This is a genomic window from Actinomadura scrupuli, from assembly GCF_050971785.1.
Classification (GTDB): Bacteria; Actinomycetota; Actinomycetes; order Streptosporangiales; family Streptosporangiaceae; genus Actinomadura_E; species Actinomadura_E scrupuli.
The window spans coordinates 226,374-451,904 of record NZ_JBPCCU010000004.1 but is presented as its reverse complement, the minus strand read 5'-3'; the positions used below and the strand labels follow the sequence as shown (position 1 = coordinate 451,904).

207 protein-coding genes and 2 pseudogenes (2 of these 209 running past the window's edge) are annotated in these 225,531 nt (G+C 72.7%); 89 read left to right on the top strand and 120 right to left on the bottom strand.

Annotated features, from left to right (window positions below; all coding sequences use genetic code 11):
• Positions 1-545, top strand: partial view of a LysR family transcriptional regulator gene (locus ACRYCC_RS21295; RefSeq protein WP_433814620.1) — the 3' portion only. Its footprint begins 337 nt before the window's first position; the window shows 545 of its 882 coding nt (coding positions 338-882); the start codon falls outside the window, past its left edge; its stop codon occupies positions 543-545.
• A gap of 125 nt (positions 546-670) precedes the next feature.
• Positions 671-2,191: a M4 family metallopeptidase gene (locus ACRYCC_RS21290; RefSeq protein WP_433814618.1), complete on the top strand. Its 1,521-nt coding sequence runs from the start codon at positions 671-673 to the stop codon at positions 2,189-2,191.
• 83 nt (positions 2,192-2,274) lie between these two features.
• Here ACRYCC_RS21290 and ACRYCC_RS21285 read toward each other — a convergent pair whose 3' ends face one another.
• Both ACRYCC_RS21285 and ACRYCC_RS21280 read right to left on the bottom strand, forming a co-directional pair.
• The gene (locus ACRYCC_RS21285) at positions 2,275-4,962 is read right to left on the bottom strand and encodes an ATP-binding protein (RefSeq protein ID WP_433814616.1); all 2,688 of its coding nucleotides are present in this window, start codon (positions 4,960-4,962) and stop codon (positions 2,275-2,277) included.
• A gap of 144 nt (positions 4,963-5,106) precedes the next feature.
• Positions 5,107-5,523: a YchJ family protein gene (locus ACRYCC_RS21280; RefSeq protein ID WP_433814615.1), complete on the bottom strand. Its 417-nt coding sequence runs from the start codon at positions 5,521-5,523 to the stop codon at positions 5,107-5,109.
• A gap of 544 nt (positions 5,524-6,067) precedes the next feature.
• Here ACRYCC_RS21280 and ACRYCC_RS21275 point away from each other — a divergent pair.
• Positions 6,068-6,727, top strand: coding sequence for a response regulator (locus tag ACRYCC_RS21275; RefSeq protein WP_490885253.1), 660 nt, complete (start codon positions 6,068-6,070; stop codon positions 6,725-6,727).
• 104 nt (positions 6,728-6,831) lie between these two features.
• Here the strand turns inward: ACRYCC_RS21275 and ACRYCC_RS21270 are convergent, their stop codons facing one another.
• From ACRYCC_RS21270 to ACRYCC_RS21225, 10 genes are all read right to left on the bottom strand, one after another.
• On the bottom strand, positions 6,832-8,886 hold the full coding sequence (locus ACRYCC_RS21270; RefSeq protein WP_433814612.1) for a prolyl oligopeptidase family serine peptidase: 2,055 nt from the start codon (positions 8,884-8,886) through the stop codon (positions 6,832-6,834).
• Positions 8,883-10,607, bottom strand: a complete 1,725-nt coding sequence (locus ACRYCC_RS21265) for an ATP-binding cassette domain-containing protein (RefSeq protein WP_433814610.1) — start codon at positions 10,605-10,607, stop codon at positions 8,883-8,885. The genes ACRYCC_RS21270 and ACRYCC_RS21265 overlap by 4 nt, the downstream gene beginning before the upstream one ends.
• The gene (locus ACRYCC_RS21260; protein WP_433814608.1) at positions 10,604-12,301 is read right to left on the bottom strand and encodes an ABC transporter transmembrane domain-containing protein; all 1,698 of its coding nucleotides are present in this window, start codon (positions 12,299-12,301) and stop codon (positions 10,604-10,606) included. Before ACRYCC_RS21260 ends, ACRYCC_RS21265 begins: the two co-directional genes overlap by 4 nt.
• 87 nt (positions 12,302-12,388) lie before the next feature.
• Positions 12,389-12,517: a SapB/AmfS family lanthipeptide gene (locus tag ACRYCC_RS21255; protein WP_433814606.1), complete on the bottom strand. Its 129-nt coding sequence runs from the start codon at positions 12,515-12,517 to the stop codon at positions 12,389-12,391.
• A gap of 50 nt (positions 12,518-12,567) precedes the next feature.
• Positions 12,568-12,696, bottom strand: a complete 129-nt coding sequence (locus tag ACRYCC_RS21250) for a SapB/AmfS family lanthipeptide (RefSeq protein WP_433814606.1) — start codon at positions 12,694-12,696, stop codon at positions 12,568-12,570.
• 6 nt (positions 12,697-12,702) lie between these two features.
• On the bottom strand, positions 12,703-15,396 hold the full coding sequence (lanKC, locus tag ACRYCC_RS21245) for a class III lanthionine synthetase LanKC (protein ID WP_433814604.1): 2,694 nt from the start codon (positions 15,394-15,396) through the stop codon (positions 12,703-12,705).
• A gap of 142 nt (positions 15,397-15,538) precedes the next feature.
• Entirely contained in the window at positions 15,539-15,871 is a 333-nt protein-coding gene (locus ACRYCC_RS21240; RefSeq protein ID WP_433814602.1) for a hypothetical protein, read from the bottom strand.
• A gap of 61 nt (positions 15,872-15,932) precedes the next feature.
• Complete coding sequence (locus tag ACRYCC_RS21235) at positions 15,933-17,777, bottom strand: acyl-CoA dehydrogenase family protein (protein WP_433814601.1); 1,845 nt, start codon at positions 17,775-17,777, stop codon at positions 15,933-15,935.
• 339 nt (positions 17,778-18,116) lie between these two features.
• On the bottom strand, positions 18,117-19,088 hold the full coding sequence (locus ACRYCC_RS21230) for an LLM class flavin-dependent oxidoreductase (RefSeq protein ID WP_433814599.1): 972 nt from the start codon (positions 19,086-19,088) through the stop codon (positions 18,117-18,119).
• Between the two features lie 144 nt (positions 19,089-19,232).
• A complete protein-coding gene (locus tag ACRYCC_RS21225) occupies positions 19,233-20,192 on the bottom strand; it encodes an AraC family transcriptional regulator (RefSeq protein ID WP_433814597.1) in 960 nt (319 codons plus the stop codon).
• A gap of 471 nt (positions 20,193-20,663) precedes the next feature.
• On the opposite strand from ACRYCC_RS21225, the gene ACRYCC_RS21220 reads away from it, so the two are divergent.
• From ACRYCC_RS21220 to ACRYCC_RS21185, 8 genes are all read left to right on the top strand, one after another.
• A complete protein-coding gene (locus tag ACRYCC_RS21220) occupies positions 20,664-21,956 on the top strand; it encodes an ATP-binding protein (protein WP_433814595.1) in 1,293 nt (430 codons plus the stop codon).
• Positions 21,953-22,378: a roadblock/LC7 domain-containing protein gene (locus tag ACRYCC_RS21215; RefSeq protein ID WP_433814593.1), complete on the top strand. Its 426-nt coding sequence runs from the start codon at positions 21,953-21,955 to the stop codon at positions 22,376-22,378. The genes ACRYCC_RS21220 and ACRYCC_RS21215 overlap by 4 nt, the downstream gene beginning before the upstream one ends.
• Positions 22,375-22,728 (top strand): DUF742 domain-containing protein, encoded by a 354-nt coding sequence (locus ACRYCC_RS21210; protein WP_433814592.1) that lies wholly within the window; start codon positions 22,375-22,377, stop codon positions 22,726-22,728. Before ACRYCC_RS21215 ends, ACRYCC_RS21210 begins: the two co-directional genes overlap by 4 nt.
• Positions 22,706-23,320 carry a GTP-binding protein gene (locus tag ACRYCC_RS21205; RefSeq protein WP_433814590.1) on the top strand — a complete coding sequence of 205 codons (615 nt, stop codon included), beginning with the start codon at positions 22,706-22,708 and terminating at the stop codon, positions 23,318-23,320. Before ACRYCC_RS21210 ends, ACRYCC_RS21205 begins: the two co-directional genes overlap by 23 nt.
• Positions 23,310-24,668, top strand: a complete 1,359-nt coding sequence (locus ACRYCC_RS21200; protein WP_433814588.1) for a cytochrome P450 — start codon at positions 23,310-23,312, stop codon at positions 24,666-24,668. The genes ACRYCC_RS21205 and ACRYCC_RS21200 overlap by 11 nt, the downstream gene beginning before the upstream one ends.
• A gap of 23 nt (positions 24,669-24,691) precedes the next feature.
• A complete protein-coding gene (locus ACRYCC_RS21195; protein ID WP_433814586.1) occupies positions 24,692-24,937 on the top strand; it encodes a hypothetical protein in 246 nt (81 codons plus the stop codon).
• Between the two features lie 138 nt (positions 24,938-25,075).
• Complete coding sequence (locus tag ACRYCC_RS21190; protein WP_433814585.1) at positions 25,076-26,929, top strand: carbohydrate ABC transporter permease; 1,854 nt, start codon at positions 25,076-25,078, stop codon at positions 26,927-26,929.
• A gap of 284 nt (positions 26,930-27,213) precedes the next feature.
• Complete coding sequence (locus tag ACRYCC_RS21185) at positions 27,214-27,660, top strand: DUF4383 domain-containing protein (RefSeq protein ID WP_433814583.1); 447 nt, start codon at positions 27,214-27,216, stop codon at positions 27,658-27,660.
• 92 nt (positions 27,661-27,752) lie between these two features.
• Here ACRYCC_RS21185 and ACRYCC_RS21180 read toward each other — a convergent pair whose 3' ends face one another.
• Positions 27,753-28,991, bottom strand: a complete 1,239-nt coding sequence (locus tag ACRYCC_RS21180) for an ABC transporter permease (protein ID WP_433814582.1) — start codon at positions 28,989-28,991, stop codon at positions 27,753-27,755.
• A 164-nt stretch (positions 28,992-29,155) separates the two neighbouring features.
• On the opposite strand from ACRYCC_RS21180, the gene ACRYCC_RS21175 reads away from it, so the two are divergent.
• Entirely contained in the window at positions 29,156-29,707 is a 552-nt protein-coding gene (locus ACRYCC_RS21175) for a GNAT family N-acetyltransferase (RefSeq protein ID WP_433815035.1), read from the top strand.
• Positions 29,708-29,826: 119 nt separating this feature from the next.
• Positions 29,827-30,099 (top strand): GlsB/YeaQ/YmgE family stress response membrane protein, encoded by a 273-nt coding sequence (locus ACRYCC_RS21170; RefSeq protein ID WP_433815033.1) that lies wholly within the window; start codon positions 29,827-29,829, stop codon positions 30,097-30,099.
• A 58-nt stretch (positions 30,100-30,157) separates the two neighbouring features.
• On the opposite strand, the gene ACRYCC_RS21165 is transcribed toward ACRYCC_RS21170, so the two are convergent.
• Both ACRYCC_RS21165 and ACRYCC_RS21160 read right to left on the bottom strand, forming a co-directional pair.
• Positions 30,158-30,538, bottom strand: a complete 381-nt coding sequence (locus tag ACRYCC_RS21165) for an STAS domain-containing protein (protein ID WP_433814580.1) — start codon at positions 30,536-30,538, stop codon at positions 30,158-30,160.
• A gap of 165 nt (positions 30,539-30,703) precedes the next feature.
• Entirely contained in the window at positions 30,704-31,426 is a 723-nt protein-coding gene (locus tag ACRYCC_RS21160) for an ANTAR domain-containing protein (protein WP_433814578.1), read from the bottom strand.
• A 227-nt stretch (positions 31,427-31,653) separates the two neighbouring features.
• Here ACRYCC_RS21160 and ACRYCC_RS21155 point away from each other — a divergent pair, with 227 nt between their 5' ends.
• Both ACRYCC_RS21155 and ACRYCC_RS21150 read left to right on the top strand, forming a co-directional pair.
• Entirely contained in the window at positions 31,654-32,649 is a 996-nt protein-coding gene (locus ACRYCC_RS21155; protein ID WP_433814576.1) for an alpha/beta hydrolase, read from the top strand.
• A 71-nt stretch (positions 32,650-32,720) separates the two neighbouring features.
• Positions 32,721-33,737 (top strand): helix-turn-helix domain-containing protein, encoded by a 1,017-nt coding sequence (locus ACRYCC_RS21150; RefSeq protein WP_433814575.1) that lies wholly within the window; start codon positions 32,721-32,723, stop codon positions 33,735-33,737.
• A 10-nt stretch (positions 33,738-33,747) separates the two neighbouring features.
• Here the strand turns inward: ACRYCC_RS21150 and ACRYCC_RS21145 are convergent, their stop codons facing one another.
• Complete coding sequence (locus ACRYCC_RS21145) at positions 33,748-34,188, bottom strand: type II toxin-antitoxin system PemK/MazF family toxin (RefSeq protein WP_433814573.1); 441 nt, start codon at positions 34,186-34,188, stop codon at positions 33,748-33,750.
• Between the two features lie 111 nt (positions 34,189-34,299).
• On the opposite strand from ACRYCC_RS21145, the gene ACRYCC_RS21140 reads away from it, so the two are divergent.
• Entirely contained in the window at positions 34,300-35,268 is a 969-nt protein-coding gene (locus tag ACRYCC_RS21140) for a pirin family protein (RefSeq protein WP_433814571.1), read from the top strand.
• Positions 35,269-35,283: 15 nt separating this feature from the next.
• On the opposite strand, the gene ACRYCC_RS21135 is transcribed toward ACRYCC_RS21140, so the two are convergent.
• The gene (locus ACRYCC_RS21135; RefSeq protein ID WP_433814569.1) at positions 35,284-35,619 is read right to left on the bottom strand and encodes a tetratricopeptide repeat protein; all 336 of its coding nucleotides are present in this window, start codon (positions 35,617-35,619) and stop codon (positions 35,284-35,286) included.
• Between the two features lie 223 nt (positions 35,620-35,842).
• Here ACRYCC_RS21135 and ACRYCC_RS21130 point away from each other — a divergent pair, with 223 nt between their 5' ends.
• Together ACRYCC_RS21130 and ACRYCC_RS21125 are read left to right on the top strand one after the other, a co-directional pair.
• Complete coding sequence (locus ACRYCC_RS21130) at positions 35,843-36,004, top strand: hypothetical protein (RefSeq protein WP_433814568.1); 162 nt, start codon at positions 35,843-35,845, stop codon at positions 36,002-36,004.
• A gap of 35 nt (positions 36,005-36,039) precedes the next feature.
• The gene (locus ACRYCC_RS21125) at positions 36,040-36,366 is read left to right on the top strand and encodes a YciI family protein (RefSeq protein WP_433814566.1); all 327 of its coding nucleotides are present in this window, start codon (positions 36,040-36,042) and stop codon (positions 36,364-36,366) included.
• Between the two features lie 138 nt (positions 36,367-36,504).
• Here the strand turns inward: ACRYCC_RS21125 and ACRYCC_RS21120 are convergent, their stop codons facing one another.
• Positions 36,505-37,290: a trypsin-like serine protease gene (locus tag ACRYCC_RS21120; RefSeq protein WP_433814564.1), complete on the bottom strand. Its 786-nt coding sequence runs from the start codon at positions 37,288-37,290 to the stop codon at positions 36,505-36,507.
• A gap of 285 nt (positions 37,291-37,575) precedes the next feature.
• On the opposite strand from ACRYCC_RS21120, the gene ACRYCC_RS21115 reads away from it, so the two are divergent.
• On the top strand, positions 37,576-39,120 hold the full coding sequence (locus ACRYCC_RS21115) for an acyl-CoA synthetase (RefSeq protein WP_433814563.1): 1,545 nt from the start codon (positions 37,576-37,578) through the stop codon (positions 39,118-39,120).
• 43 nt (positions 39,121-39,163) lie between these two features.
• Here ACRYCC_RS21115 and ACRYCC_RS21110 read toward each other — a convergent pair whose 3' ends face one another.
• On the bottom strand, positions 39,164-39,355 hold the full coding sequence (locus ACRYCC_RS21110; protein ID WP_433814561.1) for a DUF2795 domain-containing protein: 192 nt from the start codon (positions 39,353-39,355) through the stop codon (positions 39,164-39,166).
• Positions 39,356-39,385: 30 nt separating this feature from the next.
• Positions 39,386-39,823, bottom strand: a complete 438-nt coding sequence (locus ACRYCC_RS21105; protein ID WP_433814559.1) for an SPW repeat protein — start codon at positions 39,821-39,823, stop codon at positions 39,386-39,388.
• Between the two features lie 192 nt (positions 39,824-40,015).
• Between ACRYCC_RS21105 and ACRYCC_RS21100 the strand changes: the two genes are divergently transcribed.
• The 3 genes and pseudogenes from ACRYCC_RS21100 to ACRYCC_RS21090 all read left to right on the top strand — a co-directional run bounded on the left by ACRYCC_RS21100 (position 40,016) and on the right by ACRYCC_RS21090 (position 42,451).
• Entirely contained in the window at positions 40,016-40,438 is a 423-nt protein-coding gene (locus ACRYCC_RS21100) for a PPC domain-containing DNA-binding protein (RefSeq protein ID WP_433814558.1), read from the top strand.
• A gap of 110 nt (positions 40,439-40,548) precedes the next feature.
• Positions 40,549-40,887, top strand: a pseudogene (locus tag ACRYCC_RS21095) (STAS domain-containing protein); the annotation flags it as partial.
• A gap of 109 nt (positions 40,888-40,996) precedes the next feature.
• Positions 40,997-42,451, top strand: a complete 1,455-nt coding sequence (locus ACRYCC_RS21090; RefSeq protein ID WP_433814556.1) for an MFS transporter — start codon at positions 40,997-40,999, stop codon at positions 42,449-42,451.
• A 37-nt stretch (positions 42,452-42,488) separates the two neighbouring features.
• On the opposite strand, the gene ACRYCC_RS21085 is transcribed toward ACRYCC_RS21090, so the two are convergent.
• From ACRYCC_RS21085 to ACRYCC_RS21055, 7 genes are all read right to left on the bottom strand, one after another.
• Positions 42,489-42,857 carry a hypothetical protein gene (locus ACRYCC_RS21085; protein ID WP_433814554.1) on the bottom strand — a complete coding sequence of 123 codons (369 nt, stop codon included), beginning with the start codon at positions 42,855-42,857 and terminating at the stop codon, positions 42,489-42,491.
• Positions 42,854-43,867 (bottom strand): SDR family oxidoreductase, encoded by a 1,014-nt coding sequence (locus ACRYCC_RS21080; RefSeq protein WP_433814553.1) that lies wholly within the window; start codon positions 43,865-43,867, stop codon positions 42,854-42,856. Before ACRYCC_RS21080 ends, ACRYCC_RS21085 begins: the two co-directional genes overlap by 4 nt.
• Positions 43,868-44,015: 148 nt before the next feature.
• On the bottom strand, positions 44,016-44,291 hold the full coding sequence (locus ACRYCC_RS21075; RefSeq protein WP_433814551.1) for a hypothetical protein: 276 nt from the start codon (positions 44,289-44,291) through the stop codon (positions 44,016-44,018).
• A 132-nt stretch (positions 44,292-44,423) separates the two neighbouring features.
• Positions 44,424-46,907, bottom strand: a complete 2,484-nt coding sequence (locus ACRYCC_RS21070) for a tetratricopeptide repeat protein (protein ID WP_433814549.1) — start codon at positions 46,905-46,907, stop codon at positions 44,424-44,426.
• Positions 46,908-47,014: 107 nt separating this feature from the next.
• The gene (locus tag ACRYCC_RS21065) at positions 47,015-47,401 is read right to left on the bottom strand and encodes an SCO5389 family protein (protein ID WP_433814548.1); all 387 of its coding nucleotides are present in this window, start codon (positions 47,399-47,401) and stop codon (positions 47,015-47,017) included.
• Between the two features lie 171 nt (positions 47,402-47,572).
• Complete coding sequence (locus ACRYCC_RS21060; RefSeq protein ID WP_433814547.1) at positions 47,573-49,453, bottom strand: CASTOR/POLLUX-related putative ion channel; 1,881 nt, start codon at positions 49,451-49,453, stop codon at positions 47,573-47,575.
• 173 nt (positions 49,454-49,626) lie between these two features.
• Positions 49,627-51,390, bottom strand: a complete 1,764-nt coding sequence (locus tag ACRYCC_RS21055; protein ID WP_433814546.1) for a hypothetical protein — start codon at positions 51,388-51,390, stop codon at positions 49,627-49,629.
• Positions 51,391-51,549: 159 nt separating this feature from the next.
• Here ACRYCC_RS21055 and ACRYCC_RS21050 point away from each other — a divergent pair, with 159 nt between their 5' ends.
• The 3 genes from ACRYCC_RS21050 to ACRYCC_RS21040 all read left to right on the top strand — a co-directional run bounded on the left by ACRYCC_RS21050 (position 51,550) and on the right by ACRYCC_RS21040 (position 55,006).
• Complete coding sequence (locus tag ACRYCC_RS21050; protein ID WP_433814544.1) at positions 51,550-52,980, top strand: aminotransferase class V-fold PLP-dependent enzyme; 1,431 nt, start codon at positions 51,550-51,552, stop codon at positions 52,978-52,980.
• A 253-nt stretch (positions 52,981-53,233) separates the two neighbouring features.
• Complete coding sequence (locus ACRYCC_RS21045; protein ID WP_433814542.1) at positions 53,234-54,388, top strand: baeRF10 domain-containing protein; 1,155 nt, start codon at positions 53,234-53,236, stop codon at positions 54,386-54,388.
• 162 nt (positions 54,389-54,550) lie between these two features.
• Complete coding sequence (locus ACRYCC_RS21040; protein WP_433814541.1) at positions 54,551-55,006, top strand: LppU/SCO3897 family protein; 456 nt, start codon at positions 54,551-54,553, stop codon at positions 55,004-55,006.
• Between the two features lie 126 nt (positions 55,007-55,132).
• On the opposite strand, the gene ACRYCC_RS21035 is transcribed toward ACRYCC_RS21040, so the two are convergent.
• Positions 55,133-56,440, bottom strand: a complete 1,308-nt coding sequence (locus ACRYCC_RS21035) for an FUSC family protein (RefSeq protein WP_433814539.1) — start codon at positions 56,438-56,440, stop codon at positions 55,133-55,135.
• A gap of 205 nt (positions 56,441-56,645) precedes the next feature.
• On the opposite strand from ACRYCC_RS21035, the gene ACRYCC_RS21030 reads away from it, so the two are divergent.
• Positions 56,646-57,650 carry a methyltransferase gene (locus ACRYCC_RS21030; protein ID WP_433814538.1) on the top strand — a complete coding sequence of 335 codons (1,005 nt, stop codon included), beginning with the start codon at positions 56,646-56,648 and terminating at the stop codon, positions 57,648-57,650.
• Positions 57,651-57,702: 52 nt separating this feature from the next.
• Here ACRYCC_RS21030 and ACRYCC_RS21025 read toward each other — a convergent pair whose 3' ends face one another.
• The 6 genes from ACRYCC_RS21025 to ACRYCC_RS21000 all read right to left on the bottom strand — a co-directional run bounded on the left by ACRYCC_RS21025 (position 57,703) and on the right by ACRYCC_RS21000 (position 64,873).
• Positions 57,703-58,644 (bottom strand): aldo/keto reductase, encoded by a 942-nt coding sequence (locus tag ACRYCC_RS21025; RefSeq protein WP_433814536.1) that lies wholly within the window; start codon positions 58,642-58,644, stop codon positions 57,703-57,705.
• Positions 58,641-59,666: an ABC transporter permease gene (locus tag ACRYCC_RS21020; RefSeq protein ID WP_433814534.1), complete on the bottom strand. Its 1,026-nt coding sequence runs from the start codon at positions 59,664-59,666 to the stop codon at positions 58,641-58,643. The genes ACRYCC_RS21025 and ACRYCC_RS21020 overlap by 4 nt, the downstream gene beginning before the upstream one ends.
• Entirely contained in the window at positions 59,663-61,189 is a 1,527-nt protein-coding gene (locus tag ACRYCC_RS21015; RefSeq protein WP_433814532.1) for a sugar ABC transporter ATP-binding protein, read from the bottom strand. Before ACRYCC_RS21015 ends, ACRYCC_RS21020 begins: the two co-directional genes overlap by 4 nt.
• A 5-nt stretch (positions 61,190-61,194) precedes the next feature.
• Positions 61,195-62,250 (bottom strand): sugar ABC transporter substrate-binding protein, encoded by a 1,056-nt coding sequence (locus ACRYCC_RS21010; protein ID WP_433814530.1) that lies wholly within the window; start codon positions 62,248-62,250, stop codon positions 61,195-61,197.
• A complete protein-coding gene (locus ACRYCC_RS21005) occupies positions 62,247-63,548 on the bottom strand; it encodes an enolase C-terminal domain-like protein (RefSeq protein ID WP_433814528.1) in 1,302 nt (433 codons plus the stop codon). The genes ACRYCC_RS21010 and ACRYCC_RS21005 overlap by 4 nt, the downstream gene beginning before the upstream one ends.
• A 392-nt stretch (positions 63,549-63,940) precedes the next feature.
• On the bottom strand, positions 63,941-64,873 hold the full coding sequence (locus tag ACRYCC_RS21000; RefSeq protein ID WP_433814526.1) for a lytic polysaccharide monooxygenase auxiliary activity family 9 protein: 933 nt from the start codon (positions 64,871-64,873) through the stop codon (positions 63,941-63,943).
• Between the two features lie 211 nt (positions 64,874-65,084).
• Here ACRYCC_RS21000 and ACRYCC_RS20995 point away from each other — a divergent pair, with 211 nt between their 5' ends.
• Complete coding sequence (locus ACRYCC_RS20995) at positions 65,085-65,525, top strand: hypothetical protein (protein ID WP_433814525.1); 441 nt, start codon at positions 65,085-65,087, stop codon at positions 65,523-65,525.
• Here ACRYCC_RS20995 and ACRYCC_RS20990 read toward each other — a convergent pair.
• Positions 65,518-65,898: a hypothetical protein gene (locus ACRYCC_RS20990; protein ID WP_433814523.1), complete on the bottom strand. Its 381-nt coding sequence runs from the start codon at positions 65,896-65,898 to the stop codon at positions 65,518-65,520. The genes ACRYCC_RS20995 and ACRYCC_RS20990 overlap by 8 nt on opposite strands.
• A gap of 79 nt (positions 65,899-65,977) precedes the next feature.
• Positions 65,978-66,925: an NADP-dependent oxidoreductase gene (locus tag ACRYCC_RS20985; protein ID WP_433814521.1), complete on the bottom strand. Its 948-nt coding sequence runs from the start codon at positions 66,923-66,925 to the stop codon at positions 65,978-65,980.
• 139 nt (positions 66,926-67,064) lie between these two features.
• Here ACRYCC_RS20985 and ACRYCC_RS20980 point away from each other — a divergent pair, with 139 nt between their 5' ends.
• A complete protein-coding gene (locus tag ACRYCC_RS20980) occupies positions 67,065-70,022 on the top strand; it encodes a helix-turn-helix transcriptional regulator (RefSeq protein ID WP_433814520.1) in 2,958 nt (985 codons plus the stop codon).
• A gap of 40 nt (positions 70,023-70,062) precedes the next feature.
• Here ACRYCC_RS20980 and ACRYCC_RS20975 read toward each other — a convergent pair whose 3' ends face one another.
• From ACRYCC_RS20975 to ACRYCC_RS20960, 4 genes are all read right to left on the bottom strand, one after another.
• Positions 70,063-70,626 (bottom strand): hypothetical protein, encoded by a 564-nt coding sequence (locus tag ACRYCC_RS20975; RefSeq protein WP_433814518.1) that lies wholly within the window; start codon positions 70,624-70,626, stop codon positions 70,063-70,065.
• On the bottom strand, positions 70,623-72,347 hold the full coding sequence (locus ACRYCC_RS20970) for a PHP domain-containing protein (protein WP_433814517.1): 1,725 nt from the start codon (positions 72,345-72,347) through the stop codon (positions 70,623-70,625). The genes ACRYCC_RS20975 and ACRYCC_RS20970 overlap by 4 nt, the downstream gene beginning before the upstream one ends.
• Positions 72,348-72,535: 188 nt before the next feature.
• On the bottom strand, positions 72,536-72,715 hold the full coding sequence (locus tag ACRYCC_RS20965; protein ID WP_433815032.1) for a DUF1059 domain-containing protein: 180 nt from the start codon (positions 72,713-72,715) through the stop codon (positions 72,536-72,538).
• A gap of 208 nt (positions 72,716-72,923) precedes the next feature.
• Entirely contained in the window at positions 72,924-74,810 is a 1,887-nt protein-coding gene (locus ACRYCC_RS20960) for an ABC transporter ATP-binding protein (RefSeq protein ID WP_433814515.1), read from the bottom strand.
• A gap of 99 nt (positions 74,811-74,909) precedes the next feature.
• Here ACRYCC_RS20960 and ACRYCC_RS20955 point away from each other — a divergent pair, with 99 nt between their 5' ends.
• On the top strand, positions 74,910-75,335 hold the full coding sequence (locus ACRYCC_RS20955) for a MarR family winged helix-turn-helix transcriptional regulator (RefSeq protein WP_433814514.1): 426 nt from the start codon (positions 74,910-74,912) through the stop codon (positions 75,333-75,335).
• Positions 75,336-75,367: 32 nt separating this feature from the next.
• Here the strand turns inward: ACRYCC_RS20955 and ACRYCC_RS20950 are convergent, their stop codons facing one another.
• Both ACRYCC_RS20950 and ACRYCC_RS20945 read right to left on the bottom strand, forming a co-directional pair.
• The gene (locus tag ACRYCC_RS20950; protein ID WP_433814512.1) at positions 75,368-75,706 is read right to left on the bottom strand and encodes a hypothetical protein; all 339 of its coding nucleotides are present in this window, start codon (positions 75,704-75,706) and stop codon (positions 75,368-75,370) included.
• A gap of 222 nt (positions 75,707-75,928) precedes the next feature.
• Positions 75,929-76,441 (bottom strand): VOC family protein, encoded by a 513-nt coding sequence (locus tag ACRYCC_RS20945; protein WP_433814510.1) that lies wholly within the window; start codon positions 76,439-76,441, stop codon positions 75,929-75,931.
• A 57-nt stretch (positions 76,442-76,498) separates the two neighbouring features.
• Here ACRYCC_RS20945 and ACRYCC_RS20940 point away from each other — a divergent pair, with 57 nt between their 5' ends.
• The 3 genes from ACRYCC_RS20940 (at position 76,499) to ACRYCC_RS20930 (ending at position 79,131) form a co-directional block, all read left to right on the top strand.
• Complete coding sequence (locus ACRYCC_RS20940) at positions 76,499-76,948, top strand: MarR family winged helix-turn-helix transcriptional regulator (RefSeq protein WP_433814508.1); 450 nt, start codon at positions 76,499-76,501, stop codon at positions 76,946-76,948.
• Positions 76,949-77,221: 273 nt separating this feature from the next.
• Positions 77,222-77,971 (top strand): polysaccharide deacetylase family protein, encoded by a 750-nt coding sequence (locus tag ACRYCC_RS20935; RefSeq protein WP_433814506.1) that lies wholly within the window; start codon positions 77,222-77,224, stop codon positions 77,969-77,971.
• Positions 77,968-79,131: a YncE family protein gene (locus tag ACRYCC_RS20930; protein WP_433814504.1), complete on the top strand. Its 1,164-nt coding sequence runs from the start codon at positions 77,968-77,970 to the stop codon at positions 79,129-79,131. The genes ACRYCC_RS20935 and ACRYCC_RS20930 overlap by 4 nt, the downstream gene beginning before the upstream one ends.
• A gap of 47 nt (positions 79,132-79,178) precedes the next feature.
• Here ACRYCC_RS20930 and ACRYCC_RS20925 read toward each other — a convergent pair whose 3' ends face one another.
• Positions 79,179-79,589: a BlaI/MecI/CopY family transcriptional regulator gene (locus tag ACRYCC_RS20925; protein ID WP_433814502.1), complete on the bottom strand. Its 411-nt coding sequence runs from the start codon at positions 79,587-79,589 to the stop codon at positions 79,179-79,181.
• Positions 79,590-80,020: 431 nt separating this feature from the next.
• On the opposite strand from ACRYCC_RS20925, the gene ACRYCC_RS20920 reads away from it, so the two are divergent.
• The 5 genes from ACRYCC_RS20920 to ACRYCC_RS20900 all read left to right on the top strand — a co-directional run bounded on the left by ACRYCC_RS20920 (position 80,021) and on the right by ACRYCC_RS20900 (position 82,899).
• Positions 80,021-80,554 carry an Rv1733c family protein gene (locus tag ACRYCC_RS20920; protein WP_433814500.1) on the top strand — a complete coding sequence of 178 codons (534 nt, stop codon included), beginning with the start codon at positions 80,021-80,023 and terminating at the stop codon, positions 80,552-80,554.
• A gap of 89 nt (positions 80,555-80,643) precedes the next feature.
• Positions 80,644-81,156, top strand: a complete 513-nt coding sequence (locus ACRYCC_RS20915; protein WP_433814498.1) for a universal stress protein — start codon at positions 80,644-80,646, stop codon at positions 81,154-81,156.
• 5 nt (positions 81,157-81,161) lie between these two features.
• On the top strand, positions 81,162-81,740 hold the full coding sequence (locus ACRYCC_RS20910; protein WP_433814496.1) for a class I SAM-dependent methyltransferase: 579 nt from the start codon (positions 81,162-81,164) through the stop codon (positions 81,738-81,740).
• 2 nt (positions 81,741-81,742) lie between these two features.
• Positions 81,743-82,369 (top strand): MgtC/SapB family protein, encoded by a 627-nt coding sequence (locus tag ACRYCC_RS20905; protein WP_433814494.1) that lies wholly within the window; start codon positions 81,743-81,745, stop codon positions 82,367-82,369.
• A 65-nt stretch (positions 82,370-82,434) separates the two neighbouring features.
• Positions 82,435-82,899, top strand: a complete 465-nt coding sequence (locus ACRYCC_RS20900) for a PH domain-containing protein (protein WP_433814492.1) — start codon at positions 82,435-82,437, stop codon at positions 82,897-82,899.
• 58 nt (positions 82,900-82,957) lie between these two features.
• Here ACRYCC_RS20900 and ACRYCC_RS20895 read toward each other — a convergent pair whose 3' ends face one another.
• On the bottom strand, positions 82,958-83,689 hold the full coding sequence (locus ACRYCC_RS20895) for a hypothetical protein (RefSeq protein ID WP_433814490.1): 732 nt from the start codon (positions 83,687-83,689) through the stop codon (positions 82,958-82,960).
• Between the two features lie 9 nt (positions 83,690-83,698).
• Positions 83,699-84,154 carry a hypothetical protein gene (locus ACRYCC_RS20890; RefSeq protein ID WP_433814488.1) on the bottom strand — a complete coding sequence of 152 codons (456 nt, stop codon included), beginning with the start codon at positions 84,152-84,154 and terminating at the stop codon, positions 83,699-83,701.
• Positions 84,155-84,277: 123 nt separating this feature from the next.
• Here ACRYCC_RS20890 and ACRYCC_RS20885 point away from each other — a divergent pair, with 123 nt between their 5' ends.
• Positions 84,278-84,928: a TetR/AcrR family transcriptional regulator gene (locus tag ACRYCC_RS20885; RefSeq protein ID WP_433814487.1), complete on the top strand. Its 651-nt coding sequence runs from the start codon at positions 84,278-84,280 to the stop codon at positions 84,926-84,928.
• Between the two features lie 60 nt (positions 84,929-84,988).
• Here ACRYCC_RS20885 and hrpB read toward each other — a convergent pair whose 3' ends face one another.
• From hrpB to ACRYCC_RS20870, 3 genes are read right to left on the bottom strand one after another with little or no spacing between them, the layout of a single operon-like run.
• Positions 84,989-87,511, bottom strand: a complete 2,523-nt coding sequence (gene hrpB, locus ACRYCC_RS20880) for an ATP-dependent helicase HrpB (RefSeq protein ID WP_433814485.1) — start codon at positions 87,509-87,511, stop codon at positions 84,989-84,991.
• Positions 87,508-87,804 (bottom strand): MTH1187 family thiamine-binding protein, encoded by a 297-nt coding sequence (locus tag ACRYCC_RS20875; RefSeq protein ID WP_433814483.1) that lies wholly within the window; start codon positions 87,802-87,804, stop codon positions 87,508-87,510. The genes hrpB and ACRYCC_RS20875 overlap by 4 nt, the downstream gene beginning before the upstream one ends.
• Positions 87,805-87,863: 59 nt before the next feature.
• A complete protein-coding gene (locus ACRYCC_RS20870) occupies positions 87,864-88,940 on the bottom strand; it encodes a Gfo/Idh/MocA family protein (RefSeq protein ID WP_433814482.1) in 1,077 nt (358 codons plus the stop codon).
• Positions 88,941-89,163: 223 nt separating this feature from the next.
• On the opposite strand from ACRYCC_RS20870, the gene ACRYCC_RS20865 reads away from it, so the two are divergent.
• From ACRYCC_RS20865 to ACRYCC_RS20845, 5 genes are all read left to right on the top strand, one after another.
• Positions 89,164-89,583 carry a luciferase domain-containing protein gene (locus tag ACRYCC_RS20865; protein ID WP_433814480.1) on the top strand — a complete coding sequence of 140 codons (420 nt, stop codon included), beginning with the start codon at positions 89,164-89,166 and terminating at the stop codon, positions 89,581-89,583.
• Positions 89,584-89,646: 63 nt separating this feature from the next.
• Positions 89,647-90,561, top strand: coding sequence for a lysylphosphatidylglycerol synthase transmembrane domain-containing protein (locus ACRYCC_RS20860; protein ID WP_433814479.1), 915 nt, complete (start codon positions 89,647-89,649; stop codon positions 90,559-90,561).
• 85 nt (positions 90,562-90,646) lie between these two features.
• A complete protein-coding gene (locus ACRYCC_RS20855; protein ID WP_433814478.1) occupies positions 90,647-91,642 on the top strand; it encodes a hypothetical protein in 996 nt (331 codons plus the stop codon).
• Positions 91,643-91,675: 33 nt separating this feature from the next.
• On the top strand, positions 91,676-92,908 hold the full coding sequence (locus ACRYCC_RS20850; RefSeq protein ID WP_433814476.1) for an MFS transporter: 1,233 nt from the start codon (positions 91,676-91,678) through the stop codon (positions 92,906-92,908).
• A 133-nt stretch (positions 92,909-93,041) separates the two neighbouring features.
• Positions 93,042-93,959, top strand: a complete 918-nt coding sequence (locus ACRYCC_RS20845) for a TIGR03564 family F420-dependent LLM class oxidoreductase (protein ID WP_433814474.1) — start codon at positions 93,042-93,044, stop codon at positions 93,957-93,959.
• A gap of 55 nt (positions 93,960-94,014) precedes the next feature.
• Here ACRYCC_RS20845 and ggh read toward each other — a convergent pair whose 3' ends face one another.
• From ggh to paaZ, 7 genes are all read right to left on the bottom strand, one after another.
• Positions 94,015-95,352 (bottom strand): glucosylglycerate hydrolase, encoded by a 1,338-nt coding sequence (gene ggh, locus ACRYCC_RS20840; protein ID WP_433814472.1) that lies wholly within the window; start codon positions 95,350-95,352, stop codon positions 94,015-94,017.
• Between the two features lie 264 nt (positions 95,353-95,616).
• Positions 95,617-96,717: a 1,2-phenylacetyl-CoA epoxidase subunit PaaE gene (paaE, locus tag ACRYCC_RS20835; protein WP_433815031.1), complete on the bottom strand. Its 1,101-nt coding sequence runs from the start codon at positions 96,715-96,717 to the stop codon at positions 95,617-95,619.
• A gap of 9 nt (positions 96,718-96,726) precedes the next feature.
• On the bottom strand, positions 96,727-97,248 hold the full coding sequence (paaD, locus tag ACRYCC_RS20830) for a 1,2-phenylacetyl-CoA epoxidase subunit PaaD (RefSeq protein ID WP_433814471.1): 522 nt from the start codon (positions 97,246-97,248) through the stop codon (positions 96,727-96,729).
• Complete coding sequence (gene paaC / locus ACRYCC_RS20825) at positions 97,242-98,144, bottom strand: 1,2-phenylacetyl-CoA epoxidase subunit PaaC (RefSeq protein WP_433814469.1); 903 nt, start codon at positions 98,142-98,144, stop codon at positions 97,242-97,244. Before paaC ends, paaD begins: the two co-directional genes overlap by 7 nt.
• 7 nt (positions 98,145-98,151) lie before the next feature.
• The gene (paaB, locus tag ACRYCC_RS20820) at positions 98,152-98,451 is read right to left on the bottom strand and encodes a 1,2-phenylacetyl-CoA epoxidase subunit PaaB (RefSeq protein WP_433814467.1); all 300 of its coding nucleotides are present in this window, start codon (positions 98,449-98,451) and stop codon (positions 98,152-98,154) included.
• Positions 98,448-99,467, bottom strand: a complete 1,020-nt coding sequence (paaA, locus tag ACRYCC_RS20815; protein ID WP_433814465.1) for a 1,2-phenylacetyl-CoA epoxidase subunit PaaA — start codon at positions 99,465-99,467, stop codon at positions 98,448-98,450. The genes paaB and paaA overlap by 4 nt, the downstream gene beginning before the upstream one ends.
• Entirely contained in the window at positions 99,467-101,497 is a 2,031-nt protein-coding gene (paaZ, locus tag ACRYCC_RS20810) for a phenylacetic acid degradation bifunctional protein PaaZ (protein ID WP_433814463.1), read from the bottom strand. Before paaZ ends, paaA begins: the two co-directional genes overlap by 1 nt.
• A 223-nt stretch (positions 101,498-101,720) precedes the next feature.
• Here paaZ and paaI point away from each other — a divergent pair, with 223 nt between their 5' ends.
• Genes paaI through ACRYCC_RS20795 form a run of 3 tightly spaced genes read left to right on the top strand, consistent with a single transcriptional unit; the run spans position 101,721 to position 104,056 of the window.
• The gene (paaI, locus tag ACRYCC_RS20805; protein WP_433815029.1) at positions 101,721-102,116 is read left to right on the top strand and encodes a hydroxyphenylacetyl-CoA thioesterase PaaI; all 396 of its coding nucleotides are present in this window, start codon (positions 101,721-101,723) and stop codon (positions 102,114-102,116) included.
• Positions 102,113-103,417, top strand: a complete 1,305-nt coding sequence (gene paaK, locus ACRYCC_RS20800; protein WP_433814462.1) for a phenylacetate--CoA ligase PaaK — start codon at positions 102,113-102,115, stop codon at positions 103,415-103,417. The genes paaI and paaK overlap by 4 nt, the downstream gene beginning before the upstream one ends.
• Positions 103,418-103,438: 21 nt before the next feature.
• The gene (locus ACRYCC_RS20795; protein WP_433814460.1) at positions 103,439-104,056 is read left to right on the top strand and encodes a TetR/AcrR family transcriptional regulator; all 618 of its coding nucleotides are present in this window, start codon (positions 103,439-103,441) and stop codon (positions 104,054-104,056) included.
• Between the two features lie 61 nt (positions 104,057-104,117).
• Here the strand turns inward: ACRYCC_RS20795 and ACRYCC_RS20790 are convergent, their stop codons facing one another.
• The 16 genes from ACRYCC_RS20790 to ACRYCC_RS20715 all read right to left on the bottom strand — a co-directional run bounded on the left by ACRYCC_RS20790 (position 104,118) and on the right by ACRYCC_RS20715 (position 125,692).
• Positions 104,118-105,146, bottom strand: a complete 1,029-nt coding sequence (locus ACRYCC_RS20790) for an ROK family protein (RefSeq protein ID WP_433814458.1) — start codon at positions 105,144-105,146, stop codon at positions 104,118-104,120.
• A 144-nt stretch (positions 105,147-105,290) separates the two neighbouring features.
• Positions 105,291-105,668: a hypothetical protein gene (locus ACRYCC_RS20785; RefSeq protein WP_433814456.1), complete on the bottom strand. Its 378-nt coding sequence runs from the start codon at positions 105,666-105,668 to the stop codon at positions 105,291-105,293.
• Entirely contained in the window at positions 105,649-106,137 is a 489-nt protein-coding gene (locus ACRYCC_RS20780; RefSeq protein ID WP_433814454.1) for a hypothetical protein, read from the bottom strand. The genes ACRYCC_RS20785 and ACRYCC_RS20780 overlap by 20 nt, the downstream gene beginning before the upstream one ends.
• Positions 106,138-106,256: 119 nt before the next feature.
• Positions 106,257-109,472, bottom strand: coding sequence for a family 78 glycoside hydrolase catalytic domain (locus ACRYCC_RS20775; RefSeq protein ID WP_433814453.1), 3,216 nt, complete (start codon positions 109,470-109,472; stop codon positions 106,257-106,259).
• Positions 109,473-109,500: 28 nt separating this feature from the next.
• Positions 109,501-109,890, bottom strand: a complete 390-nt coding sequence (locus ACRYCC_RS20770) for a LamG domain-containing protein (RefSeq protein ID WP_433814452.1) — start codon at positions 109,888-109,890, stop codon at positions 109,501-109,503.
• A complete protein-coding gene (locus tag ACRYCC_RS20765) occupies positions 109,848-110,444 on the bottom strand; it encodes a beta-L-arabinofuranosidase domain-containing protein (RefSeq protein ID WP_433814450.1) in 597 nt (198 codons plus the stop codon). The genes ACRYCC_RS20770 and ACRYCC_RS20765 overlap by 43 nt, the downstream gene beginning before the upstream one ends.
• Before the next feature lie 39 nt (positions 110,445-110,483).
• Positions 110,484-112,544: an alpha-L-rhamnosidase-related protein gene (locus tag ACRYCC_RS20760; RefSeq protein ID WP_433814449.1), complete on the bottom strand. Its 2,061-nt coding sequence runs from the start codon at positions 112,542-112,544 to the stop codon at positions 110,484-110,486.
• A 93-nt stretch (positions 112,545-112,637) separates the two neighbouring features.
• On the bottom strand, positions 112,638-115,592 hold the full coding sequence (locus tag ACRYCC_RS20755) for a glycosyl hydrolase (protein ID WP_433814447.1): 2,955 nt from the start codon (positions 115,590-115,592) through the stop codon (positions 112,638-112,640).
• A gap of 306 nt (positions 115,593-115,898) precedes the next feature.
• Complete coding sequence (locus tag ACRYCC_RS20750; protein WP_433814445.1) at positions 115,899-117,326, bottom strand: arabinose isomerase; 1,428 nt, start codon at positions 117,324-117,326, stop codon at positions 115,899-115,901.
• Between the two features lie 11 nt (positions 117,327-117,337).
• On the bottom strand, positions 117,338-119,380 hold the full coding sequence (locus ACRYCC_RS20745; RefSeq protein WP_433814444.1) for a bifunctional aldolase/short-chain dehydrogenase: 2,043 nt from the start codon (positions 119,378-119,380) through the stop codon (positions 117,338-117,340).
• Complete coding sequence (gene rhaI, locus ACRYCC_RS20740; protein ID WP_433814442.1) at positions 119,380-120,546, bottom strand: L-rhamnose isomerase; 1,167 nt, start codon at positions 120,544-120,546, stop codon at positions 119,380-119,382. The genes ACRYCC_RS20745 and rhaI overlap by 1 nt, the downstream gene beginning before the upstream one ends.
• Before the next feature lie 12 nt (positions 120,547-120,558).
• The gene (locus tag ACRYCC_RS20735) at positions 120,559-120,876 is read right to left on the bottom strand and encodes an L-rhamnose mutarotase (RefSeq protein ID WP_433814441.1); all 318 of its coding nucleotides are present in this window, start codon (positions 120,874-120,876) and stop codon (positions 120,559-120,561) included.
• A 74-nt stretch (positions 120,877-120,950) separates the two neighbouring features.
• Positions 120,951-122,039, bottom strand: coding sequence for a rhamnose ABC transporter substrate-binding protein (gene rhaS / locus ACRYCC_RS20730; protein ID WP_433814439.1), 1,089 nt, complete (start codon positions 122,037-122,039; stop codon positions 120,951-120,953).
• A 59-nt stretch (positions 122,040-122,098) separates the two neighbouring features.
• The gene (locus ACRYCC_RS20725) at positions 122,099-123,133 is read right to left on the bottom strand and encodes an ABC transporter permease (protein ID WP_433814437.1); all 1,035 of its coding nucleotides are present in this window, start codon (positions 123,131-123,133) and stop codon (positions 122,099-122,101) included.
• On the bottom strand, positions 123,123-124,172 hold the full coding sequence (locus ACRYCC_RS20720; RefSeq protein ID WP_433814435.1) for an ABC transporter permease: 1,050 nt from the start codon (positions 124,170-124,172) through the stop codon (positions 123,123-123,125). Before ACRYCC_RS20720 ends, ACRYCC_RS20725 begins: the two co-directional genes overlap by 11 nt.
• Positions 124,169-125,692, bottom strand: coding sequence for a sugar ABC transporter ATP-binding protein (locus tag ACRYCC_RS20715; RefSeq protein ID WP_433814433.1), 1,524 nt, complete (start codon positions 125,690-125,692; stop codon positions 124,169-124,171). Before ACRYCC_RS20715 ends, ACRYCC_RS20720 begins: the two co-directional genes overlap by 4 nt.
• Positions 125,693-125,955: 263 nt before the next feature.
• Here ACRYCC_RS20715 and ACRYCC_RS20710 point away from each other — a divergent pair, with 263 nt between their 5' ends.
• Genes ACRYCC_RS20710 through ACRYCC_RS20690 form a run of 5 tightly spaced genes read left to right on the top strand, consistent with a single transcriptional unit; the run spans position 125,956 to position 131,215 of the window.
• Positions 125,956-127,008, top strand: coding sequence for a LacI family DNA-binding transcriptional regulator (locus ACRYCC_RS20710; RefSeq protein WP_433814431.1), 1,053 nt, complete (start codon positions 125,956-125,958; stop codon positions 127,006-127,008).
• Positions 127,005-127,736, top strand: coding sequence for a (Fe-S)-binding protein (locus tag ACRYCC_RS20705; RefSeq protein WP_433814429.1), 732 nt, complete (start codon positions 127,005-127,007; stop codon positions 127,734-127,736). Before ACRYCC_RS20710 ends, ACRYCC_RS20705 begins: the two co-directional genes overlap by 4 nt.
• Positions 127,729-129,168 carry a LutB/LldF family L-lactate oxidation iron-sulfur protein gene (locus ACRYCC_RS20700; RefSeq protein ID WP_433814427.1) on the top strand — a complete coding sequence of 480 codons (1,440 nt, stop codon included), beginning with the start codon at positions 127,729-127,731 and terminating at the stop codon, positions 129,166-129,168. The genes ACRYCC_RS20705 and ACRYCC_RS20700 overlap by 8 nt, the downstream gene beginning before the upstream one ends.
• Positions 129,165-129,788, top strand: coding sequence for a LutC/YkgG family protein (locus tag ACRYCC_RS20695; RefSeq protein WP_433814425.1), 624 nt, complete (start codon positions 129,165-129,167; stop codon positions 129,786-129,788). Before ACRYCC_RS20700 ends, ACRYCC_RS20695 begins: the two co-directional genes overlap by 4 nt.
• Positions 129,785-131,215, top strand: coding sequence for a rhamnulokinase (locus ACRYCC_RS20690; RefSeq protein WP_433814423.1), 1,431 nt, complete (start codon positions 129,785-129,787; stop codon positions 131,213-131,215). Before ACRYCC_RS20695 ends, ACRYCC_RS20690 begins: the two co-directional genes overlap by 4 nt.
• A 7-nt stretch (positions 131,216-131,222) precedes the next feature.
• On the opposite strand, the gene ACRYCC_RS20685 is transcribed toward ACRYCC_RS20690, so the two are convergent.
• Positions 131,223-131,882: a Uma2 family endonuclease gene (locus ACRYCC_RS20685; RefSeq protein WP_433814421.1), complete on the bottom strand. Its 660-nt coding sequence runs from the start codon at positions 131,880-131,882 to the stop codon at positions 131,223-131,225.
• Positions 131,883-132,049: 167 nt separating this feature from the next.
• Between ACRYCC_RS20685 and ACRYCC_RS20680 the strand changes: the two genes are divergently transcribed.
• The 4 genes from ACRYCC_RS20680 (at position 132,050) to ACRYCC_RS20665 (ending at position 135,558) form a co-directional block, all read left to right on the top strand.
• The gene (locus ACRYCC_RS20680) at positions 132,050-132,907 is read left to right on the top strand and encodes an oxygenase MpaB family protein (RefSeq protein ID WP_433814419.1); all 858 of its coding nucleotides are present in this window, start codon (positions 132,050-132,052) and stop codon (positions 132,905-132,907) included.
• Between the two features lie 62 nt (positions 132,908-132,969).
• Positions 132,970-133,647 carry a phosphatase PAP2 family protein gene (locus ACRYCC_RS20675; RefSeq protein WP_433814417.1) on the top strand — a complete coding sequence of 226 codons (678 nt, stop codon included), beginning with the start codon at positions 132,970-132,972 and terminating at the stop codon, positions 133,645-133,647.
• On the top strand, positions 133,644-134,603 hold the full coding sequence (locus ACRYCC_RS20670; RefSeq protein WP_433814415.1) for a diacylglycerol/lipid kinase family protein: 960 nt from the start codon (positions 133,644-133,646) through the stop codon (positions 134,601-134,603). Before ACRYCC_RS20675 ends, ACRYCC_RS20670 begins: the two co-directional genes overlap by 4 nt.
• Positions 134,604-134,607: 4 nt before the next feature.
• Complete coding sequence (locus tag ACRYCC_RS20665) at positions 134,608-135,558, top strand: YihY/virulence factor BrkB family protein (RefSeq protein ID WP_433814414.1); 951 nt, start codon at positions 134,608-134,610, stop codon at positions 135,556-135,558.
• A 12-nt stretch (positions 135,559-135,570) separates the two neighbouring features.
• Here the strand turns inward: ACRYCC_RS20665 and pdxR are convergent, their stop codons facing one another.
• Complete coding sequence (gene pdxR, locus ACRYCC_RS20660; RefSeq protein WP_433814412.1) at positions 135,571-136,995, bottom strand: MocR-like pyridoxine biosynthesis transcription factor PdxR; 1,425 nt, start codon at positions 136,993-136,995, stop codon at positions 135,571-135,573.
• Positions 136,996-137,216: 221 nt separating this feature from the next.
• On the opposite strand from pdxR, the gene ACRYCC_RS20655 reads away from it, so the two are divergent.
• Both ACRYCC_RS20655 and ACRYCC_RS20650 read left to right on the top strand, forming a co-directional pair.
• Positions 137,217-137,786, top strand: coding sequence for a TerD family protein (locus ACRYCC_RS20655; RefSeq protein ID WP_433814411.1), 570 nt, complete (start codon positions 137,217-137,219; stop codon positions 137,784-137,786).
• A 5-nt stretch (positions 137,787-137,791) separates the two neighbouring features.
• Entirely contained in the window at positions 137,792-139,474 is a 1,683-nt protein-coding gene (locus ACRYCC_RS20650; protein ID WP_433814409.1) for a TerD family protein, read from the top strand.
• Between the two features lie 57 nt (positions 139,475-139,531).
• On the opposite strand, the gene ACRYCC_RS20645 is transcribed toward ACRYCC_RS20650, so the two are convergent.
• On the bottom strand, positions 139,532-140,746 hold the full coding sequence (locus ACRYCC_RS20645; protein WP_433814407.1) for a serine hydrolase domain-containing protein: 1,215 nt from the start codon (positions 140,744-140,746) through the stop codon (positions 139,532-139,534).
• 347 nt (positions 140,747-141,093) lie between these two features.
• Between ACRYCC_RS20645 and ACRYCC_RS20640 the strand changes: the two genes are divergently transcribed.
• A complete protein-coding gene (locus tag ACRYCC_RS20640) occupies positions 141,094-141,348 on the top strand; it encodes a hypothetical protein (protein WP_433814405.1) in 255 nt (84 codons plus the stop codon).
• Positions 141,349-141,381: 33 nt separating this feature from the next.
• Here ACRYCC_RS20640 and ACRYCC_RS20635 read toward each other — a convergent pair whose 3' ends face one another.
• Positions 141,382-142,119 (bottom strand): hypothetical protein, encoded by a 738-nt coding sequence (locus ACRYCC_RS20635; protein WP_433814404.1) that lies wholly within the window; start codon positions 142,117-142,119, stop codon positions 141,382-141,384.
• Between the two features lie 380 nt (positions 142,120-142,499).
• Complete coding sequence (locus tag ACRYCC_RS20630) at positions 142,500-142,958, bottom strand: ATP-binding protein (protein ID WP_433814402.1); 459 nt, start codon at positions 142,956-142,958, stop codon at positions 142,500-142,502.
• 188 nt (positions 142,959-143,146) lie between these two features.
• Between ACRYCC_RS20630 and ACRYCC_RS20625 the strand changes: the two genes are divergently transcribed.
• The 4 genes from ACRYCC_RS20625 to ACRYCC_RS20610 all read left to right on the top strand — a co-directional run bounded on the left by ACRYCC_RS20625 (position 143,147) and on the right by ACRYCC_RS20610 (position 145,026).
• Positions 143,147-143,926: a helix-turn-helix domain-containing protein gene (locus tag ACRYCC_RS20625; protein ID WP_433814400.1), complete on the top strand. Its 780-nt coding sequence runs from the start codon at positions 143,147-143,149 to the stop codon at positions 143,924-143,926.
• Positions 143,917-144,216 carry a DUF397 domain-containing protein gene (locus ACRYCC_RS20620; protein WP_433814398.1) on the top strand — a complete coding sequence of 100 codons (300 nt, stop codon included), beginning with the start codon at positions 143,917-143,919 and terminating at the stop codon, positions 144,214-144,216. The genes ACRYCC_RS20625 and ACRYCC_RS20620 overlap by 10 nt, the downstream gene beginning before the upstream one ends.
• A gap of 39 nt (positions 144,217-144,255) precedes the next feature.
• A complete protein-coding gene (locus ACRYCC_RS20615; protein ID WP_433814397.1) occupies positions 144,256-144,627 on the top strand; it encodes a VOC family protein in 372 nt (123 codons plus the stop codon).
• A gap of 177 nt (positions 144,628-144,804) precedes the next feature.
• Positions 144,805-145,026 (top strand): hypothetical protein, encoded by a 222-nt coding sequence (locus tag ACRYCC_RS20610; protein ID WP_433814395.1) that lies wholly within the window; start codon positions 144,805-144,807, stop codon positions 145,024-145,026.
• Positions 145,027-145,159: 133 nt separating this feature from the next.
• On the opposite strand, the gene ACRYCC_RS20605 is transcribed toward ACRYCC_RS20610, so the two are convergent.
• The 3 genes from ACRYCC_RS20605 to ACRYCC_RS20595 form a co-directional block, all read right to left on the bottom strand.
• Positions 145,160-145,618, bottom strand: coding sequence for a limonene-1,2-epoxide hydrolase family protein (locus ACRYCC_RS20605; RefSeq protein ID WP_433814393.1), 459 nt, complete (start codon positions 145,616-145,618; stop codon positions 145,160-145,162).
• Positions 145,619-145,726: 108 nt separating this feature from the next.
• Positions 145,727-146,083 carry a nucleotide exchange factor GrpE gene (grpE, locus tag ACRYCC_RS20600; protein ID WP_433815027.1) on the bottom strand — a complete coding sequence of 119 codons (357 nt, stop codon included), beginning with the start codon at positions 146,081-146,083 and terminating at the stop codon, positions 145,727-145,729.
• A gap of 310 nt (positions 146,084-146,393) precedes the next feature.
• The gene (locus ACRYCC_RS20595) at positions 146,394-147,044 is read right to left on the bottom strand and encodes an O-methyltransferase (protein WP_433814391.1); all 651 of its coding nucleotides are present in this window, start codon (positions 147,042-147,044) and stop codon (positions 146,394-146,396) included.
• A gap of 283 nt (positions 147,045-147,327) precedes the next feature.
• Here ACRYCC_RS20595 and ACRYCC_RS20590 point away from each other — a divergent pair, with 283 nt between their 5' ends.
• The 3 genes from ACRYCC_RS20590 to ACRYCC_RS20580 all read left to right on the top strand — a co-directional run bounded on the left by ACRYCC_RS20590 (position 147,328) and on the right by ACRYCC_RS20580 (position 150,380).
• Positions 147,328-148,284: a hypothetical protein gene (locus tag ACRYCC_RS20590; RefSeq protein WP_433814390.1), complete on the top strand. Its 957-nt coding sequence runs from the start codon at positions 147,328-147,330 to the stop codon at positions 148,282-148,284.
• Positions 148,285-148,418: 134 nt separating this feature from the next.
• Positions 148,419-149,216, top strand: coding sequence for an SAM-dependent methyltransferase (locus ACRYCC_RS20585; RefSeq protein WP_433814388.1), 798 nt, complete (start codon positions 148,419-148,421; stop codon positions 149,214-149,216).
• Positions 149,217-149,246: 30 nt separating this feature from the next.
• Positions 149,247-150,380 carry a cytochrome P450 gene (locus ACRYCC_RS20580; RefSeq protein WP_433814386.1) on the top strand — a complete coding sequence of 378 codons (1,134 nt, stop codon included), beginning with the start codon at positions 149,247-149,249 and terminating at the stop codon, positions 150,378-150,380.
• A 39-nt stretch (positions 150,381-150,419) separates the two neighbouring features.
• On the opposite strand, the gene ACRYCC_RS20575 is transcribed toward ACRYCC_RS20580, so the two are convergent.
• Positions 150,420-151,010: an SACE_7040 family transcriptional regulator gene (locus ACRYCC_RS20575; protein WP_433814384.1), complete on the bottom strand. Its 591-nt coding sequence runs from the start codon at positions 151,008-151,010 to the stop codon at positions 150,420-150,422.
• Between the two features lie 89 nt (positions 151,011-151,099).
• Between ACRYCC_RS20575 and ACRYCC_RS20570 the strand changes: the two genes are divergently transcribed.
• The 4 genes from ACRYCC_RS20570 to ACRYCC_RS20555 all read left to right on the top strand — a co-directional run bounded on the left by ACRYCC_RS20570 (position 151,100) and on the right by ACRYCC_RS20555 (position 156,791).
• Positions 151,100-152,653, top strand: coding sequence for a carboxyl transferase domain-containing protein (locus ACRYCC_RS20570; RefSeq protein ID WP_433815025.1), 1,554 nt, complete (start codon positions 151,100-151,102; stop codon positions 152,651-152,653).
• Positions 152,654-152,658: 5 nt separating this feature from the next.
• Positions 152,659-154,650: an acetyl/propionyl/methylcrotonyl-CoA carboxylase subunit alpha gene (locus ACRYCC_RS20565; RefSeq protein ID WP_433814383.1), complete on the top strand. Its 1,992-nt coding sequence runs from the start codon at positions 152,659-152,661 to the stop codon at positions 154,648-154,650.
• Entirely contained in the window at positions 154,650-155,567 is a 918-nt protein-coding gene (locus tag ACRYCC_RS20560) for a hydroxymethylglutaryl-CoA lyase (RefSeq protein WP_433814381.1), read from the top strand. The genes ACRYCC_RS20565 and ACRYCC_RS20560 overlap by 1 nt, the downstream gene beginning before the upstream one ends.
• 78 nt (positions 155,568-155,645) lie before the next feature.
• Positions 155,646-156,791, top strand: a complete 1,146-nt coding sequence (locus ACRYCC_RS20555; protein ID WP_433814379.1) for an acyl-CoA dehydrogenase family protein — start codon at positions 155,646-155,648, stop codon at positions 156,789-156,791.
• A 34-nt stretch (positions 156,792-156,825) separates the two neighbouring features.
• On the opposite strand, the gene ACRYCC_RS20550 is transcribed toward ACRYCC_RS20555, so the two are convergent.
• The gene (locus ACRYCC_RS20550; protein WP_433814377.1) at positions 156,826-158,976 is read right to left on the bottom strand and encodes a caspase, EACC1-associated type; all 2,151 of its coding nucleotides are present in this window, start codon (positions 158,974-158,976) and stop codon (positions 156,826-156,828) included.
• Between the two features lie 2 nt (positions 158,977-158,978).
• Positions 158,979-159,383, bottom strand: coding sequence for an effector-associated constant component EACC1 (locus ACRYCC_RS20545; protein ID WP_433814376.1), 405 nt, complete (start codon positions 159,381-159,383; stop codon positions 158,979-158,981).
• A 218-nt stretch (positions 159,384-159,601) separates the two neighbouring features.
• On the opposite strand from ACRYCC_RS20545, the gene ACRYCC_RS20540 reads away from it, so the two are divergent.
• From ACRYCC_RS20540 to ACRYCC_RS20530, 3 genes are read left to right on the top strand one after another with little or no spacing between them, the layout of a single operon-like run.
• A complete protein-coding gene (locus ACRYCC_RS20540; RefSeq protein ID WP_433814374.1) occupies positions 159,602-160,303 on the top strand; it encodes a histidine phosphatase family protein in 702 nt (233 codons plus the stop codon).
• 15 nt (positions 160,304-160,318) lie between these two features.
• On the top strand, positions 160,319-160,795 hold the full coding sequence (locus ACRYCC_RS20535; protein WP_433814372.1) for a MarR family winged helix-turn-helix transcriptional regulator: 477 nt from the start codon (positions 160,319-160,321) through the stop codon (positions 160,793-160,795).
• Positions 160,792-162,333, top strand: coding sequence for a DHA2 family efflux MFS transporter permease subunit (locus ACRYCC_RS20530; protein ID WP_433814371.1), 1,542 nt, complete (start codon positions 160,792-160,794; stop codon positions 162,331-162,333). Before ACRYCC_RS20535 ends, ACRYCC_RS20530 begins: the two co-directional genes overlap by 4 nt.
• A gap of 109 nt (positions 162,334-162,442) precedes the next feature.
• On the opposite strand, the gene ACRYCC_RS20525 is transcribed toward ACRYCC_RS20530, so the two are convergent.
• Together ACRYCC_RS20525 and ACRYCC_RS20520 are read right to left on the bottom strand one after the other, a co-directional pair.
• On the bottom strand, positions 162,443-163,309 hold the full coding sequence (locus ACRYCC_RS20525; RefSeq protein WP_433814369.1) for a Sco1979 family transcriptional regulator: 867 nt from the start codon (positions 163,307-163,309) through the stop codon (positions 162,443-162,445).
• A gap of 268 nt (positions 163,310-163,577) precedes the next feature.
• Positions 163,578-163,826: a DUF397 domain-containing protein gene (locus ACRYCC_RS20520; RefSeq protein ID WP_433814367.1), complete on the bottom strand. Its 249-nt coding sequence runs from the start codon at positions 163,824-163,826 to the stop codon at positions 163,578-163,580.
• A 151-nt stretch (positions 163,827-163,977) separates the two neighbouring features.
• Here ACRYCC_RS20520 and ACRYCC_RS20515 point away from each other — a divergent pair, with 151 nt between their 5' ends.
• The 6 genes from ACRYCC_RS20515 (at position 163,978) to ACRYCC_RS20490 (ending at position 170,592) form a co-directional block, all read left to right on the top strand.
• Positions 163,978-164,517: an ATP-binding protein gene (locus tag ACRYCC_RS20515; RefSeq protein ID WP_433814365.1), complete on the top strand. Its 540-nt coding sequence runs from the start codon at positions 163,978-163,980 to the stop codon at positions 164,515-164,517.
• A 428-nt stretch (positions 164,518-164,945) separates the two neighbouring features.
• Entirely contained in the window at positions 164,946-167,039 is a 2,094-nt protein-coding gene (locus tag ACRYCC_RS20510; RefSeq protein WP_433814364.1) for a DUF6421 family protein, read from the top strand.
• Positions 167,036-167,716 (top strand): SDR family oxidoreductase, encoded by a 681-nt coding sequence (locus ACRYCC_RS20505; protein WP_433814362.1) that lies wholly within the window; start codon positions 167,036-167,038, stop codon positions 167,714-167,716. The genes ACRYCC_RS20510 and ACRYCC_RS20505 overlap by 4 nt, the downstream gene beginning before the upstream one ends.
• Positions 167,700-168,749: a threonine aldolase family protein gene (locus ACRYCC_RS20500; protein WP_433814360.1), complete on the top strand. Its 1,050-nt coding sequence runs from the start codon at positions 167,700-167,702 to the stop codon at positions 168,747-168,749. Before ACRYCC_RS20505 ends, ACRYCC_RS20500 begins: the two co-directional genes overlap by 17 nt.
• A 161-nt stretch (positions 168,750-168,910) precedes the next feature.
• Positions 168,911-169,339: an RrF2 family transcriptional regulator gene (locus ACRYCC_RS20495; protein ID WP_433814358.1), complete on the top strand. Its 429-nt coding sequence runs from the start codon at positions 168,911-168,913 to the stop codon at positions 169,337-169,339.
• Positions 169,340-169,410: 71 nt separating this feature from the next.
• Positions 169,411-170,592 carry a globin domain-containing protein gene (locus ACRYCC_RS20490; protein ID WP_433814357.1) on the top strand — a complete coding sequence of 394 codons (1,182 nt, stop codon included), beginning with the start codon at positions 169,411-169,413 and terminating at the stop codon, positions 170,590-170,592.
• A 30-nt stretch (positions 170,593-170,622) separates the two neighbouring features.
• Here the strand turns inward: ACRYCC_RS20490 and ACRYCC_RS20485 are convergent, their stop codons facing one another.
• Positions 170,623-171,279: a DNA-binding response regulator gene (locus ACRYCC_RS20485; protein WP_433814355.1), complete on the bottom strand. Its 657-nt coding sequence runs from the start codon at positions 171,277-171,279 to the stop codon at positions 170,623-170,625.
• Between the two features lie 93 nt (positions 171,280-171,372).
• Between ACRYCC_RS20485 and ACRYCC_RS20480 the strand changes: the two genes are divergently transcribed.
• Positions 171,373-172,260 (top strand): oxidoreductase, encoded by an 888-nt coding sequence (locus ACRYCC_RS20480; protein WP_433814353.1) that lies wholly within the window; start codon positions 171,373-171,375, stop codon positions 172,258-172,260.
• A gap of 104 nt (positions 172,261-172,364) precedes the next feature.
• Here ACRYCC_RS20480 and ACRYCC_RS20475 read toward each other — a convergent pair whose 3' ends face one another.
• Positions 172,365-172,823, bottom strand: a complete 459-nt coding sequence (locus tag ACRYCC_RS20475; RefSeq protein WP_433814351.1) for a peroxiredoxin — start codon at positions 172,821-172,823, stop codon at positions 172,365-172,367.
• Between the two features lie 123 nt (positions 172,824-172,946).
• On the opposite strand from ACRYCC_RS20475, the gene ACRYCC_RS20470 reads away from it, so the two are divergent.
• Entirely contained in the window at positions 172,947-174,101 is a 1,155-nt protein-coding gene (locus ACRYCC_RS20470) for a hypothetical protein (protein ID WP_433814349.1), read from the top strand.
• Positions 174,102-174,129: 28 nt separating this feature from the next.
• Here the strand turns inward: ACRYCC_RS20470 and ACRYCC_RS20465 are convergent, their stop codons facing one another.
• The gene (locus ACRYCC_RS20465) at positions 174,130-174,981 is read right to left on the bottom strand and encodes an expansin EXLX1 family cellulose-binding protein (protein ID WP_433814347.1); all 852 of its coding nucleotides are present in this window, start codon (positions 174,979-174,981) and stop codon (positions 174,130-174,132) included.
• 227 nt (positions 174,982-175,208) lie between these two features.
• Between ACRYCC_RS20465 and ACRYCC_RS20460 the strand changes: the two genes are divergently transcribed.
• The 4 genes from ACRYCC_RS20460 to ACRYCC_RS20445 all read left to right on the top strand — a co-directional run bounded on the left by ACRYCC_RS20460 (position 175,209) and on the right by ACRYCC_RS20445 (position 180,206).
• A complete protein-coding gene (locus tag ACRYCC_RS20460; protein WP_433814345.1) occupies positions 175,209-176,486 on the top strand; it encodes a M16 family metallopeptidase in 1,278 nt (425 codons plus the stop codon).
• Positions 176,483-177,841 (top strand): M16 family metallopeptidase, encoded by a 1,359-nt coding sequence (locus ACRYCC_RS20455; RefSeq protein ID WP_433814344.1) that lies wholly within the window; start codon positions 176,483-176,485, stop codon positions 177,839-177,841. The genes ACRYCC_RS20460 and ACRYCC_RS20455 overlap by 4 nt, the downstream gene beginning before the upstream one ends.
• Positions 177,842-177,922: 81 nt before the next feature.
• Positions 177,923-178,759 carry an MBL fold metallo-hydrolase gene (locus ACRYCC_RS20450; RefSeq protein WP_433814342.1) on the top strand — a complete coding sequence of 279 codons (837 nt, stop codon included), beginning with the start codon at positions 177,923-177,925 and terminating at the stop codon, positions 178,757-178,759.
• Between the two features lie 31 nt (positions 178,760-178,790).
• A complete protein-coding gene (locus ACRYCC_RS20445) occupies positions 178,791-180,206 on the top strand; it encodes an amidase (protein ID WP_433814340.1) in 1,416 nt (471 codons plus the stop codon).
• Between the two features lie 164 nt (positions 180,207-180,370).
• Here ACRYCC_RS20445 and ACRYCC_RS20440 read toward each other — a convergent pair whose 3' ends face one another.
• From ACRYCC_RS20440 to ACRYCC_RS20430, 3 genes are all read right to left on the bottom strand, one after another.
• Entirely contained in the window at positions 180,371-180,580 is a 210-nt protein-coding gene (locus ACRYCC_RS20440) for a hypothetical protein (RefSeq protein ID WP_433814338.1), read from the bottom strand.
• 211 nt (positions 180,581-180,791) lie between these two features.
• A complete protein-coding gene (locus tag ACRYCC_RS20435) occupies positions 180,792-181,193 on the bottom strand; it encodes a nitroreductase family deazaflavin-dependent oxidoreductase (protein WP_433814336.1) in 402 nt (133 codons plus the stop codon).
• An 84-nt stretch (positions 181,194-181,277) separates the two neighbouring features.
• Positions 181,278-182,738 (bottom strand): MFS transporter, encoded by a 1,461-nt coding sequence (locus tag ACRYCC_RS20430; RefSeq protein ID WP_433814334.1) that lies wholly within the window; start codon positions 182,736-182,738, stop codon positions 181,278-181,280.
• Between the two features lie 157 nt (positions 182,739-182,895).
• Between ACRYCC_RS20430 and ACRYCC_RS20425 the strand changes: the two genes are divergently transcribed.
• The gene (locus ACRYCC_RS20425) at positions 182,896-183,480 is read left to right on the top strand and encodes a TetR-like C-terminal domain-containing protein (RefSeq protein ID WP_433814333.1); all 585 of its coding nucleotides are present in this window, start codon (positions 182,896-182,898) and stop codon (positions 183,478-183,480) included.
• Positions 183,481-183,626: 146 nt separating this feature from the next.
• Positions 183,627-184,862 carry an FxLYD domain-containing protein gene (locus tag ACRYCC_RS20420; protein WP_433814331.1) on the top strand — a complete coding sequence of 412 codons (1,236 nt, stop codon included), beginning with the start codon at positions 183,627-183,629 and terminating at the stop codon, positions 184,860-184,862.
• A gap of 97 nt (positions 184,863-184,959) precedes the next feature.
• Here ACRYCC_RS20420 and ACRYCC_RS20415 read toward each other — a convergent pair whose 3' ends face one another.
• The 23 genes and pseudogenes from ACRYCC_RS20415 to ACRYCC_RS20305 all read right to left on the bottom strand — a co-directional run bounded on the left by ACRYCC_RS20415 (position 184,960) and on the right by ACRYCC_RS20305 (position 203,896).
• Positions 184,960-185,265, bottom strand: coding sequence for a hypothetical protein (locus tag ACRYCC_RS20415; protein WP_433814329.1), 306 nt, complete (start codon positions 185,263-185,265; stop codon positions 184,960-184,962).
• A gap of 9 nt (positions 185,266-185,274) precedes the next feature.
• The gene (gene hypE, locus ACRYCC_RS20410; protein WP_433814327.1) at positions 185,275-186,375 is read right to left on the bottom strand and encodes a hydrogenase expression/formation protein HypE; all 1,101 of its coding nucleotides are present in this window, start codon (positions 186,373-186,375) and stop codon (positions 185,275-185,277) included.
• Positions 186,372-187,577, bottom strand: a complete 1,206-nt coding sequence (gene hypD, locus ACRYCC_RS20405) for a hydrogenase formation protein HypD (RefSeq protein ID WP_433814326.1) — start codon at positions 187,575-187,577, stop codon at positions 186,372-186,374. The genes hypE and hypD overlap by 4 nt, the downstream gene beginning before the upstream one ends.
• Positions 187,574-187,846: a HypC/HybG/HupF family hydrogenase formation chaperone gene (locus ACRYCC_RS20400; RefSeq protein ID WP_433814324.1), complete on the bottom strand. Its 273-nt coding sequence runs from the start codon at positions 187,844-187,846 to the stop codon at positions 187,574-187,576. Before ACRYCC_RS20400 ends, hypD begins: the two co-directional genes overlap by 4 nt.
• Positions 187,824-188,084 carry a hydrogenase/urease maturation nickel metallochaperone HypA gene (locus ACRYCC_RS20395; protein WP_433814322.1) on the bottom strand — a complete coding sequence of 87 codons (261 nt, stop codon included), beginning with the start codon at positions 188,082-188,084 and terminating at the stop codon, positions 187,824-187,826. Before ACRYCC_RS20395 ends, ACRYCC_RS20400 begins: the two co-directional genes overlap by 23 nt.
• Positions 188,084-188,170 (bottom strand): DUF6893 family small protein, encoded by an 87-nt coding sequence (locus ACRYCC_RS20390; RefSeq protein WP_433815024.1) that lies wholly within the window; start codon positions 188,168-188,170, stop codon positions 188,084-188,086. Before ACRYCC_RS20390 ends, ACRYCC_RS20395 begins: the two co-directional genes overlap by 1 nt.
• Positions 188,170-188,838, bottom strand: a complete 669-nt coding sequence (locus ACRYCC_RS20385; protein WP_433814320.1) for a hydrogenase maturation protease — start codon at positions 188,836-188,838, stop codon at positions 188,170-188,172. Before ACRYCC_RS20385 ends, ACRYCC_RS20390 begins: the two co-directional genes overlap by 1 nt.
• A gap of 55 nt (positions 188,839-188,893) precedes the next feature.
• Entirely contained in the window at positions 188,894-190,093 is a 1,200-nt protein-coding gene (locus ACRYCC_RS20380) for a hypothetical protein (RefSeq protein ID WP_433814318.1), read from the bottom strand.
• A complete protein-coding gene (locus tag ACRYCC_RS20375; protein WP_433814317.1) occupies positions 190,083-190,718 on the bottom strand; it encodes a DUF6084 family protein in 636 nt (211 codons plus the stop codon). Before ACRYCC_RS20375 ends, ACRYCC_RS20380 begins: the two co-directional genes overlap by 11 nt.
• Complete coding sequence (locus ACRYCC_RS20370; RefSeq protein ID WP_433814315.1) at positions 190,715-191,392, bottom strand: DUF5947 family protein; 678 nt, start codon at positions 191,390-191,392, stop codon at positions 190,715-190,717. The genes ACRYCC_RS20375 and ACRYCC_RS20370 overlap by 4 nt, the downstream gene beginning before the upstream one ends.
• Positions 191,389-191,928 carry a NifU family protein gene (locus ACRYCC_RS20365; protein WP_433814313.1) on the bottom strand — a complete coding sequence of 180 codons (540 nt, stop codon included), beginning with the start codon at positions 191,926-191,928 and terminating at the stop codon, positions 191,389-191,391. The genes ACRYCC_RS20370 and ACRYCC_RS20365 overlap by 4 nt, the downstream gene beginning before the upstream one ends.
• A gap of 4 nt (positions 191,929-191,932) precedes the next feature.
• A complete protein-coding gene (locus ACRYCC_RS20360) occupies positions 191,933-193,720 on the bottom strand; it encodes a nickel-dependent hydrogenase large subunit (protein ID WP_433814311.1) in 1,788 nt (595 codons plus the stop codon).
• Positions 193,717-194,802, bottom strand: coding sequence for an NADH-quinone oxidoreductase subunit B family protein (locus ACRYCC_RS20355; RefSeq protein WP_433814310.1), 1,086 nt, complete (start codon positions 194,800-194,802; stop codon positions 193,717-193,719). The genes ACRYCC_RS20360 and ACRYCC_RS20355 overlap by 4 nt, the downstream gene beginning before the upstream one ends.
• The gene (locus ACRYCC_RS20350) at positions 194,799-195,518 is read right to left on the bottom strand and encodes a D-sedoheptulose-7-phosphate isomerase (RefSeq protein WP_433814308.1); all 720 of its coding nucleotides are present in this window, start codon (positions 195,516-195,518) and stop codon (positions 194,799-194,801) included. The genes ACRYCC_RS20355 and ACRYCC_RS20350 overlap by 4 nt, the downstream gene beginning before the upstream one ends.
• On the bottom strand, positions 195,515-195,727 hold the full coding sequence (locus ACRYCC_RS20345; RefSeq protein WP_433814306.1) for a HypC/HybG/HupF family hydrogenase formation chaperone: 213 nt from the start codon (positions 195,725-195,727) through the stop codon (positions 195,515-195,517). Before ACRYCC_RS20345 ends, ACRYCC_RS20350 begins: the two co-directional genes overlap by 4 nt.
• Positions 195,724-196,344 carry a D-sedoheptulose-7-phosphate isomerase gene (locus tag ACRYCC_RS20340; protein ID WP_433814305.1) on the bottom strand — a complete coding sequence of 207 codons (621 nt, stop codon included), beginning with the start codon at positions 196,342-196,344 and terminating at the stop codon, positions 195,724-195,726. The genes ACRYCC_RS20345 and ACRYCC_RS20340 overlap by 4 nt, the downstream gene beginning before the upstream one ends.
• Positions 196,345-196,488: 144 nt before the next feature.
• A complete protein-coding gene (locus tag ACRYCC_RS20335; protein WP_433814304.1) occupies positions 196,489-197,304 on the bottom strand; it encodes a DUF1295 domain-containing protein in 816 nt (271 codons plus the stop codon).
• Positions 197,301-198,619: pseudogene (locus tag ACRYCC_RS20330) on the bottom strand (class I SAM-dependent methyltransferase). Before ACRYCC_RS20330 ends, ACRYCC_RS20335 begins: the two are co-directional and overlap by 4 nt.
• Positions 198,616-199,857, bottom strand: a complete 1,242-nt coding sequence (locus ACRYCC_RS20325) for a class I SAM-dependent methyltransferase (protein WP_433814302.1) — start codon at positions 199,855-199,857, stop codon at positions 198,616-198,618. Before ACRYCC_RS20325 ends, ACRYCC_RS20330 begins: the two are co-directional and overlap by 4 nt.
• The gene (locus tag ACRYCC_RS20320) at positions 199,854-200,588 is read right to left on the bottom strand and encodes a DUF1365 domain-containing protein (protein ID WP_433814300.1); all 735 of its coding nucleotides are present in this window, start codon (positions 200,586-200,588) and stop codon (positions 199,854-199,856) included. Before ACRYCC_RS20320 ends, ACRYCC_RS20325 begins: the two co-directional genes overlap by 4 nt.
• A complete protein-coding gene (locus tag ACRYCC_RS20315; RefSeq protein ID WP_433814298.1) occupies positions 200,582-201,826 on the bottom strand; it encodes an NAD(P)/FAD-dependent oxidoreductase in 1,245 nt (414 codons plus the stop codon). Before ACRYCC_RS20315 ends, ACRYCC_RS20320 begins: the two co-directional genes overlap by 7 nt.
• 116 nt (positions 201,827-201,942) lie before the next feature.
• Positions 201,943-203,010 (bottom strand): NAD(P)H-dependent amine dehydrogenase family protein, encoded by a 1,068-nt coding sequence (locus ACRYCC_RS20310; protein WP_433814296.1) that lies wholly within the window; start codon positions 203,008-203,010, stop codon positions 201,943-201,945.
• Positions 203,011-203,110: 100 nt separating this feature from the next.
• Positions 203,111-203,896, bottom strand: coding sequence for an SDR family oxidoreductase (locus ACRYCC_RS20305; RefSeq protein ID WP_433814294.1), 786 nt, complete (start codon positions 203,894-203,896; stop codon positions 203,111-203,113).
• 197 nt (positions 203,897-204,093) lie between these two features.
• Between ACRYCC_RS20305 and ACRYCC_RS20300 the strand changes: the two genes are divergently transcribed.
• Positions 204,094-204,585, top strand: coding sequence for a DUF2975 domain-containing protein (locus ACRYCC_RS20300; RefSeq protein WP_433814292.1), 492 nt, complete (start codon positions 204,094-204,096; stop codon positions 204,583-204,585).
• On the top strand, positions 204,585-204,806 hold the full coding sequence (locus ACRYCC_RS20295) for a helix-turn-helix domain-containing protein (RefSeq protein WP_433814290.1): 222 nt from the start codon (positions 204,585-204,587) through the stop codon (positions 204,804-204,806). The genes ACRYCC_RS20300 and ACRYCC_RS20295 overlap by 1 nt, the downstream gene beginning before the upstream one ends.
• Positions 204,807-204,958: 152 nt before the next feature.
• Here the strand turns inward: ACRYCC_RS20295 and ACRYCC_RS20290 are convergent, their stop codons facing one another.
• On the bottom strand, positions 204,959-205,957 hold the full coding sequence (locus ACRYCC_RS20290) for an ABC transporter ATP-binding protein (RefSeq protein WP_433814289.1): 999 nt from the start codon (positions 205,955-205,957) through the stop codon (positions 204,959-204,961).
• Positions 205,958-206,322: 365 nt separating this feature from the next.
• Here ACRYCC_RS20290 and ACRYCC_RS20285 point away from each other — a divergent pair, with 365 nt between their 5' ends.
• Positions 206,323-206,556, top strand: coding sequence for a hypothetical protein (locus ACRYCC_RS20285; RefSeq protein ID WP_433814288.1), 234 nt, complete (start codon positions 206,323-206,325; stop codon positions 206,554-206,556).
• A 113-nt stretch (positions 206,557-206,669) separates the two neighbouring features.
• Here the strand turns inward: ACRYCC_RS20285 and ACRYCC_RS20280 are convergent, their stop codons facing one another.
• The 6 genes in view from ACRYCC_RS20280 to ACRYCC_RS20255 are tightly spaced (at most 58 nt apart) and all read right to left on the bottom strand, a layout consistent with a single transcriptional unit that may run on beyond the window.
• Positions 206,670-207,407 carry a thioesterase II family protein gene (locus tag ACRYCC_RS20280; protein ID WP_433814286.1) on the bottom strand — a complete coding sequence of 246 codons (738 nt, stop codon included), beginning with the start codon at positions 207,405-207,407 and terminating at the stop codon, positions 206,670-206,672.
• Positions 207,404-208,042, bottom strand: coding sequence for a GNAT family N-acetyltransferase (locus ACRYCC_RS20275; protein ID WP_433814284.1), 639 nt, complete (start codon positions 208,040-208,042; stop codon positions 207,404-207,406). The genes ACRYCC_RS20280 and ACRYCC_RS20275 overlap by 4 nt, the downstream gene beginning before the upstream one ends.
• A gap of 46 nt (positions 208,043-208,088) precedes the next feature.
• A complete protein-coding gene (locus ACRYCC_RS20270; protein ID WP_433814282.1) occupies positions 208,089-208,307 on the bottom strand; it encodes an MbtH family protein in 219 nt (72 codons plus the stop codon).
• A 58-nt stretch (positions 208,308-208,365) separates the two neighbouring features.
• Positions 208,366-212,280: an amino acid adenylation domain-containing protein gene (locus ACRYCC_RS20265; protein ID WP_433814281.1), complete on the bottom strand. Its 3,915-nt coding sequence runs from the start codon at positions 212,278-212,280 to the stop codon at positions 208,366-208,368.
• The gene (locus ACRYCC_RS20260) at positions 212,277-220,247 is read right to left on the bottom strand and encodes an amino acid adenylation domain-containing protein (RefSeq protein ID WP_433814279.1); all 7,971 of its coding nucleotides are present in this window, start codon (positions 220,245-220,247) and stop codon (positions 212,277-212,279) included. Before ACRYCC_RS20260 ends, ACRYCC_RS20265 begins: the two co-directional genes overlap by 4 nt.
• A protein-coding gene (locus tag ACRYCC_RS20255; protein ID WP_433814278.1) for an amino acid adenylation domain-containing protein crosses the window boundary here: on the bottom strand, positions 220,244-225,531 show its 3' portion. 4,432 nt of this gene lie beyond the right edge of the window; the window shows 5,288 of its 9,720 coding nt (coding positions 4,433-9,720); its start codon lies off the right edge, out of view — the gene reads right to left on this strand; the stop codon is at positions 220,244-220,246. The genes ACRYCC_RS20260 and ACRYCC_RS20255 overlap by 4 nt, the downstream gene beginning before the upstream one ends.

The following is a 225,531-nucleotide window of genomic DNA, read 5'->3' as shown; positions in this document are numbered from 1 at the left end:
TCCATCAGGCCCATCCCGGCGTGGAGATCTCGCTGCTGGAGGACAACTCCGACCGGCTCACCGAGAGCGTGCGGGCGGGCACGCTCGACCTGGCCCTCATCGGAACGGCGACCGCCACCCCCGACGGGCTGGACGCGCTGACCATCATCAGCGAGCGGCTCGTCGCAGCGGTCCCGGCCGGGCACCCCCTGGCGAGCCGGCAGCGGGTCACCCTGCGCGACCTGGCCGCGCAGCCGATCGTGTGCATGCCGCCCGGCACCGGCCTGCGCACCGTGTTCGACCAGGCCTGCGCCGCACAGAACCTCCGACCGGTGATCGCGCTGCAGGCCAGCGCCGCCGACGCCATCGCCGACCTCGCCGCCCGCGGCCTGGCCGTCGCCATCCTCAGCGACTCGATGGCCGCGCGCTACCGCGACCGGCTCACCGCCCGCATCATCGACGACGTCGACACGCCCGCGCTGCTCGCCCTGATCTGGAAGGACACCCGAAGCCCCGCCGTACGCGAACTGCTCGCACACAGCCGCCGGGCCTTCACCGGCGCCTAGCGGGAAGGCCGGCCGCGAGCGCGCTCTTCCCTACGGCCCGCGCATCGCGCGCCGCTCACCGTTGCCATCCGCGGCCGCCGGGCGAGACCATGTCGGGACATCGGTGACTCGTGGGGGATGCGGCCATGGCGGGTATGGACATCGGGGCCGTGCTGGCCGCGTCCGCGGGGGCCGTCGCCGGTGGACTCGCCACCGCCGTCGGCGGTCTCGTGCGCAACCGCGGCAACGTCCGGACCGCCGCCCGGCTGATCTATGCGGAGCTCACGCGCAACGGCGCCGCCGTCGCCTACTTCCGGGTCAGCGGATCCTGGCCGATCACGACACTGGTGTACACCGCCTGGGACGAGCACGGGAAGGCGCTGGCGCAGATGCGCCGGAGCAGGGCGTTCGATGCCGTGCACCGTGGATACGCCGCCCTCGAAGCGGTGCAGTACATCGCGGTGGGCACCGGCCTCGCCGAATCCCAGAGCGGTGACCTGCTCGACCAGGCGGTGCAGGATCTGGCCGAGGCGGTGCGCGCGATCGGGGAGGTCGCCCAGATCCCCCGGAGCATGATGGAGGCCGAGGTCAAGCGCCTGTCCCTCGTCCCGCTGCCCGCCGAGTCCGCGGTGGGCCGGCTCACGCTGTCGGGAGCCGTACCGCCGTTCGTGCTGGCGGGGATCGTCGACCGCGGCGGGGTCGAGCTACAACTGACCGCGTCCAGATCTCAGGTGCCCGCGGCGGGACTCCAGCATTCGGGGCTGCCCGGCCCGGCCCGCGACGGGTCGGCCACCCGGATGCGGTTCTTGATCTACGGCGCGGCCCATCGGGAGTCGTTGGACGAGCTGACGCTGATCAGGTCGACCGGTGATCCGCCCACCGGCGATCCCGATGTCGACGACACCTACGACGCCATGGTCGCCACCCATGCCTTCGTCCGCGAGGTCCTGGTCCGCGAGTTCATCGGTCCCGACGAGAGACCGATGGCCGCGATCGTCCACTACGGCAACGAGTTCAACAACGCCTTCTGGAACGGCGAAATGATCGTCGTCGGTGACGGCGACGGCCACATCTTCCGCAGGTTCGGCGGATGCCCGGACATCATCGCCCACGAGCTGTTCCATGCCATGCCGGGCGTGGGCGACCTGACCTTCTGGGGCCAGAGCGGCGCGCTGGTGGAGTCCATCTGTGACGTCTTCGCCTCGCTGGTGATCCAGTACGGCCGCCGGCAGACGGCCGCGGAGGCCTCGTGGATCCTCGGCGAGAACCTTCTCGCGGAAGAGATCGCGGGTGCCGGGCTCCGCTCGCTCAAGGCACCCGGCACCGCCTACGACGACCCGGTGCTGGGCAAGGATCCGCAGGTGGGCCACATGGACGAGTACGTCGAGACCCGGACCGACAATGGCGGCGTCCATATCAACTGCGGCATTCCCAACCGGGCCTTCCATCTGCTCGCCACCGCGCTGGGCGGCCATGCCTGGGAGCGGGCCGGACGGATCTGGTACGAGGCCGTCACGGGTGCGGCCGGTCTCACCCAGCTGGACTTCCCCGGCTTCGCCGGCCGCACCATCGGCGCGGCCCGGCAGCACTACGGGGCCGGCAGCCCCGAGCTGCGGGCCACCCAGGAGGCCTGGCAGGCGGTCGGGGTCCGCACCCGGGCGTCCTGAACACGACGCCGCTCTCCGACCGGGACGACGCGATCCGCACCGCCGCCGCGGCACGGCCCCCGGTGAGGCGCCGACGACGGGCACTAGCGATGGGTACCCCTGACGAGCGCGTTGAGTTGGTCTTGCATGCGGTCGGCGTCGGAGAAGCGATGTTGCGCGCGCAGCAGGATGAGGGCCTGCTGCCAGGCGAGACGGGCCTCGGTGTCCTGACCCAGCGCGGCGTGAGCCTTTCCGAAATGGTCCAGCGTGTCGGCCTCGTCATAGGTGGCGCCCAGATCCCGGCACAGCGCCAGGGAACTCCGGTAGAAGGCCAGCGCGTCGGCGTACCGTCCGGAGTGATGGGCGATGTAGCCGAGATTGGTCAACGTGGCCGCCTGGCCCTGCTGGTTCTCGTACTCGCGAAAGAGCTTCAGCGCCCGCTCACAGCTGGTGTTGGCCTCGTGCAGATGGCCCAGCCTGGCCTGGTGCCAGCCCATCGCGTTCAGCGCCTCGGCCTCCCAGACGGGATTGTCCAGGGCCTGGAACAGCCGTACGGCGTTCTCGGCATGGGTCAGCGCCTGCTCGTCGTCGCTGTGCCCCCAGACCCAGGTGAGATCGTGGTGGGCGCGCGCCTCGCCGTGCAGATCGTTGATGTCTCTCGCGAGTTCGAGCGCCTGGTTCAGGTGGTCGGTCGCCTCGGCGTGCATCCCGGCACGGGCCGAAGCCTGTCCCAGGAGCCGGTGCGCGAGCGCCTGAACCGCCGGATCACCGAGCCGCTGTGCGGACGCCAGCCCGGCGTGCCAGGTGGCGAGCTGGTCGTGGAGGTGGCCCCGGCGCCAGAGATAGCCGTGCATCGTCCAGGCCAGCTGCCACACCAGCGTGTCCCAGCCGTGCTCCACCGCGGCCGCCTGAGCGGCGAGCAGGCAGGAATGCTCGACGTCGAACCAGGCCAGCGTCGATATGTCGTCATGCAGGGGCGGGAGCACGTAGGCGGTGGCGGGCTCTTCGATGTCGATCGGCTTGCGGTGCGGGTACAGGATCCTTTCGCCCAGGTGGCTGGCGTGAAGATAGAACGCGACAAGCCTCTGCAACGCCAGCTCGTTGCTGCCGGACGTGCCCGCGCGGTCGGCAGCGTAGAGCCGGATGAGATCGTGCATCCGGTACCGGCCCGGCGCGTACTGCTGGATCAGATGTGCGCTCTCGAGCTTGCGGAGCAGCACGCTCGTGCGGGCGAGGGGCAGTCCGGTGAGGGCGGCGGCGGCGGGCGGGCTGATGTCCAGGCCGGGAGCCAGGCCGAGCAACCGGAAGACGTTCGCGGTCTCGCGCTCCAGGGCCTGGTACGACCAGGACAGCACCGCCTTGAGGTTGGTGCTCAGCTCGCCCCCGTCGAGCACGTCGAGGCGGGCCGATTCGTGGTCGAGCTCCGCGGCCAGCATCGCCAGCGGGAAGTCCGAATGGATGGCGGCATAGGCGGCGAGGATCCCGAGCGCCAGGGGCAGTCCGGCACAGCAGTCCAGCAGCTTGGTCACGGCAGCGGGCTGGCCGGCGATTCGCTCGTGACCCAGCCGGGTGCTCAGCAGCTCCCTGGCGTCGACATCGTCGAGGACGTCGAGCACCAGTGGTTGTGCGCCGTGCGCGGTGACCAGGCCCGCGAGCTGGTTCCGGCTGGTGATCAGGACGGTACAGGTCGGGCTGCCCGGCAGGAGCGGGGTGACCTGGCTGCTGTCGTAGGCGTTGTCCAGGAGGATCAGCATCCGCCGGCCGGAGACCAGGCTGCGATACAGCGCGACCTGCGCGTCGGGGTCGACGGGGATCGCCCCCGGGTCGAGTTGCAGGGCGTCCAGGAAACCTCGGACGGCCATCGTCGAGGACATCGGTGAACCGGAGGGGTCGAAGCCGCGCAGGTTCACGTACAGCTGCCCGTCGGGGAAACGGTGCAGATTGCGGTGCGCCCAGTGCAGGGCCAGCCAGGTCTTCCCGATGCCGCCCATACCGCTGATCGCCGAGATGGTGACGGCGCCGCCGTACTCCGCCTTCACGTTCGCGAAGCTGGTGAGCTGGGCGAGCTCGCGCGCTCTCCCGGTGAACAGGCGAGGTGGCGCGGGAAGCTGCTGCGGCGCCCCGGGCTGTGACGACGGCGTGCTCTTCGCGTCGTCGGTGGGGCCGGGGCGCGGAGGCGGGTGCTCCAGCACCGTCGGGTCCGCCGGGAAGGGATGGTCCGGCAGCGACAGCCAGGCCGTCGTGCTGGTCTCCTTGACCACCACCCCGATCGGCCGGTACGTCGCTGCGTCGCCGCCCGGGCAGTGGCGCACGACCTCGTCGAAGAACCAGGAGGAGACGATCAGCGCCAGCACCCCGGAGGACTCGGCGAGCACCGCCTTGAGCGGTGGCGCGTCGACGAGGCGGAACGCGTGATTGATCGACGTGGCGGTGACCCCGTGGTCGTCGTAGTTGATCTCGCCCGCGTGCAGCGCCATGCGCAGCCGGATGCGCTCCTGCGGGGCGTGCGTACGGTTGTGCTCGATCAGCGCGCTGACCAGCGCGCCGGGCAGGGAGTCCACGAAGGGCGCCTTCGGCACGTCCGGCGGGACCAGGATGAACACACCGTCCCCGCGGTCCTCCCGCCCGCACCTGGCCCACGGAAGACCCGACGCCAGGAAGGCCTGCTCGAGACAGTGGTACAGGCCGCTGCGCACCGCCACCTGATCGAGGTTGGTCCGGCGCCGGTCGCCGAACCCCTCGACGTCGACGACGAAAATGGTGCGGTGTACTGCGGGTTGAGGTTGCGACATCAGGCCTCATGACACGGGGGCTGTCTGGCGGATATCGATCTTGAATTCAGTACGCCGACCGTGAGCCGACACCCCAGAGCGGTGGGTCCGGCTCTGCTGAAATCCATGCTAGACCTTCGGTCGGACGGGCAATGCGCATCAGGGCTACGTCGTCCGCTCCGGTGCCATGGGGCCGACGTACAGCCAGGTGCCGTCTCGCGCGACGAAGCGGCTGTGCTCCTCCAGGTGCCCGGGCCGCCCGCGCTCGAGATAGTGGGCGCGGAAGCGGACGGCTCCGTCGGTGTGGAAGGGGCTGCCGCCGGTGGTCTGGAGGATCTCCAGGCGCACCCACCGCAGGGTCTCGTCGAGGCCGACGCGCGGTGGCCGCGTCGCCGGGTGCCAGGTGCGCATGAGGTAGGCCTCGTCGCCCACGCTGAACGCGCTGAACCGCGAGCGCATGAGCCGCTCCGCGGTCGGCGCCTCGGCGTCCCCGCGGTGCAGGCGCCCGCAGCAGTCCTGGTACGGCGCGGGCAGCCCGCAGGGGCAATCCTCGGGGGCGGCGAACGGGCTGTGTTCGGGCATGCCCTGATTGTGCCCGTCGTCCGTCGGCGTGCGCACCGCGGGACACCGCTCGACGACTCCGCGAGACGGCGGCCGGCGAGCCCGGAGCATCACCTACCAGACAGGTAGGCATGGTCGATTTATCACCGACAACACAATCGCGGTCCCCGAATTTGTGACGACTTGAATAGGACCGCACACGGGCGGGGCCGCCGGGGCGCGAACACCGTATTATGGCGGGCCGATTTCGCGATGTGACGAACTTACCTCCTGTGGACCGCGAGATTTGCGGAGATCCGAAAAGCGTCACACTTTTCAGTAACGGTCCGCCGCATACCCGAGAGACGCGGCGGCGCCATTGATCAGCTTGACGCAGGGCAATCGTTAATTTACTCTGAGCGTCTGTTCGCCCATCAACTGAGAGCGTCAGGTGGTACCATGCATACAATTGGTTCCGCACAGACCTTACCGATCACACGCTATGTAATCGAACCCGGAATCACATATCACGCCTCTCGGAGATGACCGCAGGAGGACCATCGCTCCGGGACCACGGGAATGTCCCATGAAACGTAATGTGATTATGGGAAAGGCCAATGTGATTCGGGTATTGATCGCTGAAGGCGCGCACTTGATCCGCAGCGGTCTGGTCGCTCTCCTCGGCAACGAACAGGGAATCTCCGTCACCGGCGCGGTGGACTGCGGCAAGCGGCTCGTGGCCGCCGGCCGGGAGCACGAGCCGGACGTCGCGCTGATCGACGTCGACCTCACGGACATGGACGGGTTCACCGCGACCAGGATCCTGCGCGAGAAGGTGCCGGACTGCGCCGTCGTCATCATGGCCGGCCGGAAGCGACCAGGGGACCTGCGCCGCACGGTCACCGCCTGCGCGGACGGCTACGTCCTCAAGGACACCTCCCCGGCCGAGCTGGTGGACACGATCAGGCGGGTCGCGCGCGGAGAGCGGGTCATCGACGCGAATCTGGCGATCGCCGAGCTCTCCACCAAGCAGAGCCCGCTGACCCCCCGTGAGCTGGACGTCCTCGAGGTCGCCGCGGAGGGGGCCACGACCGGCGAGATCGCCGAACGGCTGTTCCTCTCCCGCGGGACGGTGCGCAACTACCTCTCCCGGACGCTGACGAAGATCGGCGCCAGGACCCGGGTGGACGCGGTGGCGATCGCCAAGCAGCACGGCTGGCTGTCGTCGCGGCACGACTACCCGTAGGATCCCGCCCCCGGAGGACCTCCGGCCCGTTAAGGCCCCCGGCCCGCGGAAGCCCGGCCCGGGCAGTCACGGGCGGCCGGAAGGGCGTAGCGGGCCGGGAGGGCTCAGCGGGCCGGGAGGCTGAGCCCGGTGTGCGCGGCGAGGAAGGCGAGCATGTCCGCCGCGAGCTCGATGGAACGGCCGGCTGGCCGGGCGGAGTGCCCGGTCTCGCCTTCGTGGCGCAGCAGTATGGGCCCGGACCCCCGGGTGGCCCATTGCAGCGCCGCGCACATCTTGCGGGCATGAAATGGGTCCACTCGCGAGTCCCCGCCGAACACGGTGAACAGCGTGGCCGGATAGTCCACCTGCTCCCGCACGGAATGGTAGGGCGAGTAGCCGAGTAGCCGGCGGAACTGTTCCGGATCGGCGACGGAACCGTACTCCGCTTTCCAGGCGGCACCGAGCCCGGATCCTTCATAGCGGACCATGTCGAGAAGAGGAGCGGAGCACACGGCGGCGGCGAAGAGGTCAGGCCGCTGAGTCAGGGCCGCTCCCACGAGGAGCCCGCCATTCGACTCGCCCCAGATGCCGAGCTGCTCGCGGGTCGTCCAGCCCGTGGAGACGAGTTGCTCGGCGGCCGCGATGAAATCGTCGAACACCCGCTGCTTCCGCTCTCCCATTCCGGCGCGGTGTGAATTCGCGCCGTCCTCTCCCCCGCCCCGTACGTGAGCGATCGCCAGGACCCCGCCGGCCTCGACCCAGGCCAGCGAGTCCGCGGCGAAGGTGGGCGTGACCGGCAGGCCGAAGCCGCCGTACCCGTAGAGGATCGTGGGCCGCGGGCGGTCGCCCTCCCGGGCCCGCCCGAGGACGGTCACCCGCACCGGGGCGCCGTCCGCCGACGAGCACACGATCTGGTCTCGTTCCACGTCCGGTACGGTCACGCTCCCCGGCGGCCGGGCCCAGGGGGTGGTCTCCCCGGTGCGGTGGTCGTAGCGCCAGACCGTTCCGGGGGTCACGGTGTCGGAATAGGTGAACCAGGCCTCGTGGGCGCCGTCCAGGCGCGTCGACAGCGGCCCGGCCGCGCCGGCGCCGGGCAGCGGCACGTCGCCGAGCCGCTCGCCGGTGGCCAGGTCGTGGACGCTGATCTCACTGACCGAGTGGCGCATCCACGCGACCAGCAGCACGGACCGGCCGAGTTCGGGCCCGTCGAGCACGGCGAAGTCGGTGAGCACCGCCTCCGGGTCCTCCGGCACGAGGTCGGTCCAGACCGCGGGCCGCTCCGGATCCCCGGTGCACAGCCGGATCCGGGGGGCCTCGCGGTCGGTGACGACGTACATGCGCCCGTCCCCGCCGACGGTGAACGCGCTCCTGGCGTGCACGCCCTCCTGGACGACGCGCAGGTCCGGCTCACCGGCCGGGAACACGGAGAGATCCGCGAGCCACAGATCATTGCGGGGTGCGACGCCGGGAGAGGCGGAGACCACCAGCCAGCGGCCGTCCCGGCTGATCCCCAGGCCGTAGGTGGTGGTCTCGTCCCGGCCCGACCCGAAGATCTCCACGTCGGCCGCCGCGGGGGCGCCCACCCAGTGCAGGTAGACCCGCTGGGGAAGGAGGGACTCCCCCGCCGCCCGGACGTAGAAGAACGCCTCCCCGCCGGGCAGCCAGGCCAGCGGGGAGTAGCGGCAACGGTCGATGGGGCCCTCGACGACGTACCCGGACTTGATGTCCAGGACGTACAGTTCCGATCGTTCGGTCCCGTGCCGGGACACCTGGTAGGCCAGCCGCCGCCCCTCCAGATCCGGCTGCCAGGCGTCGAGCGTGGTCAGGCCGCTCGGGTCGAGCCGCATCGGGTCGACCAGGACCTGCTCGTGCCCGTCCGCCGCCGCCAGGTGGAGCACGGCGTGCTCCTGCCCGGCGGTCCGGCGCAGGAAGAAGCTCGTGTCCCCGCGCCACATCGGTGCGGTGACCATGCCGATGCCGGCCAGCTCGGCCGCACGGGCTCGCAGCCGGTCCCGGGCGGGCAGCGTGGCGGCGTGGTCCCGCCAGAGGGCGTCCTGGGCCGCGAGCCACCGCCGGGTCTCCGGGCTCTCCGCGTCCTCAAGCCACCGGTACGGGTCGGGAACGCACGTGCCGTGCAGGACCTCGGAGGCCGCCTGACGTCGCGCGGGTGGATATCTCATGGTGCGAACTCCGGTTCGTGATCGCGGTCGGGCGGCCGCCAGTGGCCCACCAGGTCGGCGTAGAGCGGTGCCGTGCCGAGCAGTTCGTCGTGGGTGCCGAGGTGGACACGGGTGCCGTCCATGAGCAGGACCCGCCGGGCCCGCAGAGCCGAGGTGATGCGGTGCGCGATCACGATGAGCGTGCCGCCGCGCCGCACGAACGCCTCCTCCGCGCGCGCCTCGGCCGCGGGATCCAGATGGCAGGTGGCCTCGTCGAGAATCGTCAGGCGGGCCGGGGAGAGGTAGGCGCGGGTCAGCGCGACCAGCTGACGCTCGCCGGCGGAGAGCGCGCCCGGGTCGAGGATGGCCGAGTAGCCGCCGACCCGCTCCAGCAGATCCCGCATGCCGACCGCTTCGACGGCCTCCCGCAGGGTACGGCCGGGGGCCTGCCCGAGATAGGTGAGGTTGTCCCAGACGGACCCGCGGAACACGTACGCCTCCTGCGGGATCAGCACGCGGGCGGCGGGTGCCAGGCGATCGGCCGGTACCTTCCCGATCCGGACGGTGCCCTCCGCCGGTTCCAGCATCCCGGTGATGAGCGCGGCGAGCGTGGACTTGCCGATGCCGCTGGGTCCGACCACGGCCAGGTGGTCGCCGGCCGGGACGACCAGGTCGAGGCCGGCGATGACCGGCTCGGCATGGGGTCCGTAGGCGAACGTCACGCCGCCGAGCTCCACGGCGGCCTCCGGGGCGGGGAGCGTCCCGGCCGGTTCCCGTGGCGCATCGCCCGTGGCCCGCGCGGACTCGAGAATCCGGTCGAGGGCCACCGTCAGCCGCACGCCGCTGACACCGAGACCCTCCACGAGCCCTCTCAGCGCGGGGGTGAGGGACTGCGTGACGTAGGCGAGCGCGCCGACGACGACTCCGGCCCCGGCTCCGCCGCGCACCAGCCAGGGAGTGCCCAGGAGCACCAGGACGACGGGGAGCCATCCGCCCAGCCCGAGCGACACCGTGCGTATCGCGGTGACCCGCGCGAGCGCGCGGGCCGCGTCCGCCTGCTTCGCCACCTGCCGGTCGGCCACCGCCCGCAGGCGGTCCTCGGCCCCGCAGGCGGCGATGTCCCGCAGGCCGCCGACCATGGTGGTGACCGTCTCGGCCGTCGCCTCGTCGGCGAGGATGAACGCCCGCTGGCGGCGGGCCAGGGCCGGCAGGGAGAACAGGAACAGTGCCAGTCCCGCGGCGAACGGCGGCACCACCAGCACGAGCACCTGGGGCATCAGGGTCGCCAGCCCGACGACGACGCCCACCACGGTGAAGACGAAGGACCGGACCACGGTGATGACCGCGGCGAACGCGTCCCTGGCGAGTTCGACCTGGAGGTTGGACCGCGCGACCGCCGCCGTGTCGGGCGGGAGCCGCGAGGCCGCGGGCCGGTGCAGCGTCGTGGCGACGACCCAGGTGAGCAGCCGGTCGCGGAACGGCTCGACGACCGCGGCGACCGCCAGGACCACCTGCCGGGCGCCGATCGCGGCGACGACCCAGACGCCGCCGAGCACGGCCAGCCAGATCAGCCCGATCCCGGGGCGGGACCGTGCGAAGCCGTCCTCGATGGCCCGCGCGATCGCGTGACCGATCAGGAACGCCGGAGCCGCCTCGACCACCGACCAGAAGCCGATCCGGATGAGGCGCCCCGGCTCCCGCCGGAGCGCCCGCCCCAGGAGCCGGGCGGCCGGCCGGCTCATCCGGCCGCCCCTTCCGCCTCCGGGGCAGGGGCGGCCTGGAACACGGCGCGGTAGTCGGGGTCACGCCAGAGCACCCGATGGTGGTCATGGGCGCGTACCCGCCCGTCCTCCAGCCAGATCACCCGGTCGGCCCGCGCGGCGATGGCGGCGCGGTGGGCCACGAGGAGCCGGGTCCGGCCGCTCAGCTCCCCGGTCAGCGCCGCGCCGACCTGGCGCTCGGTCGCGGTGTCCAGGCTCGAGGTCGCGTCGTCGAGGACGAGGAGGCGCTCGCCCTGCGCGAAGGCCCGGGCCAGGCCGATGCGCTGCCGTTCCCCGCCGGACATCGGCGCGTCCTCCAGCCGGGTCGCGTAACCCTGGGGCAGCGGCCGGACGAAGCCGTCCGCACAGGCCGCCCGGGCGGCCGCCGGCACGGCGTCCGCTCCGGGACGGCAGCCGAGGCCGATCGCGTCGGCGACGGTGTCACCGACCAGCACCGGCCGCTCGGGCGCATAGCCGATCGCCCGGCGCAGGGCCTCCCGCGACAGCTCGGGCAGCGGCACCCCGTCCAGCAGCACGGTGCCCTCGACCGGGTCGGCCAGCCGGCCCGCCGCAGCGGCGAACAGCGACTTGCCGGCCCCGGACCGGCCGACCACCGCCGTCGCCGAGCCGCCGGGGAGCACGACGTCGATGGCCCCGGTGCGCCCGGGCAGCACCACACCGCGGAACTCGAGGGTGCCCGGGCCCGCGGGCAGCGACCGTACGCCGTGCGAGACGGGCCGCTCGGCGAGCAGCTCGGACACCCGGGCGGCGGCGGCCCGGGCCCGGGCCAGCCGGCCCGCGTGGCCGAGCGCGGCGCTCAAGCCGGCGCCGAGCACGGCGTAGCGCGCGGCCGCGTACAGTTCGCCGACGGTGAGGCCTCCCGAGGCCAGGCGCAGCCCGCCGATGCCGAGCACGGCCACCTCCAGCAGGGGCACCGCGAGACCCGCCCGGACCCCGGCCCGCGCGTTGGCCCGCCACAGCGCCAGCCCGTGGGCGCGCAGCCGGGGCAGGGCCGCCAGGACCCGCCGCGTCTCGGCGTCCGCCGTTCCGGCCGCGGCGATCGTACGTGCTCCGGAGAGCGCGTCGATCAGCCGTGCGGCGATGTCGCCCTGGGCCTCCTGGTAGCCGCCGGCGATCGTGGTGGTGTCCCGGAGGAACGCCCGCACGACGAAGCCGACCAGGGCGAGCCCGGCGACCAGGGTCAGGGCCAGCCAGGGATCGATGAGGGCGAGGGCGATGATGCTGCCCGCCGTCGGGAGCAGCAGCGCGGCGGCGGTGACCACCGCCTCCGGCGCCCGCCCCGCCTCCTCCGCGTTCAGTCCCAGCCGGGTCACGAGGTCGCCTTCGGCGAACCGGCGGGTCATCCGCGGCCCGACCTTCAGGACCTGCCCGGCGATCCGGATGCGCAGCCACGCGGAGGCCTGGGCACTGCTCGCGCCCGCGGCCCAGACGCCGAGGCTCTCGCAGGCCACCAGGCCGAGGACGAGGGCGATGCAGGCCGCGGCCCGGCCACCGGCGGCCGGGTCGCCGGAGATCAGCGCGTCGACCGTTCTGCCCAGTACGTAGGGCAGCGACAGCTCGAGGACGGCCCCTCCCAGGGACGTCACCACCAGCACGGTCAGCCAGGCGCCACCGCGCCGGACGGTCTGCGCGACCAACCGGTCAGCCGTCTGCACAGTCCCTCCCGGCAGTAGAAAGCGTGCGCCCTGGGCGGCCGCTCAGGCGGCCGCCCAGGGCTCTGTGCTACCTCGAAGAGCTCGGCCTCAGTGGCAGAGCGCGACGCTGAGGTTGCTCGGGTGCCCGGACTGGCACGTGAGCGCGGTGAGCGTGCTGCCACCACCGCCCCCGCCACCACCGGGGGTCATCAGACCCTGCAGGTCGAGAAGCGCCATTTGCGTCTACACCTCCTCTCCTGAATCGGACTGCCTCGAAGAGCTCGGCCTCAGTGGCAGAGCGCGACGCTGAGGTTGCTCGGGTGCCCGGACTGGCACGTGAGCGCGGTGAGCGTGCTGCCACCACCGCCCCCGCCACCACCGGGGGTCATCAGACCCTGCAGGTCGAGAAGCGCCATTTGCGTTTACACCTCCTCTCCTGAGTCGAAACGGGTGAGCCGCTCGGTGCTCCGGTACGCAGGGGACGCCTCCGCAGAGGCACCGATGCGACCGGGCGGCTCGAGGAAGGGAAGATTGACGGGCCGCTCGTGCAGAGCGGCGGCGAGGGCGAACAGGACGCCGGCCGTTCCCGTGCCGAAGTCCATGGAGAGCCGGAGCAGCTGGTCTCCCGGGAAGGCCAGGCCGTCGCCGTAGCGCATCGCGTGCCAGCGGAGCCCGCGGACCTGGGCGGGGAGCAGCGGATCGGAGCCGGCCCGCGCGTCCCGCAGGCCCATGCCCAGGGCCGCGACGATGCCCGCCCGCCCGGTGAACAGGCCCGGCTGCACGAAGTACCGCGATCTGGTGACCAGCCGGAGGTCTGCGAGGGCGGCCGTGAGCTCCTCGTCCCGGCGGTGGGCGAGATAGCGGGCGAGGACCAGCCCGATCCCCACCGAGCCCTCGCCGAGATAGGGCAGATACCGCCAGCCCTGGTTGACCTGGAGTGAGCCGTCCTCCGCCCGGAAGCAGCGCCGCAGGTCCTGGCGCAGCGCGTCGGCGGCCTTGTCCAGCAGCGCCTTGTCGCCGGTGCGCTCGTAGGCGTGCAGGAACAGCAGGGCCGGGCCGGAGGAGCCGTGCAGCAGGCCCGCCCGTGGATTGTCGCCGCCGCTGAGCTCGGGTACGTCGTCGGGGCCGCCGAGCCGGTCGGCGCAGATGTCGACGATCCTGAAGGCGGTCTCGGCGAAGTCGGGGCCCAGGTGCAGCAGGTTGAGGCCCATGCCGGACAGGCCGGAGAACAGGCCGGGCCCGAGGCCCTCCCATTTCTCCCGCAGGACGATGTCCACGGTGTCGAGCGCGGTCTGCCGGCGCCCGAGGAGGTCCAGGACGTAGGCCACGCCATGCAGGCCGTCGTAGAAGCCGAGGCCGCTGCCCGAGACCGGATGCAGGGCCCGCTCGCTCAGCCAGGCCTCGTACTCGGGGAACGGGCCCGCGCCGGTCTCGGCGAGCGCGTAGAGGACGCCGGCCGCGCCGTTGGCGATGTTGAGCCCGCCGCCGGGTCCGAACTGCGCCACGTCCCCTGGGAAGAGCCGGTCGTCGCGGTCCGGCGTGGCGCTCGCCAGGATGGCGCGGTGCATCGCGGCCCGGACGTCCGGCCACGGCTCGATGCCGGGCAGCGGCGGTGCCGGTGGCGGAGCGGCGGGCTCGCCGGTGCCCGCCCCCCCGGCTTCCCGGCCGGTGCCCGCCTCGTCGGCCTCCCGGCCGGTGCCCGCCCCGTCGCGGAGGATGGTCCGTACGGCCTCGTCCATGAGGCCGGCGGGCACCGGGAAGGTCTCCCGGACGAGCTCGGCCAGCTGGGCCGCCTTCGCCCGGTGGACCAGCAGCATGATCGTCGATTGCGGGGCGAACAGCCCGAAGGTCAGGCAGGCGAGGGCGTAGCGGTCGGCGGCGACGCCCCGCCGGTCGGCCGGGGCACCGAAGGCCGGATGCGCCAGGGCGGCCCGGGAGTCGTCGGCGGCGAGTGTCGCCACCTCGAAATCGATCAGGACGGGCAGGCCCTCGCCCGTCATCAGGATGTTGTTCGGGTGCAGATCGCCGAAGACCACGCCGCGCTCGTGCAGGGCCCCGACCGCCCGGTCGACCTGCCCGAGGACCTCGACCACCCACTGTGTGTAGCCCTCGAGGTCCTCCTCGGTGCAGGTGGCGCGGGTCAGCGGATACCGCTTGACCAGCAGGCGCTGCAGCGGGTTCCCGTCGATGAACTCCTGTACGAGGAACTCGTGCTCGCCGAGGGTGAAGTAGTCGAGCAGGTCCGGTACCACATCGAGGCCGACCAGGCGCTCCATGATGTCCCGCTCGTGCCGCAGCCGGGTCCTGGCGTCCCTGCCCGCGGCGTCGAGCCCGGCGTGCGGCCGCGCCTCCTTCAGCACCACGCGTTCGCCGGTACGGGTGTCCCGCGCGAGATAGACCCCTCCCCCGTTGGAGAAGTGCATCACGCTCTCGATCTCGTACGGGAGGCCGGTGGTGGTGACGGCGTTTCGGGCGGCCAGGTGGGGCTCCAGGAAGGCCGGCAGCGTCGTCCAGCCGGGGACGGAGAACGTGGCGCCGCGGACGTCGGGGATGAGCCGTCCCGCATCGTCCTCGATGGCGAGCACCCGCTCGCCGTTCTCGGCCATGCAGCGCCGCTCCGCGAACCCCCCGTAGCGCACGAAGAGCGGGCCTTCGCCGTAGCGCAGATCGCTGAGGATGTAGGGACCCTCGACGCCCCGCAGAAGCTCGTCGAGCTCCTTCAGCACGAGCTGCAGCTCCTCCTCGTCCCGCGGGTAGATCGTCACGAGCTTGCCGCTCGACGTGCGGGACGCGGACTTGGAGTTGTACATCACCAGGACCGACTCACCGCGGAGGTACTTGAAGGCGATCCCGCGCGGCACGCAGTAGTCCCATGCCACCGCGAGGGCGCGCTCGGCGTCGTCCAGGCGGGCCGAGATGTGGATCTTCCACCCCTGGGCGGGCAGTGGCTCCTCGCCCTTGGGCCCGTAGTACATCCAGGTGTCGGTCTCGTGGCGGATCCAGCCGTCGGGAACCGGCCGGCGGACGAGGGAGAAGTCCGACACGTCCGTCTGCCGCTGCGCGAGCTTGTCGTAAAAGAACGAGTCTGCGAGGCAGTAAAGCTCGTACTGTTCCACCGCTCGATCCTCCTCATCTGCTTACAACAAGGAGGATTCCGGATAGCCCTACCTACGCCTAGTAACAAATCGCAACACTCAGTGGTGAATAGCCCACTACCGAAGTGGTGGGCTATTCACCACATGTCCTCATTTACCGAGGTCAGTTGGTATCGCTCGCCGGCCAGACGTTGGTGAGGTGGGTGCCGGGCGGGGCCTCGATCTCCAGCAGCGCGGAGTACGAGACGGTGGGGTGCTGCATGATCGCGTGTGGCCACATCGGGATCGGCGTGCCCTTGCCGGCCTGGCCGACGCTGAGATGCCAGCAGCCGTCGAAGATGGCGTACACCCGCATCGTGCGCCCGTCGGGAGCGACGAGGTCACCGCGCCACCTCGCCCGGCGGGTGCCGCGCTCGTAGGAGTAGTGCTCGTCGCTGCCCTCACAACCTTCGACGATGACACAGGTGGTGTTCGCGCCGTGGATGGTGATCGTCACCGTCGAGTCTCCACTGGTCGGTGCGGACATCTGTGGTCAGGCCTGCCGGCCGCCCGGATCGTCAGTGCTGCAGGGCGGGTGGCGCGGTGCACCGCCCGGGCGTCACCGGGTGGTCCAGGTGCGCCCATCCCGCGGACTCCAGCCAGGCGGTGATGTAGTCGTCGGCGATCGGGGCGCCCAGATCGGGGATCTCGAAGGCACCCACCAGCGCGGGCAGCTGCGCCGCCAGTGTCCGGTATCCGGCGTTGAGCTGCCGCGCCACGTCGGCCGCCCGGTCGGCGGTCAGGCGTCCCGTCGCGGTGTACCAGCCGGCGTGCGCCTGGATCTGCTCCAGGGCGTAGACGGCCGCCAGGGTGCGCACCAGCTCCTGAGCCGAGGGAGGGGCGGCGTCGGCGGCCGCGGTCAGGGCGTCGACGGCCAGGCGGTCGGCGGTCGCGCCGGCGAGGTCGATCGCGTAACAGCTGGGGCCGATCGCGGTGGTGGCGGGGGCCGTCCCCTCCCTGGTCACCAGGGTCGCGGCCAGCGCGTGTTCCCGGGCGATCAGCAGATCACGCCACCAGGAGAGTCCGCCGAGGCTGTCACTGATGGTGGGGACGGCGCCGCGCCCGTTGAGCATCCGTCTCAGCGCACGCCCCGCCGCGACCTGAAGGACCTGGTTCTCGCCCTCCGCGGTGACGACTCCCTGGGCGTTGCCGATGTAGTCGGCGATCCGGTTGACCCGGAACATCCCCTGCGCGCCGCACCGCTCCCGGCACTCCTGGAGCACGGCCAGCGCCGTGCCCGACAGCAGGGGCTTGGTGAGCATGGCCAGCAGCGCGTTCTCCCCGGGATGGGAGGCCGGATCGGCGAAACGGCGCCGGACCGCGTTGCTCAGGGCGGTCGCCGCGTACACGCGAGCCGCGCACGACGCCAGTGCCCGCCGTACGTTGTCACGGTCCATCATGACGATCCCGCCGGCGGTGCGACGCTGCGCGGCGTAGCGGGTGGTCAGCCACAGGGCGGCGCGGGCACTGGCCACCACACCGGCCGACAGGGCGATGCGCCCGGCCTGGAGCTGTTCGATGGCACGGCGGAAGCGGTCATGCGCCGGGACGGAGCAGACGAAGGTGCCGTCGTCCTCGATGCGGGCCATCTCGCCGGACAGCCAGGCGTCGTACGGAAGCGGCACCTGGTCGAAACGGATCATCGCGTTGTCCATGGGCGCCCATCCCTTGTCGGGCAACGCCCGTACCTCGACACCGGCCGCGGCGCCCTCCACGGTCCGCAGCGGAACGACGAAGGGGAAGATCCCCTCGTCCTTCCCGTCCACCTTGAGCCGTGCCGCGACAACGGTGATCCGGGGGACGTCCGCGGCGGCGACGTTGGGCATGAACTTGCACGCCGCGCCGTTGGGAGTGGTGAGCAGAAAGCGGCGCGCCTTTTGGTCCCAGACCGCTTCGGTCTGCATTTCCAGGACGTTACTGCCGAATCCGAGCTCGGTGAGCAGGAAGACACCGACATGGCCGGCGTCGTCCAGCAGGTCGAGTTGCTTTCGCTGCAGTGCCGATCCGCTGCCCAGCCGCTGGATGGCGCCGACGGTGAGATTATAATGGCCACTCAGCAGAGGAAAGAGATCGGGGGCCGCGATCGCCGTCCAGTCGAACAGCGCGAACAACGCGCGCGGATCGGCCATGAGCTCCCGGGCGGATCCGAGGCCCGCCGCCACCTCGCGGAGCTGTTCATATGCCCTGCGAGACCGCTGGGCGTGGGTCAGGCCGGAGCCGGCGGAGGCCTGCAGAACAGTGACGGCATCGCGCACGAATATGTCGATCTGTTCGTACCGCCCGTCGAAGACCAGGTCGCGCAGAGCGTCGCTCAGCGTGATGCTCGCATCGGCGGGCACGGAATTCTCGACATATGTTTCCACGGGTCTCTCTCCCACTGGCAGGAATCATTTCGGGGGGGCGATCACCACCAGATATTCACCGAACATCATGCCGCGGCGCGGACACGGTCGGGAGCAGGGGGCATCGCTTTCACGACGCGGTCGATCCTAGGCATGGAACGTCGGCTTGTCCAAGGAGCATTTCCACGCATAGTCACCTTTGTGACTTTAGAGATAAATGCCGCTCACGAGATGTTTCATCAGCCCGCCTGGTAGAACATGGCGTTTTCGGCGGCCGGGGATCCGGCACCCCGTGGGCGAGAAACGTGGAATGTACGGCAGGACGCCGGGGACACCCGGCGCCCCGCCTGCGGGGCCCGGTCAGCCGTGGACGGCCTCCGCGAACGCTGCGAGCTCCCGGGGGATGTCAGGCCCCGCCGGCTGGTAGACCACCTCGGTGGCGCCGGCCTGCTCCAGCTCGGCCAGCTTCTCCCGCCAGCCCTTGGCGGTGAGCGCCAGGCCGAGACCGCTGAGCAGCTCCGCGGTGATGAAGGGCCGGTCGTGCTCGTTGACCGCGCACAGGTGCCCCTTGTGCATGAGAAGGTGCCTGGTCTCGGGGGAGGCCTGCTCGTAGGCCTCCGCCCAGCGCCGCCCGCCGGGAACGAGCTCGAGCCGGCCGAACTCGGCGGCGAAGTGCAGCAGCACCCCGGCGGCGTGCCCGGCGGCGGCCACCACCCGCTCCGAGCCGGGGTCCTCCGCGTCGGCGAGAACGGTGCCGAACGTCAGGACCGCGCTCCAGTCGAATCCGCGGACGGGCACTGGGGTGCCGAAGACCCCGTCGGCCAGTTCGCGGGCCACCGCCGTTCCCTTGGGGCCCTGAGCCCCGACGAGGAAGGGGACCTCGATGGGACGGGGCGGCGCGAAGCCGGGGACGTGCAGCATCTCGATCACGGCGCCGTCCCAGCGCGCCCGCTCGCCCCGCAGCAGGGCCCTGAGCACCCTGATGTACTCGGCCACCCGGCTCCACGGGCTCGGCCGCTCCCCCAGAGCGAGCCGGCCGGTGAATCCGGACCCGATCCCGACCGCGACCCTCTCCTGGCCGACCAGGGAGACCAGGGTGGCGATGCCGGCCGCGTTGACCATCGGGTGGCGCAGCGCCGGCACCAGTACCCCGGGTCCCAGCCCGATGCGCTCGGTGCGTTCCCCGGCCCGGCACAGCTGCGTCCACACGTCGGGGTACAGGGCCGGGGAGTCGTAGAACCACGCGTGGCGGTAGCCGAGCCGCTCGGCGACCCGGGCGTGCTCGTGGCTGTCCAGCGAGGTGGCGAAGGCACACGACATCTTCAGAACCATCAGTTCCTCCGTGGCGGTCGACCGTGGTGCGGCAGGGAAATCACCCGCGCGGCAACCGTGACGGTATGCGGCGCGCGCCGGCGCCGCTTGCGCCTGCGCGCAGAGAAATTGCCGCCCGGCGCAGCGTGCGACCGGCGGAGGCGGTCAGTGACCCGACTCGTGCCGCATCTCGCGCGGGCTGACCCCGAAGCGTTGCCGGAACGCGTTGCTCAGTGCGCTCACCGAGGAGAATCCCGACTCGTACGCCAGGTCGGTGATGCTCATGTGCTGGTAGGCGGGATTCTGCAGGCGTTCGCGCACCAGCCGCAGGCGCTCCTCCCGGATCAGCTCGCGAGGCGTGGTGCCGACGCGCTGCAGCGCCACCTGCACCTGCCGCAGCGACCAACCCAGCGCGTGGGCCATCACGGCGCCGTTGAGGTCGGGATCGCCCGCGTGCTCGCGCACGTAGCGCCGTACCATCGCCTCGACCTCGGCCAGGTGCCCCGGCGCGTCGGGACGGTCGTCGCCGGTCACGAGCATGCACAGCATCTCCACGACCCGGTCGCACACCCCGTCGAACCGGCTCCGGCCGAGCGTCTCGCGCTCCTCGAACACCGCGGTGATCACGTCGCCCACCACCCGGCCCAGGCCGGAGGTCATGTCCAGGACCGCGGCCAGCGGCGACGATCTGTTCAGCGGGCCGTCCACCTCGCGGGCCGGGATCGTCATGATGAGCGCCCGGGTGGGCGACCGCTGCACCAGCTCGAACGGCGCGCCCACCGTGATCAGGCTGCCGGCTCCCGGCGCCAGCCGGGCCTCCCGGTCGTTCTGCCGAACCCTCAGCTCGCCGTCGAGCGGCAGCAGCAGCCGGTAGTCGTCATCGGGGTCCTGACGCACCTGACCCGGGGTGCGGATGTAGTCGATCTCTTTGCACCACCACTCGACGAGCTGGTAGCTGTCGGTGCGCTGCCGGATCGTCCCGCCGTCGAAGGCGCCGGTGCCGGTAAAGCGGAAATCGAGGCGGCAGTGATAGGAGGTGACGTGCTCGCTCCAGAAATCGGCGCGTTCACGCGGAATCAGGTCCCGAGTCGTCACCGACTCCACGAGGTAGCTTGTCACGGCCACCGAAGTCACCCTCTTGTGCAATCGCCCCGATACGTCAACTGACCGGCCGTTCACCACATCAAGTGCATATGGTGATCTTCTATGTTCACAGAGTAGTACACACGTCTCTACGACGCCCCTGATTCCGGCCATTGGCCGGTTTCGGAACAGCGGCCGAGGCGGTCAGGATCTCGGTGGCCCACGGCGATCACGAACTCCGGGCGGCCCGCCCGCGGACACTGCGTCCGGCTGCAACTTCCCTGCGCGCAGACGCAAGCGACGTGTTCGGCACCGTTCTACCGTCAGGGTATTCGCCACGTCCCGGCTCGAACGGGACGACGGCATGGGACGGAAGACTCCGAACCCACCGTGCGGAAGGAAGTGCCGTGAACCGCCCCCGGGAATGAGCACGCGGGTCAGCGCGTCGAGTCAGAAGCGCAGCTGAAACAGGCGCTTCACCACTAACTCCTACCCATGTTTCACGAGGTTGCTATGGAGCAATACCAGTTTGCGGCGGCGCTGTCGTGCCTGGCCGCCGGGGTCGTGGTTTTGGCGGTCCTCCTGGTGCGGCAATGGCAGATCACCATTTCCCTGCGCCGGCGGGAAACCCTTCTGAACGACCGCCTGTATCTGTGCGAAGAAGAGGTGCGGCACCTGGTCGACACCCGCCTTCCCGAGCTCATGGACTCCCTGCACGGCCGGCCCGTCACCGTGTCCGGCCCGCTGTACCAGCAGCGCCTGCGGGGAACCGTCTACGAGCAGGCCCTCCAGCGGGTGATGGACCTCTTCGCCGAGTCGGTGGAGCGGACGAAGACCCGCTCCGACCGGTCGGCGAAGGCGACGCTGCGCACGATGATGCGCGCCGTGCAGAGCCTGGCCAGCGAGCAGCAGCTCGCCATCTCCGCCATGCAGAACCGCCATGACGACCCCGAGGTCCTGGAAGGCCTGCTGAAGATCGACCATATGAACGCCCAGCTCGGCAGGCGGGCACAGGCCACGGCCGTGCTGTGCGGGTCCTGGCCGGGCCAGCAGCGCTCGGCCTCCGCTCTCGGCGACGTGGCCCGGGGGGCGATCTCCCGGATCCGCGACTACCTGCGCGTCAACGTCCACGCGCGCACCGGCGTGGCCGTGGTCAGCCGCGCGGTGGAGCCCGTCGTCCTGGCCCTCGCGGAGCTGCTGGACAACGCCGGGCGGCACTCGCCGCCGGACACCTCAGTCGAGGTCAACGTCCAGCCCGCGCACAACGGCGTCGCCATCCTGGTCGACGACGCCGGCGTCGCCATGGACGCCGAGGAGCTCCGGCACGCCGAGCGCCTTCTCTCCGGGAAGCACCCGGTGCTCATCGACAAGCTCGGCGATCCTCCACAGATCGGCTTCGCGGTCGCCGGCGTCCTGGCCGAGCGGTACGGGTTCACCGTGTCCGTCGACACCCGCTCCCCGTACGGGGGCGTGCGCGCCGTGATGTTCCTTCCGGCCGCGCTGCTCACCCGTGCGACCGGATCGCCGGAGCCCGCGGTCGCCACCGGGGCGGTGACCGCGCCGGCTCCCCGGCCCGGCGGGCCCGCGTCACCGGCGCCGGCGTCCACGGCCGGGGGGCTGCCCCGGCGCCGCCGCGCGGAGGCCGCCGGACCGGTGCGGCCGGCCGCACCGGCCGCCCGGAACGCCGACCCGCTGGGCCGTCCCGCCCGGCAGACCGCAGCCGGGATGGGCGCCTGGCAGCGTGGTACGCGGTCCGGCCGCGCCGTCGCTCCGCTCGAGGGTGAAGGGAAGGACCTGCGGCCATGAACGACGCGCTGAACACCGGAACCGGCAACAGGCTCGGCTGGATGCTCGATGACGCCCTGCGGATGCCGGAGACGCGCTACGCGATCCTGCTGTCGGCCGACGGCCTCCTGATGGCCCACTCGGAGCGGATCGGGCGCGACGACGCCGAGCGGCAGGCCGCGGGGATGTCCGGGCTGCAGTCGCTCGCCCGCGGTACGGCCGAGTTCTGCGGCGACCCGGCCACTCCGTGGCGGCAGACCGTGAGCGAGTTCGACGACGGGTACGTCTTCCTCGTCGCCGCCGGCCCGGGCGCCTACGTGGCGGTCTCCGCCGGTCAGCACGTGGACATGGAGGCGGTCTCGTTCCGGTTGCAGGAACTGGTCCAGCGGCTGGGCAAGGAGCTGACCAGCGCGCCGCGCCACCGCGCCGGCGGGACGCCATGAGACCGCCCCGGCCGGAGCGGGCGCTGGTGCGGCCGCACGTCGTGACCGGCGGCCGCGCCCGCCCGACCCGCAACGTCTTCGACCTGGTCACCCTGGTGGTCGCCACCGGCGAGCGGACCAGCGACCTGACCCCGGAGAAGCGGCGGATCATGGAGCTGTGCCGGGGCGGCACGCTGTCGGTCGCCGAGATCGCCGGGCATCTGGCGTTGCCCGTCAGCGTCACCAAGGTCCTGCTGTCCGACCTCATGGACGAGGGCCGCCTCGGCACCCGGACGCCGGCCCCCGCCGTCCAGACCCCTGACATCCGGCTCCTGCAGGAGGTGCTCGATGGGCTCCGTGCCCGCCTCTGACGGCGTCTATCTGCGCGACTCCGTGCGTACCTCGGTCAAGCTCCTGCTCGTCGGTCCCTTCGCGGTCGGGAAGACCACGTTCGTCAGCACGTTGTCGGAGATCCGCCCGTTGCGCACCGAGGAGCGGATGACGCAGGTCGGCGCGCTCGTCGACGATCCGGCCGGAGTCCACGACAAGACGACCACGACCGTCGCCATGGACTTCGGCCGGCTGACCCTCAACGATCACCTGGTGCTGTATCTGTTCGGTACTCCCGGGCAGCGGCGCTTCACCCGGCTGTGGCAGGACCTGGCGCACGGAGCGCTGGGCGCGCTGGTGCTGGTGGACACCGGCCGTCTCGACCGCGCCTTCGAGGTCATGGACCTGGTGGAGAGGCAGGGCCTGCCCTACGCGGTGGCGATCAACCACTTCGAGGGCGCGGCCGTCTTCCCGGAGGACGAGGTACGCGAGGCCCTCGACCTGCTCCCCGGCACCCCGCTCGTCACCTGCGACGCCCGCGACGACGTCTCCTCCACCCGGGCACTGATCACACTCGTCGATCATCTGATCGCCCTCGACGCACTCTCCACTGGGAGCACCCATGACCGCTGACCACCTGCGGGCCGTACCACCCCTGGCCTGCCCCGCTCATGGTCGCGTACCGCTGTACGGGCCGGCCTTCGCCGCCGACCCGGCCCGCACCTACGCCCGGCTGCGCCGGTCCGGGCCGCTGGCGCCCGTCGAACTCGCCCCCGGTGTCCCCGCGACGCTGGTCATCGGGTACGACGCCGCCCTCGAGGTGCTGCGGGACCCCGCCACCTTCCCCAAGGATCCCCGCAGGTGGGAACGGGGGGTGCCGGCGGACTGCCCGGTCCTGCCCATGATGATGTACCGGCCGAACTGCCTGTTCACCGACGGCGCGGTGCACGCGCGACTGCGCGGCGCGGTGACCGACAGCCTGGACCGGATCGACGCCGGCGCGCTGCGCGGCCACGTCGAGCGCAGCGCCGACACGCTCATCGACCACTTCGCGCCCGCCGGCGAGGCCGACCTGGTCGACCAGTACGCCAAGGTCCTGCCCCTGCTGGTCTTCAACGAGCTCTTCGGCTGCACGCCCGACATCGGTGCCCGCCTGGTCTACGGCATGAGCGGCATCTTCGACGGCGTCGACGCGGAGAACGCGAACGCCGAGCTCACCCGTGGTGTCCTGGACCTGATCGCGCTCAGACGCCGGCGGCCCGGCGCCGATGTGACCTCCTGGCTGCTCCGCCACCCCGCGTACCTGACCGACGAGGAGCTCGCACACCAGCTCGTCGTGCTCATGGGCGCCGGGACCGAGCCCGAGCAGAACCTCATCGCCAACACGCTGCGGCTGCTGCTGTCGGACCGCCGCTTCGCGGGCGACCTCTCCGGCGGGAGCCTGCCCGTGGAGGACGCGCTCGACGAGGTCCTGTGGACCGACCCGCCGATGGCCAACTACGCCGTCACCTACCCCCGGCAGGACCTCACCTTCGCCGGCGCCCATCTGCCCGCGGACCAGCCGGTGGTCATCAGCTTCGCCGCCGCCAACACCGACCCGGCCAGGGTCTCCGGCCACCGAGCGGGCAACCGCGCCCATCTGGCCTGGAGCGCGGGCCCGCACACCTGCCCGGCCAAAGGCCACGCGCGGCTCATCGCCTCCGTCGCCATCGAGAAACTTCTCGACCGCCTGCCCGAGCTGCGGCTGACCGTTCCCGCCGGCGAGCTGGAATGGCGGCCCGGTCCTTTCCACCGCGCCCTGACGGCGCTACCGGTCCGGTTTCCCGCGGTGCCCTGCCCGCCCAGGAGCGTCGGGGAGACGACGGCCACCGCGCCGCCGCCGCGTCCCGCGATCAGTACCACCCCACGACCAGCCACCTCCCGTGCCCGGGCACCGCAGCGCTGGTGGAACCACCTGGCAAGGTGGTGGCACGGGCTATGACCGGCTTCACCAAGGATCTCGTCATGACTGCTCAAGGCCGCCAGCCCGACAAGCCGGATCCGGACCGGTCGACGGTCGCCTGTCCCACGTGCTCGCCGCTGGCCCCGCCCTACGGGCAGGGCATCATGACCGTCGTCGACACCGACGGGTGGCGGCACGCGAGCATCTGCACCACCTGTCAGGGCTGGGGCCGGGTGCACCGCACGCGCGGCGGAACGTCCTACACCCCGGCGCCCTTCTGGGGTCCCGACGGCACCGCGGAGTCCTGACCCGCCGCACCTCCCGTGCACTTCCCGCCGACGCGCGCATATTTCGCGTTTTGAGCGGGACGACGGGCACTGCCCGGCGCTACGGTCTGTGTGGCCGATCTTCTGGCCGATCGGGAAACGGCACTCGCGGAGCGGACCATGGCCCTTCAATCCCCGGCGCGCCCCGGCGCGGGCCCGTACCGCCTCGTCGGCCTGCTCCTCGCCGTTCCGGCCGCGCTGGCGGCACTGATCTCGCTGGTCCTGCCGACGGGCCAGACGATCCTGCGGAGCTTTCAGCGGGGCGGGATCTTCGGCGGGAGAACCCGGTCCGTCGGACTGCGCAACTACACCGCCCTGCTGGGCGACGGAGACTTCTGGAGCGCGCTCGGCTTCTCGCTGTCGCTCGCCGTCGTCCCGTTCCTGGTGGCGATGCTGGTCGGGCCCTCGCTCGCCGCCGCGCTCGACCAGGCGGGCACCTGGCCGCGCCGGGCCGGCCGGGTGCTGCTGTCGCTGCCGCTCGTGGTGTTCTCCCCGGTCGCGGTCGCCGCCGCATGGCTCGAGGGGCAGCGCGACGGCGGGATCGCCGGGGTGTTCGGATCACTTCCCACCCAGCGCGCGTGGACGCCCACGCTCCCCCTCATCACGGCCGCGGCCACGTTCGGCCTCGTGTGCGGGCTGGCGCTGCTGGTCTTCCTGCCCGTGATGCGCGGCCGGGCCGAGGGCCGCCCGCTGACGCCGACCATGCTCGCGGTCGGTTCCCTCACCGCCCTGGCGAGCGTCGCGGTGGCCCTCCAGGCGTTCTCGTTCGGCCTGGTGATGAGCATGGGCAGGCAGGCCACCCTCGCGACGATGCAGTACCGGCTGGCCTTCGTCTACGCCGACTTCGGCCGCGGCTCGGCCGTCGCGACCATGACCGGCCTGCTGCTCGGTGTGCTGGGCGTCGCGGCCACGATCATCGCCGTGCGGACCGGGCTCCGGATCGAACTCCGTCCGGTCGCCGGCCGGAGCGGGGTGAGCGGGCCCGCGGGCGCACCGCCGGAACCGGTGCGGGACCCGCGCCGGGCCACCGCCGGCGGCACGATCATCGGGGTGCTGGCCCTGGTGGTCGTGGTGGTCATCGCCCTGGTGACCTCGTGGCCGTGGCTGTCGGCCGTCCTCTCGTCCGAGCACACGCCGCCGCTTCGGACGTCCGCCATGCGGATCTACGCCAACACGTGGGTGCCGCCGCTGCTGGGCGCGGCCGTCTCGGTCGGCGTGGCGTTCCTGGCCGCCCTCGGCATCGGTGGCCTGCGCCCGTTCGGCCGCCACAGCGAATGGTGCCTGCTGCCCTTCGCGCCGTGGCTCTTCGTCGGGCTCGGCCCGCTGAGCATCGCCGGCTTCGAGAACCTCCGGCACCTGAAGCTCCTCAACACCTTCGTCGGCCTGATCCCCCCGGCGCTGCTCAGCGTGCCGGCTCTGGTCGTGCTCACGCTCTTCTTCCGGACCCGCTCGGCGGAGTGGCGGATGCGCGCCTCGGCCGGCGCTCCGGCCCTCCCGGCGTTCTTCCGGGTGGTCGTGCTGCCCGCGCTTCCGCTCGCGGCGCTCCTGGGCGGCGCGAGCGTGCTGCTGGGCGCGCACGGCCTGCTGTGGCCGCTGCTGGTCGGCTCCGACCCCGACGACCAGACCGCGCCGGTCGCGCTGTTCCAGGAGCTGGGCGCGTTCGGCCTCCGCGAGCCTTCGACCGGCCTCGTCACCCCGATCCTCGTGGTCGTCGTGGTCTTCCTCGTCCTCGCCGCGCTGCAGGTCCTCTACCTGGACCGGCTCGTGATCAGCACGGGGCCCGCGGGTGAGGCCACCGACCCGCCGAAGAGGACGGTCCCGCCGATGCCGCAGCCGCACTGGCCGGGACCCGGTGCCTACGGACCTCCCCCGGGACCGCCCGCCCCGCCCGGTGCCTACGGACCTCCCCCGGGACCGCCCGCCCCGCCCGGTGGCCACGGGCCACCGCCGGGACGGCCCCCGGCCGCGGGCTGACCGTCGTCCTCCCACATCCTCGCCTTGACCGATTCCTTGCGGCTGAATAAGGAATCTCAATCGAGGGTGGCAATGGATTCTTGTCCCCTTCTTTTCTTGGGGATGAGCCACTTGTCCATCAGAGCCCCACTTTCAGGCGATCTGATCACTTATGACCAATTAATGCGCTTATGCCCCTTTGAGCCGGGTAGGCGAGTCATAGGCGGGCAGATACAAGGCCGCGCCCGAGCAGGAGGAGGTGCCGAGATATGGCTCGTTCATCAGCATCGGCGACCATGAGCCGGATGACCCGCGTGCAGCAATTCGCCTTCGTCGCCAGCGTGGTCTTTCTCATCGTCGGCATCCTGGGCTTCATTCCCGGCATCACGACGCACTACGGCTCGATGCAGTTCGCCGGGCACGACTCGATGGCCAAGCTGTTCGGCCTGTTCCAGGTGTCGGTCCTGCACAACATCGTGCATCTGCTGTTCGGCGTGGTGGGCCTGCAACTGGCCCGGACCGTCGCCGGTGCGCGCGGCTTCCTGATCGGCGGCGGCATCATCTACCTCATCCTGTGGATCTACGGCCTCGCCGTCGGCAACGACAGCCGGGCCAACTTCGTGCCGCTCAACACCGCGGACAACTGGCTGCACCTCGTGCTCGGCGTCGCCATGATCGCCCTGGGCATCGCCGGGACCCGCGCCCTCACGGCCAGGGACAAGGGCCGGATGACCCCGGGCATGCCGCGATAGCCGCCACGGAACCTCCCGGGCATCGCCGTGCCGTCACGTCATCGGCTCGACGGCACGGCGGGCCCTGCACCTGGCGGGCCGGTCGCGCTGCGCTAACCCGCCGCTGACGGCGCCGGAGCAGCCGGCGGAGCCGGCCGCGGAGCGCCCGCGGCGGGACGGGTCCTGTTGAGCATGTCGGTGACGCTCTCGAGCCCGCGGCTGACGCCGAGACCGGCCAGCGCCAGCAGGCCGACGATGAGGCTCGACACCCAGGCGGAAACGCCGTTGTAGGCCAGCAGGGTCTGCGTGATCGCCAGGATCATCACGCCGAGGAAGGTGCCGAAGACACCGGCTCGCCGGCCGAACACGCTGACCCCGCCCAGCAACACGGCGGCGAACGCGACGACGGTCATGTTCTGCCCGATCCCGACGTCGGCCGCCTGGAGCCGCATGAGCAGCGGGACGGCGGCCAGCGCGGCCAGGAAGCTGGACCCGGTCAGCCCGGCGACGGCGCCCAGGCCCGGTTGCAGGCCGGCCCAGCGGCCCGGCTCCCCGGAGCGCCGGCCCGCGCTGAACGGCCGGCGGACGGCGGGCACCAGCCACAGCGCGCCGCCGCCCACCGACAGCAGGGTGAAGAGCGTGAACCACAGAGCCGTCGGGTAGCCGTCACCGATGCGCATCAGGATGGTCCGGGCACCCGTCACCCAGAGGGCCAGCGACTGGATGAAGGTGGCGGCGGCCAGGGTCACCGCCCAGGCCGGTACGGACAACAGCGCGACCAGCAGGCCGAGCACGAAGCCGATGAAGGTCGCGAGCAGGATCGCCACGATCAGAGCGGCCGGCGTCCCCCAGTCCTGTTCGGTCGCCAGGTAGGCGCCCAGCGAGCTGGTGAAGGTGAGGATGGAGCCGACCGCGAGATTGGGCGAGCCGGTCCGCAGCGAGAAGGCGAGCCCGACCGCCACCAGGCCCAGCGCCCCGGCCTGGGTCAGCGAGACGGTGAGGTTCTGGTGGGGGGTCATCGCGAGCGTCCCCGCCACCAGCACGAGGGTGATGACGGCGAGCGCGCCCTCCCAGATCAGGTGAACGGCGAGGCGGTCGCGCTCCGCGGGCGGCTCCGCCGGCGGCGCGCCCCGCGGGGCCGGAGCCGGCGGGAAGGGCGGGGGCATCCCGGGCGGGGCCTGCGGCGGCGCCTGCTGGTACGACCAGGGCGGCGGCGCCTGGGGGTAGGGCGGGGGAGGCGGCTCCTGCCGTCCGGGCCCGGCCGGCGAGCCGGTATCGGCCTCGGCGGGCTCGTCCTGCCTGTCGGAAGGGGGCTCTTTACCGGGCTCGGGCTCGTCGGGGGGTCGGCTCACCTTCAGCTCCTTCCAGGCTCGTCCTTCGCCGGATGATTCTAGGCACTTGGGGGCAGAAGGAGACCGATTCGAGCGGCCCGTGGCCTCTGTCCGACTTCACGGGCCCGGCGGGCCGCTCTACGCTGGGGGCTCCCCCACCGGCCGAGGAGCCACAAGTGATCACGATGGCGGTGGCCACGCTGACCGAACCGGAGCTCGGCGAGCTGCACGGCGTCTGCGCGGCCAACCGGTCCTACTGGCGCCGCAGCGGGGAACTGGACCCCGAGAACATCACGGTCGCGGCCGTCGCGGCGATGCTCCGTGACGACCTGGCCGGGGCCGGTACGGAACTGCGGATCGCCCGGGACGAGGCGGGCCGGCTGGTCGGATTCGCCGAGATCCTGCTGGCGCATCCCGTCGACGGCGATCCCTGGATCGGCCTGCTGCTCGTGGACGGGCGGCTGCGGCGTCACGGGTACGGCCGGGCCATCGCCACCGCGCTCGAGGACCGCTTCCGGGACGAGGGCGCCGGCCGGGCCGGGCTGGCGGTGCTGGAGAACAACCCCGAGGCGCTGGCGTTCTGGACGGCACTCGGATACCGGGAGACCGACCGTCGCCCCGACCGCGACAGGGGCCGCCCCTGCATCGTCATGCACAAGAACCTGCGCGACCGCCCGCGGGCGGATCGACCGGCCGCGCACCTCACGTCCACGGGGGAACCCGCAGGCGAAGGGTGATCTCGCGGACCACGTCCGTGACGCACGTCAGGGCCCCTTGAACCGAAGATTTTCTCAGGTGCATGAACCGCCTCAAGGTGGGCACAAGCTGCCCGGCACCACCAACCGAGAGGATTGACATGCATGTCACGGGCATCATCACCGCTTTGATCTTCGGCCTCGCGATCGGCGCTCTCGGGCGCCTGGTGCTCCCCGGGCGCCAGTCGATTCCGATCTGGCTGACCGTCGTGGTCGGCATCGTCGCCGCCCTGATAGGTACCGCCATCGCCGCCGGCCTGGGCTTCGCCGACACCGACGGCATCGACTGGAGGGAACTGGCGATCCAGATCGTTCTGGCCGCGGTCGGAGTGGCCGCCGTGGCGGGCTTCTACGGCCGCCGAGCGGTGCGCTGACCGGCGGGAGCTCCCCCGAGACGCCGCACCAGCTCTTCCGGGCGGAGGACGACCGAGCTCATCGGTCGTCCTCCGCCCGCGTTCTCGCGATGGCCGCCTCGGCCTCGGCGACGTCGGCCGCGAGGGCGACCGTCCGGGTCACCCCCGTGCTCCGGCAGACGGCGCGCACCTGCCCGCCCTCGGGCAGCACGACGTGCAGGGGGATCGTCAGGGTGGTCGCACGGATGTGGGCGCGCAGCAGCGCCTCGACGCCGTTGGCGTCGCAGAACCGGCAGGCCGACAGGTCCACGATCACGGCGGGCACGCCGCTGCCGAGCAACCTCAGCAGGGCGATACGGATGCCAGGGGCGTTGGTGCCGTCCACCTCCGCGGGGAAGACGGCCACGGCGTGCTCGCCGGTGCGCCGCACCTGAAGGTCACCCGGAGTCGCCCGCCGCATCGCCGCCCCTTACTCATGCCGGGAACACAAGGCGGCCGCGCTGCTGGACCGATACCGCCGAGCGTCGCGCACGGCAGGTCAGCCCTCAGGATGCGACAGCGCCGGCGAGCGCGTCAAATGCACGTCCGGCCGGGGACGGCCGCCCGTCCCCGGGACGGCCGGCGGTCAGCGGGCGGAGTGCGCGACGACCGAGTCGAGCACCGAACGGGCCACGTCACGGAGCCTGCGGTTGGTGTGCTGGGACTGGATCACCAGCAGCTCGAACGCCTGCTCGGCGTTCACCCCGTGCCGGGTCATCAGCACGCCCTTGGCCTGGTCGATGTCGGCGCGGGAGGACAGCGCCGCGGTCATGTGACCGACCAGTTCCCGGGAGCGGTGGTAACGGCGGGCGTTCATGATCGCGCCTGAGGCGGCGGTGGTGAACACGGTGAGCAGCGCCTCGTCCAGCGGGTCGAAGGCGTTGGGCTCGGTTCCGGCCAGGTTCACCGCCCCCAGCACCACGGGATCGTCGCCGTCCAGCAGCAGCGGCGCCGACAGGTACGCGAGCATCCCCGCCGCCTCGGCCGCCCGGGCGAACGCCGGCCATCGGTCCCGTACCTCGGACACCCGCACCAGCATCGGGCGGCGTTGCCGGGCCGCCTGCACGCACGGTCCTTCGCCGGCGTCGTACTGGGCCTGGTCGATGTCGATCACGCTCTGTTCGGTGGCCGCCGCGGTACGCGTGTGATCACCGGTCATCACCGTGATGCTGACGTGGGAGGCGTCCGGCATCGACTGGACCGCCATGGCGGTCAGCCGTTCCAGCACCTCGTCCAGGTCCTCCTCCTCGTCGAGCAGCCCCTGCAGGTCCTCCAGGTGCGCGCTGAGGTCCTCCAACCTCGCCGTCATCTCACCGTCAGGCTCTTCCGCGTGTGCGTTCACCCCCCTTTGTTACACCCCCTCGGCGGATCCGGGGAGATGCCCGCGAAGGCCGCCTCGAGGCTCGGGCGGGAGGAGCGCACCGTCCCCGCCGATCGGCGGGTAATGCCCGCCGTACGGCGCTGCCGGCGGTCGCCGGGCCGGTGTTACGGTCACCGGACGTCACAGTGCAGTGATCTCGAGACTGGGAGAAGCCGATGTCGATCAGCCCGCAGTCCTCCCTCCCCGGCCCGCCGCCTCCGTTCGACGTCGAGCTGGCCGCCGCCCTCGACGTGCTGCACGAGCAGATGTCGCCGGAGCTCCTGCCGGAGATGATCTCCGCCATGCGGCAGGGCCAGCAACTGATGCCGCTGCCGGACGAGGAGCTGCGCCGCGACGGCGCCTTCGAGATCGAGGACCGTGCCGTGCCCGGCCCCCCGGGAGCGCCCGACATCTCCGTCCTCATCTGCCGGCCCGCGGCCGCCACCACCCCGCTCGCCGCCGTCTACCACGTGCACGGCGGCGGGATGGTCATCGGTGACAACCGCACCGGGATGCCGGACGTGCTCGACTGGGCGCAGGAGTTCGGGCTCGCCGTCGTGTCGGTGGAATACCGGCTGGCTCCCGAGCATCCGCATCCCGCCCCGGTGGAGGACTGCTACGCGGGGCTGGTGTGGATGGCCGAGCACGCCGAGGAGCTCGGCATCGACCGGGACCGGATCGTCATCGCCGGGGCCAGCGCGGGCGGGGGCCTCTCCGCCGCCGTCGCGCTGCTCGCCCGCGACCGGGGCGGGCCCGCGCTGGCCGGGCAGATGCTCCTCTGCCCGATGCTCGACGACCGCAACGACACCCCGTCCAGCCTCCAGATGGCAGGCCTGGGCATCTGGGACCGCACCGCCAACGACACCGGGTGGACGGCGCTGCTCGGTGCGCGGCGCGGGGGGCCGGACGTCTCCCCGTACGCCGCCCCGGCGCGGGCCACGGATCTGTCCGGGCTGCCTCCGGCCTTCATCGACGTCGGTTCCGCGGAGACCTTCCGCGACGAGGACGTCGCCTACGCCGGCCGTCTCTGGCAGGCCGGCGGGCAGGCGGAGCTGCACGTGTGGCCGGGTGGCTTCCACGGGTTCGACCTCATGGCCCCGCAGGCCAGGCTGTCCCAGGAGGCCAAGGCGGCGCGGGTACGCTGGCTGCACCGGCTGCTGAGCGGAGCCTGACCGGGGCGGTGGTGACGTGCCCCACCCGGGATCGGGCGGCGCCGGCCGGTCGGACCAGGGGAGGGTGGGCCATGCGGGAGCTCGCCGGCCGGCTCGCGGCGCTCGATCCCGACGCCGCCGGAGCGGTTCAGGTGATCGCCTACTTCGATCGGCTGGTCGACGGGCGCGCGGGCCTCGAGGCGCTCGTGCGCGGGGCCGCGGTGCTGTCCGGCCACCCGGCCCGGCTGGTGGACGGCGAACGCCGGATAGCGGTGCGGGTCGAGGCCGACGGGCACCGCCGGGACGACCCGGATCCCCCTGATCCGGCCTGGCCCGGCGCGCCGCTGGCACCCGGCGGATCCCCGGCCCTGTGGCTGGAGCGCACCGGCCCCGCCGGCGCCATGGACGCGATGATCCTGGAGCGGCTCGCCGCCGCCGTGCGCGTCGTGCTCGACCGGACCCGCGGCCGGTCGGTCCCGAGCGGCTCGTTCCCCGATCCCGCCTCGGTCGAGGTGGTCCTGGACGCCTCCGCCCCGGAGGAGGCCCGGCTGCACGCGGCCCGCCGTCTCGGCCTGGGCCTTGCCGTGCCGGCCCGCGCGGTGGCGCTGCCGGGCGGTGAGGCGCGGGTCGAGTCGGTGCCAGGGCCGGGCACTCCCCCGGCGCGGCCCGGCGGCACGCGCGCGGGCGTCGGGCCGGCGGTGCCCGTCGCCGACCTGCCGGCGTCCTGGGCCGCCGCGCGCACCGCCCTGCGCCTGACCGCGGAGGGCACCGAGCAGGACCCGGGGCCGCGGGTGGTCCACGCGGACGAGCTCGGCGGTCTCGCCGTGCTGGCCGCCGCCGTCACCCCCGGCGCGGCGGCCGTGCCCGATGTCCGCGCGCTGGAGCACGCCGGGTCGGCGGCGCGGTGGGTGCTGGTCACGCTGGACGCGGTCGCCTCCCACTCCAGCCTGCGGGCCGCCGCGACGGCGCTGCACGTCCACCACTCCACGCTCCAGGAGCGGCTGGCGCACGCCGAGCAGCTGCTCGGCTGGCCCGTCCGCGATCCGCACGGGCGGCTGCGCCTGCAGCTCGCGCTCGCCCTCCGGCGCCTGCACCGGCCTGATCGGTGAGGACCGCCTGCTACCTGGTGGCCTTCCAGCCGTGCAGCCTCATCAGGACGGCCGCGACGCGGGCGAAGCGCTCCGGGTCGAGCACCGCGCCCTCCCGGCGGATGTCGTCCTCGTCCAGCGCGAAGACCCGATCGAGCCGCAGCGAGGAGCGCCGGTCCTCGCGGTCCCAGCCTCCTGAGCCGAGGTCCAGCCAGTCACGGGAGTCACCGTGGTCGCGGCTGGACAGCATCATGGCCAGCAGCCTGCGTCCGGCCCGGCCGACGACGAGCAACGGCCGGTCCTTGCCGCGGCTCGGGTCCTCCTCGTACGGCACCCAGGCCCAGACGATCTCCCCGGGGTCGGCGAGCCCGTCCATGTCCGGGCGATACTCCAGCGTCGCCGCCCGCTCCAGGGAGTACACCTCTGTCACCGCGCCGCGCAGGGGCCGCGGATCCTCACCGTGATCAAGCATCCGGGCAGCGTATCCCCAAACGGCGCCGGGCGGCCCAGACCTGGGCGATCGCGCCTGCACGTCCTCGTACAGTGAGCTTGACCGGTTTGTCGCTATCAGGAGGAAACCCGCATGAGCGATCTCGATCTGCGGCCCGCCCCGGCCGTGTGCGGTGGCCGGGAGGGCGTCCCGGGCGGGCCCGTGCGGGAGCTGCTGACCGGGCGGGAGGTCCCGCTCGGGGAGAGCACCCGGGTACGCCGCCTGCTGCCCAACCTGGGACGGCGGATGATCGGCGCCTGGTGCTTCATCGACCACTACGGCCCGGACGACATCGTCGACGGCCCGGGCATGCGGGTGCCGCCGCATCCGCACACGGGACTGCAGACGGTGAGCTGGCTGCACGACGGCGAGGTGCTGCACCGCGACAGCCTGGGCAGCCTGCAGCGGGTACGGCCCCGGGAGCTGGGGCTGATGACCTCGGGACGGGCGATCGCGCATTCGGAGGAGTCACCCGCCGGCCACCCCGCCACCCTGCACGGAGCACAGCTGTGGGTGGCCCTGCCCGACGAGCACCGCCACGTGGCCCCGTCCTTCGAGCACCACGCCGAGCTGCCCGTGGTCACCGGCCCGGGCCTGCGGGCGACGGTGATCATGGGTGCGCTGGACGGGGCGGACTCGCCGGGCACGGCGTACTCGCCGCTCATGGGCGCCGACCTGGCGCTGGCGGAGGGGGCCGACGTCCGGCTGCCGCTCGAGCCGGACTTCGAGTACGCCGCGCTGGCCATGTCGGGCGCGGTGGACGTGGACGGGGTACGGGTGGTGCCGAACTCCCTGCTCTACCTCGGCTGCGGCCGCTCCGAGCTGCGGCTGCGCGCGGAGACGGCCGGCGGCCTGATGCTGCTGGGCGGTGAGCCGTTCGCGGAGAAGCTCGTCATGTGGTGGAACTTCGTCGGCCGCACCGGCGCGGAGATCGCGGAGTTCCGCGCCGCCTGGAACGACGGCGACGAGCGGTTCGGCGAGGTCCAGGGCTACAGCGGCGCCCGGCTGGTCGCCCCGTCCCTCCCCGCCACTCCCCTCATCCCTCGTGGACGCACCCGCTGACCGGACCGCGCGGTGTCAGGCCCGGCCGGCGGCGCCCTCGGTCAGCTCCGCGCCCATCGCGTGCGCGAGCCTGCGGTACCGCCCGGCCTCACCCGGCCGGTTCCGCCGCTCCAGGGTGCGGGCGAGCGCCTCGTACGCCCAGCCGTTCGCCGGGTCGATCTCGATCAGCCGGAGGAAGGTCTCCTCTGCGCGGCCCAGCTGCGCGCTGTGGAAGTAGGCCCGGCCGAGCAGCTCGGTGGCCGCGCGGTTGGCCGGCTCCCGCTCGACGATGGGCGCCAGGATGCGTCCCGCCGCCGCGTAGTCCTTGAAGTCGAAGAACATCGACGCGCGCTGGAAATCGAGGTAGCTCATGGGTCGTGCTCCTTCCCGGAGCCGTACGCGAGGACTCGCCGCACGGCGCCGGTGTAACCGGGCCGGGACGCCGCTTGTTCCCGGGCCGTCACGGGGCCGGGAAGACCGGCGGCGATCCGGGGCGGGCGGGGTGTCCCTGGCGGTCGTTCCCATTCGTCGTCGTAGTGCCGACTCGATGGAGGAGGTCCCCACCCGGGGCACCGGAACGACAGGAGAACCCGTCATGCCCGACCTGATCGCAGCGCCCTTCGCCCTGGCGCTCACCCGTGAGCTGTGCCGGTCCGCCCTGCCCGGCGCCCCCGTCGTGGCCCCGCGCCGGCCCCGGCGCCGGTGGCTTCGCCGGCGTAGCATGCCTGCCCCGCACCGCTTCGGCGGTCACCTCTGACCGTCCTGATCCCACCCCGTACGAGAGGAAGATCCATGAAGTACATGCTGCTGATCTGCGCCGACGAGTCCCTCCAGGTGAGCCCCGAACAGGCCTCGGTCGAGCCCTGGCTCGCGGAGATGGAGGGGCGGGGGGTGCGCCTGCACGGTGACCGCCTGCGTCCCGTCGGCGACGCCACCACGGTACGGGTGCGCGGCGGCGAGACGCTGCTCACCGACGGGCCGTTCGCCGAGACGAAGGAACAGATCGCCGGCTACGACGTGATCGACTGCGCGGATCTCGACGAGGCGATCGAGGTGGCGTCCAAGCACCCCGTCGCCGCCTTCGGGACCGTCGAGGTCCGGCCGTTCTGGCAGGGGTGACCGCGCGCCTCCCGCACCTTGCCGGCGCGGCGCCGCAGCCCTGACCAGCGGCCATGACACCCCCGCCCCGCAACAACACTTCGTGATCATGCAATCGATCGTCGATCGATTGCATGATCACGAAGGGTGGGGCGCAGGTCAGGGGAGCGTGACGAACCTGCCGAGGAACTTGCGCGCCGAGGGGCTGTCCAGCCGGTAGTCGAAGTTGGCCGCCTTGCACGCGTCGTCGTCCCCGCTGATGCTCGTGGCGACGAGCAGGTCGTCCTGGCCGGCCCCCTCCAGGAAGTTGGGTCCGCCGGAGTCGCCGTAGCAGCTTCCGCCGTCGCCGCGCGCGCGGTTCAGGTCCAGCCGGAGCCACGACCGGCTGAGGGAGTCGAAGGAGATCGAGGTCCGGTACCGCGTGTCGGTGTAGGTGAACTTCTGCTTCCCATGCGCTCCCCTGGTCGGGTTCAGCGAGCCGAATCCGACCGGGGTGAACCGCGCCGTCTTCAGCTCGCCCTCGGCCTTGAGCCGGTCGAGCATGCCCGCGGCGGGCAGTCTGGCGGGCTTGATGTTCGGGACCGCGGTGCCGAAGACGACCACGGCGATGTCATACATGTCTGACTTGCTGCCCTTGTAGCGCGAGTCGGCCACGTAGCGGCCCTCGTAGACGGGCGCGCCGGGCCGGTAGTGGCTGGAGAAGGAGACCTTGACCGTCTTGCGCTTGGGCTCCCCGCAGTGCGCGGCAGTGAGGAACACGGTCGGCGAGATCAGCGTGCCGGTGCAGTAGGACCAGGTGCCGTCGGGATACGGCTCGTCACCGATGAGGGCACCCACCTCCGGATGGGCGTTGCCGTCGGGGGATCCATTGGTGATGGCCCACGCCGGCGAGGCGATCCCGGCGATGAGAGCAGCAATAAGTATGACAAAGGGGACAAAACGCATGCCCGCACTTTAGCCGCCCATGGCGGCATTTACGAAAGATCGAAAAAGATCTACCTACGCACCTGACCTGGGGATACGTCCGTACGACGTACCGGGCGTCCGGAACGGGGAAGGTGCACCGGGGCGGGCGGCCGGGGGAACCGGCCCCGCCGGCCGGCCCCGCCTTGACCAGGACCGAACCTCGTTCTAGTCTCCCTGGAGATCGGGCAGGTCAGTCCTGCGACCACGGTTGCCATGCCGGTCCCCGCCGCCCCCCGGCGCACCGGCCGAGGAGGTCTGCCGCTCATGCACCTGGGATCCGTGGCCGCCGAGCATCCGGACCGACCAGCGGTGATCATGGCCGGGTCGGGGAGGTCCGTCAGTTACGCCGAGCTGGACGCCGCGGCCAACCGGCTGGCGCACGTGCTGTACGACGCCGGGCTGCGGCCGGGCGACCACATCGCCTTCATGCTGGAGAACCGGTGGGAGTTCCTGGCCGTCGCGTGGGCGGCGCAGCGATCCGGGCTCTACTACACGCCGGTCGGCTCCCGGCTGCAGGCCGACGAGCTCGCCTACATCGTCGACAACTGCGAGGCCCGGGTCTTCATCGCCTCGGCCGCGGTCGCCGACGTGGCGGCCAAGATCACAGCGGGCACGCCGCGGGTCGGCCTGCGCCTGATGCTGGACGGCACGGTGGACGGCTTCACCTCCTACGAGGACACCACCTCGGCCGCGCCGGCCACGCCGCTCCCCGACGAGGTCGAGGGCATGGACATGCTGTACTCCTCGGGCACCACGGGGCGCCCCAAGGGGGTCAAGCCGCCGCTGCCGCTGGTCCCGATGGGCACGCCGAACGCGCTCACCCAGCTGATCTCGCTGCTGTTCCCGCCCGACGGCTCCTCGGTCTACCTCTCGCCGGCGCCGCTCTACCACGCGGCCCCGCTGCGCTACTGCATGAGCCTCCAGCGGTTCGGCGCGACCATCGTCGTCATGGAACGGTTCGATCCCGAACAGGCCCTCCAGGCGATCGAGACCTACCGGGTGACGCACAGCCAGTGGGTGCCGACCATGTTCATCCGGATGCTCAAGCTGCCCGCCGAGGTCCGCGGACGCTACGACCTGTCCAGCATGCGGTACGCCGTCCACGCCGCCGCCCCCTGCCCGATCCCGGTCAAGGAGCAGATGATCGAGTGGTGGGGGCCGGTGCTGCACGAGTACTACGCGGGCACCGAGGGCAACTGCTTCGTCTACACCGGCTCCGCCGACTGGCTGGCGCACAAGGGCACCGTCGGGCGCCCGCTCCTGGGCGTGGTGCACGTGTGCGACGCGGCCGGGGACGAGGTGCCGGCCGGCGAGGTGGGCACGCTGTACTTCTCCGACGGCCCGTCCTTCGAATACCACGGCGACCAGGCCAAGACCGCCTCCTCGCGGGACCCGCAGGGCAGGGGGTGGACCACGCTGGGGGACGTCGGCTACGTCGACGCCGACGGCTTCCTGTTCCTCACCGACCGCCTGTCTCACATGATCATCAGTGGCGGGGTGAACATCTACCCGCAGGAGGCCGAGAACATCCTGGCCGTCCATCCCCAGGTGGCCGACGTGGCGGTCATCGGCGTACCTGATCCGGAGATGGGCGAGCAGGTCAAGGCCGTGGTCCAGCCGGCGGGCGAGGCGGGGCCCCTGCTGGAGCAGGAGCTGATCGCGTACTGCCGCGAACGCCTCGCCCACTACAAGTGCCCGAAGTCGATCGACTTCCGGGACGAGCTCCCCCGCCATCCCACCGGCAAGCTGCTCAAGCGGGTGCTCCGCGACGAGTACGCCGCGGAGCACCCGGTGGACGCCGCCTCGTAACGGCCCCGCACCCGCGGTACGGGACCGTTACGATCACTCAGATTCAGGACTTGGCGACGGCCTGGCTGACCTCGTTGGGCCCCTCGTACCTGCGGTCGGGGATGCCGCTCAGAGCCTGCAGCGCATCCTTGTCGGCACGCTTGTTCCTGGCGTGCTCGACGAGCTCCTTCTTGCTTGCGGGGTAGTCCATGCCGGACAGGTACTTCTGCACCTTGACGAACTCGGCCTGAGCCATGGTGCCCTCCTCCGGGAGTTGGGCCGGCGGCTACCTCTGGCGCTGCCCGGTGCCCCGCGGCATGCCGAGGGCCGTGGTGACGAGCCCGAGGACGAGGATCAACGCACCGACGATCACGTTGTTCCAGATGGTCCTGGTGGTGGCCATGTCGCCTCTCATCACCCACGGGGCGATGATCGTCCACGCGCCGATGACGGCCGGTACCCAGGCGATCCCGTGGGTGCGCCCGAACGCCGAGCTGAACCCCAGCGCCAGTGCCGCGACCGCGAGCCCCGTGATGAGGTTGTTCAGGCTGAGCGGGCCGCGGTCCGCGAATCCCACGATCCACGGGGAGATCGCGAGGTAGATCCCGCTGAGCAGCGTTAACCCGTCCACCAACTGCGCGATCGGGCTCTCCGCCGCGATCTCGTATCGAGCGCGCATCGACACGAGGTCGGGATGCCGATCGATGTCTGCGGGGTGGGTCATGACCACACCACCTTCCGGGTGACAGTGGGACGGGACCTTCACCCGTCCCGCTCGACTGTTTTCCCCGGCCAGAAAGGCAGCACACCGACAGGTCGGTCAAATGTCGACATACTGCCCGGCGGGTCCCCGCCGCCGGTGGATGACACGCGCGGATCTGGGCACGGATGATCCATGCGAGTTAAACGCCTGGCAATGGGTGAGGAACGGACGTACGCCGTCATTCTGGATCGTGGCGACGAGGTCATTGAATCGTTGACCGACTGGGCCACGCGGGCGGAGATACGCGCGGCACGGCTGACCGGCATCGGCGGATTCCGGCGCGTCACGCTGGGCTTCCTCGACCCTGCCCGGCGGGCCTACCAGGAGATCCCGGTCGACCAGCAGGCCGAGGTCGTGGCACTGGTCGGGGACATCGCGATGGGAGACGAGGGGCCGCAGGTGTTCGCGCAGGTCGTGGTAGGCCTGTCCGACGGCATGACCCGTGGCGGGCACCTGCTGAGCGCGGAGGTCTGGCCGACGCTGGAGGTGCTGGTGACCCAGTCGCCCGCCTACCTCGCCCGGCGGATCGACCCGGAGACCGGGCTCGCCCTGATCGATCTGGACGCCCCCGGCTGACCTCGTGGATAGAACGCCGTAATGGGGGTATGAGCGGACCCCATATCCGGCACCGGACCCGCCGGCGCCCCCGCCCCATCCCGACCCCTCACCTCGAAACGGGAGAAATCATGGACTTCGCCGTCGATCATCGCCTCCACGACAAGCTGACCATCGTCACCGTGAGCGGCGAACTCGACGTGTTCACCAGCCCGAAGCTGCGCGAGACCCTCCTGGACGTCGTCGAGGAGGGGGCGCTCCACCTGATCGTCGATCTCAGCGGTGTCGAGTTCCTCGACTCCACCGGCCTCGGCGTCCTGGTCGGCATCCACCACCGCCTCCAGGCCCACGACGGCACCATGACCTTCGTGGGCGCCAGCGAGCGCCTGCTCCGCGTCTTCCACGTCACCCGGCTCGACAAGCTGTTCGAGATCCACCCCACCCTGGACGACGCCCTGCAGCACGCCTCCGTCGCCACCGCGGAGCCGCCCGCGTCGACAGGCACCTGACCGGCGGGTCCATGGCGCCGGCGGCCGGCCGGACGGGAATGAACCGGGCTCGATGGGCAGAACACTGCTCATGAGGACAGTTGAGACGGCGATCCCGGCCAGGCTGGACCGGCTGCCCTGGGCCCGATGGCACTGGCTGATCGTGGCGGGGCTCGGCACCGTCTGGATCCTCGACGGCCTCGAGGTCAACGTGGTCGGTGTCATCGGGCCCCGGCTGACCGACGAGTCCGGTGGCCTGGGGCTGACCGACTCCGAGGTGGGCCTGGCCGCCTCGGTCTACGTGACCGGGGCCTGCCTCGGGGCGCTGCTGTTCGGGTACCTCACCGACCGGTTCGGCCGCAAGAAGCTCTTCCTGATCACGCTGGCGCTCTATCTGGCGGCCACCGTGGCGACCGCGTTCTCGATGAACCCGCTCTGGTTCTACGCCTGCCGATTCCTCACCGGCGCCGGTATCGGCGGTGAGTACGCCGCGGTGAACTCCGCCATCGACGAGCTCATCCCGGCCCGGGTGCGCGGCCGCGTCGACATCTTCATCAACGGCTCCTTCTGGATCGGCACCACGTTCGCGGCGGCCCTGTCCCTGCCGATCCTCAACTCGGCGCTGCTGCCGGCCGACCTCGGCTGGCGCGCCATGTTCGCGCTCGGAGCGGTGCTCGGGCTCGGCGTGCTGTTCGTCCGGCGGACCGTTCCGGAGAGCCCGCGCTGGCTGTTCATCCACGGCCGGCAGGACGAGGCGGAGGACATCGTCAGGGGCATCGAGCGCGAGGTGGAGAAGGAGACGGGTGAGACCCTGCCGGCCCCCGAGGGCCGGATCACCGTCCACCAGCGCCGGTCGATCGGTTTCGGCGTCATCGTCACGACGATGTTCCGCGACCATCCCCGCCGATCGCTGCTCGGCCTGGCGCTCTTCGTCGGCCAGGCCTTCCTCTACAACGCGGTCTACTTCACCTACGCCCTCGTGCTCGCCAGGTTCTTCAAGGTCCCCGACGGCCGGGTCGGCCTGTATCTGATCCCCATCGGGCTGGGCAACTTCGTCGGCGCCCTCGTCCTCGGCCGGCTCTTCGACACCCTCGGCCGCCGGACCATGATCGCGGGAACGTACGTCGCCTCGGGCGTGCTGCTGATCGGCACCGGCATCCTCTTCCGGCACGGCTCCCTGTCGGCGGCCACCCTGACGGCCTGCTGGTGCGTGGTGTTCTTCTTCGCCTCCGCGGGCGCCAGCTCCGCCTACCTGACCGTCAGCGAGATCTTCCCGATGGAGACCCGGGCCATGGCGATCGCGTTCTTCTACGCGGTCGGCACGGGACTGGGCGGCATCATCGGGCCCGCGCTGTTCGGCAGGCTGGTCGGCACCGGGAAGGTCTCCGCCGTGACCGACGGCTACTTCCTCGGCGCCGCGCTGATGATCGCGGCCGGTCTCGTCGAGCTGGCCATCGGGGTGGAGGCGGCGGGCCGCTCGCTGGAGGACATCGCCCCGCCGCTGTCCTCGCGGCAGGAGTACGCCCCCGCGGACCGGGCGGGCTGAGGCGGGACGCCGGCCGGGGCGGCTCCCGCCCCCGCTCTCACGGCGTCCCGGCAGGCGTCCGCCGCGCCGGCGCGGGCAGGTAGCCCAGCGCGAAACCGGCCGCCGCGACACCGTCCACCAGGCCCGGACGCCGCCAGCGCGGCAGGAACACCGCGGCGCCCGCGCAGGTCGCCGCATGCAGCAGATCGACCGCCGCGCCGAGCCCCCGTACGGCGGGGGTCGGCCGGGTCGCGGTGATCGCGGCCTGCGCCAGGTGCCGGGTGCCGAGCACCCGCAGCATCCAGCGGTCCCGGGTGGTGGCGGGACGGCCGGCCACCGTGGTGAACACCCGGCCCGGAACCGCGACCAGCAGGCCGCCCCACCCCGTGCGCGCCGCCGTGACGAAGGACAGGCGCGACCGGCTCATCGGCGCAGCAGGCGCAGTGCGGCCAGCCCCGCCAGCGCGGTGCCCGCGGCCGCGACCACCCCGCGGTGCTGCGCGGCCCACACCTGGTAGCTGCGCGCGTGGGCACGATCGTCGAAGGTGCCGTGCGCGCCGAAGTCGTGCCCTCCCTTGCCGTCCGCGGGCTCCCAGAGGTTCGCCGGCTGATCCGGGTCGCGGCGCCGGCCGGTCTGCTGCGACTTGTAGCCCGTGCGGGCAAGGTAGCGATCCAGCAGGCCGGGAGCGATCTCGTTGGCGAGCAGCGTCCCGACGGTGCTCCCGCCGACCCAGTACTCCCGGCGGCGGGGATGGTCGGCCGCGTACAGCAGCGCCTCGGCGGCGACCTCCGGCTGGTAGATCGGCGGCACCGGCTGCGCCTTGTCCGGGAGCCGGGACTCGACCCATTCGAACTGCGGCGTGTTCACCGCCGGCATGTGCACGATCGTGGTCCGCACGTTGCTGTGCCGGTGCAGCAGTTCGGTGCGGAGCGACTCGTGGAAGCCCTGGATGGCGTGCTTGGCGCCGCAGTACGCCGACTGCAGCGGGATGCCGCGCTTGGCCAGCGCCGAGCCCGTCTGGACGATGACGCCGCGGTCGCGCGGGATCATGACGTCCAGCGCGGCCCGGGTGCCGTACACGTAGCCCAGGTAGCTGACCTCGGTGACGCGCTTGAACTCCTCGGGCCTGATGTCGAGGAACTCCGCGAAGACCGACGAGAAGGCGACGTTCACCCACACGTCGATCGGCCCGAGCTCCCGCTCGGTACGCTGCGCCGCCGCCCGCACCTGCTCCCAGTCGGCCATGTCGGTCGGGATCGGCAGGGCCTGGCCTCCGGCGGCGCGCACGTCCTCGGCCGCCGCCTCCAGGCCGACCTCCCCGCGGGCCAGCAACGCGAGCTTGGCGCCTCGCGCGCCGAACAGCCGCGCCGCCGCCCTGCCGATTCCGCCGCTCGCGCCCGTCACCACCACTACCCGGGCCGGGTCGTCTGCGTTCATGAAATTCACCCCTGAGAACTGGATCGAAGAATGGATCACTGTTGCTCCAGGGCGACTACCCGCCTTGGCCGCCTTCATCCCGGAGCGGCGTCGTCATCGGGGCGGCACCCGGGGCCCGGCGGGGGGCGGGCCGCGGCGGGTCCCGAGGTCAGCCCACCGGTATGGTCTCGCGCGAGCGCCCGCGCATCTCGCTGAGGTCCTCGCGCTCACCGCTCGGGCCCCACTGCTCCTGCAGCCGCATGGCCGTGCCGAGGGCGAAGAACGCCGGTGCCCACTCGCCGACGAAGATGCCCCACCGGTCGGCGCGGTCGGTGCCCGCCGCCTCCATCTTCTGCGACAGCGTCCAGGACACCACCGACATGACGATCGACCCGAACCCCATGGCGTAGAGCACGTCGGACGACATGCCGATCTTGCGGATCATTCCGAGCATGAGAAACCCCCGTTGTTGCTGGCTGAAGTGGCCCTGCAGGGGGTACCCCGGCGATCCTGTGGCTAAGTCAAGGGATCGGCCAAGTCTGCGCGTCCGGCCCGCGCGCCGGTCGCGGCGTCCGGCTCAGGTGACGACGAAGACGTACCTCTGCAGCAGGCCGGTGTCCCCGCGCAGCACGCCGTGCGGGAGGTCCTCCAGCCAGTCGCCCAGCCCGGCGGTGTCCTGGTCGTGCGCGGCGCATGCCGCTCGCACGTCCGCCGCTCCCCCGGCCGGTTCCCGGTGCAGCTTCGACAGCAGCACCCTGACGTACTTGGCCTGCTCGACCGCGCCGAGCTCGGTGAAGAGCGACTCGGCCGCGCCGAGGGCCAGGCGGGCGCCGGCGAGGTCGCCGCCCTCCGCGTGGGCGACGCCGGCGCTCTGCCGGGCCGCGGCCTCGCCGTGCGGGTCCCGTTCTTCGCGGAACAGCGTCACCGCCCGTTGTGCCCACTCGAGGGCCGAGCCGCCGTGACAGGCCACGCACCGGTTCCGGTAGGCGGCGCTGAGGTTCAGGAAGATCAGGGCCTGGGCGTGCCTGGCGTCGAGCTCACGGGCCATGGCCAGAGCCGAGCACAGCTGCCAGATGACGTATCCGGGTGTCGTGGCGGGGCGCCAGTTCAAGCAGGTCAGGGCATGGTTGATGCGGGCGTTCATGAGACCGGCGGTGTCGCCGAGCCGCTGGAAGACGCCGATGGCCCTGCCGAGGGCCCTGACGGCCTCGCGGTACCGCTTCTTGACCCGGAGGGCGTCGCCGAGTGCGGTGAGCGCCTGCGCCTGTCCGCGCAGGTCACCGGTGCGCACGCAGATGTCGAGGTCACGGCGGTGGCAGGACTCGGCCCTGGCGTACCTGTGCTGACGGACGTAGGTCAGGCCGAGGTTGTGCAGGATGCGGCCCTCCGCCACCAGGTCCCGGGCGGCTCTCGCGTGGCCGAGGGCCTGGGTGAGCATGCGCGCCGAATCGTCGAACCGGCGGGCCACCCGGTAGGCGCTGCCGAGCCGCATGGCCGCGGCGCATTCCTCCAGTGGCCCGATCCGGCCCGCGGCCCGCAGCGCCGACCGGCCGGTGGCGATCCAGTCGTCGGCCCGGTGCCGGAACTCGAAGTACCCGGCGAGGTCCCCCGCCAGCCCGTACGCCTGATCCCAGCGGCCGGAGTCATGGGCGGCGGCGACCGCGGCGACCAGGTTGGGCAGTTCCAGGTCCAGCCACGTCACGGCCTCCTCCCGCGAGCCGAACCGGCCGGGGCCCGTCCGGTCCGGGCCCACCCGGTCGGGGCCCGGCCGGCCGGGGCCCACCCGGTCGGGGCCCGCCCGGTCGGGGCCCGCCCGGTCGGGGCCCGCCCGGTCGCCGGCCGGCCGGTCCAGCCACGCCGCCGCCGCTCCGGCGCCCCGCCGGTAGCAGCCCAGCAGCCGGTCCAGCGCGGCGGCACGGTCCGGCTCGGAGTCCTCGCCGGCCGCCCGCTCCCGGGCATAGTCGCGCAGCAGGTCGTGGAACCGGTACCGGCCGCTCGCGGCGCCTCCCTCGATCAGGTGTGCGGCGCGCAGCCGGCCCAGCAGCCGGCGGGCCCGCCGCTCCGGGAGACCGGCGAGCGCGGCCGCGGCCTCGGTGCCCAGCTCCGGACCCGGATGCAGGGCCGCCGACCGGAACACTCCGGCCTGCGCGGGGTCGAGATGCCGGTAGGACAGGTCGAAGGCGGCCCGGATCGCGAGGTCCTCGCCGTACTCCAGCGTCGCCAGCCGCTCGGCGGTCTCCGCCAGCGCGCCGGCCAGCTCCGCGACCGGCATGCCCGGCTCGGTGACCAGCAGCGCCACGGCGATGCGCAACGCCAGCGGGAGGTGCCCGCACAGGCGCGCCAGCTCGGCGAGCTCCCCGGGCGCCGCGCCGGCCCGGCCGTCACCGGGATCGGCCGACCGCAGCCCTCCGGAGACCAGGGCGACCGCCTCGCCGGGCGGCATGACCTCCAGCTCCATGATCCGGGCGCCGTCCAGCTCCGCGAGCGTGTGCCGGCTGGTGATCAGCACCCGGTGATCTCCCGAGCCGGGCAGCAGGGGCAGGACGTGGCCCGCCGAGAAGGCGTTGTCCAGCACCACCAGGAAGAGCCGGCCACCGCCCGCGTGCTCGGCGAGGATCGACCGGTACAGCGCCACCCGCGCGGTGTCCTCCGGTGGGACGTCCTCGCCGTGGACCCCCAGGCTCTGCAGCAGCGACGCCAGCGCCCGGGCGGGCTCGATCCTGCGCTCCGGGTCGTATCCCTGCAGGTCGATGAAGAGCACCCCGTGGAAGTGGCCCGCCGTCCACGCCCGGTGCGCCGCCCGCGTCGCGAGCGCGGTCTTCCCCACGCCCGGCAGGCCGGTGACGACCGTGGCCGCCGGGCCGGGCCGCCGCGGGTCGAGCCGCCCGGCCAGCTCGCCGAGCCAGGCCTCACGCCCCGAGAACTCGCCTTCCGGCGGCAGCCCGGCCGTCGCCGGAGGCGGCGAGGCCGGGCGGCCGATCCGCAGGCCGCCGATGTCCCGTGCCTGGACCACCGGGCCGGTGAAGACGCCGCCGACGATGGAGTTCGACGAATCCGACATCCCCCTGTTCTACGCCAGACACCCGGCCTCCGGCAGCCCACGTCCTCACCCGCGTTCCACGCGGCCCCACCGCGAGGGACGCGGGTGAAGCTCGAACGCGGCCCCCGCTAGCAGTCGACGAGTTCGGGCTGCTGGTTGAGGATCTGCGCGCGGGGGGTGGTGAACTCCCGCAGGGCGTGCTCGGCCTCCGGCCTGAAGAGGGCGACCCGGTGGCAGTTCTGGAAGGCCAGGCGCACGCCGTAGTGCCGTTCGATCGTCGTGCGCATGGCGTCACTGGCGAGCAGGCGCAGCAGTTGCCCGCGGGCCGCCTCGTCGGGCGGCGGGGTCTGGTTGTCGGCGAACTCCGCCGTGCCCGAGCTCAGGCGATCGGCGAGCCCGGAGATGAGGTTCCAGGCGTACGGAAGGGAGTCGCGGATGCAGGCGAGGAAGGCCTGGTCGTCCACGTCGCCGGTTTCGGCCTGCCGGACGAGTTGCGGGGACACGGTCAGGGACATGCGCACTCCTGTCTGTTCACCCAATGCGTCACGGGATGAACCGTCGCTATCTGCCTCACACTAGGAGAAACAGGTAGAAAGGTGTCAGTAGCGTCGCGGCAACAGCGGTGTGCCCGGACGACCCGGCCGCACCCGGACGCACCCGGACGCACCCGGAAGCACCCCGGACGCTCAGTCGTCGGCCAGGACGATGACGCGGTCGCCGGGCGCGAAGGTGAGGGGCCGGGTCTTGTCCGGGTTGAGCACGACGCCGAACGCCGGCGGCTCGGCCGCGCGGGCGGCGAGGCGGTAGCCGAACGCCACGTGACCGCGGCGGCGGGCCGCCTCGACCACCGTGTGGAAGTCCAGCCGGACACCCGGCAGGACGTAGTCGCCGGCCGGCTTGAGATAGATCTCCGAGCCTTCCTGGTCGAAGAGATCGGCGAAGACCCCGGCGAGATGGCGGTTCTCCGAGAGCTGCACCATGAGCAGGCTGATCAGCTTGTCGCTGACGATGAAGTCGTCGGCCCGGGTGACCTGGGCGAGCGTGCGGTTGCGGTCGTCGCTCATCTCGCTGACGATCGAGTAGCGCCGTCCGCTCTCGGCCTGCATCTGCCGCAGGTGCAGCAGCGTGATCAGGGCGCGGCTGTCGGCGTACTGCGCGTCGGGCTCGTCGTAACAGAGCACGATCACGTGGTCGAACCCGGCGACGTCGACGGAGTCGAGGGAACCGCGGTCGTCGGTGTCGCCGAGCCGGAAGGTCACCGTCAGGTCGTGCAGGCCGTCCCGGATCTGGTCCAGCTCCACCTTGGCGTCCGGGTCGTCGGCGAGGACGGCGAGCGTGGACCCCGGCGCGACACAGCCGTCGAGCTGCCGCACGATGTTGGCGGCCCGCCGGTTCCAGCCGAGCATGAGCGCCCGCTCGGGGCGTGGCGGGCGGTGCGGCTCGGGTGCCATGGCCTCCTCGGCGACGATGCCCGTGTGCTCGTGGACCGTGATGGCGTCGTCGTCCGCGGCGATGACGATGACCTGGTCGCCGCCGCCGATCACCTCGCCCATCGGCGGTTTCAGCGCGATGGTGCCGTCGGCCCGGCGCAGGCCGATGAGCGACGCCGTCGGGTAGGCGTGCAGGGCCTCGCCGAAGGTGCGGCCGGCGAGCGCGGGCTCGGCGTGCAGGTAGATCTCGTCGCCCGCGAAGTCGAGCAGGTCCTGGTAGACCACCGACAGCCCCGACTGGCGGCACGTCTGCACGATGAGCCGGGCGGCGATGTCGTCGGAGTCGACGAGGCAGGTCTCCTCTCCCCCGGCCAGCCGCGCCGCCGGGTGGTTGCGGGCATGCCGGACGGCCGCCACGATGTGGTACGGATCCTGGCGCCGGGTGGGGCTGTTGGTGATGGCCAGCAGGGTCTTGATGACGTGCGCGTCCGGGGTGTCGCCGGGCGGTGAGAGCACGATGATCGACCGTGCGGTCTGGGGCGCGACCAGGTCGAGGTCCGCGGGATCGATCGGGCTGCCGGTGCGGCAGATGACCCTGGTGGTGCCGGTCGGCCCGACGACCCGGCGGATCTCCTCCTCCATCTCCACCCGGTCCTTGGCGGCCAGGACGGCGACCCGGCCGCGGCGCTGGTTGGCGTTGGCCTCGACCAGCTCCGAGACGACCGGGAAGATCTGGTCGGACCAGCCGATGACCACGGTGTGGCCCTCCTCGATGACCGCGGACCGGCCCTTGCGGAGCTGGGCGATCCGCTGGTTGAGCCCGGAGGTCAGGACGCTGATCAGCGCGCTGGCGAAGAACAGCCCGGAGAGGGCCAGCAGGATCACCAGCAGCCGGTGGTACCAGGCGCCCTCGGTCGCGTCGCCCAGCTCGAAGGTGCTGATCGTGCTCTTCCAGATCTGGCTGACGATGTCGCCGACACTGGTGTGCCTGGTGTCGGCCAGCGAGAGCAGGGCGCTGAGGACGACGACGAGTCCCAGCGACACCGCCGCGAGCCAGCCGACGAGGGCGGGCGTGCCGCGCGACATCGTGTTGTCGAACCAGTAACGGAGGCGCTGACGCGGGCCGGGACCACTCATGGGACTCCCTGCGGTATCTCGCCGACAACGGACCATGCGGAGCGAGGCCCTCGCCGGCGGCCGGGCGCGTGCGGGGGAACGCTACCGCTGTGCCCACCTTAGGTAATCGGCCGGATTCACAAGGTGACAATCGTGCACCCGGAGGCCCCGGGAAGCCCGACGAGCCCGTGCGGCTAGCGGCGGCTCAGCACCCGCGCGACCGCCGCCGCGATCGTGGTCGCCAGCACCCATCCGGCGGCGACGAGGAAGTAGGAGAACCACTGCTGCGCCCCGGCGGGGTTGCGGGTGGCCTGCTGCCCCAGGTCGACGATGGGCAGGAGCAGATCGAGGGTGTAGATGACCGCGTTGAAGTGCGGGGACTCACCGGCCTTGAGCGCGGGCGGCGGCGCGGCACCGTAGACCACGCTGCCGACGGTCAGCAGCACCGCCAGCCACAGCACCGCGCGCCAGGGCTGGTACCCGTAGGCGACGGTCGCGTCCTGCAGGGTCCCCCAGACCCGCCCGAGGACAGGCTTGAGCGACCGCTGGCGGCGCTCCTTGGCGTGCAGGACGCGCAGCGCCTCACTCGGCTGCCCGGTCCGGGTGTACATCGCCGCGAGCTGCTCGTACAGCTGCGGCTGGTAGCCGTGGGGGTCCCGGGCCAGCCAGCGCAGCCGCTCGCTCGCGGGCAGCCGCGGGTGCAGGGTCTCGTAGGTCAGCCCCTCCAGGTGCAGCCGCTCCGGCCAGCGGGCCGGGTCGTCGCGCAGCAGGCCGATGCGCGCGTGGTCGAGGACCACGGCGCCCTCGACCGGTTCTCCCGGCAGCAACGCGACCTCCCCGGCGTGCAGCGTGCGCGCGTCCAGCGCGGTCCCGCCCGGATTGGCCAGCCGGGCCCCGTCGAGGTCGATCCCGGCGGCGACCTGCGTGCCGATCAGGCTGACCCGGCCACCTGCGACGGTGAGACCGGAGGCGTCGAGTTCACCGAGGGTGGCGCGGTCGAGCTTGAGCGCGGTGCCACCCGGATTGCACAGCCGCGCTCCGTTGACCGTGAGATGAGCCTTGACCTGCGCCCCGACCAGGTTCACCTCCCCCTCGGCGGAGAACCCCCGCCAGCACCACACCGCCCCGTCGACCACGAGTCCGCCGGCGTTCAACGCCAGCCCCCCGGCGTTGCCCAGCGTGGCGCCCGGAAGGCGCAGGCTGCCCCCGATGCTCGAGTTGCGCAGCCGTACCTCCCCCTCGGCCGTCAGCCCGCCGCCCTCGAACCGGCCGCCGACGACCGCCTCGGAGACGTTCAGCGCCCAGGATCCCGGGCAGCTGATCCGGGCTCCGGCCAGTTCCACCGAACCGGTCAGCCGGGCGCCGCGCAGCAGGACGGCGCCCCGCGCGACGAAGCCCATGTCGCCCTGGAAGTCGCCGTCCACGACCAGGCCGTCGGCCGCGATCGCCGTCCCGTCCGCGTCCGCGCCCACCTCGGCGCCCTGCACGCTGAGCTGCCCGGACACCTCCGCGCGGTCCAGCCGGATCCCGCCGTCGACGACGCTGCGGGCGAGGTTGAGGATGCCCTCGACCCGCATCCGGGCGCCGTTGAAGCCGCTGAGCCCGCATGCCACGATGCGCACGGTCCTGGTGGTCGTCTCGACGAGGCGCAGGAGCCCATCGAAGCCGCAGTACTCGCAGACCAGCGCGTGGCCGATCGTGGCGCCCATCAGATCGAGGCGCCCGGTGACCCGCGCGCCGCGCAGCCGGATCGCAGGGAACCGGCCCGGCTCGGCGGGGCGCGCCCCGAGCAGCAACGCGGAGATCACCTCGGCCCGGACGGTGCGTTCCGGTCCCCACAGATGGGCGCCGGAGACGTCGTCGGCCTCCGGCTCGCCGGTGCGCAGATCGACCCACGCACCCTGGGGGAAGGCCGACCACAGCAGCCGCTCGGGCTCGCTGAGGGTGTCCGGTCGCAACAGATCACCATCCAGGAGGAGAAGTCACCTGATCTTCGACCCGCCACCGCCGCGGGCGGTTCCCGGCGTCCGCATCCGGACACCCCGGTCCCTTGCGGCGCCGGCGGATCTTTAAGATCGTTTTGACCGTACTAACGCTACTTCCGGGTCGGGGGCAGGATGGGCGAATCACCGGCGCTGACACCTGCCGGTGCGCTGGACCCCCTCGTCCCGCACGACCTGCTGGAAGACCTCCGCGCGACCGAGTACGGCTACCTCGACGCGGACGATCACCTCTACCTGGACTACACCGGCGCGGGCCTGCCCGCCGACGCCCAGTTGCGGGCGCACGCCGACCGCGTGCGGGGCCGCTGCTTCGGCAACCCGCACACCGGGAGCCCGTCGTCGGAGGCCTCCACCGAGCTCGTGGAGCAGACCCGGGCGGCGGTCCTGGCCTTCTTCAACGCCGACCCGCAGGAGTACGCCGTCGTCTTCACCGCCAACGCGACGGCCGGCTGCAGGCTCGTCGGTGAGGCCTACCCGTTCCGCCGGGGCTCACGGCTGGTCATGACCGCCGACAACCACAACTCGGTGCACGGGATCCGCGAGTTCGCCCGGGCCCGCCGCGCGGCCGTCGAGTACGTGCCGGCCGAGCCGCCCGAACTGCGCGCCGACGAGGCCCGGCTGCGGGCCGCCCTGACCCGGCGGCGGCGCGGGGCCAGCCTGTTCGTCTACCCGGCGCAGAGCAACTTCACCGGCGTGCAGCATCCGCTGGACTGGATCGGCCTGGCCCACGAGCACGGGTACGACGTGCTGCTGGACGCCGCCGCCTTTGTGCCCGCCAACCGGCTCGACCTGTCCCTCGTGCGTCCCGACTTCGTGCCGGTCAGCTGGTACAAGGTCTTCGGCTATCCCACCGGGGTCGGCTGCCTGGTCGCCCGCCGGGAGGCGCTGGCGCGGCTCGTCCGGCCCTGGTTCGCCGGCGGGACCGTCCTGGCGGCCAGCACCCTGGGCGGCTGGCACGTGATGGCCGGCGACGAGAGCGCCTTCGAGGACGGCACCCTCAACTTCCTGGCCATCCCCGACGTGCGGACCGGCCTGGCGTGGATCGACGGCATCGGCGTCGACGTCGTCCACCGGCACGTCACCGCCCTCACCGGCCGGCTGCTCGGCGAGCTGGCGCGGCTGCGGCACGGCGACGGCACCCCGATGATCCGCCTGTACGGGCCGGGCCACACCGGCGGGCGGGGCGGCACCGTGGCGTTCAACATCCTGGACGCCCGCGGCGACGTCGTCGACGAACGGGTGGTCGCCCGGGACACGGCGGCCCGGCGGATCTCGATCCGCACCGGGTGCTTCTGCAATCCCGGTGCGGGAGAGGGCGCCTTCGCCCTCGGGCACCGGGCGCTCACCGGCCGGGTCCGGACCGGCGCCCGCCCTCTGGAGGACCGTCTCGGCCTGCTCGGGCTGCCGACCGTCGGCGCCGTCCGGGCCTCCCTCGGGGTCGCCTCCAACGGCACCGACGTGGAACGTTTCACGGCCTTCCTCGAGGAGACCTACCGCGACCGCGTCCCGGGCGCCGCGGGGCTGCCTCCCCGGGAGCGGTGCTGAGCCCGCGCGCCACGACCGCGCACGCCGCCGGCGCCGCGAACCCGGCGAGTATCACCTGGTCGACGGCCTGCCCGGCCCCGCCCGGAAAATCTTCCCGGAGAGCGGTGCCCGCACGGCGCCGATGACGGGTGACCGGTGATCGGCGGTGGTTCCGGCACCGCTCCCGGGGCATCGATTCCCCTCGGTCGGGGGATGTCCGGAGCGGGGAGCGCGCGGAATCTGGCAGGAGACCGACCGCAGGGGGAACGTCAGCATGATCACTAAAGACCTGATCGATGACATCCTCGCCTTCGACGGAGGCGGGCTGCCGGTGGTGTCGATGTATCTGGGCCTCGATCCCGCCGATCATCGCGGCGCGATCACCACGCGCGCCAAGAGCCGGCTGCAACAGGCCGTTCCGCTGGCCGAGGACCGGTCCGCCGCGCACGAGGTCCGGCTGTCGGTCCGCGGCGACATCCAGCGCATCGAGGACGCCGCGACCCGGCACCGGGGCGACGGCGGCGCGGTGGCGTGGTTCTCCTGCAGCGGGGCCGGCCTCTTCGCCGAGATCGCCCTGCCCCGGAGCGTACGGGACCAGATGATCATGGACACCACTCCGTGGGTCCGGCCGATGCTCGCGGTGCTGGACGAGTACCACCGCTCGTGCGTCGTCGTGCTGGACAAGCGCACGGCGACGCTGTGGGAGCTGTACCAGAACGAGATGCGCCGTATCGAGGACATCCGGGACCGGGCGCTGCGCAAGCCCGACTACGGCGGCTGGGCGGGCCTGAAGGAGTACCGGGCGCGTAACAAGGCCGACACCCTGGTGAAAGGGCATTTCCGCCGGACCGCGACGCTGCTGGACGAGCTGTTCCGGTCCGGCGGGTACGAGCTGCTGATCATCGGGGGCCACGAGGAGGACATCCCGCCCTTCCAGGAGTTTCTGCCCCGGCACCTGCGGCCCAGGCTGGCCGGCGTCTTCCGGCTCGACACCTCGGCCGGCCAGGCCGAGATCCGGGGAAAGGCCCAGGAGATCGTCGACCGGTACGAGCGCGAGGACGAGCGCCGGCAGGTCGCCGAGGTCTTCGAGCAGGCCGCGACGGGCAGATTCGCCGCCATCGGCGCGGAGGAGTGCCTGTGGGCGGGCTCGGTGGCGGCCGTACGGCATCTGCTCGTCCAGGACGGGGCCGAGGTCGCCGGGGTGGTGTGCGACGAGTCCGGCTGGCTGGGCCTGCGGGGCGGGACCTGCCCGTTGTGCGGGAGCCCGACCCGGCCCACACCGGACGTCCTTGACGAACTCGCCGAGACCGTGATCGACGAGGGCGGATCGGTGGAGCACATCGAGGCCGACACGGACCTGCGCAAGGAGGGCGTGGCCGCCTTCCTGCGGTTCCCCCTGCCGCCCCGGCCCGAGGAGGCCGCGAGCTGAGCACCGGCGGCACCCGGCGCGGGCGCGCACGGGCCCGCCGATACGGCTGCGGGCCCGGATCGGTGGACGCCAAATACCAACCAACAGAACAAACCGGGCGTCGTAGGTCACAGAAACACGGTCGACCTACTCACTGATCAGCTCACCTCGAAAGGCGAACCGGTGACGTACCCTCCCGAGCCCGGCCACCCGCTGCCACCTCCGAACGTGCCCCCGCCCCCGGCGGTCCCGCCGTACGGCCCGCCCGCCGGGCCGCTCCCCGGCGCTCCGGCGGCCCGGCCCAAGAACTCCCTCGCCGGGAAGATCACTCTCGGCGTCATCGCCGTCGCGCTGGTCGTCATCGGCGTCCTGGCCTGGAAGGAGTCGCACAGCAGCCCCGACGCGGCCAAGGTCGGCGACTGCGTGGCCCGCTCGGGCGCCAACGACATCAAGATCGTGAGCTGCACGGACTCCACGGCGGCCTACAAGGTGGTCGGCAAGGTGGAGAACCAGACCGAGCCGGCCTTCCGGATCAGCACCGGCAGGATCTGCAAGCCCTTCCCCGCGGCCAAGAGCGCCTTCTGGAAGGGCAAGGTGGGCAGCACCGGCTACGTGCTGTGCCTCGGCCCCGTCAAGTAGCGGCTTGCGCGGGGACCGCCCCGCATCGGACGGGCAGGCCGGTTCCCGGGAACCGGAGACCGGCCCGCGACCACCCGGCGCCTTGACGTTGTAAGGTGACTGCGGGTGACGCGAGGCCAGGCCCGCTCAGGTGACGCCGGACCGGACGGGGTTGCGGAAGCCGGCCACCTTGGCGCCCGCCTCGGCCGGCCGGACGCCGGACTCGCCGAGGCCGGCCCGCCGCGTCCCGCCTCCTGGGCGGCGCACGGCGGTGAGCCGGCGGGGAGCCCGGACCCGCTGGACTCCCGGGCGCCCCGACTCCGGGGGGCGCCGGCGGGGGGCCTCGGCCCGGTGCTCGGCCCGCAACCCGTCCAGCAGCCGGTCCAGGTGGACCAGCAGCTCTCCGTGCAGCGGCCAGTGCCCGGGGTCCTCGCGCAGCAGCCGGCCGAGCTCGTCGCGGTACCGCCGCCCCTCGGACAGGTGCCGGTCCACCCCGGCACGCACCCGCCCGGGGTCGTCGGCGGAGTCGGCACTGCCGTAGAACCGCGCGGCGGCGGCCAGCTCGCGGAGCACCGCCGCCAGCCGGTCACGCACGTCGGCCTCCCACATCTCCGCGCCCAGACCCGCGCGGTCGGCCAGCACCAGCCCGGTGCGGTCGGCCAGCGACCGGGCCAGCCCGCGGAGCGTCACGGTGGCGTGTTCCAGGGCCTCCAGGCGGCCCCGCAGCACGAGACCGGAGAACACCAGCCCGCGGGCGCGCGGGTTGAGGCGGACGCTGTCCTCGGCGGTACCGAGCTCGTCGTCCACCCGCTGGATCTTCTGGCCGAGCCGGCGGGAACGTTCCAGCCAGCTCTCCACCGTCCGCTTGTCCGGCTCGGCGCCCAGGTCGCCGGCGATGCCGTCGAGCAGGGAACCCATCGACCGGCCGAGCTCGGCGATCGCCTCCTCGGCGGGCTGGACCCGCACCGGTGAGGCGATCAGTCCCGCCAGCAGGCCGACCCCCGCCCCGATGAGCGTCTCCAGGATCCGGTCGGCCGCGGCCGTCTCGGTGCCCAGCTGCAGCACGAGCATCGCGCTGATGGGCACCTCGAGGATGTGGGCGCCGAGCCGTAGCGCGTACCCCACCACCAATGCGGCCCCGATGGTGACGGCCAGGCTCCACCAGGCGAAGCCGAGGGTCGCGACGAGCACGACGGCCACCATCACCCCGGCGATCACGCTGATGACCCGCTGGCCCGCGTGCTTGATCGTCTGAAAGAGCGAGGCCTGGACGACCAGGAGCGCGGTGAGCGGGGCCAGCAGCGGCGCCGGGTTGCTCTGCAGGCCGAGCGCGATCAGGTAGGACGCCACGGCGGTGACCACCAACCGGACGATGAACATCGCCGTGGGCCGGGTACGCCGCCGGACCAGCCGGAGCTGCTCCGGTGACGCGGCGGCGCGGACGCGCTCGGGCATACGGGAACGGGAGAACACCTGAGTCAAGGACAAGGAGGAATCGCTCAATCGGCTAGCGCATGGAATGATCATGGGCGGGGTGGCGGTGACTCCGGCCACCAGGCCGGCCTGCGGAGAGACCCGCTCGGCCCGACCCTAGGTGCAAGCGACGGCCCCGGGGCGATATTCCCCCGGCATTTCCCCGATAGGCCGAAGGGAGCAGCTGATGACGGATCAGGACGTACCGGAAGGCGAGCTGTGGGCGCTGGCGGACCTGGCGACGCCGATGGCGGTGCGCGTGGCGGCCACCCTGCGGATCGCCGACCACCTCGCACGGGAGCCGCGGACCGCGCCGGAGCTGGCCGAGGCGGCGTACGCCGACGCCGGGGTGCTCGAGCGGGTGCTGCGGCATCTGGCCGCCGCGGGAGTGCTGAGCCGCGACGAGGCCGGGCGGTACGCGCTGACCGCCCGTGGCGAGGTGCTGCGAGACGATCACCCCGCCGGTGTGCGCGGCGTCCTGGACATCGAGAGCGCGGTCGGCCGGGCCGACCTGTCGTTCGTCCAGCTGCTGCACACCGTGCGCACCGGTGAGGCCGCGTTCCCCGCGCAGTTCGGCCGCTCCTTCTGGGACGACCTGTCGGCCGATCCCGCGCGCTCGGCGTCCTTCGACGCGCAGATGGGCCTCGACGTCACGGCCGACGCGCCCTCGATCGTCGCGGCCTACGACTGGGGATCGCTGGGGCGGGTGGTCGACGTCGGAGGCGGGAACGGCGCGCTGCTGACCGCGCTGCTGCGCGAGTACCCCGCCTTGCGGGGCATCGTCGTGGATCTGCCGGACACCGCCGAGGCCGCGCGGGCGACGTTGACGGCGGCGGGGCTCGCCGGCCGCGGCGAGGTGCGGCCGGGCAGCTTCTTCGACCCGCTCCCGCCGGGCGCCGGGGGGTATCTGCTGTCGGCGATCCTGCACGACTGGGACGACGAGGGCGCCCGCGCGATCCTGCGGCGCTGCGCCGAGGCGGCGGGCCCCGGCGGCCGCGTGTTCGTCGTGGAGAAGAACGGCCCGGACGCCCGGTCGCCGGACAGCGGAATGGACCTCCGGATGCTGGTGTACTTCGGCGGACGGGAACGCGGCGTCGCCGAGCTGACCCCGCTGGCCGCGGCGGCCGGGCTCGGGGTCGCGGCGGTGCACCCCGCGGGCGCCCTGTCGGTCGTCGAGCTGACGGCCCGCTGACCGGCCGGTGCCGGGCGGGGCCGGTCCGGGCGTCCGCCGGGAGCGCGGGCCGCTACCGGGCCAGCTCGGCCCAGAGCGCCTCGGGGACCGGCCGCCGGAACATCTCGACGTTGTCGTCGACCTCCTCGGGAGAGCGGCAACCCGCCAGCACGGCGGTCACCGCGGGATGCCGCAGCGGGAACTGCAGGGCCGCGGCCCGCAGCGGCACCCCGTGGGCCTCGCACAGCTCCCGCATCGCCAGGGCGCGGGCCAGCAGCGCCGGCCCGGCCGGGGCGTATTCGTAGGTGGCACCGGGCCTGGGGTCGGCGAGCAGCCCCGAGTTGTACACGCCGCCGATCACGGCGGAGGTGCCCGTCTCCAGGCAGGCCGGCAGCAGGTCCCCGGCCGCCGAGCGGTCCAGCAGGGTGTAGCGGCCGGCGCACAGCACCACGTCGAGGGAGAGCCGCCGGACGAACCGGGTGAGCATCTCGGTCTGGTTCATCCCGGCGCCGATGGCCCCGACGACGCCCTCCTCCCGCAGCTCCGCCAGCGCGGGGAACGCCTCCCGGTAGACGAGCTCCTCGTGGTCGTCGGGGTCGTGCAGGTAGACGACGTCGACCCGGTCGAGGCCGAGCCGCTCCAGGGACTCCGCGAGCGAGCGCCGGATGCCGTCCCGGCTCCAGTCCCACTCCCGCCGCAGCGGCGGGGGGTCGGCGAACCCCGCGGGCTCGGGCTCCGCACCGGGGCCGAGGGGCACCAGCCGGCGCCCGACCTTGGTGGAGACGGTGTACGGAGCCCGGCCCGCCAGCGCCCGGCCCAGCCGGGACTCCGCCCGCCCGGCGCCGTAGTGCGGGGCGGTGTCGAAGTACCGTATGCCCCGCTGCAGGGCCCGCCGTACGGTCGCGGTCGCCTGCTCGTCGGAGACCGGCTCGAACAGCCCGCCGATGGCGGCGCCGCCGAAGGACAGCTCGGTCACCTCGACCTGGGTGCGCCCCAGCGTGCGCGTGGCGATCATTCCTGCGCCCGCCCCGACGTGACCCGGGCCAGCATCAGCGCGACGAGGATGATCGCGCCGTTCAGCGCGCCGATCCACTGCGCGGGGACCCCGGCCAGGGTCAGGACGTTCTGGATCAGGTAGAGCAGGAGAATGCCGGTGAAGGCGCCGAAGATCGTGCCCCGGCCGCCGTTGAGCGAGACGCCGCCGATGACCGCCGCCGCGAAGACCGTGAAGATCGCGCCGTTGCCCTGCGCGGCGGCGACCGAGGCGAGCCGCCCGGTGAGCAGCAGGCCGCCCAGCGCGGCGAGCAGCCCGGCGACGATCAGCGTGGTCCACAGCACCCGGTCGACCCGGATGCCCGCGGCCCTGGCCGCGTCCGCGTTGCCGCCGATGGCGTACAGCGAGCGGCCGAACCGGGTGTGCCCGGTCACCAGGATCGCCACCGCGTACAGCACCAGGCAGATCCAGATCGACGCGGGCAGGCCCAGCCACACGGCGTTGCCCAGGTAGAGGAAGGACGCGGGCAGGTTGAAGAACGTCTTGCCGCCGGTGATCCCGGTGAGCAGGCCGCGCAGCACGATCAGCATGCCCAGCGTGACGATGAAGCCGTTGAGGCGGAACTTCACGATGAGCAGCCCGTTCACGGCGCCGATGAGGACCCCCGCCGCGAGGGTCAGCGGGATCGACCAGCCTCCGGGAAGCCAGCCGAGGCCGTTGGTGAGGCCCGGGGTGAGCACCAGCAGGGCCGCGAGCCCGGGGGCCAGCCCGAACGTCGACTCCAGCGACAGGTCCATCCGGCCGCAGATCAGCACCAGGGCCTCGGCCAGCACCAGGAGCGAGATCTCCGACTGCTGCTGGAGCACGTTCACCAGGTTCTCCCAGTGCAGGAAGACCGGGTTGACCAGATATCCGACGATCATGATGGCGGCGATCGCCGGCACCAGCGCCAGGTCGCGCAGGCCCGCGACCCGCAGGCCGCCCAGCCGCCGTACGGCCGGTGCGGCGCCGGGCCCCGCGTCCATCGTCTTGGTGGTGCTCACCGTGAGACTCCTTCCATCGCCGCGATGAGGTCGTGGTCGTGCCAGCCCCGCGGCATCTCCTCGACGACGGCTCCCTTGAACATGATGATCACGCGGTCACAGGGCCGGAGGTCGTCGAGCTCGTCGGAGACGATCAGGACGCCCGCTCCCCCGCGGGCCGCGTCCTCGGCGGCGCCGATGAGCGTCTCCTTGGCGCGGACGTCCACCCCCGCCGTCGGCTGCATCAGCACCAGCGCCTTCGGCTCCCCGGCCAGCGCCCGGGCCATGACGACCTTCTGCTGGTTGCCGCCGGACAGGTCCGACACCGGCTGGTCCGGGCCGCTGGCCTTGATGGTGAGCCGGTCGATGGCGGCCACGCCGAGGGCGGTCCGCCGCCGGGTGCTCACCAGGCCGAAGGAGCCGAGCCGCTCGGGCACCGCGAGGGTGGCGTTCTCGGCGATGGACAGGTCGGGGACCAGACCCTCGCGGTGCCGGTCCTGCGGCACGAAACCGGCCCCTGCCCGCAGCGCGGCGGGCACGCTGGCGGCCCGCGGCCGTACGCCCGCGATCTCGACGGAACCGGCCGCGGCGCGGCGCAGCCCGACGACGCACTCGGCGACGGCCATCTTGCCGGAGCCGCCCGCCCCGGCCAGCCCGACGACCTCCCCGGGCAGCACCGTGAACGACACGTCCTCGAACTCGCCGGGCAGGCCGAGGCCGGCGACGCGCAGCGCGGGCGTACCGCCGGCGGTCGGCGGGGGGCGGTCGGCGGCGGGCGCGATCAGGCCCGTCGCCTCGCCGGTCATCGCCGCCACCAGGTCCTGCTTGGGCAGCTCGGCGACCGGCGCGGTGACGATGTGCCGGGCGTCGCGCATGACGGTGACGACGTCACAGCCGTGGTAGACCTCGTCGAGGTGGTGGCTGATGAACAGGAACGTCACACCCTGTTCCCGCAGCGACCGCATGCGGGTGAACAGCCGCTCGATGGCCTGCGCGTCGAGCTGGGCGGTCGGCTCGTCGAGGATGATGAAGCGTGAGCCGTGCGACAGCGCCCGCGCGATCTCGACGAGCTGGATCTGCTCGACGGTGAGCTCACCGGCCGGCCTGCGCACGTCGACGTCGACGTCCCAGGCGCCGAGGACCTCACCGGCGGCGCGCCGCAGCGAGGCCCAGGAGATCAGCCCGCCGCGCCGGCGCGGCTGGGCGTTGAGGAAGAGGTTCTCCGCGACCGACAACGACGGGATCACCGTCGACTTCTGGTAGACGCAGGCGACCTGACGCCGCCACGCCTGCCGGTCGGCGATCGGCGGGGCGGGCTCACCGGCCAGCAGCACCCGCCCGGAGTCGGGGGCCTGCAGGCCGGTCAGCAGCGACACCAGAGTGGACTTGCCGGCCCCGTTCCGGCCGACGAGGGCATGGATGCGCCCCTCCGCGACCTCGATCGACACCTCGTCCAGCGCCACCGTCACGCCGAAGCGCTTGGACACGCGCACGGCCGTCGCGGCCGGCGGGGGGGCCGCCCGGCCGGCCGCGGGCTCGGTCATCGCGTTCACTTGATCTGGTTACCCCACAGCTGGGGGTCGTCGGCCTTGGTGGAACCGCTGAACGACCCGTCCTTGGTGACCAGGGGCGCGGGGAGCTGGTCCTCGAGCAGCCCCGGCCTGACCTGGACGATAGTGGAGCCGTGATCGGTCTTGCCCGGCTGGAAGGTCTTGCCGTCGATCGCGGCCTTGACGTAGAACAGCGCGTACTTGGCGTACAGGTCCGCCGGCTGCGAGACCGTCGCGTCGATCTCGCCCGCCTGGATCGCCTTGAGCTCCTGGGGGATCCCGTCGTTGGACACGATGAAGACGTGCTTGGGGTCGCCCGGCGGCACCAGCAGGTTCTTCTGCTTGAGCAGCTGGATCGTGGGCGCGAGGAACACCCCGCCCGCCTGCATGTAGATCCCGTTGATGTCGGGATTGGCGGCGAGCACCGTCTGCAGCTTGTTGGCCGCGACATCGCCCTTCCACTCGGTCGCCTCACCGAAGACCTTGATGCCGGGGTACTTGCTCTGCATGCACTGGTTGAAGGCCTCGGTGCGGTCCCGGCCGTTGACCGAGGCGAGGTCGCCCTCGAACATCACGACCTTGCCCTTGCCCTTGAGCCGCTCGCCGAGGAACAGGCAGGCCTTCTCCCCGTACGCGCGGTTGTCGGCCCGTACGACCATGAACACGTCGCCCTTGTCCGGCCGGGTGTCCACGGTCACCACCGGGATCTTCTTCGCCTTGAGCTGGTCGAGGGTGGGCGCGATCGCCGCCGTGTCCTGCGGTGCCATCACCACGCCCTTGACGCCCTGCCCGGTGAGCGCCTGGACGTTGGCGGTCAGCTTGGCGACGTCGTTCTCGGAGTTGGAGGTCTTGAGGTCGAGCTTGTACTCGGTCCCGTACTGCGGGACGTACTTGATGTAGGAGTTCCAGAAGTCGGAGTCGGACCGGGGGTAGTCGACGCCCACGACCGAGGAGCCGCCACCGCTGCCGCCCGTGGTGCCGCCGTCGCCGCAGCCCGCCGCCAGTGCCATGAGCCCGGCCAGCGCCGTCGCGGTCGCGAGTGTCCTGCGTCTCATCTCTGCTCCTTCAATGACTGTTGCGGGGGTGGGTACCGCCATGCCGTGCCGCCGGGATAGGTGTGCTCGGCCAGCGACGCCGGGAGCAGCTCCGCGGACATCCCGGGCAGGGTGGGGGCCAGGTAGCGCCCTTCGCGGATCCGCACCGGATCGGCGAAGTGCTCGTGCAGGTGGTCGATGTACTCGATCACACGGCCGTCGGTGGAGCCGCTGATCGCGACGTAGTCGAACATCGCCAGGTGCTGGACGACCTCGCAGAGCCCGACCCCGCCGGCGTGCGGGCAGACCGGCACGCCGTACGCCGCGGCGAGCAGCAGGATCGCGACGTTCTCGGTCACCCCGCCGACCCGGCAGGCGTCGAGTTGCAGGACGTCGATGGCGCCGGCCTGCAGGAGCTGCTTGAACATGACCCGGTTGTGGACGTGCTCCCCGGTGGCCACCTTGACCGGGCGGACCGCCCGGCGGATCGCGGCGTGGCCGAGCACGTCGTCCGGGCTGGTGGGCTCCTCGATCCACCAGGGGTCGTAGGGCTTGAGGGCGTCGATCCAGGCGATGGCGTCCGGGACGTCCCAGCGCTGGTTGGCGTCGATCGCGATCCGCACGTCCGGCCCGACGGCCTCGCGGGCGAGGCGCAGCCGCCGTACGTCCTCGGCCAGGTCGGCGCCGACCTTGAGCTTGATCTGGGTGAACCCCTCGGCGACGGCCTCCCGGGCGAGCCGGACCAGCTTGTCGTCGGTGTAGCCGAGCCAGCCCGGGGTGGTGGTGTAGGCCGGGTAGCCCGATGCCCGGAGGGCGGCCTCCCGTCCGGCCCTGCCGCCGGCGGCCTCGCGCAGCAGGTGCAGCGCGTCCTGCGGGGTGAGCGCGTCGGTCAGGTAGCGCCAGTCGGCCAGGTCGACGACCTGCTCGGGCGCCATGTCCGCCAGCAGCTTCCAGACCGGGACGCCCGCCACCTTCCCGGCCAGGTCGAACGCGGCGTTGATGATCGCCGCCGCCGCCATGTGGACCACGCCCTTCTCCGGGCCGAGCCAGCGCAGTTGCGAGTCATGGCCGAGCCTGCGGGCGAACTCCCCCAGGTCGCCGAGGTCGAGGTCGCGGCCGGTCACCAGCGGGGCGTAGGCGTTCAGCGCCGCGACGCAGACCTCGTTGCCCCGGCCGATGGTGAAGCAGAATCCGTGCCCCTCGGCGTCCACGTCGGTGCGCAGCACCACGTAGGCCGCCGAGTAGTCCGGGTCGGGGTTCATGGCGTCCGAGCCGTCCAGCATCCGGGAGGTGGGAAAGCGGACGTCGTAGGTGTCCATACCAGTGATCTTCATGCCGTTCCGGCCGTCCGCCGCGGCGCCACCGGCCCCGGGCGGGGCCCGCCCGCCCCGTGGCCGCCGGGCCCCGCCCGGAGTGGCCCTACGGCCGCGTACTCACTCCCTCGCATCCAGTTCCGATCCGATCTCTCAAGATTCATCCGATCACTGACGTGACTCATGACACAGTGAAGCGGCGAAACTGGCAATACCTCGCAACTCATTCGTTACAATGCAGATATTGATCGGATGATTCTGATGGGAGAGGGGCGAGCGCGATCAACGCGCGGTGTCTCGCCGGGTCCGCGCGCACGCCCTGGCGAGCCGGCCCACCAGGGGCGGGGCGGAAGGCAGGCCGGGCCCGGCGAGAGGGCGATCGGCGGGTCAGCGGGCGGTCAGGAGTGGCGGCCCGCGCCCCTGCGCCGGACCAGCGCCACCGAGGCGGCCACGACCAGGAGGAACAGCCCGGCGCCACCCGCGGCCAGCGGAAGGACGCCGTTGCCGCCGCCCTCGTCGCGCTCGCGGGACGCCGCCGGGTTCAGCGAGACCCCGGCGACCGGGGCGGCGGAGGCCGGCGTCGCGGTGCCTGCCGGGCGGGCGGTGCGCGTGGCGGCGGGCCGGGCGGCGCCGCGGGTGCCGCGCGTGCCCCTGGCGCCGGCGCCGCTACCGGCGCCGCTACCGGCGCCGGTGCCGGCGAAGACGACGTCCGAGCACGAGTAGTACGTGTCCGGGGTGTTGGAGGTCTGCCAGACGGTGTAGATGAGATGGCGCCCGGTCTTGCCCTTGGGCAGCCGTCCCGCGGCGACGTAGGCACCGCCGCGGACCGGCGGGTCGGTGACCGTCAGGAACGGCCTGGACTCCAGATCCGACCATCTCAGCGCATGGGACCGGTCGTAGCCGTTCCGGGTCACGTACAGCCTGAAGGCCCCGCGGTGCGGGATCGTCACCCGGTACTTGAAGGTGAACCGGGCCCCGGAGACCATCCGGGTCGCCGGCCAGTCGGTCCGGGCGAGATCGAGTCCCCGGAACCTCGCGATGCCTCCGCTGCACAGCCTGCCGTCCGGGATGACCTGCCGGTCCCTGCCGTTGACCCCGGGCACCCGTATGTTGTCCCAGTCCTTGACCGCCTGGACGCCGCTCGCGGCCGCCGCGGCCCGGCAGGCCCCGGACCTCGCGCCGCTCCCGCCCTCCGGTCCGCAGACCAGGCCCCGGCTGGGCGGGTTGCCCGTCGCGCCGTGCGCGCCCGCCGGCCCGGCCGGGATCGCCGACAGCGTCCCGGCCATGGCGAAGACGACGGTCACCGCACCGGCTCTGCGACAAGCGGTCACTCGGGAGACCTCCTCATGGGCCGCGCGGGCCCGCGACGGGATGGGCTACCGGGCTGTACGCGCCCGGACGGGCCGCGGGTTCAGCCCGGGACCGAACTGCACGTGCAGTCGTACGTGCAGATTCCCTTGCATAGAGATCACCGATGCTGGAGCATGGAGGTCGATCGTAGAACTCCACTCAGCTTTCGGCCGATGGAGAGGACGGTTGAACATGACGGCCTTCTGGTACCGCCCGGACGGGCGGCCCGCCACGCGTCAGGAGGCTCAGAACCTGCTCAGCGACGCCGCCCTGCGATTGCTGGCTCAGGACACCCTGCACGCCGACGGCGACATCGTGGTCATCTCCACCTGGTTCACGGTGTTCGACCACGCGCCCCCGGACTACGGGCGCCCCCTGCTCTGGGAGACGGTCGTCTCCGACGGCCGCATGCACACCGACATCGCGCACTACAGCACCCGCGCCCAGGCCAGCAGGGGACATGCCGACGCCGTGATGCTGATCGGCCACCGGCTCCGCGAGCTGTCCACGACCCCGGACGTCCAGGCGGGGCGCGCACGCCAGGCCGTGCCGGTCCCGGCTCCCGTGCCACTGGCCCGGCCGGTTCCGGAGCCGTACGCCGGTCCGCCGCTGAGATGGGCCGGCTCTAGCTGATGGTGAAGTCTCCGTGGATGTCGCGGAACTGCACGACCTTGTCGGCCCGGCCGTCGAAGGTGTTGGCGACCACGCCGTGATCGGCGGTCGTCTCGACCTGGATCCGCTGCCACACCGCGCGCAGCTCGCCGCCGAAGCCGGGGTCCTCCCGGGCGACCCGCTGCAGGGCCTCCGCGAGGGCCTCGACCCGCCCGGGCTCCTCCGGTCGTTCCTCGGCGGCGGCCAGCGCCGCCTCCTCGGCCGGGCGGCCGGTGAACCGCTCCCGTATCCGGCGCACGAGGGCCGCGAGCGCCGGGCCCGCCTGCTGGCCCAGCGACTCGGCGCCCTTGGTCGCCACGGCCGTCGCGATGGCCATGGTGATCGGATCCGTCATCGGCGCTCCCGGTCGAAGCGGCGCCGCCCCGCACGTGCGGCGGCCCATCCCGGCCCACAGTAGTCGGCGCGACCCGGCCCTACATGACGATGACGGTCTTGCCGCGGGCTCCGCCGGCCCGGTTGCGGGCCAGCGCCGCGGGGGCGTCGGCCAGCGTGACCTCCTCGTCGATGAGGACCTGCAGACCGCCGTCCCGGACGGCGGCGGCCAGCCGGTCGAGAGGCTCCAGCCCGCCCGCCGCCGTGAAGTTGCCGCCGGTGATCCCGCGTGCGTCCAGCGCGTCGGGGTCCGCGGAGCCGATGGTCGACTGCGCCACCCCGCCGTCCTGGACCAGCGCGGCGAGCTCGGCGAAGGCCCGGCGGTCGCTGACCACGTCGATCAGCGCGTACACGCCCTCGGGGTGGGCGGCCTCGACCTGCTCCGCCAGCGGGGACGCGGTGTGATCGATGACCTCGGAGGCGCCGAGCTCCCGCATCCGGGACGCGGCGTCCGGCTTGGCCGTCACGATGACCCGCGCGCCACGGCTCGCGGCCAGCTGGGTGGCGAACGAGCCGACGCCCCCGGTGGCGCCGACGATGAGGACCGTACGGCCCGACAGATCCCCCCGGCCGAGCCGGTCGACCATCCCGAGCGCGGTCATCCCGGCCACCGGGAGCGCCGCGGCCTGGGCGTCGGTGACCGCGTCGGGCACCATGGCGAGCTGATCCTCGGGGCCCGAGGTGTAGTCGGCGTAGGTGCCGTGCCCGATCGGCGGATGGATGAGCCGCCCGAAGACCCGGTCCCCCACCGCGAAGTGGGTCACCCCCGGGCCGAGGGCCTCCACCGTGCCGGCGCCGTCGACCCCGAGGACCAGGGGGAAGGTGTGCGGCATCGTCCCGTCGTACATCCCGTCGGCGATGAGGGCGTCCACCGGGTTGATCCCCGCCGCGGACAGATGGACGAGCACCTCCCCGGGACCGGGCTCGGGTGTGGGCAGGTCCACCAGACTCGGCTCGCCCTTGAACTCGGTCACGGCAACAGCACGCACGATTCCCCCCGAAAGCGCGACATCTGTACAACAACAAGCTCCCCACGACGATCGTCGCGAAAACCCGGGGCCGACCGCCTCGCCCCGGCCCGGCATGCGGCGGTCCTTACCGTCGGATCTGGATGGAATACTCCCTGATGTGACGATACGGACGACCGAGGGCGGCCTGGTCGGGCGGGAGAGCGAGCTCAGGGTGCTCACCGCCGCTCTCGACGCGGCCGCCGCGGGCCGGCCCGGCGTCATCCTGATCAGCGGGGACGCGGGGATCGGCAAGACCCGGCTGGCCGGGCAGCTCGCGGCCACCGCCCGGGAGCGCGGCTGGGCGGTGCTGGTGGGGCAGTGCGCGGAGCTGGGCGAGAGCATGCCCTATCTCCCGCTGGCCGACGCGCTGCGGCACGCCACCCGCGACCCGGCCCGGGCGCCGGGGGTCTGGGACGCGCTGCGGTCCCGCCCGGTGCTGGGCCGGCTGCTGCCCGACGGGGACACCGGCCCCGGGCCGGGAGCCGACCGCCCGGAGCTGGCCCAGCAGCAGCTCTTCGGGGCGGCCCTCGGCCTGCTGGGCGAGCTGTCGGACACCGACCCGGTGCTGCTGGTGCTCGAGGACCTGCACTGGGCGGACCGCTCCACTCGTGACCTGCTCACGTTCCTGAGCCGGGTGCTCCAGCACGAACGGGTCTGCCTGGTCGGCACCTACCGCAGCGACGACCTGGGCCGGCGGCACCCGCTGCGCAAGGTGATCGCCGAGCTGCTCCGGCTGCCGAGCGTGACCTCCCTCGGGCTGCGCCCGCTGGAACCGGCGGAGATGGCGGACCATCTCGTCGAGATCGGCGGGGAACGTCCGTCGACCGAGGTCCTCGACCACATCATCGAGCGGGCCGAGGGCAACGCGTTCTACGCCGAGGAACTGCTGGACGCCGCGCGGACCGGCCAGGAGCTGCCCGCCGGCCTGGCGGACGTGCTGCTGTCGCGGGTGGAGCGGCTGTCGGAGACCGGGCAGCGCGTGGTGCGGGTCGCGGCGGTGGCGGGCCGCCGGGTGAACGACGACCAGGTACGGCAGGTCTCCGGCATCGACGAGGCCACCTACGACCAGACGGTCCGCGAGGTCGTGTCCGAGCAGCTGCTGGTCCCCGACGGGTCCGAGGGCTACATGTTCCGGCACGCGCTGCTCCAGGAGGCGGTCTACGCGGACCTGCTCCCCGGGGAGCGGACCCGCTGGCACGCCGCCTTCGCGCGGTTGCTGGCCCAGCCGCATCCGGGACGCCGCCGCTCCGCCGCCGAGCTCGCCTATCACTGCCTGGCCAGCCACGACCTGCCGGGCGCGTTCCGCGCCTCGGTCGAGGCGGGCCAGGAGGCGCAGCGGCTGGCCGCGCCCGCGGAGGCGCACGAGCACTTCGAGCAGGCCCTGTCGCTGTGGGACGCCGTGCCCGAGGCCGAGCGGCCGGCCGGGCTGGACCGGCCCCATCTGGCGCTGGCGGCGGCCGGCGCGGCCGCGCACAGCGGTGAGCCGCGTCGCGCCGTCACCCGGCTGCGCCGGCTGCTGGAGTCCCTCGATCCGGCCGACGACCTCCTGCTGTACGCCGAGGTCGCCGAGCGCGCCGCCTACTACCTCTCCGACATCGACCACGACCTGGAGGCGGCCGAGACCGCCCGCTCGATCGTGGAGCTGATCCCCGCGGACCCGCCCACCGCGGTACGCGCCCGTACGCTGGCCACCTACTCGCGGAGCCTGCTCTACACCGAGCGGCACGAGGAGATCCCGGCGCTGGCGGAGGAGGCCATCGCGCTGGCGCGGGCCACCGGCTCGCTCGAGGCGGAGGCGGGCGCCCTGGTCAACCTGGGTCTGTACCGCGAGAGCCGGGGCGACCTGTCCCCCGCGGAGGAGCTGTTCGCGCAGGCCCGCACGGTGGCCGGGCGGGCCGGTGACCTGCCGGTGGCGATGCGCGCGGCCTACCACTGCGCGCGCGCCGAGTTCGACCGCGGGGAGCTGGCCGCCGCCGCGCGGTCCGCCGCCGACGGGGTCCGGGCCGCGGTGGACACCGGGCTGGGCTGGAGCATCTACGGCACCGACCTGCGTTTCCTGGAGTACCTCATCCACTACACCGCCGGGGACTGGGATCTGGCCGAGGCGCTGGCCGCGCAGTTCCCGGTCCGGGTCGGCACCATCGCCGAGGCCCAGGTCTCCTCCTACGCGCTGTTCCTGGAGATCGCCCGGGGGGACGACGGCGTCCGCGAGCGGCTGTCGTGGCTGGAACCCCTGTGGGCCCAGGACTGGCACGTGGCCTACATCGCGCGCGGCCTGGCCGCCGAGCACGCCCTGTGGGAGGGCGACGAGGAGACCGCGCTCGGCCATGTGAACGCCGTGCTGGAGGCGCTGGAACCGACCGCCGCGGGCAGCATCCGGATCGCCACGGTGGGGCTGTCGATCCACGCCGACCGCGCGGTCCGGGCCCGGGCCCAGCGCGACGACGCCGCGCGGGCACGGGCGGTGGAGGCCGCCGACGTCCTCATCGCCCGGGCCCGCAGGGCCGCCACCGACATCGCCAGCGGGCCCCGGCTGTGGCTCGGGGTGGAGGGCCGGGCCTGGCTCGCCCGGGCGGAGGCCCAGTGGCACCGCGCCCGGGGCGAGGACGACCTGGAGCTGTGGCGGGCCGCGGTCGACGGCTTCGGGTACGGGTTCACCTACGAGGTGGCCCGGTCCCGGCTCGAGCTCGCCGAGGCGCTGCTGACGCACGGGCGGCCGGAGGAGGCCGAGGCCGAGTGGCGGCAGGCGGTCGAGGTCGCCGAGCACCTCGGCGCCGCGCCACTGCTCGGCGCCCTCGGCCTGCTCGGCAGGAGGGCCCGCTTCGGCACGCCCAAGCGGCCGGTCAGCTCCGGCCAGGGCCCGCTGGCCTCGCTCACCGGCCGCGAGCGCGAGGTGCTGCACCTGGTGACCGCGGGCCGCAACAACCGCGAGATCGCCTCGACCCTGTTCATCTCCCCCAAGACGGCCAGCGTCCACGTCTCCAACATCCTCGCCAAGCTGGGCGCCTCCTCCCGCACCGAGGCCGCGGCCATCGCCCACCGGGAAGGCCTCACCCAGGGCCCGCGGGACCGGTGACCTGGCCCGCCGAGGCCCGGCCGGGCCTCGGCGGGGCGCGCTAGGCGTGATCCGCGCAGCAGGGCGTGGGGTCGGGCACCTCGAAGAGGGCGAGGGCGGCCTCCCCGGCCGGCATGGCGAGCAGGGTCATCAGGCCGTCGCGCCATTCGGGCCGTACATGGTCCCGGGTGTGCACCGGGGTGTGCGGGGCGGGCGTCCCGCCGCCCGCCAGCACCTGGACGCGGTCGATGGCGGAGCCGTCCAGGAGCGCGCCGACGGTGAGCGTGCCGGTGAGCCGGCCGGCCCCGGGGTAGCGGACGAGCCGGCCCGAGCGCCGGGCGGCGTGCTCGCGGGCCGCGCCGGCCGCCGTCTCGGCGAGCGGCGCCGGGCCGGTGCGGGCGCCGGCCAGCTCGGCGCCGGTTCCCGGGGGCAGGACGGCCAGGTCGATCGGGCCGGCCAGCTCCAGGGACACCGCCACGTGCGGCCGGTCGCCGCGGACGAAGTGCGTGCAGGCGACGACGCCGTCCCCGAGGCCGAGCAGCGCGACCAGGTCACTGATCAGGTGCTCGGCCTCCGGGACGGTCGGCGACCCGGCGTCGGCGCCGAGAACGAGCGGGGAGGTCACCGGCCCGGCAGAACCCAGATCGGGTTGCTGTAGAACCAGAGGTCCTTCCACGGGTCGGCGTTGCCGACGACGTCGATCGCGGGCCCGTTGGGGTCGATCGCCGCGCCCTGCAGCCCGGGGGCGGTGCGGTGGCCGTCGGTGCCGCGCAGCCGTACGTACACGGGCTTGTCGACGGAGCCGAGCGCGTAGACCAGCCGTACCGAGCCGGTGCTCTTACCGACCTCGAAGGACTTGACCACCTTGGTGTTCGGGGTGACGAAGGCGTCCCGGTCGGACGCCTTGCCGGTGACGTCTCCCTGGATGACGTCCACCCGGGCCAGGGCCGGCACGAACTGCGCCCAGTTGGGGCCGTTGGCGAGGTCGATCTCGATGACGAGCTCCACCTTGGCGCCGCGCCGGACGTGCAGCATGCCGCCGAGCGGGACGCCCTGCTCGCCAGAGCCGGCCGGGCGGACCCGGACGTCCAGGCCGCTGATCAGGCCGCCGTGGTCGACCCAGACGCGGCCCTCCCGGATGGCCGTCATGACGGCGGCGTAGGAGAACGAGGTCGCGCCGACGTGCGTGCGGCTGTAGTAGCCGGGCCAGAAGTCGCCGTTGGAGAGGGCGACGTCTCCGCCGTACACCGGCTCCTCGTAGTAGCCCAGGGTGTTGAAGTCGCCGGGACCGCGGGCGGCGGTGTCGCCGTAGACGGTGTGGGAGTCGGAGTTGGCGGTGATCCACCAGGACTTGCCCTCGGCGAGCAGGCTGTCCCACAGCCCGCCGACGGTCGCGGTCATCCAGTCGAAGCCCCCGAAGGTCCGGTAGCTCTCCGGCGGGTAGCCGCTGTAGGAGTCGGCGCTCGGGCTGTTGTCGTAGAAGCCGCGCCCCGAGCCCGGACCGTGCGGAGCCGGGATGCCGGCCGCCTGGTGGCCCGGCGCGCCCTCCATCCCGACCGCGATGCCCGGCTGGGCGTCCCGCCAGCCGCGGATCTCGTGCGGCGAGTCGAGGCCCTTGCGGGCGGGGTGGTTGGCCAGGAACAGCGCGTCCTTGACCCGGCGCCGGCGCACCGCGTCGGCGAGGAAGTTCACCCCCGCGATGGCGAGGGCCTCGTTGGCCGGGGTGTTGGCGGTGGCGTTCTTCACCCCGCCGTCGAAGGAGTTCTCGAACTGCTTGAGCACCGCGACCTCGTCCTTGCCCGGGTGCACGAACACCGTGCCGTGCTCGGCGGCCGGGATGTTCCACTCCAGCCCCTGGAACACCAGGGTGTCCTTGATCGAGGAGCGGGCGGCGACGATGTCCGGGTTGACCTTCTCGACACCGATCTTGGCGTGCTGGACACTGCCGTGGTCGGTGATGACCATCCAGTCCAGCCCGAAGGCGTTGGCGTGCCGGACGTGGTCGATCACCCGGTAGAGCCCGTCGGAGCTGTACCGCGTGTGGATGTGGTGGTCCCCGGCCAGCCAGCGGAAGCCCCCGCGCGGCTCCCGGCGCGCGGCGGCAGCGGCGGCGGCGGCGCGTTCCGGGGTCGCGGCGGCGGCCGCGCCGGGGGTGGCCAGCACACCGGCGGCGGCCAGGCCCGCTCCGAGCAGGCCGGTGCCGCGCAGCATCGTGCGGCGCGAGACCTCGGACGGGGACAGCTCCTCGTCGGGGATCGAGGTGTCCAGCACGGGCGGCAGCGCGCCGGCCTCGCCGTGCGAGTGATCGTCACCATGGTGATGGTGAGGGTGGTGGTCGTGTCCCATGGTGGCTCCCTGCAAAAGATCCGCCGGGGGTCTTGCCTCCGGCTACAGGGCGACACTGACGGCACCATGTGAATGCCTGGTGACCAGGCGCGGAAGACCAGCACACAAGATCGTGTGCAGCTCGGTCCCCGGACAGGGCAGAGCCCCCGGACCGTCCTCGGCCGGGGGCTCTGCGGCGAGCCGGTGGATCAGTGCACGGGCTGGGCGTCCTTGAGCCCGTTGCGCAGTGCCCTCCGCAGTTCGTCGTCGTCCCGGTGACCGTGCGCGTCGACGGCGTGCATCACGGCCACCCGCATGACCTCGTCGGGCTCGCCGGCGATCTGTAGCGTGCAGCCGCTGTCACTGGGCATGTCCCGACAGTCGATCATCTTGCGTGACATCTTGTGGTCTCCTCCTGGTCGTTCTGTGCGGAGCCCCGGGTTCCTTGTGTCCAGGTCTCCGTGCTTGCCGTCCGCCCGATCCCACCGAGAGCACCGAAGAGGGAGCATCGTTACAACACGTCAACGATAGACAACGCCGTGTGACGACCATGGGAGGGGGTGCCCGGACCGGCCGGGGCCGTACCCGGGGAGCGGCTCAGCCCGCCGCGGCCAGGTGTTCCCCGCTCCGGCCGACCAGCGCGGCGTAGGGGCCACCGGCGGACAGCAGCAGGCCATGGGTGCCGCGCTCGGCGATCCGGCCCTGGTCGAGCACGATGATCTGGTCGGCGTCCCTGATGGTGGACAGCCGGTGCGCGATGGTGATGGTGGTCCGGCCCGCCGCCAGGGCGTCGATGGCCTCCTGCACCAGATGCTCGGTCTGCGTGTCGAGCGCGCTGGTCGCCTCGTCGAGGACCAGGATCGGCGGGTTGCGCAGGATGGTGCGGGCGATGGCCAGCCGCTGCTTCTCCCCGCCGGAGAAGCGGTAGCCCCGCTCCCCCACCAGGGTGTCGTAGCCGTCCGGGAGCGACGCGATGTGGTCATGGATCTGCGCGGCCGCCGCGGCCGCGTGCAGTTCCTCGTCGGTCGCCTCCGGCTTGGCGAACCGCAGGTTCTCGGCGACCGAGGCGTGGAAGAGGTAGGTCTCTTGAGACACCACGCCGACGGCGTCCGCCAGCGTGTCGAAGGCCAGGTCGCGGACGTCGGTGCCGTCGATGGTGACCCGGCCACCGGTCACGTCGTACAGGCGCGGCACCAGGTAGCTCAGGGTGGTCTTGCCCGACCCGGTCTCGCCGACGACCGCGAGGCTGGTGCCGGCCGGGACCGCGACGTCGATGTCGCGCAGCGTGGGCTCCCCCGCGCCGGCGTAGGAGAAGTCGACGTGCTCGAAGCGGACGTCGCCCCGGATCCCGGGCAGCGCCACCGGCGCGGCCGGCTCCTCGATGTCGGGCCGCAGATCCAGGTACTCGAAGATCCGGCCGAACAGCGCGAGCGAGGTCTGCACGTCCACCCCGGTCTGGAGCAGCCCGACCATGGGGCGGAACAGCGCGGTCTGCAGGGTGGTGAAGGCGACGAGGGTGCCGATCGATACCAGCGGGTGCCCCTGCGAGGTGGTGAGACCGGCCGCCCAGTAGATGATCGCGGGCATCGCCGACATGACGATCTGGATGGTGGACTGCCGCCACCGCCCGGCCATGCCGGAGCGGATCTCCAGGTCGACGAGCTTGTCCGACTCCCCGGCGAACTGGTCGGTGAGAGCCCGCGACCGGCCCATGCTGCGGCCCAGCAGGATGCCGCTGACCGAGAGCGACTCCTCGACGATCGCCGACATCCCGGCGAGCTGCCCCTGCCGCTGCGAGGTGATCCTCTTGCGTTCCCTGCCGACCCGGCGGCTCACCGCGACGAAGAACGGGAGCATCACCAGGGACACGATGGTCAGCCGCCAGTCCAGCACCAGCATCGCGATCACCGTGGCGACGACGCTGGTGAGGTTGGAGACCAGCGAGGTCGCCGTCGAGGTCACCGTCGACTGCATGCCGCCGATGTCGTTGGCGATGCGGGACTGCACCTCGCCGGTGCGGGTACGCGTGAAGAACGCGAGCGACATGCGCTGCAGGTGCCCGTAGACGGCGGTGCGCAGGTCGTGCATGACGCGCTGGCCGACCGTGGTGGACATGTAGGTCTGCAGGACGTTGAAGACGCTGTTGGCGACCGCGACGGCGATCATCCCGAGGGCCAGCACCGCGAGCAGGCCGGTACGGCGCTGGGGCAGCGCGACGTCGAGGATCTCGCGGAGCATGAACGGCGAGGCGAGCGACACCAGCGAGGACAGGCCGACCAGCAGGCCGACGACGGCGAGCCGGCCGCGGTAGGCATGGAACAGGCGCAGGATGCGGCGCAGCTGAAGGGGCTGCCCGTCCCCCGGGACGCCCTGCGGCGCCGCCTCTCGCGGGCCCTCCCCGGGATCCTGCGTATCGGTCTCGGCGCGGGTCTCGGCGGGGGCCTGGGCTCGGGCGTTCGCGCGGGTGGGTTCGGTGCGGGGCATAGGCGGCTGCTTTCGTGCGGGACTCCTGCCCACTTTTAACAGAGTAAGACTCACAGTTATTTCGTCGAACAGTGAGCGGCACTCCGATAATGTGGGCGGGTGGAGACCGAGGACACCACCGGGCAGCTGGCCGAGCTGGTCCTGCGCGCGGCCCGGCGGATGCGGCGCAGCCAGGCCGGGCGGCTGGCGCCGCTGGGCCTGACCCCGGCACAGTCCCGGGCGCTGCGGGTGATCTCACGCGCCGACGAGCCGCTGCGCATGGTGGACCTGGCCGAGCGGCTGGGGGTCGTCCCCCGGTCCGTCACCACCCTGGTGGACGCGCTGGAGACGGCCGGCCTGGTACGCCGGGCGGCCGACCCGGCCAACCGCCGGTCGACCCTGATCCGGCTCACCGACCGGGGACGCGACCTGCGCGCGGACCTCCAGCAGGCCCGGCGGGAGGCGGCGGAAGATCTTTTCGCGCCGCTCAGCGAGCCCCAGCGGGTCGCGCTCCGTGAGCTGCTCACCGCCCTCGACACCGGCTGAGCGCCCGGCCGGGACCCCTGCCGCTGTGACGGTCAGCGGCGCTCAGCCGTCGTGCAGTCCTTGCAGCGCTTGGACGCGACGCGCCGGGTGTTGCCGCCCGTCGCCTGGGCCGGGTGGCCGGCTCCGATCCGCTCCCACAGGCCGCGGTCGGGCGAGGAGATCCATCCCCAGCCAGGGGCGGTGATGTCGGCCTCCGTCATGTGCGCGCAGCCACCGGGCAGATGGGCGAGCCTGGTCGGCGAGATGAGGATCGCGTCCGGGGCGAACCTCACCCAGCGGGCGCCGTCCCGCCCGGGATCTCCCGGCCCGGCGCCGGGCGCGCAGGCGCAACCGGCTCCCACCAGCAGCTCGCACCGGGTACATCGCTCCATGCCGTCACCCCATGTCGTCGGTCGGTCGCCGCAGGCCGTCGGCCGATCCGGGCGCCCACGGCCCCCGCACCGTGACCGACGGCCCGGGGCCGGCCTCGATGGTCGCACACCCGGCCCGCGCCACCCGGCGCACCGGTGCCGGGCCAGGGCGAATCCATCCTCGCCCCCGACCATGGCTCTACCCGGGGGCCGGTACGCGGCCGGACCGTGGCGGGGAGGCGGTCAGACCGTGGCGGGGAACGAGACGCCCACGCCGCCGCGGGTGCCACCCCCGTACCTGCGCTTCTCCCCGGCGAGGTCGAGCGGCGCCGTCTTCATCGCCTTCGCGTCCGGGGTGAGCAGGTCGGCGGGCACCAGCCAGGACACCTCGAACTCCAGCCCGTCGGGGTCCTTGGCGTACAGCGCCTTAGTCGCGCCGTGGTCGGAGGCGCCCACCAGCGCTCCGCGCTCGGCCAGGGCGGCACCGATGCGCTCGAGCTCGTCGAGCGTGTCCACCTCCCAGGCCAGGTGGTAGAGGCCGACCATGCCGCGGCCGGCCGCCGAGTCGGCCGCCTCGGCCCCGATCTGGAACAGGCCCAGGTCGTGGTCGTTGGTGCTGGCCGCCGCCTGCAGGAAGGCGGCCCGGCCCGGTATCTCGGCCACGGCCCGGAAGCCCAGGACCTCACGGTAGAAGGCGACGGCCCGCTCGACATCGCGGACATAAAGGACGGCGTGGTTCATCCGGGTGATCGGCATACTTCCCAACGTACCTCAGTTCATTGAGAGTTCAAATAATTTGGTAGCCTCACCGGCATGACCGCCCCACGATGGCTGAGCGACGACGAGCAACGGACCTGGCGCTCGCTCGTCGTGGTGCTGACCCGGCTGGACGAGGCGCTCGACCGGCAGTTGCAGCGGGACGCGGGCATGCCGCACGCCTATTACATGATCTTGGTGATGCTCTCGGAGGCGGACGGCCGGGCACTGCGCATGAGCGACCTGTCGGCGATGACGACCTACTCGCAGAGCCGGCTCTCGCACGCCGCCGCCCGGCTGGAGGAGAAGGGCTGGATCCGGCGCGAACGGTCCCCGGCCGACAAACGGGGCAGCGTCGCGGTGCTCACCGACGCCGGCTTCACGGCCCTGGCCGAGGCCGCCCCCGGCCATGTGGAGGAGGTACGGCGGCGGGTCTTCGATCCGCTGACCGGCGACGAGGCGGAGCGGCTGCGCGCCATCTGCGACAAGATCCTCGCCGCACTCTAGCTCCGCGCTGCAGGGGTGCACGGGGGCTGCCCCTGCAGCGCGGGTCATTCCCCGGCGCCGCCTGCGCCCGCCGGAGCACGCCATTCCTCCGGGAAGTGACCGGACACGCGCAGACCGCCCCGCCGGTCGCCGTGTATCCGGAATATCCGGCGGGGAAATGAAGGAAAGGCCGTTATGAATGCGGCTATGTGCCCGTAAGGCCGAGGGAGGCTTTCACCGTCCTCTCGCGCATGTCGGCCCGGCGGCCCTCCGGTAGTCCTTATGCTTCGCTGCGTGACGATTCAACGACGGGGAGTACTCGGAGCCGCGGTGGCGGCCGCCGCCGGGCTGGCGGCGGGGTGCGGCCCGGACGGGCGCCCGCGCGCCCGGACGGTGTCACCGGCCGGGCCCGCGCTCTCGCCGCCCGCCGCTCCGCACCGGTTGCCCGCGGAGGTGACCCATGGCCCGCGGGCCGGCCGGCAGGTCGCGCTCACCTTCCACGGCGCCGGGGAGCCGCGGCTCGCCCGGCGGCTCCTGGACGAGCTCGCGGCCGGCGGCGCCCACGTGACGGTGCTCGCGGTCGGCACCTGGCTGGAGGAGAACCCGGCGCTGGCCCGCGTGATCCTGGACGGCGGCCACGAGCTGGGCAACCACACCCAGCATCACGGTGACATCGCGGCGATGAGCCCGGCCGCCGCCCACGCGGAGATCGCGCAGTGCGCGGACCGGCTGGTGCGCCTCACCGGCTCGCGCGGCGCCTGGTTCCGCCCGTCACGGGCCCGGCGCGCGACGCCGATGGTGCGGGCCATGGCCGCCCGGGCCGGCTACCCCACCTGCCTGTCGTACGACCTGGACTCGGCCGATGCCGGGGATCCCGGACCGGGCGCGGTCGTCCGCACCGTGCTGGGCGGCGTCCGGGCCGGCTCCATCGTGAGCATGCACTTCGGCCATCCGGGCACGCTCGCCGCGATGCCCGCGATCCTGGGCGGGCTGGCGGCCCGCCGGCTCGGCCCGGTCACCGTCTCCACCTTGCTGGCCTCGTGAAGGCCCGGCGCGGGGCCACGTCCCTGCTGGTCGTCGGCGTCCTCACGGCGGTGGCGGCCGGAGCGGCCGGGTGCGGCGGCACCGGTCCCGGAGACCGGCATTCCGGGATGACCATGACCTCGACGCCGCCGCTGCCGCCGCCGAGGACCGCGCAGCTCAGCAACGCGATCGACGTCTACGAACACGACCGGCCCGGCATGCTCAGCCCGGTGGTCAAGGGCGTCCCCGCACGCGTCTACGTGCCCAACAGCGAGAGCAACGACGTCACCGTCATCGACCAGCGGACCTTCCGCAAGATCGGGCACTTCAAGGTCGGCGTGCTGCCCCAGCACGTGGTCCCCTCGTGGGATCTCAAGACCCTGTGGGTGAACGACAACAAGTCCAACGACCTGGTGCCGGTCGACCCGAGGACCGGCAGGCCGGGCAGCCCGGTGCCGGTCGACGACCCGTACAACCTGTACTTCACCCCGGACGGCCGGTTCGCGGTCGTGATGGCCGAACGCAACCAGAACATCGACTTCCGCGACGCCCACACGATGAAGCGCGTGCGCTCGGTCCGGGTGCCCTGCCGGGGGCCCAACCACGCGGACTTCTCCGCCGACGGCGGCTTCTTCCTCACCGCCTGCGAGTTCTCCGGCACCATCGTCAAGCTGGACACCGAGCGGCAGAGGGTGGTCGGCAGCATCTCGCTGGGCCGCAACGCCATGCCGCAGGACGTCAAGCTGTCCCCGGACGGCACCACCTTCTACGTCGCCGACATGGCCAGCAATGGCGTGTGGGTCATCGACGCCGAGCGCTTCAAGAAGATCGGGTTCATCCCGACCGGACGGGGCGCGCACGGGCTCTACCCCAGCCGCGACTCCCGGTACCTGTACGTCTCCAACCGCGGCGAGGGCACCGTCTCCCTGGTCTCCTTCGTCACCCGCCGGGTCGAGGCGCTGTGGCGGATTCCCGGCGGCGGCTCCCCCGACATGGGCGGCGTCTCCGCCGACGGGAGGGTCCTGTGGCTGTCCGGCCGCTACAACAGCGAGGTGTACGCCATCTCGACGCGGACCGGCCGGCTGATCCGCAAGATCAAGGTGGGCCGCGGGCCGCACGGGCTGTGCGTGTGGCCCCAGCCCGGCCGCTACTCCCTCGGCCACACCGGCGTCCTGCGCTGAGGCCGGGCACGCCGGCCTCCCGGCCCAGCGCGGATCCGAGCGGTGGGTCAGCCGGGCTCGCGGTCCCCGGTGGGGCTCGGGCCGGTGGTGAGGATCGCCCGCAGCAGATCCTCGTCCGCCGGCGAGAGCGCGCCGACGAAGTGCACCAGGACCTGCGCCTTGTCGTTCTCGCGCTCCAGCTGGGCGAGCATCCGGCGGGCGGCCAGTCCGCTGGCGTCGGCCACCGGCAGATAGGTGAACATGCGGCCCGCCTTGGCCCGGGTCAGCACCCCTTTGTCGACCATGCGGGTCAGGATCGTCACCACCGTCGTGTAGGCGAGCCCGCCCCCGAGCGCCTGGAGCACCTCCGCGGGCGACAGCGGGCGTTTCGCGGCCCAGAGCGTGGCCAGCACCTCGGACTCGAGCTCGCCGGGGCGGCGCCGTGGCCGGCCCGCACCGTCATGACGGCCGTCCGACACCAATGATCACTCCTCGATGGCACTGAATCACTGCTTTGGCCGCGCAGGTACCGGCAATCATAGCTTCGCACCCCGCCGCGCCCGCTCGAAGAGACCCTCCGTGTCGGCCCCGTCGACCCTGCCCCGCGGCGACCGGAAGCCAGGCGTTTCGTGCGTGCCACCGGAGCGCGACCGGCCAGGCCCCGGGGCGTGGCGCGTGGTCGGAGCGGCCCCCGGATGCGCCGCATCCGGAATGGTGGCGCAAGCCTGTCATGGACCGGAATTGCCCCTATCCCTGCGACCCGGAATCGACCTACCGTCTAGAGAGAGAACATGTCCGTTTTATGGCAAGTTTGTTGGTCATAAGGAGGTGCCCGGTGAGCGGACGACCATCTATGCGACGACTCCGGGTCCGACGAGCCATCCGGCTGCTGGGGTGTGATCGCAACCCCATGCGGCGGCCGGTCGACCGGGTCCAGACGGCCGCCGCGCTCGGCCTCCTGATCGTGTTCCTGGCCCTCGCCCCGCTGGTCGCGGGGGTGACCACCGGCCGGGCCTACGACTCCGGGATGCGGGCGGAGCGGCAGGAACGGACGGCGCACCGGCCCGTCGTGGCCACCATCGTGGCCGGTGACGGCATCACCGACAACTCCGTGCGCGGCATCCGGCCCACCGTCCGGTTGCAGTGGCGGGCGCACGACGGCACCCTCCGGTCGGCGCTGGTGCCCCAGCGCGAGCGGGACAAGGCCGGCTCGCACCGGCGGATCTGGATCGACAGGACCGGCAATCTCACCCGCAGGCCCCGCGAGCACGGCCAGACGGTCGCCGACGCCGCCCTGGCGGGCACGGCCTCCGTCACCATGGTGGCGCTCCCCTGCCTCCTGCTCTACCTGATGGTCCGGCGCCGCCTCGACCATCACAGGTTCGCCGAGTGGACCGCGGACTGGGCCCGGACCGCCCCCCTCTGGACCCGCCGGCCGCATTGAGCCCGCCTCAGCCTCTTTACGCGGACTACAGATCAGCAGAAGATATCTCCACCGGTCGGTCCGGTGCTCACATCCGGTAGGAGGCCGCCGTGGCGCCGATCTCGGAAGTCAGGGAACCGCGCGTGGTCGTGGGCGTGCACGACTCCGCCGCGGCACGCTGGGCCCTCGCCTGGGCGCTCGGCGAGGCACGGCTGAGGCGCATTCCGCTCCTGATCGTGCAGGTCGCGGCCATGCCGCACAATGCCGGTGCCGCGGTCGGCGGCGCGTTGCCGGATCTGCTGGCCACGGCACGGGCCGCCGGCCTGGCACTGGCGAACCGGCTGCTGGAGGACGTGGCCGGGAACGCGCTCTCCGATGTCCGGGTGAGCGTGCTGCCGATGGTCGGCGACGCCGGGCGGACCCTGGTGGATCTGGCCCGGGAGGGCGACCTGCTCGTGATCGGCGCGGGCGCGCACGGGTTCATCGGACGGCTCGTCCGCCCGTCGGTCCGCCGTTACTGCGCACGGCACGCGCGGACGACGCTGATCTGCGTACGGCCGCCGGCGCTCAACTCCCACACCGAGTCGCTGACCGGCACCCGGCAGGGACGTGTGATTGATTGAAGAACATGAAGTTCTTCGCCGACCGTGCCGCCACCTGGGAGGAGAAGTTCCCCGACGACGGGCCGGCATTCGCCGCCGCCATCGCCGAGCTGGCACCGGCCCCGGGGCAGACCGTGCTGGACGCCGGGTCGGGCACCGGCCGCGCCGTCCCGCTGCTGCGTCAGGCCGTGGGCGCCGCCGGGCACGTGATCGCCGTCGATCTGACCCCGGAGATGGTGCGGGTGGCCGCCGGCAAGGGCCGGGGCGCGCAGGCGGCGCTGCTGCTGGCCGACACGCTGCGTCTGCCGCTGCGGACCGGGTGCGTGGACGCCACCCTGGCCGCGGGGCTGCTCTCCCATCTGCCCGACCCGGCGGCGGCGCTGGCCGAGCTCGCCCGGGTCACCCGGCGCGGGGGCGGGCTGGCGATGTTCCACCCCGTCGGCCGCGCCGCACTGGCCGCGCGGCGGGGTCATGACCTGCGCGCCGACGACATCCGGGCCGAGCCGAACCTGCGGCCCGCCCTGGAGCGGACCGGCTGGTCGCTGACCCGCTATGACGACGGGCCCGATCGTTACCTGGCGCTGGCGATCCGGAACGGCGACTGACGATGCACTGGATCACCGTGCTCCAGGTGGTGGTGGCGGCGGGGCTGGGCGGTGCCATCGGGTTCGAGCGGGAGCTGGACGCCCAGTCGGCCGGACTGCGCACCCACATCCTGGTGGCGCTCGGCGCGGCGCTCTTCACCGTCGCGGGAGCGGATGCGCTGCACACCGACCCCACCCGGGTGGCCGCCCAGGTCGTCACGGGCATCGGTTTCCTGGGAGCGGGGGCGATCCTGCGCGAGGGCCCGACCGTGAAGGGGCTGACCACGGCCGCCTCGCTCTGGGTGACGGCGGCGAGCGGCGTGGCCGTGGGGCTGCGCGCGTGGCTCCCCGCGCTCGTGACGGCGGTGCTGACGCTGTCGGTCCTCCGGCTGCTCAAACGGGCCGAGTTCACCCCCCGCCGGACCCTGGAGATGACGGTCGAGCTCAACGCCGGGACGTCGCCGACCGACATGGAGGAGACGATCCGGGGGTTCATGCCCTCGGCGCGGGTGACCCGGGTGCGGCACTCCACGGCCGGGCACCCCCTGCTGTCCTTCCTGACCCGGGTCGACCGCGGGCAGACGCTGACCTCGATCAGCGAACGGCTGCTGGCCATCGAGGGCGTGTGCGGCGTCGATCTCGCCCGCTGACCCTCGCGGATCGCGGCCCGCCCAGCCCGCCCGGTCTGCGACGGCCGCGGTCCTATGCTGGGGAGGTGGACGAGTTCGGCGGCCCGCCCGCCCGGCAGTGGCGGGTGGCGCCCGTGTATCCCCTCGTGAAGGCGGCGGGAGCGGTGGTGTGCGCGGTGATCGCGGTGGTCTCCGCGCTGTCCGCCGCCGCGGACCGGCAGCTGGTGCTGCTGGCCGGCGTCGCGGCCGCCGGTCTGCTGGTGTTCGCGGCCCGCGACGTGCTGGCGCCGGTGCACCTGTCGGCCGGCCGGGGCGGTCTCACCGTGATCCGTGGCTTCGCCGGCCACCGGCACATCCCGTGGGCGGAGGTGCAGTCGATCCGGCTGGGAGAGCGGCAGCGGCTGGGGCGCACCACCCGGCTGGTCGAGATCGACACCGGTGAGCGGCTGCATCTGCTCAGCTCCTACGACCTCGGCGCGCAGCCCGAGGACGTCACCGAGGAGCTCCGGCGGCTCCGCTTCGCGGCGGCCGGTCAGAGCGGCCGGCCCTGACCGCGCGCGACGGCCGGTCACCCGCCGCCCGCGGGCCCGGCCGCACGGGCCGGCACACCTAGCCGGGCAGCGTCTCGATCCGGTGCCGGGCGAAGGCCAGGAGGGCGTGCAGGTCCTCGGGATGCTCGGCGGCCTCCCCCGCCAGCGCCGCTCGCAGCCGGGCCCGGGCCGCCGCGGGATCCAGCCGCAGCACGGCGCACTCCTCCGCCGCCACGCCCTGGCGGACCTGCGCCATCATGCCCGGCACGTCGCCGATGGCCAGCAGCTGCGTCGCCCTCCCCTGGGTGATCTGCACCAGGAGGGCGTGCAGCGGGCCGGCGCCGCCGGCGTAGCGGAACTCGCAGGCGATCTGGTCACCGCCGAGTGAGCCGTCCTGGATCAGCCAGGTCTCGCCCGGCAGCACCCGGCCCAGCGCGGGCAGCCAAGCCGGCCCGGCGTCGCCGGCCGGCCCCTCCGCGGCCCGCGCCGCGTCGGCACGCAGCTCCTGCGGGCCGATCGCGGCGACGGCCCGCAGGAACACCCGGGCTCCCGGGGCACGGCTCCGCTGGAAGTAACCGACGAGGTCGGCGAGCGCCCGGCGGTGGGCCCGCTCGTCGGGCGCGGCGCGTTCCAGCACGCCCAGATGTGCGGAGGTCCAGAGCTCGGCCTGCAGCGGGCCCGGCAGCGTGAGCAGCTCCGCGGAGGCGCGCACCGACGCCGCGTACAGCGCCTCCAGGCCGGGCAGCGCCAGCCCCGGTCCGGCGGCGGTGCGCACCGGGGGTCTCTCGCGGCCTCGGCTCTGTCGGCTCACCGGATCAGCCTAACGCGCGACCCTGCCGTTGATCGCGCGGACCAGGCCCTCGACCCCGCCGGCGTCCGCGGACTCCAGCTCCAGGACGGTGCCGTCGCGCAGGGTGATCGCGAAGTTGGCCACCTTGATCGTCACCTGCGCCCGGCCGCCGGCCCGCTGCTCCGCCCCGGCGACCTGGCTCAGGTCGATGTCGGCGACGAGGTCCTTGGCCCGGCCCATGATGAGCCAGTGCTGCGAGAACAGCAGGATCCGCCGGTCGGTGACCGCGGCCACCATCTTCGCGGGCAGCCCGTTCTCGCCGGTCACCTCGACGAGGCGGATGCCGGTGACGTTGCCGAGCGCCGCGTAGTAGCCGTCGCGCTTGAGGGTGCCGGGCAGGCTGATCATCGAGCTGGCGAGCAACCGCTCATCCGGGCCCATCACCTGGCCGGCCGCCTTCTTGACGGCCCAGTCGCGTGCGGCCATGAGTGTCCTTCCCTCGGGGGTGTTGCGAACGGGGATTGACTGTACAGCCAACCAGTCATGCGTGCGGCCGGAAGGGGCGACAATGGCGCTGAAGGCCCATGGGTGCAGCGAGGGGGGTACGGCTTGTCACCACGATCCGCCGAGGTCAACGAGGAACTCCGCGAGCAGTCGCGCCGCCGTATCCTCACCTCCGCGCTCGAGCTGTTCGCCGAACTCGGCTACACCCAGGCCACCGTCTCCGCCATCGCGGCCAGGGCCGAGGTGGCCCGGGGGCTGGTGTCGTACTACTTCCCGACCAAGGACGCGCTGCTCGAAGCCCTGCTGACCGAGGTGATGTTCGAGCTGTTCGGCCTCGCCGTCCCGCTGGAGACCGAGACCACCCCGGACCAGCGGCTCGCCGGGGTGATCGACCGGGTGCTGCGCGCGGCCCATCAGACGGTCGGCGTGCAGCGGCTGATCCTCGGCCTGATGCTCCAGCCCGCCACCCGCGAGGTCTTCGCCCGGGTGGAGGCCGCCAACGACGCCCAGGTCACCGTCTTCGAGGACCACCTGCGCACGATGTTCGCCGACCGGGGCGCCGCCGACCCCGCGCTGGAGGAGGCGCTGCTGCGCAGTGCCCTCGAAGGCGTGGTCTTCAAGCTGGCGGTGTATCCCGAGACGTATCCGCTGGAGGCGGTGCGCCGGCGGCTCTTCGAGATGTACGGCCTGCCGGTGGAGCGACCGCTGCTGGACGGGCCGGACGCGCCCCCGGCCCGGCTGCGAGTCCGTACCTGACCGCCGGGACGCACGGCCCGCCGGCGGGCCGACCGGCCGGGCCACGGGTCCGTACGCCCCTCATTTACGGGGGTTGGCGCGCCGGGTGGGGGCCGCCGTGGCGGGGTCCTCCGGCCAGGGATGGCGGGGGTAGCGGCCACGGAGCTCGGCTCGCACTCCCCGGTAGCCCTCCCGCCAGAACGAGGCCAGGTCGGCCGTCACCGCCGCGGGGCGGCCCGCCGGGGAGAGCAGATGGACCACCAGCGGGACCCGGCCGTCGGCCAGCAGCGGCGCGGCCTGCCAGCCGAACAGCTCCTGGAGCTTCACCGCCAGGACGGGCTGGTCGCCGCCGTAGTCGACCCGGATCCGGGAACCGGTGGGCACGGTGATCCGCTCGGGTGCCACCTCGTCCAGCCGGGCCGCGCACTGCCACGGCAGCAGGCCCCGCAGGGCCGCCGCCACGTCGATCCGGGCCAGGTCGGCGCGGTGCCGGGCCCGGGACAGGCCCGGCCACTCCTCGGCCCGCTCCAGCAGGGCGGCGTCGTCCACCGGCGGCCATGGCCCGCCGAGGACGCGGTGGCAGAAGGCCAGCCGCTCGCGCAGCGCGGTGGCCTCCGGCGTCCAGGTCAGCAGGCCCAGCCCCTCCCGGCGCAGGCCCTCCAGCAGCGCGGCCCGTACCAGCGCGGGGTCCGGCCGCCGCAGGGGGACGGCGGACAGCTCGATGGCGCCGAGACGCTCGACCCGGCGGGCGCTGACGTCCTTCGCGGAGGTGCTCCAGCGGACCTCCTCGCCGGCCGTGAGCAGCGGGGCCGCGGCCAGCCGCGCGATGTCCTCGTCGATGACGACGGCCTGGCGGATGCGCGCGGAGGCCGCACCCGCGGGCCGGTCCGCGACGGCGATCGCCAGCCAGGGCGGCCGGGCCGCGCTCAGCGCGGAGGACGGCGCCAGCTCGGCCCCGGTCCCGGAGACCATCAGGTGGCCGCCGCCGTCCGGGCGGGCGCGCGCCACCCGCTCGGGAAAGGCCAGCGCCACCACCGTTCCCGCGACCCTGTCGTCCCCGCCCTCCGGGCCGGCCGTCGGATCGTGGCCGGGGCGCACGGCGTTCTCCAGCAGCCGCGCCTCCTGACGCCAGCGGGCGGCGGCGCCGTCACCGCCGCGGCGCAGGGTCCGCCACACAGCGGTGAGGTCGTCGCCGGCCTCGCGGGGCAGCCGGTCCGACAGCAGGGCCACCACCTCGGCCGCGGCCCGCGGGCCCACCCGGTCGGCGCCGTCCAGCAGCGCCCTGGCCAGCCGCGGATGCACCCCGGCCCGGGCCATCCGCCGGCCGCGCCCGGTGACCCTCCCGGAGGGGTCCACCGCGCCGAGGGCCCGCAGCACCTCCCGGGCGGAGTCCAGCGCGGCCGCGGGCGGCGGGTCCGGCAGCGCGAGGCCGGCGGCGGCGGGATCGCCCCAGCACGCCGCCTGCAGCGCGAACGCGGTGAGGTCGGCCAGCTCGATCTCCGGCCGGGGCCGGTCCGCCAGCCGGGCGTGCTCGGCGGCGGCCCAGCAGCGGTACACCGTGCCCGGCTCCTCCCGGCCCGCCCGCCCGGCCCGCTGTTCCGCGGCGGCCCGGGACACCCGGACGGTCGTCAACGCGCTCAGGCCCCGGGCGTGGTCGGTGCGCGGCTCACGGGCCAGTCCCGAGTCGACCACGATCCGCACGCCGGGCACGGTGAGGCTCGACTCGGCGACCGAGGTGGCCAGCACCACCCGGCGGCTCCGGCCGGGCCGCAGCACCGCGTCCTGCACCGCGGCGGGCGCCTGGCCGTGCACCTGGAGCACCTCGATCCCGGCCAGTGCCCCGGCGACCCGGCCGATCTCCCCCACGCCGGGCAGGAAGCACAGCACGTCCCCGGCCCGTTCGGCGAGTGCCCGGCGGACGGTGGCCGCGACGTGGTCGAGCAGGGCCGGATCGACCCGCATCCCGTGCGCGGGCCGCACCGGGCGGGGCGGCGGCGCCCACACCACCTCCACCGGGTGCAGCACGGCCGGGGTGGCCACGACCGGCACCGGCTCTGCCGGGGAGCCCAGCAGCCGGGCCCAGGCCGCGGTGTCGGCGGTGGCCGAGGCGGTGACCAGCCGCAGGTCGGGCCGGAGCGCGGCCCGCACGTCGAGCAGGAAGGCCAGGGCGGTGTCGGCGTCGAGATGCCGCTCGTGGCATTCGTCGAGGAGCACGGCATCGATCCCGGCCAGTTCCTGGTCGTGCTGCAGCCGCTGGAGCAGCACCCCGGTCGTGACCACCTCGATCAGCGAGCCCGGGCGGCGCTCGCCGCGCACGGTGAAGCCCACCCGGCCGCCCACCTCCTCGCCGAGCAGCCACGCCATCCGGCGCGCGGCCGCCCGGGTGGCCAGCCGGCGGGGTTCGGCCACCAGCACCCGGCGGGGCCGGTCCGGCCCGCCGGGCAGGTCCGGGAGGAGCCCGGCCAGGGCCAGCGGCACCAGCGTGGTCTTGCCGGTGCCCGGCGGCGCCGCGAGCACGGCCGCCCCGACGGCGTCCAGCGCGGCGTGCAGGTCCGGCACGACGGCCCGGACGGGCAGCAGCCGGAGGGCCTCCTCCGGGGTCATCCGCCGCTCAGCCGGCGTTCCACGGACGCGACCTTGGCGGTGAGCCCGTCGCTCACCCCGGGCCGGATGTCGGCCTTGAGCACCAGGCTGACCCGGGGGGCGCGGGCCTCGACGGCCTCGACCGCCTGCCGCACGACCGCCATGACCTCGTCCCAGTCGCCTTCGAGGGTGGTGAACATGGCGTCGGTCCGGTTGGGCAGCCCGCTCGCGCGCACCACCCGTACGGCCTCGGCGACGAGCTCACCGACCTCTTCCCCGACCCCCAGCGGGGTCACCGAGAACGCTACGAGCACTGCGCACATCCTTTCCCCACGGCACCTGGACTCCTCCCGACGATACGGCGCCCGGGAGGTCAGAGCGTGATCCAGGCCTGTTCGGCGGCGGAACGGCGGGCGGCGTCGAGGACCCTGCGGGTGGCGAGCCCGTCGGCGAACGTGGCGGGCTCCGGATCGGCCGGTGCGCTCTCCCCCAGGATGCGGGCCCGGAACGCCCGCGCCACCCGGGTGTAGGGGGCCAGGTCCACGCCGCTGAAGTGCAGCATGTCGTAGGCGGTGTGCAGCAGCTCGGCGGGCGGCGGCACCGGGGCCGGGTTGCGCAGATCGTCGGGCACCTCGGCCTGGCGAGTGCCGGCCGCGTCCGCGATCCAGACGTCGTCGCCGTTCAGCCAGGCGGTGCCGCGCTCGCCGGCGATCCGGGTGGTCATGAGCAGCCGGCCCCAGGAGGCGGCGGTGCTCTGCACGACACCGGAGGCACTCGCCGTACGGAAGTGCAGGGTGAAGGAGTCCTCCGCGGTCATCCGCGGGCGGTCGCCGAGCCGGGTCATCGTGGCGCTGAGGCCCTCGATCTCCCCCAGGGTGGTACGGATCTGGTCGATCACGTGCGAGCCCTGCGCGCCGAGCCAGCCGCCGCCGGCTCCGGAGTCGCCCCACCAGGCGGGGATCTCACCGGCGGGGTCGGCGAGCAGCGGGAGGTGCAGCAGGAACGTCGCGAGCCGCGGCTCTCCGATCACCCCCTGCCGGACGGTACGGCGCAGCAGCGCCTGACCCGTCGCGAAGCGGAACTCGGTGCCGACCAGATGGACCACCCCGGCCCGCTCGGCCGCCGCGAGCATCCCGGCGGCGCCTGCCGCGTCGGCGCCGAACGGCTTCTCGCAGACGACGTGGCGGCCGGCCGCCACCGCCTCGCCGACGAGCGCGGCGTGCGTCCGCGGCGGGGTGGCGACGCTGACGGCGTCCACCCCGGGCAGTGCGAGCGCCTCGGCGAGCGACGTGGTGGCGTGCGGGATCTCCAGCCGGGCGGCACGATCCGCGGTCCGCGCCGGGTCGCGGCCGACCAGTGCGCGGACTTCGAACCCGGCGGCGCGGAAGGCGGGGACGTGGGTCAGGCAGCCGAACCCGGTGCCGACGACGACGATGCCCAGGGAGGTCATGGGCTTAACCTAGCGCTTGCTCAGTCCGCTCGGCGAGTGGCCGGCGGCGGTGGGCCGGTGCGCCCGGCGGGCCGGGGCGGCGGCGAGGCGAGCACCAGGTGGCGGTGCTACCGGCCGCCCTCCACCGGGCGCTGAACCCGATCCGACGTCCCGGTGACCGATCGGGTAACGATTCGGCCTCAGGCCGTTCCGTTCAACGGGCCCGAAGGTGAACCATGCGGCTATGGGCCTCACCAGGGAAGGTTCCTACACCGATCGGGTCATCGCGCAGGTGACCTCGTGGTCCTCGGTCAACGTCGGCCGGGCCGAGTGTGGGATGGGAGTCGGTCTCAGCGTCAACACCCGCCAGATCGTGCACCTGCACAGCCAGGGGGACGCGCACGTGCGGCTGACCCGTCCGGTCATCCGGCGGATGGAGGACGCGCTGCTGCATTCGGGCCGGGTGGAGATGGAACCCAGCGCGGACTGGGTGAACGTGCGGCTGGACAGCGACAGCGATGTCGCGCTGGTGCTGTCCCTGGTCAGCGTGGCGATCAAGGCGACGGCCGCCGAGCCGCCCGGCCCGGCACGCCGCGGAGCGCCGCAGTGCCCCGCGGCCCGGAGCCGCCCGCTCGGCCGCCCCGCCCGGCGAGCCGACCGGTGATGTTCGCTTGGGCGGAATCGCCCGGACACGCCCCGGTCAGCTGATCAGCCGATATCTCAGGGCGTGGAGACCTCCGCCCTGCACTGGGGCTTCCTGCCCGCCCTGACCGCGCTGTCGGTGCTGCACTACGTCTGCGCCGCCCTCGCCCTGCAGGCCGCCGCCGGGCGGCCCCTCCCGCTGCGGGAGGCGACGCTCACCCAGTTCACCGCGGCCGCCGCGAACCGGCTCGTCCCCGGCGGGATCGGCGCCGCCGCGGTCAACGTCCGCTACCTCACCTGCCACGGCCTGGCCGCGCCGCGGGCGATCGCGGGCGTCACGGCCCTGCACGCCGCCACCGCCCTCGGTGACCTGCTGCTGTTCCTCGCGGTCCTGGGCGTCGGCCAGTGGACCGGCGCCGGCGGGACCCGGGTGCTGACTGAGCTCGGCGCGCACACGGCCCGGACCGCCGGCCGGCTCCCCCTGCCGTGGATGCTGGTCTCGGCCGGGGCCGTCGCCGCGCTCGTGCTGTTCGCCTGGTGGCGCCGGCGCGGCCAGGGCGGCCGGTTGCTCGCCGCCCTGGGACAGACCGTGACCGCCCTGGCGGAGCTGCGGCGGCGGCCCCGGGACCTGCTCGTCACGGTGACCGCCACCGCCGCCACCACCCTGGTGCTGAGCCTGGCGTTCGCGATGAGCGTCCTGGCGGTGCCGGGAGCCTCCGCGCCGGGGGCGATGTTGACGCTGCTGGCCGCGTACTTCATCGGCGCCGCGGCGGGGTCGGTGCTGCCGGTGCCCGCGGCGATCGGCTCCACCGAGGCCGCGCTGGTCGCGGCGCTGGGCGGCGCGGAGGTGTCGGCCGGACACGCGCTCCAGGCGGTCGTGCTCTTCCGGGTGGTCACCTACTGGGCACCGGTGCCCGTCGGCCTGTACGCCGCCCGGGTCCTGCGCCGGTCCCGGGCCGAGCCGGCCACGGCCGTCCCGGTGCCGATACCCGCGCGATAGAGCCGCCTTTTGCGGCGGATCGGGTCTTGCGCGGCGAGCCGGTGGCCTAAATTCCTCGGCAGTGCCCGCGTTCCCGAGGAGTGTCATGACCCTGCTGGTAGGTCTCGCGTGCCTGGCGGTCGCCGGCCTGGAGATGGTCATGGCGTTCGTGATCGGGCCCCGCGAGCGTGCGGCCCTGCGCCAGGAGCTGGCGGCCGCCTACGAGGACCGGCTCCGCAAACTGGAGGCGGTGCGGCGCAAGGACGAGATCTTCGAGACCGAGCAGGAGACCCGGCTGCACACCCTGGAGGACGACCTGGGCGGCCTGCGGCTGCGCGTGGTCCAGGTGGAGCGCGATCTCCAGGCCCGGGTGGGCGGGCTCGGCCAGGACCTGCAGCACGCGACCGGACGGGTGACCGCCCTGGAGGGCGACCGGGACCGCATCGCCGTCCTGCAGCGGCGGCTGTCCCAGGCCTTCCAGGCGGTGGACGGCGTGGTCGCCGACCTGCTGCAGCACACCCTCGACCAGCTGGACCGGGCGGCCACCGAGACGCTCGGCGAGCGCGCCCCCGAGATCCAGACGGTCCGCGGCGCGGTGGCCTGCGGGACCGGCGACCTCCTGGGCGCGCTGGTGCAGATCTTCGAGCAGTGCGCCCGCCACCACGATCTCGAGCAGCGGTTCAAGGTCTCCATGGGCGGGACGCGGCCACAGGTGCTCTACTACCTGTCCGGGCGCAATCCCCGGTGGCTCCGGCAGCGCTTCGGGGAGGTGCTGGAGTCGCTGCGCTCGGACATGGGCTCGCCCGGCGAGGATCCCGCCGAGGACGACGCGGCCGCGCTGCGGAGCCTGCTGCTGGCCGTCAACGCCACCGCCGAGGGGTTCGCCCAGCTCGGCCCGCTGGTGATCGTACGGACTCCCGAGGCGCTGCTGTGCGGGGTGCTCACGCTGGCCGAGTGCCGCGACTTCGACACCACGGCGCTGGCCGGGGACCCCGCGGCGTCGGCCGTACGGCTGCGCACGCTGCCCGAGCACCGCTTCTTCGACCTGACGCGGTGGCCGGCGCGCTTCCCGGTGGAGGAGCACCCCGGGCACCCCCTCTAGAATCTGTTAGGTTTCCTAACAGAGGAGTTCGGGGTGCGAGGCTGGTATCGCGCGAACATCGGCGGGCTGCCCGGCACCTTCTGGTACCTGTGGGCCGGGTTCCTGATCAACAAGCTGGGCGGCTTCGGCGTCATCTTCCTCTCGCTGTACCTCGTCCAGGACCGGGGCCTGGACACCACCGGCGCCGGGCTGGTGGTCGGCCTCTACGGAGCCGGCGGCTGCGCCGGTGTACTGGCCGGCGGGGTGCTGGCCGACCGGTGGGGGCGCCGCCGGACGCTGCTGGCCAGCCACGCGGCCACCACCCTGCTGCTGGCGGGGCTGGCCTTCGCGCCCTGGATCCCGGCGATCGCCGTGCTGACCGGCCTGGTCGGCGCGGCGCAGTCGATGGTCGGGCCGCCGCTCATCGCCGCGATGGTCGACATCGTCCCCGGCGGGCAGCGCACCAAGGCCTTCAACCTGGAGTTCTGGGCGTTCAACCTCGGCACGGCCATCGCCGCCCCGCTGGCCGGGCTGCTCGCCGAGACCGGGTTCACCCCGCTGTTCCTGGTCGAGGCGGGCGCCACCCTGGTCACGTTCGTGGTGCTGGCCGCCCGCGTCCCCGAGACCCTGCCGGTCCGCGCCGCCGCCGCCCGTCCGGCCGGACGGCGGCGCGGGCTGCTCACCACCCTCACCGACCGGCCCTACCTGCTCTTCGTCGGGCTCACCCTGGTGCTGGCCGTGCTCACGCTGCAGACCACGACCATCCTGCCGCTGGCCATGGCCGAGGACCATCTGCGGCCGTCGGTGTACGGGTCGGTGATGGGCTTCACCGGGATCATGATCGTGTGCGGGCAGCTGTTCGTGCCCCGGCTCATCGGCGGGCGCCGCAAGGCCCGGGTGCTGGCCGCCGCCAACGGCCTGATCGCCGTGGGCACCGGCCTGGTGGCCGTCGCCGACGTCGTCCCGGTCTACCTGGCCGCGGCGGTCGTCTGGACGATCGGCCAGATGCTGGCGGCGCCGCCCAACGCGGCGACCATCGCCGAGCTGTCCCCGGTCGAGCTGCGCGGGCGCTATCAGGCGGTCTTCTACCTGAGCTTCCCGATCGCCGCCTTCGTCGCGCCCGCGCTGGGCGGGGCGAGCCTGCAGCGGCTGGGCGGCTGGCACTGGGTCGTCTGCGGCGTGCTCGGCGCCCTGGCCGCCGCGGGCCACCTGCTCACCGGCCCCTCCCGCGAGCGCAGGGCCGCGGTCCTGCGGGAGGCGGACCGGGAACCGGCCACCGCGGCCTGACCGACCGCCGCCGTCCGGGATCCGGCCGATCACCGCGGCGGGGACTGCCGCGGACGGCCCGCCCCGCGATCGCCGGTCTCGGCGGCGGGGACTACCTTCGGGTAGCACCACCACCCCCCGCACGGAGGCCGCCATGCGCATCGGAGTCACCCTCAAAGAGCCCACCGGGCCGGACGCCTTCGTCAAGCTCCGCGACCAGCTCCGCAGCGCGGCCGACGACGGTCTCGCCTCCGCGTGGGCGACGCACATCTTCGGCCTCGACTCGCTGACCGCACTGGCCGTGGCCGGCGGCCAGGTGGCCGGGATCGAGCTCGGCACCTCGGTGATCCCGACCTACCCGCGCCATCCGGCCGCCCTCGCCCAGCAGGCGCTGTCGACGGCGCTGGCGGTCGGCGGCCGGCTCACCCTCGGGATCGGGCTGTCCCACCAGATCGTGATCGAGGGCATGTACGGCTACGACTTCGCCAAGCCGGTCCGGCACATGGACGAGTACCTCTCGATCCTGCTGCCGCCGCTCAACGGCGAGCCCGCCGACTTCACCGGGGAGACCCTGGCCGGGCACATCGGGCTGTCCACCCCGCGGCTGGGCAGGGTGCCGGTGCTGCTGGCCGCGCTCGGCCCCCGGATGCTGAGACTGGCCGGAGAGCGGACCGACGGCACGGTGCTCTGGATGACCGGACCCACGACGGTCCGCGACCACATCGTGCCGACGATCACCGCTGCGGCGCGGGCCGCCGGGCGCCCGGATCCGCGCATCGTCTGCATCCTGCCGGTCTGCGTCACCGATGACGCCGACGCCGCCCGGGCCATGGCCGCCAAGACGTTCGAGGTGTACGGCCTCCTGCCGTCCTACCGGGCCATGCTCGACCGGGAGGGCGCCGAGGGCCCCGCGGACGTGGCCATCGTCGGCGACGAGGACACCGTGGCCGCCCGGCTCGAGGCCCTCGCCGAGGCGGGCGTCACCGACTTCGTCGCGGGCGAGTTCGCCACCGGGGCGGACGCCGCGCGCACCCGTGCCTTCCTGATCTCCCAGGCCTCCCAGGCCGGCTGACGGCGGCGACCGGGGCCACCGCACACCGCCGCCGGCCGCTCTCCGGCATGGCCTCTCAGCCGGCCAGCAGGTCCAGGGCCACCGCCGCCGTCCAGGACTGGGAGGACGCGCCGAGGGGCTCGGCGGTGAACGGCTGGTAGTACTCCGCGAACAGCCCGTCGGAGAGCTGGTCGAGGGCGGCCTCTCGCAGGCCGTGCGCGATCTCGTGCTCGCCGGAGCGTTCCAGCCCCCAGACCAGCAGCCAGGTCACCGGCGGCCACTGCGGTCCCCGCCAGTACTTCTGCGGGTCGAACGCCGGCGAGGCCGGGCTGGTGCTCGGCGGCAGCGGGTAGGCGAAGGCCGGATGCCCGCACCACCGCGCCGAGCCGAGCAGGGCGAGCAGCGACCGCTGCCGTGCCGGGTCGAGCCCGCCGCACAGCAGCGGCGCGAATCCGGCGATCGTCTCCGTGCGCAGCGTGGTGCCCGCACGCAGGTCCAGGTCGGCGGCGAAGCCCCGCTCGTCGGTGGTGTCGAGGACCCCGCGGCGGAAGCGGCGGGCGTATCCGGTCAGCTCACCGGCGCCCGGCAGGCCCAGCTCGCCGGCGACGCTCGCGAGCTCCTCGTTGGCACCGGCGAAGATGGCTCCGGCGAAGACGTCGGCGGCCCGGAAGCTCAGGGTCCGCCGGGCGCGGGCGTCGTCGTAGCGGGCCCGGCGCAGCTCCTCGATCAGCCATTGGTACTTCAGGTAGTCCGCGTCGGTGGGACGCTGCGCCTCGCCGCCGGTCCCGCCGCCCAGGGCGTCCAGGTCGGCGCGGGCGAACGGCACGAACCGCCGGTCCGGGATCACCGCGGCGTACGGGGCGTCCCAGCGCGGCGAGTTGTCGAGCCCGCTCTCCCAGCCGTGGTAGATGGTGAGCCGGCCGTGCCCGTCGGGGTCGCGGTGGGTGGCGAGGTAGCGGTGCCAGGCGAGCAGCGCGGGCCACAGCGCCCGGATCCGCTCGACGACGTCGCGACGCTCCGCCGCGTCCGCGCGGTGGGCGGCGTCCAGGATCCGGCGGACGGCCACGCCGTGCACCGGGGGCTGGATGAGCCCGCTCGTCTCCGCGCCGGGCGGCGCGTCCGGGGAGTGCGCCCGGCACTCCCAGCGCCGCGGCCCGGGTTCGTACCGGGCGTCCCCGGGGGTGAACACGATGTGCGGCACCATGCCGTTGCGCCACTGGGAGGCCAGCAGCGTCTCCAGCTCGGTGATCGCGCGGCTCGCCGACAACCGCGCCAGGCCGATGGCGACGAAGGCGGCGTCCCAGCTCCACATGTGCGGGTAGAGGTGCGGCGACGCGACCGTCAGGCCACCGCGATCGTTGCTGCGCAGCACCTGTTCGGCGTACATCGCCATCTCGGCCCGGCTCAGCCCCACACGAATCAGGCGACGGCGGCCGATTCCGACCCTGACCGAGGGAAGCGCACTCACTGGTACCTACACACCTTCCGCGCCTGTCGGCGTTCGTCCCCCGATTCTCACATCATCTGGTCAGCGGCGACCCGGTCTGGACCGTGCCCGTCCTACACGGCACTGTCACCCCCAAACCCAGATTATCGCTCTAAGTTACCATCCATCTCACTACGTAATCCCACCACCCTCGGGTGGGTGCGTTGGGCCGGATTGAGCGGGGGAGCTGGATCAGGCGTCGTAGTCGGCGGTGAGCTGGTCCGACACCGGGAACGACTGGCAGGTGAGCACGTAGCCGGCGGCCACCTCGGAGGGCTCCAGGGCGAAGTTGCGCCGCATGTCGACCTCGCCGTCGAGGATCCTCGCCCGGCAGGTGCCGCACACGCCGCCCTTGCAGGCGAAGGGCAGGTCAGGGCGGAAGCGCTGGGCTCCCTCCAGGACGGTGGTGTCCCGCGGCAGCACGACCGTGGTGGACCGCCCGTCCAGCACCAGCGTGACCTGGCTGCCCGGTCCCTCGATGGCCGGCTCGGTGTGGCGCGCCGGTGCCGGCGGCGACGCCTCGACGAAGAACAGCTCCCGGTGCACCCGCTCGGCGGGCACGCCGTGCCGGGCCAGCACGTCCTGGGCTCCGGCCACCATGGCGTACGGCCCGCACAGCCACCAGTGGTCCACCTCCCGCGGATCGGGCAGCAGCCGCAGCAGGGCGGTCAGCCTGGCCGCGTCCAGCCGGCCGGAGAACAGCTCCGCCTCGCGCGGCTCCCGGGACAGCACGTGCACCAGCTCGAGCCGCGCGGGGTAGCGGTCCTTCAGCTCGGCGAGCTCGTCGGCGAACATCACCGTGCTCGCGCGCCGGTTGCCGTACAGCACCGTCGCGGTGACCGCCGGGTGGCGCAGCACCGACGCGGCGATCGAGAGCACCGGGGTGATGCCGGAACCCGCGGCGACGAACACGTGGTGACCGGCCCTGTCCGAGCCCGGGGCGGGGGTGAAGGTGCCGGCCGGGCCGGACACCTCGATCAGGTCCCCGGGCCGCACCTCGCGCACCATCCAGCCGGAGAACAGCCCGCCGGGCACCTCGCGCACCCCGATCCGCAGCGGCTCGCCCGCGGCGGCGCAGATGGAGTACGACCGCCGCTCCTCCCGGCCCCCGAGATCACGCCGCACCGTCACCGACTGGCCGGGCGCGAAGGCGTACTCCCCCGCGAGCTCACCGGGCACCTCGAAGGTCACCGCGACGGCGTCGTCGCACAACCGCTCCACGGTGCGCACACGGAGCGGGTGGAACCGCGTACGCCGTCGCGCCGCCGCCGGGGCGGGTCCGGTCTGGGCCATGGTCACCGGTCACAGCTCCTTGAAGTGCTCGAACGGCTCACGGCAGGCACGGCAGCGGCACAGCGCCTTGCAGGCGGTGCCGCTGAAGTCCGAGAGCCGTTCGGTCTCGGCCGAGCCGCAGTACGGGCAGCGGATCCGGCGCGGCGGTGCCGTCAGGGTCACCGGCACCGGCCCCCGCCGCCTGGGCGGGGCACCACCCGGCGGGGCGATCCCGGCCTCGGCGAGCTTGCGCCGGCCGGCGTCGGTCATCCAGTCCGTGGTCCACGCCGGATGCAGTGCGACGCGTACGTCCACGTCGCCGAAGCCGGCGTCCTGGAGCGCGTGGACGAGGTCGTCGCGCATGGCGTGCATCGCCGGGCAGCCGCTGTAGGTGGGCGTGATCGTCACGATCACGGTACCCGCCCCGCTGATCCGCACGTCGCGGAGCACCCCGAGGTCGGCCAGCGTCAGCGTCGGCAGCTCCGGGTCGGTCACCCGCCCGGCGGCCTCGTGTGCAGCCAGTGCGGCCGTCTCCCGCGTCATCGTCACCATGTCGCCTCCGGGTGGGCTCGGGCCAGGCCCTGCAGCTCGGCGAGCAGGGGGGCCATCGAGGCGGTGTGCACGCCCCACCGGCCGGTCTCCCGGGAGGCGCCGGGGGTGCCCGGCGGGCCGGGGGGCTCCGGCGCCTCGGGCGGCCGCAGCCCGGCCGCGCCGAGCACCTGGGCCATGACCCCGTCGAACTCCTCCCGCAGCGTGGCCGGGTCGACTCCGGCCCCGGCCTCCGCCAGCCGGAGCTCGATCTCGTGCGGGACGAACAGCTCCCCTACCAGCGGCCAGACGGCCTCCAGCCCGGCCCGCATCCGCCGGTGGGACAGCCCGGTGCCGTCGCCCAGCCGTACCGTCCACCGGGCGGCGTAGTCGCGGTGGTAGGTGACCTCCTTGACGCCCTTGGCGGCGACGGCGGCCAGGACCGGGTCGGCCGAGGAGGCCAGCCGGTCCAGCAGGGCCAGCCGCCAGGTGGCGAAGACCAGCAGGGTCGCGCTCAGCCGGGCGAAGTCGCCGCGCGGGGCCTCGGCCAGGTGCACGTTGCGGAACTCGTGCTCGCCGCGCAGGAAGGCGTAGTCGTCCTCGCCGCGGCCGGAGCCGTCGGCCCGGCCCGCCCTGGCCAGCAGGGGCCGGGCCTGGCCGAGGAGGTCCAGCGCGATGTTGGCGATGGCCAGCTCGTCCTCGAGCTCGGGGGCGCGCGTGCACCACTCCTGCAGCCGGTGCGACATGATCAGCGCGTCGTCGCCGAGCATCAGGCAGTAGGCGGCCAGGTCCGCCGCGTCCACGCCGGACGGCAGCGCGCCGTCCACCGCGGGCAGCGGGTCGGTGAAGCCGGTGCCGAAGGCCCACCGGGAGTCGTCGGTGGCCTCGGCCAGCGACTCGTAGGCGTTGTCGAAGGACATCAGCGGCTCACATGTGCGGTACGTCGTCGGGAATGTCATAGAAGGTGGGGTGCCGGTAGACCTTGTCGCCGCTGGGCGCGAAGAACGGGTCCTTCTCGTCCGGGCTGGAGGCGGTGATGTCGGTCGCCCTGACCACCCAGATGCTCACGCCCTCGTTGCGGCGGGTGTAGAGGTCCCGCGCGTTGCGCACCGCCATCTCGTCGTCGGCGGCGTGCAGGGACCCCACGTGCACATGGTTGAGGCCGCGCTTGCCGCGGATGAAGACCTCGTAGAGCGGCCAGCCGGGCCGCGTGCCACCGGCGTTCATGCGGGCACCGCCGCTCCGGCGTCCCGGGCGGCCTGCTTGGCCGCGTGCGCCATGGCGGCCTCGCGCACCCACGCGCCGTCCTCCTGCGCCTGCCGGCGCCGCGCCATCCGCTCGGCGTTGCACGGGCCGTTCCCGCTGATCACCCGCTTGAGCTCCGACCAGTCGATCGGGCCGAAGTCGTGGTGACCGCGCTCGGGATTCCATCTCAGGTCCGGGTCGGGCAGGGTCACGCCCAGTGCCTTCGCCTGTGCCACGGACATGTCCACATAGCGCTGCCGCAGCTCGTCGTTGGTGTGCCGCTTGATCTTCCAGGCCATCGACTGCGCGGTGTTGGGCGAGTCGTCGTCGGGCGGCCCGAACATCATCAGCGACGGCCACCACCAGCGGTCGACGGCGTCCTGCACCATCGCCCGCTGCGCGCCGGTGCCGCGCATCATCGTCATCAGCAGCTCGTAGCCCTGCCGCTGGTGGAAGGACTCCTCCTTGCAGATGCGGATCATGGCGCGCGCGTAGGGGCCGTAGGAGCTGCGGCACAGCGGCACCTGGTTGCAGATCGCCGCGCCGTCCACCAGCCAGCCGATGACCCCGACGTCGGCGAAGGTCAGCGTCGGGTAGTTGAAGATCGACGAGTACTTCTGGCGGCCGTTGATCAGCTTGTCGGTCAGGTCGTCGCGGTCCGCGCCCAGGGTCTCGGCCGAGGAGTAGAGGTACAGGCCGTGACCGGCCTCGTCCTGCACCTTGGCCAGCAGGATCGCCTTGCGCCGCAGGGACGGCGCCCGGGTGATCCAGTCGCCCTCCGGCTGCATGCCGATGATCTCGGAGTGGGCGTGCTGGGCGATCTGCCGGATCATCGTCTTGCGGTAGGCCTCGGGCAGCCAGTCCCGTGGCTCCAGCCGCTGGTCGGCCGCGATCGTACGCTCGAAGTGCCGCTCCAGCTCCTCCTCGGGCAGCGCCCGCCCGGAGGCGGCCTGCTCGGAGGTGGCCTGCTCGGACACGGCCTGCTCGGAAGGGGTCATCACGCCTCCTTGGCCACCAGGGTCAGCACGTCGTACTTGGCCACCGAGGCGCCGTCCTGGTTGGCGACGTCGGCGTCCCAGCGCACCTCTCCGTAGTCGGCGTTGTCGCGCGGGCTGATCTGCTTGGCGGTGAGCGTCACGGTCAGCTCGTCGCCCGGGTAGACCGGGGTGAGGAACCTGAGGTTCTCTAGGCCGTAGTTGGCCAGCACCGGGCCGGGCTCCGGGGAGACGAACAGGCCCGCCGCGAGGGAGACGACCAGGTAGCCGTGCGCGACGATCCCGCCGAAGAGCGGGTTGGCGGCGGCGGCCTCGGCGTCGGTGTGCGCGTAGAAGGTGTCGCCGGTGAACTCGGCGAAGTGCCCGATGTCCTCCAGCGTCACGCTGCGCGGACCGGCCACCACGGTGTCGCCCACCTTCAGCTCGGCCAGGGACTTGCGGAACGGGTGCACGTCGCTCACCGACCGCTCGGCCCCGGGCACCCACTCGCCCGTGACGGCGCCGAGCACCCGCGGAGAGGCCTGCACCGCGGTGCGCTGCATGTGGTGCAGCACGCCCCGGATGCCGCCCATCTCCTCACCGCCGCCGGCCCGGCCGGGGCCGCCGTGCACCAGCGCGGGCAGCGGCGAGCCGTGCCCGGTGGACTCCTTCGCGTCCTCGGTGTCCAGCACCAGCAGCCGGCCGTGCCACGGCGCGACACCGAGCACGACGTCGCGGGCGAAGCCGGCGTCGCCGGTGACGACCGAACCCGCCAGGCTGCCCTGGCCGCGCGCGGCGAGCGCGATCACCTGCTCGGTGGAGGAGTACGGCATCAGCGTGCTCACCGGCCCGAACGCCTCGACCTCGTGGGGCTCGGCCCGGTCCGGGTCGTCGGCGCGGATGAGCACCGGCGACAGGAACGCGCCCCGCTCGGCGTCGGCGTCCAGCACCTCGACCTTCTCCGGGTCGCCGAACACCACCCGGCCGCCCCGCAGCAGGGCGTTGAGCGACCGCCGGACCTCCTCGCGCTGGTCCAGCCCGGCCAGCGCACCCATCCGGGTGTCGGGGTGGGCGGGGTTGCCGACGGTGACCTTGGCCAGCCGCTCGCCGGCCGCCTGCGCCACGTCGCCGAGCACGTCGGCGGGTACGAACGCGCGCCGGATCGCGGTGCACTTCTGCCCCGCCTTGACGGTCATCTCCGTGACCAGCTGCCGGACGAACAGGTCGAACTCCGCCGTGCCGGGCCGGGCGTCCGGGCCGAGGATGGAGCAGTTGAGCGAGTCCGCCTCGGCGTTGAAGCGCACGGAGTGGCGCACGACGGCCGGATGGGCCCGCAGGATGCGGGCGGTGGAGGCGGAGCCGGTGAAGGAGACCAGGTCCTGGCCGGAGACGTGATCGAGCAGGTCGCCGGCGTCACCGCAGAGCAGCTGCAGGGTCCCTTCGGGCAGCAGCCCGGAGTCGATGATCAGCTCCACCAGCCGGGCGGTCAGGTAGGCGGTCTGGCGGGCCGGCTTCACCAGGCTCGGCACCCCGGCCAGGAACGCCGGGGCGAACTTCTCCAGCGGCCCCCAGACCGGGAAGTTGAACGCGTTGATCTGCACCGCCACGCCGTGCAGCGGGGTCGCGATGTGGCGGCCGACGAACGTGCCGCCCTTGCCGAGCGGCTCCACCGCGCCCTCGGCGTACACCGTGTCGTTGGGCAGCTCCCGCCGGCCCTTGCTGGCATAGGCCAGCAGGACGCCGATGCCGCCGTCCACGTCGAACTTCGCGTCCCCGAGCGTCGCCCCGCTGCGCGCCGACAGGGCGTACAGCTCGTCCCGGTGCTCGCGCAGCCGCGAGCCCAGCGCCTTGAGCAGTGCCGCCCGCTGGTGAAAGGTCAGCTCGCGCAGTGCCGGGCCGCCCACGCGGCGCCCGTGCTCCAGCGCGGCGGCCCGGTCGATCCCGGTCGAGGAGATCCGCGCGACCTCCGCCCCGGTCACCGCGTCGCGCAGGGGCGCGCCCTCGTCCGGCGGCGTGTGCCAGTGACCTGAGACGTAGCTTCGCAGCAGAGCCATCGGCCCCGACCTCCCTGATCGATCGATTTACCAACCATACGTTCAGTAATTCACTCTAACCCGTGGGGCCGACCCTGGAGAAGAGCCCCGCGCTCTTGACATCGATTGCGGTGCTGCCTTTACTTGGCGGCGAACATTGTCGACCGTCCGTTCGGTCGGTAAATGAGGTGGGTGGAGCCCTGTGTCACAGCCCGTCACACCCGTGCGCACGGCCGCGCACGCCATGTTCGAGACGGACCAGGCCTCCCGGGCCCTCGGGATCGAGCTGCTGGCGGCGGGCGAGGGCCGCGCGGTCGCCCGGATGCGGGTCACCGAAACGATGATCAACGGGCACGACCTCGCCCACGGCGGATACCTCTTCCTGCTCGCCGACACCGCGTTCGCCTGCGCCTGCAACAGCCACGGCCCGGTCACCGTGGCGTCCGGCGCGGAGATCTCCTTCGTCTCCCCCGCCCGCCTCGGCGACGAGCTGATCGCCACCGCGGAGGTGCGCACCCGGTACGGCCGCAACGGCGTCTACGACGTCACCGTGCACCGCGCGGACCCCGGCGGGAGGGCCGTCGTCGCCGAGTTCCGCGGGCGCAGCCGGACCCTCCGGCGGGACGGAGACCGGACATGACCGGCCCGGCCCCCGAGCTCGACGCGGCGGAGCGGCTGGACGCGGACGAACTGCGCGCCCTGCAGCTGAAGCGCCTCCAGTGGACCCTGCGGCACGCGTACGCCAACGTCCCGGCCTACCGCAAGAAGTTCGACGCGGCGGGGGTCCGGCCGGAGGACTGCCGGAGCCTGGCGGACCTGGCCAGGTTCCCCTTCACCACCAAGGACGATCTGCGCGACAACTACCCGTTCGGCATGTTCGCCGTGCCGCAGGAGCAGGTGCGCCGGATCCACGCCTCCAGCGGCACCACCGGCCGGCCCACCGTGGTCGGCTACACCGAGCGGGACCTCGACACCTGGTCCACGGTGATGGCCCGCTCGATCCGCGCCGCGGGCGGCATGCCGGGGCACCGGGTGCACGTGGCCTACGGCTACGGCCTGTTCACCGGCGGGCTCGGCGCGCACTACGGCGCGGAGCGGCTCGGCTGCACGGTCATCCCGGCGTCCGGCGGGATGACCTCCCGCCAGGTGCAGATCATCACCGACTTCCGGCCCGAGATCATCATGGTCACGCCGTCGTACATGCTCACCCTGCTCGACGAGTTCGAGCGGCAGGGCATCGACCCGCGCGCGTCCTCCCTGCGGGTCGGCATCTTCGGCGCGGAGCCCTGGACCGAGCGGATGCGCACCGAGCTCGAGACCCGGACGAACATCGACGCGGTCGACATCTACGGCCTGTCCGAGGTCATGGGCCCCGGGGTCGCGCAGGAGTGCGCGGAGACCAAGGACGGACTGCACATCTGGGAGGACCACTTCTTCCCGGAGATCATCGACCCGGTCGACGGCAGCGTGCTCGGCGAGGGCCGGCCCGGCGAGCTGCTGTTCACCTCGCTCACCAAGCAGGCGCTGCCGATCATCCGCTACCGCACCCGGGATCTGTCCCGGCTGCTGCCGGGGACCGCGCGCGCTCCGCACCGCAGGATGGAGCGGATCACCGGCCGCACCGACGACATGATCATCCTGCGCGGGGTCAACGTCTTTCCCGGCCAGATCGAGGAGATCGTGCTGCGGACCGCGGGCCTGTCCCCGCACTTCCAGCTGGTGCTGACCCACCGGGGCCGGATGGACCACCTGACGGTCCGGGTGGAGGCCCGGCCCGGCACCTCGGCCGAGCGGCGGATCACGGCGGCCGGGGAGCTGGTGCGCGGCGTCAAGGAGGGCGTCGGGGTCACCGTCGAGACCGACGTGGTGGATCCGCGGACGCTGGAGCGTTCGACGGGCAAGCTGCAACGGGTCGCCGACCACCGCGGACACCCGGCCTGAGACGGCTGGGATGATCGGGTCATGACATCAGCGCGAACGGCGGGGCCGCCGGCCCGGCGCGGCCGGCCGGGCTACGACCTGGAGTCGCTGCTGCAGGTCGCAGTCAAGCTGTTCAACGAACGCGGATATGACGGCACGAGCATGGAGGACCTGTCCCGCAAGCTCGGCATCACCAAGTCCGCGATCTACCACCACGTGCCCAGCAAGGAGGAGCTGCTCCGGCTGGCGCTGGACCGCGCCCTGGACGGGCTGTTCGAGGTCGCCCGGCAGGTCGAGGGGACCCCGGGCCCGGCGATCGACCGGCTGGAGCGGCTGGTCCGCGGCAGTGTCGCGGTGCTGGTGGACCGCCTGCCGTTCGTCACGCTGCTGCTGCGGGTCCGCGGCAACACCAAGGTGGAGCGGCGCGCGCTCGCCCGGCGCCGTGAGTTCGACCGGCTGGTCAGCGATCTGGTCGAGCTGGCCGAGGCCGAGGGCGACGTCCGCCCCGACGTCGATCCCGCCCTCACCAGCCGCCTGCTGTTCGGCATGGTCAACTCGCTCATCGAGTGGTACCGGCCACGCCGCGGCTCCGACGCCGCGGAACTGGCCGACGCCGTCTGCAAGATCGCCTTTGACGGGCTCCGGCAGACCCGGCCCTGACCGTCACCGCGACCGGCGATCGGCGTCCGGCGGGCAGCGGGCGGCGATCACCAGTCGCCGGTCAGCGCTGATCCGTCACGGTCTCGCGTGCCGCCAGGGCCGCCCCGCGCGCTCCCGCCATGTCCAGGTCCGGTACGAGCGCGAAGGTCGCGACCTCGGCCTGTTCGGCGCGGAGCAGGGTGTGGGCCCGCACCCGCTCCAGGAACCACTCCCGGAACCGGGGGGCCGCCTCGACCACCCCGCCGCCGACGAAGTACGCGCTCGGATCGGTGAAGTTCGCGGCGATGGTGAAGAGCCGCCCGAGCGCCATCGCCTGCTGCTCGAAGACCTGCAGGGCCAGCTCGTCGCCGTCGACGGCCAGCCCGCGCAGCAGCTTGGCGGCCTTGCCGACGGGCATCCCGGCCAGCTGGTGACCTTCGTAGCGGGTCAGCCAGTACGGCAGCAGGTTCTTCACGATCCCGGTCAGCGAGGCCACGCTCTCGGCGTCGCCCACGAAGCCGCAGTTGCAGACGGGCTCCGGCTGGCCCTCGCCGAGCAGCCCCTGCAGCGGGATGTGCACGTGGCCGAGCTCCCCGGCCATGCCGGCCGCGCCCTTGACGACCTGCCCCGCCTCGATCACCCCGCCGCCCAGGCCGGTGCCCACGATCGCGGAGATGGAGGAGTGGAGGGCGGCCTCGGCCCCGAAGCACGCGTGGTGGGCGTAGAGCGCGGCCGCGTTGCCGTCGTTGTTGTAGACGACCGGGAGCTCCAGCCGCTCCTCCAGGGCACCGCGGAAGTCGAACCCGTGCCACACCGGCTCGGAGAAGTTCGTGGCTCCCTTGGAGGAGATGACCCCCACGGCGCTCGCCGGGCCCGGGGTGTCCAGGCCGACCGCGCGCACCGACTCCCGGGCGACTCCGGTGAGCGCCAGCACCTCGTCCAGCGCCTCGGCGAGGGCCTTGACGGCCACGTCGGGCCCCTCCAGCACCCGGCTGGGCGTCTCGACCAGCCGGTCCACCAGGAAACTCCCCGACCCGTCGAGGACGGTGGCGTTGTTGGCGGTGCCACCGTTGTCGAGACCTACAACGACCCATTGTCCTGGCGTGCTCACAGGCATGATGGTGGCCCCAGCCGGACGGTTCGGTCAAGCCGGGCTCCGGGCGGCGGCGGACCGGGTCTCCCCACGTCGGCCCGGGGACCGTCGCGGCGCGGCCGGTCTCCCGGCCGGGCCGCGACGGTCAACCTGCCGTCGGCGTCACCGCATGTCCGCCAGGTCGACGGAGCTCAGGCCGAGCACCGGAGCCCTCTCCTCGCCGTACCAGAGGTGCAGGTGCCCACCGGCGACCCGGGCGCCGGGCGCCGCCAGGCCCTCCGGCCACGGCTCGGTGAGCCACTCGGCGACGGCGTCCTGCACCCCGCCGAGCACCGCCCGCGACGCCGTCTCGATCTTCTCCTCGACGCTCCGGCCGTCCTCGTCGCCGATGAGCGCGGCCGCGGCCGACCCGCCCACCTCCGTCTCCCCGGAGTGGACGCTCACCCGGTCACCGTCGGCGCGGACCGTCAGCCCCGACGGCAGGACCGGGCCGAGGCGGGCGGCGAGAGCGGCCGCGAGGTCATGGGATGACGCAGGCATTCGGCACACTGGTGTAGAAGTTGCCCTGCAGGTCGGTGTGCGTCGCCTCGATGTGGAACGTCTCCCCTCGGGTCCCGTCTCCGGGCGAGACGCTGCCGTGCGGCGCGTAGTTCTGGTTCTTGTGGTCGACGCGGCGGGCGCCCACGAAGACGTCGACCGTCCACGGCCCATCGTTCTTCGACGGGTCGTACATGTAAATACCCCAGGCGACCGTGCCGCCCTGGCTGGTCTGGACGCTGATCTTGCCGGCGTTGCCCGGGAACTCGACGGCACCGCACGACGGTGTGTCCGCCCAGGTGGCCTTGCCGGGCCTGACCGACGCCTTCTTGCCCTTCGGCACGGCGACCATTCCGCCGCCGTGCCCGCCCGGCGGGGTGGGGGCGGCCGGCTCGGTCCGGGCGAGCGAGGGACCCGCCAGAGCCAGCATGAGGCCGGCGGTCCCCGCCATGATGGTGATCCTACGGAGCATGGACAACCCTCCATCGACACTCTCGGTGTTCGGAGAACAACCAAGAGTAGTCGACGGAGGTGTATCCCACGGCCGATCTCCCAGGCGCGAGCCGACGCATGAACGGCCCGCGCCGGGCCTCACCCGGTGGAGTCGAAGGTCCAGGTGCCCGAACCCACCTGGTGTACTGCGGCGGAGCCCGGAACCTGCACCTGCGCGCTGCTGCCCGGAGGCACGGTCACGACGAGCTCGACCCGACCGTCGTTCCTGGCCCAGGAGGTACGGACCTCCCCGTACGGAGTCCGGCGGCTGCCGGCGGCGTGCGTCAACTCCGGCACGATGGCAGGCTTGATCACAAGCTTTTGGAAACCGACGGAGTCCGGGGCCTGCTCGATGCCGGCCAGCCGCCCGGTGAACCAGGAGTCGATCGAGCCGAGCATGAAGTGGTTCTGCGACTGCCCGTTGCCGCCGTCCCACATCTCACCGAGGCTGGTGTTGCCGTGCACCACCTGGTAGCCGTAGCTCGGGCTGGTCGTCTGTGTGGCGATCTTGTACACCACGTCGTCGCGGCCGCCCTGCGACAGCACCCGGAACGCGGCCGGCAGCGAGATCTCCCCGAGCAGCAGATGCCAGCCCGCCGTCTGGATGCTCGAGACCAGGTGGTCGAGGAGCCGCTGCCGCTGATCCGACGGGACCGCCCCCATGTCGAGGGCCAGAGCCTCGGCGCCCTGCCCACCGCCCGCGAAGGTGCCGGTGGCGGGGTTGTAGTACTTCTCCGACAGCGCCTTCACGCTGGCGTCCGCCTTGGCCTGGTACGCCGTGGCGTCCGCGCTCCGGCCCAGCGCTGTGGCGATCTTCGCCATGGTGTCCAGGACCCGCCAGTACCCGTAGGTACCCGAGACGAACTTGGGGAAGGTCCGGTCCGGGGTGATCCAGTCGCCGAGGCTGTAGTCGGTGAGGCCGCCCACCGCCCGGGCCTCCAGATAGCCGGCGTACTTCTTCATGGCCGCGTAGTGGATGCCCATGGTGGCGGTGTCGCCGTAGGCCTGATACAGCTGCCAGGGCACTACCACGAAGGCACCACCCCAGTTGGGGTCGTCCCGGTAGGCGCCGGCCAGCACCGTGTAGTCCGGCACCGTGCTCGGGATGAGCCCGGTGTCGGTCTGCGCGTCGGCCATGTCCTGGACGACCTTGCGCAACTGCGCCTGGACGTCGTAGTTGGCGGTGAGCGCACCGGAGACCAGGTGCGTCTCCTCGAGCCAGCCGAGCTTCTCCCTGCTCGGGCAGTCGGTGAAGACGCTCATCATGTTCCCCTCGATCGCCCGGCGGATGAGCCCGTGGGTGCCGTTGATGATGTCGTCGGAGGAGGAGAAGCTCCCCGCCGGGGCGTTGTCCGCGTGCAGCACCAGGCCGCGGACGGACAGGGATGCCCCCTTCGGCAGGCCACGGACCTCCAGGTAGCGCAGGGCGTGGTAGCCGAAGTGCGGGTGCCAGGTCTCGGTGCCGTCACCACGAGTGGTGTACTGGTCCCAGATCGGGGCTCCGACGTTGCTGGCCGACTGGTAGGGCCTGCCGTCCTTGAGGCTCTCGGCGGGATAGACCCGCACCGTGGTGCCGGCCGGAGCCTTGATGGTGAGCTCGGGCCAGCCGGCGATGTTGCGGCCGAGGTCGAAGACCTTGTAGCCGTCACCTTCACCGCTGAGGGTGCCGTTCAGGGTCTCGGTCACCCGGATCGGCTCGGCCACCCGCCCGCTGAGCACGGTGCCGTCACCGGGCGCGTTCACCGCAACGGCCTGCTGCCAGCCGGCCCGGGCGGCACCGGGCCGGTCCCAGCCGGGGGTCTCCCGCCGCGCGTCGAAGTCCTCGCCCCCGTACCAGTTGGAGAACGTGGTCGGGCCCAGGGTGGTCTGCCAGTCGGCGCCGCTGGCGATCCGACGCACCTGGCCGTTGGCCAGCGTCACCTCGAGCTGGGCGGCGAGCTTCGGATCGCTCGTGGTGGCGGCGAACTTGCGGTACCGGTCCGGGGTGGAGATCACGTTGGCCGTGCCGTTGCCCAGCGTGAGTCCGATGGTGTTGGCGCCGCGGCGGAGCAGCCTGGTCACGTCATAGGTGGCGTAGTGCACCCGGTCGGCGACATCGGTGTCGCCCGGCTCGAGCACGGCATCGCCGACCCGGCGGCCGTTGAGCCCGACCTCGTAGACGCCGAGCCCGGTCACGTAGAGCCGTGCACTGCGGATGCCCTCCGGGAGCCCGAAGTCCTTGGCGAAGATGGGCAGTGCCTCCGGAACCGGGGACGTCGGCGGCTCCTGACCGGTCACGCTCGCCTGCGTGGTGTACGCGCCGGCGGCGTCATCGGCCGTCGAGACGGAGTAGTCGACCGGCGCGTACGGAACCTTGTCGCCCGCGGCCGGGGTGTCCGTACGCGGGTAGAGCAGGACCTGGTCGAAGGACTTGGCGGACTTCAGGTCGACGGTGAGGGTGATCGGCTTGGCCGAGACGTCCGCGCCGGAGTAAGCGGAGCTGGACCAGCCGGCGAAGCCCTGGTTGGTGGTCTGGTTGCCGTCGGTAAGGTACCTGGGCGCCCAGACGCGGTTGACGTTGCCGCCGGTGTCCGAGGGGGTCACCGTGGTGCCCGCGGCGAGGTCGGTCCCGGGGTCGGCGGAGTCGCGGACCTCGAGCTCGGCGAGTTGCAGCCGCCAGGTCTTGTCGGGGAGGTTCTCCACCAGGGGCAGTCCGAGCCTGGTGACGTCGAGGCGGACGTACCGGGCGGTGGTCTTGGGCAGCTTCACCACCAGCGGGGTGGGCTGCTTGGCCTTGAACTGCCAGTCCCGGTGGGTGATCCACTGAGCCGACCAGTCCTGTACGGCGGTCAGCCCGGTCTCGAACCAGGCCGGCACGGTCCACCCGGAGGAACGCCCGCCGGTCCAGACCCGGACTCGCCAGTACACCCGGCTCCGGCTGCCGATCTTCTTGCCTGCGTAGTCGATCCGCTGGTCCGCGGCGGCGACCCGTCCGGTGTCCCACAGGTCGGGCCGGTCACCGTCGAGCCGTTCCCGGCTCGTGGCGGCCTGCACCTGGTAGGCGGTCTGGACCACTCCGCGCCCGCCGGATCGGATCTGCCAGCTGAGCGGCGGCGTGGTGTCGTCGATGCCGAGGGGCTCGCTGAGGTCGGCGGCGCGCAGCCCGGTGGCGCCGGAGCCCTCGTCGGCACCGGCGGGGACGGCGGTCACCGTGCACAGGACGGTCAGGATCGCGACGATCGAGGCACCGCGACCGGCATGACGTTTCAGCGACCCTGTCTCCCAGGAGGTGGTGGAGACGATCGGGGCGCCGCGACGGGCATGACGTTTCAACAACACTGTCTCCAAGGGGTGGTGGAGTGGATCAGTTGCCGGCGAGGTGCAGCGCCGCGACGTCGGCCGCAGTCAGGGCGTGGTTGTAGACGCGGAAGTCGTCCACCTGGCCGTGCAGGTAGGGGTGGGTGGTGTTCTGCGACCGTCCGAGGTAGTTCTGCGTGGTCGCGCCCAGCACGAGCGGGCTCATGACGAGCGCGGCGTTGCGCCCGGACTCGACGCCGTCGACGTAGAGGACCCCGGTTCTCTCACCGAGGGTGACGGCAACGTGCGTCCAGGCGCCCGTGGGCAGCGGGCCGGCGGCATCGATGAAGTCCTCGCCGTCCATGCCGCAGATCTTCATGGCGAAGCGCGCCTTGCCGGCGCCGGTGCGCGGTGTCAGGAACATGTAGGTCTGCTTGTGGAATCCGAGATCGAACACGCGGGCGGAGTTGACCAGTAGGGCGCCCACGGGCTCCCGCCCGCCTCCAGCTGGTCGAAGACCGTTTCCTCGAAGGCGGACAGATAGCCGCGGTGGTAGCCGGCGCCCGGCGACGCCGCCTGGCACTTCGCCAGCTCCGCGACGATGGAGCGGCCCTTGGCCGCGTACTCCTCGTCGCCGGTGCCGGCGTGCGCCTGCGCCAGCCCGGACAGCAGGTGCCCGATGGAGTGGCCGCGTAGCTGGATCTTCGGTGCCTCCCAGCCGCCGCACGGCTGCGCCGAGGAGGCCAGTCCGACATTGAGCCGGAAGGTGTGCAGGAGCCGGTCGGGGTCGACGAACTTCAGGTAGGCGCAGGTCCGCGCCATGTTGTCGCGGAACCTGCTGTCGAGCAGCGTGACGGCCGACAGCGGGAACGGTGAGAGCGTGGCCTGCGGGGTCCGCGTGGTGTCGGCCCGGGCGGGGCCACCGGGCAGGCCGCTCAGCCCGACGGCCGTCGCCGTGGCGCCCGCGGCCTGGAGGAATCTGCGGCGATTGAGCGGATGTGCATGCTCCATGGGGTGGTCTCCTCAATGCGCTGGGAACGAATGCGGAGGTCAGTCGCGGTGCTGGTGGGCGCTGATCTCGTAGTGGCCGCCGGTCAGGCCGTCGAGGTAGACGTACTCGCCGTCGGTGTGCGCGCCGTACGCCTTGGCCTTGGTGCCGTTCCAGGCGAGCCGGCCGTTGACGAAGACCGTGATCTGCTTGCCGAACGTGGGCACTCCGGCCCGGCCGGCGCCACCGCGCGGGACCGTGAGGTCGGCGTCGTATCCGCCGCGCTTCTGGTCCACGCGCCAGGAGGCCTCGACCTGCCCCAGCGTGGTGGTGATCCGGCCCCGTGCGAAGGTGAGGTCGGCGGTGTGCGGGACGAAGTCGAAGGTCCGCCCGCCCGTGCCGGTCGGGTTCAGCCCCAGCACGTAGAACGTGAGCGCCGACGTCGGACCGGTGGCCCAGCCATGCGCCAGGCTGACGTAGGTGCTGCAGAAGACACAGCTCTCCGCGGCCCGGTACGACTCCCAGAACGTGCTCTTCGTCCCGGCCGGGTCGTTGAGCATGTAACCCCACTGACGCCGGATGATGTCGACCCCGGCCTGGTCGGCGGGCCGGCCGCCGGCCGCGAAGTGGGCGCTGACCTCCATGGAACCGGCGAAGACCCCCGGGTTTCCCTTGTTCTCGGGGGAGGTCGTCCCGCGGTCGTTCCAGTTGCCCTTCAGGACCGTGCTGATGCTGCGCGCCTTCGCCTGGTCGGCCAGGCCGTACCAGACCGCGAGCGCGTTGCCGTCCTGCGGGTGGATCGTCGAGGTGGGATAGAACTTGTACGCGCCTGCGGTGACGTCCCAGAAGTAGGTGTCGATGGCGGTGCGCAGGGCCGCCGCCCGGTCGGCGTAGGTCCGCGCGAGTGTCGCGTCGCCCTCGGCCGTGGCCAGCGTGGCTCCGGTCGTGAGCACCCGCCACAGCAGCACGTTCGCGATGAGGTTCTCGCCCTTGGCCAGGCTCCGTACCGAGTCGGACGTGCCGGTGATCGACAGCAGGCCGTTGGCGTCCATCTTCTGGCCGCTGTAGTCGACGCCCCGGCGGTAGGCGCTCCAGATCCCGTCGAGCCAGGTCTTGTCGCCGGTGTAGAGGTAATAGTCGTAGGTCGCGGCCAGCGTCCACAGGTGGTAGGTGTCCGAGCCGTATTTCTCCAGCCTCGGCCCGGCGTAGGGCAGCTCGCCGGTGTCCTTCTGGTACTGGTACACCGTGGTGAGCGCGTTGCGCGCCGACACGGTGTCGTCGAAGGCCGCGTACGACGAGGGGATCTCGATGCCCAGGTCGCCCGGCCAGACCGTGCGGTCCCGCTTGCCGCCGTCGACCAGGATCGTGTCGCCGACGCCGACGGTGCCGCCGTTGTCCCAGAGCTCCGCGGGCGCGGGCCAGGTCCGGCCGCTCCCGGGGGCGATGGTGTTGAGCTGCATCGTGTAGGCGCCCGCGTACCAGATCTTGTTGAGCAGATCGTCGCTCGAGTAGAAGTAGTTCGCGTAGCGCGCGGGGTTCTTCATCGCCGGTGCGGCGGTGAAGTACAGCGACACCCTGTCGAGGTCGACCCAGCCGCCGGTGTTCATGAAGATGGTCAGATAGCGGAAGCCGCCGCGCAGGTACCGGTCCGGCATGGTGTAGCCGGTGGCCCCGTTGACATCGACGGAGATCGCTCCGTCCCGGCTGCGGGGACCGCCGGTCGAGGAGTCGCTGGTGGTACCCACGTACATCGACGACTCGTTGAAGGCCAGGCCCACGTTCTGCGCGCCGTCGGAACCCGCGACGTGCAGGCTGACCAGGCCGGCGACGTCCTTGCCGAAGTCCAGGGTGACGTACGAGCCGGTGCCGCTCAGCCTGGTGGGCCTACCGGACAGCACGGCGTCGGCGTCGGTCACCGTGCCCTGGGTGTTGTAGATCGCGACCGGCTTCACCGTCCGGGACCGCGGTGAGTAGTTGTAGGCGTCCCAGGGGCGTACGGACGGCGGCCGCGGGCCGGGCTCGGCCGCGGCCACCGGGCCGAGCAGAACCGGCACCGTCAGGGCCGCCAGACCCAGAGTGATCGCGGTCGCACCATGACGACGTCGCAATATCCTGTGAGACATGAGTTCCTCGCATTCCAGCTGATCACGGGGCATGAGGGGTTCATGGTGCGGGAGGGCGGGCCAACGCCCTCCCGCACACGGTTCGGGTGGGGCCTAGCGCACCGCCGCCTGACCGTAGGGGACCAGCCGGACCGGGCCGATGAGCCCGTACGCCTGGCGGGAGGCGGGGCCGTAGACCGCGGCGTCGGCGACCCGCAGCCGGTTGTTCAGGGTGGTCGCCACCTCGACCTCGATGGTGTTCGTACCGGACTTCAGACAGGGCCCGACGTCCACGACCGGGTTGAGCAGGTCCACGGGAGGCAGCCGGCGGCCGTTCACCGTGACCCGGACGGTGTCGAAGACCTCGCCCAGATCGAGGTACGCGCCGTACCCGCCGGTCCAGCCCTTCGCCAGCTCCACCGTGGCGGTGTAACGGCCGATCCCCGAGACGTCCTGCAGCTCGGCGATGGCCGGCCATGCCACCAGGGCGTCCAGGGTCAGCCGATGGGTGACCCTCGTCGTCCCGGCCGCGGTGCTTCCCGGCTGCCAGTCCTCGACCTCCAGCTTCCAGGCCTGCAGGGGCATGACGGCCGGAACGTCGGCGATCGTGGTGGTGACGGTCCTGCCGCTGGACAGGACGGTGGCGTACGAGCCGGCTCGCGCGGAGCGGACCACCAGCGTGTCACCGGCGAACCGTGCCTGGTCGGCCTCGGTGCTGGTCGAGTGCGGGTTCCGGGCGGGCTTCTGGTCCAGGAAGGCGGGCCGGGCGAGCACGATGACGGTCGCCTCACCTGGCTGCAACCTCACCTGGACGGTGATGCGGTCTCCGTCCTCGGTGTAGGTGGCGATCCGCTCGACCTTGCCCGACCAGGCGTCCAGCACGAACGGGATCGCCTTGGGGTGAGCGCGGGTGAGCGAGACCTGGTGCTCGATTGCGGCGACCGGCGGTTTGACCGCCTCCGCGTGCTTGCCGTTGCAGAAGTAGTAGTAGTCCACGTCGCCGTCGATCCGGTGGGCGTTGAGCAGGGTGGAGCTCTGTGCGTACACCGCGTCCCGCTCGATCCCGAGGCCGGCCAGCGCGTCGGGGATGCCGGCGGTGTCGGCGACGGTCCGCACGGTCGGCTGTGCGAGCAGCCTGGTGAGCAGCGCCTGCAGCTTGTCGTTCTCGCCCGGCTTGGGCACGCCGGGCACGTGGGCGTCGCTCCACGAGCCCACGAAGACGATCGGCAGCCCCTTGCTCGCGAACTCGACCAGCCGCTCGGCGGTCTCCACCGGCATTGTGTGCTCCCGGCCCGCGACGACGTCCCCGTCGACGACGAGCACCTTGTACGCCGGGCCGTCCGATGCCAGCCGGCCGCCGGACACCTTCGCGCTCGGCAGCTTGAGGAGCTCAGGGCTGAGGATCTGGTGGGTCCAGCCGAGGGGCACCCCGGTCGCGGTGAACCACTGGGCGCCCAGCCCCGTCCCCACAAAGCCGGTCTGCCAGAAGTACGCGACGTCCACGCTCGGCTCGCCTTCGCGCAACACCTTCTGGACCCGGCTCAGGTAACCGGTCACATCCTGGATGTGCCGCCAGGTCGGGTGCCGGGGGCCCCACGACTCGCCATAACCGATCGCGCCCTTGTACGGCGTGAACGCCGCGAACCCGGGCCAGTTGGCGCCGGGGGCGGAGGCGTAGGAGAAGCCGTGCACCATGACGTTGTTCACCCCGGCGGCGAACTGGCCGCCGACGGTCTTCAGCACCTTCTCCCAGGTGGTGTTGTACGCCCCGCCCGTGTAGGCGCCGAGCTCCTCGGACAGGAGCCGCCGGCCGGCCATGTCACGGGCACCGGCCAGGCACCGGAAGTCGTCAAGGTTCTTGAACCCGATCGACTCCCCCTCCGGGATGTCCAGGATCGCCGCCGAGGAGATCGCGTCGGTCTCCAGCCCGTACGGCTGCGCGCGCAGGTCCAGCCCGATCGAGTGCGCCCACGTCTTGAGCCTGGTGAAGTGGTTCTCGTTGATGAGCTGGGTGAGGGTCTTCGACAGGTCACGCCGGATCTGCTTGGTGAGGTTCGCCTCGAAGGCGTAGACGAGGTTGCCGCCCTGCTTCACCACGGCGGGCAGGTACGGCATCAGCGAGTAGCCGATGCGCTTCTCGAACTCGGCCGGCAGGCCCGGCGTCCAGTTGATCCCCTTGGTCTCGAGCTCGATGGAGTCCTCGAACAGCGCTCCCCCGCTCTTGCGGAGCAGCTTGCGGATGCGCGGGGTCAGGATCGAGTCCTCCCAGAAGTCGATCACCGCCTGGGTCCCGGCCCGGCTGAAGTGATCGACGACGTAGGCGTCCGGTGAGGTGTGCGGACCGCCCTCGGGCTGCTGGCCGGAGCCCCGGACCCAGTGGCCGAAGAGCACGTAGTCCCCGTCACCGGGCGCGGTCCAGGTGAGCTGCCCGTCCTTCACCTGGGCGGTCAGATCCTGGATCGAGCCCGCCTCCAGCCCGGTGATCTTCCGCGCCGCGTTGGCCGGGTCGACGCGGAACGCCTGGACGGCCAGCAGCGTCTGCGCCGTCACGCCAGAGGCGGCCGGCGTGGGCGGTACGGGGACAGCGCCGTTGTACGTCGCGCCGCTCGCCACGGCCGCCGTGCCGCACGCGAGCTCCTTGATGGCGGCCGGGCTGTCCGGCGTGATGGTGGGCACCGATGCCGGCCAGGCAGGGCCGATCGTGAGGTCGACCGTGACGTCCCGCTCGGCCGCCCGCTCGAGAGCGGCCTCCACCCCGGCCGCCCAGGCCGGGGTGCCCCAGCCGTGCCCGGCCGGGTCGAGCGAGGAGGAGCCGGTGACGCTGTGGTGCACGGCGGCGATCTCCACCCGGCCGAAGCCGGCGTCGGCGATCTGGTCGATCTCCGCACGGATCTCCGCGGGGTCGACCATCCCGTCCGGCCACCACCAGCGGAATCCCGGCTGCGTGTCCCGTCCGGGGTCGAGGAACCGGCCGGCGTCCGCACCTCCTTCGGCCCAGGCGTCGGGGGCCCCGCCCAGCGGCGAGCCCCAGGAGATTGCCGCCCCGGCCCCCACAGCGGTGGCCGTCAACAGAAAGCCACGGCGACCGAAGTGACCGACAGGCACTGAATTCTTACTGCTCAAGGTGAGTGTCCCTCTGAAGGAGTGGTGATGCCGTGCTGGTGGCCAGGCGCGGCGAAGTGGGACGAGCCCGGGCCGGCCGTGTACACGGCGCAGCCGTCCCGCATGCGCAGGAACGTCGCCCCCGGGGTGGGGGCCGCGTCGGCGGCGGGCCTGGTTTTCGGGCAGGCCGAAGAGAGTCCGTGGCCGGATGGCCCGGTCCTTCCTGCCGTCGCCTGGAGAGCGGATCCCCCGATCACGCACGTGCAGAAGGGACTAGGGCCTCACCTCGATGAGCTCGATCTCCATCAGGTCCGCGAGGGCCTTGAGGTCGTCGATCCGGTGGCCGAGGCCCAGTGCCCAGTGGTGCGAGATGCCGGTGGCGCTCCAGGTGTCGACCCACTCCCCCGGGTCGCAGCCGAAGTCGACCCGCGAGGTGGTGTTGCCGATCTGCAGCAGCGGCCCGCCGACGACCTCCCCCTCCGAGGCGGCGAACGCGAAGCGCCCGTCGCGCCGCTGGATGATGCCGAACGCGGTGACCGGGCCGTGCTTGACGTCGAACTCCACCGAGACGCCGTAGCCGCGCTTGCCGTGGTAGACCCCGAGCCCCCGCAGCAGCGGCCTGGCGTCGCTGATGGCCAGGTGGGCGGGCCCGTCGTGGCCCATCTCGACATGCCCCCGCAGGAAGTCGAGCGCCTGCAGCTCGGTGAACGATCCGCCCGCGCCCAGCCGGTCCATGATCAGCATGGCGAGCGAGGTGCGCAGCTCGTACTCCCCGGCGGCGGGCACGCCGCGGGCGGTGAGCAGCGAGGCACCGAGGATCATCCCGGCGCCGAGCCGCTCGTGGATCTCGCCGTCCAGGCCCCGGTGGTAGTAGGCCAGGCTGTCCAGCCCGAAGTCCTCGACGAGCCGGTCCAGCCCGACCGACACCCGCGCCGCCCAGGTGAAGTCGTCGTCGTTGACCGAGTCGGCCAACTCGAACAGGCCGCGCGCGGTCCGCTTGGTGGCCTCGGTCTCGGCGTCGGTGACCTTCTCCACCCGCACGCGCAGGTCGTCGAACTCCAGCACCTCCACATGGCCGCCGAAGTTGGCCGAGACCAGGGTGAGGTCGGTGGCGACGTCGAGCATCCCCGGGTACAGGTGCCCGAGAAGCCCGTGACGCCCCCGCCGCAGCGCCGCCCGTACCCCGGCGGCGCGCACCCAGCGGCCGATCTTCGCCCAGGCCCGCTCGTCCTCCAGGTAGCCCGACACCGACCGGAACGGGATGTCGCAGCGCCGGAAGGTGTTGGCCATCTCCGGCAGCGGGCAGGCCCCGCAGTAGGCCAGCCACTGACCGGTGTCGAAGGTGGCGTGGTCCATCGACTCGGTCGGCTGCAGGTTGATCAGCAGTACGGGCGCGTCGCTGCGCTGGGCGATCGGGACCAGCATGGTGGCCGTCATGTAGGTGGTGAGGAACCCGACGATGATGTCGCAGCCCGCCGCCCGCAGCTTCTCGGCCGCCGCCGCGCCCTCCTGCGCGTCGGAGATGAAACCGACGTCGACCACGTCGGCGCCCAGGTCTCGCATGCGCTCCGACACCCGCCGGGCGGAGCGCTGGAGCTGCGGCAGCAGGTCGGGGAACTGGGGCCAGTACGCGCCCAGTCCGCCGGCGACGAGCCCGACCCGGACCCGCGGCGGCGCGGTGCGTTCGGTGATGACCGGCATGTGTGCTCTCCTCAGCGCAGGAAGGCGGCCGCGACGCCCGCGTCGACGGGGATGTGCAGCCCGGTGGTGTGGGTGAGGTCCCCGCCGGTGAGGGCGAAGACCGCGGCGGCGACGTGCTCGGGGAGGACCTCCCGCTTGAGCAGGGTGCGCTGGGCGTAGAACTCGCCGAGCTTGTCCTCCTCGACCCCGTAGACGGCGGCCCGCTTCGCCCCCCAGCCCCCGGCGAAGATCCCCGAGCCGCGGACGACGCCGTCGGGGTTGATGCCGTTGACCCGGATGCCGTGCCCGCCCAGCTCGGCGGCGAGCAGCCGCACCTGATGGGCCTGGTCGGCCTTGGCGGCCCCGTAGGCGACGTTGTTGGGCCCGGCGAAGACCGCGTTCTTGGACGAGATGTAGACGATGTCGCCGCCCATGCCCTGCTCGGTCATGACCCGGGCGGCCTCCCGGGAGACCAGGAACGAGCCGCGGGCCATGACGTCGTGCTGGAGGTCCCAGTCGGCGGCGGTGGTCTCGGCCAGCGGCTTGGAGATCGACAGCCCGGCGTTGTTGACGACCAGGTCGACGCCGCCGAACGCGAGCACCGCCGCCTGGAAGGCCGCGGCGATCTGCTCCTCGGAGGTCACGTCGACCGCGACGGCGACCGCGACGTCCTCGCGGCGCAGCGCCGAGCCGCCGAGCTCGGCGGCGATCTTCTCGGCGGCCGCGGCGTCCCGGTCGGCGACGACCACGCAGGCGCCCTCGGCGGCCAGCCGGCGGGCGGTGGCGGCTCCGATGCCCGACCCCCCGCCGGTCACCAGGGCGACCCTGGTGGCCAGCGCCTTGGGCTTCGGCATCCGCCGGAGCTTGGCCTCCTCCAGCGTCCAGTACTCGATGCGGAACTTCTCCGACTCGGGGATGGGCGCGTACGACGAGATCGCCTCGGCGCCCCGCATCACGTTGATCGCGTTGACGTAGAACTCGCCCGCCACCCGGGCGGTCTGCTTGTTCGCGCCGAAGCTGAACATCCCGACCCCGGGGACCAGCACGATCGCGGGGTCGGCGCCGCGCATCGGCGGCGAGTCCGGGCCCGCGTGCCGCTCGTAGTAGGACCGGTAGGCGTCGCGGTAGCCGGCGTGCAGCTCCGCCAGCCGGGCGGTGACCTGGTCCAGGGGCGCGGTGGGCGGCAGGTCCAGCACCAGCGGCGCCACCTTGGTGCGCAGGAAGTGGTCCGGGCAGGAGGTGCCGAGGGCGGCGAGCCGCGGGTGCTCGGCGCGGGCCAGGAAGTCCAGCACCTCGGGAGTGTCGGTGTAGTGGCCCACCTGCGGGTGGTCGGTGGAGGCCAGCCCGCGGACCAGCGGGAACAGCGCGGCGGCCCGGGCGCGCCGTTCGGCCTCCGGCAGCGTCTCGTGCACGACGGGCCCGAACGGGTCCGGGCGGCCGTGCTCGGCGATGTGGCGCTCGGCCGTGCCGATGATCTCCAGCGCGTTGGCCTGGCACTCCTGGCTGGTCTCGCCCCAGGCGGTGATCCCGTGCCCGCCGAGGATCACCCCGATGGCCTGCGGGTTGGCGGCCTTGATGGCGGCGATGTCGAGACCGAGCTGGAAGCCGGGCCGCCGCCAGGGCACCCACGCCACCCGGTCGCCGAAGATCTGCCGGGTAAGGTCCTCACCGTCGGCGGCGGTGGCGATGGCGATGCCGGAGTCGGGGTGCAGATGGTCGACGTGGGCGGCCTCGACGAGGCCGTGCATGGCGGTGTCGATGGACGGCGCCGCCCCGCCCTTGCCGAAGGCGCAGTGGTCGAACGCGGCGACCATCTCGTCCTCGCGCTCCACCCCCGGGTAGACCCCGGTGAGGGCGCGGAGCCGGTCCAGCCGCAGCACGGCGAGTCCCGCCACGGTGAGCGTGCCCAGGTCCCCGCCCGAGCCCTTCACCCACATCAGCTCGACCGGGGCACCGGTCACCGGGTCGGTCTCGGACCCCTTGGCGGAGGCGTTGCCGCCCGCGTAGTTGGTGTTGCGCGGATCGGCGCCCAGCGTATGGGACCGTTCCAGCAGTGCGGCGACTTCGTCGTTCATCAGGCCCCCCAGCCGGCGGCCTGGCCGCCCTGCCGCGCTTCGCGGATCTTCTCGAAGTACCCCGACCGGTGATAGGCGGCGATCGGGTCCGGGTCCAGTCCCTGCTCCTCGCGGAGCTCGGCGAGCAGCGGCCGGACGTCGGTGTTGTAGGCGTCCATCAGCACGGCGTTGGCGCCCAGCACGTCACCGGCCCGCTGCGCCGCGCGCAGCGCCCCGGCGTCCACCAGCAGCGCCTTGGCGGTCGCCTCCTGCACGTTCATCACCGAGCGGATCTGCCCCGGGATCTTCGGCTCGATGTTGTGGCACTGGTCGAGCATGAACGCGACTCCGGTCGCGTCCTCCAGCCCCCCGCCCTGGACCACCTCGTGCATGATCCGGAACAGCTGGAACGGATCGGCGGCGCCCACCATCAGGTCGTCGTCGGCGTAGAAGCGCGAGTTGAAATCGAAGCCGCCGAGCTTTCCGGCCCGCAGCAGCACGGCGACGATGAACTCGATGTTGGTGCCCGGCGCGTGGTGCCCGGTGTCCACGACCACCTGGGCCTTGGGACCGAGCTGGAGGCAGTGCGCGTAGGCGGTCCCCCAGTCCGGCACGTCCATCGTGTAGAAGGCCGGCTCGAACAGCTTGTACTCCAGCAGGAACCGCTGGTCGTCGCCGAGCCGCTCGTACACCTCGGCCAGCGCCGCGGCGAGCCGGTCCTGCCGGTCCCGGATGTCGTCCTGGCCCGGGTAGTTGGTGCCGTCGGAGAACCACAGCTTCAGGTCCCGCGAGCCGGTGGCGTCCATGATGTCGACGCACTCGAGCAGGTGGTCCACGGCCTTGCGGCGCACGCCCGGGTCCGGGTTGGTGACGCTGCCGAGCATGTAGTCGTCGTCCTGGAAGACGTTGGAGTTGATCGCCCCGATCCGTACCCCCGCGTCGGCCGCGTGGGCCGCGAGCGCCGCGTAGTCGTCGACCTTGTCCCACGGGATGTGCAGCGCCACGCTGGGCGCCACCCCGGTGAACCGGTGCACCTGCCCGGCGTCGTCCAGCTTCTCCTGCGGGGTGCGCGGCACCCCCTCCTGCGCGAACACCTTGAAGCGCGTGCCGGAGTTGCCGTACGCCCAGGAGGGCGTCTCGATCCGCTGGTTCCGCAGCACCGCCTTCAGCTGCGCTCTGTCCGTCATGTCTCACTCATCTCAATCGAGGTGGAAGACCTCGGTGAGGGGAGTCATCCCCTCGTCCGCGTGGCCGTCCAGGTCTTCGAAGAACGGCGCCATCTCGTTCTGCCAGCGCGCGTTCACATCCGTGCGGGCCATGCCTTCCAGCGCGGCCTCGAAGTCGTCGGTCTCCAGGTAGCCGACGAGCAGGCCGTCGTCGCGCAGGAAGAGCGAGTAGTTGTGCCAGCCCGTGTCCCGCAGCGCGGCGAGCATGTCCGGCCAGACGGCCCGGTGCCGCTCGCGGTACTCCGCCAGCCGGTCCTGCCGCACCTTCAGCAGGAAACAGACCCTTTTCATGTGGTCCCCCTGACCACCCCCGGGGCCCGCCGCCGGTCACGCGAGCGATCGCGTGGCCGGCGGCGGGAGGGGTGTCAGAAGTCGTACTGGTCGATGTTGTCCTTGTTGAAGACGGTCGGCGGGCCGAGGATGACCTCGCCGTTCTTGCCGATGGTCCGCTCACCGAGCTTGCCGGCCTTGAACTTCTCGCCCTCGGCGCCGGTGATCTGGTTGGAGGCCAGCGCCGCCGCCGCGTACGAGGCGAGGTAGCCGAGGTTGGCCGGGTCCCAGAGCTCGAAGCCCTGGACGGTGCCGTCCTTGACGAACTTGCGCATCTGGTTGGGCGTGCCGAGACCGGTCACCGCCACCTTGCCCTTGTACTGCGAGCCGGAGACGTAGCGCGCCGCGGCGGCGATGCCGACCGTGGTGGGCGCGATGATGCCCTTCAGGTCCGGGTAGGCCTGCAGCAGGCCCTGGGTCTGCTGGAAGGACTTCTGGTCGTCGTCGTCGCCGTAGGCGACCTTGACCAGCTGGAGGCCGGAGTACTCCGGCTTCTTCAGCTCGTCCTTCATGAAGTCGATCCAGGTGTTCTGGTTGGTCGCGTTCGCGGTGGCGGACAGGATCGCGATCTTGCCCTTGCCGCCGAGCTGCTTCGACAGCAGCGCCACCTCGCTGCGGCCGATGTCCTCGGAGCTGGCCTGGTTGATGAACAGGTTGCGGCAGTCCTTGTTGGCGTCCGAGTCATAGGCGACGATCTTGATGTTCTTCGCCATGGCCTGCTTCAGCGGGCCGCAGACCGCGTTGGGGTCGTTGGCCGCGATGAGGATCGCGTCCTGCTGCTGCTGGATGAGGGTGTTGATGTAGGAGATCTGCGAGGAGGCGGAGGCGTCGGACGGGCCGACCTCCTTGGCGGTGCCGCCGTACTCCTTGGCCGCGCCGATGCCGCCGTTGTCGACGATCGTCTCGTAGGGGTTGTTGACCTGCTTGGGCAGGAAGGCGATCTTCAGGCCCTTCTTGAGGGGCGCGTTCGGGTCGGCCGAGGCCTTGCCCGCCGAGGTGGCCTTGGTGTCGTCCTTGGCGGACGACTTGGTGGTGCCGCCGCACGCGGAGATGCCGACGGCGAGCACCGCGGCGATCGCCACGGAGGCCAGGCCGCGCGGGGCCGTGACAGAACGGAAGGTCATCGTCGAGTTGCCTTTCACAGGTGTACGAGGGGGTGGGGTGGAACGGCGGAGCCGCCCGGTCATGGGGACGGCACCGCCGGGGACGCGGGAGGCCCGGCGCGGGTGACGCGCCGCAGCCGCCATGCCTCACGCACCTGTGCGGCGATCCGCGGCGTGAGGACGGAGATGATGAGCAGCAGGCCCGTGACGATCGACTGGATCTCGGTCGCCACGTCGTGGAGCATCAGCAGGTTGCGGAGCAGGCCGATCAGCAGGACCCCGGCGACGACCCCGCCGAGCGTCCCCTTGCCGCCGTCGAAGTCGACGCCGCCCAGCAGCACGGCGGCGATGACGGCGAGCTCGATGCCGATCCCGTTGTCCGCCCGGGCGCTGCCGTAGCGCAGCGTGTAGACCGCGCCGGCGAACGCCGCGATGACACCGGAGACGACGAACAGCAGCAGCTTGATCCGCTTGACCCTGATGCCGGCGAAGAACGCCGTCTCCTCCTGGGCGCCGGTCGCGAACAGCGCCCGGCCCAGGCCGGTCGCGTGCAGCACCGCCGCGGTGACGACGGCGAGCAGCACGAACAGCGCGAAGGGGTACGGGATCGGCGTGCCCGGGACGGTCTGGGTGGCCAGGTCGGTGTACTGCTGCGGGAACTCCGCGACCGCCTTGCTGCCCAGGACCACGTAGGCCAGGCCCCGGTAGAGCGTCAGGGTGCCGATCGTCACCGCCAGCGACGGCAGGCCCAGCCTGGTCACCAGCAGGCCGTTGACCAGCCCGGCGACGGCACCGATGACCAGCAGCAGCGGGAAGATCGTCTCGATCGGCCAGCCCGCGTCCCACAGCGCCCCGAACAGGGCGCTGCACAGTCCCAGGACCGAGGCCACCGACAGGTCGACCTCGGCGGCCACCACCAGCAGGGTCATCGGCAGCGCGATGAGCGCGATCTCGCTGAGGTCGCCGAGCGCGAAGGAGAGGTTGTCGCTCGTGGCGAAGTCCGAGGTGCCGGACGCGCCGCCGACGAACACCACGATGAGCAGCGCCGTGACGATCACGTCCCAGCGCAGGAACCGGCCCAGCAGGGGGGTGCGGTTGACGGACTCAGGCGCCATGTCGGGCGTTCCTCCTTCGCAGCGCGCGGGTCACGCGGATGCCGAGCACGCGGTCCACGCTGATCGCCAGGAGCAGCAGCAGGCCCGCGATCGCGTCCTGCCAGAACGAGTTGACCTTGACCACGACCAGGACGCTCCCGATGGTGGTGAGCAGCAGGGCGCCGAGCGCGGCGCCGTACACGGTCCCGATCCCGCCGACGATGGCGACGCCGCCGACGACGACGGCGCTGACCACCTTCAGCTCCCAGCCGTGCGCCGCGTCCGCGACGACGGTGCCGAACCTGGCGAGCCACAGCACCCCGGCCAGGCCGGCCAGCAGGCCGCTGCAGACGTAGGCCGTCAGCACCCGCTTGCGGAGGGGCACGCCCGCCAGGCGGGCCGCGTCCGGGCTGGACCCGATCGCGTAGAACTCCCGGCCGGACGGGTAGGAGCGCAGGTAGTAGCCGACCAGCAGCATGACCCCGACCGAGATGAGCGGCAGGTACGGGACGCCCAGGACGTCGCCGTTGCCCAGGTCGAGCAGGGAGGGAGGGACGTCGGCGGCGTTGATCTGCTGGCCGTGCGCCCAGTAGTAGTCGAGCCCCTGGATGACGTAGAGCGTGCCGAGGGTGACCACCAGCGCCGGCACCCGGAAGAAGCTGACCAGCAGGCCGTTGACCAGGCCGCAGCCCGCGCCGATCGCCATCCCGAGGACGATCACCAGCAGCAGGTTGCGGTCGGGGTGGCCCAGGACGAACTTGCCCGTGGCGAAGGCGACCAGGCCCACCACCGACCCGACGGACAGGTCGATGTTGCGGGTGATCACCACCATCGTCTGCCCGACCGCCAGCAGCGCCAGGATCGAGGCGTTCAGGAAGATGTCCTCGACGCCCTGGTGCGACAGGAACCGCGGATTGGCGATCGTGGTCCCCACGACGAGGACGATCAACGCGGCCAGGATGCTCAGCTCACGGGCCCGCAGCACGAGGTCGACCAGGCCGCTCCCGCGGGAGCGTCCTCCGGGCGCGCTCCGCGCCGGGGCCTTCACCGCCGTCGTCACGCCGCCGCCTTTCCGTTGCCGCCGGTCGCGGCCGCCATGACGGTCTCCTCGGTGGCCTGGTCGCGCGGGATCTCGGCGACCAGGCGGCCCTCGTACATGACGAGCACCCGGTCGGCCATGCCCAGCACCTCGGGAAGGTCGGAGGAGATCATCAACACGGCGAGGTCCTGCGCGGCGAGCTCCGACAGAAGCCGGTGCACCTCGGCCTTGGTGCCGACGTCGATGCCGCGGGTGGGCTCGTCCACGATCAGCACCGAGGGCTCGGTGGCGAGCCACTTGGCCAGCACGACCTTCTGCTGGTTGCCGCCGGACAGCACGCCGACCCCGTCCGACAGCCGGCCGTACTTCAGCTGGAGCCGCAGCGCCCAGTCCCGGGCCCGGTCGCGCTCGGCCCGCCGGGAGATCAGCGGGCCACGGCGCAGCGAGCGCAGCTGGGTGAGCCCGATGTTGCGCTCGATGGAGCCCTCCATGACCAGGCCCTGCTGGCGGCGGTCCTCCGGGACCAGCGCCAGCCCGGCCGCCATGGCCGCGGTGGGGCTGGCGGCCGGCAGCCGCCGCCCGGCGACCTCCACCCCGCCGGCGTCCCAGCGGTCCACCCCGAAGACCGCCCGCGCGACCTCGCTGCGCCCGGCCCCGACCAGGCCGGCCAGCGCGACGATCTCACCGCGGCGCACCTCGAAGGACACGTCGGTGAAGACGCCCTCGCGGGTCAGCCGGGAGACCTTGAGCGCGACCTCGCCGGGCTGGACGTCCTGCTTGGGGTACAGCGTGCCGAGCTCCCGCCCGACCATGCGCTGTACCAGGTCGTCGGAGGTGAGGCCGGCGACGGGCTCGCTGGCGATCCACTTGCCGTCCCGCAGTGTCGTCACCTGCTGGCAGATCGCGAAGATCTCCTCCAGCCGGTGCGAGATGAACAGGATCGCGCAGTCGTGCTCCTGCAGGGTGCGCACCACGGAGAACAGCCGGGCGACCTCCTGGCCGGTGAGCGCCGCGGTCGGCTCGTCCATGATCAGCACGCGGGCGTCGCGGGAGATGGCCTTGGCGATCTCGACGACCTGCTGGTCGGCGATGGAGAGCCCGCGGGCCGGCTGCTGCGGGTCGAGCGTCACCCCGAGCCGGGTGAACAGGTCGGCGGTCGCGGCGTGCATCGCGCGCCGGTCGATCCGGCCGAAGCGGGCGCGCGGCTGACGGCCCATGAAGATGTTCTCCGCCACCGACAGGTCGGGGAAGAGGGTCGGCTCCTGGTAGATCACCGCGACGCCGGCGTGCTGCGCGTCGCCGGGCCCGGAGAAGGTCACCGGCCTGCCGTCCAGCAGGATCTCGCCCGAATCGGGGCGGTGCACACCTGCGAACGTTTTTACGACGGTGGACTTCCCGGCACCGTTCTCCCCCGCCAGGGCGTGCACCTGGCCCGCGCGCAGTTCGAGGTTGACGCCCTGGAGCGCCTGGACGGCCCCGAACGACTTGCTCACGCTGACCAGCGCCAGTGTCGGCGGGGCCGAGGGAGCGGGTTCACTCACGGAGACCCTCCTCGTCTGGGTGAATGTGGGGTGGATGGTCAAAAACGTTTTAATCAGGACGTTGCGGAGGACGCTAGATGTGACGTGCGGCACTCGTCAAGCCCCGGTCTCGCAAAACTTCCTTTTTGCCGCACCACCGGGCCTTCCGCGACCCGCCCGCACCGCCCGCCCGCGACGGCACCGCCATGACCTAGGGGTTGACACGTTTTAATGACCCGGCCAAAGTGAGCCCAGCAACAACATGGACCGACGGAGGGCTGGGGATGGGCAAACGCGGCGAGGGCACCCGTCCTGCAGGCCCTCCGCAGCCGGCCCCGGCGGTAGGCATCAAGCAGGTCGCGGTGCACGCGGGCGTCTCCCCCGGCACCGTGTCCAACGTGCTCAACCGGCCCGAGCGGGTCGCCCCGGAGACCCGGACGAGGGTCGAGCAGTCCATCCGGACGCTGGGCTTCGTGCGCAACGGGTCGGCCTCGACGCTGCGCGCCGGCCAGGGACGTACGATCGGGCTGATGGTGCTGGACCTGGGCAATCCGTTCTTCACCGACATGGCCCGCGGGGTCGAGGACGTGGTGAGCGAGCGCGCCTACGCCGTCATCCTGTGCAGTTCCAGCGCCTCGGTCGCCCGAGAGGAGCGCAATCTGCGCATGCTTGCCGAGCAGCGCGTCCGCGGGGTGCTGGTCACGCCCGTGGACGACGAGGCCGGGCGCCTCGACCTGCTGCGCGAGCGGGGGGTCGCCACGGTCATGCTGGACCACACCGCGACCCGGCCGGATCAGTGCTCGGTGGCCGTCGACGACGTCGCCGGCGGGAAGCTCGCGGTCACGCACCTGCTGGAGCGCGGGGCCCGGCGGATCGCCTACATCAGCGGCCCGCTCTCGATCCGCCAGTGCGAGGACCGGCGCGCCGGGGCTCTGCGCGCGCTGACCGCCGCGGGGCTCGGCGAGGGGGCGCTGCACGAGGTCGTCGTCCCGGCCATGTCGCCGCGCGCCGGCCAGGAGGCCACCGAGAAGCTGCTCGCCGAGCAGGAACTGCCCGACGCGATCTTCTGTGCCAACGACCTGCTCGCCATGGGCGTGCTCCGCGCGCTGCTGCAGGCGGGCGTCTCGGTGCCCGGCGAGGTCGCCCTGATCGGCTACGACGACATCGAGTTCACCGCCGCGGCGGCGGTCCCGCTGAGCTCGGTCCGGCAGCCGACCTACCAGCTCGGCCGCATCGCCACCGAACTGCTCCTGGACGAGTGCGACAACCCCCTGAGCCACGCGCACCAGCAGGTGATGTTCCAGCCGGAACTAGTGATCCGGGAGTCCACCGCATGAAGATCGCGCTGTTCGTCACCTGCGTCAACGACACGATGTTCCCCGACACCGGCAAGGCCATCGTCCGGCTGCTGACCCGGCTCGGGCACCAGGTGGACTTCCCGATGGGCCAGACCTGCTGCGGCCAGATGCACTTCAACACCGGCTACCGCGCGCAGTGCGTCCCGCTGGTGCGCGGCTTCACCGAGACCTTCGAGCCGTACGACGTGGTGGTGACCCCGTCGGCGTCGTGCGCGGCCATGGTCCGGGACTGGCACGGGCGGGTGGCGGCGGAGGCGGGCGACACCGCGCTCGCCGAGGCGTCCGCCCGGGTGACGCCCCGGGTGCACGAGCTGTCGGAGCTGCTGGTGGACGTGCTCGGGGTGACCGACGTGGGCGCCTACTTCCCGCACCGGGTCACCTACCACCCCACGTGCCATTCGCTGCGGCTGCTCAAGGTCGGCGACCGGCCGCTGCGGCTGCTGCGCGAGGTGCGCGGCATCGACCTGGTCGAGCTCCCGGACGCGGCCGAGTGCTGCGGGTTCGGCGGCACCTTCGCCCTGAAGAACCCCGAGGTCTCCGCGGCGATGGCGGCCGACAAGGTGACCAACGTACGCCGGACCCGCGCCGAGATCCTCTGCGCGGCCGACAACTCCTGCCTGATGCACATCGGCGGCACGCTGTCGCGGATGCGCACCGGGGTGGGCACCCTGCACCTGGCCGAGATCCTGGCGAGGACCGATGAGTGAGCACATGCCGACCTACGTGGGAATGCCCGCCTTCCCAGAGGCGGCGCGGAAGGCCGTCGGCGACACGCTGCTGCGCCGCAACCTGGCCCACGCCACCTCGACCATCAGGGACCGCCGGGCGAAGGCCATCGGAGAGCTCGGCGACTGGCCCGAGCTGCGCGAGTCCGCCAAGCAGATCAAGGACCACACCCTCGAGCATCTGGGCCACTACCTGCGCCTGCTGGAGGAGCGGGTGACGGCGGCGGGCGGCACCGTGCACTGGGCCCGCGACGCCGAGGAGGCCAACCGCATCGTCACCGGGCTGGTCCGCGCCACCGGCGAGACCGAGGTCGTCAAGGTCAAGTCGATGGCCACCCAGGAGATCGGTCTCAACGAGGCGCTGGCCGAGGCCGGCATCACCGCCTACGAGACCGACCTGGCCGAGCTGATCGTGCAGCTCGGGCACGACCGGCCGTCGCACATCCTGGTGCCGGCCATCCACCGCAACCGCGCCGAGATCCGGGAGATCTTCCGGCACGAGATGGCCGACGCGCCGGCGGACCTGTCCGACACCCCCGCCGACCTGGCCGAGGCCGCCCGGCGTCATCTGCGCGCGAAGTTCCTGTCCGCCAAGGTCGCCGTCTCGGGGGGCAACTTCGCCATCGCCGAGACCGGCACGGTCGTGGTGGTGGAGTCGGAGGGCAACGGCCGGATGTGCCTGACCCTGCCGGACACCCTGATCTCGGTGGTGGGCATCGAGAAGCTCCTGCCCACCTTCAAGGACCTCGAGGTCTTCCTCCAGCTGCTGCCGCGGTCCTCGACCGCGGAGCGGATGAACCCCTACACCTCCATGTGGACCGGGGTGACCCCCGGCGACGGGCCACGGGACTTCCACCTGGTGCTGCTCGACAACGGGCGCGTCGACACGCTCGCCGACGAGGTGGGCCGCCAGGCCCTGCGCTGCATCCGCTGCTCGGCCTGCCTCAACGTCTGCCCCGTCTACGCGCGGGCCGGCGGCCACGCGTACGGCTCGGTCTACCCGGGACCGATCGGGGCCATCCTGTCCCCGCAGATCCGCGGGATCGGCTCGGACATCGACGCCTCCCTGCCCTTCGCGTCCACGCTCTGCGGTGCCTGCTACGAGGTGTGCCCGGTCGCCATCGACATCCCCGAGGTGCTGGTCCATCTGCGCGCCAAGGTCGTCGAGTCCTCGCACAAGCACCCCCTGGAGCGGTCCGCGATGGCGGTGGCGGGCTGGACGCTGCGCTCCCCCGCCCGGCTCGCCCTCGCCCAGCGGGCCGGCTCGATGAGCCGCCGCGTCGTCGCCCGGCGCGGGCGGATCCGCCGGCTGCCCGGGCCGCTGCGGGCCTGGACCGACACGCGCGACATGGCCGCTCCCCCGGCGGAGTCCTTCCGCGCCTGGTGGAAACGGACCAACGGAGGTGCCGGATGAGCGCACGCGAGGAGATCCTCGGCCGGATCGAGGCGGTCTTCCCCGGCCGTCCCGCCGCCGACGTCGCCGCGGCCTACGCGGCGGTCGGGCGGCCCTACCTGGACCGTCACCACGAGGACGGCGTCCTGGAGCTGTTCGCCGAGCGGGTGGCCGACTACCGCGCGATCGTGCACCGGGTGACCCCGGAAGAGCTGCCGGCCGCCGTCGCGGCGGCGCTGTCGGCGCGTACGGGTCCGTACGCGCTGCCCGGCGGGCTGCCCGCCGGCTGGGTCACCGGGGTCGATCCGGCCCGGCTGGTGGCCGAGGAGGCCGCGGGCGACCTGGACCTGCTGACCGGGGTGATCACCGGCTGCGCGGTGGCGATCGCCGAGACGGGCACCATCGTGCTCGACCACGGGCCGGCCCAGGGCCGCCGCGCGCTCACCCTGGTGCCCGACCACCACGTCGTCGTCGTCACCGCGGACCAGGTCGCCCCGGACGTCCCCGAGGCGCTCGCCCGGCTCACCCCCACGGTGCCGCTGACCTTCATCTCCGGGCCGTCGGCCACCAGCGACATCGAACTGTCCCGGGTCGAGGGCGTGCACGGCCCCCGTCTGCTCGAAGTGATCATCTCGACATGACCGCGAGTGTTTTCGCCGCCGTGGACCTGGGTGCCTCCAGCGGCCGGGTGATGACCGCCCGGATCGGTGACGGGCACCTCGACCTCACCGAGGTGCACCGTTTCGCCAACCAGCCGGTGCAGGTGCGGGGCACCCTCTACTGGGACATCCTCGCGCTCTACCGCAACGCCCTGGAGGGGCTGCGGGCGGCCGGGCCGCTGACGTCGGTGGGGATCGACTCCTGGGCGGTCGACTACGGCCTGCTCGACGCCTCGGGGACCCTGCTCGGCAACCCGGTGCACTACCGCGACACCCGCACCGAGGGGATCATGCGGGAGCTGCGCGGGCGGCTTCCGGACGAGGAGCTGTACGAGCTGACCGGCCTGCAGTTCCTGCCGTTCAACACCATCTACCAGCTGGTCGCGGCGGCCCGCGGCGGAGGACTGGACCGCGCCGAGACCCTGCTGCTCATCCCGGACCTGCTGGCCTACTGGCTGACCGGCACGGCCGGGGCGGAGCTGACCAACGCCTCCACCACCGCGCTGTTCGACGTACGGTCCCGTACCTGGTCGGCGGCCCTGATGGAGCGGCTGGGCATCCCCGCCGGGCTCTTCCCGGCGCTGCGCGAGCCCGGCACCCCGGCCGGCACGACGCTCGCCGGGGCCGGGCTGCCCGCCGACCTGCCCGTCACGGCGGTGGCGTCGCACGACACCGCCTCCGCGGTGGCCGCCGTCCCGGCCTCCGGTGACCGGTTCGCCTACATCTCGTGCGGCACCTGGTCGCTGGTCGGGGTGGAGCTGCCCGCACCGGTGCTGACCGCCGCGAGCCGGGCCGCCAACTTCACCAACGAGGCGGGCGTCGACGGGACCACGCGCTACCTCCGCAACGTCATGGGCCTGTGGCTGCTCCAGGAGTCCGTGCGCGTGTGGGGCTCCCCCGCGCTGCCGGACCTGCTCGGCGCGGCCGCGGCGCGGCCCCCGTTCCGGTCGCTGGTGGACCCGGACGCCGCGGAGTTCCTGCCGCCCGGCGACATGCCGGCCCGCATCGCCGCGTACTGCCGCCGGACCGGCCAGCCGGAGCCCGCGGACGAGGCGGCGACCGTGCGCTGCATCCTCGACAGCCTGGCCCTCGGCCACCGGGCGGCCCTCCGGCAGGCCGCGGCGCTGTCCGGCCGCGAGCCCGAGGTGGTCCACCTGGTCGGCGGCGGTTCCCGCAACGCGCTGCTGTGCCAGCTCACCGCCGACGCCTGCGGCCTGCCGGTCGTCGCCGGCCCGGTCGAGGCGACGGCCCTGGGCAACGTGCTGGTCCAGGCACGGGCGTTCGGAGTGGTCAAGGACCTCGCGGAGATGCGCGGCCTGGTCGCCGCCACCCAGCACCTGCGGCGCTACGAACCACGCGGCGACGACACCGCCTGGGCCGAGGCCGCCGGGCGCGTGGGCCTGGCCTGACCAGGCCTCAGGCCCACGGCTCCCACGCGCCGGTGGTGAGCTCGATCCCGAACGGCTCCGGGAGCCGGATCGTCGCGCCGAACTCCCAGGTGTCCTCGTGCAGGTAGGCCTTGGTGCCCTGCTCGGGGATGGAGTAGAGGGTGGCCCGCGCGCACCGGGGATCCCGGTCGATCAGGAGGTAGTACGGGATCTCCGCCTGGGCGTAACCGCTCCACTTGGTGCTCTTGGCACGCTTCGGCTGCGGCGGCCGGTCGTTGTCGGCGTTGGACGGCGAGGTGACCTCGAGGACGAGTTCCACCTGGTCGGGAACGAGGTAGAGCACGTTGGCGCGCTGCGCGGCCGCGAACGTCTCCGCGTCCAGGACCATGAGATCCGGGATGTAGCCGTCCTGGATGCCGACCAGGTCCAGACCGGTGGCCTGGACACACCGCCACGAGAAGCCCGGCGCGCCGGCGCGGGCCTCGGCGAAGCCGTCTGAGATCGCCTGGACGATCCCGCCATGCCCGAAGGCCGGTGCCGGTGACACGACGATCTCCCTGCCGATGATCTCTATCCGGGTGCGCTCATGGGGAAGATCGAGATAGCCGTCCAGCTCGCCGCGGGCCCAGAGGGCGTACGGCGTCTCCGGCAGCACCAGGTTGAGGTGTGCCTCCACGGCGACGCTCACGCTGTGCGACTCCTCCCTCACGATCGGCTCCGGTCATCGTAGGGAACACGTGCTGCCAGCGTACCGAGAACAGCGTTCCCCGCCTGGTGGCGAGGGCCGGCGGCGACGTCTCTTGACGGCGGGGGGACGACCGCTATCGTGGTAAGCAATTCCTTACTGGAGGCGTCGTGCCCGCTGCTCCGATCGGCAAGGACTCGCTGCTGTGGAAGTACGCGAGCGACGTGCGCTCGCTCATGCCGGGGGCCACCGCGGGGCTGATGCAGCTCATGCATCCGGGGATCGGCGCTGGCGTCGCCGAGCATTCGGCGTTCTTCGACGACCCGTTCGACCGCATCTACCGCTCCGTACCGCAGATCTGGGCGACGATCCTCACCGCCGACGGCGACGGCCGCGGGCTGGGCATCCGTGACCTGCACCGGCGCATCGGCGGCGTCGACGAGCACGGGCGGCGCTACCACGCGCTGGAGCCCGAGACCTTCTGGTGGGCGCACGCCACCTTCACCTGGGAGATCTTCAAGGCGGCCGAGCTCTTCCACCCGGAGAAGCTCACCGCCGACCAGCATGAGCGGCTCTACGCGGAGACGGTCACCTGGTACGCCCGCTACGGGGTGAGCATGCGGCCGGTGCCCCCGGACTACGGCTCCTTCCAGTCCAAGTTCTGGCACGTGTGCACCCGTGGCCTGGAGCTCACCCCCGCCGCCGCTCGCGCCCTCGACATCGCCCGCAACGGCTCGGCCTCGCTGTCGCTGGTGCCCGTCGGGCCGCCGATGATGGACCGGGCCGGACGGCTCATGCTGGAACGCCCGCTGCGGATCATCACCTTCGGCTGCATGCCGGGCGTGCTCCGCGCGCGGTTCGACATCCCGTGGCGCGCCGCCGACGAGGCGCGGTTCCGGGCCTTGGCGCTGGCGACCCGGCGCGGCTTCCACGTGGTGCCCGGCCGGCTCAACCACTGGACGATGCGCAGCACGCTACGGTACGTGGGCGCGCAGACCCGGGAGCAGCGCTACCAGCCCGCGGCCTGATCACACCGCGCAGGTCAGCACGGCTACGGGCATATTCGCTGGTACAGGGGTAACAGTCGGGCATGCTTCAACAGAACGGGCGCACAGCGGTGCGCATTCTCCTGCCGATCGCGGTCTGGACGGCCGTCCTGATCGGCTTGGGCCTGGTCATCACCAAGGTGCTCGACCACTCGTGGCCCTTCACCGCGGAGGATGAGGTCAACCGGGACCTCGCCGCGGATCGCACATCGACGTGGAACACGGTCTCCAAGGTCTTCTCCTACCTGGCGGAGACCCCGACCATCATCGCGCTCACGGCGATCGCGGCCCTGGTCATGTGGCTGGTGCTGCGCAACCTCCGGGAGCCGCTGTTCCTCGTAACGGCGGTCTCGGCGCAGGCCCTGGTGTTCCTGCTGACCACGCTCGCCATCGACCGGGGCCGCCCGGCCGTGCCGAAGCTGGACGCCTCGCCGCCCACCTCGAGCTTCCCCTCCGGGCACACCGGTGCCGCGCTGGCCCTGTACGGCGGGGTCGCGCTGGTGATCACACTGCACGCCCGGCGCAAGTCCCTGACCCTCGCGTGGTGGGCGCTGTTCCTGGCGATTCCGCTCGCGGTGGCGGTGGCCCGGCTCTACCGGGGTATGCACCATCCGAGCGACGTCACCGCGTCGTTCCTCAACGGAGCGGTCTGCATCGCGGTGTGCGCGCGGGCGCTGCTCACCAAGGTCCAGTCAGTCCCTTTCGCAGGAAGACCACGATGAACCCGATCCGTACCGCGGTGATCGTCAACCCCGTGAAGGTCGACGACCTGGACGGCTACCGCAAGTCGGTCATCGAGGCGCTCGCCGCGGCCGGTCATCCGGAGCCGCACTGGCTGGAGACCACCCCGGAGGACCCGGGGACCGGCCAGGCCGAGCAGGCGCTGAGCGAGGGGGCCCAGCTGGTCTACGCGTGCGGCGGCGACGGTACGGTGCGCGCCGTCGCCGAGGGGCTCGCCGGCACGGGAGTGCCGCTGGCCGTGCTCTGCGCCGGGACCGGCAACCTGCTGGCCCGCAACCTGGGGCTCACCGCCGGGCTGGAGGAGGCGTTCGAGACCGGGCTGTCGGGCCGGGACCGGGCGATCGACCTCGGCGTCGCCGACGGTCACCGGTTCGCGGTCATGGCGGGCATGGGCATCGACGCAGGCATGATCACTGACACGCCCGAGCCGGCCAAGAAGCGGCTGGGCTGGCCGGCCTACGCCATCGGGGTCGTACGTCAGCTGCGGCGGCGGCCGATGCACGTCACCGTGCGGGTCGACGGCGGGCGCCCGCTCCGGCGGCGCGCCCGGATGGTCGTGGTCGGCAACGTCGGTGAGCTGCACGCGGGGCTGCTCCTGCTGCCGGACGCCGTGCCCGACGACGGGATGCTGGACGTGCTGATCCTGTCCCCCAGCACGCCGGCCGACTGGCTGCGGGTCGCCGTGCGGATCCTGCGCCGGCACCCCGGCGAGGACCGCAGGATCGTCCGGCTGCGCGGCGAGCACATCGAGATCACCACCGACCGGCCCTACGACCGCGAGTGCGACGGTGAGCCGATCGGCGCCGCCGCCTCCCTGACCGTCCGCGTGGAGCCCGGCGCGCTGCTGCTGCGGGTACCGGCCGACGACCACGACGCCGACGACCAGGACGCCGGCTCGCAGGACGCCGACCACGCAGGCCCGCAGGATCGGGGGTAGGGGCATGGGCACCGCGACGAAGGTCCCGCAGAGCCGCACCATGAGCGGTGAGGAGCTATCGGCCGACGACGCCTGGCACACCCTGCGCCACACCGGCGCCGGGCAGCTCCTGCGGGACGCGTTCCTGCGCTTCCGCTACAGCGACGGTTTCACCAACTCCCGGGCGCTGGCCTTCCAGATCTTCCTCACCACCATTCCCGGCGTGATCGCGCTGGTCGGCATCAGCGCCTCGGTGCATCAGCGCCAGCTCGCCCAGGTCCTGCAGGAGGTCATGCTCCGGCTGACGCCCGGCACCGGCCGGCAGCTGGTGGAGGACGCGCTCAGCTCCGGTCGGCGGGTCGGCGAGGGCAGCCGGTTCGCCGTGGTCTTCGGTGGCGTCACCGCGTTCGCCTCCCTGGTCACGGCGATGGGACAGATCGAGCGCGCCGCCAACCGGATCTACGGCGTGGAGCGCGACCGGCCCTTCCACCGCAAGTACGGCCGCGCCATGCTGATGGCGGTCACCGCCGGCTCGACGATGATCGCCGGCTTCGTGATCCTGGTGGCGGGGCGGGAGTTCGGGGAGGCCTGCGCACGCGTCTACCACTGGCCGTCGATCACGACGACCCTGTGGAGCTACGGCCGGTGGCCCCTCGGGCTGCTGATGGCCCTGGTGTCGGCCAGCGTGCTGTTCCGGTCCGCGCCCCGCCGCCGCCAGCCGGGCTACAGCTGGCTGGCCTTCGGCGGCGGCCTCGCGCTGGCACTGTGGCTGCTGTTCAGCTGGCTGCTGGTGCAGTACGTGGAGCGCGCGTCCAGTTTCGGCAGCACCTACGGCCCGCTGACCGGGGTGGTGGCCCTGCTGCTGTGGTCGCTGCTCAGCTCGATGGCGCTGTTCTTCGGCATCGCGTTCTCCGCCCAGCTCGAGGCCTGCCGGACGCTGAAGGGCGAACCGGTCGAGAACGACCCGGGGGCCTGACCGGCGCCCGTTTCACAGGGCCTTGCGGAGCCGGGCCAGTCCCTCTTCGATGCGGCCCGGCGCGATGGCGCCGTAGCCGAGGAGCAACCCCGGCCGGCCCCGGCCTGCGAAGAAGTCCGACAGGGGCAGCAGCCCCACGCCCGCCTCCCGGGCCCGGGCCACGACGGCCCGGTCGTCGGTCCCCTCGGGGAGCAGGGCGCTCAGGTGCAGTCCGGCCGCCGAGGGCACGACCTCCAGGATCTCCGCGAAGTCCCGGGCGAGGACCCTCCCGATGTGCTCGTGGCGCCGCCGGTACTCGCCCCGCATCCTGCGGATGTGCCGGGCCAGCAGCCCTTCGTCGATCAGGCCGGCGAGCGCGCCCTGCTCGGCCAGCGGGCCGTGCAGGTCCGCGATGTGCCTGGCCGTCCGCAACGCCTCCCGCAGCGAGGGCGGCGCCACCAGGAACCCCAGCCGCAGGGACGGCAGCAGCACCTTGGAGAACGAGCCCACGTAGACCACCCGCCCGCCGCGATCGAGGCTGTGCAGGGGCTCGATCGGCCGCCCGCCGTAGCGGAACTCGCTGTCGTAGTCGTCCTCCACGATCACCGCGTCCTGCCGTTCGGCCCAGGCCAGCAGCGCCATCCGCCGTTCCAGGGACATCGCCAGGCCCAGCGGGAACTGGTGCGAGGGAGTGACGTGCACCATCCGGGCGCCCGCCGGGATGGCGTCCACGACCAGGCCCTCCGCGTCGACCGGGACCGCCGCGACCCGTACCCCCTGGGTGGCCAGCAGCCAGCGGGGCGGCGGATAGCCCGGATCCTCCACCGCCGCGGTGTCGCCGGGCGCGAGCAGCACCCTGGCGACCAGGTCGAGCGCCTGCTGGGCGCCGGCGGTGACGATGACGTCGTCCGCCCCGGCCGGGACCGCGCGGGAGACCCCGACGTGCCGGGCGATCGCGGCGCGTAGCGCTGGATGGCCGGCCGGGTCCCCGTGGGCGCCGGGGGGCACGGCGGACGCGGACACCTCGCGGGTGAGCAGCCGCCGCCACGCCTGGTACGGGAACAGGCGCGCGTCGGGGGAGCCGGCCCGGAAGTCGAACTCGGGCGCGTCGGCCATGGCGAGGGGCGATTCGGGGATGGTCCCCCAGACCGCCCGGGGCCGGGGCGGCCGGGCCGGCCGCCGGGCACGGGCCCGGCCCTCCGCGGAGGGGCCCGCGAACAGCCCGGCGGCCACGAAGGTGCCCGCCCCGACCCGGGTGGTCAGGAAGCCCTCGGCGGTCAGCCGGTCGTAGGCGGCGCTCACCGTGTTGCGCGAGACCGCCAGCCGGGCGGCCAGCTCCCGGGTCGGCGGCAACGTCTCACCGGGCCGCAGCAGGCCGTCGAGGACTCCGCTGCGGATCTGCCGGTAGATCTGGCCGGCCAGATCCCGCCGGTCGGTGAGGTTCACATGCAGGTCCACCCGGGCACCCCGGTCGCTCGTCGATCGCCTGGTAGGACACCATCCTCGCGGAGGGCCCCGGGCTGCCCGGACGGCGGGGCGGGGCCGTGCGCGGATCGGGTGCCGGGACCGGCGCTCGGGAAGGTGGACTGACGGCATCAGGCTCACCACCGCCGGGCGGTTCTGTACGGTGAACCGAACTGTGCACGAAAAAGCGCAGGCGATACGAGGAGGCGACGGTAGTGGGCGTGTCGATGGTCAAGGGACAGCGGATCTCACTGGAGAAGTCCAGTGGTTCGCTGCAGCTCGTCCGGATGGGGCTCGGCTGGGACGCGGTCAAGAAGAAGAGCTTCTTCGGCTCCCGGGAGCGCGACGTCGACCTGGACGCCTCCTGCGTGCTGTTCGCCGACCAGAGCCTCGCCGACGTCGTCTTCTTCGGCAAGCTGGTCAGCGACGACGGCACGGTCCGGCACACCGGCGACAACCTGACCGGGGCGGGCGACGGTGACGACGAGTCGGTGCTCGTCGACCTGAACCGGCTGCCGGTCCACGTGACCTCGCTGGTCTTCACGGTCAGCTCGTTCAACGGGCAGACCTTCGACGAGGTGGAGAACGCCTTCTGCCGGCTGGTGGACGAGAGCAACGGCACCGAACTGGCCAGGTACCAGCTGTCGGGTGGCGGCAGCCACACCGCCATGGTCATGGCCCGCATCTACCGGCACGGCGACATCTGGAAGATGAACGCGATCGGGGAACCCGGCCACGGCCGTACCATCCAGGACATGCTGCCGGTGATCGCGGCGAACGCCTGACCTCGATGGCCGATCTGATCCGCGGTGCGAACACGCCGCTCGATGCCGCGCGCGTCGTCGCCACCGTCTCCTGCGCGGTACCGGTGGACGTCAGCGCCCTGCTGGTCGGCACCGACCTGCGCGTGCGGTCGGACGCCGACCTGGTGTTCTACAACGAGCCCGAGGCCGCCGGGGTGCGCTGGTCGGACTCCGGCGGCGAGCAGCGGATCGAGGTCGACCTCACGGCGGTTCCCGCCGGCGTCCAGGCGGTGCTGGTCGCGGTGAGCCTCACCGGCGCGACCTCCTTCGGCGCGGTCCCCGCGCCACGGCTGCGGCTCACCGCCGCCGGCGGCGAGGCCCTCGCGACGTTCAGCGCCGACGGGCTCGGCCCGGAGAAGGCGATCATCGGGCTGGAGCTCTACCGGCGGGGCGGCGGCTGGAAGGTCCGCGCGGTCGGCCAGGGGTACGCCGGAGGGCTGGCCGAGCTGGTCACCGCCCACGGTGTCGAGGTGGACGACTCGGGCGAGCCGGCCACGGCCGCGCCGCCGTCCGGCCCACCGCTCGGCCCCGCGGCCGGCGTCCCGCCGACGGCGCGGTCCGAGGCAGCACCGGCCGGGCCCGCGCCCGGGAACGTGCCACCCGGCCCGGCCGCGCCCTCCCCGGTCCCCTCCCCCACTCCCTCCTCGCACGAGGTCGGGTACGCCGAGCGGGTCTGGCTGGTCTGGGAGGACGCCAGCCGGTCGCTGGCCGCGTTCCGGGCCGCGAGCCGGCACGCGCTGACGATCCGCGGCGACGAGATCGCCGGCCGGGCCTCCCCCGGTCGCTACCAGCAGCTCCTGGACGCGGCGGGTGCCCGCCTGAACGGTGACGTCGAGCATCTCCGCGCGGAGCTCGCCGGGGCCGAGCCGCACGCGAGCCCCGAGATCGCCCCGTTCGCGAGTGCCGGCTGGCTCACCTGGCGGCCGCGCCCGGATCCGGCCGAAGGCGTCCTGCTCGGTCACCTCACCACCGACGAGGCCCCCGGGCTGCGGGTGCCGCTCGTCCTGCGGCTGCCGTGGCGGCGTGCGGTGTGGATCTCCCAGGGCGTGCTGCCCGGTGACTCCACGGCGTTCACGTGGTCGCTGGTCACCCGTTTCCTCGCCGCCGTGCCGCCCGGCACGACCGGCGTGGAGGTGATCGACGCGACGGGCCTTTCGGGGGCCGGCTGGCTGAACGGGCTCGCCCCGGCGGTGGTGAGCCGTCTGCTGGGCGGTGGCGTCTCCACGGGCCCGGCCGCCACCGACCGGCTCGGCCGCCTGCTCGACCTGGTCGACCTGCGACGGGTCGGCGCGGACGACACCGAGCTGCCCGGGCCGCTGGCGGGCGGCCCGCCGGTGCGGCTGGTGGTGGTCTTCGACGCGGGGGCCGCGCTGTCGGACTCCGGCGACGCCGACCGGCTGCTGCGGCTCGTCGAGGACGGCCCGCTGGTCGGCGTGCCGGTCGTCCTGGTGGAGACCGGCTCGGCCGCGGCCGAGTCGGTCCGGACGATGCGGCTCCGGCAGTCGTGCCACAACCTTCCGTCCAGCGAGGGGACCATCGCTGACCCGTGGGTCGGCTCCGACTGGACGGTCACCCCGGAGGTGCTCCCCGACGCCGGTGACGGCACCCGCACGCCCGCGCTCCTGGCCCACGTCCTCGGTGCCCACGCCCGCGCGGCGGCCGGAGCGTGAGGTCGCCGTTCCGCTCATGGCGCCGGCGGGGCCTCTCCGCGGCGATGGTGGCCCTTGTCAGTCGTCGATGGCCTGGTAGGCCAGCGTCCAGAAGTCGAGGTGGGCCGGTGAGAGGGCCGGGAAGCCCGCGCGCTGCGTCATGAAGATCGCCACCAGGTCCTCTTCGGGGTCGGTCGCCCAGGACGTGCCGTAGCCGCCGTCCCAGCCGTACCGTCCCGGCACCGCCGCCACGTCGTCGCGGCGGGTGACCATGGACACGCCGAACCCCCAGCCGCGGTTGTCGAAGTAGCCGGGGAAGAAACCGGACACCGCCTTCTGCCCAGGGGTGAGCTGGTCGGTCGTCATGGCCTGCACCGACGGCCGGGACAGGATCCGCTCGCCGCCGTACCTGCCCTGGCCGAGCATCATCTCGCCGAAGGCCAGGTAGTCGTCGACGGTCGAGACCAGCCCGGCGCCCGCGTCGGGGAAGACCGGCGGGCGGCTCCACTGGCCGCCCTCGGTGGCGTCGAGGAGCACGAGCGCCCCGGTGTCCGGATCGACCCCGTAGCAGGTCGCGAGCCGGTCGATCTTCCCGGGCGGCACGCTGAAGCCGGTGTCCTTCATGCCGAGCGGCTCGAAGACGCGCTCGCGCAGGAACGTCTCCAGCGGCCGTCCCGAGGCACGCGCGATCAGCACCCCCAGCACGTACGACCCGGTGTTGTAGAGCCACCGCTCACCCGGCTGGTACATCAGCGGCAGCGTGCCGAGCCGGCGGATCCACTCGTCCGGCGGGTGCGGGATCGGCGGCGTCGGCGGCCCCACGGCCATGATCTGCCGCTCCTGCACGGCCCGCAGGATCGGAGACGGGCCGTCCGGCGGCTCCAGGACCATGCCGAAGCCCATACGGAAGGTCAGCAGGTCGCGGACGGTGATCGGCCGGCGCGCGGGCACGGTGTCGTCGAGCGGCCCGTCGATCCGCCGCAGCACCGTGCGGCCGGCCAGTTCGGGCAGCAGCCGGTCGACCGGCTCGTCCAGCCGCAGCGCGCACTCCTCCACCAGAATCATGGTCGCCACGGCCGTGACCGGCTTGGTCATCGACGTGATGCGGAAGATCGTGTCGCGCTGGACCGGGTCGTGGCCGCCCACCGTCTTCGTGCCCGCCAGGTCGACGTGCACCTCGCCCCTCCGGCAGAGCAGGGTCACGTACCCGGGCACGTCACCGCGCTCCACATGGCCGGTCATGACCTCGTGCATGCGGCGGAGCCTCGCCGCCGACAGTCCCCCGGTGCCCATCTTCGCCTCACTCCTGCCGTGTCACCGCCGGGGACCATCCTCGCGGAGCGCTGCCGGCCGCGCGCACCGGGTCCGGGACGCCGCCGGGCAGCGCCCTCCCGCGCCGGGTCTCCCCGGGCCGCCCTGGGCCCGGGTCGCGTGGGACCGGCGGATGTCCGATGATGATCCACGGCCCGGGATGCCGAGTTCCGGCGGCGGTTCGCCGTCGAGGTCCAGGCGCTTCCAGACGCCCTCCGGTGCGTGGACCGCCGGCGCCTGCGTGGCCCTCGTCGTCGGGCTCGTCCTGCTGGCCGTCGCCCTCCAGGCAGGGCTCGGGTTGCTGGTGTACGAGCGCCACCGGCATCCGGGTGCAGCTCGCCCGCCCCTGGCAACGGGACCTCGGCCCGTTCCCGTGGGACCAGATCACCAAGATCGGGCCGGTCCCGCTCACGGCTCCGGGCGCCGACCGGCCGCGTCTCTACCTCGCCATCTGGGGCCAGGGCCTCACGCAGGATCCCGCCAGGGCCAGGCCGCTGTTCCCCCTCGGTCTGCGCGGCCTGCCCTGGGACGAGATCCAGGCCGTGGTCTCCCGGTACCGGCCGAACATCCAGATCGGCCACTGAGCGCCGTCGTCCAGGCGCCCGTCGGGCCGGGCGCTAACGGCCGGGGCGGGACCGGCGGGAGCCTTCGTACTGGGCCATCTGCGAGTCGTCCAGGATGATCGAGCCGCCCTCGCCGTAACGGAGGGGCTCGGGGTGCGCGTCGGCGGGGACCTTGGGGACGTCGGAGGAGACGTACGGGAAACGGCGGCCGGCGTGGGCCCAGACGGCGCTGACGTATTCGCGGTCGGCCTTCTTGCGGTACGGATAGTCGACGACGTTGGGAATTCCGTTGCCCTGGTCGTCGACGACGAAGCGCACCGAGCCGTCGTAGGGGTCGCGGTATTCCGCGAGGGTGACGTAGCCGCCCATGGCGGGGTGCTCCTCGGAGTGGCGCAGCCGGGTGCCCCCTTCGATGGCCGCCGAGTAGCGGGCCCACCTTTCCTCTTGGAGCCTTCCCCAATGGCTGTACATGTCGCCGCCGCCGTCGGAGTAGACGATGCGGCCGCCGTCGAACAGGAACGGTGACTTTCGTTCGGAATCGCCGGCGGCCTGCTCCCAGCGGCCTTCGTGCAGGGTCATCAGACGGCGGACGGCACGCCAGGCGGTGTTCTTGTCAGGGAAACGCCGGCATCCGAACCCGCCGTGGTCGACGTACCAGCCGCCCTCGGTGAACGTGCCCACCGAGATCTGCCCCGCGCTCAGCGCCCGGGTGTCGCGCAGGTTCCAGCGTGCGAGGCACTCGTGCGGTTTCTTCCACCACCAGTCGAGAGGCTGACCCGATTCGCCGTCCACGCCACCGAATTTACCAAGAAAGGATCACATTCACCTCCGAACGGCATCCGCCGGGAAAGGACGCGACCGGGTCAGGTTCCAAGGCCCCGACATAGTGGATATTCGTCTCCTTTCGGAGCGGGCGGGGTGGTGCTGTGTTCCCGTTGCTTTGCCCTGACCACCCCGACGCGGCCCCTATGCGGCCTGCCGCCCACGTTGCTTTGCCCTGACCACCCCGACGCGGCCCCTCTGCGGCCTGCCGCCCAAGTGACCGAGGCCGCGTATCGGTGGTCACGGCAAAGCAACGCGGTGAGGTCCCCGGGGCCGGGTACGAGGGCGCCGGTCGCGGCCTTGCCGTAGCCGTGCCGTTGGCGGCGGCGGTCTGGGCCACGTGGCGCTGGTCAGGTGACGTCCCCGCCGGAGTCGACGTCGAACTCCGCCCAGACCGACTTGCCGGTCGGGGTCAGGTCGGTGCCGTGCCTGCCGGCCAGGTAGCCGATGATCGTCAGGCCGCGGCCGGACGGGTCGGTGGGCGCCGGTCGCCGTTCGCGCGGCAACCGGTCGCTCCGGTCGTGGACCTCCAGGCGCAGCCACCCGGGGTGGCGGATCAGCAGCAGCCGGACGGTCGAGCCGGGCAGGCCGCGCGCATGCTGGTAGGCGTTGGTGACGATCTCCGAGGCGCAGGTCTCTAGCCGTTCGGCGACGTCGCCGGCCATGCCCCAGTGCCGCGCGCACAGCACCACCTCCCGGCGCGCGTGGGCGGCGGCCTCGGCCGCGTTGCGCAGCCGTACGTCCTTGATCACCACCCCGGAGGAGCCGGTACGGATCGGGAGCACGGAGCTCGGAGCGGGCTGTGCCATGTCGCCACCTTCGGGGCCTTCATCTGCCGGATCGGACCCCCAGGTTGATCCGTGAACATTACTTTGAGTAGGCGAACCGTCACCGTTCCAGTAATGCTGAAGGCGGTGCGGCGGCATCGATGGCCGTTGAACCCGGACATCTCCCCCCGACGACAACCGCAGCACAGCCGCACGATCAAGGAGGCGTCATGGACCTCTACAGCCCGCAGGCGATCTGGGGACGGGAGCTGCGCCACCACCGGCAGACCGCCGGGCTCACCCAGGCGCAGCTCGCCGTGCGGATCCGCTTCAGCGAGTCGCTCATCAGCGGCATCGAGACCGGCCAGGTCCCGGCCGGGACCGACTTCGCGGCGGCCTGCGACGAGGTGCTCGGCACCGGCGGCGCGCTGCTGCGGCAGCTCGACTGGCGCAAGGGCGACCGGTTCCCCGCCTGGTTCGGCGAATGGCCCAGGATCGAGGCCAAGGCGATCGTGCTGCGAGCGTTCCAACTGTCGGTCATCGACGGATTGCTCCAGACCAAGGCGTACGCCACAGCACTGCTGCGGGACGAGGACGCAGTCGCGGCACGCCTCGAACGGCAGGACATTCTCGTTCGGGAGAGCCCACCACCGCCCAAGCTCCGGTGCATCTTCGACGAGGCGGTTCTGCACCGGCCGGTCGGCGACGCGGCGACCATGTACGAGCAATTGACGTCGCTCATCGAGGTCACGGCGAACCCCCGCATCACCGTCCAGGTGATCCCGTACGGTACGCATCCCGGCGTCAAGGGGTCTTTCGTCACCGCATCGATGGGAGCCGGGTCGGGAGAGGTCGCGTATTTGGAAACGGCCGCACAGGGCCAGATCGTCCGCAAACCTGAGGACCTTGAGGCCCTCACGGACCTGTGGGAGTCTCTGCAGACGTACGCACTCCCCCAGCGCGATTCGCTGGAGCTCATCAGACGAACGGCGGACGATCGATGGACCTGAGCGGCGCCCTCTGGCGCAAGAGCAGGCGCAGCGGCCCTGATGGCGGTCAGTGCGTTGAGGTGGCCGCGTGGCGCAAGAGCAGTCACAGCGGGCCAGACGGCAGTGACTGCGTCGAGGTGGCCGCATGGCGCAAGAGCAGCCGTAGCGGGCCCACTGGTGGTGACTGCGTCGAGGTCGCGCCGTTGCCGGGGGTGGTCGCCGTGCGCGACAGCAAGAACCCCGGCGGTCCGGCGCTCGTCTTCAGCCACGCGACCTGGCGTTCGTTCACCGCCGCGATCAAGCAGCCCTGAGCCGGGGCCGGTCCGCCGGGCGTCTGCCAGAATCGGCGCATGTTGAGCATCGGAACCATCGTGCTGGGTGTCGAGGACGTGCGGCGGGCGGCGGACTTCTGGAGCGAGGCGCTGGGCTACGTGCCGCGGGACGACGAGGTCAAGGACGACTGGACCGTGCTGATGCCGGCCGTCGGCTCGGGTGTGCAGCTGGCGCTGGATGTCAGCGAGACGCCCGTGCAGGAGTACCCGCGCGTCCACCTGGATCTGTACGCCGGTGACGCCGCCGACCAGGCCGCCGAGGTGGAGCGACTGATCTCCCTCGGTGCCAGCCGTGTCGACTGGGACCTTTATCCGGAGGATCCGGACTTCGTGGTCCTCGCCGACCCGGACGGCAACCGCTTCTGCGTCATCGACACCGGCCGCGGCTGACCGTCGGCGCGCCCGCCGGTGTTCGCGCCCCGGCCCGGCCGCCCGGGCAGACCGCCGACGGCAGGCTCCTCCCGGTCGCGGGAACCCCCTCGCGCCAACCCGCGGCGGCCGGGATGGAACGGGATGGAACGCCCTTCGAGTGGAAGCGTTGTCCACTCGACGCCCAGGAGGGCACCCATGACTTCCAGACACGTCCTCGGCACAGCGGTACGGACCCGGACCCTGCCCGTGATCGCGCTGACGGCCTTCCTCGCCGCGCTGGCGCCGGCCGGAGTTTCGGCGTCCACCGGCACCGCGGCCCGTGACCAGGCCGGCCCGGTAACGGCCGCCCCGGCCGCGCCGCAGGCCCGCTGCTGGCCGAAGATCAAGTGCGGCGATTCCTGCTGCGTCATCGCCTAGCGGGAGCACGACCCAGGCCGCGGCGGCGACGGCCGGGAGTACGCCCAGAGCACCGGGGCGGCGGCGACGGCCGCTGATCGTGGCGCCCGGCCGAGGTGCTGTCCGGCGGATCGGGGTGACCGCCGGACAGGGCCTAACGGCCGGAGCGGATCGCGCGGGCGCGGCGCCGGGCGATGGCCGCGGCGACCGCGCCGGGGACACCGCGCAGGCCGGCGATGAGGAAGGTCGTCCAGTCGAAGTAGTCGCGCCACAGCACGATGCGGCCGGCGCGGACCTCGAAGGTGCCGCAGACCCAGAAGGAGGCCCGCCAGCCACCGGCCTGCAGCACGTCGGTGCGCTCGGTGAGCACCACGGGACCGTCCGCGGCGATGTGGTGGATGCGCGCCTCGAAGCCGGTGCTGTACTTGGCCATCACCCGTAGCTGCTTCTCGAAGGCGCGCAGGCCGCGGGCCGGAGGCAACGGGACGTTCTGATAGACGATCTCCGGCGCGACCAGGGTGAGCGCCCGGTCGATGTCCAGTTCCTCCAGCGCGGTGAGGAACGCCCGGACGATCTGGACGGGGTCGTGCTCCTGGACGGTGGCTTCGGACACGGACGACCTCCGGCATCGGCGGCTGGCATCACCGCCACGCTATCGCCGTACTGGACACGGCGGGCCCCGCGCCCCGGGACGATCCGCCCCGGAGTCGGCGGAGCCGGGTCAGGCCTGGGCGTCCTGCTCGTAGACGGAGACCTCCGGGCGGCGCAGCCAGGTCTTCCCGTCGAGGTACCCGACCGTGCCGGTGGCCGCGACGGTCTGGTGCAGCTTGGCGTCCTCGGTGGGCTCGGCGAGCACCGGGACGTGCCGCTCGGGGTCGAACGGCTCTCCGTCCGGCGCCACCGTGGTGACCCCGGCGGCGGCCAGCGCGTCCGTCACCTGCCGCCACAGGGTCTCGTCACGGTCCCGGACGGCGTCGGCGATCGCGATGGAGGCGTCGATCAGGTCCCGGCGCTGCGCCGCGATCTCGAACCCCGCCGGATCCTTGAACCCGGTGGCCTCGTCACCCTCGGACTCCACGGGTTCCACGGGTTCGTCCGGTTCCACCGGCCGGGCCGTGGCGTCCGATGCCCGCCCGGCGGCGGGAGCCGACGCGGCATTGCCGGTACGCAGCCGGGAGGCGCCGAAGCCACCGGCGGCACCGACCACGATGCCCAGGATCAGCATGAGGATCGCGGGTGTGTCCATGGCGGTACCACCTCTGTCTCGCCGCCCGGCGGCCGGATCCGCCGGGCGAACGTGGACATCCTAGGCTCGGCGGATCACGTTCGCAGGCGACTCCGGGGATCACCGGGGGCGCGCCCGAGGAGCCCCGCCCCGGTGGCGAACGTCAGCGTTTGCGGGCGAAGGTGAGCCCGTCGGCGATCGGCAGCATCACCAGTTCCACGCGTTCGTCGGCCGCCGCGTGGTCGTTGAACGCGCGGATCGCCGCTCCGGACTCATCGGGGTCGGAGGTGATCACCCGGCCGCTCATGAAGACGTTGTCGACCAGGATCACCCCGCCGGGTCGGGTCCTGGGCACCAGTTCCTCCCAGTACCCGATGTAGCCCGGCTTGTCGGCGTCGATGAAGGACAGGTCGACCACCGGATCGGCCGGCAGGCTCCGCAGCGTGTCCAGCGCCGGCCCGATCCGCAGGTCGATCAGATCCTCCACCCCGGCCTTGCGCCAGTGCTCCCGGGCGATGCCGGTCCACTCCTCGCTCACGTCACAGCAGATCAGCCGGCCTCCCTCGGCGAGCCCGCGGGCCAGGCAGATCGAGGAGTAGCCGGTGAACGTGCCGACCTCGATCACGTTCCGCGCGCCCAGCACCTTGGCCAGCAGCATCATGAAGGCGCCCTGGTCCGGGGAGATCTGCATCGAGGACGCCCCGCCCAGCGCGGCGGTCACCTCGATGAGCTCCTGTTGCACCTCGTCGGGCCGGACGCTGTGGGCCAGCAGATAGTCGTACAGCTCCGGGCCGAGGTTCCCCGTCTTGGTCATCGCCGTCCCCCGCTCTCACGTCGTGTCGACCACATCATGGGGTACGGCGGTCTCGCCGCCATCCCGGGGGTGCCGTGTCCCTGGTGCGGAAGGTGGCGGCACGCCCCGGCGGAGTCCCGCCGGAAGGGCCGCACCCGCGGGGTGATCCGTCGTACCGCCCGGCGAGAGGCCGGGACGAAGTCCGTATTTCCCCCGATGCACGATTGATCCTCTTTCTTCAGTGTGTGACCCACCGCGTCTTCCGTGCGGGACACGACACGAGCGGAGAATCACCATGTTTCGCGTGCCCTCCGATCCCTCCGGCAAGGCCGAGCGCGAGGAGCCACCGGGCACGGCTTCAGACGTGCCCGGCCAGGGCGAGGCGCAACCTCCGGCAGAGGTCACCGGAGACGGCCCGCGTGCGTTCCGGATCGGCGACCGGGTACGGGCCGTCAACGCCCGCCTGCTGTTCTTCGGCCGGACCGGGACGATAGAACGCGTGTCCCCCACCGATCCCGCCAAGTTCTCCGTGGATTTCCCGAGGCAGCGCGATCTCATCCGGTTTCTCCCCGCCGACCTTCAGTTCGACATCCAGAGAGAGGTCGGGAGGCTGTTCCCCCTGCTCGTCAAGAGGCATCCCGCGCTGTCCTTCCTCGCCTCCGACGCGGTGACCGTACGGACCCTGCGGCCGGGCGACTGGGCGGGGATGAAGATCGACGTGCCTCCTTCGTACGTGACGCGCGTGTGGCAGGAGGTCGCGGGAATCCCGCTCCGCTACACCCGGGACCCGGGCGTGAAGAAGCTGCTCATCGGATGCGGGAACACGCCCACGAAGCAGTGGAAGATCCTCAACGGGGCACACCCGATCCACGGGACCGGTGTCTACACCCTTGCCCCGGACATCCAGCTCGGGCCGAGCGTCCTCGGCCTGTTCGGCCACGACCCCGTCCACGCCGCCTTCCTGCCGGGCAACTTCCTGCTGGTCGACTTCGAGGGCTACACCCCCTTGCCGGACGCCGCCGCCCTGGACGCCCAGCCGTACTTCCTGGACGGCCTCGACCACCTTCTCGCCGACCAGGGGATCGTGCGCTTCCCGGTCGGGCCCCGCGCCGGGACGCGCACCGTCTGGGCGAAGAAGGAAGGCCGGCGGCTCCTCGTCACCGGCGAGACGCCCGGGAACCTGCCGACGTCCCCGCCCGAATGGGTGGGCCGCGAGGTGACGCTCACATGGCTCCGGTCGGAGCTCCAGCGGTGGGGTTAGGGATGCGGCGTCCGCCTCGCCCCGTCGGGCCACTTACCTAATCGGGATATGAGAGGGAAATATCCTTCAATCCGCTGGTCGGTCCTCCCTCAGTGAGCGATCATTGACGAGGCATCACGCGAGAGATCGGCATCATGGCAGAGAGCAACCGACCCCGGATCGACGTGACGGTTCCCAACGTGGCCCGCATGTACGACTACTACCTGGGCGGGAAGGACAACTTCGCGGCGGATCGGGAGGCCGCCGCGAAGGTCCTGGAAGTGGCACCGTTCGCCCCCCGGCTGGCCAGGCAGAACCGCGGCTTCATGGCCCGTGCGGTGCGGTATCTGGCCGGGATCGGGATCACCCAGTTCCTCGACATCGGCGCGGGCCTGCCCACCCAGGGCAACGTCCACGAGGTCGCCCGGCAGATCCTCCCGGGCGCCCGGGTGGTCTACCTGGACAACGACCCGGTGGTCGTCACCCACGGCCGCGCGCTGCTCGGCGTCGACCAGAGCACGGTGGTCCTGGAGCGGGATCTGCGTGAGTCCGCCGGGCTGCTCGACGACCCGAAGATCCGCGAGCTCATCCGGCCCGGCGAACCGGTCGGGCTGCTGCTGGTCGCGGTGCTGCACTGCCTGGACGCCGACGACGAGCCGTACCGGGTCATGACCGACCTCCGCAAGAGCCTGCCGCCGGGGAGCCATGTGGTGATCTCGCACATCACCGGCGACGACGAGGTCACCGCGAACTCCTCGACGGTGTACCGGAAGGCCAGCACCGCCCTGACGCACCGCACGCCGGAGGAGATCCTCGGCTTCTTCGACGGGTTCGGCCTCCTGGAACCGGGCCTGGTCTCGCTGGACCGGTGGCGGCCCGACGACACGAGCGCTCCCGCCCCGGTGACGGCGAGCGGATACTTCCTGTGCGGTGTGGGCCGCAAGGAGTCCTGACGAGCGAGTCCCGACCAACAAGGAGTCCTGGTGAGCGTGGACGAGGCCCTGCCGCCGATCACCCTGCCGAGCGGCGACACCATGCGGGCCGCCACGCGGTACGCCGACGTACGGCAGGTCATGTCGGACCCCCGCTTCACCCGGGAACTGCACCGGGCCGCAGACGGGCCCCGGATAGTCCGCGGGAACGACATCAGCGACGACCGGGACTCGCTGCTCAACATGGACCCGCCGCGCCACACCCGGCTGCGCCGCATCGTCGCCGGGGCCTTCTCCCCCCGCCGGATCGCCGGATGGCGGCCCCGGATCACCGAGGTCACCGAGCAGCTCCTCGGCGAGATGGTGACCGGCGGCGCACCGGCCGACCTGGTCACCGCCTTCGCGTTCCCGCTGCCGATCCGGATCATCTGCGAGCTGCTCGGGGTGCCGCACGAGGACCGGGGCCGCTTCCGTGCCTGGTCCAGCGCGGCGCTGACCGTCTCCACGGCGGACGCCGGCCAGCGGGTCACCGCCCGGCGTGAATTCCGCGCGTACGTCGAGGAACTGCTCGCCGAGCGGCGGAAGACCCCGGGCGACGCGCTCATCGACGCCCTGCTGGAGAGCCGCGACGGCTCGGACGTGCTCACCGAGCGGGAGCTGGTGAGCCTGACCGTCAATCTGATCAACGCGGGCCACGAGACGACGGCCAACCTCATCGGGTGCGGGGTCTTCACGATGCTCGCCGAGGGCCACTACGGCTCGCTGGCCCGGGACACCTCGCTGCTCCCGGCCGCGATCGAGGAGATCCTGCGGCACGACACTCCGGCCGGCTACGGGCTGCCGCGGATGGCCACCGAGGACGTCGAGCTGCCGTCCGGGACGATCCGCCGGGGCGAGACGGTCCTTCCGTTGCTGGCCATCGCCAACCGGGATCCGGAGCCGTTCCCCGAGCCCGACCGCTTCGACCTGCACCGCGACGACGGCGCGCATCTGACCTTCGGGCACGGCCCGCACTTCTGCATCGGCGCCGGCCTAGCCCGCCTGGAGGTGGAGGTCGCCCTGCGCGTGCTCACCCGCGAACTGCCCGGGCTGGCGCTCGCCGTGCCCCCGGACGACGTCCCCTGGGCGAAGGGCGGCATGGTCCAGGGACCGAAGCGGCTGCCGGTCACCTGGCCGCAGACCTGAGCCGGCCCGCCGCCAAGAGTCCGCCGGCAGGACGGCGGGTCAGGCCTCCGCGATGGTCGCGGTGAGCGCCTTGGCGGCCATGGCGTGCAGGAGCGCGGCCATGGCGTCCCGGTCGAGCCCGCCGGCGCTGTGCGGGGTCGAGTTGAGCAGCCCGAAGGTGGCGTGCACGGCCGCCCGGGCCCGGTCGTCGGCCAGCGCCCCATCAAGGTGGCGCAGCACGCGGACCCACTCCTCCACGTAGGCCCGCTGCATGCGGCGGATCTCGCGGCGCTGCGGCTCCGGCACGTTGTCCAGCTCGCGTTCGTGGACGGTGATGAGCGCGGGGTTGTCCAGCGCGAAGGCCACGTGCCAGCGCAGCAGCGCCTCCAGTGCCTGGGCCGGCCCGGGGGCCGCCGCGGCGCGCCGTGATCCCTCGGTCAGCAGCCGCTCGCTGATGTCGAGCAGCATGTCGGCCAGCACCGCGTCCTTGCCCCGGAAGTGCCGGTACAGCGCCGGCCCGGTGAGCCCGACCGCCCGGCCGAGCTCGCCGATGGAGACACCGTGGTATCCCCGCCGGGCGAACAGCTCCGCCGCAGCGGCCAGGATCTCCGTACGGCGCGGTGAGGTGTAGGACGGGGCCGGCTCGGTCATGTACGGAGTCTAGACGAGCGGTGTTAACGTTGATTAACATCGGTGGAGTTAACGATCGTTAACTGACGAGGGGTGGCATGAGCTCACCTGTGCTGGGGACCACCGCGGACCCCACCGGCGAGGCCTACAAGCGCAACGCCGAGGCCAACCACGCGCTGGCCGCGCAGCTGCGGGACCGGCTGGCGGACGCCCGCCGGGGCGGCCCGGAGCGCGCCCGCGACAAGCACGTCGCACGCGGCAAGCTGCTGCCCCGGGACCGGGTGGACGGGCTGCTCGACCCCGGCTCGCCGTTCCTGGAGCTGTCCGCGCTGGCGGCGTACGGCATGTACGACGGCGACGCCCCCGGCGCCGGGATCATCACCGGGATCGGCCGGGTGTCCGGCCGCGAATGCGTGATCGTCGCCAACGACGCCACGGTCAAGGGCGGCACCTACTACCCGGTCACGGTGAAGAAGCACCTGCGGGCGCAGGAGGTCGCGCTGCACAACAACCTGCCGTGCGTCTACCTGGTCGACTCCGGCGGCGCCTTCCTGCCCAGGCAGGACGAGGTGTTCCCGGACCGCGAGCACTTCGGCCGGATCTTCTACAACCAGGCGACCATGTCGGCGCGCGGCATCCCGCAGATCGCGGCGGTGCTCGGCTCCTGCACGGCGGGCGGCGCGTACGTCCCGGCCATGAGCGACGAGGCCGTCATCGTCCGCAACCAGGGCACGATCTTCCTGGGCGGCCCGCCGCTGGTGAAGGCGGCCACCGGCGAGATCGTCACCGCGGAGGAGCTGGGCGGCGGCGAGCTGCACTCGCGCGTCTCCGGGGTCACCGACCATCTCGCCGACGACGACGCGCACGCCCTGCGGATCGTCCGGGGCATCGTCGCCACCCTCGGCCCGCGCGCCCCCCGGCCCTGGGACGTCGCGGAGGTGCGGGAGCCCGCGGCCGACCCCGCCGAGCTGTACGGGGTCGTGCCGCCGGACCCGCGCACGCCCTACGACGTGCGCGAGGTCATCGCCCGGATCGTCGACGGCAGCCGGTTCCAGGAGTTCAAGGCCGAGTACGGCCCCACCCTGGTCACCGGCTTCGCGCACCTGCACGGCCATCCCGTGGGCATCATCGCCAACAACGGGATCCTGTTCTCCGAGTCCGCGCTCAAGGGCGCGCACTTCATCGAGCTGTGCGACCGGCGGTCGATCCCGCTGGTGTTCCTGCAGAACATCAGCGGCTTCATGGTGGGCCGCGAGTACGAGGCCGGCGGCATCGCCAAGCACGGCGCCAAGATGGTCACCGCGGTCGCCTGCGCCCGGGTGCCGAAGTTCACCGTGGTCATCGGCGGTTCCTTCGGCGCCGGCAACTACGCCATGTGCGGCCGGGCCTACTCCCCCCGGTTCCTGTGGATGTGGCCGGGCGCGCGGATCTCGGTCATGGGCGGCGAGCAGGCCGCCTCGGTGCTCGCCTCGGTGGGCAACACCGACCCCGAGGTCATCCGCGCGCAGTACGAGCACCAGGGCAACCCCTACTACGCCACCGCCCGGCTCTGGGACGACGGCGTCATCGATCCCCTCGACACCCGCCGGGTGCTCGGCCTCGCGCTGTCGGCCGCCGCCAACGCCCCGCTGGAGCCGGTCGGCTACGGCGTCTTCCGGATGTGAGCCCCATGTTCTCCGCAGTCCTCATCGCCAACCGGGGCGAGATCGCCGTACGGATCATCCGTACGCTCCGCGACCTCGGCGTCCGCTCCGTCGCCGTGCACAGCCCGGCCGACGCCGGGGCCCGGCACGTCCGGGAGGCCGACGAGGCCGTGCTGATCCCCGGCTACCTCGACGCCGAGGCCGTCATCGGCGCGGCTCGCGCGTCGGGCGCCGAGGCGGTGCACCCGGGGTACGGCTTCCTGGCCGAGAACGCCGGTTTCGCCCGTGCCTGTGCCGCCGCCGGGCTGGTCTTCGTCGGGCCGCCGCCCGAGGCGATCGAGGCGATGGGCGACAAGATCCGCGCCAAGCTGACCGTCACCGCCGCCGGCGTGCCGGTGGTCCCCGGCAGCGACGAGGCGGGCCTGTCCGACGCCCGGCTGGCGGAGGCGGTGGCGCGGATCGGGCTGCCGGTGCTGCTCAAGCCCTCGGCCGGCGGCGGCGGGAAGGGCATGCGCCTGGTCCGGTCGCCGGAGGAGGTGCCCGCCGCGATCGGCTCGGCCCGCAGGGAGGCCCTGGGCGCGTTCGGTGACGATACCCTGCTGGTCGAGCGGTTCGTGGAGAACCCCCGGCACATCGAGATCCAGGTCTTCGCCGACGCCCACGGCGCCGTCGTCCATCTGGGCGAGCGCGAGTGCAGCCTCCAGCGGCGCCACCAGAAGATCATCGAAGAGGCGCCGTCGCCGCTGCTGACCGAGGAGCAGCGGGCCCGGATGGGCGCCAGCGCCATCGACGCCGCGCGGGCGGTCGGCTACGTCGGGGCGGGCACGGTGGAGTACATCGTCTCCGCCGACCGGCCGGACGAGTACTTCTTCATGGAGATGAACACCCGCCTGCAGGTCGAGCATCCGGTCACCGAGCTGGTCACCGGCCTGGACCTGGTCGAGCTGCAGCTCCGGGTGGCCGCCGGCGAGCCGCTGCCCTTCACCCAGGACGGCGTGCGCCTGCGCGGCCACGCGGCCGAGGCCCGGGTGTACGCCGAGGACCCCGCACGCGGCTTCCTGCCCACGGGCGGCACCGTGCTCACGCTCTCCGAGCCGGGGACGGACGCTGGCGCGCGGGTCGACTCCGGGATCGCCGAGGGCACCGAGGTCGGCGGCTCCTACGATCCGATGCTCGCCAAGGTGGTCGCCTGGGGCCCCGACCGGGCCGCGGCGCTCACCCGCCTGGACCGGGCGCTCGCCTCATACACCCTGCTCGGGGTCCCCACCAACATCGCCTTCCTGCGTGCCCTGATCTCCCACCCGGACGTCACCGCGGGCCGGCTCGACACCGGCCTCGTCGAGCGCTCGCTGGAGGACCTGGTCCACGACGCCGTACCGGACGAGGTGCTCGCCGCCGCCGCCCTGGAGCGCACCCGCGCGCTGGAGAGCGCCGGTGACCGGGACCCGTGGGCGATCCCGGACGGCTGGCGGCTCGGCGACCCCGCCTGGACCGTCCGGCACCTCAGCGTCGACGGCCACGACCCCGTACCGGTCAGAGTCAGGGGCGTGTCCGCCGCCGCCGAGATCTCCGTCAACGGCGCCGCCCCGGTCCCGGCCTCGCTGCGTCCCGGGCCCGGCCCGGCCGGCCGCACGGTCGGCTACGGCGGGCGCACGACGGTGTACGCGCTGGCGGGCGACGAGCGGACGGTGTGGATCGGGCATGCCGGGCGGACCTGGGCGGTGCGGGAGTTCGTGCCCGGTGCGGCCGGCTCGGCGGCGAGCGCGGCGGGCGGCGGAGTGCTGCGCAGCCCGATGCCCGGCACGGTGCTGGCGGTCAAGGTGGCCAAGGGCGACGCGGTGACCGCGGGTCAGCCACTGGTCATCGTGGAGGCGATGAAGATGGAACACACCGTCACCGCGCCGGTCGACGGGGTCGTCGCCGAGCTGCCCGCCCGGACCGGCGCCCAGGTCGCGCTGGACGCCGTGCTCGCCGAGATCACCCCGGCCGCGGACGACGACGAAGGAGGGCGGCAGTGATGCGCGTGGGCCTTGAGGGGCTGCCGGAGCGAGTGACGATCTACGAGGTCGGTCCCCGCGACGGCCTGCAGAACGAGTCCGCGATCGTGCCCGTGGAGGTGAAGGCGGAGTTCGTCACCCGGCTCGCGGCGGCGGGGCTCACCACCATCGAGGCCACCAGCTTCGTGCACCCGAAGTGGGTGCCGCAGCTCGCCGACGCCGAGGAGCTGCTCGGGGTGCTCGCCCGGGTGCCCGGCGTCCGCTACCCCGTGCTCGTGCCGAACGAGCGCGGCCTGGACCGGGCGCTGAAGGCCGGCATCGACGAGATCGCGGTGTTCGGCAGCGCCACCGAGACCTTCGCCCGGCGCAACCTCAACCGCACGGTCGAGGAGTCGCTCACGATGTTCGCCCCCGTCGTGGCGCGGGCGCGTGCGGAGGGCATGCGGGTGCGGGCGTACGTCTCGATGGCCTTCGGGGACCCCTGGGAGGGCGACGTCCCGATCGGCCAGGTGGTCTCGGTCGCCACCCGGCTGGTGGACATGGGATGCACCGAGATCAGCCTGGGCGACACCATCGGGGTCGGTACCCCCGGCCACGTCACCGCCCTGATCGGGGAGCTGGCGGCGGCCGGCACCGACCTCGCCCGGGTCGCCGTGCACTTCCACGACACCTACGGGCAGGCGCTCGCCAACACGCTGGCCGCGCTGCGGTGCGGCGTCACCACCGTGGACGCCTCGGCCGGCGGGCTGGGCGGCTGTCCCTACGCCGAGAGCGCCACCGGCAACCTTGCCACCGAGGACCTCGTCTGGATGCTCGACGGCCTCGGCATCGAGACCGGCGTCGACCTGCCCGCACTCGCCGAGACCAGCCGCTGGATGGCCGAGCGGCTCGGCCGCCCCTCCCCGTCCCGCGTCGTCCAGGCCCTGTCCCACCCATGATCGGCCGACCCATCCGTGATCGTGCGATCAATCGTCGATTGATCGCACGATCACGGAGGTTGTGAGGAGAGACGAACAATGATCGACTTCAGGCTCACCGAGGAGCAGGAGGCACTGCGGCAGACGGTCGCGGAGTTCGCCCGCGAGGTGGTCGCCCCCGTGATCGGCGATCTCTACGAGCGGGGCGAGTTCCCGTACGAGATCGTCGCGGGGATGGGCAAGATGGGGCTGTTCGGGCTGCCGTTCCCCGAGGAGTACGGCGGCATGGGCGGTGACTACTTCACGCTCTGCCTGGCCCTGGAGGAGCTCGCCCGGGTCGACTCCTCGGTCTCTATCACCCTGGAGGCGGGGGTCTCGCTGGGCGCGATGCCGATCTTCCGGTTCGGCTCGGAGGAACAGAAGCGGACCTGGCTGCCCCGGCTGTGCGCCGGTGAGCGGCTGGCCGCCTTCGGGCTGACCGAGGCGGGCGGCGGCTCCGACGTGCCCGGCGGCATGCGCACCACCGCGCGGCTGGAGGACGGGCACTGGATCATCAACGGCTCGAAGTCGTTCATCACCAACTCCGGCACGGACATCACGGCCTTCGTGACGGTCACCGCGCTGACCGGCGAGCGCGAGATCTCGACGATCATCGTGCCGTCCGGGACGCCCGGCTTCACCGTCGGCCAGAAGTACTCCAAGGTCGGCTGGTCGGCGTCGGACACCCGCGAACTGTCGTTCGACGACGTACGCGTGCCCGAGGAGAACCTGGTGGGCCCGCGCGGGCGCGGTTACGCGCAGTTCCTGCGGATCCTCGACGAGGGCCGGATCGCGATCGCGGCGCTGTCGGTCGGGCTGGCCCAGGGCTGCGTGGACGAGTGCCTGCGGTACGTCCGGGAACGCGAGGCGTTCGGCCGTACGATCGGCGAATACCAGGCGATCCAGTTCAAGGTCGCCGACATGGAGGTACGCGCGCACACCGCGCGGGCCGCCTACTACCTCGCGGCCGCCAGGATGCTGGCCGGTGAGCCGTTCAAGAAGGAGGCCGCCATCGCCAAACTGGTCTCCTCCAACGCGGCCATGGACAACGCGCGGGACGCCACCCAGATCTTCGGCGGCTACGGCTTCATGAACGAGTACCCGGTCGGCCGCTTCTACCGCGATGCCAAGATCCTCGAGATCGGCGAGGGCACCTCCGAGGTCCAGCGGATGATCATCGCCCGGCAGCTCGGCCTGCCCGGCTGAAACCGGGCGGCATCACCGCGTCGGTATCGCCGCGTCACTGCGTGAGCGTCCGTCTCAGGGCCGGTGCCTTGGTGAGGTCCCACAGCCGTACCGAGTTGCGGGTACCGGCGATGGCGAGAAGAGTCCCGTCGGAGCTGAACGCCGCGTCGGAGGCGGTGTCTCTGGTGAGCTGCGTTCCGGTGGCCGGGTCCCACAGCTGCACCACCCTGCCGCCCGCCTGGTCCTGGGCGCTGACGGTGGCCAGGAGCCTGCCGTCCGGGCTGAACATCGCCTGGCCGTAGCTGGTGCCGGCGATGTCGAGGGTGCGGAGGCGCGTGCCGGTGGCCGGGTCCCACAGGTCGACCTTGCCGTCGACGACGATGGACAGGATCTTGCCGTCGGGACTGAACTCCGGGGTGAGCAGGCCCTTGGGCTTGAAGCCCGCGGGGTAACGGAGCGTGCGGACCTGCTCTCCGGTGAGGGGGTTCCACAGGCGCACCGTGGTCTTGGGCCAGTCCGTGATCGCGAGGAGCCTGCCGTCGGGGCTGAACGCCACGGCTCCGATCTCGAGAGGGCTGTCGAGGGCGCGAACCTGTTTGCCGGTGCGAGGGTTCCACAACCGTGCCGGCTCGGAGGCGTACCGGCTGGTGGTGGCGAGGAGCGTGCCGTCCGGGCTGAACTCCATGTCCCACACGCCGTCGAGGGTGGAGAGCCGCGCACCGCTGACCGGGTTCCAGATGCCCACCGACGAGTCGCCGTTCGCGGTGGTGACCCCGATGGCGAGAAGCCTGCCGTCGGAACTGAACCTGACCGTGTTGACGGACTCGTCACCGGATGAGCCTCCGGCAGGGTGGCTGATGGTGCGGACCCGGGTACCCGTGGCCGGGTCCCACAGGTCGACTTTGTCCGCCATCCGGCGCGCGGTGGGGGCGGAGTCCTTGGCGGGTCGGGCCGGGGCGGTGGCCAGCAGCCTGCCGCCGGGGCTGAACGCCGCTTGCCCGATACCGGCGGGATCGGTGAAGGTGCGGAGGCCCTTGCCTGCGACCGGGTCCCACACGTCGACCTTGCCGTCGGCCGTGGTGGTGGCCAGCAGCCTGCCGTCCGGGCCGAACTCGACGGCGCGGATGTTCGCGGGCTCCCGGGCGATGATCCCCGGTGCCCGTGGTCCGGCCGAGGCCGCGGAGGAGCCCGGTGGCCTGGCCGGGTGAAGCCTGAGGTCGGCGGTGACGGCCGCGGCGATGACCACCAGGACGAGAACGGAGCCGAAGGCCGCCCGGCGGGTACGGGGACCGGCGGACCGAGGTGTTCCGTGCGCGCCGAGTGGCCTGTTCGCCTTGCGCGGGGGCGTGCCGCCGGCCTTGGCCGGGGGCGGATCGGCCTGGGGCTCCGCCGCCTGCTCGTGCGGTGTGCCGGGGCTTTGCGGTGGCGTTTCAGTACCGGCTCTGGGCGTGGGCGGCCGGCTCCGGTACGCGGGGTTGCGGGTGAGTGCGAGGAGGTCGGCGGTGTCGGTGCCGTGGCGGCTGGGAACCGGCATGCCCCGTGTCGTCATGGTGTAACGCAGATGCCGGTAGATCGTGCCGAGGGTGAGCAGCTCCGGGCCGTCGGGGATGCCGGTGCGGAGCAGGGTGAGGAGTTCACCGGTGAAGGCGGTGTGGGGTACGCCGGCGGGGGCGAGGGCCATCTCGTTGGCGGACGTCGCGGTGAGGATGTAGGTGCCCTCGATGCCGATCTGCCCGAGGATCTCCTGGTCGGGATCGCTCATGTGCGGCATGGCGGCGCGGCCGCTGTAGCAGCAGTCGAGGATCAGCAGCCGGTTGGCGGCGGGGCTGTCCAGGAAGACTCTGCGGACCACCTCGTAGGAGAGCGCACTGACCGGCAGTTCATCTCGGTTGGTGTCCGCCAGGGCCAGGTACAGCTCGTTGTGATGGGACCCGAGCAGACCGTGGCCGGCGAAGTAGACCAGGAGGGTGTCGGTGGCCCGGTCGGCCTGATGGCGTAGCGCCCGGTAGACCTCGCGTACGCCGGTGGCGTCCGGCAGCACCGCGGTGTGCTCGGGCACGAGACCTCCCAGAGCCGGGTCGGTGAGCACCTCGGCGAGTGCGGTGAGGTTGTTGGCCACGGCGGGCAGGTCGGCCAGCCCGGCGGACCGGTAGGCGCTGGTGCCGATCAGCACGGCGTAGGAGCGGCCGGGGTCGGGCAGGCGCACGACTACTCGTCCGGGTCGGCATCGGGTCGAGCAGGTGGCGGGGCGGGATCGGGATCGGCCGCCTCCAGCACCGCGCGCAGCAACGGTTCGGAGTCGGGCACCCGCCGGGCCGATACCTGCACCTGCCGTCCGCCGGGCCCGGTGACCTTGATGGTGACGTCGGAGTGGCGTTGGCGTTCTCTTTCGATCAGCCACCTTGACAGCGCCCTGGCCAGCACGCCGGCCGTACCGCCCGCCGTCGTGGCCAGGGCCACCACCAGCTCCACCGGTGCGCCCATCGCCCCGTCCGGGGCCGGAGCGGCGGCCGGGCCGACCCGTCCCCGGAGCCCGGGTTCGTGGCGCAGCCAGTCCGACAGTGACTCGGCGTCGCCGTCGGTCCCGTCAACGGCGATCCTTGCCTCCACCACGCACCTCCAGACGGCGTCGGGCTCCAGGGGTCCGGCCGGGCTGATCGCACCTGGGGACGTGCCGATTCCGATTGTGACGTGGCACATGGCCCCGGTCTCCGTGATGCGGCCGCCCGGGTACGTCCGCTATCGGCCACGCCTCGCCGTCCATCCCGCTTGAGAAGGGCAAATGTCCCGTTCCGTTGCTCCCGCGTCCCCGGTTGGGATAGAACCGTCTGGTGTTGCGCCTGGAATCCCTGATCATGGTCCGGCACGGCGAGAGCACTGGAAACGTCGCCCGGGCCGCCGCGATGGACACCGGGCTGGAGGAAATGGACATCCCCCAACGGGACGCCGACGTCCCGTTGTCGGACAACGGGCGCGCCCAGGCCGTGGCGCTGGGGCACTGGCTGGCCGCGCTGCCCCCCGAGGAGCGGCCGACCATGGTGCTGTCCTCGCCGTACGTCCGGGCCCTGGAGACGGCGCGCATCTCGCTGTCGGGCATCGGCTCCCCCCAGGTCACGCCCGACGAGCGGCTACGGGACCGCGAGCTGGGCAGCCTCTACGGGCTGACGCCGAACGGCGTGATCGCCCGCTTCCCGGAGGAGGCGGCGCTCCAGCGACGGATCGGCAAGTTCTACTACCGGCCGCCCGGTGGCGAGTCGTGGGCCGACGTCGCCCTGCGGCTGCGCGTCCTGCTCGGCGACCTCGGCCGCGACCACCCCGGCGAACGGGTCCTCGTCTTCGCCCATGATGTGATCATCGTGCTGACCCGCTACATACTGGAGAACCTGACCGAAGCCGACATCATGGAGATCGAGAAGACACCGGTCGCCAACTGCTCGGTGACCTGGTGGGTCAGCCGGGGCGGCAGCCCGCACCCGGTCTGCTACAACGACCTGGCCTCTCCCAACGGCCGTGGGGCCGATGATTGCGCCTAAGCTATAATTGCGTGAGTGCAATCAATCTCGGCATCGGTCGAGGAGCTCGCGGACGGCCTCAACGGGCTCTTCACCTGCCTGACCAAGACCACCCAGGGTGAGGTGTTCCAGACCCTCGCCGAGCTCGATCTGTCGATGTCGCAGGTGCGCCTGCTCTTCCTGGTGGAGGGCGCCGAGCAGCCCCCGGCACTGCACGAGCTGGGCACCCTGCTCGGGCTCTCCATGGCCGCCACCGGGCGTGCCGCCGACGCGCTGGTCCGGATCGGGCTGGTCGACCGGCACGAGGACCGGCTCGACCGGAGGGTCAAGCGGATCACGTTGACCCAGGCCGGCCGCGACCTCATGCAGCGGCTCACGGCGGCCCGGCGGGACGACATGCGGCACTTCGCCGAGTTGCTCAGTGAGCAGGACCGCACGCGCCTCAACCAGGCACTCGCCCCCATCCTGACCCGCCCGGAGATCCGGGCCTTGATGAACGGACCCGGCTGTTGAAGTCCCCCACATCCTCCGAGGTGGCTCCCGCCACCGGCGGTTCCCCCGCCGGTGGCGGTCTCGACCGTGCGCTGCTGACGGTCGCCAGCGTGGTGGTCCTAGGCGCGATCATGTCCATCCTCGACGTGACCGTCGTCAACGTGGCCATCAACCACCTTTCCGAAGAACTCAACGCGCCGCTGGCGACCATCCAGTGGGTCGCCACGGGTTACACCCTCGCGCTGGCCACCGTCATCCCGGTCAGCGGCTGGGCCGCGGACAGGTTCGGCACCAAGCGTCTCTACATGATCTCGATTGCGCTGTTCGTGATCGGATCGGCGCTGGCCGGTCTGGCCTGGTCGGCTCCGTCCCTGATCGCCTTCCGGGTCGTCCAGGGCCTGGGCGGCGGCATGATCATGCCGTGCGCGATGACGATCCTCACCCAGGCGGCCGGCCCGCAGCGCGTCGGCCAGGTGATGAGCGTCGTCGGCGTCCCGATGCTGCTCGGGCCCATCTGCGGGCCCATCCTGGGCGGCTACCTGGTCGACCAGGTGTCCTGGCGGTGGATCTTCTACATCAACGTCCCCATCGGGGCCCTCACGCTGCTGCTGTCGTGGCGGATCCTGGCCAGGGACAAGCCACAGCCCACCCAGCGGCTGGACTTCCTGGGCCTGGTGCTGCTGTCCCCCGGTCTGGCCATGCTCATCTACGGCCTGGCGAGGGGGGCCGAGAAGGGCGCGTTCGACTCGGCCGGCGTGCTCGTCCCGTCCATCGCCGGAGCGGTCCTGGTGGCCGCCTTCATCGCGCGGGCGCTGACCGCGAAGGCGCCGCTGATCGATCTGCGGCTGCTCAAGCGGCGGTCGGTGGCCTCGGCGGCGGGCACGATGGTGCTCTTCGGCGGGGCGTTCTTCGGCGCCATGCTGCTCCTGCCGCTCTACTACCAGGTCGTACGCCACCAGGGCGCCCTGCACGCCGGCCTGCTGCTGGCGCCGCAGGGGTTCGGCGCCATGATCACCATGCCGATCGGGGGCAAGCTCACCGACCGCATCGGTCCCGGCCGGGTCGTCCTCGTCGGGCTGACCGTGATCGTCGCCTCGATGGCCGTCTTCACCCGCGTGGGCGCGGACACCTCGTTCTTCTTCCTGGGCGGCACACTGTTCGTGATGGGGCTGGGCATGGGCATGACGATGATGCCGACCATGTCGGCGGCCTTCCAGTCCCTCACCCACGCCGAGGTGCCCCGGGCCAGCACGATGATGAACATCATCCAGCAGGTCGCCGGATCGGTCGGCGTGGCGACCATGTCGGTGATCCTGGGCAACGCCCTGGCCGCCCGGCTCCCGGGCGGCGGTGACACGGGCGGGCTCGGCGCGGCCCAGCACGTCCCGGCCGGGCTGATGTCCAAGCTCGCCCCCAAGATCGCGGACGCGTTCGCCCATACGTACCTGGTGGCGCTGGGCCTGCTGCTCCTCGCGTTCATCCCGGCGCTGCTGCTGCCCCGGCGCAAGCCGGACCGGGATCCCGCCGAGGCGGCCGTCGAGCCGATGCCGATGCACTGACCGGAGCCGCGGAGGACCTGCGCCGCGGGCACGGGGCCGCCCTGACACCTCCCGAGACCGTCAGGGCGGCCCCGTCGCCCGGAGGGCGCGCGGTCCCGGCGGCGGGCGGCTAGAAGTCGTCGCGGATCTCGGCGAGGAAGCCGGGTGTGGCGGTGGCGGGCTCGGCGTCGACGCACAGCCGTTCCATGACCGCCAGATAGCGGTCCACGTCCTCGGGCTTGTCGAGATAGATGGCGCTGGTCAGCTGCTCCAGGTAGACCACGTCGGACAGGTCCGGCTCGGCGAAGCGCAGGATGCTGAAGGGGCCGCCCGCCGCGGCGTGGCCGCCGCGCATGAACGGCACGATCTGCAGGGTGACGTTCGGCGAGCCGGACATCTCGATGAGGTGGTCGAGCTGGGCCCGCATCACCGCCGGCCCGCCGAGCGGACGCCGCAACGCGGCCTCGTCCATCACGGCCCACAGGTGGGTGGCGTTCTGGCCGGTGAGCACCTGCTGGCGGGTCATCCGCAGGGTCACCCGGCGATCGACCTCTTCGGTGGAGGCGTCGGGATGCCCGAGCAGGGTGACCGCGCGGGCGTACTCCTCGGTCTGCAGCAGCCCGGGGACGAACTGGACCTCGTAGGCCCGGATGCGGGACGCCGCCTCCTCCAGCCCGACGTAGACCTCGAACCAGCTGGCCAGGATGTCGGCGTAGTTGTGCCACCAGCCGGGCACGTTGGCCCGGTTGGCCAGCGACAGCAGCGCCGCACGGCGCTCGGAATCCTCGACGCCGTAGAGGGTCAGCAGATCGGCGACGTCGCGTTCCTTGAAACCCACCCGCCCCAGCTCGAGCCGGCTGATCTTGGAACCGGACGCCCGGATCGCGTATCCGGCCTCGTCGCGGCCGATGTTGCTGGCCTCTCGCAGGTGACGCAGCTGGGCACCGAGCAGGATGCGCAGCACCGTGGGGCCGCCACCGCCCTGCTGGCCGAACATGCTCGCAACGGTGGACTCTCGCTCAGGCCGGGCCGTGCTCATCCGCCCCTACCTCGCCTTCGACACAGGCAGCCGACCTCCGGCGCCCGTCGCCGACGCCACCCCGCCGACCGGGCCCGCCCGGCCCGTTCGGCGCTGCAGCCGCGGAGACACCTGCTCCCAGGTGCGAACTCCGCGGTCATCCGGGCCCGCGGCCGTGCTACCTGCGGGCTCCAGTGACGTCGGACGCGTCAGTATCCCACTCATCCCCGAGACTGTGAAGTCGATCTCATCGAGTGGCCCCGCGGCCGGGCCGGTCCAGGCCGCCGGTGCGGGCACGGTCGATCAGAACCGCGATTTCGGTCCGGGAGTAGATGAGGGCCGGCCCCGACCGATGCCGGGAGTCACGGACCGCGATGGCCCCGCCGTCGAGCTCCGCGAGTTCGACACAGTTTCCGCTCGGATTGCTCCGGCGGCTCTTTCTCCAGCTCACGTCCTGGATGCCGGAGGCCGGCATCCCGCTGTAGACCCCGATCATGATGTCCCCTTCAACGCCGCGGAAGCGCCCCGCACCCCACTCTATGCCGAATGCACGTGCATCCGTTCTTGCAGACGCTCTTGCACCTGCACGAGTTGAGGAGCAAGATAACGGACACGCGATCCGATCACGACACACTGCAGGGCTGGTCATGATTCTTCAGCGGGCATGCACCATCACCGACTCCTCGGCCGGCGATCAGCGAGAGCACTGGTGGCTCTCGGCCGTCGACCAGTTGTCCAGGCCGGCCGGACACTGGCCCGGCCGCCTGCAGTCGGCCTCCGGCGGCCCGTTGCTGGCCCGCTGTGTACTGCGCGCCGTCCCCAGTGCCCCCAAGACGGCCCGGGAGTTCACCCGGACGACGCTGGCGGACTGGCAGCTGCACGAGCTGTTCGACGACGCGGAGATGACGGTCTCCGAACTGGTGACCAACGCCCTGCGCCACGGCCTGCGCGGTCTCCGCCAGCCGCGGCGCCCGCACCCGGTGCAGCTGGTGCTGGTCCGGGACGAGCGCAGGCTCCTGTCGGTGGTGACCGACCCCAGCGACCAGGTCCCGGTGCACACCCAGCCCGACGAGTCCGCCGAGACCGGCCGGGGCCTGCGCATCGTCGAGGCCGTCAGCAGCCGCTGGGGCTGGGCCCCACTCGGCACCGGCGGTAAGGCCGTCTGGGCCGCCTTCGACCTCTCCTGAGCCGTCCCTCTTCTCTACCGGCTCTGCCGACCCGTCTTCTCCCCTTTCTTCTCTCCCTGCCCCGTCGCGAGACGCCCTCACCCCACCCGGCCGTGCAGCCCTCCGGCCCGTACCGACCGAGGACGACGCCACGTCGTCGCCTAGAGGCGCTCAGCTCGCGGCTCCGCCCGGCCTCCCGGCGCACGAGCCCCCTGACTCCCGGCGTACCGGCACCCTGGCGGCAGCCCACTCGCCTTCGGCGCCCCTCCATGCCCTGGTCGCGACACGCCCGGGTCGGCGCGGGACCGCGCTGGGCGACTCACTCCCGCTGACACATATATCTTTCCAAATCACCATAAGAGAGGAGACCTTACGTCGAAACCTGGGTATTGACGTAAGATCTTGCGCAGACGACCCCTTACCGGCATCACTGAGCGCGTAGGAGTGACATGCGTGGCTTTGCGCGGGTGCTCTTCGATGAGTCCCACCGAGAGTCCTGGAGCATCCGGCGTGAGGTCGCCACGGAGATGAATCCGGGCAACCCCGCCGACAGCGGCTATGTGCAGGCGGCCGAGCTGCTGCGCGGCCATGGCCATGTGATCGAACCGCATGTCGAGGGGCCGCTGGACGCCGGCGCCCTCCGGGACCGGGACGTACTGGTGATCGCGCATCCCGCCGACGACCGCTGGGAGCGGACGACGGGGACCGGGAGCCCGCGGCTGGCGGAGGCCGAGCTCGACGCGATCGAGCAGTTCGTCCGGGCGGGCGGCGGCCTGGTGGTCATGGCCGAGTGCGAGCAGGACAAGTACGGCAACAACCTGGGCGAGCTGCTGGGCCGCTTCGGCGTCGAGGTCGTCAACACGATGGTCACCGATGCCGGGCACACCCACAACGGGGTGGCCGCCTGGGTGCTCGGCAGCCCCGAGCCGGGGCGGACGGGCGAGGACCTGCTCGCCGGCGTCCAGGCCGCCTGTTTCTACCGCGCCGGGGTGCTGCGGCCGACCTCGCCCGAGGCCCAGGTGCTCATGCGCACGTCACCGACCGCCGACCCGGCGGGCGAGCCGCTGGCCGTGACGGTACGGGCGGGCAAGGGCCGCGTGGTGGTCTTCGCCGACTCCGACCTGTTCGGGGACGACTCCATCGCCGACTACCAGCAGGCGGCGCTGTGGACCAACATCGTCACCTGGGCGGCGGGTGAGCCCGGGGACACCGGCGAGGCGCCCCGCTCCCCCGCGCTCACCCACCCCGCCTGGTCCGATCTCAAGGAGGCCGTCGAGGAGCTCCGCCCGCTGCAGGCCAAGGACGGCTCGGTCGGCGAGGACGGCAGGCCCCAGGCGCTCGCGCTGGTCGAGCGGATCGCCGCCGCCGTGACGGAACTCGCCCCGCTGTTCCCGCACGACGGCGACTACCTGGAGGCCGTGACGGCGGATCTGCGCGGCTGGGCGGCCGGCGGGCTGGGCGTGCCCGACTTCCTCGACGCACTGACGGCGTTCCAGCCGCAGCTCGACCGCGTCGACGGCCTGGAGCACCTGGTGGTGTTCCCGATGTACACCCAGAACGGCAACCCGAACCGCAACATCGAGGCGGTCGTGTGCAAGGTGGTGTGGCCGGACTGGCTGGCCGAGCTGGAGGCCACCCGCTACGACAACCCGATGTTCGTGCCGATCGCCTTCGAGGACTTCACCGCGGGCTACGACACCAACTCGGCGGTGCTGTTCCCCGAGACCGTGGCCGTACGCGAGGTTCCGCCGCGGTTCACCTGGGGCGGGATCTTCTGCGACCGGGAGGCGGCGCGCTTCCGCCGGGTGAGCTCCGCCGCGGCGGAGATGCTGCGCCTGCCGCTGCCGCCGGACGCGGCCCGGCTGATCGCCAGCCAGGACCTCGCCCAGGACACCTTCGTGCTCTGGGACCTGGTGCACGACCGCACGCACAGCCACGGCGACCTGCCCTTCGACCCCTTCATGATCAAGCAGCGGATGCCGTACTGGCTGTACGCGCTGGAGGAGCTGCGCTGCGACCTCACGACGTTCCGCGAGGCCGTACGGCTGGAGCGCAACCCCGAGGTCAGCGTCCCGCACGCGCGGCTGGTGCAGTACGCCATCCTGTTCGACCGGCTCTTCCGGTTCCCGATCACCGGGGCCCGGGTGCGCAACTACGATGGGCTCGGTGGCCAGCTGCTCTTCTCGTACCTCCACAAGCACGATGTGCTGCGCTGGACCGACAACCGGCTCTCGCTCGACTGGAACCGCGTCGGCGACGTGGTCATCGATCTGTGCGAGGCGGTCGAGAAGCTCTACCGCGACAGCATCGACCGGCCGAAACTCGCGCACTGGCTGGCCGCCTACGGCCTTGTCTCGCAGTACGTCGAGCCGCATCCGGGCTCGGCCTGGGCCAAGGGGGTCGACGCGCTGCCGATCAACGAACCGCCCAAGGCATGGGTGGACGCCGTGCTCCCCGACGAGTTCCCCCTCAGCATGTTCTACGAGGCCCTGAGCAAGAAGCTCGGTGACGTGGTCGAATCGACGAAGGGGATCAAGCCGTGACTCTCACCGGCAAGGTGATCGTGGTGGCCGGGGCGAGCGGCCCGGCCGGGCAGGCGGTGGTCCGCAGGCTGGCCGCCGACGGCGCTCACGTGGTGGCCGCGGACCGGCTGCCGCACGAGTGGGACGACGTCTCGGTCACACCCGCCCTGGTCGACATGCTGGACTTCGCCGACACCCGGGGCTGGGCCGGCGAGGTCATGGAGGTGCACGGCCGGGTGGACGGCCTGATCCACCTGGTCGGCGGATGGCGGGGCGGCAAGACCTTCGCCGACACCGACCTGGCCGACTGGGCGTTCCTGCACGACACGCTGCTCCGTACGCTCCAGCACACCACGCTGGCCTTCTACGACGCGCTGCGCCACAGCCCGCGGGCACGGGTGGCGATCGTGTCCCAGCCGGGAGCGCAGCACCCCGGCCAGGGCACCGCCGCCTACGCCGCGGCGAAGGCGGCGAGCGAGGCCTGGACGCTGGCGCTCGCCGACGCGCTGGACGGCACCGACTCCGCCGCCACCATCATGGTGGTGAAGGCACTGCTCACCGATGAGATGCGGGAGCGGAAGCCCAACGCCGCCTTCTCCGGTTACACCCATGTCGACCGGCTGGCCGACGTCATGGCGGGCCTCTGGGACAGGCCCGCCGCCGAACTGAACGGAAAGCGCCTTGACCTCATTGCATGACCCCTCGGTGCGCGGATTCGCCAGCGACAACTACGCCGGCGTCCACCCCGAGGTCCTCGCCGCGCTGAGCGCGGCCAACGGAGGCCACCAGGTGGCCTACGGCGACGACGTCTACACCGGGCACCTCCAGGAGGTCTTCCGGAGGCACTTCGGCGAGCGCGCGGAGGTGTACCCGGTCTTCAACGGCACCGGCGCCAACGTCGTCGGGCTGCAGTCGATGGCGCGGCGCTGGACCGCCGTGGTCTGCGCGGAGACCGCGCACATCAACGTGGACGAGGGCGGCGCGCCGGAGAAGGTCGCGGGCCTCAAGCTGCTGCCGGTACCGACCCCGGACGGCAAGCTGACGCCCGAGCTGATCGACCGGCAGGCCTGGGGCTGGGGTGACGAGCACCGCGCGCAGCCGAACCTCGTCTCGATCACCCAGAGCACCGAGCTCGGCACCCTCTACACCGTCGAGGAGATCACCGCGATCTGCGCGCACGCCCACGAGCGGGGCATGCGCGTGCATCTGGACGGCGCCCGGATCGCCAACGCCGCGGCGGCGCTCGACGTGCCACTGCGCGCGTTCACCACGGACGCGGGCATCGACGTGCTGTCGTTCGGCGGCACCAAGAACGGCCTGATGGCGGGTGAGGTGGTCGTGGTGCTCAACCCGGAGGCGGCCACCGGCCTGAAGTACCTCCGCAAGTCCTCCATGCAGCTGGCCTCGAAGATGCGCTTCGTGTCCGCGCAGTTCATCGCGCTGCTGGAGGACGACCTGTGGCTGCGCAGCGCCCGGCACTCCAACGCGATGGCCGCGCGGCTGTACGAGGGCGCACGGGCCGTCCCGGGGGTGACCGTCACCCGGCCGGCGCAGGCCAACTCGGTCTTCGCCATCATCCCGAAGGACGTCACCGAGCGGCTGCAGAAGCGCTTCCGCTTCTACACCTGGGACGAGCACACCGGCGAGGTGCGCTGGATGTGCTCCTTCGACACCACCGAAGAGGACGTCGACGCCTTCCTCGCCGCTCTCGCGGAGGAGATCGCGGCCTGAGCCCGGCCTGAGCCCGGCCGGGCGGCGGACGGCCGGGCCCACGCCCGGCCGTCCGCCGCGCCGCCGTAACCCCCGGACCAGGCCGTTCTCCGGATCGGTGCGGGTGTGGGACATGACACAAAATTGGTAAGTAGTAGTCCACTTTTGATACCGTCCCTGATGTGCGACTGACGAAGTTCACCGACCTGGCCCTGCGTGTCACCATGCGCCTGGCGGTCATCGAACCCGGGACGACCCTCACCACCAGGCAGGTCGCCGAAGCGATGGCGATCCCCTACACGCACACCGCCAAGGCGATCGCCCGGCTCCAGCACCTCGGGGTGGTGGAGGCCCGCCGGGGACGCGGTGGCGGCCTGGAGCTGACCGGCTTCGGCCGTACGGCTTCGTTGGGCTGGCTGGTCCGCGAGCTGGAGGGCGAGGCGGAGGTCGTCGCGTGCGAGGGCGGCGTGCCCTGCCCGCTGCGGGCCGCCTGCCGCCTGCGCGGCGCACTGCGCAAGGCCCAGCAGGCCTTCTACGCGTCGCTGGACCCGCTCACGGTGGACGACCTGGTCGCCGCACCGACCGGCCCGGTCCTGCTCGGCCTCGGCTGACCCGGCGGCGAGCAGCCGGCCCTGACGCACGACCTTGAATATGAATGCTACATACCTATTTGGAGGATGTTGTGCTCTCCCCGCAGTCGGCAGTGACCGTCCGCGCCACCCTTCCCGTGATCGGCGGCGCCATCGAGGAGATCAGCGGGCGCTTCTACGAGTCGATGTTCGCCGACAACCCCGAGCTGCTGCGCGACCTGTTCAACCGGGGCAACCAGGCCAACGGCGAGCAGCGCAGCGCGCTGGCCGGCTCGATCGCCGGCTTCGCCGCCCTGCTGGTGGATCCCTCCGGCGTCCGGCCGGACGCGATGCTCGCCAGGATCGCCAACAAGCACGCCTCGCTCGGTGTCACCGTCGAGCAGTACGACGTGGTCCACAAGTACCTCTTCGCCGCCATCGCCGAGGTGCTCGGCGACGCGGTGACCCCCGACGTGGCGGAGGCCTGGGACGAGGTCTACTGGCTGATGGCGAGCACACTGATCGCCCTGGAGACCGAGCTCTACCGCGACTCGGGCCCGGGCCGGCTGCAGGCGACGGTGGTCGGACGGCGGCGCGAGACCGCGGACGCGATCTCCCTGACCCTGCGGCCGCACACCCCCGTGTCGTTCAGACCCGGCCAGTACGTCAGCGTCACGGTCCCGCTGCCCGACGGCGCGCGGCAGATCCGGCAGTACAGCCTCTCCAGCGCCCCCGAGCGGGGCGACCTGCGGATCACCGTCAAGCGCGTGCGCGACGGTGACGCCCCGGACGGCGAGGTGTCCAACTGGCTGCACGCGAACGTCCGGCCCGGGGACGTGCTGACGATCTCGGCGCCGTTCGGCGACCTCACCCTGCTCGCGGGTGACACCCCGCTGCTGCTCGCCTCGGCCGGAATCGGCACCACTCCCCTCCTGTCTATGGTCGACCACCTCGCGGCCACCGGCTCCACCCGCCAGGTCACCGTCGTCCACGCCGACCGGGCCCCGGCCGACCACGCGCACCGGGAGGAGCTCCGGGATCTGGTCGCGGGGCTGCCCGGCGCCACCCTGCACCGGTGGTACGAGGAGGCGTGCGGCTGCTCGTGCCGGCCGGCGCCGAACATCGGCCAGGTCGACCTGGCCGGGCTCGACCTGCCGGACGGGCTGGTCGCCTACCTCTGCGGGCCGCTGCCGTTCATGCGCGCCGTCCGCTCCCAGCTGCTCCGGCGGGGAGTGCCCGCCTCGGACATCCACTACGAGGTGTTCGGTCCCGACCTCTGGCTCGGGCGGGGCTGATCGGCCGCACGGGGGGCTCGGCCCGGCCGGTCATCCGGTGAGGCCGAGTCTCCCGGCGCGGACTCCCGCCTGGAAGCGGGACTCGGCCTCCAGCGCGGTCATGAGCTCCGCGACGCGCCGGCGGTAGGTGCGCAGCGAGACGCCGAGCCGCCGGGCGGCGGTCTCGTCGGTCTCGCCGGACCCGAGCGCCCGCAGGATCGACCGGGCCTCCGGCCCGAGGTGCGGGACGTCGCGGCGGAGGTAGCCCTCCAGCTCCTCGGCGGCCTTCCAGGCGGCGTCGATCAGGGCGTGCACGCCGCCGACCAGCGCCGGCGACGTCGTGACGGTGAACTCACGGCCACCGGGCACCGCACGCCCGGCCAGGATCATCACCCGCCGGTCGATGATGATCGTCTCGTGCGGGAGCGCCGACCCGCTGATGCGTACGCGGGCGCCGCGCGAGGCCACCTCGCGCAGGTGCAGCCGCTGCGCCTCGTCGGCCAGCGCGACCGGGGTGAGCAGTTTGCGCACCACCAGCTCCGACGTGCGCATCCGGCCGCTGATGGCCGCCCGGGCCTGCGGCCGGGACCAGGTGTTCAGGTCCCTGGCGGCGCACACGAACTCCGTCCGCGCACCGGCGAAGAGGTGACCCGCGCGGGCGACGAGCTCCTCGTCCCCGCGCACCGTGATGACCTGTTCGTCCTGCATGCGTCCAGTCTGCCGCATCGGGCGGGAGCCGCGGCCGTGGCAGGTTGCTGCCAGCCGCTCCTCCGAGATCACCTGGCGGGGAAGTCTGAGGGCATGACGACCGACACTTCTTCTTCCACCGGCAGGCCCGCGGACGGCGACTTCCCGCTCGGCGGCGACCTGCGTATCAACAGGCTCGGCTTCGGCGCGATGCGGCTGGCCGCGGGCACCTTCAGCGGCCCGGCACGCGACCCTGGGACCGGGATCGCGGTGCTCCGCCGCGCGGTGGAGCTCGGTGTGAACCACATCGACACGGCGGGGTTCTACGCCCGGGGCGACGTGCGGGCCAATGAGCTGATCCGCGCGGCGCTGGCCCCGTACCCCGAGGACCTGCTGATCGCGACCAAGATCGGGCCACTGCCCGGTCCCGACGGCATACCGAGCGGCCAGGCGACGCCCGACCAGTTGCGAGCGCTGCTGGAGAACGATCTGCGCGAGCTCGGCGTGGACCGGCTCGGGCTGGTCTACCTGAGGATCGGCGGGATGGCCGTGCCGGGCGGGGAGTCGCTCGCCGAGCGGTTCTCGGTGCTGGCCGGGCTGCGGGAGGAGGGGCTCATCCGGCATCTGGGCGTCAGCAACGTCGATGCCGCCCAGCTCGCCGAGGCGCGCGCGGTGGCCCCCGTCGCGGCCGTGCAGAACCACTTCCACGTGCACCACACCGGCGACGCCGCGTTGCTCGCCGAGTGCGCGGCGGCGGGGATCGCCTACGTGCCGTTCTTCCCGCTCGGCGGCGGGAACAGCCCGCTCGACGAGGCCCGGCTCGGCCAGGTCGCGGCCCGGCATGGAGCCACGGCCGCCCAGGTGGCGCTGGCCTGGCTGCTGGCGATCTCACCTGCGCTGCTGGCCATTCCGGGCACGGGCTCGCTCGCGCACCTGGAGGAGAACGTGGCCGCGAGCGGCATCGTCCTCACCGACGCGGACCTCGCCGAGCTGAACGGCTAGCCCGGGAAACGCGTCCTCGCCGGTGCGCCGGGTACCGCGCAGCCGGCCCGGAGCAGCCGGCCCGGAGCGGTGAGTCCGGAGCGGTGAGTCCGGAGCGGCGGCGGTCAGGCGGGGGCGTGCCGGCGCAGGGCTTCGAGGGCGCGGTCCGCGTGCACGTTCATGCGGATCTCGCTCTTGATGATCTCGAGCACCCGGCGGTCGGTGCCGATCACGAAGGTCTGGCGTTTGGCGGGCGCCATGGAGAAGGAGCGCTTCACCCCGAACTGTGCGGCGACCGTGCCGTCCGGGTCCGACAGCAGGGGGTAGCCGAAGCCGTGCTTGTCGGCGAACCGGCGCTGCTTGTCCACCGGGTCGGCGCTGATGCCGACCGGGTGGCCGCCCGCCGCGGCGAACTCGCTCGCGAGGTCACGGAAGTGGCAGCTCTCGGCCGTGCAGCCCGGGGTCATCGCGGCCGGGTAGAAGAACAGCACCACCGGCCCGTCGGCCAGCAGACCGGTCAGTGTCCGGGTCTCGCCCCGGTCGTCGAGCAGTTCGAAGTCCGCCATCACATCGCCGACGTTCATGGGGCCAAGGTATCCCGTCCGCCTGAGGGTGATGAAGGGTCCTGGAGTTGTGGTGTTCCCGAGGGTCCCGGAGTGGCACAGTAAGAAGCACGTGTGTCCTGTGCCGGAGTCCGGAGGAGTGCGATGACCTGGATCCTGGTCCTGCTGTGCCTGATCGTGGCCGGCGTCGAGCTGTACATGGCCTTCGACCGCAAGCGGCCGAGCCCGGAGTCCGCGCGGCTGCGGGAGCTCGAGGCCCGCTGGGAGGCCGCGCAGGCGGCGCAGGCCGCGACCGAGGAACGGCTGGCCAAGGCCGAGGCGGCGGGCTCCGCCCACACCGGGTCGCTGTCGGAGATCTACGCCCGGCTCGACGCACTGATCTCGCAGCTGGAGGACCACCGGCTGCCGGGCATCGACACCCGGCTGGACGCCTACCGGGGCGACCTCGAGGTGCTCGTGACGACCCTGCAGCGGGTGGAGGAGGGCGCCGGCCGGCAGGAGCTGCGGCTCGGCTCCCTGGAGGACCGCGCCGAGGCCGACGAGCTGCACGACCAGGTCTCGCAGGTCGACCATCTGGCCCGGGCTCTGGAGACCAACGTGTCGGCGCTGCGCGACCAGGTCCGCGACATCGTCGCCCGGCTGGACGTCGTCGAGCGGTCCAGCGCGCAGGACGGCGAGCTGCAGCACGATCTGGCCGGCGCGCTCGAGTCGGTGGAGAGCGTGGTCGCCCGGGTGCACCACCGCGTCCAGGACCAGCTCGACCGGGAGATCGTGGAGACGCTGGGCGGGGACCCGCCGGACTCCGGCACGGTGGCCGGCGGCCTCTCGGCCGACCTCGCCCCGCAGGGCGACACCCTGCTGCTGCTGTACGCCAACCTGCTCGACCAGCACGGCCTGAAGGTCCGGTTGCAGGTGGACGAGCCGGAGGGCATCCGCTACTACCTGGCGTGCACGCCGGGCCGGGGCCCGGTCGAGCTCGAATGGGACTTCATCTCGGTGCTGGACACCCTCCGCGACCAGGCCCGGCCCGGCGCGCCGACGCCGGAGCTGTCGGCCGTGCAGTCGCTGCTGCTGGCGGTGCACGAGCTCGACAAGGGCTTCGTGCAGATCGGCCCGCTGGTCGTCGTGCGCACCCCGGAGGCACTGCTCTACGGGGTCCTGAGCGTCGGGGAGAGCCGCTGCTTCGACACCGACCGGATGATCGCCGACATTCCCGCCGCCGCGGCCCGGCTGCAGGCGCTGCCGGCGAGCCGGTTCGGCGATCTCACCTCCTGGCCGCTGCGCGTCCAGGCGGCGTGAGGCCCGTCCACGCGCGCCGTGACGCCGGTCAGCAGCCCGCGGCGAGCGAAGGCGGCGGGCCCGCGGACGGCGGGGCGGAGGGCACCGGGGTGGCCGTCCGCGGCGCGGCGGACGCGGGAGCGGGCGACGGCGTACGGGCCGCCTTCTTCCGGTGGCGGGCTCGCTTCACCGCCCCGTACATCCGGACGGACGTGGCCTGGACCGCGCCGGCCGCCAGCCGGAGACCGCGCACCACGGCGACGTGCCCCCGGCTGTCGGTCAGCCGGAGAGTGAACGGGCCCGGCCCCATCCCCTGCTCGACGAGCCAGTAGTTGTAGCCGGTGCGCACCATCGGACGCGGCCCGCGGCCCGGCGCGGACACCTGGAGCCGGGAGATCGGGTTCCCGTGGCCGATGGGCAGCACCGCCAGCCAGTACGCCGAGGAACCCTCCTTGATCCGGAAGGACAGCCCGGTGGTGAGCGGGGGGTCGGCGACGGCCCGGTAGGTGACGCCGACGGTGCCCTTCCCCGGGTCGGCGATGCGCGCGAACGCCGCCCGGGACAGATCGAGATGACCGGCCTCGCATTCGGGGCACTGGTCGATCACCTGGACCCGGACCGTCCCCCTGGGCCCGCGGACGTCGAGGTACCCTCCGCAGCGCGCCGCGCCGGCGTACTCCCCGGGCGGCAGCGCGGTGTAGAGGCCGTCGGCGGGCGGGCGCGGATAGGAGCAGTTCCCGGCACCGGGGCGGAGCTGGTAGAACGTGGCGCGGCCGGTGACCGCCCCGGTCGCCGCGCACGCCGGGGCGCCGGTGCCGGCGAGCGCCATCACGGTCACCGCGGCGGCGACGCCGGCCGCGCCCGCCCCCAGCGCCACTCCCGCCCATCGGCTCCCTCTCATGCGCCGACAGCGTAGAGACAGAACCGGTCGGATACTCCCGAATCGTCCGCATCCAGGGCGATGGGCACCGGCCGGCCGCCACGTCCGTCACCTGCCGTCACGAGGACGCGGCGGCGGCGTACGGGCCGGGCTCCCCGGCCCTATACGGTGAGATGGAAGCACCGCCGTGCCGCAGGATCACCCGCTTGGTCCGCGCAGGCGGTCCGGACCGAAGTCGGGAGCAGGCCTTGGCGGAACGACCGCTGCATGAATACACGCTCGGCAACGGGCTACGCGTGGTGGTCTGTGAGGACCACGTGGTACCACTGGCGGCCGTCAACCTCTGGTACGGCGTGGGATCGCGGCACGAGCGGGCCGGCCGCACCGGGCTCGCCCATCTGTTCGAACATCTGATGTTCCAGGGCTCGGCCCACGTGGCCGAGGGCGAGCACGCGTCGGTGCTGCAGAGCGCGGGCGCGTCGTTCAACGCGACGACGTCCTTCGAGCGCACCAACTACTTCGAGACGGTGCCGGTCAGCCATCTCGATCTTGCGCTCTGGCTGGAGGCCGACCGGATGGGCTCGCTGCCCGCCGCGCTGACCCAGGCCAACCTGGACAACCAGCGGGACGTGGTCAAGAACGAGCGGCGCCAGCGCTACGACAACGTGCCGTACGGCGACGCGTTCGAGCGGCTCTGCGCGCTGACCTTCCCCCCGGGCCATCCCTACGCCCACACCCCGATCGGGTCGATGGCCGATCTGGACGCCACGACGCTCCAGGACTGCCTCGACTTCTTCGCCACCTACTACGCGCCTGGCAACGCCGTGCTGTCGGTGGTCGGCGACGTGGACCCCGAGGAGACCCTCGCCGCCGTCGAGCGCTACTTCGGGCATCTGCCGCCCGGCCCGGCCGTGCCGCCGGCGGCGGACGCCGACCTGGGGCCGCTCACCGGCCCGGCCCGTGAGGACGTCACCTCGGACGTGCCCACACCCGGCTACTTCGCGATGTTCCGGCTGCCCTCCGACGGCACGCACGAGCTGGAGGCCGCCGAGATCGCGGTGGAGATCCTCGGCGGCGGCCCCGGCTCGCGGCTCTACGACCGGCTGGTCCGCCGCGACGAGGTCGCGACCGAGGTCTGGGCCGGGGTCCAGCGGTTCGCCTCCGGGCCGTCCAGCGCGTTCGTGCAGGCCATGGGCCCCGATCTGGACGCGATCGAGACGGCCCTCGGCGAGGAGCTCGCCCGGCTGGCGGCCGACGGCCCGGCCGAGCAGGAGACCGAGCGCGCCGTCGCCCAGGCCGAGCGCGCCTACCTGGAACGCACCGAGACCGTCTCCGGCCTGGCCAACGCCCTGTCGCATCACGCGACGCTGTTCGGCGACCCGGCGCTGCTGTTCTCGGCGCCGGCCCGCGCGGCGGCCGTCACCTCCGCGGACGTCCAGGCCACCGCCGCGCGCTGGCTCCTGCCGGAGTCCGGCGCGGTGCTGACGTACGCTCCCGAAGGCTCTCCCGAAGGCGGTGCCGCATGACCACGGAGACCTCCTCCACCTATCCGGACCGCCCAGTACCCGGCGAGATCCCGGCCTGGACGTTCCCGGCCGCGGCCGGCGGCCGGCTGGCCAACGGGCTGACCACGCTGCACAGCGAGCTGCCCAGCCGCCGGCTGGCGGCGGTGCGGCTCGTCCTCGACGCCGGCGCGGCGCGTGAGCCCGGTGGCCTGGACGGTGTCGCGACGCTGACCGGGCGGGCGCTCACGGAGGGCACGACGACGCGCGGCGGCAACGAGTTCGCCGCGGCGCTGGAGCGCATCGGGGCGACCCTGTACGGCTCGGCCGGCCTGGTCACCCTGCAGGTCTCCCTGGACGTGCCGGTGACCCGGCTGGACGACGCGATGGGGCTGCTGGCCGAGGCGGTCCGCACCCCGGAGCTGGCCGACTCCGAGGTCCGCCGGCTGGGCCGGGAGCGGATCGACGAGATCGGGCAGGAGGACGCCGACCCGCGTTCGCGTGCCATCCGGGAGCTGCGGGCGGTGATGTTCAGCGAGGGCAGCCGTACGGCCCGGCCGACCGGGGGCGACCGCGAGACCGTCGCGCGCCTCGGCGGCGAGGAGGTCCAGGGCTTCTACGCCGGCGCCGACCCGGCGGCGGCGACCGTGGTGACGGCGGGCGACTTCTCCGGGGTCGACATCGACGCGCTGCTGGCCCAGGCGCTCGGCGACTGGGCCGCGCCCGAGCGGGCGCTGCCCGAGCCGGGGCCGGTGACGGGGTCCGACGGCCCCCGGCTGGTGATCGTGCACCGTACCGGAGCGGTCCAGACCCAGCTCGCCTTCGGCCATCACGTGCCGGGCCGCGACCACCCGGACTGGGCGGCGCTGGCGGTGGCCGGCCAGGTGCTGGGCGGCGGCCTGAGCTCCCGGCTCAACGCGGTGCTGCGCGAGGAGAAGGGCTACACCTACGGCATGCACGCGGGGCTGATGCGCCTGCAGGGCCGGGGGCTGTTCCTCGCCGAGGGCGCCGTGCACACCGAGGTCACCGGGCCGGCGGTCGCCGACGCGCTCACCGGGCTGCGCAGCCTGCTGGCGGGCATCACCGCCGAGGAGTGCCACACCGCCGTCCGGTCGCTGGCCGACAGCGCTCCCACCCGGTACGAGACGGCGCGCTCGGTGGCCGCCGAGATCGCCGACGCGGTCGCCAACGGGCTGCCCGCCGACTATCCGCGGCGGTACTTCGACGCGGTGCGGGCGACCGACCACGACGCCGCCGCGGCGGCGTACGCCCGGCACGTCGATCCGGAGGCACTGACCGTCGTCGCGGTCGGCGACGCCGACCAGATCCAGGAGCCGCTGGAGAAGCTGGACTTCGCCGAGGTCACCGTCGTCCGCTGAGCAGCGCCCGCGTGCTCACGCGCGTGAGCACGCGGGCCCGGTCGTTGCGCAAGGCGGATCAGGCGGTCTAGCCTGCGCGCCATGCGCGTCCACCATCTGAACTGCGGCACCATGCGCCCGTTCGGCGGCCGGCTCGTCGGGGGCGACGGCTCGCTGCTGCGCCCGGCCACGATGGTCTGCCACTGCCTGCTCATCGAGACCGAGGAGGGCCTGGTCCTGGTGGACACCGGGATCGGGCTGGACGCGGTCGCACAGCCCCGGGCGTCGCTCGGCCGCGGGTTCCTGCTGGCCACCCGGCCGGTGCTGGACGCCGGTGAGACGGCGATCCGGCAGGTGGAGGCCCTCGGCCACACCGCGGACGACGTCCGCCATATCGTGCTGACCCACCTCGACCTGGACCACGCCGGTGGGCTGCCGGACTTCCCCAGGGCCAGGGTGCACGTGCACCACGCCGAGCTCGCGGCGGCGGCGTCGCCGGCCGGGCTCGGCGAGCGCAGCCGGTATCGCCCCGGGCAGTGGGCGCACGGCCCCGACTGGGCCACCTACGGCACGGCCGAGGGCGAGCGGTGGTTCGGTTTCGAGGCCGTACGGGACCTGGCCGGGCTCCCCGACGACCTGCTGCTGATCCCGCTGGCGGGCCACACCCGGGGGCACAGCGGGGTCGCCGTGCGCACCGGCGGCCGGTGGCTGCTGCACGCCGGCGACGCGTACTTCTTCCGCGGCGAGGTCGACCCCGCCCACCGACACTCCACTCCCGGGCTGCGGTTCTTCCAGACCGTGGTCCAGCAGGACGGCACGGCCCGCCACCGCAACCAGGCCCGCCTGCACGAGCTCGCCCTGGCGCACGGCGACGAGGTCGACATCGTCTCGGCGCACGACCCGGTCGAGCTCCGCCGGCATCAGGACGCCCCGGTCTGAGGCGGCCCGGCCGTGGGACCACAATGGGCTGATGAACCTGTGCCTCACCTCCGCGGTGGACCTGGCCGGGATGCTGCGATCACGGGAGCTGTCGGCCCGCGAGCTGCTCACCGCCTTCCTGGACCGGATCGATCTGCTCAACCCCGAGATCAACGCGATCGTGACGCTGGCGCCCGAGGAGGCGCTGGCCGCGGCGGCGGAGGCCGACGAGGCGGCGGCCGCGGGCGCCTGGCGCGGGCCGCTGCACGGCCTGCCCATCGCGGTCAAGGACCTCGCGGAGACCGCCGGGATGCGCACGACGTTCGGCTCGCCGATCTTCGCCGCGAACGTGCCGGGGCGCGACGCCGCGTACGTGGCGAACCTGCGGCGGGCCGGTGCGATCGTCGTCGGCAAGACCAACACCCCCGAGTTCGGGGCGGGGTCGCAGACGTTCAACCCGGTCTTCGGCGCGACGCTCAACCCCTATGACCGCACCCGCACGCCGGGGGGCAGCAGCGGCGGCGCCGCGGCGGCGGTGACGGCCGGGCTGCTGCCGTTCGCCGACGGTTCCGACCTGGCGGCCAGCGTCCGCAACCCGGCGGCCTTCTGCAACCTGGTGGGACTGCGCACGACTCCGGGACTCGTCCCCGACGATCCCTTCAACCCACTGGCCGTGGTGGGGCCCATCGCCCGTACTCCCGCCGACGCCGCTCTGCTGCTGGCCGGGCTGTGCGGGCAGGACCCGGGGATGCCGCTCGCCCGGCCGGACCGGCCCGCGGACTTTCTGGACCTGCGCCCGGCCGACCTGCGCGGACTGCGGGTCGCGTGGACGCCGGACCTGGGCGATCTGGCGGTCGAGCCCGCGGTGACCGCCGTGCTGGACCGGGCCCGCAAGGCCCTGGAGGACCTCGGGTGCGAGGTCGTCGAGACCGCGCCCGCGCTGAGCGACGCCGACGAGGTCTTCCAGGTGCTGCGGGCCCAGCTGATGGCGGCGCTGGGTCCGCTGCTGGAGTCCTCGCGAGGCCAGATGAAGCAGACCCTCGTCTGGAACATCGAGAAGGGCCTCGCCCTGACCGGCACCGAGGTCGCCGCCGCTCTCACCCGCAGAGCCGAGATCTTCCAGCGCATGCGCGCCTTCTTCTCCGAAGCGTACGCGGGCCCCGGAAACGGCTTCGACGTGCTGGCACTGCCCACCGTCCAGGTGACGCCGTTCTCCGTCGACGTGGAGTGGGTAAAGGAGATCAACGGCGTTCCTCAGGAGACCTACATCGACTGGATGCGCTCCTGCTCGCGGATCACCGTCACCGCGCATCCCGCGCTCTCGGTCCCGGCCGGCTTCACCCCGCAGGGCCTGCCGGTGGGCCTGCAACTGGTCGGCCCGTACGGCTCCGACCTGCGGCTCCTCCAGATCGCCCAGGCTTTTACCGACGCCACCGGCCACCCGGCCGCCCGCCCCCACCTTCGGTGATCAGTCCGAGACGACACCCACTGCGACAATCGATCCGCACGGCACCCTGCCTGCCGCCTCATACCCCGGTCACCAAAGAAAACCGACCTTCACTCCCTGGTCTGGGGGTGAAGGTCGGCGCTTGACTCAGGCTGTGCACGGCTTCCGTGCATATGGACCTGGTTTTAGCCGAGGAACAGGCGCACCTCGGAGAGATATTCGTGGCCAAGACCGTCGAGCCGCTTCTCGACGTAGTCCTGCAATTTCATGCCCTGGTCGCGGGCACTGCGCAGGTCGTCGAACGTGACCCCGGCCGCTTCCAGCGCCGGGTCGTCGGCGAGCATCTTTCGCAGAGCGTCGTCGTCGGGCGCCGGTGTGGTGAGGCTCTCGCTCATGCGAGACCTCCCTTCTTGATTGTGGATTCCTGTAGCCATTACGGTCCGCACCGCGGCGACGCACGCAACCCCGCTCCACACCAGACGTTCAAGCCCGGCAGGCAGCCCACCCACGCACGGATCGGCGCTCGTACCAGCTCAGGCCACGCACAGCCTGGCGGTGTAGGACGAGAGGGAAACCAGGTAGAAGGCCTCGCAGGTATCCCGTTGTTCAGGCGCGTTCCAGTACCACGACGGGGATCTCCCGCTTGGTCTTCTGCTGGTACTCGTCGTAGGCGGGCCAGGTGCTGACCATCGTCCGCCACATGTCCGGCTTCTCCTCCGGGGTCGCGGTGCGCGCGTGCGCGGTGAACTTGTCCCCCTTGACCTGCACCTGCACCTCCGGGTCGTCCTGCAGGTTGAGGTACCACGCGGGCGGCTTGTCCTCGCCGCCCTTGGAGGCCACCACCAGCAGGTCGTCCCCGTACGGCTGGTAGATCAGCGGGTTGCTGCGCGGCTGCCCGCTCTTACGGCCCTTCGTGGTGAGGATCAGCGTCTGCGTGCCCTCCCAGTCGTGCCCCTCCTCGCCATCGGTCTCCACATAGCGCTTGACGTGCTCTTTGCCGTACAGCATCTGCCGTCTCCCTTCTCATGATCTCGGTCTGCTGGGGAGACCTGCCCGCGGAACCGCCTGCTCATGCTCAAGCCCGAGGAAGGCTCATGCCCGCTTTGCCCGGATAGCCGTCAGCGAGACGATCAGCGCGCACACGGCGAACACGGCGGCGGCGGCGAACGCGGCCGCCATGCCCTCGGTCAGGACGTGGTGCTGCCGGGCCGCCGAGCCGACGCCGGCCGGCAGCCGCCCTGCCGCGTGCCGGCTCGCGGTGCCGAAGACGGTGACGAGCACGGCGGACCCCAGCCCGCCACCGGCCCAGATCATGGTCTGGGCCAGACCAGACGCCGCACCGGACTCCTGCGGCGGCACGCTGGACAGGATGACCAGGTTCAGCGGCATGATGGCCAGGCCGCCGCCCATGCCCATGAGCAGCATCGGGCCGAGCACCGAGGTGGCGTACCCGCTGCCGTCGGAGATCTGGGACAGCCAGGCCAGCCCGGTGGTGACCAGCACGGCTCCGGTGACGACGACCGGCTTGGGGCCGAACCTCGGCAGCAGCCGGGGCACGGTGCGCACGCAGGCGAACTGCATGACCACCATGGGCAGGAACGCGGCCCCCGCCCGGAGCGGGCCGAATCCCAGCACCTCCTGGAGGAACTGGGTGAGGAAGTAGAACATCCCGAACATGCCCGCGCACAGCAGCAGCATGTTGGCGAGGGCCCCGGCGCGCTCGCGGTCGGCGAACAGGTGCAGCGGCACGATCGCCTGGCGGGCCCGCGTCTCGATGACCAGGAACAGGCCGAGCAGCACGACGGCCAGGAGGAACGAGACCAGGGTCCGGGCGTCCCGCCAGCCGTCCGAACCGGCCCGGATGAACCCGTACACCAGGGCGAGCATGCCCCCGGTGGAGGCGAGCGCGCCGGCGACGTCGAACCGGCCCGGACGCCGCTCGGTCTCGCGGATGCACCGGGGGGCGAGCAGGGCGAGGACGACGCCGAGCGGCACGTTGACGAAGAACACCCACCGCCAGGAGACCCAGTCGGTGAGGACGCCACCGGCGAGCATGCCGATGGCGCCGCCCGCGCCGGTCACGGCGGAGAAGATGCTCAGTGCCCGGACCCTGGCGGGCCCCTCGAAGCTGACGGCGATCAGGGCCAGCGCGCTGGGCCCGGCGATGGCCGCGCCGAGCCCCTGCAGAGCACGCGCGGCGACCAGCCACCCGCCGGCGGTGGCGAAGCCGCCGAGCAGGGAGGCGAGGGTGAAGACCGCCACGCCGGCGACGAAGACGCGGCGGCGGCCCAGGATGTCACCGGCGCGCCCGCCGAGCAGCAGCAGGCCTCCGAAGGTCAGCATGTAGGCGTTCTGGATCCAGGCCAGGCCGGTCGCGGACACGTGCAGCCCGCGCTGGACCTCCGGCAGGGCGATGGTGACGATGGCCGTGTCCAGGCCGATCATCAGCTGGCAGCCGACGATGACGGCCAGTACGAGGCCGGGACGGGCGGTGCGGGTGGCGAGGCCCGGCGCACGGGCCTCGCGCGGGCGGGCGGTGGACGGCGTCGGCAAGGAGACCTCCGGGAGGGGGTTACGGTACGGGGAAGTCCACTAACATGAAGAGGCCAGCGGCACGGATATAAGGAACGGATCCGTCTACTAGCGCTGACCGTAACATGTGCGGGCCATGGAGGGAACGGTTGCGTTCACTAAATTTCGGGAACCGCCCGTGACCCCGGCCACCCGCCGACGCGGCGACGCGCTGGAAAAGGCGATCTTCGACGCGGTCTTCGAGCAGCTCGGCGCCGTCGGCTACGCCAAGCTGACCATGGAGGGCGTCGCCGCCGCCGCGCAGACCGGCAAGGCCGCGCTCTACCGGCGGTGGGCCACCAAGGACGACCTGCTGCGCGAGGCCCTTGAGCACGCCCTGCCCGTGCCGTCGGAGATACCCGAGTACGACAACGTCCGCGACGACCTGCTCGCCCTGATGCGCTGCTACCGCGACGTCACCGCGGTCACCAAGGGCGCGGTCTTCCAGGTACTCAAGATCGAGGCCGACGAGAGCTCGTTCCTGCTGCACTCCGTGGTCCGCGAACGCGTCGTCGGGCCGCTCAGGCAGATGATCCTCGACGCGCTGCGACGCGGTGCGGAACGCGGCGAGGTGCGCCCCGAGGCGGTCACCCCGCAGATCTCCCGCGTCGGCCCGGCGATGGTGATGTACCACTGCCTCACCGAGAGCATGGACATCCCCGACGACTTCCTGGTCTCCCTCGTCGACGACGTCCTGCTGCCGGTGACGCGGCCCCGGTCGTAGCCCGATGTCACCGCCGTACGGAGCCTGTCCGTCACAGCAACGAGCCGTTCTGAAGCCGCGCGCACTCCCGCCGCCCGAAGCCGTTGATCGCCGGGCCTCGGCTGCGCCACGATGAACACGCACGCAGGCGCAGCGGAGGGGATTACATGCAACAGGGGCACGAGGCGCGGTTCTTCGACGTTGATCTGGAACTGATCCGGCACCGGCTCGTGGGGCTGAACGCCACGTGCGTCTCTCCCCGCCGTCTCGTCCGCCGAGTGGTCCTGGAGAACGACGCGACCCGGGCCCGCGGCGCCTGGGCGAGCGTGCGCTCCGACGGCGCGCAGCACGTGCTGACCTTCACCCGCGGCGGTGCCGTGGCCGACTCCGGCGGGCGGCCCGCGGAGCTGGAGGTGGCCGTCGCCGACTTCGGGATCGCCCAGCGCATCATCGAGGAGCTCGGCCTGGAGGTCACCCGCCGGCAGGAGAGCCACCGCGAGGAGTGGCGGCTGCACGCCCTCACCTTCAACCTGGCCGAATGGCCCGGCCTGCCGCCCTTCCTGGAGATCGACGGACCCGACACCGGGGCCGTCCAGTGGGCCACCCGGCAGCTGGGGCTCGAACCGGTCCAGGCACCCGCCGGAGCCGACCCGCCCGGCCGGGTGATCGGGACACCCCAGACCCAGCCCGCGGGCACCTCCCCACCGGCGTCCGCGCCCCGCGAGCAGCGGTCCGCGGGGCCTTCGACGGCCCCGCAGCGGCAGGAGGTCCGGTCGTTCGGGGTGGCCGAGCTGGGCTGGAGCTCGTTCGTCCCGGAGGCCGAGCCCGGACGGCACGTGGTGCTGTGGGCCGTGGTCCTGGAGAACACCAACCTCCGCCACTACTGCGAGCAGCCCGCGATCCAGATCACCGCCCGCGACCAGAACGGCCACATCGTGGGCACCGGCGACCAGGTCCTGCACCTCTTCCCGCCCGGCGGCCGGATCGCGTGGGCGAGCTCGATGCGGACCAAGGGGCCGCCGCACACCCTCGAGGTCGCGCCCAAACCCGCCGACTGGTATCCCACCCCCGCCCAGCCGGAGGACTTCCCGGCGTTCGGCTACCGGGACGTACGGTTCCTGGTGCGCGGCCGGTCCTGCTCGGTGACCGGCGAGCTCGTGAACCCCTACCCGGCCGCGGCGGACGAGGTGGCGGTGACGGCGCTCTTCCGCAACCGGCAGGGCCGGCTGGTCGGCGGCCAGACCGCGTTCGTCACGGACGTGCCCGCGGGCGGAACCGTTCCGTTCCGGCTGGGCGGGGAGGTGCCCGAGCACTCCGGCCCGGTCACCTCGCTGGACCTCATCACGATCCCGTCGCCGTCCGGCTCGGGCGACCCGTGGGACTCGGCCCTCGGCCGAGGCTGAGCGGGGGACGCCCCGGCGCCGGGCCCGCCCGCGGGCGGGCCCGTTCCGTTCCGGCCGAGGACGGGGTGCGCCCCGGCTCGACGCCGCCCGGCCGGGCTCAGTCGTCCTCCTCCTCCCGCGGCTCCACGGGAGCGGTGCTCGCCGGCCCCTCGGCGGTGCCGTAGGGCCGACGGCCGGCGCCCTCAACGCCCTCGGGCTCGCCGCCGCCCTCCTCACCGCCCGGCGCCACGCTCTCGCCCACGGCGTGCGGGGACTCCGGCTCGGTGCCGGCCTCGTGTTCGGTGGGTTCGCCCTCGCCCTCGACCGCCTCCTCGGACTGCACGTGGCTGGAGCGGGAGATCGGGTCCTTCTGGACGGGCTGGTCCTCGCCCTTGTCGTGCGGCGGGACGGCCGGATCCTTCATGGTGCCTCCTCAGCAGATTCGTGGCAGCGGGTCGCCGATCAGGACGTCGACGATGCGGGTGCCGCCGAACTCGGTCTTGAGCAGCACGAGCCCGGGCGGATCGGCCGCGACCCGCCCGATGACGGCCGCCCGCTCGCCCAGCGGATGGGCGCGCAGCGCGGCCAGCGCCGCCCCGGCCTGCGCGCCGTCCACGACGACGATCATGCGGCCCTCGCAGGCGACGTAGAGCGGGTCGATGCCCAGGATCTCCGCGGCGCCCCGCACCTCGGGACGGACCGGGACGGCCGTCTCGTCGATCACGACGGCGACGTCGGAGGCACGGGCGACCTCGTTGAGAACCGTGGCGACCCCGCCGCGGGTGGCGTCGCGCAGGCACCGTACGCCGCTCGTGCCGGCGAGCAGGGCGGCCACCAGCCCGCCCAGCGGCGCGGTGTCGGAGACCACGTCGCCCTCCAGGTCCAGCTCCCCGCGGGCGAGCATGATGGTGGTGCCGTGGTCGCCGACCGGCCCGGACACCAGGACGGCGTCGCCCGGCCTGGCCCGGGCGGCCCCGAGCGTGCCGGAATGCTCGAGCGCGCCGACCCCCGCGGTGGTGACATAGCAGCCGTCGGCCTTGCCGCGCTCGACGACCTTGGTGTCGCCGGTGACGATCCGCACGTCCGCGGCGGCGGCGGCCCGCGCCATGGACGCGGCGATGCGGACGAGGTCGGCGACCGGGAAGCCCTCCTCCAGGATGAAGGCGGCCGACAGGTGCAGCGGCCGGGCGCCGGACATGGCGAGGTCGTTGACGGTGCCGTTGACCGCCAGGTCGCCGATGTCCCCGCCGGGGAAGAACAGCGGCGAGACGACGTACGAGTCCGTGGTGAAGGCCAGCCGGGGCGACCCCACCGCGAACACCGCCTGGTCGTCCAGCGGCTCCAGCAGCGGGTTGCGGAACGCCTCCAGGAAGACCGCCTCGATGAGGGTGTGGGTCGCCTTGCCGCCCGCGCCGTGCGCCATGGTGATCAGCTCATCGGTGACCCGCGCCCGGCGCCGCCGGACCCGGTCGATGCGGTCCAGCACCCGCTGCTCGCGGCCGGAGCCGCCGGTCGCCGTCGCCCCGCCGTTCACCGCCGGCCCCCCTCGTCGCCCCGGGCCCCGCCCGGAACGCCGCCGTACGGACCGGCCGGGCCGCCGCCGGGCCCGGCCGGCACCGCCCGGTCCAGCCGGGTACGGGTGAAGCGGCCGAAGTTGTAGTACGCCGCGCAGGCCCCCTCCGAGGACACCATGCAGGTGCCGATCGGCGTCTCGGGGGTGCAGGCGGTCCCGAAGACCTTGCACTCCCACGGCTTCAGCACGCCCTTGAGCACCTCACCGCACTGGCACGCCTGGGGATCGGCGACCCGTACCCCCGGCACCTGGAAGATCCGCTCGGCGTCGAAGGCCGCGTACTCCTCGCGCATCCGCAACGCCGAATGCGAGATGAACCCGAGGCCGCGCCACTCGAAGTGCGGCCGCAGCTCCATCACCTGATTGATCACCTGCAGCGCCCTGAGGTTTCCCTCCCACGGCACCACCCGGGCGTACTGGTTCTCGACCTCGCAGCGGCCCTCCCGGAGCTGCAGCAGGAGCTGGTAGATCGACTGCAGGATGTCCAGGGGCTCGAAGCCGGCCACCACCAGCGGCTTGCGGTAGCGGCGGGCGATGAAGTCGTACGGCCGGCAGCCGATCACCGTCGAGACGTGACCGGGGCCGATGAACCCGTCCAGGCGCAGATCCGGTGAGTCCAGGATCGCCTTGACCGCCGGGATGATCGTCACGTGGTTGCAGAAGACCGAGAAGTTCCCGAGCCCCTCGGCGGCGGCGCGCAGCACGGTCATCGCGGTCGACGGCGCGGTGGTCTCGAAGCCGATGGCCATGAACACCACCCGCTTCGACGGGTTCTGCCGGGCCGTCTTCAGCGCGTCCAGCGGCGAGTACACCATCCGGACGTCGGCCCCCGCCGCCTTGGCGTCCAGGAACGAGCCGTCACCACCCGGCACCCGCATCATGTCGCCGAAGGACGTCATGATCACGTCCGGCCGGGCCGCGAGGTGGACGGCGTCGTCGACGCGGCCCATCGGGATCACGCAGACCGGGCACCCCGGCCCGTGCACCAGGGTGACCTGCTCGGGCAGGTGATCCTCCAGCCCGTGCTTGTAGATGGTGTGGGTGTGGCCACCGCACACCTCCATGAACTTGTAGTGCCGCCCCGGCTCGCACAGGCCCGCGATCTGCGCCGCCAGCGCCCGCGCCTTGTCCGCGTCCCGGTATTCGTCCACGAAGCGCATCATTCGATCCTCGAGTCACGGAGCGCGGCGATCTCCTCCTCGTAGGCCAGGCCGATGCCCTCCAGGAAGTCCATGGCGGCCTTCGCCTCCGCCTCGTCGATCTTGGACAGGGCGAAGCCGACATGGATCAGGATCCAGTCGCCCGGCTTCAGGTCCTCGTCGGCGAGCAGGCCGACGTTGATGGCCCGCTTGACGCCGCTGACGCTCACCCGGGCGAGATCGGGCTGGTCGACGAGGAACTCGACGATCTCACCCGGGATCCCGAGGCACATGTCCCTCTCCCACCGTGATGGATTCGAGGACGAACTCGTCGCCCGGCACGGTGACGAGCTCGATGGCGGCCCCGTCGGCGACGCTCCCGGCGGCGATGAGCTCGAACCCCTGGGTCAGCGCGGGCTCGGCCACCCGGTGCCGGCTGCCGATGCGGACCCGCAGGCCGGTCACCTGCCGCCCGGCGGCCCGCTTCTCGACGGCGTCGAGAAGGGCCTCACATAACCCGATCTCGTGCATCACATGCTCCTTATCCGCAGATACCGGCGGATGTCCGGTATCGATTGGACGATCAGGCAGACCAGCCCTGCCAGCAGGGCGGCCATCAGAAACTTCTTGAGCACGGTGGACCCGCCTTTCCGGTCGTCTCGTCCCGCGGCTCATGGCGCGGCCCGTCCCGCGGTTCGTCGCATGGCTCGTGGCGCGGCTCGCCCCGCAGGTCGTCGAGCAGATCGTCGAGCAGGCCGCGGACCACGCCGGCCGCGTCGTCGACCGCGCCGGCGACCGGCGGGCTGAGCCCGATGCCCTCACCCACGTCGGCGACCTGGCAGCCCACCACCAGCACGCGGTCGAGCCCGCCGCCGAGCCACGCGAGCATCCTCAGCACCGCCTCGGGAGTCAGGCCGTGCCCGTCCACCGGACCGCAGGCCTCGCCCCGGCTCCCGGCCCCGGCGGCGCCCCCGGTCTCGCACCCGCTGTCGCCGCCCGTCGCACGGCCGGTCTCGCTTCCGGCCTGGCCGGTGCCCAGGCCCACCGGACCGGGCTCGATGACGTACACGGTGCCCGGCGGGCCGCCCCGGTCAACGGCGTCGACCAGGATCAGGGCGTCGTAGCCGTCCAGCAGTTCGTAGGCGAGATGCAGGCCGCGGATGCCGTAGTCGGCGACCCGGACCCCGTCCCGCGCCGGATCCCCCGACAGCCTGCGGGCCACTTCCACGCCGAAGCCGTCGTCGCCCAGGAAGATGTTGCCGACCCCCGCCACCAGCGTCTTCACGGGCTCCTCCGGCCGGCTCCGGCGGGCCCGGAGGCGCCGCCGGCCTCGCTCCGGTTCACAGCAGCTCCACCTCGTCCGGGGCGAAGTAGCGGAACCGGCCGGTGGCGGCGTTGAGGTCGGCCCCCGGGTCGTCGTCGATCGTGACGGCCAGATGCGTCGCCCCGTCGACGTCGCGCAGGACCGCCGCGACCGTGGCCGTACGGCCGTGCAGGAACATGTCCTGGACGTCACCGCGGCGCCGCCCGGGCCGGATGCGGACCTGTACGCCGCGGGACGCGATGCCGCCCGCCACCTCGACCCCGTCTGTGTCGGGGGACACCGAGCGGTCCGCGGCCGGATCCCACCAGGGCGTGGCGGGCACGTCGCCGGCCGGCTCCCGCGAGACCGTGCGGATCGCGCCGTGCAGCCGCTCGAGGATCTCGGGTGGGATCGTGTCCGCGTGGTCGACGATCGCGGCGGCCCGGGGGTCGGTGGCCCTGGCCTGGCGTTTCTCCTCGTCGGTCAGCGTCATCGTGCGCAGCACCAGCAGTTCGTCGATCTCGGTCGCGTCGCAGAGGTCGGCGGTGCTCTCCGGGGCGATCTCGGGGTGGTCGTAGAGAATGATCGGAGACGACAGCATGGTGTCCGCGCTGATCAGCACCGGCCAGGTGTGCCGGTTGCGGCACTCGGCCGCGGCGGCCGCCGCCCAGCCGGGCGGGTCGGTGAGCGACAGGAACCCGCCGTCCTGCACGGCGAGCAGCGTGTGCGCGGCGACCAGCGAGTGCCGCAGCATCTCCTCGCGCGGCCCGCCCCGCCAGGCGGTGCGGTTCTCGACCCGCACCCGGACCCGGAACAGCCGGTTCGGCCCCGGGACCGGTTCGGTGGCGACCTTGATGAGCCCCGTCAGCGGCCGGGTCCGCCGCGCGCCGGTCCCGGCGTCGGCGGGCAGGTCGAACGGGATCAGCCGTTCGGTGCCGGGGCGGAGCGGCGTGTGCGCGTCGATCTCGCGTACCGCGCCCTCGTCCCAGGGCGGCTCGCCCTCGCGGGTCCTGACCTGGAGGAAGCGCACCCGCAGATCGAGCGCGGGCACCTCCCCCGGCGTGACGAGGCACTCGGTCTGCGCGAACGAGGTCTCCGAGGGGTCCGCGCCGGGCGGTGCCAGCACCCCGAACTGCCAGCGCACCCGGTTCTTCGGCGCGGAGGCCCGGTAGGGGTAGAGGACGTACCCCTCCAGCAGCACGGCGTCGGCGACTCTGCGCGCGGCCTCAAAGCTCATCGGCCGGCACCTCCCTCAGCAGCGCGGTGACCGCCCCGTCCCAGGTGGGGATGGCCTGGCGGTGCTTGAAGTCCTGCAGCGCGTCCAGCGTCTCCCTGGTGAGCCGGAGCCAGCCGCCGCCGGGGAAGTACATCTCCATGAGGTCGCGCCACACCGCCACCGGCATGCGGTGGTGGCACTCCCGGTCCCAGGGGATCGGGGCGATGCCGTCGGGGGTGAAGACGGTGCCGCTGAAGAGCATCAGCAGCGGGATCTCGCCGTCGTCGAGGGCGTGGAAGTACTGCCCGGTGGCGACCTCCAGGTCGTACGAGCACGGCAGCGGGACGTCGACCTCGATCGAGCCGGTGAAGGCCGGCACCATGACCGGCAGCACGGCGAGCTGCAGCGGCTTGAGCGTGTCGCCCCAGCGGGCGCGCTCGCCGAACAGGCCGGCCAGCCGGATGGCCTCGGTGTCGGTGTAGTGGCGCCGGGCCGGCTCGATCCGCAGCTGGCAGCGCAGTGCGATGGCGCGGACCGGCCGCCCCGAGACCTCCCTGATCCGCAGCCGGAACACCAGCATGGGCGCCGCGGCGTACGGCTCGGCCCGGAAGCCGAGGCAGTCGAAGTCGAAGACGAAGTCGTTCATGGAGTGCGGCTCCGTTCTCGCAGCCGGGCGAAGAAGTCCTCGATCTCCTGCCATGCCTCGGCGCCGCCGGCGAACCCCCGCCAGTGCGTCCGGACCCGGCCGACCAGGTCGTAGCAGGCGTCGATGGGCACCAGATGACAGTCCACCCGGCCCTCCCGCCTGCGCAGCAGCAGGGCCTCCACGTCGGGTTCGGGGTCGGGGACCGCCGGGTTCGCGGCGAGGATCTCGCTCCAGACGCCGGCCGGCAGCAGCGACTCGGTGGCCCCGGCCGGGCTGGGGTAGAAGGCGGCGAACCGGTCGAGCGCCGAGTTGCGGAAGAAGAACGCCATGCCGACCGGGATCTGCAGCCGCTCCCACTGGTCGTCGGTGAGGGTGAACGACGGGTCGTAGAGGTAGCGGTCGGGTACGGCGCGCAGCCGTCCGCCCGCGCTCCCCTCCTGGGTGAACAGCAGGTAGCAGTGCCTGCAGGCGCACATCAGGCCGCGGATGTGCACGTCGACGAGGTGACCGTGCGCGGACCCGATCGGGCGGTCGCATATCTCGCAGCGCTCCCGCGCCGGCCGCTGCCCGGCCGGCGATGCGGCGGGCCCGGCGACCGGCCCGGCGGCCGGCGCGGCGGCGGGCGGCTCTGCGGGCGGTCGCCGGAAGCGGCGCAGGCCGGTGGCACCGCTCATGGCCGGAGCCCGTCCCGCAGCGGGGCGGGGCACTCGCGCGGCGGGCGCGGCAGGATCTGCAGCAGCGCGGGCTCGCGTTCGGCCCCGTCCACCCGGACCTCGGCCACTTCGGGCGCGGCGTCCAGGACGGCCCGCTCGATGGCGTCCCGCACGGTCGCCGCCGACGAGGGGCAACCGTCGCAGGCGCCCTCCAGCCGGAGCCGTACCACCCCGTCGTCTCCCACGCCGAGCAGCTCGACGCCGCCGGCGTGCGACCCGAGATAGGGCCGGACCTTCTCCAGCGCCAGGTGCACCCGGTCCGCGGTCGAGTGCGGATGCAGGTCGTGCAGGATCAGCAGGCTGGCCACCAGGTCGTCGGCGGCCAGCCGTTCGAGCTCGGCGGCCGGCAGCAGCCGGGTGATCCGGGTCAGCCCCTCGCCGTAGAGGTCGATCAGCAGCCGGACCAGCTCGTCGGCGCGCTCGCGTACGTCCGGCCGCCCGCCGAGCTCGGCCAGCAGTTCCTCGAGGCGCGACTCGGCGTCGCGGAGATCGGTCATCGGCTCAGGTCATCTCGCCGTAGGCCGTCGGGTTGTGCAGCTTCTGGCGCACCTGACCCGGGCCGACGTACATGTGCACGCCACACGGCAGGCAGGGGTCGAAGCTGCGCACCGTCCGCATGATGTCGATGCCCTTGAAGGTCTCCGGCGGGTTCTCCTCGAAGATCGGCGTGTTCTGGACCGCGTCCTCGTACGGTCCCGGCACTCCGTGGACGTCGCGGACGCTGGCGTTCCAGGGCGTCGGCGGGTACGGATGGTAGTTGGCGATCTTGCCGTTCCGGATGACCATGTGGTGGGACAGGACGCCGCGGACGGCCTCGGAGAACCCGCAGCTGATGGCCTCCTCCGGCACCGTGAAGGGCGCCCAGGTCTGGGTGCGCCCGGCGCGCAGCTCGGCCAGGCCCATCTCGACGAAGTGCAGGGCGATCGCGGCCGAGTAGGCCTGGAAGTAGGTCCGGGCCCGGTTGCGTTCGAGGGTGTTGCTGATCGGCTCCCCGTTGCGCCGGGGGATGTGCCACTCGAACGTCACCTCCGGCTTGGTGAGCGTGCGCGGCAGATTGATGACCACGCTGTGCCCGGTGGCCCGGACGTAGTCGTTGTCCACCAGGCCGGACAGGGCCGTCGACCAGAGCCGGGCGATCGGGCCGCCGCCGGTGTCGAGGGGCAGGTGGTCGGTGCCGTCGAACCAGCGCGGCGACATCACCCAGCTGTAGTTGCCGGCGAAGTCGCGCTTGGCCGGCCGCGGGATGGTGTGCTGGTTCCACGGGTGCCGCCGGTCGACCGGGTTGCCGAGCGGATCCCTGGTCACGAAGACGTCCTGCTCCTCCCAGTCCTGGTAGTAGGAGCTGCCGAGCAGGATCCGGATGCCGAGGTTGATGTCCACGAGGTCGTTGGTGACGAGCCTGCCGTCGACGATGACGCCCGGGGTGACGAACATCCTGCGGCCCCACTCCGACATGTTCCGGTAGTCGAAGTCGCAGTGCGCCGGGTCGTTGAGGCTCCCCCAGCAGCCCAGCAGGATGCGCCGCCGGCCGACCTCCTCATAGCCGGGCAGGGCGTCGTAGAAGAAGTCGAACAGGTCGTCGTGCATCGGCACGACCCGCTTCATGAACTCGACGTACCGCATGAGCCGCGACAGGTAGTCGGTGAACAGCTGTACGGAGGCGACCGTGCCCATCCCGCCCGGGTAGACGGTGGAGGGGTGGACGTGGCGCCCCTCCATGAGGCAGAACATCTCCCGGGCGACCCTGCTGACCTGCAGGGCCTCCAGGTAGAACTCGCCTTCCAGCGGGTTGAGCGACGACATGATGTCGGCGATGGTCTTGTAGCCGTGCGCGTCGGCGTGCGGAGCCTCGGTGCGTTTGGCCAGCTCCCACACCGCGGGGTTGGTCTCGCGGACCATGCGCTCGCAGTAGTCCACGCCGACCAGGTTCTCCTGGTAGATGTTGTGGTCGAACATGTACTCGGCGGCCTCGCCGAGGTTGAGGATCCACTCCCCCAGCGCCGGCGGCCGGGCTCCGTAGGCCATGTTCTGTGCGTAGACCGAGCAGGTGGCGTGGTTGTCGCCGCAGATCCCGCAGATGCGGCTGGTGATGAAGTGCGCGTCCCGGGGGTCCTTGCCCTTCATGAAGATGCTGTAGCCGCGGAAGATCGACGAGGTGCTGTAGCACTCGGCGACGGTCTTCTGCTTGAAGTCGATCTTGGTGTAGATGCCGAGGCTGCCCACGATGCGGGTGATCGGGTCCCACGCCATCTCGACCAGGCCGTCGCCGGTCCCGGTGCGCTCGGTCATCTGGACTCCCTTCCGGCCCACGAGGGCCGGTATCCGGTCGTCAGCCGCTCGCCCTTGTGGCGCCAGCGGGGCTCCTTGTCGACGGTCCTGAGCGTGACGCCGCGCAGCGCGCGGACGACCCCGCCGTACAGCGCGCTGGCCGTGGAGGAGACCCGCGCGCCGGGCGGCTCGTCCATGAACGGCATGAACTTGTCGGGGAAGCCGGGCATGGTGCAGGCGATGCAGATGCCGCCGACGTTCGGGCAGCCGCCGATGCCGTTCATCCATCCCCGCTTGGGCACGTTGCACTTCACGACCGGCCCCCAGCAACCCAGCTTGACCAGGCACTTCGGCGAGTCGTACTCCTTGGCGAAGTCGCCCTGCTCGTAGTAGCCGGCCCGGTCGCAGCCCTCGTGGACCGTCGCGCCGAACAGCCAGGTGGGCCGCAGCTTGTCGTCCAGCGGGATCATCGGGGCCTGGCCGGTGAGCTGGTAGAGCAGGTAGACGAACGTCTCCGACAGGTTGTCCGGCTGGATCGGGCAGCCGGGCACGCACACGATCGGTACGCCCGCCTTGGACTTCCAGTCCCAGCCGAGGTAGTCGGGCACGCCCATCGCGCCGGTCGGGTTGCCGGCCATCGCGTGGATGCCGCCGTACGTCGCGCAGGTCCCCGCGGCGACCACCGCGGTGGCCTTGGGCGCCAGCCGGTCCAGCCATTCGCTGGTGGTCATCGGCTGCCCGGTCTCCGGGTTGTTGCCGAACCCGCACCAGTAGCCTTCCGATTTGATCGACTCGTTGGGGATGGAACCCTCGATGACCAGCACGAAGGGGTCCAGCTCACCGCGGTCGGCCTTGTGGAACCACTGGATGAAGGTGTCGGCGCCCTGCTCCGGCCCGCTCTCGAAGTCGATGAGCGGCCAGTGCACCGCCAGCCTGGGCAGCCCCGGCAGTACTCCGAGGGCGATCTCCTCGATGCTGGGCTGGGCGGCCGCCGTGAGCGCCACCGAGTCGCCGTCGCAGCTCAGGCCGGCGTTGATCCACAGCAGATGGACCAGTGGCTCCTGGCTCTCCACGCTCTCGGTACGCGTCGCGGACTCGGTCATGGCACCTCGCCTCCCCACGCCGGGCAGCCTGCGGCTGCGACCTTCTGCTCCGCCATCGCCCGCAGCGTCAGCTCCCACAGCACGTGGTAGACGGTCGTCTGGGCCTCCTGGATGCGGTGCACCGAGGACGACGGGATGACGAACAGGTGGTCGATCATTTCGAGTTCGGTCAGCCGGCCACCGTGGTAGCCGGCCATGCCGATGGTGAGCAGGCCGCGCCGGGCGGCCTCCTCGAACGCCTGCACGACGTTCGGGGAACCCCCGCTGGTGGACAGCCCCAGTGCGATGTCGCCGGGCCGCCCGAACGCCGCGATCTGACGTGCGAACACGACATCGAACCCGATGTCGTTGGACAGGGCCGTGACGACGGCGACGTCACAGGCGAGGCACACCGCCGGTAGCGGCCGGCCCATCGGCGGATGCAGGAACGTGGCGGCCAATCCCTGCGCGTCGGTGCTGCTGCCGCCGTTCCCGAACGTGAACAGGCGCCCCCCGGCCGCGAACCGGCAGGCCATGGCACGGGCGCAGGCCGACAGGTCGGCCGCGTAGAGCCCGGCGACCTCCCGGCGCAGCCGTACGATCTCGGCCGCCTTGGCCGCGGTCGACCGGGCCGCCTCGGCCAGCACGGTGCCGGAGTCGCTCTCGTGGGCGTACAGGAACGGGTAGAGGTCCTGCATGCCGTCGGGGACGACCGGGACCTGCGGGTGGTCGGTCATCCGGCGTCTCCGATCACGGCGATGGCCTCTCCCGCGTGCACCAGGACGGTCGCGCCCACCGGGGCGTCGACGAGCGCGACGCTGACCTCCTCGGTGCGGCCCCCGGCGTCGACGACGGCGAGACCGCCGGGCAGCAGCGCCACGACGCGTACCGGCAGCGCCTCGTCGGAGCAGGTGACGCAGGTGCCACCAGCGCACTGGTCTTTCACACGACCACCTCCGGCCCGATGACGCCGGGCTGGTCGAGGAACACATGGACCAGTTCCCAGAGCACGTGGTAGATCGTGACGTGGACCTCCTTGACCACGAGGGGGTCGGCGGAGCGCACCACCAGCACGTGGTCCACCGTGGCCGGCTCCACGAGGTCGCCGCCGTCGCCGCCGAGCAGCGCCACGGTGAGCAGGCCGAGCTCCCGGGCGACCTCCAGTCCCCGGGCGACGGCGGCGCACCGCCCGTCCGACGACAGGCCCAGGGCGATGTCCGCGGCGGCGGCGAAGTGCCGCAGCTGATGGGCGTAGATCTCGGCGAGACCCGCCCGCGCCCCGATCCCGGTGACGCCGCCGCCGTCACCGGCCAGTGCCATGGCGGGCAGCGCCCGCTTGCCGACCGTGACCGGGTGCATGAACTCGACCGCGATGTGGGCCGCGTCGCTGCCGGCCGATCCGCTGCCGAACACCAGCAGCTTGCCGCCCCGATGGAACCGCGAGGCCATGTCCCGGCAGGCGAACGCCACGCGCCCGGCGTCGCCCGCGAGCTCACCGGCGCACTTCTCCCGCCGGGAGAAGGCGTCGGGCACGGCCGCCTCCAGATCGGGCAGCAGGCACATCGCGACACCCCCTCAGCGAGCTTCACTTTCCGTGATCACAACGCTACGCTGAGTGCTCCCCATGTCAACGCGGCGTCGGAAAGAGAACTGCCAAGAAAACTTTCCCGACGCTGCCCACCGGCTCGCCTCGCAGGTCCCGGTGGCCTACTCCTCCGGGCCCGGCCGGCGCGGGGGCCACGGGACGAAGCCGCTGGTACGCGCCGCGTAGCCGGCATAGCCCGGGCGGGTGCGCTCCATGCTCCGCTCCAGCAGCGGCTTGCCGGTGCCCCTGGCCAGCAGCCAGGTCATCAGCACCGGGGACAGGACGGTCAGCGCCCCGGGCCACTGGTCGCAGGCGGCCAGGAAGATCCCCCACCAGACCAGGGCGTCGCCGAAGTAGTTGGGGTGGCGGGTGTAGCGCCACAGCCCGCCGTCCATGACCTCGCCGCGGTTGGCCGGATCACCGGTGAACCGGGCGAGCTGGAAGTCCCCGACCGTCTCGAAGAGGAATCCCGCCGCCCAGATCAGCGCGCCGACCAGCAGCAGCCGCCCGGCGGGCCCGCCCGCGTACATCGCCACCTGCACCGGCAGCGAGACGAACCACAGGACGACGCCCTGCGGGAAGTAGACCTTGCGGAGGGCGTACCGGTTCCGGTCCCCCGGAGCCCGGCTCAGCAGTTCCTCGTAGCGCCGGTCCTCGCCCTTGCCCCGGGAACGCCAGGCGACGTGCGCGGCGAGCCGTACGCCCCAGACCACGGTGAGCGCGGTGATCAGCCACCGGCGGGATCCCTCGGCCTGACCGGCGGACGCCGCGCACGTCACCAGCGCCACCGCGGCGAACCCCAGGCCCCACGCGACGTCGATGACGCTGTGCCGGCCGGCCCGCAACGCGACCGCGTAGGTGATCGCCAGGACCACGGCGACGGTGACCGCCGTCAGCGGCAGGTTCCACAGGAACGGTGCGAGGGCGAAGGAGCTCATCGCCACCCCTCCCGGTCCGCCGGAGTCCCGCCGACGCCGGTGCCGGTGCCGTCCCCGCGGCCGCCGGAGGCCCGGCGCACGGCCAGGATCTGGTCGACGCCCATCCGGCCCTCCTCGAAGGCGAGCGCACCGCCGACCAGGTACAGCCGCCACACGCGCGCCGTCTCCCTCCCCACCAGGGCGACGATCTCGTCCCAGCGCGCCTCGAACGTGGCATGCCACCGGCGGACGGTGCGCACGTAGTGCTCGCGGAGGGCGTGGACGTCCCGGACCTCCAGCCCGGCCCGCTCGATCAGCGCGACGGTCTCGCCCACCGGGCGCATGTGCATGTCGGGGGCGATGTGGTTCTCGATGAAGGCACCGCCGCCGGGAGCGCGCCCGGCCCGCGACATCTGCTGGACCAGCACCCGGCCGCCGGGGCGGACCAGCCGGTGCAGCGCCGCCGCGTAGACCGGGTAGTCGTCCCGGCCGACGTGCTCGCCCATCTCGACCGACGCGACGGCGTCGTAGGGGCCGTCACCGGGCTCGGCGCGGACCTCCCGGTAGTCGCGCAACAGGACCTCCACGTCGAGCCCGGCGGCCCGCTCGCGGGCGAGCCCGGCCTGCTCGGCGGACAGGGTGACCCCGGTGGCGTGCACGCCGTACTCACGGGCGGCGTGCACGATCAGGGAGCCCCACCCGCAGCCGACGTCGAGCAGCCGCATGCCGGGCCGCAACCGAGCTTGCGGCAGATCAGGTCCAGTTTCGCGCGCTGGGCCTCCTCCAGGGTCATGGCGTCGCGGGCCCAGTAGGCGCACGAGTAGGCCATGGCGGGATCGAGGATCAGCGCGTAGAAGTCGTTGGACAGGTCGTAGTGGTGCGAGATCGCCGCGCGGGCCCGCCGCGCGCTGTGCGGCCGGCCGGACAGCCGCGCCTGGGTGGCGGGGCGCGCCGGGGGCGGGCCGACCACGCCCAGCGCCAGCGCGGCGCGTACGGCGCCGGCCACCAGCCGGGGGGTGGGCCGTGGCCGCCGTCCGGCGGTGGCGGCGCGCACCCGGCGCAGCCCGTCGGCGAGGTCGCCCTCCACGTCGAGCTCGCCGGTGACGTACGCCTGGGCGACGCCGAGCTCGCCGGGGTTCCACAGCAGCCTGCGCAGGGCGTCGCGGGAACGCAGCACCAGTACCGGCCCGCCGACGGGGCCGAGCGTGCTGCCGTCCCAGGCGCGCAGCCGGACCGGCGGCGCGCCGCCGAACAGCCCGTGGACCACCGGCTCCAGCAGGCGGGCCACGCCGCCGGTCCGGGTGGCGTCGGCGGGAGTGCGGGTCGTGGCGGTCATCGTGGATCCCCCTGTCGGGTCAGCAGGAACTGCTGGACGTCGAGGTAGCCGGACCGGAAGCCCGCCTCGGAGTAGGCGAGATAGAGCTCCCACATGCGGCGGAAGGTGTCGTCGAAACCGAGTCCGGCCACCTCGCCGGCGGCGGCGAGGAAGCTCCGCCGCCAGAGCCGGAGGGTCTCGGCATAGTGCGGGCCGAAGGCGAACCGGTCCGCGACCCGCAGTCCCGCCGACTCCGCGCTCTCCCGCACCGCCTGGGCGGACGGGATGAGCCCGCCGGGGAAGATGTACTTCTGCACCCAGGTGTAGGTGCCGCGGGAGGCCGTCATCCGGTCGTGCGGCATCGTGATCGACTGGAGCCCGGCCCGGCCGCCGGGGGCCAGCACCCCCTCCAGCGCCCCGAAATAGGCGGGCCAGTGCCGCGCGCCCACGGCCTCGACCATCTCGATGCTGATGACCGCGTCGTACCTGCCGGTGGCCTCGCGGTAGTCGCACAGGTCGACGGCGACCCGGTCGGCCAGGCCCGCCTCCGCGACCCGGCGGCGCGCCAGGTCCCGCTGCTCGGCCGAGAGCGTGACGGACCGGACCCGGGCGCCGCGCGCGCCGGCCCGGACGGCGAGCGCGCCCCAGCCGGTACCGATCTCCAGCACCCGCGAGTCCGGCCCGACCCCGGTGAGGTCGAGCAGCCGGTCGATCTTGCGGTACTGGGCGGCCGCCAGGTCACCGGCGATGACCCCGCCCCCGTAGTCCACGTCGAACAGCGCCGCGGAGTAGGTCATGCTCTCGTCGAGGAACGCCGCGAACAGCGCGTTGGACAGGTCGTAGTGCCGCTGGACGTTGCGGCGGGCCCCCTCGATCGTGCCGTCGTCGGCGGGCGGCGGGCGCCGGACGGCCAGCGGCCGCAGCCGCTGCAACCGCGGCGGCACCAGCGTGGCCATCCGGGTGGCGAAGGCGGTGAGCAGGCCCGGCAGGTCCGGGGACCGCCAGTCGCCCGCCATGTAGGACTCGCCGAACCCGATCAGCCCGTCGGCTCCGAGCCGCGCGAAGAAGGGCCCCGGCCGCACGATCCGCATCTGCGGGCCGCCGGCGCCGAGCACGGCGCCGGGCAGCAGCACGGTGACCGGCAGCCCGGTCACGGCCCGGGTGAACAGCCTCCGGGCCACGGTCGCCCGGATCCGCGACCCGGGAACCACCGCGAGCGCGGGCCAATGCCGGGCGTCGTTACCCAGGATGGTGGTCATGCTCGTTCTCTCTGCTGGACGCCGGCGGGAACGCCGGCCGACGGGCGGGGGACGATCGGAAGGCCGCGGAGGTAGAGCCGGATGCCCTGCAGCCGCATCCGGGCGGCGGCGGCCAGCGGTGCCGCCGGGTGCCGCAGCGCCATCCCCAGCAGGGCCCGGCGGGTGGCCGGCCGGCCACGGCCGCGCAGCCCCGCGACGAAGGGGCGCTCGCCGTCACGGTGCAGGGCGATCGTGAGGGCGAGGTCGGCCGCCGGGACCGGCAGGCTCATCCGGTAGGCGCCCTCGACCGGGTAGAACGGCGAGACGTAGAACTCCTTGGCGGTCCGGGCCCGGCCGGCGGCGTCGGGGCGCAGCAGGTAGCGGTGCCGTCCGCCGTACGTGTTGTGCACCTCGGCGACCACGCAGGCGAGCGCACCGCGGGGGTCGTGGCACCAGTAGACGGTCAGCGGGTTGAACACGTGCCCGAGCACCCGGGCGTTGGTGAGCATGAGGATCCGGCCGCCGCGCAGGTCCACCCCGTGCCCGCCGAGGAAGTCCTCCAGGTTGGCGCGGATGGTGCGGCGGGGCGAGCCCGCGTGGTCCCGGGACTCGAACGAGGCCAGCAGGCGGTTGCCGGGCAGCGCGTCGAGGTCGACCAGCCAGAGGTAGGTGCCATAGCGGAACGCGTTGCGCACCGGCCCCGGCCGGACATGGGTGACCACGCACTCGTACAGGGCGGGGACGGTCACCATCGCTCCCCCAGCGAGCGGGCGGCCTCGACCCCGGACCGGCACCCGTCCTCGTGGAATCCCCAGCCGTGGTAGGCGCCCGCGTAGGCGACGGTGCCGTCGTTCAGCGCGGGCAGCCGCCGCTGTGCGGCGACCGAGGCCCGGGTGAAGACCGGATGCTCGTACGCCATCCTGGTGATGACGTGCTCGTCGGGGACGTCGCCGTTGAGAGTGACCAGGTAGGGGCCCGCGTCCAGCCGCTGGAGCCGGGTCAGGTCGTAGGAGACATGTGCCCGCCCGGCCGCGTCGCAGGAGGCCATGGCGTAGTTCCAGGAGGCCCGGGCGGCCCTGGCCCGGGGCAGCACGCTCTCGTCGGTGTGCAGCACCGTCGCGTTGCGGGAGTAGGTGAAGGCGCCGAGCACCTCGCGTTCGGCCGGGGTCGGATCGGCCAGCAGCCGCAGCGCCTGGCCGGGGTGGGTCGCGACGACCGCTCCGTCGAAGTGGCGCGCCCCGCCGTCGCCGTCGCGTACCTCGACGCCGGTCGCGAGCCGCCGCAGCGCCCGCACCGGGGTGGCGGTGAGCACCGCGCCGAGCCCTTTGGCGACCCGCTCCACGTAGCCGCGGGAACCGCCGGTGACGGTCTTCCACTGCGGCGCCCCGGTAACCGACAGCATCCCGTGGTTGGCCAGGAAGGCGAACAGGTATCGGGCCGGGTAGCCGCCCGCCGCCGGCGGCCCGCAGGACCACACCGCGGAGACCAGCGGGATCGCGAAGTGCCGGACGAAGTACGGCGAGAACCGGCCGGCGCGCAGGAACTCCGCGAGCGTACGGCCGGAGTCGGGTCCGGCCAGCAGGGCGCGGGCGCGGCGGTGAAAGCGCGGGATCTCGGCGAGCATCCGCAGGTAGGCGGGCCTGACCAGGGAACCCGGCCGCGCGAACAGCCCCGCCGGGCCGCGGGCTCCGGCGTACTCGAGGCCGCAGCCCCGGCAGCTCACCGACATGCTCATCTCGGCGTCCTGCGTGGTGACGCCCAGTTCGCGGAAGAGCCGTACGAGCTGCGGGTAGGTGCGTTCGTTGTGCACGATGAAGCCGCTGTCGACCCGGTGCGCGCCCAGGTCGTGGGTGTGCGCGTGGCCGCCGAGCCGGTCGTCGGCCTCGTACAGCGTGATGTCGCAGGACCGCCGCAGGACGTGGGCGGCCGTCAGCCCGGACACGCCCCCGCCGATGACCGCGATCCGCCGCCGAGCGCCCACGACACCCATCAGGCCCCCTTTACCTCACCGTTGCCCGTCGCTTCCTTCTTCGGAGCGGAAGGGCGCCGCGGTTTGGTCAGGGGGCCTGCTGTGTGTCAGCTCACACTCGCACCCACGTCGTCAGGTCAGCGGATCAGGCCACGGCCCGTCACCAGCGGCAGGTCCAGCGCGCTCAGCAGGCCGGGCGGGGCCTCGACGACGGCCGGCACCGCGTTCACCAGGCGCATCGCGGTGGCCTTGAGACCCGCCGTGTTGTGGTCACCGTCGGTGCCCAGCAGCTGCAGGTCGAGCGTGTAGTTGGGCTCTCCGGTCACCACCACGCGGTAGCAGCCGGCGCCGGCCGGCCGCGGCCAGTCCGGCCCGAGGTCGTCGCGGAGCCGGGTGACGTGCTCCAGCACGATGACCGGGCGCCCGTTCACGATGCCGCGCACCTCGAACCGCAGGGCCGCCGCGGTGCCCTTCTCGATCGGGCCGGAGGCGACCTGGAAGGTCTCCGGCGCGGGCAGCCGGGTGAACCACTCCTCGACGCCGTCGAGCTCCACCCCCAGCCCTGCGGCGAGCTGCCGGACGACGCTGCCCCAGGCCATCGTGAGCACCCCGGGCTGCAGCAGCATCGGAATGTCGTCCAGGGGCCGGCCGAACCCCATGATGTCGAACAGCACCGTGCCCTGGTCGTACGTCGCGTAGTTGAGCACCTCCAGGCAGCGCACCTCCTCGATGCGCTCGCTGATCGAGGTGAGCGACAGCGGCAGCCAGTCGTTGGCGAAGCCGGGGTCGATGCCGTTGACGAAGATCGAGGAGTTGCCCTCGGCGGCCGCGGCCCGGATCGGGTCGGACATCTCCGCCGGCACCACCCCGTCGGGGAACTGCAGGAACACCGGGCTGCTGGAGACCACGTTGGCGCCGGAGCGAAGGATCATGGCCAGGTCCTCGAGCGCCTCGAAGATCCGGACGTCGGCCATCGCCGTGTAGACCACGCAGTCGGGCCGCAGTGCCAGCACCGCCTCCGCGTCGCCGGTGGCGGCCACACCCAGCTCCCGGCCGAGACCGGCGAGCTCACCGGCGTCCTTGCCGACCTTGGCCGGGTTGGACACCCAGACCCCGGCCAGCTCCAGATCCGGACGGGCATCGATGCCGGCCAGCGCGTGCCGGCCGACGTTGCCCGTGCTCCATTGCACGACGCGATAGGTCACTGCGGGCTCCTCTGCTTCGGATCCGGCGGCGCCGGAGGGACGGCGGTCGGCCTCGGGCCGGCCCGAGGCGACTCGGGCGGGCACGGGTCCGGGAAACGGTCTACAGGTCGGGAAGGCCCAGGTCGAGGTTTGGCGCGTCGATGCCGCCGTCCACTTCGAGCACCTTGCCGGTGACGTACGATCCGGCCGGCGAGACGAGATAGAGCACCGTGGCGGCGATGTCGTCGGGGTCACCGATCCGGCCCAGCGGGGTGTTGCCCTCCATCTGGGTGCGCAGGTCGTCGTTGGTCATCACGATGTCGAGGGCCGAGGTCGCCACCGAGCCCACCGCGATGGCGTTGATCCGGACCTTCGGCGCCAGGTCGAGCGCCGCCAGTCGGGTGTAGTGCGCCAGGGCCGCCTTCGCGGTGCCGTACGCCAGGAAACCGCGCCCGCTCACCCGGCCCATCACCGAGGAGATGTTGACGACGGACCCGCCGGTCTCCAGCAGGTGCGGCACGGCGGCGCGGGTCAGCGCGTGCGCGATGCCGACGTTGAACTGGAACGCGTTCTCGAGATGCTGCGGCTTGGTGTCGAGGAACGCCGCGGGCATCGTGCCGCCGACGTTGTTGACCACGATGTCCAGCCGCCCGAACGCGTCCTTCGCCGCGGCCGCCAGGCCCGCCGCCGCGTCCAGGTCGCTGAGGTCGGCGGGCACCACGTGCGCCCGCCGGCCGGCCGCCTCGATCTCGTGGGCCACCTTGTGGAGCTGTTCCTCGGTGCGGGCCGAGATGACCACGTCGGCACCGGCCTGGGCCAGCGCGACGGCGGTGGCGGCACCGATCCCCCGGCCCGCGCCGGTGACCACCGCGACCCGGTCGGTGATGAGGAAACGGTCCAGGATCATGGCTGTGCCTCCGCGCTCGACTGCACGCCCACCCTAGAGGTGAACTAGAACACGTTTCAATCCTTTCCCAGGGGCCGTCGCACTACCGACTCGTCGGCGCTGATCCACTGGGGCGTACAGCCCACCCTCCGCCCGACCCTTGCCTCATCTATCGAAATTCGATAGATTCCCATCGTAAATCGATGGGAGGACGGGTCATGGGAAAGCTGACAGTGCATGCGCTGCGGGCCGTGCTCGCGCTGGTGCTCACCGGCACCGTGTTCGTGCAGGCAATGATGGTGTGGGTGTTGATCAGCGGCAACGACCCGGAGGACGGGTCGCTCCCGCTGACCCCGCTGCGCGTGATCACGATTTTGGGCATGGTGTCGGTCCAGGTCGCCCTGGTCTGCATATGGCGGCTGGTGACGATGGTGCGACGCGGAACCGTGTTCTCCCACACCGCCTTCCGGTACGTGGACGTCATCATCGGCGCGATCGTGGCGGCCGCCCTCGTGTGGTTCGCGGTCACGGCCATCAATGCGCCGGGCCAGCGGGACGACCCGGGCGTCACCCTCATCATGGGCGGGATCGGCGTGGCCATCCTGGGGGTCGCGCTCATCGTGCTCGTGCTGCGGATGCTGCTCGCCCAGGCCGTCGCGCGCGACGTCGAGGCGGCGCAGTTGCGGGCCGAGCTGGACGAGGTGATCTGATGCCGATCACCGTCGACATCGACGTGATGCTGGCCAAGCGGAAGATGTCCGTGGGCGAGCTCGCGGACCGCGTGGGGATCACGCCCGCCAACCTGGCGGTACTCAAGAACGGCCGCGCCAAGGCGGTGCGCTTCGCGACGCTCGCCGCGCTCTGCGAGGTGCTCGAATGCCAGCCGGGCGACCTGCTGCGCTGGCAGGCCGAGGACGGCGCGGGCGGATGAGGTGCCCCAGGGCGGGCGTGGAACGCCTGGCACCACCGGCCCGTGCCGCGGCCCGCATGGACGGAGCGGCCGGGGCCACGGGCCGCAAATTCACCTGCTCGCCGCCGCGACCACCTCTCCGGCCTGACCCTGGCCGGCGACGCTGATCCGCTTCACTGCGGGCTCTGCCGTTCACCGGTGAGGCGGTCCCAGTCCCGGTACCAGTCGCGGCCCTGGTCGTCGATGAACGACCCGGGCGGGGCCTGCACCCCGTGGGCGTGCAGCCACTCCCCCGGGGGCCGCATGGAGGCCCGGCGGCGGCCGTCGGTCGGCATGAGCTGCGGGGGGATCGGCGCCGGTCGTACGTGCGGATCCGCTCCCTCCCCCTCGGCGGCCAGTTCCGCCTGGTCCTTCTCCTCGGCCATGCCGATGGGTCCCTGCCTGCGCGCGTTGAAGAACTGGTTGACCGCCGGGTGGTGGCTGGAGAGGATCATCTCCCGCGGCCCGAACATCACCAGGCCGCGGCGGAACAGCAGGCCGAGGTTGTCCGGCAGCACCCGGGCGGTGTTGATGTCGTGGGTGACGATGAGGAAGGTCGCGCCGGTCTCCGCGTTCAGGTCGACGAACAACTGGTTGAGGTAGGACGTGCGGACCGGGTCGAGGCCCGAGTCCGGCTCGTCGGCCAGGATGATCTCGGGATCCAGCACCAGGGCGCGGGCCAGCCCGGCCCGCTTGCGCATCCCGCCGGAGATCTCACCGGGCAGCTTGCCCTCCGCTCCGGCCAGCCCGACCATCTCGATCTTCTCGCCGACGATCCTCCTGATCTCGCTCTCGCTCCTCCGGGTGTGCTCGCGGAGCGGGAAGGCGATGTTGTCGTAGAGGTTCATCGAGCCGAACAGCGCGCCGTCCTGGAAGAGCACGCCGAACTTGCGCCGCATCCTGTACAGGTCGTTCTCGCGCAGCCGGGGGACGTCGCCGTCTCCGACGAACACGTGCCCCCGGTCCGGCCGGATCAGGCCGACGAGCGTCTTGATGAACACCGACTTGCCGGTCCCCGACGGGCCGAGCAGCGCGGATATCTCGCCCGCCGGAATGGCGAACGACACGTCCTCCCAGATCACCTGGCGCCCGAACGACTTCCTGAGCCCCTCCACCCGGATCTCGACACCCATCGGTGCCTCCCTGACGGCGGGCCCGCCGGCGGGAACCTCCGCGCCGCTGTGGCCGGGCCCCCGCTCGTTCCGACTGTACGTCCGGATCGCACGCTTGAGGGGGCCCAGTGACGCGGCGCGGGTCAGGTGTTGAACAGGTCGGCGGACCCGGCGGCGTCCTCGCCCGCGCCCGAGCGCCCGAAGTACTTGCGGCGGTACACCCAGATGTCGATCTTCATGACGCAGAGGCAGAGGATCGCGCGCCGCCCCTCTCCTGGTCTCCTTCCGGGTGTCAGGTGTGGCGGCACGCGGCAGCGGGAAGCGTGGACGGCAGGCGGGTCCGCTCGGCCCGGGGACCGGCTTTCGCAGGTGAGAGGACGGTGGCGATGGATGCCGACGACTCCAGGGCCGCGCTCGAACGGGAGCTGCGGCAGGTGGAGGCCGATGTGGCGGAGCTACGGCGGACGGCCGCCGAGCTGCGCGAGCAGGTCGGGGAGATCGGGCCCACCGATGCGGTGGAGCGGTCCGCGCTGATCGGCCAGGCCGAGGAGCAGGAGAACCTGGCGGCCGAGCTGGAGGGCCGGCGCGACGAACTGCGGCAACACCTCGGCCTGGAGTGAGGCGCGGTCGCCCGGATCCCCCGGGCCCCCCGTCGAGCTCCACGAGCCGGGCCGCCGCCTCCGCCCGGCCGGCCGCCCGGCCGGGCCGGCCGCCGGTCAGGGAACCGGCCGGGTCAGGAAACCGGGACGCCCAGGCCGCGCAGGACGGTGTCCAGCACCGCGGCCTGCTGCGGCACCAGGAAGAAGTGGTCGCCGGGGAACTCCCGCAGGGCGAACTCACCGTCGCTGATCTCGGACCAGCGGGCCATCCGCGCCTGGTCGACATGCGAGTCGGACATTCCCACCAGAGCGGTGACCGGGGCCTTCAGCCGCGGGCCGGGCCCGTGCCGGTAGCCCTCGATGAGCCGGAAGTCGTTGCGCACGTAGGGCAGCACCAGCTCGCGCATCTCCGGGTCGGCCAGCAGCTCCGCGTCGGTGCCGCCCAGCTTCGTCATCTCGGCGACGAGGCCGTCGTCGTCGCGCTCCGCGACGTTCTCGTACTCACCGCGCGCGTGCGGGGGGCGGGCACCGGAGACGAACAGGTGGGTCGCGGGAGTGCCGCGTCCCTCCAGGATCCGGGCCACCTCGTAGGCCAGGACGGCACCCATGCTGTGCCCGAACAGCGCCACCGGCCGGTCCAGCAGCGGTCCCATGGCGGCGGCGACCAGGCGGGCCAGCCGGCCCGCGTCGGTGACGAACGGATCGCGCATCCGGTCCGCGCGCCCCGGGTACTGCACGGCGTGCACCTCGACGGCCGGGGTGACCGCCTTGGCCCAGGAGCGGTAGAAACCCGCCGAACCGCCCGCGTGCGGGAAGCAGAACAGGCGGATCGAGGCCCAGGGCCGCGACTCCGGGCAGCGGAACCAGCTCATTCGGGGTACTCCTCCACTAGCTGGCGGGCCAGGCGCGGGTCGCCGGGCAGCGGCCAGGGGGCGACCCGGGGGTCGGGGACCGACTTCGGCCCGGTCTTCTCGGTGGCGACCTTGAACCCGCGCTTGACGTAGTTGGCCATCGCGCTGGGATGGTCGAGGGTGCTGGTCTGCAGCCAGACCCGGGTGGCCGGGCCGGTCTCCTGCGCCCAGAGCTGCCCGCGCTGCCAGGCCCGGCGGACGCACTGCTCCACCAGGTACCCGCCGTACCCCTTGCCGACGAACACCGGGGTCAGGCCCACCAGGTGCACCTCGGTGTCCCCGCCCGGCTGGGCCTCCAGCTCGAAGAAGCCCGCGATGGTGCCCTCCGCCCAGGCGATCCAGGTGCTCAGCTCCGGCCGTACGACCCACCGCTGCCAGTCGTCGAAGCTCCAGCCGAACCGGTCGGTCCAGCACACCCGGGCGCCGACCGCCGCGTACAGCGCGCGGTTGATGTCCGGCGAGGGGACCATGGCACGGCTGAACGACATCTCCACGCCGGGCAGCGGCGCGCGGCGCAGGTCGGCGGGATCGCGCATCTCCATGGCCCACTCGGTCACGGTGATCTCGATGCGCTGTGAGACCGGTGACGCCGCCACGGTCCTCACCTGCGGTCCCCCCTGCACGGAATGGCTGCTGACAGGCTCAGGAGGCGGCCGGGTCCATGGCCTCGATGAGGCTCTTGGGCCGCATGTCGGTCCAGACCTCGTTGATGTGGTCCAGGCAGGCCTGCCGGGTGTCCTCGGACTTGGCGACGGTCCAGCCGGCCGGGATCTCGGCGAAGGACGGCCACAGCGAGTACTGGCCCTCGTCGTTGACCAGTACGAGGTAGGTACCGTCGTTGTCCTCGAAGGGGTTCGACATGGAGGCCTCTCTACGGGTATTGCGGGGGTTTGGTGGGACTGCAGAGCATTCGGTCAGATTACTGGGTGTTCGATCGGACCTTCTCGAGCTTGGCGGCCAGCACCCCGCCGATCTCGGCGACCGACCCGGGCTCCAGCAGGAAGTGGTGCTCGACGTCGATCGGGTAGTCCTCGATCTGACCGTCCGTCACCGGCTGCCAGTTGGCCCGTGCGGTCGGCGAGGCCGCCGTCCGGCCCCGCGTGGCGGTGAAGAAGACCAGGTCCCCGCGGTACGGCCCGGGGCGGTAGTCCTGGGCGCAGCGCAGCCCGTTCTCGTAGTTGCGGTAGACCGCGACCAGGTCGTCCTGCTCCAGGCTGGCGAAGGCGTCGCCGCGTTCCCGCAGCACCTCCATGATCTGCTCGAGGTCCGGGTTGCCGTCTTCGGCGATCATGCCGGCGTCGATGCCGATCGACTCGAGCAGCTCGGGCAGGATCTCCCGGCCGTCGGCGTCCAGGTCCTGGCCGTGGTAGGCGTCCAGGAGCACCAGCAGCGCGGTCCGCTCGCCCTCGGCCTGCAGCAGCCGGGCCACCTCGAAGGCGATCAGCCCGCCCAGCGACCACCCCATCAGGTGGTAGGGACCGGTCGGCTGGACGGCCCGGATCTCGCCCAGGTAGTCCGCCGCCATCGCGCCGACCGACGCGGGCGGCTCGCCGCCGGTGAAGCCGCGCGCCTGCAGCCCGTACACCGGCTGGTCGGCGGGCAGATGCGGGAGCAGGCCGAAGTACGGCCAGGACAGGCCGCCGGCCGGGTGCACGCAGAACAGCGGAGGCCGCGAGCCGGTGGCGCGGATCGGCAGCAGGACCTCCAGCCCGCTCGGCACCCCGTCCCGCGCGGCCGGCGCGTGGAGGGACGCCACCAGGGCCTCGGCCGTCTGGTGGACGAACACGTCCCGCGGCGAGATCTCGAGCCCGGCCTGCCGGGCCCGGGTCACCAGCTGGATGGCCAGGATACTGTCGCCGCCCAGGTCGAAAAAGCCGTCGTCGGCGCCGATCCGCTGCACTCCCAGCACCTCGGCGAACAGCCCGCACAGCAGTTCCTCCTCGGGCCCCCGGGGAGCGCGCCCGGTGGCGGCGGCGGCGAAGTCGGGGGCGGGCAGCGCCCCGCGGTCCACCTTGCCGCTGGCGTTCAGGGGCAGCGCGTCGAGCACCACGATCGCGGCGGGCACCATGTACTCCGGCAGGGAGACCCCGGTGAAGCGGCGCAGCCCGGCGGGGTCGGCGGTCCGGTCCTGGGCCGGGACGACGTACCCCACCAGGCGTTTCTCACCCGGCCGGTCCTCCCGGGCGATCACCACGGCGTGCGCCACGTCCTCGTGCCCGGACAGCACGGTCTCGATCTCGCCGAGCTCGATCCGGAACCCGCGTACCTTGACCTGCCGGTCGGCCCGGTCGACGTACTCCAGCACCCCGTCGCCGGTCCACCGCACCAGGTCGCCGGTGCGGTACATCCGCTCCCCCGCCGCCCCGAACGGGCACGCGACGAACCGCTCCGCGGTCAGGCCCGGCCGGCCGAGGTAGCCGCGGGCCAGCCCGGCCCCGGCGATGTAGAGCTCACCGACCACGCCGGCCGGTACGGGCAGCAGGTCGCGGTCCAGCACGTACGCGCGCGTGTCGTCGAGGGGGCGGCCGATCGCGGCCGCACCGCCGCCGGCCGGCAGTTCACCGGCCGGCAGCGTCGTGACGTAGGTGGTGGTCTCGGTCGGGCCGTAGACGTTCAGGACCCGCGTGTCCGGGCAGGCGGCCTGCACGGCCCGCAGGGCGCGGTGCGATCCGGCCTCTCCCCCGGTGTGCACCGAGCGCATCCCGCGGAACGCCTCCGGGCGCTCCGTGGCGATGTGGTTGAACAGCGTGGTGGTGAGGAAGGCCCCGGTGAGCCGCTCCGCGCCGGCCAGCCGGGCGAGCCCGTCGGCGTCCAGGTCCTCGGGCGGGGCGACCACGGCGGTCCCGCCGGTGAGCAGCGGTCCCCACACCTCGTAGGTGGAGGCGTCGAAGGCGTGCGGAGCGTGCACCAGCACCCGCTCGCAGTCGGGCCGGATGGTGGAGTCGGTGACGAGGTCGACGACGTCGCGGTGGCGGACGCCCACGCCCTTGGGCCGCCCGGTGGAGCCCGAGGTGAAGATCTCGTACGCGAGCTGGTCCGGATGGGGGACGAGCCGCGGGGGGTCCGCCGCGGGCGGCGGCGCCGGGTCGCCCTCGTCGACGACGATCACCTGGGCGTCGTGCGCGAAGTCCGTGCCCGCCATCGCCCGGTCGACCAGCAGCACGGGGGCCCGGGTCTCGGCCAGCGCCCACGCCATCCGGTCCGGCGGGAAGCTGTGGTGGATCGGCACGTAGTAGCCGCCGGCCTTGAGGATGCCGAGGGAGGCGACGATCACCTCGGGCGAGCGGCGCATCAGCATCGCGACCGGCGTCTCCGGGCCCACGCCCAGCTCGCGCAGGCGGCGGGCGAGCCGGTCGGCCCGCGCGTCCAGCTCCGCGTACCCGATCGACCGGCCACCGGCCCGGATGGCCACGGCGTCCGGGGCGGCGGCGGCCTGGGCGGCGAACCGCTCGATGATGGTCGACGGCCCGGTACGGCCGGTCCCGGTGTCGTTGAAGGCCTCCAGCACCGTACGGCGCTGGTCGCCGCTCAGCAGGTCGGCCCGCCCGACGAGCCGCTCCGGAGCGGTCGCGATCAACTCGAGTGCCAGCCGCAGCCGCTCCGCGATGCGGTGGGCCTCGGCCGCGCCGAACAGGTCCGGCCGGTAGTCCAGGCGCAGCGACAGCCGCGCGCCCGGCACGGCCGCGAGGGCGAGGGGATAGTGGGTGGCGTCGTGGCCACCGCCGCCGGTCACCTTGACCCCGCCGAGGTCGGTCGCCGCGGCGTCCGGGTCGAACGGGTAGTTCTCCAGCACCGTGATGGTGTCGAAGAGCGTGCCGGTCCGGGGCGACAGCCGCTGGATCTCGGCCATGCTCAGATGGTGGTGCGGCATCAGCTCGGCCTGGTCGCCCTGCAGGCGGGTCAGTGCCTGCCCGAGGGTCTCGGCGGGCCGCAGCCGCACGCGTACCGGGAGCGTGTTGATGAACAGCCCGATCATCTGCTCGACGCCGGGCAGCTCCGGCGGGCGTCCCGACACCACCCCGCCGAACACCACGTCGGAGCGGCCGGTGAGCCGGCCGAGCACCAGCCCCCACGCGAGCTGAAGCGCGGTGCTGAGGGTGGCGCCCGCCGCCCGGGCCCGGGCGGTCAGCGCTGCGGTGACCTCCTCGGTCAGCTCGATGCGGACGCGCTCGGGCCGGGCGTTCGGCGCCGCCGGTGCCGCGCCGGCGACCAGTGTGGGCTCGTCCACGCCGGCCAGCGCGCCGCGCCACGCGTCCTCGGCGGCGGCGCGGTCCTGGCGGGCCAGCCACGCCAGGTGGTTCTTGTACGGGGTGACCCGCGGCAGCCCGGCGTCGCGGCCCTGGTTGAGGTAGAGCGCGAACAGCTCGGTGGTGAGCACCGGGGTGGACCAGCCGTCCAGCAGGATGTGATGGTTGGTGAGGACCAGCCGGTACCGCTGCGGGGCGACGGTGATCAGGACGAACCGCAGCAGCGGTGGCCGGGCCATGTCGAAGCGGTGCGCCCGCTCCCGCTCGATGATCCGCCTCGCCTCGTCCTCCGCGTCCGGCGTGCCGGTGAGGTCGGCCTCCGTCCAGGGCAGCGCGACCTCGCGGTGCACCACCTGGACCGGGGTGCCCTGCTTGCGCTGGCGGAACCCGGCCCGCAGATTGGCGTGCCTGCGCAGCAGCGTCCCGGCGGCGGCCTTCAGCGCGGCGGTGTCCAGCGGCCCTTCCAGGTCCAGGACCAGCTGGGCGGTGTAGACGTCCGCGTCCTCGTCGAAGATCGCGTGGAAGAACAGCCCTTGCTGGAGCGGGGACAGCGGCAGGACGTCCTCGAGCTGGGACTGCGGCTTCACTCGTTCTCCCAATCGTCGAGTTCCGCGGCCAGTTCGTCGAGCTCGTCCTGGCCGATCTCCACCAGGGAGATGTCGGAGGGCGTGAGACCGCCCGCGCCCTCCTGGGCGGTGTGCGCGACGAGGGCCCGCAGCGCCTCGAACCACAGCTCCCCGAGCCGCTCGACCTCGCCGTCCGCGAAGAGCCCGGACGCCCAGCTCCAGGTGGCCTCCAGCCGGGGACCGCCGGCGGTGTCGCGGGTGTAGCAGTTGACCTCGACCGCGTGCGGCAGGCCGAGCCGCTCGTCGTGGCCGCCACCGAGCGCGTCGGACTCCGCGGCGGACGCCGGTGACCAGTCGGTGGCCTCGGGGGACGACACCCGGCCGAGATAGTTGAAGGCGAGCTGCGGGACCGGCAGCCCGGCCAGGTCGGCGGCCGTGCGCGGGTTGAGGTGGCGCAGCAGGCCGAAGCCGATCCCGTTGTCGGGGATCTCCCGGAGCTGTTCCTTGACCCGTTTGATGGCCGTGCCCACCACCTGGCCGCCGGCCCGGATCTCGGCCCAGTCCGCGTCGCCGGCGTCCAGCCGTACCGGGAAGATGCTGGTGAACCAGCCGACCGTACGGGACAGGTCCACGCCGGGGACGATCTCTTCCCGGCCGTGTCCCTCGAGGTCCAGCAGCACCGCGGACTGGTCGCCCGTGCCGCGCCGCCTGCGCCACTCGGCGACGGCCAGCGCCAGGCCGGTGAGCAGCACGTCGTTGACCCGGCCGTGGAACGCCGCGGGCACGCTGGACAGCACCGCCTCGGTGACGTCCGCCTCCAGGGTCAGGGTGCGGCGCCCCTCGGTGCCGAAGGTGTCGATCGCGGGGTCCAGCGGGCGCCCGCCCAGCACCGGGTCGGGGGTCTGCAGGATCTCCCGCCAGAGGGCGGCCTCGGCCACCCGGGCGGGCTCGGACGCCTCGGCGGCCAGGCGCTGGGCCCAGCGGCGGAAGGACGTCGGCACCGGGGCGAGCTCCACCGGCCGCCCGGTGGCGACGCCCGCCCAGGCGGTGACCAGGTCGGGCAGCAGGATCCGCCAGGAGACGCCGTCCACCACCAGGTGGTGCAGGGTGAGCAGCAACCGGCCGGACCGCTCCGGGCCGGCGTCGAACCACACCAGCTGCGCCATCACCCCGGCGCCCGGGTCGAGGCGCTCGCGTGCCAGCGCCGACCGCTCGCGCAGCACACGGTGCAGGTCCGCACCGTCCAGGCCCGCGACGTCGACCCTGCCGACCAGCGGAGCCGCGTCGACGGTGCCGGGCGCGGTCACCTCGTACTCCCAGGTGCCGGCGGTGCGGTGCAGGCGCAGCCGGAGCAGGTCGTGGTGGTCGAGGACGGCCTGCAGCGCCGCCGTCAGGTGGGCGGTGTCCAGCCCGGGCGGCACCCGCAGCAGCAGGCGCTGGCTGTAGTCGTCGACCGGCCCGTCGAGCCGCTGGAACCAGTGCATGATCGGTGTGGCCGGCACCGGTCCGGTGCCGGTGCCGGGCGGCTCGGTCTCGGCGGTGCCGGTCTCCCCGGCGGCCCGCGCGACGGCGGCGAGCTCCTCGACGGTCTGGTGCTGGAACACCTCGCGTGGGGTGATCACCAGCCCGCTCTGCCGGGCCCGGGACACCAGCTGGATCGCGATGATGGAGTCGCCGCCCAGGTCGAAGAACCCGTCGTCGGCCCCTACCCGCTCCAGGCCCAGCACCTCGGCGAACAGCCCCGCCAGGGTCTGCTCGACCGCCGTGCGCGGCGCCCGGCCGGTGACGGCGGCCGAGAAGTCCGGCGCGGGCAGCGCGGTGCGGTCCAGCTTCCCGTTGGCGGTGAGCGGCAGCGCGTCCAGCACCACCACCGCCGCGGGCACCATGTGGTCCGGCAGGCTCCGCCCCGCGAACCGCCGCAGCGCCTCCGGCCCGCCGTCCCCGGCCGCTCCCCCGCCCGCTTCCTCGTTCGCTTCCTCGTTCGCCTGCTCGTTCGGTTGGTCGATGCCCGCCGCCGGGACGACGTAGGCGACGAGGCGCTTGTCGCCCGGGCGGTCCTCGCGGGCGAGCACCGCCACCTGCGCGACGGCCTCATGCCGGGCCAGGACCGCCTCGATCTCGCCGAGCTCGATCCGGAAGCCGCGGATCTTCACCTGGTCGTCGGCGCGGCCCAGGTATTCGAGGTTCCCGTCGCGGTGCCGGCGCGCCAGGTCCCCCGAGCGGTACATGCGCGAGCCGGGGACCCCGAAGGGATCGGCCACGAACCGCTCCGCCGACAGCCCCGGCCGGTTCAGGTAGCCGCGCGCCAGCCCCGCCCCGGCGACGTACAGCTCCCCCGCCACCCCGGGCGGGACCGGCTGCAGGTGGTCGTCGAGGACGTACACCCGCAGGTCGGGGATCCCGGTCCCGATCACGCTGCCCCGGGCCTCGGCGGCGCTCACCCGGTCCAGGGCGAGGTGGGAGACGTGCACGGTGGTCTCGGTGATGCCGTACATGTTCACCAGCACCGGGGCGTCGTCGGCGTGCCGGGCGTACCACTCCTCGAGCCGGCCCGGCTCCAGTGCCTCCCCACCGAAGATCACGTATCGCAGGGCGAGCGCGTCGCCCGTGGCGGGATCGTCGGCGTCGGCGCGCATCAGGGCGTAGAACGCCGACGGGGTCTGGTTCAGCACCGTCACCCGCTCGGCCGCCAGCAACCGCAGGAACTCCTGCGGCGACCGCGACACCGCGTAGGGGACCACGACCAGCCGGCCGCCGTACAGCAGCGGGCCCCACAGCTCCCACACCGAGAAGTCGAAGGCGTAGGAGTGGAAGAGCGTCCACACGTCCCGGTCACCGAAGGCGAACCAGTGGTCGGTGGCGTCCATCAGCCGGGTCACGTTGGCGTGCGGGATCACCACGCCCTTGGGACGGCCGGTGGAGCCCGAGGTGTAGATGACGTACGCCGGGTGGTCCGGCGCGAGCGCGGCCGTCCGCTCGGCGTCCACCAGGTCGGTGCCGGCGAACCCGTCCAGGGCGCCCGGCTCGTCCAGGACGATCCGGGGCGAACCCGCCGGGAGCACCCCGGCGGCGGCGCCGGTGGTCACCGCCAGCACCGGCCGGGAGTCCTCCAGCATGTAGGCGATCCGGTCGGCCGGGTAGTCCGGGTCGACCGGGACGTAGGCCGCCCCCGCCTTGAGCACGCCCAGGACGGCGACGACCAGGTCGGCGGAGCGGGGCAGCGCCAGGGCGACGAACTGCTCCGGGCCGACCCCGCGCTCCACCAGCGACCGAGCCAGCCGGTTGGCGCGGGCATTCAGCTCCGCGTAGGTGAGGGAGGTGCCCTCGAAGGTGACCGCGACAGCGGCGGGGGTGGCCCGCGCCTGCGCCTCGAACCGGGCGGTGAGGGTGCCGGGCGCGGGCGCGACGGCCGTCCCGCCCGCCCACTGCCCGAGGATGGTCCGCCGCTCGGCGCGGTCCAGCAGGTCGTGCGTGCCGATGGGGGCGTCCGGGTCGTCGGCGAGGGACCGCAGGAGCCGCTGGAAACGGGTGGCGATCGAGCCGGCGGTGGCCGGGTCGAACAGGTCCAGGGCGTATTCGAGCCCGCCCTCGATGCCGGCCGGGCCGCCGTCGCTCCCTCGGGTCTCCTCCAGGTAGAGCGACAGGTCGAACTTGGCCGCGCCGGTGCCCAGGTCCACCGGGGCCACCGTGAGCCCGCCGACGTCGACGCCGGCCGGAGGGTTGTTCTGGAAGCTCAGCACGGTCTGGAAGAGCGGGTGCCGGGACATGGACCGGGCCGGGTTGAGCACCTCCACCAGCCGCTCGAACGGCACGTCCTGATGCGCGTACGCCGCCAGGTCGGTCTCCCGGACCCGCTCGATCAGCTCGCGGAACGACGGGTTCCCCGAGGTGTCGGTCCGCAGCACCAGGCTGTTGACGAACATCCCGACGAGGTCGTCGAGGGCCTCGTCGGTACGGCCCGCGATGGGCGAGCCGATCGGCACGTCCGTGCCCGCGCCCAGCCGGGTCAGCAGCACCGCGTAGGCGGCCTGCATCACCATGAACAGGCTGGCCTGCGACTCGCGGGCCAGGCTCGCCAGCGCCTCGTGGGTGCCGGCGCCCACGGTGAACCTGACGGTCTCACCCCGGTAGCTCGCCTCGGCGGGCCGGGGCCGGTCGGCGGGCAGCTCCAGCTGGTCGGGCAGCCCCGCCAGGGTCTCGCGCCAGTACGCGAGCTGGGTGCTGATCAGGCTGTCCGGGTCGTCCTCGGAGCCGAACAGCTCCCGCTGCCACAGGGCGTAGTCGGCGTACTGCACGGGCAGCGGCGCCCAGGCCGGCGGGTGCCCGTCCCGGCGCGCGGCGTAGGCGGTGATGACGTCGCGGGCGAGCGGGGCCATCGACCAGCCGTCCCCGGCGATGTGGTGCAGCACCAGCAGCAGGACGTGCACGGGCGCGCCGGACTCGTCGGTGCCCAGGTCCAGCAGGCCGACCCGGAAGGGGATCTCGACCGACAGGTCGAAGCCCCGCCCGGCCGCGGCGGCCAGCGCCGACGGCAGCTCCGCCGCGCTGGTCCGCACGACGTCCAGGCCGCCCGGCTGGGCGGCGGCCGGGTCCAGGATCAGCTGCCGGGCGGTGCCCTCGCGGTCCGGGAAGATGGTCCGCAGCGACTCGTGCCGGGTGATCACGTCGGTCAGCGCGGCACGCATGGCGTCGTGGTCGAGCGGGCCGGTCAGCGAGAGCGCGATCGGCATGTTGTAGGTCGCCGAGTGGCCCTCGAACCGGTTGAGGAACCACAGCCGCTGCTGCGCGTACGACAGGGGCAGCGGGTCCGGCCGCTCGGCGGGGACGAGCGGGGGCCGCGCGGGGCCGGTGGTCCCGGCCAGCCGCTCCGCCAGACCGGCCACCGTCGGCGCCTCGAACAGCGCCCGCACCGACAGCTCGACGCCGAGTGCGGAGCGGACCTTGCTGACCAGCCGGGTGGCGGTGAGCGAGTCCCCGCCGAGCTCGAAGAACCCGTCGTCGACGCCGACCCGCCGGACGCCGAGGATCTCGGCGAAGAGACCGGCGAGGATCTCCTCCTGCGGGGTGCGGGGCTCTCGCGCCGGCGCCGTGGCGGCGTCGGGTGCGGGCAGTGCCCTGCGGTCCAGCTTGCCGTTGGCGGTGAGCGGCAGCGCATCCAGCACGACCACGACCGGGACCATGTGGTCCGGCAGGCGGTCGGCCGCCAGCCGGCGCAGCCCGGCCGGGTCCGCCGCCGCGTGCTCGGCCGGGACGACGTAGGCGACCAGGCGCCTGTCCCCGGGCCGGTCCTCGCGGGCGACGACGGCGACCTGGGCGACCTCGGCGGAGCCGGCCAGCACGCTCTCGATCTCGCCGGGCTCGATCCGGAACCCGCGGATCTTCACCTGCTCGTCGGCGCGGCCGAGGAACTCGATGGTGCCGTCGGGCCGCCGGCGGCCCAGGTCACCGGTGCGGTACATCCGCTCGCCGGGCGGCCCGTACGGATCGGCCACGAAGCGCTCGGCGGTCAGGCCGGGGCGGCCGAGGTATCCGCGTGCCACCTGGGCGCCCGCCAGGTGGATCTCGCCGGGCGCCCCGGTCGGGGCGTGCCGCAGGTGCCGGTCCAGCACGTACACCCGGGTGTTGCGGGCGGGGCCGCCCAGGTGCGGCCGTTCCCCGGCGCTGACCGGGGTGTTCAGGCTGTCGACGGTGAACTCGGTGGGGCCGTAGAAGTTGCGCGCGGTGACGCCCTCCAGGGCGCCGAGCTCCCGCCACAGCGGCTCGCCGATCGCCTCGCCGCCGAGCAGCAGCAGCGCCGGGCGGTGCCGGCCGGGGTCGAGCAGCCCCAGGTCGCGCAGTGCCTGGAGGTGCGACGGGGTCGTGTTGACCATGTCGATGCGGCGGTCCGCGACGTACGCGGTCAGCGCCTCGGGGTCGGTGCGGGTGGCGTCGTCGATGAGGTGCAGCTCGTGGCCGGCGGCGAGCAGCAGCAGCCCGTGCCAGGAGGTGTCGAAGGAGAACGACGCGGTGTGCGCGAAGCTCAGCCGGTGCCCCGCGGCGGCCGCCGCCGGGCCCCAGAAGTCGGTGCTGTGCGCGTGGAAGTAGTTGACGAGGTTCCGGTGCGGCACCACCACGCCCTTGGGGCGCCCGGTGGAGCCGGAGGTGTAGATGACATACGCCGCGTGCGCCGGCAGCAGCGCCGCCGCCCGGTCGGCGTCCCCCGGGCCGGTCGCGGGGCGGCCGGCCAGGGAGGCGGTCACGGCGGGGTCGTCCAGCGCGATCCGCCCGGGCGCGTCCGGCACCAGCCCGCCGGTGGTGACGACCAGCGCGGGGCGCGCGTCCTGGAGCATGTACGCGATGCGGTCGGCGGGGTAGCCGGGGTCGACGGGGACGGAGGCGCCGCCGCTCTTGAGCACCGCCAGGAGGGCGACGACCAGGTCGGCGCCGCGCGGCAGGACCAGGGCGACACGCTGCTCGGGCCCGATCCCGCGGGCGATCAGCTCGTGGGCGAACCGGCCGGCGCGTTCGTCCAGCTCGGCGTAGGTGAGGGTGGTGTCGCCGCAGACCAGGGCGGTCTGCCGCGGGGTCGCCGCGGCCTGGGCGGCGAAGAGCGCGTCCACCGTGACCGGCGGGGCCGGGGACAGCGGCCCGGCGGACCGGGTCAGGATCTGCGCGCGCTCGTCGTCGCCGAGCAGGTCGAGCCGCCCGGCGGGCCGGTCCGGGTCCTCGGCCAGCGCCTCCAGCAGCCGCCGGACCCGGTCCAGCAGGCGCTCGGCGGTGTCCTGGTCGTACAGGTCGGCCCGGTAGTGCAGCCGCAGGGTCAGCCGGGGACCGGGGACCGCGACGAAGGACAGCGGGTAGTGGGTGGCGTCGTAGGAGTCGAAGCCGGTGAGCCGCACCCCGTTGAGGGAGGTGTCCATCGACGCGGGGTCGAACGGGTAGTTCTCCAGCACCGTCATGGTGTCGAACAGGACCGGTGTCCCGGCCAGCCGCTGGATCTCGGTGAGGCCGAGGTGGTGGTGCGGGAGCAGTTCGGCCTGCTCGTCCTGCAGCCGTTCCAGGATCTCGGCGAGCGGCTCCCAGGGCCGGAAGCGCACCCGGATCGGCAGCGTGTTGATGAACAACCCGATCATCTGCTCCACGCCGGGCAGCTCGGCCGGGCGGCCGGACACGGCGGCGCCGAACACGACGTCGTCGCGGCCGGTCTGCCGTGCCAGGGTGAGGCCCCAGGCCGCCTGCAGCACCGTGCTCAACGTGACGCCGTGCCGCCGGGCCAGCCGGCTCAGCCTGGTGGTGAGCTCCGGGGTGAGCTCCGTGCGGGCGGCCCGCGGCGGTGCCAGCGTCTCGTCCGTCGCCTCGGGGGCGACCAGGGTCGGCTCGTCCACCCCGTCGAGGGCGCGCCGCCAGGCCTGCCGGGCGGCCTCCCGGTTCTGGCCGTTCAGCCAGGCCAGATAGTTCTTGTACGGGGTCGCGCGCGGCAGCCCGGCGTCGTCGCCGCCCTGGACGTACAGGGCGAACAGCTCGGTCGCCAGCACCGGGGTCGACCAGCCGTCCAGCAGGATGTGGTGGTTGGTGAACACCAGCTTGTGGCACTGCCCGGGCAGCGTCAGCAGGGTCCAGCGCAGCAGCGGCGGGCGTGTCAGGTCGAACACGTGCGCGCGTTCGCGCCGTACGATCCGCGCCGCCTCGGCCTGGGGGTCGGCGGCCCGGGTGAGGTCGATCTCCTCCCAGGGCAGCTCGACGGTGCGCGGGATCACCTGGACCGGCCGGCTGAGATCCTCGTGCCAGAACGCGGCCCGCAGGTTGGAGTGCCGCCGCAGCAGGGTCTGCGCCGCCGCCCGCAGCGCCGCCACGTCGAGCGGGCCGGCCAGGTCGATGACGAGCTGCGCGGTGTAGACGTCCGTCGTGGTCTCGGCGTCGGTGGTGCCCGCGGCCAGCATCGCGTGGAAGAAGAAGCCCTGCTGGAGCGGCGACAGCGGAAGGATGTCCTCGAGATCCGACCGGTTCACTTGGTCCTCCACGCGGCCTGCAGCTTGTCGATCTCCGACTGGTCGAGGGAGACGAGGAGGTCGGAGGCGGTGAACCCGCCCGAGTCGTCCTGGCGGGCGTGCTCGACGATGCCGGTCAGTGCCGCGAACCAGGCCTCGGCGAGCTCGGCGACGTCGCCCTCGGCGAACAGCCCGTCCGGCCAGGTCCAGGTGACGGTCAGCTCGGGGCCTCCCGGCCGGTCGTGGGTGACAGCATTGATCTCCAGCAGGTGGGCCATCGGCATCCGCGGGTCCTCGCCGGCGGGCAGCGCCTCGGGGGCGACGCTCCAGTCGCCGTCCTCGGCCTGCACCCGGCCGAGGTAGTTGAAGGCGATCTGCGGCTGCGGCAGGTCCTGGAGTTCCCGGGAGGTCGCCGGGTTGAGGTGGCGGAGCAGTCCGTAGCCGATCCCGTTGTCGGGGATCTCCCGCAGCTGCTCCTTGACCTTCTTGATGGCGGTGCCGACCGCCTGACCACCGGAGCGGACCTCGGTCCAGTCGACCGGTCCCGCGTCGAGCCGTACCGGGAAGATGCTGGTGAACCAGCCGGCGGTACGAGAGAGGTCGACCCCGCGGACGATCTCCTCGCGGCCGTGGCCCTCCAGGTCGAGCAGCACGCTGGTGCCCCGGCCGCCGCGGTGCTTGCGCCAGTGCGTGACGGCCAGCGCCAGCCCGGTGAGCAGCACGTCGTTGACCCGGCCGTGGAAGGCCGCGGGGGCGCTGGTGAGCAGCGGCTCGGTCACCTCGGCCGGCAGCACCAGCGACACCTGCCGGGCGCGGGCGGCGATGTCGGCGCGCGGGTCCAGCGGCCGCCCGGCCAGCCGGGGGTTGGGCCCGTCGAGGATCTCGATCCAGGTCTCCAGCTCCGCGGCCCGGGCGGGGTCGGAGGCGGCGTTGGCCAGGTGCTGCGCCCACCGCCGGAAGGAGGTGCCGACCGGGGCGAGCTCGACCGGCCGGCCGGTGGCGAGGCAGGCCCAGGCGGTGACCAGGTCGGGCAGCACGATCCGCCAGGAGACCCCGTCGATCACCAGGTGATGGGCGAGGACCAGCAGCCGGCCGGTGGCTCCGGGGCCGGCGTCCAGCCAGACGACCTGCACCATGGTGCCCTGGCCGGGTGCGAGGCGGTCGCGGGCGGCGGCCACCTGTTCGGCCAGCACCCTGCCGAGCTTCTCCTCGTCCAGCCCGGCGATGTCGACCCGGCGCAGCAGGTCCGCGGCGCCGACCGCGCCGGCGGGCTGGACGGTCTGCCGCCAGGCGTCGTCGGTGCGGTCGACGCGCAGCCGCAGGATGTCGTGGTGGTCGAGTACGGCCTGGAGCGCTCCGGTGAGGTGGTCGACGCCCAGGTCACCGGGGACGCGCAGCAGCACGCTCTGGTGGAAGCCGTCCATCGCGCCGCCCGCGGGCTCGACGCGCTCGCGCAGCCAGCCCACGATCGGGGTCGGCGGCACCGGCCCCACTCCGGTGCCGGGCGGCTCGGTCTCGAGTTCGTCGGCGTCGGCCGCGTCCTGGGCGACGGCGGCCAGTTCACGGACGTTCTGGTGCTGGAAGACGTCCCTCGGGGTGACGACCAGCTTCGCCTGGCGGAGCCGGGACACGAGCTGGATGGCGCTGATCGAGTCGCCGCCCAGGTCGAAGAACCCGTCGTCGATGCCGACCGCGGGCAGGCCGAGGACTTCGGCGAACAGCTCGGCGAGGGTCTCCTCGCGTTCGGTGCGGGGGGCGCGTCCGGTGACGGCCGCGGCGAAGTCGGGTGCGGGCAGCGCGGTGCGGTCGAGCTTGCCGTTGGCGGTGAGGGGCAGTGCGTCCAGCACGACCACCGCGGCCGGGACCATGTAGTCCGGCAGGATCTGCCCCACGAACCGGCGCAACTCCCCCGCGTCCACCTCCCGCCCCTCGGCCGCGACGACATAGCCGACCAGCCGGGTCTCCCCCGGCCGATCCTGCCGGGCCAGTACCGCCACCTGCGCCACGGCCTCGTGGCGGGCCAGCGCCCCCTCGATCTCGCCGAGTTCGATCCGGAACCCGCGCAGTTGCACCTGCTGGTCGGCTCGGCCCAGGTACTCCAGGCACCCGTCCGAACGCCACCGGGCCAGGTCCCCCGACCGGTACATCCGGCTGCCGGGGGCGCCGAACGGGTCGGCGACGAACCGCTCCGCCGACAACCCCGGCCGGTTCAGATAACCCCGCGCCAGACCCGCCCCCGCCACGTACAACTCCCCCGCCACCCCCGGAGGCACCGGCTGCAACCGGGCGTCCAGCACATAGGTCCGCAGGTCGGGGATGGCCTGCCCGATGGCGCCTCCGGCGGCGCTCTCGCAGGAGACCCGGTCCAGGGCCAGGTGCGAGACGTGCACGGTGGTCTCGGTGATCCCGTACATGTTCACCAGCACCGGAGCGTCATCGGCATGCCGGGAGAACCAGTCACCCAGCCGGCCCGGCTCGAGCGCCTCGCCGCCGAAGACCACGTACCGCAACGCCAGCTCCCGGCCGGGACCCTCCCGATCGGCGGCCATCAGCTGGTAGAACGCCGACGGCGTCTGGTTCAGCACCGTCACCCGCTCCGCCTCCAGCAGAGCCAGGAAATCCTCCGGCGACCGGGAGACGGCATACGGGACGACGACCAGCCGGCCGCCGTACAGCAACGGGCCCCACAGCTCCCACACCGAGAAGTCGAACGCGTAGGAGTGGAACAGCGTCCACACATCCCGGTCACCGAACCCGAACCAGTGGTCGGTCGAATCCATCAACCGCATCACGTTCGCGTGCGGGACCACCACACCCTTCGGACGGCCGGTGGAACCCGAGGTGTAGATCACATATGCCGGGTGACCGGGCAGCAGCGGAGCCGTCCGCTCGCCGTCGGTGAGATCGCCGCCGCCATGACCGGCCAGCGTGCCGGCGGCGAGATCCAGGTCGACCCTGGTCAGCTCCGGCGGGAGCGCCTGCCCCGCGGTGGACAGGGAGACCGCCAGCGCCGGTGCGGAGTCGGCCAGCATGTAGGCGACCCGGTCGGCGGGGTAGTCGGGGTCGACCGGCACGTACGCGGCGCCGGTCTTGAGCACCGCCAGGATCGCCGTCACCAGTTCGAGGGAGCGCGGCAGCGCCAGGGCGACGAAGCGCTCCGGACCCGCCCCCCGCTCGACCAACAGGCGGGCCAGCCGGTTCGCCGAGGCGTTCAGCTCTCCGTAGGTGAGCGACACGCCCTCGAACGTCACCGCCACCGCATCCGGGCTCCGGGTCGCCTGCGCCTCGAACGCCGCCGGGATCGTCACGGGCGGCGTCGCCGGAGTCCGGGCCGGTTCGACGGCGACCCCGGATACGGACGCGGACGCGAGTGCGGGCTCGGGTGCGGACGACCACTGCGACAGGATGGTGTGCCGCTCCGAGTCGGCCAGGATCGGGGCGGCGCCGATGGGCGCGCCGGGGTCGGCCAGCAGCCCGCGCAGCAGCCGCTCGAAGCGCGCCACGAACGACTCGACCGTGGCCTGGTCGAACAGGTCCGCCGCGTACTCCAGCTCACCGGCCAGCCCCGCCGGTTCCCCGCCGGCGCCGGTGAGCTCGGTGAGGATCATCAGCAGGTCGAACTTGGCGACCCCGGCGTGCAGCGGCTCCACCTGGGCGGTGAAACCGGGCAGCTCCATCCGCGCCGCGGGGTTGTTCTGGAACGTCAGCCCGACCTGGAACAACGGATGCCGCGACATCGACCGGGCCGGGTTGAGCACCTCCACCAACCGCTCGAACGGCACGTCCTGGTGCGCGAACGCCGCCAGGTCCGTCTCCCGCACCCGCGACACCAGCTCCCGCAGCGACGGATCCCCCGACGTGTCCGTCCGCAACACCAGCGTGTTGACGAACATCCCCACCAGATCGTCGAGCGCCTCATCCGTACGACCCGCGATCGGCGAACCCACCGGCACATCGGTGCCCGCACCGAGACGCGTCAGCAGCGCCGCGTACACCGCCTGCACCACCATGAACGCACTCGCCCCGCACTCCCGGGCCAGCCCCTCCACGGCGGCGCGCACCCCGGCGTCCAGCTCGAACCGCACCGTGCCGCCCCGGTAGGACGCCTCCAGCGGGCGCGGGCGGTCGGTGGGCAGCTCCAGCTGGTCCGGCAGCCCCGCCAGGGCCTGCTTCCAGAACGCGAGCTGCCGTGCCGCCAGGCTCTCCGGGTCGTCCTCCGCGCCCAGCAGTTCGCGCTGCCACAGCGTGTAGTCCGCGTACTGCACCGGCAGCGCGGACCAGCCGGGCGCCTCGCCGCCGGCACGGGCCGCGTACGCCTCGATCAGGTCCCGGGCGAGCGGCGCCATCGACCAGCCGTCCCCCGCGACGTGGTGCATCAGCAGCAGGACCACGTGCTCGTCGGCCCCCAGCCCGAACAGGTGGGCGCGCAGGGGTGGTTCCACCGAGATGTCGAAGCCGTACCCGGCCGCGGCGGCCAGCGCCATCGGCAGGCCCTCCGGCCCGGGCCGCGCGACCTGCAGCTCGGGCCGGGCGACGGCGGGGTCGAGGATCAGCTGGCGTGGCACGCCGTCGCTGTCGGGGAAGACGGTGCGCAGCGATTCGTGCCGGGCCACCACGTCACCGATCGCCGCCTGCAGCGCCGCCGGGTCCAGCGTCCCGGTGATCCGCAGCGCGATCGGGATGTTGTAGGTGGCCGAGGGCCCCTCGAACCGGTTGAGGAACCACAGCCGCTGCTGTGCGTACGACAGGGGCAGGGGCTCCGGCCGGGGGGCGGGCCGCAGGACCGGGCGGGTGGCGCCGCCGTCGCCCGCCGCGGACAGCCGGGCGGCCAGTCCCGCCACGGTGGGGGTCTCGAACAGGGCCCGTACCGGCAGTTCGACGTCGAGCAGCCCGCGGGCCTTGCTGACCACGCGCATGGCCAGCAGCGAGTTGCCGCCGAGGTCGAAGAAGTCGTCGTCGACGCCGACCGGGCCGCCGGTGGACAGCAGGTCGGCGAAGATCGCGCAGAGGGTCTCCTCCAGGGCCGTGCCGGGTGCCCGGTAGCCGGCGGCGGCCCGGCCGAACTCGGGTGCGGGCAACGCCCTGACGTCGACCTTGCCGTTCCCGGTCAGCGGCAGCCGGTCCATCGTCATCAGCGCGGCCGGCACCATCGACTCGGGGAGGTGCTCGCGCAGGAAGGCGCGCAGCTCGTCCGGGTCGATCCGGGCTCCGGGGGCGGGGACCACATAGGCGACCAGCTGGGCCCGGTCGGGCGAGGACGGCCGCGAGCCGGCGGTGCGGCGCTCGTCGGCGCCGGGCAGCTCGA

Coding starts and splice junctions, on each gene's coding strand:
- ACRYCC_RS20965 (WP_433815032.1), bottom strand. CDS start 72,715: ATGATCGACTGTCGGGACATGCCCAGTGACAGCGGCTGCACGCTACAG.
- ACRYCC_RS21265 (WP_433814610.1), bottom strand. CDS start 10,607: ATGAGCCGGCCGGCCGCCCGGCTCCTGGGGCGGGCGCTCCGGCGGGAG.
- ACRYCC_RS20905 (WP_433814494.1), top strand. CDS start 81,743: ATGCACTGGATCACCGTGCTCCAGGTGGTGGTGGCGGCGGGGCTGGGC.
- ACRYCC_RS21070 (WP_433814549.1), bottom strand. CDS start 46,907: ATGTCGGATTCGTCGAACTCCATCGTCGGCGGCGTCTTCACCGGCCCG.
- ACRYCC_RS20870 (WP_433814482.1), bottom strand. CDS start 88,940: ATGACCTCCCTGGGCATCGTCGTCGTCGGCACCGGGTTCGGCTGCCTG.
- ACRYCC_RS20845 (WP_433814474.1), top strand. CDS start 93,042: ATGCGCATCGGAGTCACCCTCAAAGAGCCCACCGGGCCGGACGCCTTC.
- ACRYCC_RS20315 (WP_433814298.1), bottom strand. CDS start 201,826: ATGGGTGTCGTGGGCGCTCGGCGGCGGATCGCGGTCATCGGCGGGGGC.
- ACRYCC_RS20320 (WP_433814300.1), bottom strand. CDS start 200,588: ATGGTGACCGTCCCCGCCCTGTACGAGTGCGTGGTCACCCATGTCCGG.
- ACRYCC_RS21285 (WP_433814616.1), bottom strand. CDS start 4,962: ATGTCGCAACCTCAACCCGCAGTACACCGCACCATTTTCGTCGTCGAC.
- ACRYCC_RS21065 (WP_433814548.1), bottom strand. CDS start 47,401: ATGTCCCTGACCGTGTCCCCGCAACTCGTCCGGCAGGCCGAAACCGGC.
- ACRYCC_RS21190 (WP_433814585.1), top strand. CDS start 25,076: ATGGCCCTTCAATCCCCGGCGCGCCCCGGCGCGGGCCCGTACCGCCTC.
- ACRYCC_RS20795 (WP_433814460.1), top strand. CDS start 103,439: ATGACATCAGCGCGAACGGCGGGGCCGCCGGCCCGGCGCGGCCGGCCG.
- ACRYCC_RS21270 (WP_433814612.1), bottom strand. CDS start 8,886: ATGAGATATCCACCCGCGCGACGTCAGGCGGCCTCCGAGGTCCTGCAC.
- ACRYCC_RS20475 (WP_433814351.1), bottom strand. CDS start 172,823: ATGAACGTCGGCGATGTGATGGCGGACTTCGAACTGCTCGACGACCGG.
- ACRYCC_RS20735 (WP_433814441.1), bottom strand. CDS start 120,876: ATGAAAAGGGTCTGTTTCCTGCTGAAGGTGCGGCAGGACCGGCTGGCG.
- ACRYCC_RS20625 (WP_433814400.1), top strand. CDS start 143,147: ATGGACCTCTACAGCCCGCAGGCGATCTGGGGACGGGAGCTGCGCCAC.
- ACRYCC_RS21090 (WP_433814556.1), top strand. CDS start 40,997: ATGAGGACAGTTGAGACGGCGATCCCGGCCAGGCTGGACCGGCTGCCC.
- ACRYCC_RS21060 (WP_433814547.1), bottom strand. CDS start 49,453: ATGAGTGGTCCCGGCCCGCGTCAGCGCCTCCGTTACTGGTTCGACAAC.
- ACRYCC_RS20595 (WP_433814391.1), bottom strand. CDS start 147,044: ATGACCAAGACGGGGAACCTCGGCCCGGAGCTGTACGACTATCTGCTG.
- ACRYCC_RS20445 (WP_433814340.1), top strand. CDS start 178,791: ATGAACCTGTGCCTCACCTCCGCGGTGGACCTGGCCGGGATGCTGCGA.
- ACRYCC_RS20270 (WP_433814282.1), bottom strand. CDS start 208,307: ATGTCGAACCCCTTCGAGGACAACGACGGTACCTACCTCGTACTGGTC.
- ACRYCC_RS20945 (WP_433814510.1), bottom strand. CDS start 76,441: ATGCCGATCACCCGGATGAACCACGCCGTCCTTTATGTCCGCGATGTC.
- ACRYCC_RS21100 (WP_433814558.1), top strand. CDS start 40,016: ATGGGTGAGGAACGGACGTACGCCGTCATTCTGGATCGTGGCGACGAG.
- ACRYCC_RS20480 (WP_433814353.1), top strand. CDS start 171,373: ATGACGACCGACACTTCTTCTTCCACCGGCAGGCCCGCGGACGGCGAC.
- ACRYCC_RS21005 (WP_433814528.1), bottom strand. CDS start 63,548: ATGGACACCTACGACGTCCGCTTTCCCACCTCCCGGATGCTGGACGGC.
- ACRYCC_RS21035 (WP_433814539.1), bottom strand. CDS start 56,440: ATGCCCGAGCGCGTCCGCGCCGCCGCGTCACCGGAGCAGCTCCGGCTG.
- ACRYCC_RS21025 (WP_433814536.1), bottom strand. CDS start 58,644: ATGATCGCCACGCGCACGCTGGGGCGCACCCAGGTCGAGGTGACCGAG.
- ACRYCC_RS21255 (WP_433814606.1), bottom strand. CDS start 12,517: ATGGCGCTTCTCGACCTGCAGGGTCTGATGACCCCCGGTGGTGGCGGG.
- ACRYCC_RS20390 (WP_433815024.1), bottom strand. CDS start 188,170: ATGGCCGCCCTGCTGGCAGGGCTGGTCTGCCTGATCGTCCAATCGATA.
- ACRYCC_RS20615 (WP_433814397.1), top strand. CDS start 144,256: ATGTTGAGCATCGGAACCATCGTGCTGGGTGTCGAGGACGTGCGGCGG.
- ACRYCC_RS21120 (WP_433814564.1), bottom strand. CDS start 37,290: ATGCGTTTTGTCCCCTTTGTCATACTTATTGCTGCTCTCATCGCCGGG.
- ACRYCC_RS20355 (WP_433814310.1), bottom strand. CDS start 194,802: ATGACCGAGTCCGCGACGCGTACCGAGAGCGTGGAGAGCCAGGAGCCA.
- ACRYCC_RS20890 (WP_433814488.1), bottom strand. CDS start 84,154: ATGGCCGCACGCGACTGGGCCGTCAAGAAGGCGGCCGGCCAGGTGATG.
- ACRYCC_RS20290 (WP_433814289.1), bottom strand. CDS start 205,957: ATGGGTGTCGAGATCCGGGTGGAGGGGCTCAGGAAGTCGTTCGGGCGC.
- ACRYCC_RS20370 (WP_433814315.1), bottom strand. CDS start 191,392: ATGAGCGGTGCCACCGGCCTGCGCCGCTTCCGGCGACCGCCCGCAGAG.
- ACRYCC_RS20645 (WP_433814407.1), bottom strand. CDS start 140,746: ATGGGCACCGGGGGACTGTCGGCGGCGAGGCTCCGCCGCATGCACGAG.
- ACRYCC_RS21155 (WP_433814576.1), top strand. CDS start 31,654: ATGTCGATCAGCCCGCAGTCCTCCCTCCCCGGCCCGCCGCCTCCGTTC.
- ACRYCC_RS20565 (WP_433814383.1), top strand. CDS start 152,659: ATGTTCTCCGCAGTCCTCATCGCCAACCGGGGCGAGATCGCCGTACGG.
- ACRYCC_RS20305 (WP_433814294.1), bottom strand. CDS start 203,896: ATGATCCTGGACCGTTTCCTCATCACCGACCGGGTCGCGGTGGTCACC.
- ACRYCC_RS21010 (WP_433814530.1), bottom strand. CDS start 62,250: ATGAGACGCAGGACACTCGCGACCGCGACGGCGCTGGCCGGGCTCATG.
- ACRYCC_RS20650 (WP_433814409.1), top strand. CDS start 137,792: ATGGCCGATCTGATCCGCGGTGCGAACACGCCGCTCGATGCCGCGCGC.
- ACRYCC_RS20465 (WP_433814347.1), bottom strand. CDS start 174,981: ATGAGAGGGAGCCGATGGGCGGGAGTGGCGCTGGGGGCGGGCGCGGCC.
- ACRYCC_RS20630 (WP_433814402.1), bottom strand. CDS start 142,958: ATGGCACAGCCCGCTCCGAGCTCCGTGCTCCCGATCCGTACCGGCTCC.
- ACRYCC_RS20520 (WP_433814367.1), bottom strand. CDS start 163,826: ATGATCGGGGTCTACAGCGGGATGCCGGCCTCCGGCATCCAGGACGTG.
- ACRYCC_RS20485 (WP_433814355.1), bottom strand. CDS start 171,279: ATGCAGGACGAACAGGTCATCACGGTGCGCGGGGACGAGGAGCTCGTC.
- ACRYCC_RS20705 (WP_433814429.1), top strand. CDS start 127,005: ATGAAGATCGCGCTGTTCGTCACCTGCGTCAACGACACGATGTTCCCC.
- ACRYCC_RS20470 (WP_433814349.1), top strand. CDS start 172,947: ATGACCTGGATCCTGGTCCTGCTGTGCCTGATCGTGGCCGGCGTCGAG.
- ACRYCC_RS21075 (WP_433814551.1), bottom strand. CDS start 44,291: ATGATCCGCAAGATCGGCATGTCGTCCGACGTGCTCTACGCCATGGGG.
- ACRYCC_RS20455 (WP_433814344.1), top strand. CDS start 176,483: ATGACCACGGAGACCTCCTCCACCTATCCGGACCGCCCAGTACCCGGC.
- ACRYCC_RS20325 (WP_433814302.1), bottom strand. CDS start 199,857: ATGACCACCATCCTGGGTAACGACGCCCGGCATTGGCCCGCGCTCGCG.
- ACRYCC_RS20665 (WP_433814414.1), top strand. CDS start 134,608: ATGGGCACCGCGACGAAGGTCCCGCAGAGCCGCACCATGAGCGGTGAG.
- ACRYCC_RS20865 (WP_433814480.1), top strand. CDS start 89,164: ATGGGCCTCACCAGGGAAGGTTCCTACACCGATCGGGTCATCGCGCAG.
- ACRYCC_RS21185 (WP_433814583.1), top strand. CDS start 27,214: ATGACCCGCGTGCAGCAATTCGCCTTCGTCGCCAGCGTGGTCTTTCTC.
- ACRYCC_RS21085 (WP_433814554.1), bottom strand. CDS start 42,857: ATGAGCCGGTCGCGCCTGTCCTTCGTCACGGCGGCGCGCACGGGGTGG.
- ACRYCC_RS21150 (WP_433814575.1), top strand. CDS start 32,721: ATGCGGGAGCTCGCCGGCCGGCTCGCGGCGCTCGATCCCGACGCCGCC.
- ACRYCC_RS20575 (WP_433814384.1), bottom strand. CDS start 151,010: ATGACCGAGCCGGCCCCGTCCTACACCTCACCGCGCCGTACGGAGATC.
- ACRYCC_RS20700 (WP_433814427.1), top strand. CDS start 127,729: ATGAGTGAGCACATGCCGACCTACGTGGGAATGCCCGCCTTCCCAGAG.
- hypD (WP_433814326.1), bottom strand. CDS start 187,577: ATGATGCGCTTCGTGGACGAATACCGGGACGCGGACAAGGCGCGGGCG.
- paaZ (WP_433814463.1), bottom strand. CDS start 101,497: ATGGCTCTGCTGCGAAGCTACGTCTCAGGTCACTGGCACACGCCGCCG.
- ACRYCC_RS20950 (WP_433814512.1), bottom strand. CDS start 75,706: ATGGAGCGATGTACCCGGTGCGAGCTGCTGGTGGGAGCCGGTTGCGCC.
- ACRYCC_RS20420 (WP_433814331.1), top strand. CDS start 183,627: ATGCAACAGGGGCACGAGGCGCGGTTCTTCGACGTTGATCTGGAACTG.
- ACRYCC_RS20515 (WP_433814365.1), top strand. CDS start 163,978: ATGATTCTTCAGCGGGCATGCACCATCACCGACTCCTCGGCCGGCGAT.
- paaC (WP_433814469.1), bottom strand. CDS start 98,144: ATGTCCTTCGACAACGCCTACGAGTCGCTGGCCGAGGCCACCGACGAC.
- ACRYCC_RS20785 (WP_433814456.1), bottom strand. CDS start 105,668: ATGCCTGCGTCATCCCATGACCTCGCGGCCGCTCTCGCCGCCCGCCTC.
- ACRYCC_RS21200 (WP_433814588.1), top strand. CDS start 23,310: ATGACCGCTGACCACCTGCGGGCCGTACCACCCCTGGCCTGCCCCGCT.
- ACRYCC_RS20745 (WP_433814444.1), bottom strand. CDS start 119,380: ATGAACGACGAAGTCGCCGCACTGCTGGAACGGTCCCATACGCTGGGC.
- hrpB (WP_433814485.1), bottom strand. CDS start 87,511: ATGACCCCGGAGGAGGCCCTCCGGCTGCTGCCCGTCCGGGCCGTCGTG.
- ACRYCC_RS20855 (WP_433814478.1), top strand. CDS start 90,647: ATGACCCTGCTGGTAGGTCTCGCGTGCCTGGCGGTCGCCGGCCTGGAG.
- ACRYCC_RS21130 (WP_433814568.1), top strand. CDS start 35,843: ATGCCCGACCTGATCGCAGCGCCCTTCGCCCTGGCGCTCACCCGTGAG.
- ACRYCC_RS20690 (WP_433814423.1), top strand. CDS start 129,785: ATGACCGCGAGTGTTTTCGCCGCCGTGGACCTGGGTGCCTCCAGCGGC.
- ACRYCC_RS21175 (WP_433815035.1), top strand. CDS start 29,156: ATGGCGGTGGCCACGCTGACCGAACCGGAGCTCGGCGAGCTGCACGGC.
- ACRYCC_RS20510 (WP_433814364.1), top strand. CDS start 164,946: ATGCGTGGCTTTGCGCGGGTGCTCTTCGATGAGTCCCACCGAGAGTCC.
- ACRYCC_RS21105 (WP_433814559.1), bottom strand. CDS start 39,823: ATGACCCACCCCGCAGACATCGATCGGCATCCCGACCTCGTGTCGATG.
- ACRYCC_RS20280 (WP_433814286.1), bottom strand. CDS start 207,407: ATGAGCTGGTTCCGCTGCCCGGAGTCGCGGCCCTGGGCCTCGATCCGC.
- ACRYCC_RS21230 (WP_433814599.1), bottom strand. CDS start 19,088: ATGGTTCTGAAGATGTCGTGTGCCTTCGCCACCTCGCTGGACAGCCAC.
- ACRYCC_RS20710 (WP_433814431.1), top strand. CDS start 125,956: ATGGGCAAACGCGGCGAGGGCACCCGTCCTGCAGGCCCTCCGCAGCCG.
- ACRYCC_RS20360 (WP_433814311.1), bottom strand. CDS start 193,720: ATGACCGAGCGCACCGGGACCGGCGACGGCCTGGTCGAGATGGCGTGG.
- ACRYCC_RS20380 (WP_433814318.1), bottom strand. CDS start 190,093: ATGAGCTTTGAGGCCGCGCGCAGAGTCGCCGACGCCGTGCTGCTGGAG.
- ACRYCC_RS21280 (WP_433814615.1), bottom strand. CDS start 5,523: ATGCCCGAACACAGCCCGTTCGCCGCCCCCGAGGATTGCCCCTGCGGG.
- ACRYCC_RS20435 (WP_433814336.1), bottom strand. CDS start 181,193: ATGCTGTACGGCAAAGAGCACGTCAAGCGCTATGTGGAGACCGATGGC.
- ACRYCC_RS21205 (WP_433814590.1), top strand. CDS start 22,706: ATGGGCTCCGTGCCCGCCTCTGACGGCGTCTATCTGCGCGACTCCGTG.
- ACRYCC_RS20440 (WP_433814338.1), bottom strand. CDS start 180,580: ATGAGCGAGAGCCTCACCACACCGGCGCCCGACGACGACGCTCTGCGA.
- ACRYCC_RS21145 (WP_433814573.1), bottom strand. CDS start 34,188: ATGCTTGATCACGGTGAGGATCCGCGGCCCCTGCGCGGCGCGGTGACA.
- ACRYCC_RS20610 (WP_433814395.1), top strand. CDS start 144,805: ATGACTTCCAGACACGTCCTCGGCACAGCGGTACGGACCCGGACCCTG.
- ACRYCC_RS20760 (WP_433814449.1), bottom strand. CDS start 112,544: ATGTCTCACAGGATATTGCGACGTCGTCATGGTGCGACCGCGATCACT.
- ACRYCC_RS20780 (WP_433814454.1), bottom strand. CDS start 106,137: ATGCTCCGTAGGATCACCATCATGGCGGGGACCGCCGGCCTCATGCTG.
- paaA (WP_433814465.1), bottom strand. CDS start 99,467: ATGACCCCTTCCGAGCAGGCCGTGTCCGAGCAGGCCACCTCCGAGCAG.
- ACRYCC_RS20695 (WP_433814425.1), top strand. CDS start 129,165: ATGAGCGCACGCGAGGAGATCCTCGGCCGGATCGAGGCGGTCTTCCCC.
- ACRYCC_RS20675 (WP_433814417.1), top strand. CDS start 132,970: ATGCTTCAACAGAACGGGCGCACAGCGGTGCGCATTCTCCTGCCGATC.
- ACRYCC_RS20285 (WP_433814288.1), top strand. CDS start 206,323: ATGGATGCCGACGACTCCAGGGCCGCGCTCGAACGGGAGCTGCGGCAG.
- ACRYCC_RS21030 (WP_433814538.1), top strand. CDS start 56,646: ATGACGGATCAGGACGTACCGGAAGGCGAGCTGTGGGCGCTGGCGGAC.
- paaE (WP_433815031.1), bottom strand. CDS start 96,717: ATGGCCCAGACCGGACCCGCCCCGGCGGCGGCGCGACGGCGTACGCGG.
- ACRYCC_RS20300 (WP_433814292.1), top strand. CDS start 204,094: ATGGGAAAGCTGACAGTGCATGCGCTGCGGGCCGTGCTCGCGCTGGTG.
- rhaS (WP_433814439.1), bottom strand. CDS start 122,039: ATGACCTTCCGTTCTGTCACGGCCCCGCGCGGCCTGGCCTCCGTGGCG.
- ACRYCC_RS21210 (WP_433814592.1), top strand. CDS start 22,375: ATGAGACCGCCCCGGCCGGAGCGGGCGCTGGTGCGGCCGCACGTCGTG.
- ACRYCC_RS20560 (WP_433814381.1), top strand. CDS start 154,650: ATGCGCGTGGGCCTTGAGGGGCTGCCGGAGCGAGTGACGATCTACGAG.
- ACRYCC_RS20670 (WP_433814415.1), top strand. CDS start 133,644: ATGAACCCGATCCGTACCGCGGTGATCGTCAACCCCGTGAAGGTCGAC.
- ACRYCC_RS20395 (WP_433814322.1), bottom strand. CDS start 188,084: ATGCACGAGATCGGGTTATGTGAGGCCCTTCTCGACGCCGTCGAGAAG.
- ACRYCC_RS21115 (WP_433814563.1), top strand. CDS start 37,576: ATGCACCTGGGATCCGTGGCCGCCGAGCATCCGGACCGACCAGCGGTG.
- rhaI (WP_433814442.1), bottom strand. CDS start 120,546: ATGACGGACAGAGCGCAGCTGAAGGCGGTGCTGCGGAACCAGCGGATC.
- ACRYCC_RS20990 (WP_433814523.1), bottom strand. CDS start 65,898: ATGACGGATCCGATCACCATGGCCATCGCGACGGCCGTGGCGACCAAG.
- ACRYCC_RS20620 (WP_433814398.1), top strand. CDS start 143,917: ATGGACCTGAGCGGCGCCCTCTGGCGCAAGAGCAGGCGCAGCGGCCCT.
- ACRYCC_RS21165 (WP_433814580.1), bottom strand. CDS start 30,538: ATGCGGCGGGCGACTCCGGGTGACCTTCAGGTGCGGCGCACCGGCGAG.
- paaI (WP_433815029.1), top strand. CDS start 101,721: ATGTTCGAGACGGACCAGGCCTCCCGGGCCCTCGGGATCGAGCTGCTG.
- paaK (WP_433814462.1), top strand. CDS start 102,113: ATGACCGGCCCGGCCCCCGAGCTCGACGCGGCGGAGCGGCTGGACGCG.
- ACRYCC_RS21125 (WP_433814566.1), top strand. CDS start 36,040: ATGAAGTACATGCTGCTGATCTGCGCCGACGAGTCCCTCCAGGTGAGC.
- ACRYCC_RS21275 (WP_490885253.1), top strand. CDS start 6,068: ATGAAACGTAATGTGATTATGGGAAAGGCCAATGTGATTCGGGTATTG.
- ACRYCC_RS20940 (WP_433814508.1), top strand. CDS start 76,499: ATGACCGCCCCACGATGGCTGAGCGACGACGAGCAACGGACCTGGCGC.
- ACRYCC_RS21135 (WP_433814569.1), bottom strand. CDS start 35,619: ATGAGCTACCTCGATTTCCAGCGCGCGTCGATGTTCTTCGACTTCAAG.
- ACRYCC_RS21050 (WP_433814544.1), top strand. CDS start 51,550: ATGGGCGAATCACCGGCGCTGACACCTGCCGGTGCGCTGGACCCCCTC.
- ACRYCC_RS21015 (WP_433814532.1), bottom strand. CDS start 61,189: ATGACCGAGCCCGCGGCCGGCCGGGCGGCCCCCCCGCCGGCCGCGACG.
- ACRYCC_RS21250 (WP_433814606.1), bottom strand. CDS start 12,696: ATGGCGCTTCTCGACCTGCAGGGTCTGATGACCCCCGGTGGTGGCGGG.
- paaD (WP_433814471.1), bottom strand. CDS start 97,248: ATGGTGACGATGACGCGGGAGACGGCCGCACTGGCTGCACACGAGGCC.
- ACRYCC_RS20350 (WP_433814308.1), bottom strand. CDS start 195,518: ATGACCGACCACCCGCAGGTCCCGGTCGTCCCCGACGGCATGCAGGAC.
- ACRYCC_RS21080 (WP_433814553.1), bottom strand. CDS start 43,867: ATGAACGCAGACGACCCGGCCCGGGTAGTGGTGGTGACGGGCGCGAGC.
- ACRYCC_RS20365 (WP_433814313.1), bottom strand. CDS start 191,928: ATGACCGATCTCCGCGACGCCGAGTCGCGCCTCGAGGAACTGCTGGCC.
- ACRYCC_RS20995 (WP_433814525.1), top strand. CDS start 65,085: ATGACGGCCTTCTGGTACCGCCCGGACGGGCGGCCCGCCACGCGTCAG.
- ACRYCC_RS20450 (WP_433814342.1), top strand. CDS start 177,923: ATGCGCGTCCACCATCTGAACTGCGGCACCATGCGCCCGTTCGGCGGC.
- ACRYCC_RS20765 (WP_433814450.1), bottom strand. CDS start 110,444: ATGGAGCATGCACATCCGCTCAATCGCCGCAGATTCCTCCAGGCCGCG.
- ACRYCC_RS20725 (WP_433814437.1), bottom strand. CDS start 123,133: ATGGCGCCTGAGTCCGTCAACCGCACCCCCCTGCTGGGCCGGTTCCTG.
- ACRYCC_RS20750 (WP_433814445.1), bottom strand. CDS start 117,326: ATGCCGGTCATCACCGAACGCACCGCGCCGCCGCGGGTCCGGGTCGGG.
- ACRYCC_RS21170 (WP_433815033.1), top strand. CDS start 29,827: ATGCATGTCACGGGCATCATCACCGCTTTGATCTTCGGCCTCGCGATC.
- ACRYCC_RS21160 (WP_433814578.1), bottom strand. CDS start 31,426: ATGACGGCGAGGTTGGAGGACCTCAGCGCGCACCTGGAGGACCTGCAG.
- ACRYCC_RS20335 (WP_433814304.1), bottom strand. CDS start 197,304: ATGAGCTCCTTCGCCCTCGCACCGTTCCTGTGGAACCTGCCGCTGACG.
- ACRYCC_RS20960 (WP_433814515.1), bottom strand. CDS start 74,810: ATGCCCCGCACCGAACCCACCCGCGCGAACGCCCGAGCCCAGGCCCCC.
- ACRYCC_RS20415 (WP_433814329.1), bottom strand. CDS start 185,265: ATGAAGGATCCGGCCGTCCCGCCGCACGACAAGGGCGAGGACCAGCCC.
- ACRYCC_RS21195 (WP_433814586.1), top strand. CDS start 24,692: ATGACTGCTCAAGGCCGCCAGCCCGACAAGCCGGATCCGGACCGGTCG.
- ACRYCC_RS20295 (WP_433814290.1), top strand. CDS start 204,585: ATGCCGATCACCGTCGACATCGACGTGATGCTGGCCAAGCGGAAGATG.
- ACRYCC_RS20400 (WP_433814324.1), bottom strand. CDS start 187,846: ATGTGCCTCGGGATCCCGGGTGAGATCGTCGAGTTCCTCGTCGACCAG.
- ACRYCC_RS20555 (WP_433814379.1), top strand. CDS start 155,646: ATGATCGACTTCAGGCTCACCGAGGAGCAGGAGGCACTGCGGCAGACG.
- ACRYCC_RS20340 (WP_433814305.1), bottom strand. CDS start 196,344: ATGTGCCTGCTGCCCGATCTGGAGGCGGCCGTGCCCGACGCCTTCTCC.
- ACRYCC_RS20525 (WP_433814369.1), bottom strand. CDS start 163,309: ATGTTCGGCCAGCAGGGCGGTGGCGGCCCCACGGTGCTGCGCATCCTG.
- ACRYCC_RS20920 (WP_433814500.1), top strand. CDS start 80,021: ATGCGGCGGCCGGTCGACCGGGTCCAGACGGCCGCCGCGCTCGGCCTC.
- ACRYCC_RS21290 (WP_433814618.1), top strand. CDS start 671: ATGGCGGGTATGGACATCGGGGCCGTGCTGGCCGCGTCCGCGGGGGCC.
- ACRYCC_RS20585 (WP_433814388.1), top strand. CDS start 148,419: ATGGCAGAGAGCAACCGACCCCGGATCGACGTGACGGTTCCCAACGTG.
- ACRYCC_RS21215 (WP_433814593.1), top strand. CDS start 21,953: ATGAACGACGCGCTGAACACCGGAACCGGCAACAGGCTCGGCTGGATG.
- ACRYCC_RS21110 (WP_433814561.1), bottom strand. CDS start 39,355: ATGGCTCAGGCCGAGTTCGTCAAGGTGCAGAAGTACCTGTCCGGCATG.
- ACRYCC_RS21140 (WP_433814571.1), top strand. CDS start 34,300: ATGAGCGATCTCGATCTGCGGCCCGCCCCGGCCGTGTGCGGTGGCCGG.
- ACRYCC_RS20375 (WP_433814317.1), bottom strand. CDS start 190,718: ATGAACGACTTCGTCTTCGACTTCGACTGCCTCGGCTTCCGGGCCGAG.
- paaB (WP_433814467.1), bottom strand. CDS start 98,451: ATGAACGCCGGTGGCACGCGGCCCGGCTGGCCGCTCTACGAGGTCTTC.
- ACRYCC_RS21220 (WP_433814595.1), top strand. CDS start 20,664: ATGGAGCAATACCAGTTTGCGGCGGCGCTGTCGTGCCTGGCCGCCGGG.
- ACRYCC_RS21045 (WP_433814542.1), top strand. CDS start 53,234: ATGATCACTAAAGACCTGATCGATGACATCCTCGCCTTCGACGGAGGC.
- ACRYCC_RS20910 (WP_433814496.1), top strand. CDS start 81,162: ATGAAGTTCTTCGCCGACCGTGCCGCCACCTGGGAGGAGAAGTTCCCC.
- ACRYCC_RS20970 (WP_433814517.1), bottom strand. CDS start 72,347: ATGGGACACGACCACCACCCTCACCATCACCATGGTGACGATCACTCG.